Annotated in this window: 170 protein-coding genes, 1 tRNA gene and 1 pseudogene; 63 read left to right on the top strand and 109 right to left on the bottom strand. The window is 66.3% G+C overall.

The window, feature by feature from the left end; all coding sequences use genetic code 11:
- On the bottom strand, positions 1 to 1,430 hold a 1,430-nt coding region (locus tag AC1DBE_RS10030; RefSeq protein WP_476970408.1), incomplete at its 3' end, for an ATP-binding cassette domain-containing protein.
- Between the two features lie 79 nt (positions 1,431 to 1,509).
- Between AC1DBE_RS10030 and AC1DBE_RS10025 the strand changes: the two genes are divergently transcribed.
- Positions 1,510 to 2,145: a PH domain-containing protein gene (locus tag AC1DBE_RS10025; RefSeq protein WP_476970407.1), complete on the top strand. Its 636-nt coding sequence runs from the start codon at positions 1,510 to 1,512 to the stop codon at positions 2,143 to 2,145.
- A gap of 57 nt (positions 2,146 to 2,202) precedes the next feature.
- Here AC1DBE_RS10025 and AC1DBE_RS10020 read toward each other — a convergent pair whose 3' ends face one another.
- The 4 genes from AC1DBE_RS10020 to AC1DBE_RS10005 form a co-directional block, all read right to left on the bottom strand.
- Positions 2,203 to 3,309 (bottom strand): ABC transporter permease, encoded by a 1,107-nt coding sequence (locus AC1DBE_RS10020; protein WP_476970406.1) that lies wholly within the window; start codon positions 3,307 to 3,309, stop codon positions 2,203 to 2,205.
- The gene (locus tag AC1DBE_RS10015) at positions 3,306 to 4,847 is read right to left on the bottom strand and encodes an ABC transporter permease (protein ID WP_476970405.1); all 1,542 of its coding nucleotides are present in this window, start codon (positions 4,845 to 4,847) and stop codon (positions 3,306 to 3,308) included. Before AC1DBE_RS10015 ends, AC1DBE_RS10020 begins: the two co-directional genes overlap by 4 nt.
- 183 nt (positions 4,848 to 5,030) lie before the next feature.
- Complete coding sequence (locus tag AC1DBE_RS10010; protein ID WP_476970404.1) at positions 5,031 to 6,812, bottom strand: ABC transporter family substrate-binding protein; 1,782 nt, start codon at positions 6,810 to 6,812, stop codon at positions 5,031 to 5,033.
- Between the two features lie 404 nt (positions 6,813 to 7,216).
- Positions 7,217 to 7,651, bottom strand: a complete 435-nt coding sequence (locus AC1DBE_RS10005; protein ID WP_476970403.1) for an SRPBCC family protein — start codon at positions 7,649 to 7,651, stop codon at positions 7,217 to 7,219.
- Between the two features lie 154 nt (positions 7,652 to 7,805).
- On the opposite strand from AC1DBE_RS10005, the gene AC1DBE_RS10000 reads away from it, so the two are divergent.
- The 3 genes from AC1DBE_RS10000 to AC1DBE_RS09990 are packed head-to-tail and all read left to right on the top strand — an operon-like array spanning position 7,806 to position 9,844.
- Positions 7,806 to 8,498 carry a histidine phosphatase family protein gene (locus AC1DBE_RS10000; RefSeq protein WP_476970402.1) on the top strand — a complete coding sequence of 231 codons (693 nt, stop codon included), beginning with the start codon at positions 7,806 to 7,808 and terminating at the stop codon, positions 8,496 to 8,498.
- Positions 8,499 to 8,522: 24 nt separating this feature from the next.
- A complete protein-coding gene (locus AC1DBE_RS09995; RefSeq protein WP_476970401.1) occupies positions 8,523 to 9,077 on the top strand; it encodes a DUF3090 domain-containing protein in 555 nt (184 codons plus the stop codon).
- Positions 9,077 to 9,844, top strand: a complete 768-nt coding sequence (locus AC1DBE_RS09990) for an SCO1664 family protein (RefSeq protein WP_476970400.1) — start codon at positions 9,077 to 9,079, stop codon at positions 9,842 to 9,844. The genes AC1DBE_RS09995 and AC1DBE_RS09990 overlap by 1 nt, the downstream gene beginning before the upstream one ends.
- Positions 9,845 to 10,449: 605 nt before the next feature.
- On the opposite strand, the gene AC1DBE_RS09985 is transcribed toward AC1DBE_RS09990, so the two are convergent.
- Together AC1DBE_RS09985 and AC1DBE_RS09980 are read right to left on the bottom strand one after the other, a co-directional pair.
- Positions 10,450 to 11,364 carry an alkaline phosphatase family protein gene (locus tag AC1DBE_RS09985; RefSeq protein WP_476970399.1) on the bottom strand — a complete coding sequence of 305 codons (915 nt, stop codon included), beginning with the start codon at positions 11,362 to 11,364 and terminating at the stop codon, positions 10,450 to 10,452.
- A gap of 956 nt (positions 11,365 to 12,320) precedes the next feature.
- Positions 12,321 to 12,383, bottom strand: a pseudogene (locus tag AC1DBE_RS09980) (hypothetical protein); the annotation flags it as partial.
- 1,183 nt (positions 12,384 to 13,566) lie between these two features.
- Between AC1DBE_RS09980 and AC1DBE_RS09975 the strand changes: the two are divergent.
- Together AC1DBE_RS09975 and AC1DBE_RS09970 are read left to right on the top strand one after the other, a co-directional pair.
- On the top strand, positions 13,567 to 14,283 hold the full coding sequence (locus AC1DBE_RS09975) for a VTT domain-containing protein (protein ID WP_476970398.1): 717 nt from the start codon (positions 13,567 to 13,569) through the stop codon (positions 14,281 to 14,283).
- Positions 14,284 to 14,405: 122 nt separating this feature from the next.
- Entirely contained in the window at positions 14,406 to 15,428 is a 1,023-nt protein-coding gene (locus AC1DBE_RS09970) for an AI-2E family transporter (RefSeq protein WP_476970397.1), read from the top strand.
- A gap of 75 nt (positions 15,429 to 15,503) precedes the next feature.
- Here AC1DBE_RS09970 and AC1DBE_RS09965 read toward each other — a convergent pair whose 3' ends face one another.
- Together AC1DBE_RS09965 and AC1DBE_RS09960 are read right to left on the bottom strand one after the other, a co-directional pair.
- Complete coding sequence (locus AC1DBE_RS09965) at positions 15,504 to 16,028, bottom strand: hypothetical protein (RefSeq protein WP_476879982.1); 525 nt, start codon at positions 16,026 to 16,028, stop codon at positions 15,504 to 15,506.
- Positions 16,029 to 16,160: 132 nt separating this feature from the next.
- Positions 16,161 to 16,730, bottom strand: a complete 570-nt coding sequence (locus AC1DBE_RS09960) for a TetR-like C-terminal domain-containing protein (RefSeq protein ID WP_476879983.1) — start codon at positions 16,728 to 16,730, stop codon at positions 16,161 to 16,163.
- A 52-nt stretch (positions 16,731 to 16,782) separates the two neighbouring features.
- On the opposite strand from AC1DBE_RS09960, the gene AC1DBE_RS09955 reads away from it, so the two are divergent.
- On the top strand, positions 16,783 to 17,283 hold the full coding sequence (locus AC1DBE_RS09955; protein WP_476970396.1) for a DUF4188 domain-containing protein: 501 nt from the start codon (positions 16,783 to 16,785) through the stop codon (positions 17,281 to 17,283).
- Positions 17,284 to 17,493: 210 nt separating this feature from the next.
- On the opposite strand, the gene AC1DBE_RS09950 is transcribed toward AC1DBE_RS09955, so the two are convergent.
- Positions 17,494 to 18,126, bottom strand: coding sequence for a hypothetical protein (locus AC1DBE_RS09950; protein WP_476970395.1), 633 nt, complete (start codon positions 18,124 to 18,126; stop codon positions 17,494 to 17,496).
- A gap of 156 nt (positions 18,127 to 18,282) precedes the next feature.
- A complete protein-coding gene (locus tag AC1DBE_RS09945; protein WP_476970409.1) occupies positions 18,283 to 19,347 on the bottom strand; it encodes a sodium:calcium antiporter in 1,065 nt (354 codons plus the stop codon).
- Positions 19,348 to 19,581: 234 nt separating this feature from the next.
- Between AC1DBE_RS09945 and AC1DBE_RS09940 the strand changes: the two genes are divergently transcribed.
- The 5 genes from AC1DBE_RS09940 (at position 19,582) to AC1DBE_RS09920 (ending at position 25,104) form a co-directional block, all read left to right on the top strand.
- A complete protein-coding gene (locus tag AC1DBE_RS09940) occupies positions 19,582 to 19,800 on the top strand; it encodes a hypothetical protein (protein ID WP_476970394.1) in 219 nt (72 codons plus the stop codon).
- A 120-nt stretch (positions 19,801 to 19,920) separates the two neighbouring features.
- The gene (locus AC1DBE_RS09935; protein ID WP_476970393.1) at positions 19,921 to 21,756 is read left to right on the top strand and encodes a thiamine pyrophosphate-requiring protein; all 1,836 of its coding nucleotides are present in this window, start codon (positions 19,921 to 19,923) and stop codon (positions 21,754 to 21,756) included.
- Between the two features lie 107 nt (positions 21,757 to 21,863).
- Positions 21,864 to 23,636, top strand: a complete 1,773-nt coding sequence (locus tag AC1DBE_RS09930; protein WP_476880120.1) for a glycoside hydrolase family 15 protein — start codon at positions 21,864 to 21,866, stop codon at positions 23,634 to 23,636.
- Positions 23,637 to 23,695: 59 nt separating this feature from the next.
- Positions 23,696 to 24,718, top strand: a complete 1,023-nt coding sequence (locus tag AC1DBE_RS09925; RefSeq protein ID WP_476970392.1) for an SDR family oxidoreductase — start codon at positions 23,696 to 23,698, stop codon at positions 24,716 to 24,718.
- A complete protein-coding gene (locus AC1DBE_RS09920; protein WP_476970391.1) occupies positions 24,715 to 25,104 on the top strand; it encodes a hypothetical protein in 390 nt (129 codons plus the stop codon). The genes AC1DBE_RS09925 and AC1DBE_RS09920 overlap by 4 nt, the downstream gene beginning before the upstream one ends.
- 12 nt (positions 25,105 to 25,116) lie before the next feature.
- Here AC1DBE_RS09920 and AC1DBE_RS09915 read toward each other — a convergent pair whose 3' ends face one another.
- Positions 25,117 to 25,632: a MarR family winged helix-turn-helix transcriptional regulator gene (locus AC1DBE_RS09915; protein ID WP_476970390.1), complete on the bottom strand. Its 516-nt coding sequence runs from the start codon at positions 25,630 to 25,632 to the stop codon at positions 25,117 to 25,119.
- A gap of 78 nt (positions 25,633 to 25,710) precedes the next feature.
- Here AC1DBE_RS09915 and AC1DBE_RS09910 point away from each other — a divergent pair, with 78 nt between their 5' ends.
- The 5 genes from AC1DBE_RS09910 to AC1DBE_RS09890 all read left to right on the top strand — a co-directional run bounded on the left by AC1DBE_RS09910 (position 25,711) and on the right by AC1DBE_RS09890 (position 30,636).
- Positions 25,711 to 26,169, top strand: coding sequence for a hypothetical protein (locus AC1DBE_RS09910; protein ID WP_476970389.1), 459 nt, complete (start codon positions 25,711 to 25,713; stop codon positions 26,167 to 26,169).
- Positions 26,166 to 26,822 carry a gluconate 2-dehydrogenase subunit 3 family protein gene (locus tag AC1DBE_RS09905; protein WP_476970388.1) on the top strand — a complete coding sequence of 219 codons (657 nt, stop codon included), beginning with the start codon at positions 26,166 to 26,168 and terminating at the stop codon, positions 26,820 to 26,822. Before AC1DBE_RS09910 ends, AC1DBE_RS09905 begins: the two co-directional genes overlap by 4 nt.
- A 68-nt stretch (positions 26,823 to 26,890) precedes the next feature.
- Positions 26,891 to 28,459, top strand: a complete 1,569-nt coding sequence (locus AC1DBE_RS09900; protein WP_476970387.1) for a GMC family oxidoreductase — start codon at positions 26,891 to 26,893, stop codon at positions 28,457 to 28,459.
- Between the two features lie 145 nt (positions 28,460 to 28,604).
- A complete protein-coding gene (locus AC1DBE_RS09895) occupies positions 28,605 to 29,726 on the top strand; it encodes an enolase C-terminal domain-like protein (protein ID WP_476970386.1) in 1,122 nt (373 codons plus the stop codon).
- 217 nt (positions 29,727 to 29,943) lie between these two features.
- Entirely contained in the window at positions 29,944 to 30,636 is a 693-nt protein-coding gene (locus tag AC1DBE_RS09890; protein ID WP_476879425.1) for a hypothetical protein, read from the top strand.
- Positions 30,637 to 30,720: 84 nt separating this feature from the next.
- On the opposite strand, the gene ychF is transcribed toward AC1DBE_RS09890, so the two are convergent.
- Positions 30,721 to 31,806 (bottom strand): redox-regulated ATPase YchF, encoded by a 1,086-nt coding sequence (gene ychF / locus AC1DBE_RS09885; RefSeq protein ID WP_476879426.1) that lies wholly within the window; start codon positions 31,804 to 31,806, stop codon positions 30,721 to 30,723.
- Positions 31,807 to 31,975: 169 nt separating this feature from the next.
- Here ychF and AC1DBE_RS09880 point away from each other — a divergent pair, with 169 nt between their 5' ends.
- Positions 31,976 to 33,238 (top strand): DNA recombination protein RmuC, encoded by a 1,263-nt coding sequence (locus tag AC1DBE_RS09880; protein ID WP_476879427.1) that lies wholly within the window; start codon positions 31,976 to 31,978, stop codon positions 33,236 to 33,238.
- Positions 33,239 to 33,302: 64 nt separating this feature from the next.
- Here the strand turns inward: AC1DBE_RS09880 and AC1DBE_RS09875 are convergent, their stop codons facing one another.
- Both AC1DBE_RS09875 and AC1DBE_RS09870 read right to left on the bottom strand, forming a co-directional pair.
- Positions 33,303 to 34,388, bottom strand: a complete 1,086-nt coding sequence (locus tag AC1DBE_RS09875; protein ID WP_476970385.1) for a 4-hydroxy-3-methylbut-2-enyl diphosphate reductase — start codon at positions 34,386 to 34,388, stop codon at positions 33,303 to 33,305.
- Positions 34,389 to 34,426: 38 nt separating this feature from the next.
- Positions 34,427 to 35,275 carry a hypothetical protein gene (locus AC1DBE_RS09870; RefSeq protein WP_476970384.1) on the bottom strand — a complete coding sequence of 283 codons (849 nt, stop codon included), beginning with the start codon at positions 35,273 to 35,275 and terminating at the stop codon, positions 34,427 to 34,429.
- Positions 35,276 to 35,484: 209 nt separating this feature from the next.
- Between AC1DBE_RS09870 and xseA the strand changes: the two genes are divergently transcribed.
- Positions 35,485 to 36,771 (top strand): exodeoxyribonuclease VII large subunit, encoded by a 1,287-nt coding sequence (gene xseA, locus AC1DBE_RS09865; RefSeq protein WP_476970383.1) that lies wholly within the window; start codon positions 35,485 to 35,487, stop codon positions 36,769 to 36,771.
- An 81-nt stretch (positions 36,772 to 36,852) separates the two neighbouring features.
- Positions 36,853 to 37,104, top strand: a complete 252-nt coding sequence (locus tag AC1DBE_RS09860; RefSeq protein ID WP_476879431.1) for an exodeoxyribonuclease VII small subunit — start codon at positions 36,853 to 36,855, stop codon at positions 37,102 to 37,104.
- Positions 37,105 to 37,141: 37 nt separating this feature from the next.
- Here AC1DBE_RS09860 and AC1DBE_RS09855 read toward each other — a convergent pair whose 3' ends face one another.
- From AC1DBE_RS09855 to AC1DBE_RS09820, 8 genes are all read right to left on the bottom strand, one after another.
- Complete coding sequence (locus tag AC1DBE_RS09855; RefSeq protein ID WP_476903082.1) at positions 37,142 to 37,996, bottom strand: polyphosphate kinase 2 family protein; 855 nt, start codon at positions 37,994 to 37,996, stop codon at positions 37,142 to 37,144.
- A gap of 69 nt (positions 37,997 to 38,065) precedes the next feature.
- Positions 38,066 to 39,286 (bottom strand): pyridoxal phosphate-dependent aminotransferase, encoded by a 1,221-nt coding sequence (locus tag AC1DBE_RS09850; RefSeq protein ID WP_476903083.1) that lies wholly within the window; start codon positions 39,284 to 39,286, stop codon positions 38,066 to 38,068.
- A gap of 164 nt (positions 39,287 to 39,450) precedes the next feature.
- Positions 39,451 to 40,413, bottom strand: a complete 963-nt coding sequence (locus AC1DBE_RS09845; protein WP_476970382.1) for an ABC transporter substrate-binding protein — start codon at positions 40,411 to 40,413, stop codon at positions 39,451 to 39,453.
- Positions 40,410 to 41,156: an ABC transporter permease gene (locus tag AC1DBE_RS09840; protein ID WP_476878984.1), complete on the bottom strand. Its 747-nt coding sequence runs from the start codon at positions 41,154 to 41,156 to the stop codon at positions 40,410 to 40,412. Before AC1DBE_RS09840 ends, AC1DBE_RS09845 begins: the two co-directional genes overlap by 4 nt.
- Positions 41,153 to 41,863 (bottom strand): ABC transporter permease, encoded by a 711-nt coding sequence (locus tag AC1DBE_RS09835; protein ID WP_476970381.1) that lies wholly within the window; start codon positions 41,861 to 41,863, stop codon positions 41,153 to 41,155. Before AC1DBE_RS09835 ends, AC1DBE_RS09840 begins: the two co-directional genes overlap by 4 nt.
- Entirely contained in the window at positions 41,863 to 42,957 is a 1,095-nt protein-coding gene (locus AC1DBE_RS09830; RefSeq protein WP_476970380.1) for an ABC transporter ATP-binding protein, read from the bottom strand. The genes AC1DBE_RS09835 and AC1DBE_RS09830 overlap by 1 nt, the downstream gene beginning before the upstream one ends.
- Positions 42,958 to 43,183: 226 nt before the next feature.
- A complete protein-coding gene (rsgA, locus tag AC1DBE_RS09825) occupies positions 43,184 to 44,329 on the bottom strand; it encodes a ribosome small subunit-dependent GTPase A (protein WP_476878981.1) in 1,146 nt (381 codons plus the stop codon).
- Between the two features lie 238 nt (positions 44,330 to 44,567).
- Positions 44,568 to 45,020 (bottom strand): NUDIX hydrolase, encoded by a 453-nt coding sequence (locus AC1DBE_RS09820; protein WP_476878980.1) that lies wholly within the window; start codon positions 45,018 to 45,020, stop codon positions 44,568 to 44,570.
- A 65-nt stretch (positions 45,021 to 45,085) separates the two neighbouring features.
- Between AC1DBE_RS09820 and AC1DBE_RS09815 the strand changes: the two genes are divergently transcribed.
- Positions 45,086 to 46,108, top strand: coding sequence for a pirin family protein (locus AC1DBE_RS09815; protein ID WP_476970379.1), 1,023 nt, complete (start codon positions 45,086 to 45,088; stop codon positions 46,106 to 46,108).
- Positions 46,109 to 46,129: 21 nt separating this feature from the next.
- Here AC1DBE_RS09815 and AC1DBE_RS09810 read toward each other — a convergent pair whose 3' ends face one another.
- Entirely contained in the window at positions 46,130 to 47,062 is a 933-nt protein-coding gene (locus tag AC1DBE_RS09810) for an N-acetylglucosamine kinase (protein ID WP_476970378.1), read from the bottom strand.
- A gap of 36 nt (positions 47,063 to 47,098) precedes the next feature.
- Here AC1DBE_RS09810 and AC1DBE_RS09805 point away from each other — a divergent pair, with 36 nt between their 5' ends.
- Positions 47,099 to 48,139, top strand: a complete 1,041-nt coding sequence (locus AC1DBE_RS09805; RefSeq protein WP_476970377.1) for a nitronate monooxygenase — start codon at positions 47,099 to 47,101, stop codon at positions 48,137 to 48,139.
- A gap of 13 nt (positions 48,140 to 48,152) precedes the next feature.
- Here AC1DBE_RS09805 and AC1DBE_RS09800 read toward each other — a convergent pair whose 3' ends face one another.
- On the bottom strand, positions 48,153 to 49,136 hold the full coding sequence (locus tag AC1DBE_RS09800) for a LysR family transcriptional regulator (protein ID WP_476903263.1): 984 nt from the start codon (positions 49,134 to 49,136) through the stop codon (positions 48,153 to 48,155).
- 87 nt (positions 49,137 to 49,223) lie between these two features.
- Here AC1DBE_RS09800 and AC1DBE_RS09795 point away from each other — a divergent pair, with 87 nt between their 5' ends.
- Positions 49,224 to 50,513: an MFS transporter gene (locus AC1DBE_RS09795; protein ID WP_476970376.1), complete on the top strand. Its 1,290-nt coding sequence runs from the start codon at positions 49,224 to 49,226 to the stop codon at positions 50,511 to 50,513.
- Here the strand turns inward: AC1DBE_RS09795 and AC1DBE_RS09790 are convergent.
- Positions 50,510 to 51,673 (bottom strand): trans-sulfuration enzyme family protein, encoded by a 1,164-nt coding sequence (locus tag AC1DBE_RS09790; protein ID WP_476970375.1) that lies wholly within the window; start codon positions 51,671 to 51,673, stop codon positions 50,510 to 50,512. The two genes, AC1DBE_RS09795 and AC1DBE_RS09790, sit on opposite strands and share 4 nt — an antisense overlap.
- Positions 51,674 to 51,805: 132 nt before the next feature.
- On the opposite strand from AC1DBE_RS09790, the gene AC1DBE_RS09785 reads away from it, so the two are divergent.
- On the top strand, positions 51,806 to 52,312 hold the full coding sequence (locus AC1DBE_RS09785) for an Lrp/AsnC family transcriptional regulator (RefSeq protein WP_476970374.1): 507 nt from the start codon (positions 51,806 to 51,808) through the stop codon (positions 52,310 to 52,312).
- Between the two features lie 11 nt (positions 52,313 to 52,323).
- Here the strand turns inward: AC1DBE_RS09785 and AC1DBE_RS09780 are convergent, their stop codons facing one another.
- Entirely contained in the window at positions 52,324 to 53,565 is a 1,242-nt protein-coding gene (locus AC1DBE_RS09780; RefSeq protein WP_476970373.1) for an MFS transporter, read from the bottom strand.
- A gap of 175 nt (positions 53,566 to 53,740) precedes the next feature.
- On the opposite strand from AC1DBE_RS09780, the gene AC1DBE_RS09775 reads away from it, so the two are divergent.
- Entirely contained in the window at positions 53,741 to 54,283 is a 543-nt protein-coding gene (locus tag AC1DBE_RS09775) for an Lrp/AsnC family transcriptional regulator (RefSeq protein WP_476903088.1), read from the top strand.
- Complete coding sequence (gene corA / locus AC1DBE_RS09770) at positions 54,280 to 55,275, top strand: magnesium/cobalt transporter CorA (protein ID WP_476878972.1); 996 nt, start codon at positions 54,280 to 54,282, stop codon at positions 55,273 to 55,275. Before AC1DBE_RS09775 ends, corA begins: the two co-directional genes overlap by 4 nt.
- A 106-nt stretch (positions 55,276 to 55,381) precedes the next feature.
- On the opposite strand, the gene AC1DBE_RS09765 is transcribed toward corA, so the two are convergent.
- The 3 genes from AC1DBE_RS09765 to AC1DBE_RS09755 all read right to left on the bottom strand — a co-directional run bounded on the left by AC1DBE_RS09765 (position 55,382) and on the right by AC1DBE_RS09755 (position 57,919).
- Complete coding sequence (locus tag AC1DBE_RS09765; RefSeq protein WP_476878971.1) at positions 55,382 to 55,711, bottom strand: hypothetical protein; 330 nt, start codon at positions 55,709 to 55,711, stop codon at positions 55,382 to 55,384.
- A gap of 62 nt (positions 55,712 to 55,773) precedes the next feature.
- Positions 55,774 to 57,366: an ABC-F family ATP-binding cassette domain-containing protein gene (locus AC1DBE_RS09760; RefSeq protein WP_476970372.1), complete on the bottom strand. Its 1,593-nt coding sequence runs from the start codon at positions 57,364 to 57,366 to the stop codon at positions 55,774 to 55,776.
- A gap of 91 nt (positions 57,367 to 57,457) precedes the next feature.
- Entirely contained in the window at positions 57,458 to 57,919 is a 462-nt protein-coding gene (locus AC1DBE_RS09755) for a GatB/YqeY domain-containing protein (protein ID WP_476878969.1), read from the bottom strand.
- A 126-nt stretch (positions 57,920 to 58,045) separates the two neighbouring features.
- Between AC1DBE_RS09755 and AC1DBE_RS09750 the strand changes: the two genes are divergently transcribed.
- Positions 58,046 to 58,588, top strand: coding sequence for a hypothetical protein (locus tag AC1DBE_RS09750; protein WP_476970371.1), 543 nt, complete (start codon positions 58,046 to 58,048; stop codon positions 58,586 to 58,588).
- Between the two features lie 15 nt (positions 58,589 to 58,603).
- On the opposite strand, the gene AC1DBE_RS09745 is transcribed toward AC1DBE_RS09750, so the two are convergent.
- Complete coding sequence (locus AC1DBE_RS09745; RefSeq protein ID WP_476970370.1) at positions 58,604 to 59,851, bottom strand: aggregation-promoting factor C-terminal-like domain-containing protein; 1,248 nt, start codon at positions 59,849 to 59,851, stop codon at positions 58,604 to 58,606.
- Positions 59,852 to 60,210: 359 nt separating this feature from the next.
- Here AC1DBE_RS09745 and AC1DBE_RS09740 point away from each other — a divergent pair, with 359 nt between their 5' ends.
- Positions 60,211 to 61,575 (top strand): sensor domain-containing phosphodiesterase, encoded by a 1,365-nt coding sequence (locus AC1DBE_RS09740; protein ID WP_476970369.1) that lies wholly within the window; start codon positions 60,211 to 60,213, stop codon positions 61,573 to 61,575.
- A gap of 162 nt (positions 61,576 to 61,737) precedes the next feature.
- On the opposite strand, the gene AC1DBE_RS09735 is transcribed toward AC1DBE_RS09740, so the two are convergent.
- The 5 genes from AC1DBE_RS09735 to galU form a co-directional block, all read right to left on the bottom strand.
- Positions 61,738 to 61,810, bottom strand: a tRNA-Ala gene (locus tag AC1DBE_RS09735).
- A 46-nt stretch (positions 61,811 to 61,856) separates the two neighbouring features.
- Positions 61,857 to 62,657 carry an SDR family oxidoreductase gene (locus tag AC1DBE_RS09730; protein WP_476970368.1) on the bottom strand — a complete coding sequence of 267 codons (801 nt, stop codon included), beginning with the start codon at positions 62,655 to 62,657 and terminating at the stop codon, positions 61,857 to 61,859.
- 79 nt (positions 62,658 to 62,736) lie between these two features.
- Entirely contained in the window at positions 62,737 to 63,675 is a 939-nt protein-coding gene (locus AC1DBE_RS09725) for a hypothetical protein (RefSeq protein ID WP_476970367.1), read from the bottom strand.
- 123 nt (positions 63,676 to 63,798) lie between these two features.
- A complete protein-coding gene (locus tag AC1DBE_RS09720) occupies positions 63,799 to 64,440 on the bottom strand; it encodes a GNAT family N-acetyltransferase (RefSeq protein ID WP_476970366.1) in 642 nt (213 codons plus the stop codon).
- A gap of 4 nt (positions 64,441 to 64,444) precedes the next feature.
- Positions 64,445 to 65,350: a UTP--glucose-1-phosphate uridylyltransferase GalU gene (gene galU / locus AC1DBE_RS09715; protein ID WP_476970365.1), complete on the bottom strand. Its 906-nt coding sequence runs from the start codon at positions 65,348 to 65,350 to the stop codon at positions 64,445 to 64,447.
- Positions 65,351 to 65,458: 108 nt separating this feature from the next.
- On the opposite strand from galU, the gene AC1DBE_RS09710 reads away from it, so the two are divergent.
- The 3 genes from AC1DBE_RS09710 to AC1DBE_RS09700 all read left to right on the top strand — a co-directional run bounded on the left by AC1DBE_RS09710 (position 65,459) and on the right by AC1DBE_RS09700 (position 67,369).
- Complete coding sequence (locus tag AC1DBE_RS09710; RefSeq protein WP_476970364.1) at positions 65,459 to 66,106, top strand: 5-formyltetrahydrofolate cyclo-ligase; 648 nt, start codon at positions 65,459 to 65,461, stop codon at positions 66,104 to 66,106.
- 146 nt (positions 66,107 to 66,252) lie between these two features.
- Complete coding sequence (locus AC1DBE_RS09705; protein WP_476879112.1) at positions 66,253 to 66,504, top strand: FmdB family zinc ribbon protein; 252 nt, start codon at positions 66,253 to 66,255, stop codon at positions 66,502 to 66,504.
- 268 nt (positions 66,505 to 66,772) lie between these two features.
- Positions 66,773 to 67,369: an RcpC/CpaB family pilus assembly protein gene (locus AC1DBE_RS09700; protein ID WP_476970363.1), complete on the top strand. Its 597-nt coding sequence runs from the start codon at positions 66,773 to 66,775 to the stop codon at positions 67,367 to 67,369.
- A 38-nt stretch (positions 67,370 to 67,407) separates the two neighbouring features.
- Here AC1DBE_RS09700 and AC1DBE_RS09695 read toward each other — a convergent pair whose 3' ends face one another.
- The 8 genes from AC1DBE_RS09695 to AC1DBE_RS09660 form a co-directional block, all read right to left on the bottom strand.
- Positions 67,408 to 67,776 (bottom strand): hypothetical protein, encoded by a 369-nt coding sequence (locus AC1DBE_RS09695; protein WP_476970362.1) that lies wholly within the window; start codon positions 67,774 to 67,776, stop codon positions 67,408 to 67,410.
- A gap of 80 nt (positions 67,777 to 67,856) precedes the next feature.
- Positions 67,857 to 71,675, bottom strand: a complete 3,819-nt coding sequence (locus AC1DBE_RS09690; protein ID WP_476970361.1) for an AAA family ATPase — start codon at positions 71,673 to 71,675, stop codon at positions 67,857 to 67,859.
- A 230-nt stretch (positions 71,676 to 71,905) separates the two neighbouring features.
- The gene (gene guaA, locus AC1DBE_RS09685; protein WP_476879116.1) at positions 71,906 to 73,495 is read right to left on the bottom strand and encodes a glutamine-hydrolyzing GMP synthase; all 1,590 of its coding nucleotides are present in this window, start codon (positions 73,493 to 73,495) and stop codon (positions 71,906 to 71,908) included.
- 108 nt (positions 73,496 to 73,603) lie between these two features.
- Positions 73,604 to 74,116: a DUF3817 domain-containing protein gene (locus AC1DBE_RS09680; protein ID WP_476879117.1), complete on the bottom strand. Its 513-nt coding sequence runs from the start codon at positions 74,114 to 74,116 to the stop codon at positions 73,604 to 73,606.
- The gene (locus AC1DBE_RS09675) at positions 74,113 to 74,973 is read right to left on the bottom strand and encodes an SURF1 family protein (protein ID WP_476970360.1); all 861 of its coding nucleotides are present in this window, start codon (positions 74,971 to 74,973) and stop codon (positions 74,113 to 74,115) included. The genes AC1DBE_RS09680 and AC1DBE_RS09675 overlap by 4 nt, the downstream gene beginning before the upstream one ends.
- 56 nt (positions 74,974 to 75,029) lie before the next feature.
- On the bottom strand, positions 75,030 to 75,518 hold the full coding sequence (locus tag AC1DBE_RS09670) for a PTS sugar transporter subunit IIA (RefSeq protein WP_476970359.1): 489 nt from the start codon (positions 75,516 to 75,518) through the stop codon (positions 75,030 to 75,032).
- Between the two features lie 64 nt (positions 75,519 to 75,582).
- Positions 75,583 to 77,334 (bottom strand): glycerol-3-phosphate dehydrogenase/oxidase, encoded by a 1,752-nt coding sequence (locus AC1DBE_RS09665; RefSeq protein ID WP_476970358.1) that lies wholly within the window; start codon positions 77,332 to 77,334, stop codon positions 75,583 to 75,585.
- Positions 77,335 to 77,426: 92 nt separating this feature from the next.
- On the bottom strand, positions 77,427 to 78,563 hold the full coding sequence (locus AC1DBE_RS09660; RefSeq protein WP_476879121.1) for a GuaB3 family IMP dehydrogenase-related protein: 1,137 nt from the start codon (positions 78,561 to 78,563) through the stop codon (positions 77,427 to 77,429).
- A gap of 173 nt (positions 78,564 to 78,736) precedes the next feature.
- Between AC1DBE_RS09660 and AC1DBE_RS09655 the strand changes: the two genes are divergently transcribed.
- Positions 78,737 to 79,342 (top strand): hypothetical protein, encoded by a 606-nt coding sequence (locus AC1DBE_RS09655; protein ID WP_476970357.1) that lies wholly within the window; start codon positions 78,737 to 78,739, stop codon positions 79,340 to 79,342.
- Between the two features lie 37 nt (positions 79,343 to 79,379).
- On the opposite strand, the gene AC1DBE_RS09650 is transcribed toward AC1DBE_RS09655, so the two are convergent.
- The 3 genes from AC1DBE_RS09650 to AC1DBE_RS09640 all read right to left on the bottom strand — a co-directional run bounded on the left by AC1DBE_RS09650 (position 79,380) and on the right by AC1DBE_RS09640 (position 85,098).
- Positions 79,380 to 81,221, bottom strand: a complete 1,842-nt coding sequence (locus AC1DBE_RS09650) for an ABC transporter ATP-binding protein (RefSeq protein ID WP_476970356.1) — start codon at positions 81,219 to 81,221, stop codon at positions 79,380 to 79,382.
- 100 nt (positions 81,222 to 81,321) lie between these two features.
- Positions 81,322 to 82,833, bottom strand: a complete 1,512-nt coding sequence (guaB, locus tag AC1DBE_RS09645) for an IMP dehydrogenase (RefSeq protein ID WP_476970355.1) — start codon at positions 82,831 to 82,833, stop codon at positions 81,322 to 81,324.
- A 180-nt stretch (positions 82,834 to 83,013) separates the two neighbouring features.
- Positions 83,014 to 85,098 (bottom strand): acyltransferase family protein, encoded by a 2,085-nt coding sequence (locus AC1DBE_RS09640; protein ID WP_476970354.1) that lies wholly within the window; start codon positions 85,096 to 85,098, stop codon positions 83,014 to 83,016.
- 148 nt (positions 85,099 to 85,246) lie between these two features.
- On the opposite strand from AC1DBE_RS09640, the gene AC1DBE_RS09635 reads away from it, so the two are divergent.
- Positions 85,247 to 86,215: a DUF389 domain-containing protein gene (locus AC1DBE_RS09635; protein ID WP_476903093.1), complete on the top strand. Its 969-nt coding sequence runs from the start codon at positions 85,247 to 85,249 to the stop codon at positions 86,213 to 86,215.
- A 47-nt stretch (positions 86,216 to 86,262) separates the two neighbouring features.
- Here the strand turns inward: AC1DBE_RS09635 and AC1DBE_RS09630 are convergent, their stop codons facing one another.
- The 4 genes from AC1DBE_RS09630 to AC1DBE_RS09615 all read right to left on the bottom strand — a co-directional run bounded on the left by AC1DBE_RS09630 (position 86,263) and on the right by AC1DBE_RS09615 (position 91,583).
- Positions 86,263 to 88,326: an acyltransferase family protein gene (locus tag AC1DBE_RS09630; RefSeq protein ID WP_476903094.1), complete on the bottom strand. Its 2,064-nt coding sequence runs from the start codon at positions 88,324 to 88,326 to the stop codon at positions 86,263 to 86,265.
- A gap of 184 nt (positions 88,327 to 88,510) precedes the next feature.
- Positions 88,511 to 90,121, bottom strand: coding sequence for a chaperonin GroEL (groL, locus tag AC1DBE_RS09625; RefSeq protein ID WP_476903095.1), 1,611 nt, complete (start codon positions 90,119 to 90,121; stop codon positions 88,511 to 88,513).
- An 81-nt stretch (positions 90,122 to 90,202) separates the two neighbouring features.
- Positions 90,203 to 90,499, bottom strand: coding sequence for a co-chaperone GroES (groES, locus tag AC1DBE_RS09620; RefSeq protein WP_056737866.1), 297 nt, complete (start codon positions 90,497 to 90,499; stop codon positions 90,203 to 90,205).
- Positions 90,500 to 91,157: 658 nt separating this feature from the next.
- Complete coding sequence (locus tag AC1DBE_RS09615) at positions 91,158 to 91,583, bottom strand: hypothetical protein (protein ID WP_476970353.1); 426 nt, start codon at positions 91,581 to 91,583, stop codon at positions 91,158 to 91,160.
- Positions 91,584 to 91,639: 56 nt separating this feature from the next.
- Between AC1DBE_RS09615 and AC1DBE_RS09610 the strand changes: the two genes are divergently transcribed.
- Entirely contained in the window at positions 91,640 to 92,881 is a 1,242-nt protein-coding gene (locus tag AC1DBE_RS09610; RefSeq protein WP_476970352.1) for a class I SAM-dependent methyltransferase, read from the top strand.
- A 53-nt stretch (positions 92,882 to 92,934) separates the two neighbouring features.
- Here AC1DBE_RS09610 and AC1DBE_RS09605 read toward each other — a convergent pair whose 3' ends face one another.
- The gene (locus tag AC1DBE_RS09605) at positions 92,935 to 93,768 is read right to left on the bottom strand and encodes a shikimate 5-dehydrogenase (RefSeq protein WP_476878303.1); all 834 of its coding nucleotides are present in this window, start codon (positions 93,766 to 93,768) and stop codon (positions 92,935 to 92,937) included.
- A gap of 289 nt (positions 93,769 to 94,057) precedes the next feature.
- Here AC1DBE_RS09605 and AC1DBE_RS09600 point away from each other — a divergent pair, with 289 nt between their 5' ends.
- A complete protein-coding gene (locus AC1DBE_RS09600) occupies positions 94,058 to 95,209 on the top strand; it encodes a glutamate--cysteine ligase (protein ID WP_476878304.1) in 1,152 nt (383 codons plus the stop codon).
- A 37-nt stretch (positions 95,210 to 95,246) separates the two neighbouring features.
- Here AC1DBE_RS09600 and tsaD read toward each other — a convergent pair whose 3' ends face one another.
- The 6 genes from tsaD to AC1DBE_RS09570 form a co-directional block, all read right to left on the bottom strand.
- Positions 95,247 to 96,338, bottom strand: coding sequence for a tRNA (adenosine(37)-N6)-threonylcarbamoyltransferase complex transferase subunit TsaD (gene tsaD / locus AC1DBE_RS09595; protein ID WP_476878319.1), 1,092 nt, complete (start codon positions 96,336 to 96,338; stop codon positions 95,247 to 95,249).
- An 8-nt stretch (positions 96,339 to 96,346) separates the two neighbouring features.
- A complete protein-coding gene (gene rimI / locus AC1DBE_RS09590) occupies positions 96,347 to 96,847 on the bottom strand; it encodes a ribosomal protein S18-alanine N-acetyltransferase (protein ID WP_476878320.1) in 501 nt (166 codons plus the stop codon).
- A 38-nt stretch (positions 96,848 to 96,885) separates the two neighbouring features.
- Positions 96,886 to 97,557: a tRNA (adenosine(37)-N6)-threonylcarbamoyltransferase complex dimerization subunit type 1 TsaB gene (gene tsaB, locus AC1DBE_RS09585; RefSeq protein WP_476878305.1), complete on the bottom strand. Its 672-nt coding sequence runs from the start codon at positions 97,555 to 97,557 to the stop codon at positions 96,886 to 96,888.
- Between the two features lie 2 nt (positions 97,558 to 97,559).
- Positions 97,560 to 98,204, bottom strand: a complete 645-nt coding sequence (tsaE, locus tag AC1DBE_RS09580; RefSeq protein ID WP_476878306.1) for a tRNA (adenosine(37)-N6)-threonylcarbamoyltransferase complex ATPase subunit type 1 TsaE — start codon at positions 98,202 to 98,204, stop codon at positions 97,560 to 97,562.
- Positions 98,201 to 99,418, bottom strand: a complete 1,218-nt coding sequence (gene alr, locus AC1DBE_RS09575; RefSeq protein ID WP_476970351.1) for an alanine racemase — start codon at positions 99,416 to 99,418, stop codon at positions 98,201 to 98,203. Before alr ends, tsaE begins: the two co-directional genes overlap by 4 nt.
- A 119-nt stretch (positions 99,419 to 99,537) precedes the next feature.
- The gene (locus tag AC1DBE_RS09570; protein WP_476878308.1) at positions 99,538 to 100,629 is read right to left on the bottom strand and encodes a carbohydrate kinase family protein; all 1,092 of its coding nucleotides are present in this window, start codon (positions 100,627 to 100,629) and stop codon (positions 99,538 to 99,540) included.
- Between the two features lie 82 nt (positions 100,630 to 100,711).
- Here AC1DBE_RS09570 and AC1DBE_RS09565 point away from each other — a divergent pair, with 82 nt between their 5' ends.
- The gene (locus AC1DBE_RS09565) at positions 100,712 to 102,175 is read left to right on the top strand and encodes a family 4 glycosyl hydrolase (RefSeq protein ID WP_476878309.1); all 1,464 of its coding nucleotides are present in this window, start codon (positions 100,712 to 100,714) and stop codon (positions 102,173 to 102,175) included.
- On the opposite strand, the gene AC1DBE_RS09560 is transcribed toward AC1DBE_RS09565, so the two are convergent.
- Positions 102,172 to 102,708, bottom strand: a complete 537-nt coding sequence (locus tag AC1DBE_RS09560; protein ID WP_476878310.1) for an N-acetyltransferase family protein — start codon at positions 102,706 to 102,708, stop codon at positions 102,172 to 102,174. The two genes, AC1DBE_RS09565 and AC1DBE_RS09560, sit on opposite strands and share 4 nt — an antisense overlap.
- Before the next feature lie 97 nt (positions 102,709 to 102,805).
- Here AC1DBE_RS09560 and mshA point away from each other — a divergent pair, with 97 nt between their 5' ends.
- Positions 102,806 to 104,071, top strand: coding sequence for a D-inositol-3-phosphate glycosyltransferase (mshA, locus tag AC1DBE_RS09555; protein WP_476878311.1), 1,266 nt, complete (start codon positions 102,806 to 102,808; stop codon positions 104,069 to 104,071).
- A 72-nt stretch (positions 104,072 to 104,143) separates the two neighbouring features.
- Entirely contained in the window at positions 104,144 to 105,865 is a 1,722-nt protein-coding gene (locus AC1DBE_RS09550) for a formate--tetrahydrofolate ligase (RefSeq protein WP_476878312.1), read from the top strand.
- Positions 105,866 to 105,940: 75 nt separating this feature from the next.
- On the opposite strand, the gene AC1DBE_RS09545 is transcribed toward AC1DBE_RS09550, so the two are convergent.
- The 8 genes from AC1DBE_RS09545 to glmS all read right to left on the bottom strand — a co-directional run bounded on the left by AC1DBE_RS09545 (position 105,941) and on the right by glmS (position 118,526).
- Entirely contained in the window at positions 105,941 to 107,026 is a 1,086-nt protein-coding gene (locus AC1DBE_RS09545; RefSeq protein ID WP_476878313.1) for an inositol-3-phosphate synthase, read from the bottom strand.
- A gap of 190 nt (positions 107,027 to 107,216) precedes the next feature.
- Positions 107,217 to 108,254, bottom strand: a complete 1,038-nt coding sequence (mgrA, locus tag AC1DBE_RS09540) for an L-glyceraldehyde 3-phosphate reductase (RefSeq protein WP_476903097.1) — start codon at positions 108,252 to 108,254, stop codon at positions 107,217 to 107,219.
- A gap of 14 nt (positions 108,255 to 108,268) precedes the next feature.
- Positions 108,269 to 110,047 carry a malto-oligosyltrehalose trehalohydrolase gene (gene treZ / locus AC1DBE_RS09535; RefSeq protein ID WP_476878315.1) on the bottom strand — a complete coding sequence of 593 codons (1,779 nt, stop codon included), beginning with the start codon at positions 110,045 to 110,047 and terminating at the stop codon, positions 108,269 to 108,271.
- 37 nt (positions 110,048 to 110,084) lie between these two features.
- Entirely contained in the window at positions 110,085 to 112,409 is a 2,325-nt protein-coding gene (gene treY, locus AC1DBE_RS09530; RefSeq protein WP_476878316.1) for a malto-oligosyltrehalose synthase, read from the bottom strand.
- Positions 112,406 to 114,646 (bottom strand): glycogen debranching protein GlgX, encoded by a 2,241-nt coding sequence (gene glgX / locus AC1DBE_RS09525; protein ID WP_476878317.1) that lies wholly within the window; start codon positions 114,644 to 114,646, stop codon positions 112,406 to 112,408. The genes treY and glgX overlap by 4 nt, the downstream gene beginning before the upstream one ends.
- Positions 114,647 to 114,737: 91 nt before the next feature.
- Complete coding sequence (locus AC1DBE_RS09520; RefSeq protein ID WP_476903098.1) at positions 114,738 to 116,276, bottom strand: NAD(P)H-hydrate epimerase; 1,539 nt, start codon at positions 116,274 to 116,276, stop codon at positions 114,738 to 114,740.
- 5 nt (positions 116,277 to 116,281) lie between these two features.
- The gene (locus AC1DBE_RS09515; protein ID WP_146336899.1) at positions 116,282 to 116,629 is read right to left on the bottom strand and encodes a holo-ACP synthase; all 348 of its coding nucleotides are present in this window, start codon (positions 116,627 to 116,629) and stop codon (positions 116,282 to 116,284) included.
- A gap of 4 nt (positions 116,630 to 116,633) precedes the next feature.
- Positions 116,634 to 118,526, bottom strand: coding sequence for a glutamine--fructose-6-phosphate transaminase (isomerizing) (gene glmS, locus AC1DBE_RS09510; RefSeq protein ID WP_476903099.1), 1,893 nt, complete (start codon positions 118,524 to 118,526; stop codon positions 116,634 to 116,636).
- A gap of 122 nt (positions 118,527 to 118,648) precedes the next feature.
- Between glmS and coaA the strand changes: the two genes are divergently transcribed.
- Positions 118,649 to 119,614: a type I pantothenate kinase gene (gene coaA / locus AC1DBE_RS09505; RefSeq protein WP_476877914.1), complete on the top strand. Its 966-nt coding sequence runs from the start codon at positions 118,649 to 118,651 to the stop codon at positions 119,612 to 119,614.
- A gap of 71 nt (positions 119,615 to 119,685) precedes the next feature.
- Complete coding sequence (locus tag AC1DBE_RS09500) at positions 119,686 to 120,555, top strand: M15 family metallopeptidase (protein WP_476970350.1); 870 nt, start codon at positions 119,686 to 119,688, stop codon at positions 120,553 to 120,555.
- A gap of 60 nt (positions 120,556 to 120,615) precedes the next feature.
- On the opposite strand, the gene glmM is transcribed toward AC1DBE_RS09500, so the two are convergent.
- The 3 genes from glmM to rplM all read right to left on the bottom strand — a co-directional run bounded on the left by glmM (position 120,616) and on the right by rplM (position 123,189).
- Positions 120,616 to 121,977, bottom strand: a complete 1,362-nt coding sequence (glmM, locus tag AC1DBE_RS09495) for a phosphoglucosamine mutase (protein WP_476970349.1) — start codon at positions 121,975 to 121,977, stop codon at positions 120,616 to 120,618.
- 223 nt (positions 121,978 to 122,200) lie between these two features.
- Positions 122,201 to 122,707 carry a 30S ribosomal protein S9 gene (rpsI, locus tag AC1DBE_RS09490; RefSeq protein WP_346959848.1) on the bottom strand — a complete coding sequence of 169 codons (507 nt, stop codon included), beginning with the start codon at positions 122,705 to 122,707 and terminating at the stop codon, positions 122,201 to 122,203.
- A gap of 38 nt (positions 122,708 to 122,745) precedes the next feature.
- Positions 122,746 to 123,189 carry a 50S ribosomal protein L13 gene (gene rplM / locus AC1DBE_RS09485; protein WP_476877917.1) on the bottom strand — a complete coding sequence of 148 codons (444 nt, stop codon included), beginning with the start codon at positions 123,187 to 123,189 and terminating at the stop codon, positions 122,746 to 122,748.
- Positions 123,190 to 123,495: 306 nt separating this feature from the next.
- Between rplM and AC1DBE_RS09480 the strand changes: the two genes are divergently transcribed.
- From AC1DBE_RS09480 to AC1DBE_RS09395, 18 genes are all read left to right on the top strand, one after another.
- Positions 123,496 to 124,161 (top strand): prepilin peptidase, encoded by a 666-nt coding sequence (locus tag AC1DBE_RS09480; protein WP_476877918.1) that lies wholly within the window; start codon positions 123,496 to 123,498, stop codon positions 124,159 to 124,161.
- Between the two features lie 281 nt (positions 124,162 to 124,442).
- Positions 124,443 to 124,637, top strand: coding sequence for a Flp family type IVb pilin (locus AC1DBE_RS09475; protein ID WP_476877919.1), 195 nt, complete (start codon positions 124,443 to 124,445; stop codon positions 124,635 to 124,637).
- Between the two features lie 104 nt (positions 124,638 to 124,741).
- On the top strand, positions 124,742 to 125,149 hold the full coding sequence (locus AC1DBE_RS09470; protein ID WP_476877920.1) for a TadE/TadG family type IV pilus assembly protein: 408 nt from the start codon (positions 124,742 to 124,744) through the stop codon (positions 125,147 to 125,149).
- Positions 125,137 to 126,171, top strand: coding sequence for a pilus assembly protein TadG-related protein (locus AC1DBE_RS09465; protein ID WP_476877921.1), 1,035 nt, complete (start codon positions 125,137 to 125,139; stop codon positions 126,169 to 126,171). Before AC1DBE_RS09470 ends, AC1DBE_RS09465 begins: the two co-directional genes overlap by 13 nt.
- A gap of 20 nt (positions 126,172 to 126,191) precedes the next feature.
- Positions 126,192 to 126,983, top strand: a complete 792-nt coding sequence (cpaB, locus tag AC1DBE_RS09460; protein ID WP_476877922.1) for a Flp pilus assembly protein CpaB — start codon at positions 126,192 to 126,194, stop codon at positions 126,981 to 126,983.
- Positions 126,980 to 128,182 carry a CpaE/TadZ family protein gene (locus AC1DBE_RS09455; protein ID WP_476970348.1) on the top strand — a complete coding sequence of 401 codons (1,203 nt, stop codon included), beginning with the start codon at positions 126,980 to 126,982 and terminating at the stop codon, positions 128,180 to 128,182. The genes cpaB (AC1DBE_RS09460) and AC1DBE_RS09455 overlap by 4 nt, the downstream gene beginning before the upstream one ends.
- A complete protein-coding gene (locus tag AC1DBE_RS09450) occupies positions 128,179 to 129,654 on the top strand; it encodes a CpaF family protein (protein ID WP_476903102.1) in 1,476 nt (491 codons plus the stop codon). The genes AC1DBE_RS09455 and AC1DBE_RS09450 overlap by 4 nt, the downstream gene beginning before the upstream one ends.
- Before the next feature lie 2 nt (positions 129,655 to 129,656).
- A complete protein-coding gene (locus AC1DBE_RS09445; RefSeq protein ID WP_476877925.1) occupies positions 129,657 to 130,604 on the top strand; it encodes a type II secretion system F family protein in 948 nt (315 codons plus the stop codon).
- A gap of 17 nt (positions 130,605 to 130,621) precedes the next feature.
- Positions 130,622 to 131,503 (top strand): type II secretion system F family protein, encoded by an 882-nt coding sequence (locus AC1DBE_RS09440; RefSeq protein WP_476877926.1) that lies wholly within the window; start codon positions 130,622 to 130,624, stop codon positions 131,501 to 131,503.
- Positions 131,504 to 131,757: 254 nt separating this feature from the next.
- Positions 131,758 to 131,988, top strand: coding sequence for a Flp family type IVb pilin (locus AC1DBE_RS09435; RefSeq protein WP_476877927.1), 231 nt, complete (start codon positions 131,758 to 131,760; stop codon positions 131,986 to 131,988).
- A gap of 104 nt (positions 131,989 to 132,092) precedes the next feature.
- Positions 132,093 to 132,509, top strand: coding sequence for a TadE/TadG family type IV pilus assembly protein (locus AC1DBE_RS09430; protein WP_476877928.1), 417 nt, complete (start codon positions 132,093 to 132,095; stop codon positions 132,507 to 132,509).
- Complete coding sequence (locus AC1DBE_RS09425; protein WP_476877929.1) at positions 132,497 to 133,474, top strand: pilus assembly protein TadG-related protein; 978 nt, start codon at positions 132,497 to 132,499, stop codon at positions 133,472 to 133,474. Before AC1DBE_RS09430 ends, AC1DBE_RS09425 begins: the two co-directional genes overlap by 13 nt.
- Positions 133,475 to 133,476: 2 nt before the next feature.
- On the top strand, positions 133,477 to 134,253 hold the full coding sequence (gene cpaB, locus AC1DBE_RS09420; RefSeq protein WP_476903103.1) for a Flp pilus assembly protein CpaB: 777 nt from the start codon (positions 133,477 to 133,479) through the stop codon (positions 134,251 to 134,253).
- A complete protein-coding gene (locus AC1DBE_RS09415) occupies positions 134,250 to 135,446 on the top strand; it encodes a CpaE/TadZ family protein (protein WP_476903104.1) in 1,197 nt (398 codons plus the stop codon). Before cpaB (AC1DBE_RS09420) ends, AC1DBE_RS09415 begins: the two co-directional genes overlap by 4 nt.
- Positions 135,443 to 136,960: a CpaF family protein gene (locus AC1DBE_RS09410; RefSeq protein WP_476970347.1), complete on the top strand. Its 1,518-nt coding sequence runs from the start codon at positions 135,443 to 135,445 to the stop codon at positions 136,958 to 136,960. The genes AC1DBE_RS09415 and AC1DBE_RS09410 overlap by 4 nt, the downstream gene beginning before the upstream one ends.
- A gap of 7 nt (positions 136,961 to 136,967) precedes the next feature.
- The gene (locus tag AC1DBE_RS09405; protein ID WP_476903105.1) at positions 136,968 to 137,900 is read left to right on the top strand and encodes a type II secretion system F family protein; all 933 of its coding nucleotides are present in this window, start codon (positions 136,968 to 136,970) and stop codon (positions 137,898 to 137,900) included.
- A gap of 7 nt (positions 137,901 to 137,907) precedes the next feature.
- Positions 137,908 to 138,789, top strand: a complete 882-nt coding sequence (locus tag AC1DBE_RS09400) for a type II secretion system F family protein (protein ID WP_476970346.1) — start codon at positions 137,908 to 137,910, stop codon at positions 138,787 to 138,789.
- Between the two features lie 85 nt (positions 138,790 to 138,874).
- Positions 138,875 to 139,336 (top strand): Hpt domain-containing protein, encoded by a 462-nt coding sequence (locus tag AC1DBE_RS09395; protein WP_476877935.1) that lies wholly within the window; start codon positions 138,875 to 138,877, stop codon positions 139,334 to 139,336.
- Here AC1DBE_RS09395 and AC1DBE_RS09390 read toward each other — a convergent pair.
- Positions 139,333 to 140,091 carry a response regulator transcription factor gene (locus tag AC1DBE_RS09390; RefSeq protein WP_476877936.1) on the bottom strand — a complete coding sequence of 253 codons (759 nt, stop codon included), beginning with the start codon at positions 140,089 to 140,091 and terminating at the stop codon, positions 139,333 to 139,335. The two genes, AC1DBE_RS09395 and AC1DBE_RS09390, sit on opposite strands and share 4 nt — an antisense overlap.
- 253 nt (positions 140,092 to 140,344) lie before the next feature.
- Between AC1DBE_RS09390 and AC1DBE_RS09385 the strand changes: the two genes are divergently transcribed.
- The gene (locus tag AC1DBE_RS09385) at positions 140,345 to 141,970 is read left to right on the top strand and encodes a sensor histidine kinase (protein WP_476970345.1); all 1,626 of its coding nucleotides are present in this window, start codon (positions 140,345 to 140,347) and stop codon (positions 141,968 to 141,970) included.
- Positions 141,971 to 141,976: 6 nt separating this feature from the next.
- On the opposite strand, the gene AC1DBE_RS09380 is transcribed toward AC1DBE_RS09385, so the two are convergent.
- The 8 genes from AC1DBE_RS09380 to AC1DBE_RS09345 form a co-directional block, all read right to left on the bottom strand.
- Positions 141,977 to 142,867, bottom strand: coding sequence for a tRNA pseudouridine synthase A (locus AC1DBE_RS09380; protein WP_476877938.1), 891 nt, complete (start codon positions 142,865 to 142,867; stop codon positions 141,977 to 141,979).
- 31 nt (positions 142,868 to 142,898) lie between these two features.
- Positions 142,899 to 143,462, bottom strand: a complete 564-nt coding sequence (gene rplQ, locus AC1DBE_RS09375; RefSeq protein ID WP_476970344.1) for a 50S ribosomal protein L17 — start codon at positions 143,460 to 143,462, stop codon at positions 142,899 to 142,901.
- Positions 143,463 to 143,537: 75 nt separating this feature from the next.
- Complete coding sequence (locus AC1DBE_RS09370; RefSeq protein WP_024366109.1) at positions 143,538 to 144,548, bottom strand: DNA-directed RNA polymerase subunit alpha; 1,011 nt, start codon at positions 144,546 to 144,548, stop codon at positions 143,538 to 143,540.
- A gap of 126 nt (positions 144,549 to 144,674) precedes the next feature.
- Positions 144,675 to 145,076 carry a 30S ribosomal protein S11 gene (gene rpsK, locus AC1DBE_RS09365; RefSeq protein ID WP_066436904.1) on the bottom strand — a complete coding sequence of 134 codons (402 nt, stop codon included), beginning with the start codon at positions 145,074 to 145,076 and terminating at the stop codon, positions 144,675 to 144,677.
- A 100-nt stretch (positions 145,077 to 145,176) separates the two neighbouring features.
- The gene (rpsM, locus tag AC1DBE_RS09360) at positions 145,177 to 145,551 is read right to left on the bottom strand and encodes a 30S ribosomal protein S13 (protein ID WP_476877940.1); all 375 of its coding nucleotides are present in this window, start codon (positions 145,549 to 145,551) and stop codon (positions 145,177 to 145,179) included.
- Between the two features lie 185 nt (positions 145,552 to 145,736).
- Positions 145,737 to 145,850, bottom strand: a complete 114-nt coding sequence (rpmJ, locus tag AC1DBE_RS09355) for a 50S ribosomal protein L36 (RefSeq protein ID WP_009358722.1) — start codon at positions 145,848 to 145,850, stop codon at positions 145,737 to 145,739.
- Positions 145,851 to 145,919: 69 nt separating this feature from the next.
- Complete coding sequence (infA, locus tag AC1DBE_RS09350; protein ID WP_009358723.1) at positions 145,920 to 146,141, bottom strand: translation initiation factor IF-1; 222 nt, start codon at positions 146,139 to 146,141, stop codon at positions 145,920 to 145,922.
- 169 nt (positions 146,142 to 146,310) lie between these two features.
- A complete protein-coding gene (locus tag AC1DBE_RS09345; protein WP_476970343.1) occupies positions 146,311 to 147,426 on the bottom strand; it encodes a P1 family peptidase in 1,116 nt (371 codons plus the stop codon).
- A gap of 232 nt (positions 147,427 to 147,658) precedes the next feature.
- On the opposite strand from AC1DBE_RS09345, the gene AC1DBE_RS09340 reads away from it, so the two are divergent.
- The 3 genes from AC1DBE_RS09340 to AC1DBE_RS09330 all read left to right on the top strand — a co-directional run bounded on the left by AC1DBE_RS09340 (position 147,659) and on the right by AC1DBE_RS09330 (position 150,762).
- Entirely contained in the window at positions 147,659 to 148,612 is a 954-nt protein-coding gene (locus tag AC1DBE_RS09340) for a carbohydrate ABC transporter permease (protein ID WP_476877942.1), read from the top strand.
- Positions 148,609 to 149,526, top strand: a complete 918-nt coding sequence (locus AC1DBE_RS09335) for a carbohydrate ABC transporter permease (RefSeq protein ID WP_476877943.1) — start codon at positions 148,609 to 148,611, stop codon at positions 149,524 to 149,526. Before AC1DBE_RS09340 ends, AC1DBE_RS09335 begins: the two co-directional genes overlap by 4 nt.
- A 78-nt stretch (positions 149,527 to 149,604) precedes the next feature.
- Entirely contained in the window at positions 149,605 to 150,762 is a 1,158-nt protein-coding gene (locus tag AC1DBE_RS09330; RefSeq protein WP_476970342.1) for an extracellular solute-binding protein, read from the top strand.
- A gap of 95 nt (positions 150,763 to 150,857) precedes the next feature.
- Here AC1DBE_RS09330 and map read toward each other — a convergent pair whose 3' ends face one another.
- The 23 genes from map to rpsJ form a co-directional block, all read right to left on the bottom strand.
- A complete protein-coding gene (map, locus tag AC1DBE_RS09325) occupies positions 150,858 to 151,685 on the bottom strand; it encodes a type I methionyl aminopeptidase (protein WP_476877945.1) in 828 nt (275 codons plus the stop codon).
- Between the two features lie 106 nt (positions 151,686 to 151,791).
- On the bottom strand, positions 151,792 to 152,361 hold the full coding sequence (locus AC1DBE_RS09320; protein WP_476903109.1) for an adenylate kinase: 570 nt from the start codon (positions 152,359 to 152,361) through the stop codon (positions 151,792 to 151,794).
- A gap of 5 nt (positions 152,362 to 152,366) precedes the next feature.
- Complete coding sequence (secY, locus tag AC1DBE_RS09315) at positions 152,367 to 153,677, bottom strand: preprotein translocase subunit SecY (protein WP_476880329.1); 1,311 nt, start codon at positions 153,675 to 153,677, stop codon at positions 152,367 to 152,369.
- Positions 153,678 to 153,864: 187 nt separating this feature from the next.
- Positions 153,865 to 154,359, bottom strand: coding sequence for a 50S ribosomal protein L15 (gene rplO / locus AC1DBE_RS09310; RefSeq protein WP_058931722.1), 495 nt, complete (start codon positions 154,357 to 154,359; stop codon positions 153,865 to 153,867).
- Positions 154,360 to 154,566 (bottom strand): 50S ribosomal protein L30, encoded by a 207-nt coding sequence (gene rpmD / locus AC1DBE_RS09305; protein WP_056626615.1) that lies wholly within the window; start codon positions 154,564 to 154,566, stop codon positions 154,360 to 154,362.
- A gap of 3 nt (positions 154,567 to 154,569) precedes the next feature.
- Complete coding sequence (rpsE, locus tag AC1DBE_RS09300; protein WP_377985280.1) at positions 154,570 to 155,250, bottom strand: 30S ribosomal protein S5; 681 nt, start codon at positions 155,248 to 155,250, stop codon at positions 154,570 to 154,572.
- 26 nt (positions 155,251 to 155,276) lie between these two features.
- The gene (gene rplR, locus AC1DBE_RS09295) at positions 155,277 to 155,660 is read right to left on the bottom strand and encodes a 50S ribosomal protein L18 (protein ID WP_018773674.1); all 384 of its coding nucleotides are present in this window, start codon (positions 155,658 to 155,660) and stop codon (positions 155,277 to 155,279) included.
- Positions 155,661 to 155,662: 2 nt separating this feature from the next.
- Positions 155,663 to 156,199: a 50S ribosomal protein L6 gene (gene rplF, locus AC1DBE_RS09290; RefSeq protein WP_476880332.1), complete on the bottom strand. Its 537-nt coding sequence runs from the start codon at positions 156,197 to 156,199 to the stop codon at positions 155,663 to 155,665.
- An 18-nt stretch (positions 156,200 to 156,217) separates the two neighbouring features.
- Positions 156,218 to 156,616: a 30S ribosomal protein S8 gene (gene rpsH / locus AC1DBE_RS09285; RefSeq protein ID WP_056737814.1), complete on the bottom strand. Its 399-nt coding sequence runs from the start codon at positions 156,614 to 156,616 to the stop codon at positions 156,218 to 156,220.
- 94 nt (positions 156,617 to 156,710) lie between these two features.
- Entirely contained in the window at positions 156,711 to 157,292 is a 582-nt protein-coding gene (gene rplE, locus AC1DBE_RS09280; protein WP_476880333.1) for a 50S ribosomal protein L5, read from the bottom strand.
- Positions 157,292 to 157,651 carry a 50S ribosomal protein L24 gene (gene rplX, locus AC1DBE_RS09275; protein WP_066436866.1) on the bottom strand — a complete coding sequence of 120 codons (360 nt, stop codon included), beginning with the start codon at positions 157,649 to 157,651 and terminating at the stop codon, positions 157,292 to 157,294. Before rplX ends, rplE begins: the two co-directional genes overlap by 1 nt.
- A 3-nt stretch (positions 157,652 to 157,654) precedes the next feature.
- Positions 157,655 to 158,023: a 50S ribosomal protein L14 gene (gene rplN, locus AC1DBE_RS09270; protein ID WP_003803789.1), complete on the bottom strand. Its 369-nt coding sequence runs from the start codon at positions 158,021 to 158,023 to the stop codon at positions 157,655 to 157,657.
- A 405-nt stretch (positions 158,024 to 158,428) separates the two neighbouring features.
- Positions 158,429 to 158,737 carry a 30S ribosomal protein S17 gene (gene rpsQ / locus AC1DBE_RS09265; RefSeq protein ID WP_056737811.1) on the bottom strand — a complete coding sequence of 103 codons (309 nt, stop codon included), beginning with the start codon at positions 158,735 to 158,737 and terminating at the stop codon, positions 158,429 to 158,431.
- On the bottom strand, positions 158,734 to 159,063 hold the full coding sequence (rpmC, locus tag AC1DBE_RS09260; protein ID WP_011692802.1) for a 50S ribosomal protein L29: 330 nt from the start codon (positions 159,061 to 159,063) through the stop codon (positions 158,734 to 158,736). Before rpmC ends, rpsQ begins: the two co-directional genes overlap by 4 nt.
- Before the next feature lie 2 nt (positions 159,064 to 159,065).
- Positions 159,066 to 159,482 (bottom strand): 50S ribosomal protein L16, encoded by a 417-nt coding sequence (gene rplP, locus AC1DBE_RS09255; protein WP_138768571.1) that lies wholly within the window; start codon positions 159,480 to 159,482, stop codon positions 159,066 to 159,068.
- Positions 159,483 to 160,316, bottom strand: coding sequence for a 30S ribosomal protein S3 (rpsC, locus tag AC1DBE_RS09250; protein ID WP_476879706.1), 834 nt, complete (start codon positions 160,314 to 160,316; stop codon positions 159,483 to 159,485).
- Positions 160,317 to 160,682 carry a 50S ribosomal protein L22 gene (gene rplV, locus AC1DBE_RS09245; RefSeq protein ID WP_003803798.1) on the bottom strand — a complete coding sequence of 122 codons (366 nt, stop codon included), beginning with the start codon at positions 160,680 to 160,682 and terminating at the stop codon, positions 160,317 to 160,319.
- A gap of 38 nt (positions 160,683 to 160,720) precedes the next feature.
- The gene (gene rpsS, locus AC1DBE_RS09240; RefSeq protein ID WP_018773666.1) at positions 160,721 to 161,002 is read right to left on the bottom strand and encodes a 30S ribosomal protein S19; all 282 of its coding nucleotides are present in this window, start codon (positions 161,000 to 161,002) and stop codon (positions 160,721 to 160,723) included.
- Between the two features lie 12 nt (positions 161,003 to 161,014).
- Positions 161,015 to 161,854 carry a 50S ribosomal protein L2 gene (gene rplB / locus AC1DBE_RS09235; protein WP_024366131.1) on the bottom strand — a complete coding sequence of 280 codons (840 nt, stop codon included), beginning with the start codon at positions 161,852 to 161,854 and terminating at the stop codon, positions 161,015 to 161,017.
- Positions 161,855 to 161,883: 29 nt separating this feature from the next.
- Positions 161,884 to 162,189, bottom strand: a complete 306-nt coding sequence (gene rplW, locus AC1DBE_RS09230) for a 50S ribosomal protein L23 (protein WP_018773664.1) — start codon at positions 162,187 to 162,189, stop codon at positions 161,884 to 161,886.
- Positions 162,186 to 162,806, bottom strand: a complete 621-nt coding sequence (rplD, locus tag AC1DBE_RS09225; RefSeq protein WP_476879705.1) for a 50S ribosomal protein L4 — start codon at positions 162,804 to 162,806, stop codon at positions 162,186 to 162,188. Before rplD ends, rplW begins: the two co-directional genes overlap by 4 nt.
- Positions 162,807 to 162,808: 2 nt before the next feature.
- Positions 162,809 to 163,459, bottom strand: a complete 651-nt coding sequence (gene rplC, locus AC1DBE_RS09220) for a 50S ribosomal protein L3 (protein ID WP_301226767.1) — start codon at positions 163,457 to 163,459, stop codon at positions 162,809 to 162,811.
- Positions 163,460 to 163,476: 17 nt separating this feature from the next.
- Positions 163,477 to 163,785, bottom strand: a complete 309-nt coding sequence (gene rpsJ, locus AC1DBE_RS09215) for a 30S ribosomal protein S10 (protein WP_003803825.1) — start codon at positions 163,783 to 163,785, stop codon at positions 163,477 to 163,479.
- 448 nt (positions 163,786 to 164,233) lie between these two features.
- Between rpsJ and AC1DBE_RS09210 the strand changes: the two genes are divergently transcribed.
- Positions 164,234 to 165,673, top strand: a complete 1,440-nt coding sequence (locus tag AC1DBE_RS09210) for a GH1 family beta-glucosidase (RefSeq protein WP_476970341.1) — start codon at positions 164,234 to 164,236, stop codon at positions 165,671 to 165,673.
- 37 nt (positions 165,674 to 165,710) lie between these two features.
- On the opposite strand, the gene AC1DBE_RS09205 is transcribed toward AC1DBE_RS09210, so the two are convergent.
- From AC1DBE_RS09205 to AC1DBE_RS09175, 7 genes are all read right to left on the bottom strand, one after another.
- Positions 165,711 to 165,836, bottom strand: coding sequence for a hypothetical protein (locus AC1DBE_RS09205; protein WP_476879703.1), 126 nt, complete (start codon positions 165,834 to 165,836; stop codon positions 165,711 to 165,713).
- 141 nt (positions 165,837 to 165,977) lie between these two features.
- On the bottom strand, positions 165,978 to 167,168 hold the full coding sequence (gene tuf / locus AC1DBE_RS09200) for an elongation factor Tu (RefSeq protein WP_003803827.1): 1,191 nt from the start codon (positions 167,166 to 167,168) through the stop codon (positions 165,978 to 165,980).
- A gap of 236 nt (positions 167,169 to 167,404) precedes the next feature.
- Positions 167,405 to 169,519, bottom strand: coding sequence for an elongation factor G (fusA, locus tag AC1DBE_RS09195; protein WP_476903110.1), 2,115 nt, complete (start codon positions 169,517 to 169,519; stop codon positions 167,405 to 167,407).
- Positions 169,520 to 169,588: 69 nt separating this feature from the next.
- Positions 169,589 to 170,059: a 30S ribosomal protein S7 gene (gene rpsG, locus AC1DBE_RS09190; protein WP_026531948.1), complete on the bottom strand. Its 471-nt coding sequence runs from the start codon at positions 170,057 to 170,059 to the stop codon at positions 169,589 to 169,591.
- Position 170,060: 1 nt separating this feature from the next.
- The gene (gene rpsL, locus AC1DBE_RS09185; protein WP_009358312.1) at positions 170,061 to 170,435 is read right to left on the bottom strand and encodes a 30S ribosomal protein S12; all 375 of its coding nucleotides are present in this window, start codon (positions 170,433 to 170,435) and stop codon (positions 170,061 to 170,063) included.
- Positions 170,436 to 170,971: 536 nt separating this feature from the next.
- Complete coding sequence (locus AC1DBE_RS09180; RefSeq protein ID WP_476903111.1) at positions 170,972 to 174,871, bottom strand: DNA-directed RNA polymerase subunit beta'; 3,900 nt, start codon at positions 174,869 to 174,871, stop codon at positions 170,972 to 170,974.
- 103 nt (positions 174,872 to 174,974) lie between these two features.
- On the bottom strand, positions 174,975 to 176,219 hold a 1,245-nt coding region (locus AC1DBE_RS09175), incomplete at its 5' end, for a DNA-directed RNA polymerase subunit beta (RefSeq protein WP_476970340.1).

The following is a 176,219-nucleotide window of genomic DNA, read 5'->3' as shown; positions in this document are numbered from 1 at the left end:
CGGTTGCGGTAGTCGCGCGGCAGTTCCACCTGGTCCAGCAGCGCCTCGATCCGCGACTGCAGTTCCGCCCCTTTGGCCACGCCGGCGAGGAACATCGGTTCGCCGATGCTCTCCCCGATGGGCAGCCGCGGGTTCAGGGAGGACGACGGGTCCTGGAAAACCATGCCGACGTGCCGACGCATCTCGTGCAGCTGGCGGCCGTTCCTCTTGGCGGCGGAGATGTCCTGCCCCACTACCTTCATGGTGCCGGCGGCCACGGGCAGCAGGCCGACGGCGGCACGGCCGATGGTCGTTTTGCCCGACCCGGACTCCCCCACCAGTCCGACAACCTGGCCGGGGTAGATCGCCAGATTGGCGCCCTCGACGGCGCGGAACGCGGGCACCCGTCCCTGCTTCGGGTATTCGATGGCGACGTCGGTGAGTTCCAGCACCGGATCGCCCTGCGGTTTAGCCGTCCCGGCGGCCGCCAGCGCGGCGGCGTTCTCCCGCTCGCGCCGGAGCAGCTCCGAACGCGGCACGGCGTCCAGGTCCGCGTGCGTTGCGGCGGCCAGGGCTGCGGTGACGTCGACGTCGGGCTCGCTCTCGGCGCCGCCCTGCCCGAGGTGCGGCACGGCCGCCAGGAGGGCCTGGGTGTACTCGTGCTGCGGGTTGTGGAAGATCTCCGCGGCGGTGCCGGTTTCCACGATCAGGCCGCGGCGCATCACGGCGATCCGGTCGGCGAGGTCGGCCACCACCCCCATGTCGTGGGTGATCAGCACAATCGCACTGTCCAGCTTGTTGCGCAGGTTGCGCATAAGGTCCAGGATTTCGGCCTGCACGGTGACATCCAGGGCCGTGGTGGGTTCGTCGGCGATCAGCAGCTTGGGGTCGCAGGAGAGCGACTGGGCGATCATGGCGCGCTGCCGCTGGCCGCCGGAGAGCTGGTGCGGGTAGGACTTGAAGGCTTTCTCCGGGTCCGGCAGCTCCACGAGTTCGAGCATCCGCAGCGCCCGTTCGCGGGCCTGGTCAGGCGAGACCTCGTTGTGCAGGCGGATGGTTTCCACGATCTGCGCGCCCACGGTGTACACCGGGTTCAGGGCGGTCATGGGTTCCTGGAAGATTACCGCGACGTCCTTGCCGCGGACCGCCCGGATGTTCGCCTCGTTGCCGCTGAGCAACTCCTTGCCGCCGAGCTTCACGCTGCCGCTGACCCGGCTGTTGCTGGGCAGCAGGCCCAGCAACGCCATCGAACTGGCGCTCTTGCCGGAGCCGGACTCCCCCACGATCGCCAGGACCTCGCCGGCCCGCACGTCGTAGTTCAGCCCGATCGCGGCGGGAACCCATTTTTTGTCCACGCCGAAGTCGACGCTGAGGTCACGGACCTCCAGGACGGTGTCGCCTTTCCCGGGCGCGGGGGCCGGAGCCGGATCCAGGGTGATGAAGTCAGTCATGTCGGGTTTTTCCTTCCACCCGAGCCGCCGGCACACCGGTGATTAGTGCTGGAACTCGGAATACTGAATTATGGGGGGCATGAGCACTGTGCCCTCTGCCGGGAATGTAGAAATTTTCAAGGCCCGCACGAACAAATGGTTCGCGTGGCTGGCCTGGACCGTGGCGTTGGTCGGCCTGGTGGTGACGGTCGCCGCTGCGGGTCCCGCCGCCTTGGCCGGGACGGCTCCGCTGCTCCTGATCGCCCTGCTGGGCTGGCAGTTCTTCTGGATGCCGGCCGTTGTGGTGGACGACGGCGGCGTGACCCTGGAGAACCCGTTCCGCACCGTGCTGGTGCCGTGGGCCGCCCTCGTGCACGTCGACACCCGCTATGCCCTGACCCTTGTGACCGCGGAGAAAAGCTACGCCGCCTGGGCGGCGCCCGCCCCCGGCATCTGGGGCGGACGCAACGCCCGCCCCGAGGACCTGGCCGATCTGCCGGACACCAGCTACGGGCCGGGAAAGTCGGTGCGGCCCGGTGACCTCAAGTCCACCGATTCCGGCCAGGCCGCCCGCCTCGTGCGAACACGCTGGCGGGAGCAGGTGGAAAGCGGCGCAGTGGCCGCGGCCGACACTGATTCGGACGCCACCGCCGTGACCGTTACGCCGCGCTGGGCGGCGATCGGCGGCGTCGTCGTGCTGCTGGCGGCCAGCTACTGGGCGGTGGCCGTCCAGTAGCCGGCCGCCGGAGCGGCTCCTGGTTGCCCTCTCCCCCGGGGCGGGGCTGCACCGCATCTAGCGGTCCTTGGGTCCATCGAGGGCGGTGACGGGGGTAGCCTCCGGGATACGGCCGGACGCATCCTTGGCCTTCTTGGCGTTGAACTTCTTCTGCCGAGGATCGAACGCATCCCGCAGCCCGTCGCCGATGAAGTTGATGCTGAGGCAGATCAGCACAATGAACAGGCCGGGGAACCAGAAGAGCCACGGGCGGGTCGCGAAGGCCTGCTGGTTCTGCGAGATCAGCAGGCCCAGGGAGGTGTCCGGTGCCTTGACGCCGACGCCGAGGAAGCTCAGCGCTGTTTCGGTCAGGATCGCCGCTGACATGGTCAGGGTGACGTTGACGATCAGCACGCCGACGGCGTTGGGCAGGATGTGCTTGAAGATGATCCGGGCGTTGCTTGCTCCCGAGATCCGGGCGGCGTCAACGAATTCACGCTCGCGCAGGGACAGGAACTCGCCGCGCATCAGGCGGGCCAGGCTGACCCAGCTGATCAGGCCCAGGAAGATGCCCAGGGCCAGCACGCCGTTGGTGCTGGCGAAGGCGGAGAACCAGCTGCCGGAGTCGCGCCGGCCGGCCATCTGCGCCATGACAGCGGCAAGCAGCAGGGCCGGGACGATGATGATGACGTCTGTCAGCCGCATCAGGATGGCTTCGGCCCAGCCGCGGAAGTAGCCAGAGACCGCGCCGACCACAACGCCGATTAAGCCGGCGATGATGCCGATGACAATCATGATGGTGATCGACTGCTGGGCGCCGCGCATGGTCATGGCGAACAGGTCGCGGCCGATCCGGTCCTGGCCGAACGGATGCTCGCCCCACGCCAGGGGCCACAGCGACGACGTCGGGGCGCCGTCGTTGACCAGCGGTGAGACCTGTTCGTGGTTGTACTTCCACCAGCCGGGAAGGCCCAGGTACCCGACTGACGTGAACGCGACGATGAAGATGAGTGCGAACACCGCCAGGCCGATGATGGCGCCGGAGTGGCCCAGGAAGCGCTTGCGGACAATCTGCCCCTGGCTCAGGCCTTTGGCCTCGAGGACGGGCTCGATGCCGGCCGCGGGCGTCTGCGGCAGGGCGGCCTCTTCGGCCATGATTTCGTCTTGCTGGCTTGGCTGGCTCATGCTTTTACCCTTACGCGCGGATCAAGTGCGGAGTAGGCGAGGTCCGCGATGAGGTTGAAGACCATGGCCGTGATGGCCACGCACACGAAGACACCCATCACGGGGTTGGGGTCGACGTGCGAGATGCCGTCCAGGAACAGGAAACCCATGCCCCGGACGGAGAAGACCGACTCGGTGATGACGGCACCGCCGATCAGCCCGCCGATGTCGAAGGCCACGATGGTGGCGATCGGGATCAGTGCGTTCCGGAAGGCGTGGCGCATGACCACGGTGCGCTCCGTCAGGCCCTTGGCCCTGGCGGTGCGGATGTAGTCCATGTTCATGATCTCCAGCATGGAGGCCCGGGTGAACCGGGTGTAGCTGGCCAGGGAGATCAGGATCAGGGCCAGGGTCGGCAGGATCAGGTGCGTGAAGGAGTCCAGGCCCAGGACCCAGAAGTCGCCCTCGATGTTCGGGGTGGTTGCCCCGATGGTAGCGATAGGACGGCCGCGGACACGGCTGTTGTTGAAGTACGTGGGCCATGCCTGCATAAAGCGGTCCAGCAGGATCAGGAAGCCCACCAGGAGCGAGGTGATCGCGGCTGCGCGCATTGACTGCCCGCGGTCGTAGCCGCCGACCAGGTATCCGATGCCGAGGCCGACGCCGACAGCTGCGATGGCCAGCAGCACGATTATCAGGAACGTCGCCTGGTCCAGCAGTGGCTGGACGACGAAATACAGGACCACCCCGACGGCGGCGGCGATCAGTGCCGACTGCAGGGCCTTCCGGTTTTTCAGGCCGGCAGTAAGCAGGGTGACAGCGAAGGCGAGGCCGACGCCGGCGATCGCTATCATCACCGGGCCGAGGCCCGGGGTCTTGAACCATTCGGTGGCGGAAAAGTAGACCAGGACGGCGGTCACGAAGAGGAAGACCGCTCCGCCGCTGATGACCCGGCGTTTGAGTTCACCTCCGACGGCCACCGCCGTCACGAGCCCGAGGACCAGGCCGATGCCGATGGCCGTCACGATCGGAATCTCAGGATTGCGCAGGAAGTTGTTGAAGCCAATGGCGCCGAATTCCTTGAGCAGGACGGCCACCCAGAAGATGGGGAGGGAGAAGAAGAGGAACGCCATGAACGTGACACCGTAGTCCAGCGCGCTGTACTGGCGCAGGGCGGTGATGATTCCCAGCGTGATGCCGATCAGGATGGCCAGCACGGTAGCTCCGGTAATCAGCGTCAGGGTTTGGATCAGGGCGTGGCCCAGGGCGTCGGTCACCGGCTGCCCGACGATGTTCTTGCCCAGGTCGCAGGAATTGGCGAACGGGACGAGGCATTGGGCGGCCCCGCCGAGCCACTTGAAGTAGCGCAGCGGCGCGGGGACGTCCAGCTGCAGGAGTTCGGTGCGGGCGTCCATCAGCTGCTGCTTGTTGGCTGCGCTGATGGCGCGGTACTCCTCGAGGGGGTCACCTGACGCCGCTGTCAGGATGTACACCAGGAAGGATGCGCCGAGAAGAATGAGGGCGGCAGTCATGAGCCGCCGGACTATGTAGGTCACCATGGGGAATAGAACCTCGGTATTCGGGCCCAGGGATCGCCCGGACCGGTCGCAGAATTAGGCCGGATGCCCCCGGCCGACGCGGCCGCGCCAGTCATCGCCGGGGAGGGTCGCTAGAAAGGCGTCGGGACCGTAAAGCCGTGGTCCCGACGCCTTCAGCTAGCAAGTGTCACTTGCGGTTGCGGGCTACTTCTGTGCCCACTCCCAGAAGTTCCACCAGACACCGGTCTGGTTCGGCATGTACTTCACGCCGGTGATGCGGTCGCTGTAAGCGTCCACACCAACAGCCTGGAAGAGGGGCAGGCCGTAGCTGGAAGCCCAGATCTTCTTGTCGACCTGCTGGATGAGGTCATCCTGCTTGGCCTTGTCGGTGGTGACGATCAGTTCGTCCATCAGCTTGTCAGCTTCGGGATCGCTGAACTTGTTGAAGTTCGAGCCGTTGCCGGACTTGAAGATCTGCGGAACACCGGAGACACCGACGCCCGAGTTGATCCAGCCGAAGATGGTGGCATCGTAGCTGCCGTCACCGAGGGCCTTGCCCCAGTCAGACTTGCCGAGGCCGCCGTCGACGATCTTGAAGCCTGCCTTGGCGGCGGACTCACGGATCAGGGAGAAGGCGTCAACACGGTTGGGGTTGTCCTTGTTGTACATGATGCGGACCGACGGCGTGGCGCCGTTGAGCAGCTTCTTCGCACCGTCGATGTCAACATCCTGGTACGCGGAGGAGCCGTTGTCCTTGACGGAGTCGGCGTACTTGGCCTGGTCCGGGACGAAGAGCTGGGAATCGAGCGGCTTGGCCTTGTCGTCCAGCTTTTTGACGATCTTGTCGACGATGTCCTTGCGCGGGACCGTCTTCATGAAGGCCTCGCGGACGTTCTTGTCAGCAAACGGGCCGCTGTAGTTCAGGTCAAGGTGGTCGTAGGAGAGCTGGTTGCCGACGTCGACGGTGACGCCTTGGCTCTCGAGGGCCTTGAGCTGGTCCAGTGTGTCAGCGGAAGCCTGCGGTGCGATGATGTCCGCCTCGCCGTTCTTCAGCGCCTGGACCTGGGCCGGAGCTTCACCGATGTAGCGGACGGTGATTTCGTCCAGCTTGGGCTCCGGGCCCCAGTTGTAGTCCTTGTTCTTGACCATGGTCAGGGACTGGTCCTGGTTCATCGCCTTGACGACGTAAGGGCCGTTGGAGAGGAAGAGGCTCGGGTCGGCCGGCAGCGTCTTGGTGTCGAAGCCGGTGTTCCACATATCGGACATGGCCTTGAGCTGCTTGTTCGCCGGCTTCGGGTTCTTGACGTCGCCGCGCGGCATACCCTTCAGGAGGTCCAAGAACGCCTTGGTGTCGGCCAGGCCGGCCTTCTTGGCGAGGACGTGGGCCGGGATGTCGACGCCGGGGCCGCCAAGGGCGATTTCCCAGTCAGCGAAGGGCTTGGAGTACTTAATGGTCATGGACCGGTTGTCGTCGCCAAGCTGCGGGAAATCGGTCAGCGCCAGGCCGGTCGGATCGCCGGCGTAGGAGAAGTAGGAGGTTCCCTTCTTTCCGTCCGCGTCGGCGTCGTTGTAGTAGCCGGAGAAGGCGGCCCACTGGAGCACCAGGTCGGCGGCGGTGACGGGGGTGCCGTCGGACCACTTCACGCCGTCGTTGATGGTGTACTTGACGGTCAGCGGGTTGTCAGAGACCTTTTCCATCTTGCCGAACTTTTCGTTGCGGACAACGTTCAGCTTGTTATCGATGTAGAAGAACCCGGAGTGGGTGGCGTAGCTGACTTTCGAGTTGATATCCGTGTTGCCGTCAGCGGTGTTGGAGTTGAACGTGTTGAACGCGTTCACCTCGACGACTGTTGCCGATCCGCCTGATTTGGCTGCTGCCGCCGCGGACGACGGGGTTGACCCGCCACTGTTGCCCGCGCAAGCGCTCAGTGCGAGTGCTGCAGCTGCCGCGACCCCCACTGCTTTGGAAATACGACCGAATCGCATTCCGCCTCCTTGTTTCTGTGGTGTGGATGAGACCGGCGCCTGAGGCACCAGACAGACGTCCACACTCCCCCAGCGGCAGTGTGGCGCGTCTCACATGGCATGAAGCGTAAACCCGGAGGGGCGCAGAACGGCATGAAAGTTGTTCGCCGGTAAAGTTCGTTATCGAGCTGCAACAATTGGCGGGCCCGTTAAGTAAATTTTGTCGAAATTCATTGACGAATCCGGGAGTCCGGGATAAAGACCTAATGCCGCAAAAAGCCCCTATCCATGCGGATCGGGGCCCCTCGAGTTAATCGCCCATTACTGTCTATAGCAGGTCATATCGGTGGCCTTGAGGGGTTCAAAGTTGTAGCGAATCGAAGGGACTGACCCAGGGAACCCCGGCCCGCGGCGTGTGTGTCCGGCTAGCGGGCTTCGAGGATCCTCTTGAGCTTCTCCAGGTCCTTGCGCATGGCCCGGCGCATCATGGGCGCCATAACGACGCCGGCAAGCACCGAGAACCCGGTGGGTTCACCGGTATTGCGGAGGGTCATAAGGGTGCCGCCATTCTCATCAGACCAGGCGGAGCTGGTCCGCATCGGGAAAGGCCCCTGGCTTGTCCGCATGGTGAGTTTGTGGCCCGGCACAAGCTCGGTGAACTCGTAGACATAATCCAAATTTCGGCCCAGGAACCGCGCGGTGAAGGCGACCCGGGATCCGACAGCCAGGGGCCGCGGCGTCTGCCATTGTGCAGAACGGATGTTCACGTACCAGGCCGGTGCGTTGTCCGGGTCGGACGCATAGCTGGCCACGAGCTCGCGGGGCTGCCGGATCAGTATTTCGGTCTGGACGTTCACCATGGGAGTTCCTCTGTGTGTTGCAGGCGGGAGCGAGATGCCGGAGGAGGCGCGTCCCCACTATCGCATGCCGAGCTGGCCGGGGGCCCGTCCAGGGTTCTTCGACGGGACCCGGCGGCGGTCACGCCTGCATCGAACGGGTGGTTAGGCTGGGTGGATGGCGACCGTCATTCTCGTGCGGCATGGCCGCACCACAGCAAATGCCACCGGACTGCTGGCCGGCCGGGCACCCGGCGTCGGCCTTGACGACGTCGGCCGCGACCAGGCAGCTCTAACCGGAGACCGGCTAGCTGCCGTGCCCCTGGCCGGGGTGGTATCGAGTCCCCTGGAGCGTTGCCGGCAGACCGCCCAGTTCATCCTCGACCGCCAGTCGGGCACGCCCTCCGCCCCGGTCGATCCCGAGCTCACCGAGTGCGATTACGGCCTGTGGCAGGGCCGGAAGCTCAGCGATCTCGCCTCCGAGCAGCTGTGGCCGGTCGTGCAGTCGCAACCGTCCGCCGTCGTCTTTCCCGGCGGTGAATCCATGGCGACCATGCAGGCCCGGTCAGTGGCGGCGATTCGGCGCCACGATGCAGCCTTCGAAGCCGAGTTCGGGCCGGGGGCGGTCTGGGCGGCGGTGAGCCACGGAGACATCATCAAGTCAATCCTCGCCGACGCGCTCGGTATGCACCTTGATCTGTTCCAGCGCATCAACGTTGGCCCCGCGTCAATATCGATCGTGCGCTACGGCGCCAGCCGGCCAAGCGTTTACGCGACCAACACCGACGCGGGTGATCTGTCATGGCTATCGAACGGCATCCAATCTGGTGATGCGCCGGTGGGCGGCGGTGCAGGGCAGAAGGCGCCATGAACCTCATGTGCCTAAAATACTGACATGCCTACACGTGTTCACGAGTTTGCCTGGCCCGATCGGGTCGTCGTCGGCACCATTGGCCTTCCGGGGGCGCGCACGTTCTATCTGCAGGTGCGCGCCGGGGCGCAAATTGTGAGCATTGCCCTGGAGAAGCAGCAGTCGGCTCTGCTCGCCGAAAAGATCGACGAGATTCTCGACCAGCTGAGCACCGTCGAGGGCAACCCTTTCAGTGTTCCCGCAAGCACCCCCATTGAACTGGTCGACAATGACGAACTCGAGGCCGTCCAAGAGCAGTTCCGAACCGGCGCCATGAGCTTGGGCTGGGATCCGACAACGGCGCAGGTCGTCCTGGAGGCCTACCCCATCACCGATGCCGATGATGATGACAACGACGAGTTCCCTGATGCGGACGGCGATTCAAAGCCCGAAATGGTGCTGGTACGCATGCCGGTGGGCACCGCCCGCGCTTTCGCGAAACGCACCCGGGAGATCGTCGGCGCCGGGCGCCCAACGTGTCCGCTGTGCGGATATCCCATAGACGCCGACGGGCACATCTGCACCCTTCCCGAAGTCTGATGCCGGCACCGGACCTCGTGACCGCCGAACTGACGCTCACCGGCCGCATCACGACGGCGTCAAACGCCACATTCCTGGGTGGCATTGGCGACGTGCAGGTCGTCTATAAGCCGATGGCAGGCGAAAGCCCACTATGGGATTTTCCCGACGGCTCCCTGGCTCACCGGGAGGTGGCCGCTTATCTGGTCTCCCAGGCCCTCGGCTGGGACATTGTGCCGCAGACCTGGCTGCGCGAGGGACCCCTGGGCCTGGGAATGGTGCAGCTCTGGCAGGACCGAGACCCCACCCAAAACCCTGTGGACCTCGTGGAGACCGGCCACGTTCCGGAGACGGGGTGGAAACACATTCTCGAAGGACGGAACGAGGACGGACGGTCGGTCGCCCTCATTCACGAGGACTCGCCAGAGCTCAGACGGATGGCGGTGTTCGACGTCCTCGTCAACAACGCCGACCGCAAAGGGGACCATATTCTGGCCATGGCCGACGGACACCGGCACGGCGTGGACCACGGACTTACGTTCCATCGTGACCACAAGCTGCGCACAGTGCTGTGGGGATGGCTTGGTGACGCCCTGACCGCAGAGGAACGCGACGGCATCGGCCGGGTCAGCGAGGGGCTGGACGGTGGGCTGGGCCGGGAGCTGGCGGACCTGCTCACGGCCGAGGAGATCGAATCGCTCGCCGCGCGCTGTATCCGGTTGCGCCGGGCGGGACGGTTTCCGGCTCCGAGCGGTGACATGCCCGCGGTGCCCTGGCCTCTGTTTTAGCGGAATTGAGGCTACGGACGAGCGCTCAGCGGCGCCTCACCCTAGCGCGACGGCTTCGCTGGACGGGGCCTGGACGGGTCGGGCCACCACCAGCGGTGTCGCGATCGGCGCTCTGCCCTGCGCTGGGAAGTCTCGAGGAAGTCCTTGCGCGCCGCGTCAAAGACTTCGTGAGGCAAACTCAGCGCTGCACGGCCCAATCGGCGGCCTCCCAGCAGATCGCTGATTGCCCCCGGGATCTCCCGCATCCCGCGGGCAGCTTTGGCGGACCGCCTGAGCTGCCCGCCCTGCTCCGTGAGCCGCATCCCCCAGGATGAGTCGACCTCAGCAAGGCCGGAACCGACAAGGATCGCCATTGCCGTCTCTACCCGTTCCCGGGAAGGGACGTCGGCCTGCAGCATGTCCCACCCCGGCAACAGCTCCCTGAGCGATGAGGGGCGCCCCCGATCATGAAGCAGGGTCATGAGCGTCGCAGCGTCATCCACGTCTATACGGTCCACGCGGATCAGACTAACTCACTCCGATTTCCTGCGCCCGCTGCGTGACCACCCCAGAGACCAGGCTCCGGCGCTCTGGGGTGGTCATTAACGTTTGAGGACCGGTGCTGATCAGCCGTCCTCGTGGTTCGATGAGCCCGCGGGTACGCCCGGTACGTCAGCGGGTCCATAGATCTTGGTGTCGCCGGGGTATGGGCTTTCCCAGTTGTGGGTCTGGTACCAAGTCCAGCGGTTGAACAGGTTCGGGTCCGCAGAGTCTTCCTTCGCGCCGTTTCCTGTCAGGTGCTGCCTCTCGGACCAGGTCCCCCACTGTTCGGCAGTTTCCTTCATCGGTGCCGGGACAGCGACGGCTTTGGCTGCGGCGGTGTTTACGGCTGCGGCGCCGGGCCCAGTCTGGCCCAGGGTGTCGGGGCCGCAGGCAGGCGCGGTCTTCACACCCTCAGTGAGTGGTATCTGGTTCGGGACCGCGTTGAACGGTGTCAGATCGGCCTTGTTGGTGAAGGCGTCAAACATCGGGGTGGCCGCGGCGACTTTCTGGTTCAGCGGCTGGGCGCCGAGGATCTGCTGAATGGTCCGCACCATGTTGATCTGTGAGTAGAAGGTGCTGACTGTCTTGCCGTGCGCTGCGTAGGGGCTGATGACCTGGACCGGGGCGCGGTGGCCGTCTACGTGGTCGGTGCCGTTCTGGCTGTCGTCCTCGGCGATAAAGATTGCCGAGTCCTTCCAGTACCGGGAGTGCGAAATTTCGTCGACGATCTTGCCCACGGCGAGGTCGTTATCGGCGACCTGCGCCCTGGGGTCGGCGGTGCCGCCGGTGTGGTCGCTGGAGAGCCACGTCATCTGGAAGTTCTTCGGTCCGTTCTTCTCAAAGTCCTGCTTCCAGGTCGCGTACCGGTAAATATCCGGCACCGATGTGTCGAACGGCGCCGCGTTCGGGTCCGTGATTGTGCTGAGCGAAGGGATGGACGAGCCGGCGCGCATCTGCAGTTCCGGGGTGAACAGCTTTGCCGGGTCGCCTCCTGCCATCGTGCTCGTGGCGGCGCAGTAGTACTGCTGCCACGTCGCGCCGGCCGGTTTGCCCTCGGTGGAGTCGAACTCGCCGTAGTTCCTGGCGGTCTTGCCTGCATCCTGTATGGAGGTCCAGAGGACCCTGAGCGCTGGTGGCCCAGGACGTCATTCTCGGTGTCGTATGAGCGTTTGTACTCACCGGCGCTCGTCTCCGTATATGCCGGGTCGTCGCCCTGCATCATCCAGTTATGGCCCTCGGCCGAGTTCGTACCGATGTCGTAGGTGTTGTCGTACAGGCTGAACTGGCTGGCGAGGGCGTGCTGGTTCGGAGTCACTTTGGCGCCGAACTGGGCCAGTGACGCGTCGCCGTTGCCCTGCTTCATGTCGCCGTAGACCTGGTCGTAGGTGCGGTTCTCCTTCACGATCAGGAACACGTGCTTGATCGCCGAGGGTTCCCCGATCCGCTTTGGCACCGCCACGGCCGCGTCGTGGTCGTTTTGATCTTCCTTCTGACCCTCCGTTGCCTGCTTGGCGGAGTTGCCGTCCCACCCGTTCTGCCGGAACACCGTGTCCGTGTACTGCCGTATTTTGTCGTCACCGGGCAGGGTAAATCTGGTGAGCGAGGCCGTCGTGGAGTGCGTGCCGTGCCCGGTCGCCGACGTGGTGCCCGGGCCCTCGCTGATGGTCTGGTCGGGGCCGAGCGCGTCGATGCCGCGGACATTGGTGACTACAATCTGGTTCTTCACCGTGGTGATGTTGCCGGGGTAGTAGTCCGTCGGGAGCAGCCCGATGTAGCTGGCCGGGTCCCTGGGATCGTGTTTGTTGATTTTGTAGACTGCGACGGCGTTCGCACGGCCGAGCGAGATCAGCAGGTGGTCACCCCGCATAGTCAGGGCTGTAGGTTCATAGCCGACCCGGGATGACGCCCACGGCTGCGTCGCGATGGTCTGTAGAACCTTGTTGCTGGCGGTGTCCACCACTGAGACGGTGTCGCTGTTGGTGTTCGCCACGTACAGCGTGGGGCCGTCAAGGTACATCGCGGTCGGGTGCAGCTGAACGTCGATGGACGATACCGTCGCCGCGGGTTCGGTCGTGTCGATAACGCTCAGCGTGCCGGTCGTGGAGGTGCCGAGCTTGGGGTCTGCGGGAACCTGCGTGCCGTAGGAATCCATGGTCGGTTCCCCGGCGAGAGCCCGCCTGCCTCCCTCGTTGGAAACGTACAGCTTGGTTCCGACGAGCTTCAGCTGCCGCGGGGCGATGCCCGTACTGAAAGTCTGCTTGACCGTACCCGACGTCGGGTCGATTGCGACGACCGCGTTCTGGCCGTTCACGGCTGCGTACAGGGTCGAGCCGTCGCGGGAAAACGCCATGCCGGCAGTCAGGGCCTGCTTGTCGCCCGCGTTGGGGATGCTGATGGCAGTGGCGGTCCCGAGCGAACCGTCAGGGTTGAAAGGGTAACGGAGGATCCCGCCCGCAACAGGTTCGTAGACGAACTTCCCATCAGGTGAGAAGACCGGGCCTTCCTGGCCTACGGAGCCATCCGTGATGTGCTGGTATGCCATGTTGGCGAAGCCTGCTTTTCCCGCCGCGGCCGCAAATGAGGCATCCGAGAGCGTGCCCGCAGCGGCCACCGGCTTATAGGTCGCGAGGTCAAAAACCTGCACATCGATTGAGCGGTCAGCGCTCGTCGCGACGAGATAGCGACCGTCCGGGCTGACGGTCGAGCCCATAATCTTGCCGAACGGAGTCATCAGACGGTCGCCGATGGGGTTGATCACCTGATTCGAGGAGATCTGCTCCCCGTCGTTGTTCTGGGTTCCGACCTGCTGCTGACCGAACGGAAGCGTCGAAGCGGCAGCGATACCCAATCCGCCGAGGACTGCCAACGTGCAGCCCGCCGCCACAATGGCAAGGGGCTTGCGGGCGCGAACCGACTTCGAGAGCTGGCGCAGGACGGAGGGGCCGGGTTCTCGCCCGCTGGTGGATCCACTGGCTGTTTTTGAGACTTTTGTCATGCCAACGAACCTACGGATTCCAGCTTAAATCCAGGTAACGCCCTTGGTTATTCCAGGCAACCATCTGCCGCCCAATCCGCGATCCAGACACTCGCCACCTATCCCCGCCCGGGCACCGGCATACGGTCCTCTCCCCTTATCGGTGCTGCTGCTCCCCCGCGCGGCAGCACCGGAAACCAGCACCCCCCTGGCCTACTCTGGAGGCATGAACCCACTTGTGTTCGCAGCGGCGTTGCCCGCCGGCCCGGTTACACCAGTCACCGGGCTTCTGCCCCCGTGGCTGGATCCTAATGAGTTCCTGCGCAACCCGGCCCTCGCGCCGTGGGCGGTTGCCATCGTGTGCGTTTTCCTGTTCATCGAAACAGGGCTGCTGGTCGGCTTCTTCCTGCCCGGGGATTCGCTGTTGTTCACGGCGGGCCTGCTCGTTTCAACCGGCACCATCCAGGTAAACATCCTGCTCCTCGCAGCCGCGGCGTTTGTGGCGGCTTTCGCCGGCGACCAGACTGGCTATCTGATTGGCCGGAAGGCAGGACCCTCCGTCTTCAACAAACCCGAGTCCAGGCTCCTGCGCGGCGAATACGTGGAGAAGGCACATGCTTTTTTCGAGAAGTACGGCCGCCGGTCAGTGGTGCTGGCCCGCTTCGTACCCATCGTCCGGACCTTCCTCCCGGTGACGGCCGGGGTTGCGAGGATGCGCTACCGGTCGTTCATCCTCTACAACGCCGCCGGGGCACTTCTCTGGGGTGTGGGTGTCACGCTGCTGGGATACTGGCTGGGACACTTTGACTGGATCGGCGCCAACATCGACCTGATCTTCATCATCATCGTCCTGGCCTCCTTCGTTCCGATCGGAGTTGAACTGGTGAAGAACCGCCGTAAGCAAAAGCAGGAGTTTCCTGACCGGCAGGGTGGCGTGTCATGAACCAGGTTGAATCGGGCGAGGGGACGCCGCAGGGCCCACCGAACTCCCCGACCCTTGCACCCCGGTTGGGCAGGCTATGGACGGATCGGCTCGGCCGGTCAAGCATCCGTGCCATCCAGATAGTGTCCCTGGCCGCACTGGTCTGGATCGTTGTGACCGTAGCGACGCGGGTTCCGCTCGTAACGACCCCCGTCCTCATCGCCCTAATCCTGGCGTCAGCGATGGCACCTGTCGTCAGGTGGCTGGCAGCGCACGGTTGGCCGCGGGCCTTGGCCGTGCTGTCGTCGTTCCTGGTGATCCTGGCCGCGGCGGCCGGCGTCGTCGGGGGCATCGTGACACTGGTACGGCAACAGGCCCCTGCTCTGGCAGCCCGGGCTGAGGCCGGCGTCGGACAACTCCAGGAATTCATCACCACCGGGCCGGTCGCCCTGTCTAACGCTCAAATCGACGCATTCAAAACCGAGGTCCAGAAGTTCCTGGCCGGGGGAAATCTTGGCGCCGATGCACTGACCGGGTTGAGGACCGCCGGGGAGATAGCGGCAGGAACGGTCCTGACGGCCGTGATTCTGTTTTTCTTCCTCAAGGACGGCGAGAAGATCCGCGCCTTTCTTATCGGTTTCCTCCCCGCGGATCGCCGGGAAACGGCACATCTTGCCGCGAACCGCAGCATCGTTGTTCTGGGAGGCTACGTCCGCGGGACGCTCATCATCGCGGGCATCGACGCCCTGATTGTTTTGATTGGGCTGCTGATCCTTCGAGTGCCGCTTGCGCTGCCGCTGGCCGCAGTAGTCTTCCTGGGCGGCTTCATTCCGATCATCGGGGCGACGGCGGCGGGAAGCCTGGCCGTCCTGGTCGCCCTGGTCGAGAACGGCCCGGTGCCGGCCCTGGTGGTGTTGATCATTCTGGTCGCCGCCAATCAGTTTGAACACCACATCCTCCAGCCCCTCTTCATGGGGCATGTCCTGCGAATCCACGGACTGGTCATCATCCTCGCCCTGGCCGCCGGGGCGACACTGGCCGGCGTCATCGGTGCGCTGCTCGCGGTGCCCCTTACCGCCGTCGGATGGACCATTTACAAAACGGTGGCCCGCCCCGAACCTGCCGTCCCGGCCCCCTCGCCGGACACGACGATCGCCCCTGCGTAAGAGCAGCAGCGGGGGCTGCTCCCGGTGGACACAATGGTCGCCCCCGACGTCCCGCCCGTTGCTGCTGAACCTCCATCAACCGATGATGTAGGCAAATCCGCGCCCGTCCGAGGCGGCCGCGCTGACGAAGACTTTCGCTCTGTCCAGGAAAGCGGCGGCATAGGCCACCTCGGACTCCAGCGACTGGCCGTATGAGCAGGACCCGCCCAAGGCGGAGTTGATGTCGCGGTGGTTGATCGCTTCAAGGTCCCGGGCAATCAGTGCGACCTCGTGCGGCGGAAGTGCACGCACCCACGGGTACCAGGAAAAACCATCGTCGGAGTGTGTCACCTGCCCTTCGAACATCCGGTAGGAAGCTCTGGCCGCGGCACCCGAAGAGCGGGGAGCGGTTAGCCGCTGCAAATACGGCCATGCCTTATCGAGATAAAGGAGGTCGCGCTCCGGCAGAGATTGCCGGAGGTCTGTGACGCCCTGAATGAAGCCAGGCTCAAGGCCGAATGCGTCCGCGAGCGGGTCGGGGCCGATCACGGCGCGCGGGTCAGCAAGTGCTTTCCGGGCCTGATCACGGTCAAATGCGTAGGCGTAGTATCGGATTCCCATACGACCGATTCTGAACGGACAGCAGGTTGCGCGGTTCAGAATCCTGCCACATGTGAATAACTTGCGGAGCCGGACCAACGGCCGTCAGACCTCCACTTCCAACCTTCCTTCGCTTGGGGCCAAGGTCCTTCCCTAGGCTCCCAGCGAGCGGTCAATCTGCCCGAGTGCGGCATCATACGCCGCGTCCCAAGTCCAGCCGGCCGCTGGCGTCCCGGCAAGTTCCAGGGACACCAGTCCATGGACTTGGCCCCACACAACTCCCACCGCCGAGGCGATCTCATCCTCCGATGCTCCGGGCAGCGCTGATGTAACGGCGGCGAACAGCGGCCCGATCGCTGGCTCAACGGCTCCTGGCGTCGGGCGGCACGGCACCTGGCTGGCCAATGAGCCGCCGAACATCAGGCCGTAGAGGACCGGATGCTCCAGCGCCCAGGCCCGGTAGGCCCGCCCCAGTGCTTCGAGGCCCCCGGCAGCTGCCGCCTTTTGGGAGGCAGCAAAGGAAGCGAAGCCGTCGTCGAGCACGGCACTCAGCAGTTCCGCTTTGCCTCCGAAGAGTGAATAGACCGCCGTCGTCGAGGTCCCCGCGGCAGCAGCAAGACCGCGCAGCGACACGAAGGCGGCGCCGTCGCTGGCGATCTGGGAGGCTGCGGTTTCCAGCAGGCTGCGGCGCAGGGCATCGTCATGAACTACAGGTCTTGCCATTTGCCCAGTATGGCATAACACTGTTCCGTAACACTGTTATGGAAAGGAAATAATGATGACACAAGTGCAAAAAGGCCGATTCACTGCCGCTCCCAGGGGCCCGGTTACGGTCTTCCTCATCGGGATGCGCGCGAACCGGTGGCGAAAGTTCGGGAAGGTGGCAAGCGTGGGCGCGTCCATGCCAAAGATGCTCGACTATCTGGCCAAGACGCCGGAGGCCGGATTGCTGGGCTACCAGCAATGGTTCGGCCGGACCACCATCATTGTCAGCTATTGGAAGAGCCCGGAGCATCTGCAACGGTTCGCGGCGGACCGGTCAGCGCCGCACCTTGAGCCCTGGCGCAGGTTCATGCGCGAATCTGCCGGCACCGGTGACGTCGGCATATGGCATGAGACCTACGAAACAATCCCGGGTGGCAGGGAAAGCATGTACAGCGACATGCCAGTCTTCGGGCTGGCAGCCGCAACCGGCCACGTTCCGGTCGGACCAGGACTGAACACAGCACGCCAGCGTTTTGCTGCGGACGAGTCGAGCCGTCATCCGTCCGAATGAGAGGTCTCAGCCGAGGCTTGCAGGCGGCTTCATTTTCACTCGGCCCGAAAAAGTGCATGGCCGCCGAGAACAGGTGTTCCCGGCGGCCATCCCTTTGCGGTCTCAGGAGGACTAGACGTTGAAGCGGAACTCCACCACGTTCCGTCATGGAAGAACCTTTCATCCAACTGGAGAGCGGCGGGGAGCCAGTGGGCCGCTGAGCTTGCCGCCTTAGCCGGCTTCCCCTCCGCGGGGGTTGGCCCGCAGGGGCGTCCGGTGCCGGTTGGACGCCCGCGCAGACTGGACGACTATGGCCGCAACCACGACTCCTACGAAAACCAAGCCCACAGCGATTCCCGTCGCCCGCCGAGAAATGACGGCCGGCTTCACAGCCTCGGGGCCACCCGCGGGAGCTTCGATGACAGGAACATCCCAGTCGTCCGTAGAGGGGAAGATTCCGGGCGGAAGCTTTTCCGCCCGAAGTTCGCGGCGGCCCGCGAGGCGGTCCCGGACTTCTTGATTCGGAGCGGGCACGGCGGCGTCTGCTGCGACCGCAGTGGGGAAATCAATGAGGTAGGGCTCACCATAGAACGCTGAAGAGGCGACGGACTCCAACCAAGTGGCCGGCGGTTCCGCAACGCCGCGGGCGGCGAAGGCGGACCGCAGGCTTTCAAGAATCTCGGCGAGGCTTTTACCTTCGGAGTCCTGGCTTGCCTCGAAAATAGCAAGTTGAAGCTGCAGCTTCGCGTCCGCAGCAGGGTCCTTATCCGCAGCAGGGTCCTTAACGGTGGGGTCCTGCCCGGTAGGGTCCACGGTGAGTGGCTCAGCATTCACGGCGCCGGCTTTGCTTGGATCAGTGGTCATGGGGCTTCCTTTCATCGTGGTTCCCTGCTTCCCGCTCGCAGGGTGTGGCAAGGGCCCTGCTCTTAACGCCACAGGCTTCCCCCGTCGCGTATGTCTCGCCGATGGGGCCTTTGGCGCCAACCGGGCCTCGTAGCCTGCGCAACAGCACTGCCCGCCTCATCCTCCGGCCACGACGAAGAGTCCGGCGACGCCGAGCGCATAGAGCACCAGCACGATAAGGGAATCGGCCCCCATCCGCGCTATGCGCCGTTGGGGCCGAAAAAGCAGACCCAGCAGGTAAACGACGGTGAGGAGGATCGCCAGGGCCGTGAGATAGATGTCGGTGGCCTGGGCCTGCGGCAGGACCGCCTTGCCGGAGATGAGGACTGCCAGAAGGAAAAGAACCGGAAGGAAGGCGTTTCCGCCAAAAATGTCGCTGACTGCCAGCTTGTAATCACCCTGGCGTACCGAGGCGAGGCCGGTAGAAATTTCCGGCAGGGACGTTGCCAGGGCCAGCACAGTGGCGCCGAAGAGCACACCCGAGAGACCAAGCTGGTCCGCTGCTGCACTGCCGCTTTGTTCAAGCACGACGCCGGCGATCAGGGTGGCGACGGCGGCGACAGCAAAAACAGCAACCGAAGCGCCGGTGCCCTTTGTTTTCGTGGAGTCGTGCTGACTTTTTGCCTTGCTGTGGCCCCTGGGTTCGGACTGGCTTTCCGGGGCCTCGCCTTCCTCCTGCCAGGGAAGGTGTTTCTGCGCACGCTGGACAAGTAACAAACCCACAACCCATACGACTGCGATCAGAACCGCACTCGGCGTCAGGCGCGCGAACACCACTCCTGACGGCATCTGGCTTCCGGCGATGACCACTGCAAGCACCGCGACGACCGTCACGGCCTCGATGACGAGCGTCAAAGACGCAGCCTTATAAGTCAGGGGATGCTTTCCCTTGATGCCGAAGATGTCCAGCACCACCAAGACGACCGTTTGCAACGCAACGCCGCCGAGGATGTTGCCCACAGCCACTTCCAGCTCCCCCGAGATGGCGGCGCTGACGGTGATGGCAAGTTCGGGAAGATTCGTCGCTATGGCCAGGAGGATCAACCCGCCTAAAGCTGAGCCGAGATGGAATCGTTTGTCCAGAATGTCGGTCTTCCTGGAGAGCTGGATGCCAGCGAACCAAATCACGGCCGAGGCGCTGACGAAAATAGCAATCAAAAGCCACAGAGGCAAAGACCCCATCACTACCACGATCCAATCCGGGCTCGCTGACCCACTCACGGAGTATTCAATTGCGCTTACGCAGTGGTATCCCCGGCGGCCTTCGGAACCGCGTCCCACAGCGGGCGTCCCCGGGTGTCACGGCAAGGAGGCCGCGTGAACTTATTTCCATTGCGCTTACGCAATGATAGCGTAAATGCAAGGAACGTCCGTGCCGGCCGCCTGCCGCACATGCCCCTTTAGAAAGGGAAAACCATGGAACAGGGTTCAACAGCCGTCATCCAGTGGCTGTGCTGGACAATCGCCATCGCCAGCGCGGGCACCGCCCTGGTTCGGGCAGGTGCCGCCTCCACGGCGGGACCGCGCGTCGTACGGCAGAACAGCGGCGTCGTCGGCGTGCTCTGGATATTGTGCGCCGCCTCTGCTCTCACCGGCTTCGTCCTCGCCGTTGCCGCAGTCCGGACTGGCAGCTGAACAAAGTACCGCGGTGCGCCGGCGGTCCTCAGCTAGGCAGCCAACTGCTCACGATGACCGTCACGGCCATCGCCGTACGCCGCCGACTGGCCCCCAACACCGGAAGAAGGAGGAAGAACCATGGCAACTGTTAGCGATTTTGTGGTCCAACGCGTCAGGGAATGGGGAGTCAGCCGCATCTTCGCTTTTCCCGGAGACGGGATCGGCGAGTTCGATGGCGCTTTGGAGAAGGCCCAACGCGACGAGGCGGGCCTGAAGTATGTGCGCCCCACACACGAGGAGATCTGCTCGCTGATGGCAACCGCCCACGCCAAATTCACCGGTGAAGTCGGCGTCTGCGTCGCCACCTCCAGCCCCGGCGCCTTCCACATGCTCAACGGCCTCTACGACGCTCAAATGGACAACCAGCCGGTCGTCGCGATCGTCGGCCAGCAGGGGCTGAACGCGCTGGGCACCTTCACCCAGCAGGAGAGCAATCTCGAACGCACGCTGTCGGATGTCGCCGTGTACGTCCAGACGATCGTCTCACCCGAGCAGGCCCAGGCTGTCGTTGACACCGCCTTCCGTACCGCCAGGGTACGGCTGGGCCCGGCCGTGATCATCATCCCCCATGACGTGCAGGGAATGAAGATGCCCGAACTCACTCCGCAGAACTGGGTATCACGCTCCAGTGCCGTAGCCCCGTCCATCTCAATCGTCCCCCCGGAAAGCGAGATCGTGAAGGCCGCCGGCATCATCAATGCTGGCAGTAAAGTCACCTTCATTGTCGGCCACGGCGCAAACGGGGCCACCGACGAGGTCCTCAGGGCCGCCGAGCTCTGCGGTGCCGGCCTGATCACGGCCCTTCGCGCCAAACAAGTGATCCCCTCCGACGTGCCGCACCACTCGCAGCAACTCGGTCTCCTCGGCTCCCTGCCCAGTGCCCACCAGATGAGCGGATGCGACACCCTCGTATTCCTCGGCACCAACTACCCGTACAGCCAGTTCCTGCCCGAGAGCGGACAGGCACGCGCGATCCAAGTCGACCTCAAGCCCGAGCAAATGGGATTGCGCTACCCCACCGAACTCAACCTGTGGGGTGACGTGAAGGCAACCCTCACCGCGCTTATCCCGCATCTGGAGGCGAAAACCGACCTCTCCTGGCAGAACACCGTTGCCGAGGAAATGGTGGAGTGGGAAAACGAGATGGAAGCCCAGGCGATGCTGACCTATCAGGACGGCGTCAACCCCCGACGCGTCTACCACGAATTGAACAAGCGCCTGCCCCCGCAGTCCATCGTCACCGCCGACGCCGGATCCACGGCAGACTGGTACGGCCACCACATCCGACTCCGCCGCGGCATGCTCGGTGATCTTTCCGGACGCCTTGCCAGCATGCTCGCCGCGATGCCTTACGCCACAGCGGCAAAGTTCGCCTATCCGGACCGCCCTGTTATCTGCACCATCGGTGACGGGGCCTTCCAGATGCTCGGCCTGAACGAACTGATCACAATCAAGAAATACCTGCAGGAATGGGAGAATCCGCAGCTGATCATCATGGTGCTGCACAACAACGACCTCACACAGGTGTCCTGGGAAATGCGTACCGAGGACGCCAATCCCGTATGGTCCACCTCACAGGACGTCCTGTCCGTTGACTACGCCGGGTGGGCGGAATTGCTCGGGTTCACCGGCGTCCGGGTCAAGACCGACAGTGAGGTCGCCGGCGCCTGGGACGCCGCATTCGCGCACCGTGGTGTGACCATCATCGACGCCTACACCAGCAGAAACGTCCCTCCCCTTCCCCCGCATATCACCCTTGAATTCGCCAAGCACACCGCAGAAGCCCTCCTCAAGAAAGACCCCGACGCGATCGATGTCATGCGCGACTCCGCCAAGGCTCTCGTCTCCGAAGGAATCGAACGGGTCAAAGGAAAGCTCCACCTCGGCCAGGACCGTGAAGAGAAACAACACTAGGGAACGCCCCGCCGATTCCCCATCCCAGCTCGGCCACCGCCGGGCGCCCAGCAATTCTTCAGGTTATTCATTGCGATAACGCAATTATTGCGCTTAGGCTACATAACATGCTTAGTAATTCGCTTCCGGGCTTTCCCCCTCACGTTTTACGTGAGTACGCAATGGTTGCCGACGGCGCCCGTGCGGCCCTAATAGGCCCCGGTGGGGAAGTGGTGTGGATGTGTGCACCGCAATGGCAGGACGACGCGGTGTTCTCGGGACTCTTGGGCGGCCCCGGAACGTACGCCGTGACGCCTACCGACCCGCACAACGTCTGGGGCGGACAGTACGAGGACGGAACGCTGATCTGGGTGAGCCGGTGGGTAACCGGCTCAGGAATTATTGAATGCCGGGAAGCGCTGGCGTACCCCGGGGATCCAACCCGGGCCGTGCTGCTGCGCCGGATCCGTGCCGCGCGGGGCCAGGTAACCGTGCGGGTGACGTTGGACGCCCGAGCGAACTTCGGCAAGCACAAGATGACCAGGCTTTCCTGTGCCGACGGTCTATGGACCGCGAGCTCCGGAGACCTCAGGATCCGCCTCGGCGGCGCGCCGGGGGCGAAGGCGGGATCGGAAGGACTCGAAGTGGTTCTCCAACTTGCCGAAGGCGAACACCACGATCTGGTTTTGGAAATCTCCAACCGCGAACTGCCCGCGGAGCCCGTGCAGGCCGCTCCGGCGTGGAGCGCGACAGAAAATGCGTGGCACTCGGCAGTCCCCCGCTTCGACAACACCATATCCGCGGACGACTGCCGGCAGTCCTACGCCGTTCTTCGCGGAATGACCGGGGTGGGAGGAGCCATGGTCGCCGCGTCGACCATGGGCCTGCCCGAACGGGCCGGGCAGAAAAGGAACTACGACTACCGCTACGCGTGGATCCGGGATCAGTGCTTTGTCGGCCAGTCGGTGGCGGCCTGCAAGATGTTTCCGCTGCTGGATAGCGCGGTCGGTTTTGTTTCGGCGAGGCTGCTCACGGACGGACCGGAAATGAAGCCGGCCTACACCACCGAGGGGGGCCGGGTCCCGGATGAATGGGATGTTGGGCTGCCCGGCTACCCCGGGGGGTCCGGCAAGGCCGGCAACTGGGTCAATGACCAGTTCCAGCTGGACGCATTCGGGGAGTCCTTGCTGCTGTTCGCCGCCGCTGCGGAGCATGACCGTCTGAACCTCGAGCACTGGAAGGCGGCGGAGATCTGCGCGGAGGCCATCATGGCGCGGTGGCAGGAACCTGACGCGGGCATGTGGGAACTCGACAACAGAAGGTGGGCCCACTCCCGCCTCATCTGCGCCGCCGGGTTGCGCGCCATCGGCCGCAATGCCCCGCCGCAACAGGGGGCCGCGTGGACCTCGCAGGCTGACGCCCTCATTACCGATGTGGCCAACGACTGCCTGCATTCCAGCGGACGGTGGCAACGGGCACCCGACGACGACCGGGTCGATGCGTCCCTGCTTCTCCCGGTAATCCGGGGCGCCCTTCCGGCCGACGATCCCCGGTCCGTGGCCACTCTCAAAGCGATCCGGGACGACCTTGCCCACGACGGGTACCTGTACCGCTTCCGCCAGGACGGACGGCCGCTGGACCAATCCGAAGGCGCCTTCCTGCTGTGCGGCTTCGATATGGCCATGGCCCTCCACCAAAGCGGGGAGACCACGGAAGCGGCTCGCTGGTTCGAAAGAAACCGTGCCGCCTGCGGCTCCCCGGGACTCTTCACAGAGGAGTACGACATCGAACAACGCCAACTCCGGGGGAACTTCCCCCAGGCCTTTGTGCACGCAGCCCTGCTGGAAACATCCCGGCGGCTGGCGGATCCCCCGCCACCATGGCGGGGCCTGAATTCTTGACAGTGAGCACCACCAACCACCTCCGGGCGAGCTTGCCCGGGCGAGGACGAGGAGCACGCATGAACACCTTCAGGGACAAGACAATCGTTGTCACCGGCGCCAGCGGCGGTATCGGGCGGGCCACGGCCATTGCCTTTGGCCGGCATGGTGCCTCCGTCGCCCTGCTGGCGCGCGGCGAGGCAGGGCTTGCCGGTGCAGCCAAAGAAGTCGAAGACTCGGGCGGCCGTGCCCTGACCATCGCGGTGGACACGTCCGACCATGATGCCCTCGACGCGGCAGCAAGCCGCATAGAGCAGGAACTGGGACCGATTGACATCTGGGTCAACGTTGCCTTCACTTCCGTATTCGCCCCCTTCGCCGAGATCAAGCCGGAGGAGTACAAACGCGTCACCGACGTCAGCTACCTGGGATACGTCTACGGAACAATGATCGCGCTGGACCGCATGAAGAAACACAACCGGGGCACCATCGTCCAGGTCGGCTCGGCGCTGGCCTACCGGGGCATCCCGCTCCAGTCCGCCTACTGCGGCGCCAAGCACGCCATCCAGGGCTTCAATGAATCACTTCGCTGCGAATTGCTGCACGACGGGAGTCCGATCAAAACGACCATGGTGCAAATGCCCGCGGTCAACACACCACAGTTCAGCTGGGTGCTTTCCAGACTGCCGAACAAGGCCCAGCCGGTTCCGCCGATCTACCAGCCGGAAGTCGCTGCCCGCGGGGTGCTCTATGCCGCCGCCCATCCGCAGCGCCGGGAGTACTGGGTGGGGGCCAGCACCGCAGCCACCCTGGTGGCGAACGCCGTGGCCCCCGGGCTGCTTGACAGGTACCTGGCCCGGAAAGGATTCGCCTCGCAGCAGAGGCCGCAACGCCGCGACCCGGAACAGCCCGTCAACCTCTGGGAACCGGCCGACGAGGACCGGGATTTCGGCACCCATGGGGCGTTTGATGCCCGCTCGGCGGCGCGGAGCCCCCAACTATGGGCCTCCCACCACCACGGCACCCTCCTTGCGGCTGCCGGTGCCACCGCGTTGGGTCTGTGGGCTTTCGGCGCTTCGCTGCTGGGAAGGACAGGGCGGTGAGGGCGATGGAAGCCACCCGGGCAGCGTACGGACTGTGCCAGCTGGCCTTTCCGGGCATGATCTTCCGCTTGGCGCTCGGACACCAGCCGGACCGGCGGGTTCGCGCAGTGGTCCGTATTCTTGGCGCAAGGCACCTCCTGCAGGCGCTGGTCGTTGGTGCTGCGCCCGCCTCCCGATTGCTGCACCTCGGCGCCGGCGTGGTGGACTCGTTGCACTCGGCCAGCATGGTGGGGTTGGCGGTTACGGATCGGCAGCGCCGCAGGGTCGCCGCGCTGGACGCTGTGATTGCCGGCCTGTTCGCAGGTACGGAATTTGGCCTGAGCGGCCGGATCAGGCCGCGCCGGCCCTCGGCGCTCCCGCCAGCGGCCCGCCGCAAGCGGCGGTGAAACTATGTCGATTCAGCGGTGGAGGTCCAGGGCGAAGCGCCCGTCTTCGGTTTCAGTCTCCCCGGAGGCCTTCGCGAACGCGTTCATGGCCTCGGTCAGGGACTTCCGGGTCTGGGCGGGCAGGTGTTCCAGGACCGCTGCTATCGCTTCACGGCGGTGTGACATGACCTGCTCCACCAGTTGCATGCCCTTGGCGGTGAGGACCAGCTTGGACAGGCGGCGGTCCTGCGGATCCTCTCCCCGTTCAATCAGCCCGGCCTGTACCAGCCTGTCACACGTTCGCGTGGCGTTCGAGGGATGGACCCCCAGTTCGACAGCCACAGCACCGGGGTTTTGCGGCCCGCGGTTCGCGATGAGCACCAGCACCCGCAACTGCGGCGTCGTCACCACGTCTTCTACTTCTGCCACTGACTGCGCGGCGACCCGGAGCAAGACGTTGGCCGCCCGGACCACCGCATCCACCTCACTGCCGCCCAACGGCATGGTCCGCACACCGGCGGCTTGTTCTGCATCTTCTGAATGTGCCACACCACGAGTATCCATCCATCTGTTGCGCAAGTGAAATATTTGCGTCGCGGCAGAACCAGTCTGACGACAAGGAGCGCCATGAAGACACCAGTTACACCCGGGGCAACCGTCCACGGGATAGACCGGATGATCCGCAACGTGGAAACCGGCCACTTCGAGCGGTCCCTTTCCGGGCTTACCGCGATCGGCGCCCTCGTGACCGCCGCAGAAATCTATTTTGAGCATGACAAGGCAAGCTTTGGCAACAAACTGATGTGGATCCCTGTTGCCCTCGGACCGATCGGAGCAGCTGCCGGCGTGGCTGGAGTGTTCAGCAGGCGGATGGCCAAAACGGCGCTCCCCCTGGCCTCCGCAGCGATTGTCGCCAACGGCCTGCAGGGAACATATCTACACGCCCGGGGCATTGCGCAGAAACCCGGCGGGTTTTCGAACTTGAAGTACAACATGGAAATGGGGCCTCCGCTGCTGGCCCCGCTCTTGGTGACTCTGGTGGGCGGCATGGGTCTGCTCGCCGCGGTGCTCAGGAGGGAAAAGTGACGGCCCTGCCGCTGGACCCGAAGGACGGGGGCGGCCGCTTCCCCGGCTTCGATGCCCAGGGGCAGTCCGGGCACTGGGATCAGGTGACGCAAGGCGTCGTCCTGGCACGCCTCGGCCGGCCGGCCGACCTGCGCTTCTTCACCGTCGCGGAGGAGGCAGCAGCGAGGGCGTTGTTTGACCAACTGCTGGACCAGCGCCAGGAACCCCGGGTCCCGGTGGTCAACATGGTCGACTCACGTTTGGCCGAGGACCAGACCGACGGCTGGCACTACGAGGGCATGGAACCGGATCCGGCGGCCTGGCGCAGCACCCTCGCGGCGCTGGACGCCGAGGCCCGGGCACGGAGCGGGAACGCGTTTTGCGAGCTGTCCTGGGATGAGCAGGAAGACCTCCTGACGGACATTCACCACGCCGAACAGTGGCGGGGGCGGCAGGCATCCCAGGTGTGGAGCCTCTGGACCCGGTATGCGTGCACGGCCTTCTACTCGCATCCCCTGGCCTGGGATGAGATTGGTTTTGCCGGGCCCGCTTATCCACGCGGATACAAGAATCTTGGACTGGACGCCCGTGAGCCTTTCGAAGTGGCGGATGCCCGCCCCGGACAGGATCCGGCCAGTCCCAAAACAAAATCCAGGAAAGGGAGGCGGCACTGATGGCGCCGGTGAGGGATCGGAATGCCTCTGCATGGCTCTTGCCTCCCGTACCGGGAACAAATCATGCCATGCGCACCGACATGGCGCGGTTCCGGGACGAGGACGAGGTTGACATAGTGATAGTCGGCTGCGGCGCGGGCGGTTCTACCCTGCTGCAGCGTCTGGCCCGCGCCGGCTGGAAGGCCGTGGCCCTGGACGCGGGCCCGTTTTGGGACCCGGAGCGCGACTGGGTCAGCGACGAGGCGGCCTCGCATCACCTGTACTGGACGGAACCACGGGTAATTTCCGGGGACGATCCGGTGCCGCTTGGCTCAAACAACTCGGGCCGCGGCGTGGGCGGCTCCATGGTGCACTATGCCGGTTACACCCCCAGATTCCATCCCAGTGACTTTCACACCTACCGGGCCGACGGCGTGGGCGCCGACTGGCCCTTCGAGTACGAGGATCTTAAGTCGTATTACGAGGACATCGAAGGCGAACTTCCGGTGGCCGGGGAACACTGGCCGTGGGGCGATCCACACTCGTATCCGCACCGCCCGCATCCCGTCTCCGGGAACGGTGAGCTCTTCCTGCGCGGCGCACTGGCCTGCGGTATCACCGCGAAGGTCGGCCCAGTCGCGATCTCCAACGGCCGCTTCGGCAACCGGCCACACTGCATCTACCGCGGCTTCTGCCTGCAGGGCTGCAAGGTCAACGCAAAAGCCTCACCCCTGATCACCCATATCCCGGATGCCCTGCACCACGGCGCAGAAGTACGGGCTGACTCGATGGTGACCAGGATTGAAGTGGACGACACCACGGGCAAAGCCACCGGCGTACACTACGTCCGCCACGGCCGCACGCGCTTCCAGCGCGCCCGAATCGTCGCCGTCGCCGGCTACTCCATCGAGACCCCCCGCCTGCTGCTCAACTCCACCTCCAAGCGTTTCCCGGACGGGTTAGCCAACGACTTCGACCAGGTGGGGAGGTACCTGATGGTCCAGGGGGCACCCCAGACGGCGGGCCGGTTCGACGCTGAAGTGCGGATGTGGAAGGCGCCCCCACCGGAGGTCAGCACGGAGGACTTCTACGAAACGGACCCTTCCAAGCCGTACAAGCGCGGGTTCTCTATACAGACAGTGTCACCGCTGCCCATCACCTGGGCCGAGCACGTCGCCACCCAGGGGCACTGGGGAGGAAAGCTGCGCGCATACATGAGCGACTACGTGCACTGGGCCTGCCTTGGCGCCCTGTGTGAATTCCTGCCGCAGGCGGATAACCGCGTCACCCTGGCACAGGAAAAGGACCGAAACGCGATGCCGGTAGCGCACTTCCACTACTCCCAGTGCGAAAACGACCGCCGACTGATGGGCGCCGCACAGGACGTCATGGAGAAGATCCTTAAGGCCGCCGGGGCCGATGAGGTCATCACCATCAAGCGCTACGCGCATTTGGTGGGCGGGGCCAGGATGGCGGCGGACGAGCGCCACGGCGTCGTGAACGCGGAGTGCCGCAGCTTCGCCGTGCCCAACCTCTACATCACGGACGGCAGCGTGCTGCCCACCCAAGGAAGCGCCAACCCGGCATTGACCATCATGGCGGTCGCAGCGCGCGCCGCTGAACGGCTGATCGCGGGCGGGGCCAACAATGCGGCCTGAGCGAACTACCGGCCGCGTATCCGGGCCGCCGCCACCCAAGGAACGGACCATGCCAGAACCACAGTCCGAAGATTACCTGCTGAACCGATCTCGGGAAGCTAGAACCACACTGCAGGTATTCCTCCCGCACAGGAAAGGCTGAGCCATGCGCGCCACGGGAACCAGACCCGATCCGGCCCTCACCGGCCTGGACGTCAGCACTTACACGATTCCCACCGATATCCCCGAGGCAGACGGCACCTTCGCCTGGGACGCCACCACGATGGTGGTGGTCCGGACCAGCGCCGGCGGCTGCGAAGGGCTTGGCTGGACCTACGCTCCACCCTCGTGCGCCCAGCTGATCACAGGATTGCTGGCGCCAGCCGTCTCCGGACGGTCTGCGTGGGATACCGGAGGAGCCGCGCTGGCGATGCTGCAGGCCGTGCGCAATACCGGCCGCAGCGGGCTCGCCGGCTACGCGATCTCCGCGGTGGACTGTGCCCTGTGGGACTTGAAGGCACGCCTGCTTGACCTTCCCCTCTACCGCCTCCTGGGAGCGGTGCGCGACGAGGTCGATATTTACGGCAGCGGCGGGTTCACCACCTACTCCCGCCAGCAACTGGAGGACCAGCTGGGCGGCTGGGTGCACGGCCAGCACATCCCACGGGTCAAAATAAAGATCGGACAGGACCGGGGGAACGCCATTCCCCGGGATTTGGAGCGCATTCATCAGGCCAGAACCGCCATAGGAGACGACGCTGAGCTGTTCGTTGACGCCAATGGTGCCTACACGGCAAAACAAGCGGTGAGGGTTTACGAAGCGGCCGGCGACTCCAGGTTGGCGTGGTTTGAAGAGCCTGTCTCCTCCGACCACCTGGCCGGCCTGCGGACCGTCAGGGAGGCGATAGCTGCCGACGTCGCCGCGGGTGAATACGGTACAGACGTGTTCTACTTCGAGCGCCTGTGCCGGGCCGAAGCCGTCGACTGCGTCCAGCTGGATGTGTCGCGCTGCGGCGGTATCACCCAATGGCTGCGCATCGCCTCCCTTGTGGCAGCGTACGGGCTTCAGGTGTCCGGCCACTGCGCACCTAACCTAAGCGCCCACGTCGCCGCCGCGACAGAAAACTTCCGGCATCTGGAGTGGTTCCACGACCACGTACGAATCGAACGGACGTTCTTCGACGGGACCCTGGACCCCACCGGCGGAGCAATCGCACCGGATGCCAACTCCTCAGGCAACGGCCTCGCGTTCCGCTGGGAGGCCGTCGAAAAGTACCGGGTGGGGTAGGCGCCGCAACACCGCAGACAGTCCGCAAGGAGGATATCGCTGATGCCGGCACGAGCGAGGGCCGCAGCACCGACCGGCCATTCCCGAGGCCACTCATTTCCGGCTCTATGCGGTGACCGCAGTGACCGCAGTGACCGCAACGGGGTAGTCAGCCTCAGAACACGGAACCGAGACAAAGGAGCCCGGGCTGCGGCCGAAGCAGGAAACAGACTGAGCCATGGCTGATACCGATACCCCTGACGCCCGCGCCGAGCACCGGTGGCCAGCGGTGATTGGACTGCTCGTCGCGCTGGGCCTTTATGCCGCGCTGCCCAGCTCCTTCCTTCCGTGGCTCAGGTATACGGTGGTCGGCGTTGGTCTGACGATGCTGATCCCGCTCGTGCACCTGAATCCGCACCGGTTCCACAGGGAAACGCGGCGGTCAAAAAACGTTGCTACCGGCCAGGCGCTGCTTCTGGTCGCCGCGAACGAGGTGGCCCTGGTACAGGTGGTCATCCGGCTCACCACTTCGGGCAACAGCGATGGCCCTGTAATCCTGTTTGCTGCACTGCAGATCTGGGTCACCAACATCATTGCGTTCGCCCTGGCTTTCTGGGAGATGGACCGAGGTGGCCCTGTTACCCGCCGCCACGCCGAACGCGAGGACATGCCGCCAGCAGACTTCCGGTTCCCTCAAGACGAGGACCGAGACGCCATTGAGGAGGTCGCTGCGAGGTCCTCCGAGCGGACCGGGTGGGTCGCATCGTTCATCGATTACGCATACTTCTCGCTATCCAATTCCATGGCCTTTAGCCCCACCGACACCATGCCGTTGTCTGCGCGGGCAAAAGCCATGATGGGCGTGGAGGCAGCCGGAGCATTCGTCCTTCTGGCCCTCGTCATCTCCCGGGCCGTTTCGCTTCTCAGCTGAACGCACGCTCCTTCCGGCACGAGCAAGAACCCGACGGCCACAAAGTCGTCAAGGCTCAACACGAGACGTTGAGGCGGAACTCAACTACACGTTGAAGCGGAACTCCACCACGTCGCCGTCGGCCATCACGTATTCCTTGCCTTCAATGCGGACCTTGCCGCGGGCCTTGGCCTCGGCCATGGAGCCGGCCTCGATGAGGTCGTCGAAGGAGACAACCTCGGCCTTGATGAAGCCACGCTGGAAGTCGGAGTGGATTACGCCGGCGGCCTGCGGTGCGGTGTCGCCGCGGTGGATGGTCCAGGCGCGGGTCTCTTTGGGTCCGGCGGTCAGGTAGGTCTGCAGGCCCAGCGTGTGGAACCCGACGCGCGCCAGCTGGTCAAGGCCGGACTCGTCCTGGCCGTTCATTTCCAGCATTTCGCGGGCTTCTTCCTCGTCCAGCTCGACGAGGTCCGATTCGAGCTTGGCGTCCAGGAAGATGCAGTCGGCCGGGGCCACGAGGGCGCGCAGCTCTTCCTGCTTTTCCGGGCTGCCCAGGATGCCTTCGTCGGCGTTGAAAACGTAGATGAACGGCTTGGCCGTGAGCAGGCCAAGCTCCTTGAGGTGCCCCATCTCCAGCTTGTCGCTCTTGATCGAGGAGAAGATAGTGTCGCCGCGCTCCAGCACGGCCTGCGCGGCCTGGACGGCAGCGAGTTCGGCGGCTTCCCGCTTCTTGATCTTGACTTCTTTTTCGATCCGGGGGACGGCCTTCTCGATGGTCTGGAGGTCGGCGAGGATCAGCTCGGTGTTGATCGTTTCCATGTCCGAACGGGGATCGACCTTGCCGTCGACGTGGATGACGTCGGGGTCATCGAAGACGCGGACCACCTGGGCGATGGCCTCGGCCTCGCGGATGTTGGCGAGGAACTGGTTGCCCAGGCCTTCACCCTCGGACGCGCCCTTGACGATGCCCGCGATGTCCACGAAGGACACGGCAGCGGGGAGCAGGCGTGCGGACCCGAAGATGGCCGCCAGCTTCTCGAGCCGCGGGTCCGGCAGGTTCACGACGCCGACATTGGGCTCGATCGTGGCGAACGGATAGTTCGCTGCGAGCACCTGGTTGCGGGTCAGTGCGTTGAAAAGGGTTGATTTGCCGACGTTGGGCAGTCCGACGATGCCAATAGTAAGAGCCACGAGTATAGATTCTACCGGTAAACGCCCTCACCCCTTGCGGCCTTGGGACCACGCGCGCGGCCGGCCCCGGTCCGGATCCGCATCAGCCGAGGTTCGGCGGGCAGGCTCCCCGCACCCCGCCCAGTGCGTCCTGGCTAAAACTGTCGGAGCTGCGTGCCAGAGTGAAGGCATGGACGCTTTCGCACTAATTCTTGCCCTGCTGATGCTCTTGATCGGCGCCGTAGCCGGGGCCGGCTTTGCCTTCGTGGTGTTGCGGCGCCGCAGCGCTGCCCTTGAACAGGACTTCGACGGCGTTTCGGCTCGTCTCTCCGAGGTGAACGCCCGGTATGCCGCCGCCGACGCCGAACGTCGCCTTCTCGCGGCCCAAAACCGGGAGCTGGGCGATGCCAGGACGCAGGATGGCAGCGTCCTCCGCGCCCTGGCACCCGTGGCGGAGAAGCTGACAGCTGTCCAGCAGCAGGTGTCGCTCCTGGAACGTGACCGGCTCGAGCAGTACGGGCAGCTTGCCCAGCAGCTCCAGGAGGCCAGGCTCTCCGACGAACAGCTGCTGAAGTCAACGCATGCGCTCGAGTCGGCGCTGCGGTCCAACAGCGCCCGCGGCCAGTGGGGCGAGGTGCAGCTCCGCCGCGTCGTGGAGGCGGCCGGGATGCTGCGCCATGTGGATTTCCATGAGCAACTGCATAGCTCCGGTTCCGACACCACGGTTCGGCCGGACCTCGTGGTCCAGCTCCCGGGTGACAAGCAGCTCGTCGTGGATGCGAAAGTGCCGCTGACCGCGTACCTGGAGGCACAGGAGCTTGGCAGCCAGCCGGGCGGCCGGGGCGCAGGAACGGCGGGCAACCAGCAGGCCCTGCTCGCTACCCATGCGAAGGCCCTCAAGGCCCACGTGGACGCGCTGAGCAACAAGAAGTACTGGGACATTCCCGGCAACGCGCCAGAATTGGTGGTCTGCTTCCTGCCCGCCGAATCGATTCTGGCGGCCGCACTCACCGCCGATTCCGCCCTGCTGGACTATGCCCTGTCCAAGAATGTTGTCCTGGCCTCGCCGGGGACCCTGCTGGCAGTCCTCAAGTCTGTGGCGTTCACGTGGCGGCAGGATGTGCTGACGGACAGCGCGCGCGAGCTCTTCGAACTGGCGCAGCAGCTGTACGAGCGGATGGGAACACTGGGCGACAACGTCACCAAGCTGGGCTCGTCGCTGAAGACGTCGGTGGACCGCTACAACTCCCTGGTCGGCACCCTCGAGGCCCGGGTCCTGCCGACCGCGCGCAAGCTGAATGCCCTGGATGCCGCTAGCCTAGCCACACCCATCACCGTTGAGGCGACACCCCGTTCGGTGGCCGCACCGGAGCTGCAACAGGGCATCGCCACAGGGGACGCAGCCGCCGCAGAGGAATCCGACGACGACGCCGCGGAAGAGTCGGCAGCCTAGGGCTGCCCGGGGTAAGGGCCGCCCGGCCCGGTAGGAGCTGCCCGGCCACGTCTGCCCGGCGGTACTAGTCGGTCGGGCGGGCGCCGCGGCCGCCGAGGGCACGCGAGACGTCCCCGGCCCGCTTCAGGGTGGCGCGGAGTTCCTTTGGCAGGGAGAAGAGCAGGTCTTCCTCCGCCGTGACGACTTCCTCAACGCTGCCGTAGCCGTAGTCGGCGAGCAGCCGCAGGACGTCCTTCACGAGGACCTCCGGCACGGACGCCCCCGAGGTCACGCCGACGGTCGCCACGCCCTCAAACCAGGACTCGTCGACTTCGTTGGCGAAATCGACCCGGTAGGAGGCCTTGGCACCGTATTCCAGTGCCACCTCAACAAGGCGGACGGAGTTCGAGGAGTTAGCCGAACCGACAACGATCACCAGGTCAGCCTGGGGCGAGATCTTTTTGATGGCCACCTGGCGGTTGGTGGTGGCGTAGCAGATATCGTCGCTGGGCGGATCCTGCAGGGTGGGGAACCGTTCCTTGAGCAGGCGGACGGTCTCCATGGTCTCGTCAACGCTCAAGGTGGTCTGGGAAAGCCAGATGACCTTCTCCGGATCCCGGACCGTCACCTTGTCGACCTCATGCGGGCCGTTGATGATCTGGATGTGTTCCGGAGCTTCACCCGCGGTCCCTTCGACTTCCTCGTGGCCGTCGTGGCCAATCAGGAGGATGTCGAAATCGTCCTTGGCGAAGCGCACGGCCTCGCGGTGCACCTTGGTCACCAGCGGGCAAGTGGCGTCGATGGTCCGCAGCCCGCGGTCCTCGGCGGACTGCACCACGGCCGGGGAGACTCCGTGCGCGGAGAAGATGACCAGGGCCCCTTCCGGGACCTCGTCGGTCTCGTCCACGAAGATGGCGCCCTTTTCCTCCAGGGAGCTGACCACGTGGACGTTGTGGACGATCTGCTTGCGCACATAAACCGGCGGACCGTAGTGCTCAAGGGCCTTTTCCACCGCGATGACGGCCCGGTCGACGCCGGCGCAGTAGCCGCGGGGAGCGGCCAGGAGGACCTTCTTCGCCCCGGTCACGGGAGCCGCCGCCAACACTTCCTCCGGCGATCGCCGGCGGCGCGGGACGGAGGGCATCGGGATGGATACAGCGGTGGAGGTCATGCCCCCAATGCTACCGGTGTTCGCTGTGGCCGGTCATTTCAGGCCTTGCGGCGGCCGGCGACTACCCGAAGGATGAGCCCGGAGGCCAGGAGCACCCCGCCGGCCACGAGTGCCACCACTATCCACTGACCAAAGCCGGCGGTGGAGGCGGCCACAAATTCGCGCTTGAAGAGGTCCGCAACCTCGTTGCCGCTCCCGGTCCCCTGGACCATATTGCCGGCCGCGTCCGAACCCAGTTTCCACACCCCGGCCAGCACCAGGGCGCCCAGGCCGACGCCCGCCAGGACCGTCCATTTCCGCCGGGCCGCGACAAAAGCCAGGACGAAGGCGATGGCCGCGCCCACAGCCACGGCAGATCCCATCGGCGCGTACGCGGAAACCCGTTCGATGAGCTGGCGCTGGTTGGACTGGCCGATGTTGATTCGCACCGTGTCCGGCGCCTTCAGCGGTACCGGCGAGGCGTCCGAGACCCGCTTGACCACCAGGCCCACCAGCGGGGCGACATCGAGGGTCAGGGAGGAGGTGCCGTCCACCTCGGGCGGCAGCGTCCGGGGGTCGGCGAAGCTGAGCCGGTGGCTCCTGCGCAGGGTCTCAGCCCACGCGTCCGAGTATCCGGGCGCGGAGGTCAGGGACTGGGCCGCCTCGGCAAGAATGGGTTTGACCAGGCCCGTGACCGCGTCGGGCAGTTGCCGGCCGCCCAGATTGATACCGTTCACGGCGGCGGTGGCCAGCCTCTGCTGGAATGCCGGGTCCTTCCCCAACGGTGCGGTGAGGGCGACGAACCCGTCTTCCTGGACGATATTCCGGTCCACCCACATGGCCGGGACGGCGACAGCCGCCATGGCAAGGCCGATCAGCACAGCAACGGCCGAGACAAAAGTGCGCACGAAAGTCTCCTAGGAGGGTTGGGAGTAGAGCCATCCTACGGTGGCGCCGCGGCGAACCGGAAAGCAGCGGGCCAAAACGTCCGGCCCTGCTGGTAAAGCTATGGATAGAGTTGAAGCAGCTCCCCGCCTCCAGCAAAGGACTCCGCACCCCATGCACCAGCACATGCACCAGCTCACGGACCAGGCGCGCCGCGCCTGCGGTTACCGGCATGTCTGAAGATACCGCTGCGGCCACCACCCTGCCGGCGACCGCGGCCGAGACCAGCCCGGACAACCCCTGGCCGCTGCAGCTGCTGTCGCAGAAACTGAAGATGCACATCGACCGTGCGCCCTCGGCCTGGGTCGAGGGCCAGGTCATCGAACTCAACCGGCGCGGCACGAACGCCTACCTGACGCTGCGCGACATCGACGCGGAAATCTCGCTGCCGGCCTCGGTCTGGACCAACGTCCTGGACCGGCAGGCTACCCCGCTGGAACGCGGGTCCCGGGTGGTGGCGCTGCTGAAGTCCGAGTTCTGGCTAAAAACCGGCCGGCTCAACATGTCCGTCAAGGACATCCGGCCCGTGGGGTTGGGTGACCTGCTGGCTCGCATTGAGCGGCTGCGCCAGGCGCTGGCGGCCGAGGGTCTCTTCGCCGACTCCCGCAAGAAACGCCTGCCGCTCCTCCCCCACCGGATCGGCCTGATCACCGGCCGCGACTCAGATGCGAAGAAGGATGTGCTGCGCAACGCCGCCCTCCGCTGGCCCGCTGTCGAATTTGAGATCCGTGAAGTAGCCGTCCAGGGCAATACCGCCGTGGCCCAGGTGGTCCGTGCGCTGCAGGAACTGGACTCCCAGCCGGAGGTGGACGTCATTGTCATCGCCCGCGGCGGCGGGGCGCTGGAGGACCTGCTCCCGTTCAGCAGCGAGGAACTCATCCGGGCCGTCGCGGCCGCGGCCACCCCGATTGTCAGCGCGATCGGCCATGAGGCGGACCGGCCCGTCCTCGACGACGTCGCGGACCTGCGCGCCTCAACGCCCACCGATGCGGCCAAGCGGATCGTGCCGGATGTTGTGGAGGAACTGGCGCGGGTGCGGCAAGCCCGCGAGCAGCTTCGCCGCGGAGTCACCCGGCTGGTCGAGCGGGAAACGGACCGGCTCGCGTCGCTCCGCTCGCGGCCTGTCCTGGCATCGCCCGAGGGCATGGTGACGGCCCGGCACGACGACGTCGAACGGCTCAAGGGCCGCTCCCATGCGGCCGTCAACACCGCCGTCGTCCGGGCCGCGGACCAGCTGGTGCATCTCAAAGCCCAGGTTCGCGCCCTCTCGCCGCAAAAGACCCTGGACCGCGGCTACGCCGTCGTGCAGCTCGACGACGGTACGTCCGTGCCGGGAACCCGCCATGACGTCGTCCGGGACCCCAGCCAGGCGCCGGCCGGTACAGCCCTCACGGTGCGGGTGGCGGGTGGCAGGTTCACAGCCCAGTCCACCGGCGGCGGGGAAGCCAGCGGGGACTGACCGGCCGCCAAACCGCGGGAACCCCGAACCAGCACCGAAGCATCGCCTAACCGGCAACCATACGTATAGAGGAGCAACACCATGGCAGCAGAAAACACGGCATCCCCCACCCCGGAGACGGACCTCGACGGACTCAGCTACGAGGACGCCCGCGAACAACTCGTCGGCGTGGTGAGCCGGCTCGAGGCCGGCGGCGCCAGCCTCGAAGAATCCCTCGCCCTCTGGGAGCGCGGCGAAGCCCTGGCAAAGCGCTGCGAGCAATGGCTCGAAGGAGCCCGCAAGCGCCTCGCCGCAGCCCGGGACCAAGCGGGCCAGGCCGGCCAGGAAGCCTGACAGGAGCCCTGGACAGGGCCGGACAGGAAGCCGGCAGCTAGGAGCGCCGCACCAGCTCGGCCTCCATGTCGACGTCGATCTCGGGGACCGGCCATTCCAGCGCTAGCCCCTCGAGGGCGTCCAGGAGCAGTTGCTGGACGGCGATCCGGGCAAACCATTTCTTGTCGGCCGGGACTACGTGCCAGGGCGCGTGCTCTGAGCTGGTCTGCTCGAACGCGGCCTGGTAGGCATCCATGTAGTCGTCCCAGAACGCCCGTTCCTTCAGGTCGTTGCTGCTGTACTTCCACCGCTTCGCCGGATCATCCAGCCGGGCCAGCAGGCGTTCCTGCTGCTCGTCGCGGCTGATGTGCAGCATGACCTTGATGATCTTCGTGCCCGCCGCCGTTTGCCGGGCCTCGAACTCGTTGATGGCGCGGTAGCGGCGCTCCAGTTCCGTGGCGTCGGCCCAGCGGTGTACCCGGTGGATCAGCACGTCCTCGTAGTGGGAGCGGTCGAAAACGCCCACCATGCCGGCAGCCGGAACTTCTTTTTCGATCCGCCAGAGGAAGTCGTAGGACTGCTCCTCCGGGGTCGGCGCCTTGAACGACTTCAGCTGCACGCCCTGCGGATTCATCTGGCCCATTACGTGGTTGACGATGCCGCCCTTGCCCGCGGTGTCCATGGCCTGCAGGACCAGCAACACCCGCTTCTTGCCGCCGATCCGGGACTCGGCGAAAAGCTGCTCCTGCAGCTGCGTCAGCTTCCCGTCGAGCTCGCTGAGCAGCTTCTCGCCGGCGGCCTTGTCCCCCGCGTAGCCCGGGGTGGAACCCGGGTCAACGTCGCCAAGGCGGAACTTCTTGCCAGCCTTCAGCGTCTCGGAGGGGTGCTCGTCGAAGTTCACGACATCTGCCATCAAAGCCTCTTTCCGGTTCGGGCAGCCCGCCCGCCGGACGTACGTCCCGCAGCGCTGCTGTCCCGAATCCTAGTTGCCCTGGTAGCGGCTGAGGAAGTCCGCCATGCGGTTGATTGCTTCCTCCAGGTCCTTCACGTTCGGCAGCGTCACCATCCGGAAGTGGTCCGGGCGGACCCAGTTGAACGCGCGGCCGTGGGAGACCAGGATTTTCTGCTGGCGCAGCAGGTCCAGGACGAATTTCTCGTCGTCGCGGATGTGGTACACCTCGGGGTCCAGGCGCGGGAAAAGATACATCGCGCCGCGGGCCTGCTGGGTGCTGACGCCGGGGATGGCGTTGAGCATGTCGTAGGCCTTGTTCCGCTGCTCCAGGAGGCGGCCGCCGGGCAGGATCAGGTCATTGATGCTCTGGTAGCCGCCCAGTGCCGTCTGGATGGCGTGCTGCGCCGGCACATTGGCGCAGAGGCGCATGTTGGCGAGCAGGTTAATGCCCTCGAGGTAGTCCCCGGCGTCCTTCTTCGGGCCAGAGATGGCCATCCAGCCGGCCCGGTAGCCGCAGACCCGGTAGGCCTTGGACAGCCCGCTGAACGTCAGGCAGAGCACGTCATCACCGGTGAGGCTGGCCATGTTCACATGCACGGCGTCCTCGTAGAGGATCTTTTCGTAGATCTCATCGGCGAAGAGCACCAGGCCGTGCTTCTCGGCCAGGGCCACGATCTTCTTGAGGGTTTCCTCCGGGTAGACGGCTCCGGTGGGGTTGTTGGGATTGATGACCACGATCCCCTTGGTCCGCGGCGAGATCTTCGCTTCGAGGTCCTCGAGATCGGGCTGCCAGCCGGATTCCTCGTCGCAGAGGTAATGCACCGGCCGGCCGCCGGCCAGGGCCACGGACGCGGTCCAGAGCGGGTAATCGGGGGTGGGGATCAGGACCTCGTCGCCGTCGTCCAGGAGGGCCATCAGCGACATGGTGATCAGCTCGCTGACGCCGTTGCCGAGGTAGATGTCATCGACGTGGATGTTCTGGATGCCGCGGGTCTGGTAGTACTGCGAGACGGCGGTGCGGGCGGAGAAGATGCCGCGGGAATCGCTGTAGCCCTGGGCGTGCGGCAGGTGGCGGATCATGTCCACCAGGATCGCGTCCGGCGCTTCGAACCCAAACGGGGCCGGGTTTCCGATGTTCAGTTTGAGGATGCGGTGACCCTCTGCCTCCATTTGCTGGGCGGCCTGAAGAATCGGTCCACGGATGTCGTAGAGGACATTATGAAGCTTGGTGGACTGCTTGAATTCTGCCATTCATCAAATATGCCATATGGCGGATGTACTTCCGTTGAGACTTGTCTCACAGCGGGATACCGCGTCACACGGGCGTCCGCAGGCTGCCGCGGACACAACGACGGCGGCTGCCGGGCCCACTATCCCGGGCCCGGCAGCCGCCGTCGAACGCTTACTTCAAGGGCCTACTTGACCAGGCCCTTTTCTTTCAGCCACGCTGCCGCGGCGTCCTTGGGGTTCTGCTTCTCGCTGCCGCCGACTGCGCGGTTGAGGTTGATCAGGTCCTCGGTGGTGAGTTGCTTGGAGACGGCGTTGAGGGCCTCCTTCGCCTTGTCCGACATCTTGGCCTTGTTGTACAGCGGCAGGACCTGCTGGGCGATGAAGTTGTTCTTCGGATCCTCCAGGACCACGAGGTCGTTGTCGGCAATGGCCGGCGTGGTGGTGTAGATGTCCGCCACCTGGACCTGGTCCGAGAGCAGGGCCTTGACCGTGACGGGGCCGCCGCCGTCGCTGAAGGGTTCGAGTTTCTTCGGTTCGCAGTTGTAGTTCTTCTTCAGGCCCGGAAGACCGTAGGCACGCTCCTTGAAGGTGGCAGGCGCACCCACCACGATCTCGCCGCAGACCTTCGCCAGGTCCTCGATGGACTTGAGCTTGTACTTCTCCGCGGTGGCTTTGGTGACCACCATGGCGTCCTTGTCCTCGGCCTTGGCGGCGTCCAGCACGGCCAGGCCGTCCGGAAGCTTGCCCGGCAGGGCCTTGGCGATGTCGTCGGCCGAGATCTCAGTCGCGTCCTTGTTCACGTGCAGCAGCAGGTTTCCGCTGTAGTCGGGAATCACGTCGACTGAGCCGTCCTGCACGGCCTTGAAGTAGACCTCGCGGGAGCCGATGTTCGGCTTGGTGGTGGCCGAGACGCCGGCGCCGCTGAGGGCCCCGGCGTAGAGCTCGGCGATGATCTGGCTCTCCGTGAAGTCGGCCGACCCGATGACCAATGCCCCGCCGGCTCCGCCGGAGGAACCGCCGCTGGCAGGTGCCGAGGACAGCGGGTTCGACGACCCCCCGCAGGCGGACAGGGCCAGGGCCAGTCCGACGCCGGCGGCCAGGCCGCCGAATGCGCGTCTGCCAAGTGCTCGTTGGCGGTTTTCCTTCATGACGTACCTCCTTGGACAACAGTCTCCGCGGTCGCGGGGTCTGTGAGATCAACCGCTGCCTGCTGGCGGCGGTTTGGTTTTTTGGCGGCCCCGCGGGTCAGGAAGAGCCGCTGGACAAGGACCAGTACCAGGTCCACGGCAATGGCCAGCCCCGCGATCAGGAGCGAGCCGCCGAGCATTTGGGGGAAGTCGGAGAGGACGAGCCCGTCGAAGAGATACCGGCCAAGGCCGCCGAGGTTGATGTACGCGACCACGGACACCGTGGCGATGACCTGCAGGACGCCGGTGCGGAAGCCGCCGAACATCACAGGGAGTGCGTTGGGGAACTCGGCCCGGAAGAGGACCTGGAGTTCGGTCATGCCCATGGCCCGGGCCGCGTCCACCACATTCCGGTCCACACTGGAGATCCCGGCGTAGGTGCCGGCCAGCAGCGGCGGAACGGTCAGGATCACGAGGGCCCAGACCGGCGGCATCAGACCAATGCCTGCCAGCAGCACGAACAGCGTCAGCAGGCCCAAAGTCGGAAGCGCACGCAGGGCACCGGCGAGGGCAACCACGGCCACCCGGCCACGGCCGGTGTGCCCTACGTAGAGGCCGATCGGAAGCGCGATGGCGGTGGCGATCAGCATCACCAGCCCGGTGTACTGCAGGTGCTCCGCCAGCCGCACGGGGATACCGGTGCTGCCGGACCAGTTTTCGGGATCAGCCAGCCAGGCGAAGGTATCGGTGAAGACGTTGCTCATGCGGACGCCCCCGCCGTGGAGTCAGCGAGGCGCCGGGCGGCTGCGGGTTCCCCGGACGTGCCGGTCTTCCCGACGCTGGCGCGGGTCCAGGGCGTCAGGAGCCGTTCCAGCAGGACCAGCAGCGCGTCCATCACGAGTGCCAGGACCAGGATGGCGATGATGCCCACCACCACCTCGGTGACGAAGTCCCGTTGCAGGCCGGAGGTGAAGAGCATTCCGAGGTTGCCGATGCCCAGCAGCGCGGCGACGCTGACCAGGGAGATATTGCTGACCGACACCACCCGCAGGCCGGCGAACAACACCGGTAGGGAGAGGGGCAGGTCGATCTGGACGAAACGCGCAAAGGGTTTGAAGCCCATGGCGACGGCCGCCTGCTGGAGATCCTCATCGACCGAATCGAAGGCGTCCAGGGCTGCGCGGACCAGGAGCGCCACGGCATAGATCGTCAGGGCCACCACAACGTTGGCGGGGTCCAGGATCCTGGTGCCCAGCACGGTCGGCAGGATGATGAACAGCGCCAGCGAAGGGATGGTGTAGAGCAGCGACGACGCCGTGAGGATGACGGTGCGCAGGGTCCGGTTCCGGCGGCCCAGTTGGGCCAGCGGAATCGAAATCAGCAGGCCGAAGACCATCGGGAGGATGGCCAGGACCAGGTGCTGGCCGGCGAGGCTGAAGACCTGCCCGCTGTTGGCCAGGAACCATTGCATCAGCGCGCACCTTGCCGGACCCGGCGGTCCGCTTCGATCACGGCGAGTACTTCTTCGGCCGAGATCACGCCTGCCACCCGGCCCTCCGCGTCGACGGCGACGCCGCGTCCCGACGGTGAGGACAGCGCGGCGTCCAGGGCGCGGCGCAGCGTCTCGCCCTTGTGGAATAGCGAGCCTCCCGGGACAGTCTCCCGCCCGGCACCCGGCGCGCACCAGCCCAGCGGCCGGCCGTCGTCGTCAACCACCAGCTGCCACTCATCGGCGCCCGGTGCGCCGGAGCCCAGCTCGCCGGCACGGACGGTGTCCACCGGGTGGACCGTCACGCCGTCGGACGGGCTGAACGCGAGGTGCCGGAAGCCGCGGTCGCGGCCCACGAAAGAGGCGACGAAGTCGTTGGCCGGAGCGCGGAGGATTTCCTCGGGCGCGGCGTACTGCGCCAGCTTGCCGCCGCCGGCGAAGACCGCCACCTTGTCACCCAGGACCGTGGCCTCGTCGATGTCGTGAGTGACGAACACGATGGTCTTGGCGAGGTCGCGCTGCAGGCGGAGCAGTTCCTTTTGCAGCTCGTCGCGGACCACCGGATCCACTGCGCTGAAGGGCTCATCCATCAGCAGCACCGGCGGATCCGCCGCCAGCGCCCGGGCCACGCCCACACGCTGCTGCTGGCCGCCGGAGAGCTGTGAGGGGTAGCGCCGGCCGAGGACGGAGGCGAGACCAACGACGTCGAGCAGTTCCTCGGCGCGTTTCCGGGAGTCCGCCCGGGACACACCATTGAGCCGCGGGACCGTGGCGATGTTGTCCAGCACGGACCGGTGCGGCATCAGGCCGGAGGACTGCATGACATAGCCCATGGACCGGCGCAGCTGCGCGGCCGGGACGGAGGTCACGTCCCGCCCGTCCACGGTGATGGTGCCCGACGTCGGCTCGACCATGCGGTTGATCATCCGCAGGGAGGTGGTCTTCCCGCAGCCCGACGGACCGACGAAGACCGTGATGGCGCCTTTGTCGATGGACATGCTCAGATCGTCGACGGCGGCCTGGCCGCCCTGGTACTGCTTGGTGACGCTCTGGAACTCGATCATGGCCTCTGCCATTCCGGGGCTTACCTAACTGTTGGCGGCAACATGGGACGGTCCAGCCAACTGATCATATGCATCCTGATTTTTGGCTGTAAAGCGGATATGACCCAGCGTAGCTGCCACCTGGGACAAAGTCGGGGCATCGTTTGGGACAAACCGGCCCCGATTGCCCCATGTGCTGCGGCTACCCCCGGCATTCGGGGCCGGGCGGAATCCGGATGGGTGCCGCCCGGCTCCGCGCCTAGTCGGCGCCCTTCCGGTTGCCCTTGGGCTTGCCTTTTCCGCGGCCGGCCTGGTCGTGGCTGAACCGCTCGGCGGCCCGCTGGCTCCGGCTGGCCACCACCACCTTCTGATGCCACTCCCGCTGGTAGGCGCGCCGGGCCGCCGCATCGTGGCGCCGGTTCAGGGCCGCGAGTTCGCGCTGCATCTTCAGGTAGCTGGTCCAGCGGCGCTCATCGAGGGTCCCGTCGGCGAGCGCGTCCTGCACGGCGCAACCGGGCTCGCGGTGGTGCGCACAGTCGGCGAAGCGGCACCGGCCAAAGAGGTCCTCCAGGTCACCGAAGACCTCCTCCATGCCGTCCTCGGCGTCGAACAGGCCGAAGCCCCGGACCCCCGGTGTGTCCATCAGCACCGAACCGCCCGGCAGCGGGACCAGTTCGCGGGAGGTGGTGGTGTGCCGGCCCTTGCCGTCCCCGGCCCGGACGGCTCCGGTTTCCTGTACCTCGAACCCCACAAGGGCGTTGATGAGGGTGGACTTGCCGGCGCCCGAAGGCCCCAGCAGCACAATGGTCCCGCCGGCAGGCAGGTAGGCCAGCAGCGCGTCCAGGCCGTCGCCTTGTTCGGCGGAGGTGGTGACGACGTCGACGCCGGCGGCCTGCATCATCACCTGCCCGACGACGTCGTCCGCCACGTCCGCGAGATCGGCCTTGGTGATCACCACCAGGGGCGTGGCGCCGGAGTCCCAGGCCGCGACCAGTGTGCGTTCCAGCCTGTTGTGGGTAAGCGGACGGTCCACCGGCACCACGACGCCGACGATGTCCATGTTGGCGCCCAGGACCTGCGCCTCTGAGGACGCCTCGAAGGCCTTCTTCCGGCTCAGTTCCGAACTGCGCGGCAGCACCCCCGCAATGATGGGCTCGCCCCCGGGGTTGCTGCCCAGCCAGACCCAGTCGCCCGTGGCGGGCAGGACGCCGGCGCGTGGATAGGGCAGGTGCGCCTGACCGGTATGGTCCGCGACCAGCACCAGGTTGCGGTCCACACGGACCACCCGGCCCGCGCTGGTCCCGCCCGGGACGGGGGTGGTGGTGAAAAGTTCCGCTACGGCATCGGTAAACCCATAGCGGACCGGCCCCTGGAGGCCGGTGTCATGACTGCGCTCAGAATTCAATGGAAACCCTTTGATGGGCCCGGCGGCGCAATGCCCGCTGTGCTCGGAATGGACCGGCCAGCTGGAGGGGCTAGGAGATGCGAAGTGCCGGGGCAGGAATAATGATGTGGCGTGAAGTTGTGCGCTGTGCGCGCAGTTCCGTTGCATTCATTGCTTCCACCTCCCCGGTTGTCCGGCGGCCGTCGCGGCCGCGGTTTTCCAAGGGTAACCGGCCGGGCCGCGGGTGGCTAGGGGTTTCTCAGGAGAGCTTTCCGTCCAGCGGCCGCTCGCGGTACAGCCGGAGTCCGGCGTCCACCAGGGACACCCGGTTCAGCCCTGCCACGTCGTCCAGCGGGATCCAGGCAGCGTGGGTGGTGCTGCCGCCTACCTCGTGCCTCAACTCCCCGCCGGTGATGGTCGCCTCGTAGACCAGCCGGAGCGACTGGAAGTCCCGCCGGCCGCCGTCCAGCCGGGTCTCCGCGGGCCAGTGCCCGACGTCGATCCCCAGCATGGCGCCGATCCGGGCGTCGTAGCCGGTTTCCTCGAAGACTTCCCGGCGGCACCCGTCAACCGGGTGCTCGGCGAGGTCCAGGCCGCCGCCCGGGAGGGTCCAGCCTTCGCGGCCGCCCTGTTTCCAGTACGCCAGCAGGAGGCTGTCGTCGCGGACGATGAGGGCGTAGGCGGCCGGGCGGGTATCGAAGGACAGGGTCATTGATCAAGCTTATCCGCGCGGCGCCGGCCCTGCCGGAACTCCGGGTTCGGCCCTAGAGTTTGAGGGTGACCAACCTCGAAGTGCTTCCGCCCGAAGAAGTTTGCCCTCCCGCCGGAACAGTGGAGGGCCAGGCCAGCGGGCCGTGTCTTGAGCTGTGGCCGGCCCGGGAGGTTCCGCTGGGCGGGGTCCGTGCCATGACCGTCTCCCGCACCCTGCCCCAGCGCGGGCTGCCGACGGTGGGCGCCTGGTGCTTTTTGGACAGCTTCGGGCCGGACCGGGTGGCCATGTCCGTGCTGCCGCACCCGCACACCGGGCTGCAGACCGTCACGTGGCCGCTGGCGGGGACCATCAGGCACCGTGACAGCGTGGGCAGCGACGTCATTGTGCGGCCCGGTGAGCTGAACATCATGACGGCAGGGAACGGCGTCTCGCACTCCGAGTTCGCCGTGCTTCCCGCGGCCGCGGACGCCGGGCTGCCGCTCCAGCGCGGACTCCAGTTGTGGGTGGCGTTGCCGGAAGCCGAGCGGCACCGCGCGCCGGCCTTCGAACAGCACCGGGAGCTGCCGGTCGTGGAAGGGGACGGGTACGCCGCGACGGTGATTGTCGGGACCCTGGCCGGCACCAGGTCACCGGCCACGGTGTACACACCGATCGTCGGTGCCGATATCAGCTGCGCGGGCCGGATCAGCGTGCCGCTGGACCCGGAGTTTGAACACGCTGTGCTGGTGCTCGACGGCGGCGTGGAACTGGACGGCCAGCAGGTGCTGCCGGGGCCGCTGGGCTACCTCGGGTCCGGTCGCACCAGCCTGGACCTTGAGTCGGCTCCGGGTACCCGCTTTGTCCTGCTTGGCGGTGAACCGTTCGAAGAAGAGCTGCTGATGTGGTGGAACTTCGTCGGCCGCAGCCATGAGGAAGTGGAGCAGTCGCGGCTGGAGTGGGAGGCCCAGGCCGCCCTCCCGGACGCGGATGCGGCCCGGGCACGCTTTGGGCTGGTCCACGGGCACGGGCCCGACGCCGGTGCCGAGGCCGGCCGGATCCCCGCGCCGCCGCTGCCGGGAGTGCCGCTGCGGCCGCGGCGCCGGCGCTGATTCGGGGAAGCTGGTCGGAGGCTAGCCCTGCTCGGCGACGAGTTGGAGCACTCCGAACACGGGTTCCTGCTGCAGCACCCGGACGTCGGTGATCCCGGCGCCGGCCAGGGCTGCGCGGAAGGATTCCTGCAGGCGCGTCACGTTCATGCCCAGCCCGCTGCCCAGGATGACCGGGCCGTCGATGCCGAGTTGCCGCACCGCCTGCTCAGCCATGGCAGCGAGGTCCCGGCCGGCCTGGACGATCAGGGCCTGGCTTGGGGCGTGGCCGGCGTCGGCGGCTTCCACAACGAGCCGGGCGCGCTGGGCCCAGTAGCGGCGGCCGGTGTCCGGCGAATGGAACAATGCGATGAGCTTGTTCGGGTGGTCCGTCCCGCAGGAGGCCAGGAGGGCGCGGGTCAGCTCGTCCGGTTCCAGGCCCTGGTTCATCCGGCGCAGGCTGTGGCGGACGGCCTCCCGGCCCAGCCAGTAGCCGCTGCCCTCATCACCGAGCAGGTAGCCCCAGCCGCCGGCCCGGGCCTCGTCGCCGCGGCTGTTCCGGCCCCACGCGGCCGAGCCGGTGCCCGCGATCACGGCGACGCCGGTGCTGGCCCCGCCGGCCGCCAGCAGGAGCCGGGAGTCGTGGACGACAGTAATCTTGGCGCCCGGCGCGTGTGGGGCGATCAGGGCGGCGAGCGCGGCGGCGTCGTCGTCGGTATCAATTCCCCCTGCGCCGGCGTAAACCTGGGCAACGTTTCCCCCGCCGATCCGGGCGAAGAGGTCCGCCAGGTTGCGGGCGGCTTCTGCCGGGGTGACGTTCTGGACGTTGGCGCTGCCTACGGATTCGTCGGCCACGGCGGCGCCGGCCTCGAACCGGACGCCGCGCGTCTTCGTGCCGCCGATGTCAAGGCCGATCACGGCACCGGCCGCGGTGGAGGCAGCGGCGGCGGGCGGGGCGGGGATGTCAGAATGGGTCACCGGACCAGCCTACTGAATGTCGGACAGGAGTGAGCAATGCCGCAGAGGATCTTTGGCACCCGGATTATCGCCGCCCCGATGGCCGGAGGGACTTCCACCCCGGACTTCGTTACGGCCGTCCACGCGGCCGGCGGGCTGGGATTCCTGGCCGCCGGGTACAAAACGGTGGCCGCCATGCAGGAGGATATCCGGACCGTGCGGGAGGCCGGTGCGCGGTTCGGCATGAATGTTTTTGTCCCGGATCCGGCGCAGCTGCCGCCGTCCGCCGCTGTCCTCGCTGAGCTGGAGGACTTCAGGCTGCAGCTGGGCGCCGATGCCGCGCGTTACGGCGTGCAGCTGCCGCCCCTGCGGATCGACGACGACGACGAATGGCAGGGCAAGATCGACGCCCTCTTGGCGGACCCGGTGGAGCTGGTCAGTTTCACGTTCGGTCTTCCCGGCGCCGGCGCCGTCCGGGCCCTGCATCGGGCGGGATCGATGGTGCTTGCCACGGTCACGACGCCGGATGAGGCGCGGCACGCCGCCGGCCAGGGCATCGATGCGCTGGTGGTCCAGCACGGCTGCGCCGGCGGCCACAGCGGGGCTTTCCTGCCGGCGTCGGGCTCGACAGCACCGGCCGGCGCCGTTCCCGGGACGACCGCCGAGCTGATCACCGCCGTGCGGGCCGCCGTCGACCTCCCGCTGGTGGCGGCCGGCGGGATCATGGACGCCGCCGGGGTGGACGAGGTGCTCGGCGCGGGGGCCCAGGCCGCCCAGCTGGGCACGGCCCTGCTTCGCACGGACCAGAGCGGTGCCCGCCAACTGCATAAGGACGCCCTCGCCAGCCCGCACTTCACGCAGACCGCGGTGACCCGGGCCTTCACCGGGCGGGCGGCCCGGGCGCTGGTCAATGAGTTCGTCCGCGACCACCCCGACGCGCCGGCCTCTTACCCGGCCGTGCACCACCTGACGGCCCCGCTCCGTGCTGCCGCGGCCGGCGCCGGGGATCCCGAGCGGCTGAACCTCTGGGCCGGAACAGGCTGGCAGCAGGCACGGCCGGGTTCCGTCGCGGAGGTTCTGGCCCCGCTGCTGGGCTGAGGCCGCGGCAGGTTCAGTTCCCCGAGCGTCCGCGGACGAAGCCGGCCAGGAGCGCGGGCCCCTCGGTGAGGACCAGTTCGCGGAAGAGCCGGACGGGGTCCGGCTCCGCGTCGGCTCCCCCACGCCGTTCTCGCCACGCCAGGCCGATCTCCCGGAAGGCCAGCCCGGAGTCCAGCGCCAGTTCCACCCAGCCCAGGTCCCCGGGCTGGGCCGGGGTGTGCCGTCCGGGGGCCAGCCCGCCGGGCGGAAGGATGCTGACCCCGAGCCCGGCGGAGACCAGGCCCCTGGCCGTGTGGGAGTCCTGGCTTTCGAACGCGATCCTGGGCCGGAAGCCGGCCTCCCTGAAGAGCGCGTCGGTCAGCGAGCGCATGCCGTAGCCCGGCCCCATGGCCACGAACGGGTCCTGCCGGATCTCGGCCAGGCGGGCGCTGCGTCGCTGTGCCAGGGGGTGGCGGTGGTGCACCACCAGCCGCAGCGGTTCGCGGTACAGGGCGGCGGAGGAAATCAGGCGGCTCGGTGCGGCCACGGGCGCGGTCAGGGCGAGGTCGGCGTCGCCTGCGGCCAGTTCTGCGAGGCAGCCGTCCCGGGCCCCCTGGCTCAGGTCGAAGGCGGCCTGGGGATGCCGGCCGCGGAAAGCGCTGATCAGTAGGGGAAGCATGGCCTCGCCGAAGGTGTGCTGGAACGTCACGGCGATGCGGCCCCGGACGACGTCGGACTCGTGCCGGACCAGGTCCAGGCCGCTGCGGAACTCCTCCAGCGCCGCCTCGATATACGGGAGCAGCGCCCGGGCCGCCGGGGTCAACCGGACACCGCGCCCGTCGCGGAGCAGCAGTTCCGTCCCGATGATGCTGCTGGCCCGCGCAATACCCCGGCTGACCGTCGACTGCGGCAGCCCAAGGACCTCGGCCGTGCCCGTAATGTGCTGGGTCCGGCCCAGCTCGGCAAGCAACGGCAGGAGGGGCAGCAACTGGACCAGCTGTTTGTGCTCCACGTCCATGGCGGGCTCCAATCGTTCCGTCCTAGCTATCAATTCCATCGAAACCATGCATTGGAAGCATGTCTTCGCTCAGCCTACTCTGGGTAGATGTCCAGCCACCCGCTCCCCCAGGCCACCGCCGGCGCGCAGGCGGCACCGGCGGCCGTTCCCGGGGCGGGTCCGGCCCCGGCGCCGGCCGGCCACTCGAAGGGTTCCGTGGCCTACCGCAGGATCCTTGCCGGGCTGGCCTTCGCCGGCGTCGCCACGTTCGCGCAGCTGTACTCCACCCAGGCCGTGCTGCCGCTGATCGCCGGGGAACTGCGGGTGACGGCTGCCGAGGCCGCCCTGACCATTTCCCTCGCCACGGTGGGACTGGCCGTTACGGTCCTTCCGTGGTCGTTCCTGGCCGACCGGATCGGGCGGGTGCGGGCCATGGCCTGGGGCATCTGCGCCGCTACGGTCCTGGGGCTGCTGGCTCCCCTGGCTCCCAGCTTCGCGGTGCTGCTGGTCCTGCGGACGCTGGAGGGCATGGCGCTGGGAGGAATCCCGGCCATCGCGATCGCCTACCTCAACGAGGAGGTGAACACGGCCCATGCCGCGATGGCGGCCGGAACCTACGTTGCCGGCACCACCCTGGGCGGGCTGGCGGGCCGGCTTGTGGCGGGCCCGGTCGGCGAGCTCTGGGGCTGGCGGGCCGCGGCCCTGGCCGTGTCCGTGATGGCCACCGCCGCCGCCGTGCTGTTCCTGGTGCTGGTCCCGCCTGCACGGAACTTCACGGCCACGGCCGCGGGAGGCGTCCGCGGGGCGCTCACCACGCTGGCCGGCCACACCCGGAATCCGCGGTTGCTGGCCATCTACGTGCAGGCTTTCCTGCTGATGGGCGGCTTCGTGGCGGTCTACAACTACCTGGGCTTCCGGCTTTCGGGTCAGCCATTCAGCCTGCCGGCCTCCCTGATCAGCCTGATCTTTCTGGCCTACCTCTCCGGGACCGTGTCCGCCCGCTGGGCTGCGGGGCTGACGGCGCGGTTCGGCCGGCGCAACGTGCTGGTGGCGGGAACGGTGCTGATGGTCGCCGGGCTGGCGTTGACCCTGACCCAGGTGCTGGTCCTGATCCTGGCCGGCCTACTCCTCTTCACCGGCGGGTTCTTTGCGGCGCACAGCATCGGTTCCGGCTGGACCGGCGTAATTGCCAGTACGGGCCGGGCCCAGGCCGCCTCGCTCTACAACCTGGCGTATTACCTCGGGTCCAGTGTCATCGGCTGGGCCGGCGGCCTGCTTTTCCAGGGCCTGGGCTGGACCGCGCTCGCCCTCGCGGTGATGGGCCTGGCGTGCACGACGGCGGTSATCACCGCCGTCGTGCACCCCGGCGCACCCAAGGCGCCCCGGCCGGACCGCTAGCGGGTCGTTTCGACCGCCTGCACCAGGTCGGCAACGATATCCGCCGGGTCCTCCAGCCCCACGGAAACCCGCAGCAGGCTGGCGTGCGGTTTCGCGTCCGCGGCCACCGGGCGGTGGGTCAACCCGGCCGGGTGCTGGATCAAGGTGTCGATGCCGCCCAGCGAAACAGCGTGGGTGATCATGCTGACGGCCGCCGGAATACGTTCGGCGTGCTCTGCGCTGGCTAGTTCGAATGCCAGCAGTGAACCAGCTCCCGCCATCTGGGTTCCGATCAGGCCCTGCGGGTCGCATTCCGGCAGCCCCGGGTAGAAGACGCGCCGGATCAGCCCGTGCCCGGACAGGGCGGCGGCGACCTTTTCCGCGCTTGCCTGCTGCGCCCGGACACGGACCGGCAGGGTGGCCAGCCCCCGGTGCAGGAGGTACGCGGGCCAGGGCGTGAGGATTCCGCCCGTGATGGCACGGATCTGGCGGAGCCGGACGGCCCACTCGGGACCCGCCGCGACGACGCCGCCCATGGCGTCACCGTGGCCACCGAAGAACTTGGTGGCGCTGTGCAGCACCATGGCCGCGCCGTGCCGGTACGGCTGCTGGAGCACTGGGGTGGCGAACGTGTTGTCCACCAGCAGCGGCACACCGTCCGCCGCCGCGGCTGCGGCGCTGATGTCGACCAGTTCCAGGCTAGGGTTCGCCGGGGTCTCCAGGATGACAAGCCCGGTGTCGGGCCGCAGCGCCGCCCGGATCCCGTCCGGGGTGGTGAACGTGACCTCGGTGCCGAGCACACCGGAGGCCAGGAGGTGGTCGCTGCCGCCGTAGAGCGGACGGACCGCCACCACGTGCTTCTTTCCGGTGGCGACGACGGCGAGGAGCACCGCGCTGAGGGCGGCCATGCCGGTGGCGAAGGCGACGGCTTCTTCGGTGGCCTCGAGGACGGCCACACCCTCCTCGAACCGAGCGACCGTGGGATTCCAGAGCCGCTGGTAGACGGTGCTCTGCCCGTCCAGGTGTGCGCCGCCGGTGGCCATCTGTTCATAGGCGAGACCGCCGTCGTGGACCGACGGCAGCGGAGCCGTGGTGGAGAGATCGATCGGGACGGCGTGGACGCCGAGTTCCGTCAGGCCGTTGCGGCCGGCGTGGACCGCCAGCGAGTCTTGAGAAAGCACCGTACTCCTTATGAATATTCACCGTTGAATGCGGTAAGTATCTGGCAATAATTCGGAGTTTTGTAGGGCTTTTGAATGGAACTGCCGGATAGTGCCGTTTATGATGAATGCACAACACATCAAGGAGGATCCGTGAGCAGCACCACGAAGAATGTTCGGCCAGGAGCCGGGGCCGGCGAACCCCTGGACGCCATTGACGAGCGCCTGCTGGCCGCGCTGGTGGCCGACGCCCGGATCTCCAACAAGCAACTGGCCGAGCTGGTGGGCATCGCGCCCTCCACGGCACTGATGCGGACCCGGGCGCTCTCCGAGCGCGGAATCATCCAGGGCTTCGAGGCCAAACTCAGCCTTGCCGCCGTCCGCCGCTCGGTGCAGGCCCTGATCGCCGTCCGGCTGCGGGCCCATGACCGCGAGCAGATCGACCGCTTTACGGCCAGGGTCCCAAAGCTTCCCGCGGTGCTGTCCACGTTCCACACGTCGGGCTCAGTGGACTACCTGCTGCACATTGCCGTTGCCACCACGGAGGACCTGCGCGACTGGGTGCTGGACAACCTCGCCACGGATCCGGTGGTGGGCCACACCGAAACCACGCTGGTCTTCGCCCATATCCAGGGCAACCACGGCCCCCTGCCGGACTAGCCGGAGGCCGTTCAGGCCCGGGCGCGGAGGGCGCTCCGGAACGTCACGGCGGCCAGCACGAGGGCGAAGGCGGCGCACAGCACCACGAATCCGGCGACGGCCGTGTGCAGGCCGACGGCGGCGGCTGCCAGTCCCAGCCCGATCACCGGGAAGGCGCTGCCAAGGTACGTAATGACGTAGACAGTGCTGATGATCTGGGCATGGCGTGAAGCCTCCACCTTGCCGGCGACATCGTTGAAGACCGTCCGGAAGGACACCCCCTGGCCCAGGCCGGCGGTGATGCTGGCGGCGATCAGCAGCCACGGGCTGCTCCACGCGGCGGCCGCGGCGATCAGCAGCACGGATCCGGCCAGCAGCGTGAGGCCGACGGGCACCACAAAGCGTCCGCGCACGGCCAGAAGCTGGCTCACAGCCGAAGCCGCCAGCGTCAGCCCGGCGAGGAGCCCGATCAGCGGCCGCGAGTCGGCGTGGACAATCTGGGCGAAGTAGCCCGGAGCGAGCGAGAGGCAGAAGCCGAACACCGCGAAACTGAGGAAGCCCACCGCCGAGGCCAGCCAGAACGCGCCGCGGGCCTCGCTCGATACCGAGGGGCGGCGGGGCGCCAGGACCTTCAGTGGCTGCGGACCACCTACGGAGGTAATGGCCGGCCGGGCCTTGAGCAGGTACAGCGGCACCAGGAGCGCCAGCAGCACCACCGAGTGCAGGTAGTACGGCGTAGAGGTCGGGCCGGGGAGGACGGAGAGGACCCCGCCGATCGCCGGGCCTGCGGCCACACCGCCGGCCGAGGCCAGGAGCGTGAACCGTGAGGCCCATTCGGGACGGCTGGGCAGCAGTTCGCGCAGGGCCGCCGAACTGGCCCCCGTGGCGAGCGCTACTGCGGCGCCCTGCAGCGCCCGGCCGGCGGAGAGCGACAGCAGGCTGTCAGCGTTGGCGAAGACGAATCCCCCGGCCAGGCCCACCAGCACCGCCAGCACCAGGGCCGCCCGCCGACCGATGTGGTCGGACCAGTGGCCGGCCAGGATCAGGGTGGCCACCAGGGAGAGCACGTAGGCGGAGAAGGCCACCGTGACATCGAGCGGGGTGATGCCGAGTTTGGCCTGCAGCAGCGGGTACAGCGGCGTCGCGAGGTTGGCGCCAACCAGCAGGGTGAAGATCACGACGCCGGCCATCACCAGCCGGGCGGTGACGGACGCGTCCCAGCCCCAGCGGTCCGCGGTGGTGGGGCGCATGCGAAGTTCGCTGAAGACGGTCATAACGGTGCCCTTGCTGCATTGATGCGGGCCGCACGCGTTCCCTGTAGGGAGGCGCAGGCCCGGCGAAGTTGGATACCTACAGAATGCGGCATCAGTGACCGAACCAGCTAAGTTTTGTGCCAAAATTGAGCAAAACCGTCAATCGCGGGTACCACGGATGAACCGGAGTGATGATTTGAACAGCCTCGACCCTACCGACCTGAAAATCCTGCTCGAACTCATCAAGGACCCGCGGATCCAGATCGGCGAATTGAGCGACGCTTTGGGGATCGCCCGGAACACCGCCCAGTCCCGGGTTCGGCGGATGCTGCGCTCGGGCCTCCTGCACGACGGCGGCCGTGAAATCGATCTGGAGGCGGTGGGGTACGACGTCGTCGCCTTCGTCACGATCGAGGTCAACCACCGGGAGCTTGACGGCGTGGTGGGCGCCTTGCGCCTGATCCCCCAGGTCCTCGAGGTCCACGAGATCTCCGGCCGGGGCGACGTCTGGTGCCGTGTGGTGGCGACCGATACCCACAACCTGCAGGCGGCCCTGCGGTCCATCCTGAGAATCAAGGGCGTGATCCGGACCGAGACCGTCCTGGCCCTGCACACGCACATTCCGTACCGCACTGAGCCGCTCATCAGCCGGCTGGCCCAGGGCAGCGCGCTGGTCCCCGGCCGTCCCGCGCCGCGGCGGGCCGGATCCGCAGGAAAAGACGGGATAATGGCCCCGTGACTATTATTGACAACGCTGTCTACGTCGACGGCGTCCGCCGTGCCGAGCCGAGCAGCCTCGAGCAGACCTTCGAAACGATGGCCGAACACGGCGGCATGGCCTGGATCGGACTGTACCGGCCGACCGAACAGGAGATGGCCGCCGTCGCCGCGGAGTTCGGCCTGCATGGCCTGGCCGTGGAGGACGCGATCTCCGCCCACCAGCGCCCCAAGCTCGAACGCTACGATGACAACCTCTTCACCGTGCTCCGGCCGGCCAGGTACCTGGACGAGACCGAGACCGTGGAGTTTGGTGAACTGCACGTCTTCACCGGCCGCAACTTTGTGGTCACCGTCCGGCATGCGGAGACCGCCGTCGTCGGCCAGGTCCGGCGCCGGCTCGAACACCGCCCGGACCTGCTGTGCCACGGTCCCGAAGCCGTCCTCTATGCCCTGATGGACCAAGTGGTGGACGACTACGTCCCCGTGGTGGCCGGCCTGGAGAACGACATTGACGAGATCGAGGATCAGCTGTTCAGCGGCGACCCTCTGGTCTCCCGGCGCATCTACGAACTCGCCCGTGAGGTCATCCACTTCCAGCGCGCCATCCACCCGCTGCCGGCCATGATGCAGCAGCTCCGGCGCGGGTTCGAGAAATACAACGTGGACACGGAACTGCAGCACAGCCTGCGCGACGTCGAGGACCACGTGGAGCGGCTCATCTCGCGGGCCGATTCCTTCCGCGACCTGCTCCAGAACGCGCTCACCCTGGACGGGACGCTCACGGCCAACCGCCAGAATGAGGCCAGCGCGGAGCAGAACGAGCAGGTCAAGAAGATCTCCTCCTGGGCCGCCATCTTCTTCGCCCCGTCCTTTGTGGCGGGTGTGTACGGCATGAACTTCGAACGGATGCCGGAACTGCACTGGACCTTCGGCTACCCCATGGCGATCTGCCTTATGGCCGGAACCGCCGCGATCATGTACGCCATCTTCAAACGGAAGGGCTGGCTCTAGCCGGCGCGGCGCCAATGTCCTGAGGACGCGCAAAATGCCGGGCGCGGCGGGTTTACCCGCCGCGCCCGGTCATTTGCGCGTCGTGGGCCAATTTACGCGTCGGGGACTAGCCGTTTGGGCGGCGCCGGCGGGCCAGGGCGACCAGCCGGATGAAGGCCCAGACGAAGCACGTTTCGATCAGCGCCATCAGTCCGAGCCACAGCCATTGGGCGTGGCCGATGAAGTACACGGCTCCCACCAGGACCAGCACGCTGCCTAGGACCAGGGCGTACACGGCGAACCCGACGGCCACACGGGCACTCCGGACCCCGGTGCGGAAGCCGAAGCCGTTGGGTTCCCCGCCCGGGATCCCGGCGACGCGATCCTCCCCTGCCGGACCCAGCCGGTCGAATTCCTCCCAGGGGTCCCGGTCCTGCTCGCGTCGCTGATCGGCCATATCCCCATTATCCCGCCGGCGCCGGACGCCCGCCGGCTCCCTAAGGCCAAGCGCCGCTCAGGCTACGCGGCCCGCTGGCCGACCTCACCCGGCGCAGCGCCGGCCTCGCCGAAGACAAGCTGGCGGGTAGCGATCTTTTCGGTGAAGAACCTGTCGTGGCTGACGGCCACAACGGCGCCCGGGAAATGCAGCAGCGCCCGCTCCATGACCTGGGTACTGGAGAGGTCCAGGTGGTTGGTGGGCTCGTCGAGCAGCAGTACTGAGGCACCGGACAGCAAGCACTGAGCCATCGCCACGCGCGCTTTCTGGCCGCCGGAGAGGTTCCCGATCTTCTGCTTCAGGTCCGCCTCGGAGAACTGGAACATGGCCAGGAACCGGTTCACAGACTTCTTGGTGGCGGTTAGAGCGAGGCTGTCCGGCAGGGCGTTGACCGCGTGAGACACGGTGTCGCCGTCGTCGAGGTCTTCCAGCATCCGGTTGTACGACACAAAACCGGGCCCCTTGGCCCAGGTCACGGCACCGGAATCGGCCTGCTCGTCCCCGGTCAGGACTTTGAGGAGGGTGGATTTGCCGCTGCCGTTCGCGCCGAGGACCACGATCCGGTTGCCCTTTCGGATTTCGAAGCTCAGATCCTCGAAGAGCACCTTCGCGCCGTAGGACTTGCCCAGCCCTTCCACCCGGCACAGCACGTCCTTGACGTGCAGGCCGCCGTAGATCTCGGTGACGATCTGGTCCACGGGCCGGGGTGTGCGGGATTTCTTGATCTTCGCCAGCTGGTTGCCGAGGCCACGGCTGGCGGCTTTGGCAGCCTCGCGGCGGTCGGCGATCCCTTCGGCCTCGAACGCGAGCAGCTCGGACTCGTGCACAAATTGCTGCTCAAGGGTTTTAAGCCGGAACTGCTTCTGGACCACGTACTCGGCGAAGTTTCCGGGATATTCGTGCAGGTGGAAGTTCTCGACTTCAACGATCCGGGTGACCACGGCGTCCAGAAATTTCCGGTCATGCGAGACGACGACGGCGGCCCCCTTGAAGTCGCGGAACCAGCTTTCCAGCCATTCCACCCCGGCGACGTCAAGGAAGTTGGTGGGCTCGTCGAGCAGCAGCACGTCGGGGCCCTCGAGCAGGATCTTGGCCAGTGCAGCACGGTTGCGCCAGCCGCCGGACAACGCGTCGATGGCGCAGTGGCGGTGGGCGTCATCAAAGCCCAGGGTGGTCAGCACAGTGTCGATGCGGCGGGGGTAGTCCCACCCGTCGAGCCGGTCCATGTCCTCGAAGAGTCCGGCCTGCCGCCCGATCAGCCGGTCCAACTCGTCCGCGGCGGGTTCCGCGGCGATGGCCGCGTCAATGGCGGCCAGCTCGGCCTGCACGGCTTTGATCTCGCCGAACAGGCCATCGAGGACCTCGGTGATGGTCGAGTCCCCGTTCAATTCGGAGAACTGGGAAAAGTATCCCACCCTGGTTCCGAGCTCGACGCTGACCGTACCGGTGTCCGGCGCCACCTGGTTCATGACCAGTTTCAGGATGGTGGTCTTGCCGGATCCGTTTTTGCCGATCAGGCCCACCCGGTCGCCGGGTTCAAGCCGGAAGAAGGCTTCCCGGAGGACCGGGGTGTTATCGAAGCGGACGCTGACGTCATGCAGCCGGATCAGGCTCATGGGCGCTGTCCTCTCAAGGGGGTTGGTTCGGGGTCCTAGGTTATCCCGGACCCGCGGCGCGGCCGGACCCGGAGGGTGGCCCGGTACGGGGTCAGGCCAGGCGGCCGCGGACAATCTCGCTGACAGTTTTGCCGTCGAAACGGCCGGCAACCTTGGCGGTAACGGGTTTCATTACGGCCCCGATGGAGCGCATGCTGAGGTCCTGTCCGTCGGCCCTGAGCGCGGCGATGGCCTCATCAACAATCGCTTCCACCTCCTCGCGGGTCAGCGCCTTGGGCAGGTACGCCTCGATGATTTCGGCTTCGGCGACCTCTGCCGCGGCCCGGTCGGATTCGCCGGCCTGGGTGAAGATCCGGGCGGTGTCGCGCCGTTTTGCGGCTTCCTTCTGCAGCAGCGAGGTCACTTGGGCGTCGTCGAGCTCAACCGGGGTCTTCCCGGACTTTTCCCGGGTGCCGATCTCCCCGAGGACGTTGCGGACGGTTGTCAGCGCAGTCTTGTTGCCCGCCTTCATGTGGGCGACGACGTCGTCTTTGAGCCGCTCCTTGAGCGTCATGGTGGTCCTCTTTCCGGTCGTACTTGTGGAGTGTCCTACACGCAAGTTTCCCCTACGGGAGGCCGAATGACGATGCGGGGCCGGGTCCCGCCTTGCCTTGCGACCCGCAGACCGTAGACTCGGCCCATGTCTGGTTTCGGGGGAAATCGAACTGTCCGCGGCGCTGCCGCATCCATTATCGGCGTGATCCTCGCCGGGGGCGTTGCGGCCTGCACCTACGAGGACGACGCCGGTTCGCACCAGTCCACGGCCGTTTCGGTCCGGGCGGCTCCCACCGCAGCCGCAAAGGATCCAGGGGTTTTGGGCGTCGACGCCGCCAACTATGCCGTGCTCCATCAACGCCTGGATACCGCACCAGGGCCCGTGGTGCTGTCCGACGCAGGTCCGGCGGACGGGCCGTCGGTCGGTTTCCGGAAAGCCGCCACTGTGAGGACCGCCGGCCCGCACGTCGTGACGGCTGCGTGTGTCGGCATTCCCCATGCGCAGATCTATATCTCCCAGAACACTGAGAGCGGAACCGAACACACGGTCCTGGAGGTCGACTGCAGCGGAACCCGTAGCCAGATGGTTCAACTGCGCAGCGGATACGTCAGCGCGCAACTGACCCGGTCGGACCCGACGGGCGCCTGGACGGGTGCGGTTGCCGGCATCAAGATCACGTCCCGTTAGGACCGACCGGCCAGGTCAGTACCAGTTGTTGGACACCTCGTGGTCCCAGGCTCCGCACGGTGATCCGTAGCGGCCGGCGATGTAGCCGAGACCCCAGTTGATCTGGGTGTGGTAGCTGGTCAGCCAGTCGGATCCGGTGGACGAATACTTTTCCGGCGGGAGGGCCTGCGCGACGCCGTAGGCGCCGCTGGACGGGTTGGTGGCGTTGGTCATCCAGCTCGACTCCTGGTTCCACAGCTTGAGCAGGCAGCCCATCTGGTCCCCGCCCCAGCCGTGGGCGCCGAGCTGGCTCGAGGCGTAGGACTGGGCGCCGGCGGGATCGTTAACGGCTCCGCCGGGGATGTCGGGGGTCACCACGGCGGCCGGCGGAGGCGGAGATGCCGGAGCAGCCGTCGACACTGCGGCCGCGGCTGCCGCAGCGGCGGCGGCGGCCGCGGCCGCGGCGGCTTCTGCCGCACGCCGACGGGCCTCCTGCTGCGCCTCGTAGGCTGCCTGTGCTTCAACGCCGGCGCGGTAGTTGCGCTCGACCGAAGCGCTGGTGCCTTTCAGCGAGGCGAGCTGGGCGGTGAGAGTGCTGCTGTACTTCGTTTCCTCGTCCACTTTCTGCTGGGTCGCCTTCTGGGCGTCCTGCGCAGCGGAGAGCTTGGCCTGAGCGTCGTCGGTGAGCCTCTGGTTCTCAGCCTGTTCGACGGACTGCTGGGCGTCCAGGGACGCCGCCGCCGCCTCCGCGGCCCGTGAGCTGTTGTACAGATCCGTGGTCCTCAGGGTGACCATCTGGAGGACGTCGAGTTTCTGCAGCCCGTCCTTGCCCTGCAGGGTGTCCATCACCGAGAACGGCCCGAGGTCCGTGCCCCCGCCCATGTAGTCGTGTGCGGCCAGGGAGCCGGTTTGCCGGTGCAGCTTGTCGGCTGCGGCGTGGGCTGCTGCGGTCTTCTCCTTCAAGGATGCGAGCTTCACGCTCGAGGCATCCAGGTTTTTGCGTGCGACGGCGTAGTCCAGGCCCGCCCGCACCGCTGCGGCACCCAAGGAGGATGCTTGCTGCTGCAGTCCGTCGAGGAGGGTGTTGATCTTCCGGATCTCAACGCCTTTGGCCTCGACATTGCCTTTGGCAGCCTGGACGTCGGCCCACGATGGATAGCCGGACGGCGGCGTGTCATCAGCGTTGGCGGTGGGCGCAGCCACGCCGGCCACGAGGGCGGCGGCGGTGAGTACGGCGCAGACCTTTGCAACCGGAACTTTCAACGTGAACTTGAACCTGCACATATTCAGCAGATCCTACTGGACAGTACTGTGCGGTGCCTGGAAAGACCGCGCCGAGGAGCTAGCCCAACCGCATCCACACTCGTCTTATTGTCGAGCGTCCCCTACATCGCCAGAGGTGTTCGGCAATGGGTTGGGAGGTAAGGAAAAAGGCGGCAGCCCGACGCCGGTCATGGCTCTAACCCGACCGTCCTAGGAACGGCAGGGCATCAGAAGCGGCACAGCGAGTCTTTCCCGTCCCCTCCCGTGGCCTGGCGGTGTCGTAGTACGCTCGCGTTGAGCCGTTCAATGGCGGGCTGCTCACCGCGGTGCCTTACGGGCCCGCGGCGGTACGCGTAATGCACCAACCTGGGGGTAGTGGCATGGCGGTCAGACATTCGGCGTCGCGGGTGCGGGACGTCCTGGTAGTGGTCCTTGTTGTGCAGCTGGTGTTCGCCCTGATCGGCGCCGCGGTCCTGATCCTTGATCCGAGCGGCCTATTGGAAGAGCCCAGGGACCAGTTGCTGGCCGCCCTTCTGATCCTGGCGCCTGTCACCATGGCTGTCGTCCTCGCCGTCCGTTTCCGGAAACGCCACCGGGCTGAGGGGCGGCGCACGAGGGCGACCGCCCAGCTGATGGATACCGTCCTGACCACCAGCCACGAATGGGTCTGGGCCGTGGACGACCAAGGACTCTTCACGTTTTCCAGCCCGGCCAGCGAGAGCATCGTGGGATGGGCCCCGGAAGAGCTGCTCGGCCAGCGGTGTGACCTGGTCATCGACGGCGCCGATCTGGCCCGCGCCAAGTCCGAAGTGGCGGAGGCGCCGGGGCCGGCCTGGACCGGAGTCGTGGCACGGTGCCGGCACCGGGACGGCCGTGCCGTGTGGGTGGAAGTCTCCGGCACCGTCCGCCCGGCAGGGCAGGACCACCCCGCCGGGTTCGAGGGAACGAGCAGGCTGCTCCCGCCACTGACGGCACGGGAGGCCATCGACTCCCGCAACCGCGAACAACTCCAACTGATGCTCGACCAGGACCGGCTGCTGACTGCATTCCAGCCCATCCGCAGTCTCGAAACCGGTGGCCTGATCGGGGTCGAGGCACTGACCCGCTTCGTCGATGAGGGTACGGCCGGAACGGAGTTCTGGTTCAGCGAGGCAGCCATTGTCGGGTTGCTCAGCGAACTCGAATTCGCCGCCATGGAGAAGGCCCTGGAGACCGCCCCGGCCCTCCCGCCGAATATTTACGTAGCCCTGAATCTCTCCCCGGAGACGTGTCTGGACCCGCGACTGCCCGGATTCCTCCGCCGGTCGGGCCTGCCGCCGAAACGGATTGTCCTCGAATTGACAGAGAGGGTTGAAGTCAACGAATACGCCCCATTGACGGCCGCGCTCGATCCGCTACGGAGAGAAGGACTGCGCATCGCCGTGGACGACGCCGGCTCCGGCTTCGCCTCGATGCGCCACATCCTCCATCTCCGGCCCGACATCATCAAACTGGACCGCAGCCTCATCGCGGGGATCGACGACAACCAGGGCCAGGAGGCCCTGGGCGCAGCCATGGTCGAGTTCGCCCGCCGCATCGGGGCCACGGTGATCGCCGAGGGCATCGAAACCTCCGAAGAACTCGCCGCAGTGGCGTCGCTCGGCATGACGGCCGCGCAGGGCTACCTCATTGGCAGGCCTTCCATCCATCCGCAGGACTGGACCGCGTGGTCAGAGTCCAAAAGCCCGGACACCGAGAGCAGGTAGACCGTCAGACCTGCCGGACCCGTGCCGAACAAGGTCTATGGGAAAAGGGTCTAATGAAGCCCTCACGCTCGGTATCGAGCGCCCCTGGGTCGCCGGTCGGCCCAAAGTGTTAGCAAAGTGTTTATTCCAACAGTGCAGGGGCTCAAAAACCTCTGCAAATTGTGGAGCTAAGGAGATTCGAACTCCTGACCTCTTCGATGCGAACGAAGCGCTCTACCAACTGAGCTATAGCCCCGCAACAACGCCGCTCCCGTGGGAACGGCGCAATCAACGTTCCTAGGCTACAAACTATCGGCGTTCATTGCCAGCCAGCCCGCGAATGACTGAGTGCCGTGTCGCCCTTCCGGGACCAGGTTCAGGCCGGCACGCAGGTACCTGCCCATCCCGCCCGGCAGCGGAAATGCCACCACCCTGGCGCGTGAGCCTGATGCCTGCTTCCAGGTGGCGGCCAGTTCGCCCATCGCGGCGATGTCCGGACCCCCGATGGTCCTGACCCGGTGGCCAGTACCGTCCGGCGCCTCAACGGCAGCGTCCAGCAGAGCTGCGGCGACTTCTGCGGCCGCGATCGGCTGGAAGCGGGCGCCGCGCACCACCGGAATCACCCCGACCCTGGCACCGGCGCCAAAGAGTCCGCTCAGCAGGGAATGGAACTGTGTAGCCCGCAGCGTCAGCGTTTCGAGGCCGGAGTGCTCGTAGACCCGTTCCTTGGCTGCCTTGGACTTGTAGTAGCCAAAGGTGCTGCGGTCGCAATTGACGATGGACAACAGGACCGCCTTCGCGACGCCGGCGTCCTGGGCTGCAGCGAGCAGCCGCGCCCCGCCGTCGGCGAAGCCCTTCATGGCCTTTCCCGAGCGTCCTTCAAGGCAATCGATCACGACGTCGGCCCCTTCCAGCGCGGCGGCCAGCCCCTCACCGGTCGAGACGTCGGCACGGAAATACTCGGCCCCCGCGGTGTTGCTGCCGGTGCCCTGCATCGGCGGGCGGCGGCTCAGGACGGCCACCTGATGGCCGCCCTCGAGAGCCTGCCGCACCACCTCGCGGCCTACTTGTCCGGTTCCCCCGGCAACGCAAATCCTCGTCATGCTGATCAGGCTACCTCCAGCCGGAGACAAAAAAGCCCCGGGCGGCCGGTACGTCGGCTGCCCGGGGCGGAAAACTGCGTCAGGCGCGGCGGCGCTGGAGAACGTCGTCGAGGTTGCTCAGCGCGCTCTGACCCTTGCCAAGCTGTTTCGGCTCGGCGGCGGGCGCTTCCGGCTGGCGGACGGTCCCCTGCTTGAGGGAGGGCTTGCCGACGGCTTTCGGCGCCTCCGGCAGGTCCAAAGGTTCCGGTGCGGCACGCTCGGCCTTCGGCGCTTCCACGTAAGTGGGCTTCGGAACCTGCACGGGTTCCCAGCTGGCTCCTTCCGCGGTGGACGGGTCGCCGACGCGGCGGACAGAGGTGTCGCCGGAGGCGGCTGCCTCGGCCATGGCAGCCTGGCGCAGTTCCTCGGCGGTCAGCGGCTTCGGGGCGGGCTGGGGAGCCGGTGCGCCGGCCTCGGCGTCGAAGAGCGGGCTTTCCTTGGCGGGAGCCTCGGGGCGGTGGGCGTCGGGTCGGGCTGCCTCTGCGGCGGAGCTGCCCGCAGGGGCGCCCATGGCCGAACGGAAGGCCGCGTTGACCTTGCGCCGGCGGTCGCGGACAGCGAGCCTGCGGAGGAGGACGACGGCGGCCACCCCGACGAACAGGGCCACCGCAGGCAGCCAACCGGAGCCAATGCCGAAGAGCCGCAGGCCGGCAGCAACCACTCCGGTCAGCAGCGAGGCCAGCCCCACCAAAGCGACACTCAGGCGCCCGTAGCGGATCCGGAACGCCGGGGCGGCCGGCGTGCGGCCGGCGTCGTGCTCAACGGGAGCGGGAGCTGGTGAGGGGCGCTGCGTACTCGTCATCGATGTCTCCTGCGGGGGCGCCATCTTCATGACGATCCCGGCTTGGGGGTCTGCTTTTCCTACATCCGCGGCATCCATCCGGAGCTCCCCCGCCGACTGCAGCTGGGGGCGGCCGTTCCGGAGCATGTAGGGAGCGACCCATACGATCCAGAGCGCAACAGCAATGACAAGGATCACTGAGCTGCTAAGAGGGAAGTCCACAGTCAAAACGGTATGAGCAAGACGGCGGAGCGGACGGCATTGCCGGCGGTGTGTCGCGAGGCAACTGGCAAATCACTGGATTTATGTCAAAACTGCTGGTCAGGCGGGAGTTTCCGGCGCCCGCCCGGGGCTGCTCTTCAGCCACCGGGCCAGGAGTCCCTCGGGCACTTCCTCGGACGTCAGAGCGAAGGTCCGGTGGTCTGCCCAGCGGCCGTTGATGTGCAAGTAACGCGGCCGGTAGCCCTCGTCCCGGAACCCGAGTTTCTCCACTACCCGCAGGCTCGGGCCGTTCTCCGGGCGGATGTTGATTTCCATCCGGTGCAACCCGAGGGTCCGGAAGCAGTGGTCGGTCGCCATCGCCACCGCGGTGGGGGCGATGCCCTGGCCCGCACGGCTCTCGTCAACCCAGTAACCCAGGGTGGCCATCATCGCCGAGCCCCACACGATCGAGGAGACGGTCAGCTGGCCGACGATGACCGGTTCCCGGAATCCGGGCGTCCAAGCGGTGATGACGAACGGCAGCGCGGTGGCCTGGGCCGCCTGGGCTTTGAGCGACCGCACCATCTGCCGGTAGTCGGGCAAACCGCCGCCGGGCACCGGATTGGACGCCTCCCAGGGGGCAAGCCACGTGTCGTTGCGGGCGCGCAGGGCGCTCCACTCCTTGCGGTCCCGGTAGCGGATGGGCCGCAGCACCAGGTCCCCGCATTCCAGGGTCACCGGCCAGGTGAAGCTGCCCCCCACGGGACTATTTGGTCAGGCCGGAAGCGAAGCCGGGCAGCCATTCCCGCAGGCCGGGGCCGAGGTCCTCGCTGTCGCAGGCGAGCTGGACGCAGGCCTTGAGGTAGCTGAGTTTGTCACCGGTGTCGTAGCGGCGGCCGCGGAAGACGACGCCGTACACGCCGTAGCCCTCGCCCTTCCCGGCGGAGAGTTCCTGCAGGGCGTCGGTGAGCTGGATTTCGCCGCCGCGGCCGGGCTCGGTGCGCTCCAGGACCTCGAACACGGCGGGGTGCAGGACATAGCGGCCGATGATGGCCAAGTTCGAGGGGGCCTCGTCAGCGTCGGGCTTTTCCACGAGCTGCTTGATGCGGACGTACTCTTCGCCTTCAACCACCTCGACGTCGGCGCAGCCGTAAGCGCTGATCTGCGACGGCTCGACCTCGATCAGGGCCACGACCGACCCGCCGGTCTTGGCTTGGACCTCGATCATGGTGCTGAGCAGTTCGTCTCGGGCGTCAATGAGGTCATCGCCCAGCAGGACGGCGAACGGCTCGTATCCGACGTGCTGCTTGGCGCGCAGAACGGCGTGGCCAAGGCCCATTGGGTCGCCCTGGCGGACGTAGTGGATGTCGCCGAGGTTGCTGGCGGCCTGGATGGACTCCAGTTTGGCGGTGTCGCCCTTGGCTTCGAGGGTCGCCTCCAGCGTCGGGACCCGGTCGAAGTGGTCCTCGAGGGCGCGCTTGTTGCGTCCGGTGATCATCAGGACGTCGTTGAGCCCAACGTTCACCGCCTCCTCGACCACGTATTGGATGGCCGGCTTGTCGACCACAGGCAGCATCTCCTTCGGCATCGCCTTGGTGGCGGGAAGGAAGCGGGTGCCGAGGCCCGCAGCGGGGATGACGGCCTTACGGACGGAGGCGTTGGGGGTAATCACTCGACTAATCTAACCGAGGGCGCAAAACTTCACGTAATTTCCGACGTCGGCATGGCAGCCGTTCCGGCCCGCACCAATGCTGCCGCCCGGGTGAAAGGACACCAGCGTATGAGCACGAAGGAAGAGATCCGATCCAGCCACCGGCTGCGCCGGGCGGCCATGTCTGCCTCGGAGCTGGACGCCGCCGGCGCCGAGGTGGCTCGTCACGGCCTGGAGTGGGCGTGCGGGCTCGCGGACGGAGCGCCCCGTACGTTCGCCGCCTACTTGGGTGTCGCCTCCGAACCGCCCACCATGCCGCTGCTGGCCGCGCTCCACCATGCCGGCCACCGGGTCCTGTTGCCGGTCTGCGAACCGGACCTGGAACTGAGCTGGGTGTACTGGACTCCGGCGTCGCAATTTGCCCCGAGCCGCTACGCCCCGATCCAGGAGCCGGTGGGGGAACGGCTCGGCACGTCCGTGATGGACGGTGTGACGGGGATCGTCCTGCCCGCCACGGCCCTGGACCGCGCGGGCAACAGGATCGGCCAGGGCGGTGGCTACTACGACAAATTTCTGGCGGCGCTGGCCGACCTGCTCCCCCACCCTGCCGGGTCCGGCACAGGCGGCAGCCACCACTGGCAGCCCCTGCCGACGGCGGCCGTCGTTTACGACGGCGAGGTCCTGCCGGCTGGCAGTATTCCCACGGAGCCGTTCGACCGGAAGGTTGATTGTGCCCTGACGCCGGGGGGCGTGGTTCCCCTGTCGGACTTTTCGTAGGGCTTTTCCGGGCTTGCCTTAGGCGTTGCCTGGGCGTTGTTAGGGCTTTCCGGAGGCGGGCGTGCCGGTGATAGAATTGGCACTCAGGCCCCGCGACTGCTAAGGCAGCACCGGACCTGCTCGTTTGTCCCAAAGGAGGAATTCCAGTGCCCACGTATGCATACGCCTGCAAGGACTGCAGCCACGCCTTCGAGACCGTGCAGTCGTTCACGGACAGCTCCCTGACGACGTGCCCGGAGTGCGAAGGCACGCTGCGCAAGAAGTTCAACAGCGTCGGCGTCGTGTTCAAGGGCTCCGGCTTCTACCGGACCGATTCGCGCGATTCCAAGGGCAGCACAGTCTCCGCCGCCCCGGCCGCGCCCGCAGCGTCGTCCACGGCGTCCGCGGCCGCCAGCTAGCGACCCACGCCGGACACGGCGGGGCCACCCGGCCCGGTGTCCCTCCGGTTTTCCACATAGCCGCTCCGGCACCTGAAGCCTGAGTGCGGGTCAGTCATAGCGTGGCCGTATGGCCCACCATCTCCTCCGCTCTCCCCCCGCCGCGGTTCCGCGCCCCAGGCCTGCAGGGCCGCAGCGTCCCGCTCCGCGCATCCGCCCCGGAACCGGCCGCCAGAGCCATCGTCGGCGTCGCCTCCGCGGCTGGCTTGGCAGGCAGCGCAGGCTTGCTGTGGCCCTCCTGTTGTGCCTCGCCGCCGGGCTCACGGTGCAGCAGCTGACCCCGGCACCGGCCCCGACTGTCCCGGCGTGGGCAGCGGCCCGCGACCTGCCGGCCGGACGGGTGCTGGATGCCTCCGACGTCGTCGCGATCCAGGTTCCGCCCGGCATTGTCCCCGGCGGTCCGCTGAGCCGGGCCGCGCTGGAGGGCAAGCAACTGGCCGTGGCCGTGCGGAAGGGCCAGCTGTTCGCGGATTCCCAACTTGTCGGGCCGGGCCTGCTGGCGGGGAGTCCCCCGGGTGTGGTGGCCGTTCCGCTGCGGATGGCCGATCCCGCCTCGATCCAGCTGGTCTCCCCCGGCCAGCTGGTCAACGTGGTGATCACCAACGGCGACGGCCTGGCCCAGCCCGCGGCGTCGAGGGTTCTGGCCGCTGCCGTTCCTGTTCTTTGGACCTCCGCCCAGGGCGGCCGGGCGGGCCAGTGGCTCGACGCCAAGGAGACGGACGGTCTGATAGTCGTGACCGCGACTTCCGAGCAGGCGCTGAAGCTGGCCGGCGCATCGACGCAGGGCAAGTTGTTCTTTGTGCTGGTCGGCGCCAGTCCGGGCTAAGGGTTGTTCCGCTGACCGGCTGCCGACGGGTGATCGGGCTAGCCCCAGTGCGGCGGACGCTGCTCCCGCAGCCAGGCATCGTGGTCGTAGCTGCCGGGCTGGTCGCCCCAGCGGCGCGGATCGTCCTCTGCAGCCTTGTTGGGCAGCACGCCGCGGGTGGCAGCTGTGGCGGCCGCCGTTTTCGTCGGCTGCGAGGGGGCGTCCTCCGCGGCGGGTTCCTCGTCCTCGGGATCCTGTTCCCCGGGGGCCATGTCCGCAGCTTCCCCGGCGTCCTCCGCGGCGGGTTCCTGGTCCGCAGGATCCTGTTCCCCGGCCTCCGGCTCCGCGGGAGCCGGGGTGCCCGCGTAGACAAAGTCGTCGGCCAAGTCCTGGTCCACGTGGTCTTCGTTATTGCCGTGAGCACTCATGCCGCCGGCCTCCTTACTGCAATTCTCAATTCGTGCCGCCGGGCGCCGAGCAGTTCAGCCGCGGAATTTATCCGCGGAGTTTAACCGCGGTCTGCGGCTGACGCCGGAGCGTAGGCCTCCAGGCCGTCTTCGACGCTGAGGTTCTCGATGTCGTCGGAGAACCCGGGCGAGGTCCGCGACCGGCTCGGAGCAACTGGCTTCTCCAGGCCGAGGTATCCGCCGATCCGGTCAGCACAGGCGGAAGGATCCGTGAAAACCTCTATGGTCCATAGTGGCATGTACCGCCAGCCCATGCGCTCGAGCAGCTGCGGCCGGAGACGGCTCCGCTCACGCACCGACATCCGGCGGTACCGCTCGGTTCCGTCGGACTCGATGGCCACCGGGCTGGGAATCTCGGCTTCGTCCTGGCCGATGGTGTGCATGGGGTCCGCGGCCGCCACCATATCCACGACGCCGTCGTACTGGTGCCAGACCCTGGCCCCGCGGGCCCGGAGCCGGTCGCCCAGATCTGCCACCAGCGGGTCGGCCCCCAGCGACTGTTCGCTGGCCGCCGCGCGGGATGCGGGGCTGCCCAGGTCGGAGTTGCCCGCGATTTCGCGGTCCAGGAGCTCGTAGAAGTCCACGGCGCCGTGGCTCAGCCGGGTAACGTCCAGATCCTCGGGACGGAAGCAGCTGAGTACGTGTACGGAGCGCCGTGCCCGGGTCATGGCCAGGACGAACTTCGCGCGGCCGCCCTCGGCCGAGAGCGGCCCGAGGCTGTGCAGGGCGCGCCCGTGCGGGGTGCGGCCGTATCCCGGCGAGAAGATCACGTGGTCCCGGACCAGCCCCTGTGCACGTTCGAGGTCCACCACGCGGAACGACTCGTCGCCGGCGGTGAAGAAGCTGCCGAGCAGTGGGTGGTTCGGCAGTTGACGGCGGATGGCCTCGCCAATCCGCGCGGCGTGCCGCAGGCTTCCCGTGACGACGGCCAGCGAGGTGCGGGGCCGGAGCCGGGCGTGGTCGAAGACCAGTTCCACCACGCGGTTCACCTCGGCGACCACCGATTCCACGCCGTCCTGGTCCGCGCTGGGCAGGCCTGTCCCGTCCGGCAGGTATTCCACCGTCAGCGCCCGGTCCAGGCCGGTCGCCGACTGCCCCTCGGGAAGCCGGCGGAGTTCGCCGTCGTAGAATCCCTTGCTCAACTGCCGGACGAGGTCCTCGTCGACGGCACGGTAAACGGTCCGCAGGTTCCAGACCGGCAGTACGGCGGCCAGTGCCCGGTAGGCGCTGTCGACCGGGTGGTGCGGGTTCTCTCCGGCGGCGAGCCGTTCCACCCCCACGGTGAAGCTGCGCGGGCTGGCGATCTTGTCATCACCGAAGGCGATGACCTGGCGGGAACGGGCGACGGCGGGCAGGACGGCCTGCAGCGAGGTCGCCTCGGCGTCGAGGATCACCACAGCATCGAAGTGCTGCTCGGCAGGGAGGAGGCTGGGGAGCAGGTACGGGCTGACGGACCAGACCGGAACCAGCCGGGGCACCAGTTCGGGTGACTGGGCTGTGAGGGCCGTCGGGGTCACCCGTCCGTCCTTGAGCAGGCTGCGCAACAGGTCGGCCTGCCGGGGATGCTCGCTGAGGGCGGCGCGCCACCGTTCGGCCAGTTTCCAGCGCAGCCGGGCGGCTCCGCTGGCGATGTGGGCGTTGTCAGCCAGGCGGTACTCAGCCTCAAGCTGTCGGAGGGCGTCGCCGTCGGACATGGCAAGGTAGTCGTCGCCGCTGATCATGGCCTCCAGCGCGGACTGCCACCAGGCGAGCTCGAGTTCAGAAGCCACCGATCCGGCAGGGACCTCCCGTTCGGCGAGGTCGGCGAGGAGTTCGCCCAAGCCGTGCTCGCGCATGTTCTCCACCAGCAGCGTCCGCTCAGGGAGAGTCTCGAGGGTGCCGGTGTCCGCGACGAGCCGTTCCAGCCGTTCCATCAGTTCGGGGTACGGCGTGTCCCGGACGTTGCCGCCGGCCTCCGTGTGCCGGACGGCGGCCGAAAGTTCGGCCAGCTCGGATTCGAGGTCACGGTACAGCGCGGTGATTTCGGCCAGGCCGGACGGGACCGCGGGGTGGCGCTGGGTGGTGGCGTATTCGGACCATGTGGCCCGCTGTTCCTGGACCAGCAACAGCGAACTGTGCAGGTCTGCGATGTGGACGCCGGGCCGGACGTATTCTTTGGCGACCCGACGCAGCCGGGAACGCTGCATCGAGGCCATCTCGATGTTCCGCTCCCGGCGCCAGGCAGAGGGGGCGGTGGCAGAGATGAGGTCGTGGACGGGCCGGTCGAAAATGTCGGGGGTGAACTTGTCCAGGCTTTCCCGGACGGCAACCAGCAAGTCGATCTGGTCGCCCCACTCGCTGAAGGTTGTCCCGAGGCGGATCTCCGCGTGCTCGGCGACCTCGTTCATGCGTTCGCGCAGCTGCGGGAGCTTCTCCGCCACGGAGACGGCCACCTGCTGCGCTTCCTGGGTTTCCTTGCGGGTCAGAAGCCGGGCTCCGTGCCAGGGGCTCATGGTGGACGCGCGGCTGAAGCTGCCCAGCTCGGCMGCGCGTTTGAGCCGGCCGGCAAGTTCCTCGCGGTCCCGGATGCTGTCCAGCACGCTGCGCTTGAGCCGAACCGTGGTGGCCGGTGCCGGGTGGATGGCGGTGAGCGCCGCCAGCGACTGCATGGCCTCGTGGGGAGAGCAGCCCCAGCGCTGGCGGACGTTGTGCAGGGACGCCACGTGGTCCATCAGGGCGTGCCGGTGTTCGGTCAGCGTCGAGTGCAGGTTTTTCAGCTGCGGTTCGAGCGACTTTTCGTTCCGCACAATCGCGCGGACCAGCTGGCCCTTGAGCTGCAGCGGCGTGGAGTTGCCCGCCAGCTGGACCAGCAGCGAGTCGAGTCCGAGTGTCTCCAGCTGGCCGGATATTTCGCCGAGGCTGGCCCGGCGGTCGCTGACCACCAGGACGCTTTTACCCTCGTCGACCAGCGCCCCGATGGTGTTGATCGCGGTCTGGGTCTGGCCGGTGCCCGGGGGGCTGCTGACCACCAGGGAGTCGCCGGCGCGGACGGCGTCCACGACGTACTGCTGGTCAGTGTCGGCGTCGAGCAGGAGGAGTTCGTCCGCGGGGCTGCGTTCGTCGGTGCTGGGGAACCGGCCGGGGACCGGTGCGGGGACGTCCACCGGAGTGCCGGCGGCTGCGCGTGCCAGCGAGGCCACCAGCGGGTTGCCCTGGTTGATCCAGGGGTCGTCGAGGTTGCCGGAGAGGTCTGCGAAGGTGGAGACCAGGAGGTTGTGTTCGATCTCGGCGCCGTGGATCGGCTGGACCAGGGTGCCCAGGCGGTCAAGCACGGGCTGGGGATCGTACCGGGCGGTGCTGTAGGCCATCCGGGTCACGGCGTTGACGTCGAAGACAATGCCGTGGATGGATTTGAGGTGCCGGACCAGGGCCGGGTTGATCCGGGCCTGCTCGGTCAGTTGCAGCTCGTAGTCGTCCTCGCCCGGGCGGACGGTGAGTGAGATGGCGGAGAGCATCACGGGGGCGGATACCCGCTGCGGCTTGCCTCCGACGGCGGAGGTCCAGACAACGGTGCCGGCGGAGAAGTACCCGGCGTCGATGCCGCGGTCGTTGGCCAGTTCGAAGATCTTGGAGCGCAGGTTGCGGGACGCCCTCGCGGCCACAACATACTGCTGCCGGTCGCGGATCAGGGTGGACAGGCGGGTCCGGCGCCCGGCCATCAGCTGGGCCAGGCCCGAGGGATGGGCGTGGGTCAGGTCGATGGAGCCTTCAGGCGTTTTGGTAAACCGCAGCATGGTGTCTGCTCCGGTGACGGGCTTGAGGCCCGACAGCCATTTCCTGAACTCCTCGGAGCCCTCGGGGTGGCCTTGACCTACTGACACTTCTGCCTTCTTTTCTGTGCTCACGATTTCTGGGTTCGCGCGGGACGCCCTGGACCATACCGGCATGCTTTCGAGGGTAGCCCGAATCCGGGGCCAGTGCGGGGCCGCAACACTGGCGCACGCCAAATTCGTGGCTCAAATTACCCCGGCCTGTCAGAAGGCCTGGCAGTTCCGGAGCGCCGGTGGCAAAGAAAATGGCCGGCCTCCGAGGAGACCGGCCATTCACTACGCTATTCCCATTCGATGGTTCCCGGCGGCTTGCTGGTAACGTCCAGCACCACGCGGTTCACGCCGTCCACCTCGTTGGTGATCCGGTTGGAGATCCGGGCAAGCAGCTCGTAGGGCAGCCGGGACCAGTCGGCCGTCATGGCGTCCTCGGAGGACACCGGGCGCAGCACGATCGGGTGGCCGTACGTGCGTCCGTCGCCCTGGACCCCGACGCTGCGGACGTCCGCCAGCAGCACGACGGGCATCTGCCAGACCTCGTTGTCGAGTCCGGCGGCGGTCAGTTCGGCGCGGGCGATAGCGTCTGCCTTGCGGAGCAGGTCCAGGCGCTCCTTGGTGACCTCGCCGACAATCCGGATGCCGAGTCCCGGGCCCGGGAAGGGCTGCCGGCCGACGATTTCCTGCGGCAGGCCGAGCTGGGCGCCGACAGCGCGGACCTCGTCCTTGAACAGGGCGCGCAGCGGTTCGACCAGTTCGAACTGCAGGTCCTCGGGAAGGCCGCCCACGTTGTGGTGGCTCTTTATGTTGGCCGCACCTTCGCCGCCGCCGGATTCGACGACGTCGGGGTACAGGGTTCCCTGCACGAGGAACTTGATCTTCTCGCCATGGGCGGCGGCCTCGGCGATGATCGCCAGTTCGGCTTCCTCGAAGGCGCGGATGAATTCACGGCCGATGATCTTGCGCTTCGTTTCGGGATCGCTGACGCCGGCGAGGGCGGCCTGGAAGCGCTCCTGCTCGTTGGCGACGTACAGCTTGACGCCGGTGGCGGCGACGAAGTCGCGCTCCACCTGCTCTGCCTCGCCTTCACGCAGCAGGCCGTGGTCGACGAAGACACACGTCAGCTGGTCGCCGACGGCACGCTGGACGAGGGCCGCGGCCACGGCGGAGTCGACGCCGCCGGAGAGGCCGCAAATCACCCGGGAGTCGCCGATCTGTTCGCGGATCCGCGCGACCTGCTCCTCAAGGATGTTGCCGGTGGTCCAGTTCGGTTCGAGCTTGGCGCCCTTGAAGAGGAAGTTCTCCAGGACTTCCTGGCCGTACGCCGAGTGCTTCACCTCCGGGTGCCACTGGACACCGTAGAGGCACTTTTCCTCGTTGGCGAAAGCGGCGACGTCGGCGCCGGCCGTCGTCGCGAGGACCTCGAAGCCCGCCGGGGCCTCATGCACGGAGTCGCCGTGGCTCATCCAGGTGCTCTGGTGCTGCGGCATTCCCTCGAGGATGGAACGGCCTTCGCCGATGGTGGTGGTCTCGGTGGCGCCGTACTCGCGCAGACCGGTCCGGGCCACCTTGCCGCCGAGGGCGTTGGCCATGGCCTGGAAGCCGTAGCAGATGCCGAAGACCGGGACGCCGGCCTCGAACAGGTCCGCCCCCACGCTGGGGGCACCCTCGGCGTAGACGCTCGAGGGTCCGCCGGAGAGGATGATGGCGGACGGGTTCTTCGCCAGCAGCTGCTCGGTGCTGTAGGTATGCGGAACGACTTCCGAATACACATTCGCTTCCCGGACGCGGCGGGCAATCAGCTGCGCGTACTGGGCACCGTAGTCAACAACCAGCACCGGCCTTTGGGACGTCTGGGATGCAGTGGGAGTGGTCACTGTACTAGCCTACTTTGCGGCGCCGGTCCCCGCACATCGAAAAGCCTCCCGTAAGCGAACTCACAGGCCTGCGCGCCGCCGGCAACCAGGGGCCGGCGGCGCTACCGGTCAGTAGCGCTGCGGGGCCTGCGGGTTGGCGGCCAGTTCCGCGTCCACCTCGGCGTGGAACCGCTTCTCCACGAAGAAGGACAGGAACGGCACCACACCGCCGAGGGCCAGAATGATGAGCTTGGCGAAAGGCCAGCGCATCAGCGACCAGAGCCGGAAGTTGGACATCAGGTACACCACATACATCCACCCGTGCACGATCAGCACCGCGATGGAGACGTTGACCCCGCCAATGACTCCCGGGGGCTCTGCGTCGGCGAACCCGAAGCCGAAGGCCTGCCCGGTCACGGCGTTGGTGCCGCCGGCAAAGAGGTACTGGCCAAAGACGTAGCGGGCCACCAGCTCCGCGCAGAGCAGGAGCAGCATGGACCCGGTGAGGTACGCCAGGACCTTGTAGAACTTCAGGGCGGAGCGGATCTGCGCCTCGGTCCCGCCGAAGCGGCGCTTTTTGCCGCCGGGGGTTCCCGTTCCGTTGGACTGCTGCGGCTGGATGGCCGGCTGGGGCTCGATCATGATTGCACTCTCGGATTGGTTGGTTCGGTTTCGGGGGAATCTGCGTTGTGGGGACCGTCTCCGGCGGAGCGGCGGGCGGCTTCTTCGTCTTGGGCGTCCTCGAGGCCACGGCGGTAGTCATCCTTGACCAGGCGCCACCAGATGAACAGGGCGAAGCCGGCAAACACCACCCATTCCGCGGCGTAGAAGAGGTTAAGCCAGTTCACCGTCGTCGCGGGCGGCTGCGGGCCGATCTTCAGGGGCTTGATGGCACCCGAGACGGCTACGTCGGCGCTGCCGGACCGCTCGGCGCTGGCGGCGACAAATCCCGGGTAGCTGCTGACGTCCCAGAGGTTGATCAGTTCGGCGACGGACACCGCGGTGGCCCGCCCGGGGCCGGCGTCGGTGTTGGGCACCGGCGCTTCCGACGGGATCAGCCTGCCGGTGAGTTCGAGGGCGCCCGACGGCGGTGGCGTCGCGTCGGCGGGATCGGCGACCCAGCCCCGCGCGACCGGGATCCAGGTCTGCGGCGAGGCTCCGGCTCCCGTCAGGGCAGGGGCGCCCTGCACGGCAAAGGCGGAAACTATCCAGTATCCCTTGGTGCCGCCGTTGACCCGGCCGGCCACGAGGACCTGCTTCTTCGCGTCATAGTGGCCGGTGGCTGTGACCATCTGGTCCGCCACTGTGCCCGGGAAGAAGTGCCCCGGCGCCAGGACCGCCGTCAAAGGCCGGAGGTCCTCGGTACCCGTGGAAACCGGCGCCTCGGACTGCGTTGAGCGGCCGAATTGCCATTGGCTCAACAGCACGAAGACCCCCGAGATCACGATCGCGAACACGAGGCCTGCGATCCAGCGGGGTTTGAGGGCGGTTTTCAGCACCCCTTAACCGTACTTCGTCCGCGTGTAGAACAACGAAACGGACCGTTGCCCCAATCTCAGTGGTCGAAGAACACCAGGCTGGAATTGATCAGTTCCGAAATCACTTCGGAGTCGTAGGCGCGGCGGAGTGATTCGCGGAACGATTCCTTGGACAGGGAGCGGGCCAGGGTAGCGAGCACTTCCAGATGCTCGGAGAAGGAACTCGCGGGGGTGGCGATCAGCAGGACGATCGTGGCGGGCCCGTCGGCAGCACCGAAGTCCAGGGCGCTGCCGTACTTGGTGATGCCGACCGCGATCGAGGTGCGGGAGACGAACTCGCTGCGCGCGTGGGGCAGCCCAACACCGCCGGGAAGCCCGGTGGCCAGCTGGTGCTCGCGGGCGTTGACGCTGCCGAGGAACCCGTCCAGATCGGAGATCCGGCCGGCCTCATACATCCGCTGCGCGAGCTGCGCGGCGGCGTCGTACTTGTCCTTGGCGTCCAGCTCCAGGATCACCATTTGCGGTGTGGTGAGCTCGGCATCGTACCGGTCCAGTGGTTCCGCCAAGAGGTATCCCTTCGATGTGGCGCCAGCGCGGGCCGGCGGGTGGTGCGCCGTGCGGCGCGCCCGGTCAGCGCAGCGGAACGATGTCCTCAACGCCCAGGCGCGCGGCGTCGGCGGATTCGTCGTCCGGCTGCTCCTGGCTCAGCCGTTCGGCGTCGACCCGGGCCAGGTAGTGCTTGATTTCGCTCTCGCGCTGCGCATCGCTCCAGCCGAGAACCTCGCCCATCAGTTTAGCGACTACCGGGGCTGCGGACACACCGCGGTCCCACGCTTCGATTGAGATCCGGGTCCGCCGGGTCAGGACGTCCTGGACGTGGCGGGCGCCTTCGTATTTGGCGGCATAGACGGCTTCGGCGGCCAGGTAGTCGTCTGCACCCGGGAGCGGCTCGGCGAGCTCGGGGTTCTCCCCGATGAGGGCCAGCACTTCCGGGGCCATGGAGCCGTAGCGGTTGAGCAGGTGTTCGATCCGCGCCACGTGCACGCCGGTCTCGTCCGCCATCCGGTTGCGCTTGTTCCACGCCGCCTTGAAGCCGCTGGCGCCCAGCAGCGGAATGGACTCGGTGCACGACGGCGGAACCCGTTCGTCCATGCTGCGGGTCGCCTCGTCGACGGCGTCCTTCGCCATGACGCGGTAGGTGGTCCACTTGCCGCCGGCCACCACCACGAGGCCCGGGACGGGGTGCGCGACGACGTGTTCGCGGGACAGCTTGGCGGTCGAGTCGTTTTCCCCGGCGAGTAGCGGGCGCAGGCCCGCGTAGACGCCCTCGACGTCCTCGCGGGTGAGGGGCCGCTTGAGCACCTTGTTGACGTGTTCGAGGATGTAGTCGATGTCCTTGCTCGACGCCGCGGGGTGGGCCTTGTCCAGGTGCCAGTCGGTGTCGGTGGTGCCAATGATCCAGTGCCGGCCCCACGGGATGACGAACAGCACGGACTTCTCGGTCCGCAGGATCAGGCCCACGGTGGACTGGAAGCGGTCCCGCGGCACCACCAGGTGGATGCCCTTGGAGGCGCGCACCTTGAGCTGGCCCCGGTCAGTGACCATCGCCTGGGTCTCGTCGGTCCAGACGCCGGTGGCGTTGATGACCTGCTTGGCGCGGATGTTGAAGCTGGAGCCGTCTTCGTGGTTGACCACTTTGGCGCCCACCACGCGTTCGCCCTCGCGCAGGAAGTCCACCACAGCCATCTGGTTGACCGCGTGTGCGCCGTAGTAGGCGGCGGTGCGGATGAGGTTCGCGACGTACTTCGCGTCGTCGACCTGGCCGTCGTAGTAGCGGATGGAGCCGACGAAGGCGTCGTCCTTGAGGCTTGGAGCCGCCCGGAGGGTGCCGCGCCGGCTGAGGTGCTTGTGGAAGGGGACGCCGCGGGCGTGGCCGCCGGTGATGGACATCGCGTCGTAAAGGGCGATGCCGGAGCCGACGTAGGGCCGTTCAACGAACCGCTTGGTCAGCGGGTAGAGGAACGGTACGGGCCGGGCCAGGTGCGGGGCCAGGACGGAGAGGATGAGGCCACGCTCGTGCAGGGCCTCTTTGACCAGGGCGAAGTCCAGCATCTCCAGGTAGCGCAGGCCGCCGTGGATGAGTTTCGAGGACCGGGACGATGTGCCGGCCGCCCAGTCGTTGGCCTCGACAATGCCGACGCTGAGGCCGCGGGTCACGGCGTCCAGGGCAGCACCGGCGCCGACGATTCCGCCGCCAACAATCAGGATGTCCAGTTCCTTGCCGGGCTGGGCGCTGGCCTTGAGCACCGCGAGGGACGCCTCGCGTTCCGCGGGTCCGAGCGCGCCGCCCGCCAAAGGAGCACCACCGGGAAAACTGTTCATCTCACGCCTCCGTCCGGATCAAACCTCGTAGTGCACCACACTACTTCCAAGTTCAGCCGTTGGGCAGGGTTCCGGGCAGCCCGGAGGTGGGCTTAGTTTCCGGCGTAGGGCGAGACGACGACGTCGACGCGCTGGAATTCCTTCAAGTCCGAATAGCCAGTGGTCGCCATGGACCGGCGGAGCGCCCCGATGAGGTTCGAGGTGCCGTTGGTGTGGTGGCCCGGACCGAACAGGACCTCTTCGAGCGGCCCGACGGTGCCGACATTGGCCCGGTCGCCGCGGGGCAGTTCGAGGTGGTGGGCCTCCTGGCCCCAGTGCCAGCCCTTGCCGGGGGCTTCCTCGGCGCGTGCCAGGGCACTGCCGAGCATCACGGCGTCGGCGCCCATGGCGATGGCCTTGACGATGTCACCGGAGGTGCCCATGCCGCCGTCGGCGATCACGTGCACGTAGCGTCCGCCGGATTCGTCCATGTAGTCGCGGCGGGCGGCGGCAACATCGGAGATGGCCGAGGCCATCGGCGAGTGGATGCCCAGGGCGCGGCGGGTGGTGGTGGTTGCTCCGCCGCCGAAGCCGACCAGGACGCCGGCGGCGCCGGTGCGCATGAGGTGCAGGGCCGGGGTGTAGCCGGCGGCCCCGCCCACGATCACCGGGACGTCGAGTTCATAGATGAACTGCTTGAGGTTCAGCGGCTCGTGGTCCTTGGAGACGTGCTCTGCGGAGACGGTGGTGCCACGGATGACGAAAATGTCGACGCCGGCGGCCAGCACGGTCTTGTAGTGCTCCTGGGTGCGCTGCGGTGTCAGCGAGCCGGCCACGGTCACCCCGGCGGCGCGGATTTCGGCGAGCCGCGAGGTGATCAGTTCGGGCTGGATGGGGGCCTGGTAGAGCTCCTGCATCCGACGGGTGACGGCCGGGCTGTTGGTCTCGTCCTCGAGGGCAGCGATCTGCTCCAGGACAGGCTGCGGGTCTTCATACCGGGTCCAGAGCCCTTCGAGGTCGAGGACGCCGAGACCGCCGAGCCTGCCGAGGGCGATGGCGGTTTCCGGCGACATCGCGGAATCCATCGGGGCGGCGATGACGGGCATATCGAACTTGTAGGCGTCGATCTGCCAGGAGACGGAGACGTCCTTGGGATCACGCGTACGTCGGTTGGGGACGATCGCAATGTCGTCCAGGGAGTAGGCACGACGCCCACGCTTGCCACGGCCAATCTCAATCTCGTAAGTCACGTGCCCACTTTACTTGACCCTGCCGCGAGCCGGCATTTCTCTCCTGCCGCCGCGGTTCGCGGGGCTCCGGGCCGCCCGGCCGCAGGGCAGGGCCAACGCGGAAGGGTCAACGCGGAAGGGCCAACGCGGAAGGGCCAACGCGGAAGGGCCCGCGCGGCAGGTACGCTGGCGGCATGGGCAAAGGGTGGATCTTCGAAGGCCACATCGCCGGGCTGGGAACAGAATCCGGGCTGCGGGCGGTGCTCGGCCTCTGGCAGCAGTCCCCCTTCGGGCCCTTCGCCGACGCCATGGTGGAGTTGCCCTCGGGCCGCCGGATTCTCCTGGCCCCGACCGCCGAGACCTGTGACTTCATCGCTTCGGTGTACAACTTTGACGAGAGCCGCGTCGTGGATGTGGCGGCCTCCCACGAGGGAGGGCAGCTCACCGTCGACGCCGGGCCCCTTAGCGTCCGGGCCGCCGTCGGCGTCCGCACCCGACTGGGCGCATTAGTGCGCCTGGTCCCGCGCCCGGTGGCCGTACACCCGCTGTGGTTGCGGGCCGTCAACCCGGTCGCTGCCAGGATCAGCCCCGGAGCCCGCACCGCCGGCGCCGCCAAGGGTGGACGCACCGAGTACTACGGTGTGACGGATCTGCACCACATCGGGGCGGCCCGTGTGAGCTGGGGCGGGGCCGACGCCGGGTCGCTGGCCGCCGTCCTGCCCCCGGTCACTTTCGGTTTCAGCAGCGTTCCCGCCGCTCCCAGCCTGGCCCGCGTGCGGACCACTGTGACGCCGTCGTAGCCCGCGGACGCGCCCTAGAACCCGGCCGCGCAACCAGTCAGGCCCCTTCGGCCTCGTCCACGCTGAGCTGGGATTCGAACATCCGGAAGTACCGGCCGCGCAGCGCCACCAGTTCCCGGTGCGTGCCCTGTTCCACGATCCTGCCGTCCTCGAGCATGTAGACCACGTCCGCTTTTTCGATGGTGGCCAGCCGGTGGCTGATCGCGATGATGGTGCTGCTGCGGTCGGCGAAGAGGCGGGTGAAGATCCGGTGTTCGGCCAGGGCGTCGATTGCCGACGTCGGCTCGTCCATCACCATAAACGCCGCGTCGCGGTAGAAGTTCCGGGCCATCGCCAGGCGCTGCCACTGACCCCCGGAGAGACCACTGCCCTTCCGGCCCCGGGGATCCTCCATCCAGTTGCTGACATGGTTGTCCAGCCCGTTGGGCAGCCTGGAGATGAACTCAAGCGCCTCGGCGTCGGCGGCGGCACGGCGGACCCGACCGTCATCACGCGCCGCGTCGACGTCGCCGAAGAAGATGTTCTCCGCCGCCGTAGCGAACTCGTACTTGAGGAACTCCTGGCTGAGCACCGCCAGGTGGCGGTGCCAGGACGTCACGTCGACGGCGGCGAGGTCCACGCCGTCGAGCATCACCTGGCCTGAATCCGGCCGGTAGAGCCCGGCCAGGATCCGGATCAGGGTGGATTTGCCGGCACCGTTCTCCCCGACAATGGCAATGTGCTGGCCCTGCCGGATGGTCAGCGAGATCCCTTTGATCACTTCCAGGTCGCTGCCGGTGTAGGTGAAGCGGATGTCACGCAGCTCCACCGTTGCGGGTGCCGCCAGCAGAGGCGGGGCGTGGCTGGAGTGCACGGGCAGGGCCATGAACAGCTCGTAGTCCTTGAGGTTGGCAAGATCCTCATCGATGGAACTCAGCGAGGAAACCAGGCTGTTCGCGGTGGACAGGGCACGGCTGACGATCTGCTGGACGTAGAGGAACTGGCCCACAGGCTGGGCGTGGGCGATGATCTGGCCGACCACCCAGATCAGCGAGACCACCTCGGCGCCGTACTGCAGGGCGTCGGCGGCAAGCTGCTTGGGGATGTAGCGCTTCTGGAAGTCGAGCCGGCGTTTTTCATCCGCGTCCCGCAGCCGGGAACGCAGCCCCATGAGGTAGCCGACGATCCCGTACAGCCGCATTTCGGCGATGTGCTGCGGGCGCAGGAGGTTTGTTTCGATCATCCGGCGCTGCCGGCGGGAGTCGACCTGGGTGTTCCAGTGCGCGATTTGCTCGCGGGAGAGTTTGAACTGCAGGTAGACGCTGGGCACGATCGCCACCAGGACAATCGCGGCGATCCACCAGCTGACCAGCAGCAGCGCGCCGATCGCCAGAAGCACAGAGACCAGCTGGGTGAAGATCGCGGCAATCCGGTCCAGGACGCGGGCGTAGGAATCCGAGAAGCGTTTGGCGCGGTCGTAGAGATCCACCGTCTCCTTGTCGTCATAGCGCCAGAAGTCCAGGGCCAGGAAACGCTCGTACATCAGGTCCCCGACGATCGCGCCGACCCGGAAACTCATGAGCTGCTGGATGTAACGGTCCACGCTGCTGAACGCTCCCCAGAAGAGGCCGAGGGCGGCGGTGATGATGACATAGACGATGGCCTGTTGCCCGGCGGTGGCATTGCCCGCGTAGGCGGCCGCCAGCGCCGTCGTCGTCAGGGCGGCGAAGTAGGTGGTGACCAGCGGCAGCAGTGCCGAGATCAGGGAGCCCAGGACCTTCATCACGACGGCGGCCGGTGAGGCCCGGAAACTGACCCGCAGCACCTGCGCGACAGCCCGGGCATAGGGCCGGAGCGCCAGTTTGCGCCGGGGCTCACGCGCGGGCAGGAGTTCGGACATGGTCCCAGCCTAGTTCCGGGTCGCGGGCAGGTCCGCTGTTAACGCAGGCAGGCCACGGGGAGAAAATCCCCATGGCCTGCCTGTCCAGCCTTCTCGCGGGTCAGCGCGACCCGTAGTTCGGCGCTTCCACCGTCATCTGGATGTCGTGCGGGTGGGATTCCTTCAGGCCGGCCGGGGTGATCCGGACGAACTTCCCGCGGGCCTTGAGCTCCGGAACGGTCGGGGCGCCGGTGTAGAACATGGTCTGGCGGAGGCCGCCGACCAGCTGGTACGCCACCGAGGCGAGCGGTCCGCGGTACGCCACGCGGCCTTCGATGCCCTCGGGGATCAGTTTGTCGTCTCCCGAGACGTCGGCCTGGAAGTAGCGGTCCTTGGAGTAGGACGTGTTCTTGCCGCGCGTCTGCATCGCCCCGAGCGAACCCATGCCGCGGTAGAGCTTGAACTGCTTGCCGTTGACGAAGATCAGGTCGCCCGGGGACTCGTCGCAGCCGGCCAGCAGGGAGCCGAGCATCACGGTGTCCGCGCCGGCCACGAGGGCCTTGCCGATGTCGCCGGAGTACTGCAGGCCGCCGTCGGCGATCAGCGGAACGCCGGCCGGGATGGCAGCCTTGGCGGACTCGTAGATGGCGGTGATCTGCGGGACGCCGACGCCGGCCACCACACGCGTGGTGCAGATGGAGCCCGGGCCCACGCCCACCTTGATGCCGTCGGCGCCGGCGTCGATGAGCGCCTGGGCGCCTTCACGGGTGGCAGCCTGGCCGCCGATGATGTCCACGTGGGCAGCCACCGGATCGGACTTGAGCCTGCGGATCATGTCCAGGACGCCCTGTGAGTGTCCGTTGGCGGTGTCGACGAACAATGCGTCCACACCGGCGTCGATCAGGGCCATGGCCCGCTCCCAGCCGTCACCGAAGAAACCGATGGCGGCTCCGACGCGCAGCCGGCCCTCCTCGTCCTTGGTGGCCAGCGGGTACTGCTCGGCCTTGGTGAAGTCCTTGGTGGTGATGAGGCCCTTGAGCCTGCCCTGCTCGTCGACGAGCGGAAGCTTCTCGATCTTGTTGGTGGCCAGCTTGTGCGAGGCCTCCTCGCGGCTGATGCCGACGTGCCCGGTAATCAGGGGCATCTTGGTCATCACGTCGCTGACCAGCCGGATCGGGAAGTCGGTTTCCGGGACAAAGCGGGTGTCGCGGTTGGTGACGATGCCCAGCAGCTTCATGCCCTCGTCCACCACGGGGAGGCCGGAGACGCGGTAGTGCGAGCAGATCTCGTCGAGTTCGGCGAGGGTGGCTTCGGGGCCAATGGTGAGCGGGTTCGTGATCATGCCGGATTCGCTGCGCTTGACCCGGTCCACCTGGTCCGCCTGGTCGGCGATGGAGAGGTTCCGGTGCACCACCCCGAGGCCGCCCTGGCGGGCCATGGCGATGGCCATCCGCGACTCTGTGACGGTGTCCATCGCGGCGGACAGCAGGGGCGTGTTCACCGTGATGCGCTTGGAGATCCGGGAGGAGGTGTCAGCTTCGGAGGGGATGACGTCGGTGTGCCCCGGCAGGAGCAGGACGTCGTCGTAGGTCAGGCCGACAAAGCCAAAGGGGTCGTGTTCGGGCTGGGTCATGAGTGCGCCTCTTACCTTGGGTTTCTGGGTTCACGGGTAGGGGTTGCAGCAGATGACCAGCCCGTCATTACGGGCGTGGCCTGTGCAGAAGTGTTGAATAAATAGTAGAACCTAGCCGGCGATCCCCCTATTCCGCGCCGCGAATGTGAGCAACGGCATGCGGCCGGGGGACGCCCTGCGTCACTTCCAGCCGGTGGCGGCCAGCAGGCGTTTTTCGAACATGGGGATCATGCTCTGGACGTAGGTCTTGGTCAGGTGGTTGTCGTCCTTGTAGACGTAAACGTTTCCGACGACGGCGGGGCAGGTCCCGTTGGCGCAGATGAAGTCGCTCATGTCCATCAGGTGCAGCCGGGCCACCTTGCCGCGGTAGTCGTCCAGCGGCGAGGACGCGGCCAGCGATTCCTCCAGCGGGACGTTGCAGTCGGCGGCGTCGGCGCCCTTCTTCTGGACGCACTCGGGCATGTTCACGGTGAACCGGGGATTGTCGCGGATGCCGATCACATCGATGCCGGCGTCGGTGAGCGGCTTGATGCCCTCGAGGTACTGCGGCACCTCCGTCTCGAACGGCGCGTCCTTGTGGGTCAGCGAGGCCACGGTGAATACCGCGTCCGGCTTGTGTTCGAGGACGTAGTTGGAGCTGGCCTTGTTGAAGGCGTTGCAGTCCGCATCCCGTTCGGGAGAGTCACCGCCGAAGCGGCAGTTGCCCTTGAGCAGGGTCACCACTTCCCAGCCGTGGCTCTTGGCGATGGGCCCCAGCGCGGCCATGTACTGCTGGGCATGCGAGTCGCCGAGCACCACGATCCTCTTGGTGACCTTGTCCGGCCGGCTGTTCTGCAGGCAGCCCTGCAGCAGCGGATCGGTGGGCACGTTGCCGCCGGTGCACAGGCCGTCGATGTCAGCCCATTCGTTCTTCATGGCTGCCGGCGCGGGAATGATCTTCGCCTCCGGGGTCGGCTTCCCGGCGTTCTCCGGGGCCAGCACGGCAGCGCCCGGTGTCAGTTCCTTCGGCTGGGCTGCTGCCGCTGCCTCGTCGGCCACGATGTGGCTCTGCCAGAGGGTGACCGGGCCCGCCAGCAGCGCACCGCAGGCGGCGATCACGACGGCGGTGCGCCAGGCACGGCGCTGCGGCCAGTGCCACTCGCGCAGTGGTTTCTCGACGAACCGGGTGGTGAGCACGGCCAGCACCAGCGAGGCGGCGACGATGGCCAGCCCCTGCCACAGGTCGGGCGCGGTGATGCCCATGCCCGCCAGGGCCAGAACCAGCAGCGGCCAGTGCCAGAGGTACAGGGCGTAGGAGTTGTCCCCGAGGGCCACCAGCGGCCGCAAGGTCAGGAGCCGGTCGACGCCGAAACGGCTGCTGCTCCGGCCGGCCACGATGATGGCGGCGGCGGCGAGGGTGGGCCACAGGGCGATGAAGCCCGGGAACGACCGGTCCACGGTCAGCAGGAGTCCGCAGGAGAGCATCGCGGCCAGGCCGGCCCAGCCCAGGACCAGCCGCACGATTTTGCCCGGTTTCAGATAGGGCAGGGCCAGGGCCAGCAGTGACCCCAGCGCGAATTCCCAGAGCCGGGCGCGGGTGTCGAAGTAGGCGTAGGCCTGGTTGCTGGCTGTCTGTTGGACCGAGTAGGCCAGGGAAACGGCGAAGATGGCACCGAATGCGACCGCCAGGAACACGCGGTAGTTCAGTTGCCGTTCGTCCAGGCGGGTCCAACGGAGCAGCGCGCGGCGCAGGAGGGCCGCCCCGGCGAAGACCAGGGGCCAGAGCACAAACACCTGGCCCTGGATGGACAGTGACCAGAAGTGCTGCAGCGGGCTGGCGCCGGAGTGGTCCTGGGCGTAGTAGTCGACGGCGGTGTCCGCGAGCAGCCAGTTCTGCCGGTAGAGCAGCGAAGCCCAGGCCTGGTCGAGGATGTCGGACCAGCGGCTGGCGGGCAGGATCGCCCAGGTGCCGATCAGGACGCCGAGGACCACCACGACGACGGCGGGCAGCAGCCGTTTGAGCAGGTGCAGCCAGTGGTTCAGGAGACGCAGCGGCTTCCCGCTTTCGACCTTGCGCGCGAAGCTTAGGGTCATCAGGAAGGCGGAGATCAGCAGGAAGATGTCCACGCCGCCGGAGACCCGGCCCAGCCACACGTGGTACGTCACCACCATCAGCACTGCCAGGGCGCGCAGGCCCTGCACTTCGGGGCGGTAGTCCGATTTCCGGCTCGCGGGGGAACCGGCCGCCGCATGTTGCGGGCGGGCTGTGATTCGCTCGTTCGACATTGGGGTTTCCTCGGGCCGGCGTCCAAAGCATCAATGTTACCGAAACGTAATTTTCTTCGCCAATCGCCGCGGCGCCCGGGACGGTCCGGCGACGCGTCCCGGCGGCCGCCGCGGGGCTAGTCTGTTACGAGTCGAAGGAGGCCGCCCAGTGATCGTCCAGTTGCGGATTTGCGTGCCGGAAAAGCTTTCCGCCGCGGTGGTGGACTGCTGCTCCGCCGGGGTGGGCGTCGCGGAGGTTGCCCTGCACCCGGGCGCCTCGGTGGTGCCGGCCGGCGACGTCGTCCTGGTCCTGGCGGCCCGGGAATCAGTCGAGGCGTTGATCGAGCAGCTTCATGGCCTCAACGTCCAGGACGTCGGGTCCATCTCGGTCACCACCCCTGACCTGGTGCTGTCCGATCGGGCGGACAAGGCCGTGGAGGCGGCGCCCGGGGAAGGCGCCGATGCGGTGATCTGGGACGAGGTCTCGCGGCAGACCGGGGAGGAATCCCGGCTGACGTGGAGCTTCCTGGCGTTCCTGGCGCTGGCGACGCAGCTGGCCGCGATCGGAATCGTCACCGATTCGACCATCGCAATCGTCGGTGCCATGGCCGTCGGCCCCGAATTCGGCCCGCTCGCCGCGCTGGCAGTGGCCCTCGTCCGGCGGCAGTGGCGGCTGGGACGCAGCGCCTCGCTCGCTCTGGGTGTGGGTTTTCCCGTGGCCATGCTGGCCGCGGCCTTCACCGCGTGGCTTTCCGTTCCGCTGGGGCTTTTCCCTGCCGATGCCCTGGACCGCGGCTCCGCCGTCGAGTTCATCTACCACCCGGGACCTTACTCGCTGATCGTCGCCCTGCTGGCGGGCACCGCGGGGATGCTGTCGGTAATCGGCCGGCGCTCCGCAGCCCTGATCGGCGTGTTCATCTCGGTCACCACCGTCCCGGCGGCCGGTTTTGTGGCGGTGGCCCTGGTCCTGGGCGAGTACCAGAAGGCGGCTGGTTCGGCCCTGCAGCTGTTCGTGAACCTTGCCGGGATTGTGGTCTCCGCAGTGGCGGTTCTGGTCTTCTACCGGCTCATCGCCAAACGCCGGCCGCCGGCTGCCGCAGGCGCCCTGCAGCCCAACGCACACCACCTGAGGCCCTGAGGCCCTGAGTCCCCGAAGCCCTGAAGCCCTGAAGCCCTGAAGGGACGTTACTTCCAGCCGGTCGCCTCGGACAGACGCTGGCCGAAGACAGTGGCCATGGAGGCCACGTAGGTTCTGGTCAGGTGGTTGTTGTCCTTGTAGACGAAGGTGTTCCCGACGATGCCCGGGCATGACTTTCCGTCGCAGATCAGATCCGTCATGTCCACGATCGACAGCCCAGGTATTTTGCCCCGCAGCGCCGAGAGGGGACTCTTCGCCGCGAGCACGTCGCGTTGGGCGCGCACGCAGTCCGGGCTGGCACTCCCCTTCTCGGCCGCACACTCGGCAATGTTGAAATTGAAACGCGGGTTGTCACGTATGGCCACGACGTCCACGTGCCGTTCCGTCCAGAACCTTGCGGTTGCTTCGAAGGACGGGGACAGTTTTTCCGCCGGGGAGGAAACCGCCGCCGCCGTTCCCACGGTGATGATGGCGTCCGGCGGATTGTCGGTGACCTCCTCCGTCACAGCCGCGTTGAACGTGTCGCACGGAATCGAACGCCCCTGGGCGGAGATCGAGTAGCGGCAGCCTGCCCGGAGTATCGAGTACACACGCCAGCCGTTCTGCTTGCCGGCCGCATCGATGGCTGCCTGCCATTGCTGGGCATGGGAATCCCCGAGCACGAGGATGGTCTTGGTGGGTTTGCCGGACAGTGAGTTTTGCGAGCAGTTGCCCTTGAGTGAATGGTCTTCCGGCTCGAGGTCACCTGTACAGCGGTTGCCGAGGCCGGCCCAATCGTTCTTGAGCTGTTCGGGCAGGGGCAATGCAGGGGCGTCGCTGTCGGCTGCACTGACAAAACCCGGCAGCAGCGCGATGGCGCCGGGGTTGTTCCGTGCCGATTCGGACATAACTGCCTGCGCCTGGAGGTGCTGCCGGAGCTGCACGCCGGACAGGGGAACGGCGACCACGGCGAGACACAGCACGACCGCGAGGGCGGCCCGCCGTCGTCGGACTTCCGGCCATGCCCATGACCGCCACGGGCGCTCGATGAAGCGCGTGGTCAGGAAGGCGAGTCCGAGGGATGTGGCGATGATCAGGGTGCCGGAGAGCCAGCCCGCCTGTTCCTTGCCGCTCCAGGTCAGGGCCAACACGAGAACCGGCCAGTGCCACAAGTACAGGGCGTACGAGTTGTCACCCAGTTTGACGAGGGGCTTGGAACTGAGGAAGCGGTCGATACCCCAGCGGCTGTTCGTTTGTCCTGCCAGGACGACGCAGCTGGCAGCCAGTGTGGGCCACAGTGCCACGAAGCCCGGGAACGCCCCTTCCACGTCGAGGATAAAGCCGCAGCTGACCATCGCAAGGACGCCCACCCAGCCGAGGACCACGCGGAGCCTGCGGGAAAAGAACGACAGTCCCGGCAGGAACAGTGCCAGCAGCGTGCCGAGCGCAAATTCCCAGAGACGCGCTCCGGTGTCGAAATATGCCTGCGACTGGTTGGTGGCCGTGTAAACGATCGAGTAGGTCAGCGAGACCAGGAAGATGGCCGCGAAGATGTAAGCGAGCAGCGCGCGGTACCGGAGGTCGTATTTGCGCGCGACCACGGCAGTGCCGGCGAAGATGAGGGGCCAGAGGATGAAAATCTGGCCCTGGATCGACAGCGACCAGAAGTGCTGGAGTGGGCTGGCCAGGGCATGGTCCGCCGCGTAATAGTTGACGGCTTCCGCCTGCAGTACGCGGTTTTCGGCGTAGAACAACGACGCCCAGCTCTGAGCGACGACGTCCGGGAAGCGAGTTCGGGGCAGCAGCACGTAACTGGCCAGCAGAGTCGTCAGGATGACCACGGCCGCGGCGGGCAGCAGCCGCCGGAAGAGGTGCAGCCAGTGCTTCAGCAGGGCCATAGGCGAGCCGCTTTCGTAGCGGCCCACGAACTGCAGCGTCATCAGGAACGCGGAGATTAGGAGAAAGACATCGACGCCGCCGGACACACGCCCGAACCAGACGTGATAGGTGGCAACCATCAGGACGGCCAGCGAACGCAGCCCCTGGATCTCCGGCCTGTATTTGCGTCCCGGGGCACGACGCCTACCGGCCCTGGGTTCGCGCGGGGACACAACACTTACCGCTCCGGACATGAAAAACCCCCAAAAAATACTCAAGATAGCAACCGCAACTATACCGTCCGGGGTAGACGCGGAGCCCGGATGACGGTGGTCCGCCCAGGGCAGGACTCGGACGGACGGGCCGCAAACGGAAGAAGGACCGGACCAGCAGTGCTGGTCCGGTCCTTCTTTTGCGCCTAGCGAGTGCGCGGAAACCTTAGTGCTGGTGTCCGGCGTGCTCGTCTTCTTCGGCCGGCTTTTCCACCACGAGGGTTTCGGTGGTGAGGACCAGCGCCGCGATGGACGCCGCGTTGCGGAGGGCCGCACGCGTGACCTTGACCGGGTCGATGACACCGGCGCCGATCAGGTCTTCGTATTCGCCGGTCTTGGCGTTGAAGCCCTGGTTGACGGCGGATTCGGCCACCTTGGCGACGACGACGTAGCCGTCGAAGCCGGCGTTCTGGGCGATCCAGCGCAGCGGCTGGGTCAGTGCCCGGCGGACGATGCCCACGGCAGCTGCCGCGTCGCCGTCGAGCGCCTGGACTGCCGGATCCTCGTCGAGCGCCTTAAGGGCGTGGATGAGGGCGGAGCCGCCGCCGGCCACGATGCCCTCTTCAAGGGCGGCGCGGGTGGAGGACACGGCGTCCTCGATGCGGTGCTTCTTTTCCTTCAGCTCGACCTCGGTGGCTGCGCCGACCTTGATCACGCCGATGCCGCCGGCCAGCTTGGCCAGGCGTTCCTGCAGCTTTTCCTTGTCCCAGTCCGAGTCGGTGCGGGTCAGCTCGGCGCGCAGCTGCGCGACGCGGGCGGCGACGTCCTCGGCGGAACCGGCACCGTCAACAATGGTGGTGTTGTCCTTCGTCACGGTGATACGGCGGGCGGTGCCGAGCACCTCAAGGCCAACCGAATCCAGGCTCAGACCCAGCTCCGGGGACACAACCTGGGCGCCGGTGAGGGTCGCGATGTCCTGCAGCATGGCCTTGCGGCGGTCGCCGAAGCCCGGTGCCTTGACGGCAACGACGTTCAGGGTGCCACGGATGCGGTTGACGATCAGCGTGGAGAGAGCCTCGCCGTCGACGTCTTCAGCAATGATGAACAGCGGCTTGGAGCTCTGCAGCGCCTTCTCCAGCAGCGGCAGGAATTCCTGTACGGAGGAGATCTTGCCCTGGTTGATCAGGATGAGGGCGTCCTCAAGGACTGCTTCCTGGCGTTCCGCGTCGGTGACGAAGTACGGAGACAGGTAGCCCTTGTCGAACTGCATGCCCTCGGTGAGAACCAGCTCGGTCTGCGTGGTGGAGGACTCCTCGATGGTGATCACACCATCCTTGCCGACCTTGCCGAACGCCTCGGCCAGCAGTTCGCCGACCTCGTCGCTCTGCGCGGAAATGGCGGCCACGTTGGCCACCTGGGTGCCCTCGACCGGGCGGGCGTTCTCGAGCAGGCGGGCTGCAACGGCCTCGACGGAGACCTCGATGCCGCGCTTGATCTGGCCCGGGGCGGCGCCGGCGGCTACGTTGCGCAGGCCTTCCTTGACCAGGGCCTGGGCCAGCACGGTGGCCGTGGTGGTGCCGTCACCGGCGACGTCGTTGGTCTTGGTGGCGACCTCCTTGGCGAGCTGTGCGCCAAGGTTTTCGTAGGGGTCGTCCAGTTCCACTTCGCGGGCGATGGTCACACCGTCGTTGGTGATCGTGGGGGCGCCCCACTTCTTGTCCAGCACGACGTTGCGGCCGCGCGGGCCAAGCGTGACCTTGACCGTGTTGGCGAGCTTATCGATGCCGGCTTCAAGCGACCGGCGGGCAGCGTCGTTAAACGCAAGCTGCTTTGCCATGGATTTGTCCTTTCAAGACAGAACCCCGCGCAGCCGTCCCGTTCTAAAGTGACGGAGCGGCGGCGCGGGGGTCCAAGAGAGTTACTTTACGACGATCGCCAGAACGTCGCGGGCGGACAGCACGAGGTACTCGACGCCGCCGGTCTTGACTTCGGTTCCGCCGTACTTGGAGTAGATGACAACATCGCCGACGGCGACGTCTACGGGAACGCGGTTGCCGTTGTCGTCAAAGCGGCCGGGGCCAACTGCGACAACTTCGCCTTCCTGCGGCTTCTCCTGCGCGGAGTCCGGGATAACCAGGCCGGAAGCCGTGGTCTGCTCAGCTTCGAGCGGGCGGACAACAATACGATCCTCAAGAGGCTTAATAGAGACCGACACTCGGACCTCTCCTTTTCATCAGCAAATTCGTGGACGTTGAAGCTGTGGTGCCAAGGCGTACAGACCGTCGTCGCGGTGCCGGCAGCAGCCAGGCTGGTGAAGCTTCAGGTGTTAGCACCCGCCTAGGGAGAGTGCTAACGACGACTCTATGTAAGGTGTTAGCACTCGGTCAAGGTGAGTGCCAGAAGTTCGTCGTGGGTGAACGCCTGAGACGGACATGCCCATCCTTCGCGCCGGCCGATGGACATGCCCAATGGTCCCGATGCGCATGCCCAGTCCTGGCTCTGAACAATGGACATGCCGGTTGGGGCGTGTCGCCGCTGGACATGTCCCGCGGAGTGCTTGCGGACATGCGCGACGTTGACGCCGAAGGATGGACATGCTCATTGGTGGGACCTGACAGTGGACATATCCGGGTTATGCCCAGTCCTGGCGCTGAAGAATGGGCATGTCCATCGCGGCCCCGCTCTGAACTAGGGACATGTCCGAGGAGTACTTGCGGGCACGCTCAACGTTGGCGCCGAAGGATGGACATGTCCAGTGGTGGCACCGACCAGTGGACATATCCGGATCATGCCCACTCCTGGCACTGAAAAATGGACATGTCCATCGTGGGCGGTAGGCGGCACCCGCCGGAACCCGACACCCCCAGCCCCGCCTACTCCCCGGCGAGGTCCTCGTAATCCCAGTCCTGGCCGTCGTCGTCCTCGTCGATGCGGGGGGTCGAATTGCGTTCGCGGTACAGGACGAAGCCGCCGGCGAGTGCAGCCAGCGCGCCCAGCGCCAGGAAGATTATGCCGCCAACCTTGGCTGCGGCGTAGGTGTCACGGATGGCCCGCGCCTCGTCCGTTGCGTCCTTCACGTCCTTGCCGCCCACCGAGTAGACGGTCGCGTTGAAGGAATCCAAAAAGAAGATGATGACCAGCAGCGCCACGCACACGACCGCGACCACGCAGCCCGCGATCAGGGCCGGTCGCGCAAAACGCGCAATGCCCGTGCTGCGCACGGCCTCCGCCGCGGCCTCCCCGCCGGTTTGCTCGCTGGTGCCTGCCGTGCCGAAGTCGTCTGTGTCCCTGCCGTTCATGCCGTCCAGCCTATCGGTCGCGCCCGGCGTTCCGCGCCTGAACTACGCTTGATGGCATGGCTGAGACGACGCAGGACCAGATCGCCCCGCTGCTCAATCCGGAAGGCTGGGAGCTGCTCGCGTCGCTCGGGCCCTACCGGGAGGAGGAGGCTTTCCGCCTGAACGCCTCGCTCCGGAGGGCCGGGCACTCCCCCGAACTGGTCTCCGCGGCACTCACCCAGTCCCGGCTGCGGACCAAGGCCGAGGCCAAGTTTGGCGAGTTCGCGCGGCAGATGATTTTCACCCGGGCCGGCCTGGAACAGGCCACACGGCTGACCGTGGCTGCACGGCATGCGCAGCGCTTCGCCGAGGCCGGGGTGGCCCACGTGGCGGACCTGGGCTGCGGCCTGGGCGCCGACTCCATGGCTCTGGCCTCCCTGGACATCACGGTCACCGCCGTGGAACTCGATGAAACCACCGCCGCCTGCGCCACCATGAACCTGATCCCGTTCCGGAACGCCACCGTCGTCCACGCCGACGCCGCCGCCGTCCCGCTCGAGGGGATCGACGGAGTCTGGCTCGACCCTGCACGGCGCACCACCTCGTCCTCGGGAACCAAACGGCTCTGGGATCCGGAAGATTTCTCGCCGCCGCTGTCCTTTGTGGAATCGCTGGCAGGTTCGGGCCGCGCCGTGGGCGTGAAGATGGGCCCCGGCATGCCGCACGCCTCCGTGCCCGCCGGCTGCGAGGCCCAATGGGTTTCGGTGGGCGGCGACGTCACCGAGGTGGCGCTCTGGTTCAACGCGGTCCGCCGGCCCGGAATCCGGCGCGCCGCGCTGGTCCTGGGGCCGCAGGGCGCCGCGGAACTCACCAGCACCGAGGACTTCGACGCCGGACCCGAGGCCCCCGTGGGCCCGGTGGAGGGCTACCTCTATGAGCCCGACGGCGCCGTGATCCGCGCCGGCCTGGTGGCCGACGTCGCGCTCCAGCTGGGCGGGCACCTGCTGGATGAACACATCGCCTACATCTGCGCACCGGACCTGCGCGACAGCCCCTTCGCCCGCGCTTACAAGGTCCTGGAAGTGCTGCCGTTCAACGTCAAGCTCCTCAAGGCCTGGGTGCGGGACAACGGCGTCGGCGTCCTGGACATCAAGAAGCGCGGCACCGCCGTCACTCCTGAGGAACTCCGCAAGCAGCTGCTCCCGGGCGGCAAGACCGGCAAGAATGCGGCGAAGAAGACGGCCACCCTGGTCCTGACCAGGATCGGCGAGGAACGGGTGGCCATTTCGGTGGAGCCGGTGTCAGCCGAGTCCGCCTGAGCCCAACGGCCCGAGCCGAGTCCGCATAAACAAACAGGCCCGCTACAGGCCCGCTACTGGGCGCGCATGAACTCCTCGGCGGCACGGACCTGCTCGGCGTCGGGCCGCACGCCGGTGTAGAGCACAAACTGTTCGAGCGCCTGGATGGTGGCCACTTCGGCTCCGGTGATGACGGGTTTGCCGGCCGCGCGTGCCGCCTTGATCAGGGGTGTCTCGGCTGGCAGGGCGACGACGTCGAACACCACCTTCGCGGCGTCCACTGCGGCTTGCGGGAAGGACAGCGCGTCGGCGTCCGGGCCGCCTGCCATGCCCACCGGCGTCACATTGATGAGCATGTCCGCGGCCCCGGCGCCCGTCCCCGTGGCGGGAATCGCCGCGAGCCAGTCGAAGCCATACAGGCCGGCGAGTGCCCGGCCGGCCTCCTCGTTGCGGGCGATGATGGTGACCCGCCGGAAACCCGCATCGCGGAGGGCCGCCGCCGTCGCCTTCGCCATGCCGCCGGCGCCCAGCAGCCACACCGAGTAGTCGGCGGGGACCGCGTTGCGCTGCAGCAGCTGCTCGATGGCGGTGTAGTCGGTGTTGTACGCCGTGAGCCGGCCGCCGTCGTTCACGATCGTGTTGACCGACTCGATCGCCCGTGCCGACGGGTCCATCGCGTCCACCAGGGCGATGACGTCCTCCTTGTAGGGCATCGACACCGCACACCCGCGGATCCCGAGGCCCCGCACGCCGGCGATGGCCTGGGCGAGGTCAGTGGGGGCGAAGGCCTTATAGATCCAGTTCAGGCCCAGCTGGTCGTAGAGGTGGTTGTGGAAGCGCGTTCCGTTGTTGCTCGGCCGGGCCGAGAGCGAGATGCACAGGGTCATGTCTTTATTCAGGATGGGCACAGCACAATTAAACGCCACCCCGCCGCGGCCGCCCCATGTGAACACTCTCACGTAACAGCCGCCACCTGGCCGCCAGTCCGCCGCCACCCCTGCACTAGACTTGGAGCACCGTTGCCGTGCCGCAGCAGGCCGCTTCCGCGGCGGACGCCAACGCCGACGCCGACGGTGGGGACAAACCGTCAGTTCAGGCCGTCATTGGGGCAGTCGGTTCAGGCCGTCACGCATCACAGCACAACCGGGCATTCATGGCGCGCAGCACTGGCGGGCGACACAACAGCGAAGGGACCACATGAAGATTGATTTCGCTTCATCCGGGCAATCAACTCTTGGTGTGGAATGGGAACTCGCGCTAGTCAACGCAGAGACCGGTGAACTGGCCTCCGTGGCCGGCGAAGTGCTCCGCGGCGTCGCTGCCCGGCACCCCGAACTGAACGAGGATGACGAACACCCGCACATCAAGCAGGAACTGCTGCTGAACACCGTGGAACTCGTCACCGGCATCTGCACCACCGTGGCGGAAGCCAAAGCGGACCTGAACAGTTCACTCGCCGCTGTCCGCGAAGTGACCGACCCCATGGGTGTGGAGGTCTTCTGCGCCGGCAGCCACCCGTTCAGCCCCCCGCAGCTGCAGCCCGTCACGGACAAGGAACGGTACGCGAAGCTGATCGACCGCACCCAGTGGTGGGGCCGGCAGATGGTCATCTACGGCGTCCACGTGCACGTAGGCCTGGACAGCCGCGACAAGGTCCTGCCCGTCCTGGACGGACTGGTCAATTACTTCCCGCACTTCCAGGCACTCTCCGCGTCCAGCCCGTTCTGGGGCGGCGAGGACACCGGCTACGCCTCGCACCGCGCGCTGATGTTCCAGCAGCTGCCGACGGCGGGACTGCCGTTCCAGTTCGCCAGCTGGCAGGAATACGAGTCCTACGTCCAGGACATGTTCACCACCGGGGTGATCGATACCCTCTCCGAGATCCGCTGGGACATCCGCCCGGTTCCCAACCTCGGCACCATCGAAATGCGCATCTGCGACGGCCTGGCCACCATTGAGGAAGTCGGCGCGATCGCGGCCCTCACCCAGTGCCTCGTGGACGAGTTCTCCACCATCCTGGACAACGGCGGCACCATCCCCACCATGCCGCCGTGGCACGTACAGGAGAACAAGTGGCGGGCGGCCCGCTACGGCCTGGAGGCCATCATCATCCTCGACGCCGAAGGCAACGAACAGCTGGTCACCGACCACCTGCGGGAGACGCTGGCCCGGCTCGAACCCGTCGCCGCGAAGCTCGGCTGCACCGCGGAGCTGGCCGACGTCGAGAAGATCATCGAGCGCGGCGCCGGCTACCAGCGTCAGCGCCGGGTGGCCGCGGAGCACGGCGGTGACCTGCGCGCCGTCGTCCTGGACCTCGTCGACCAGATGCGCAAGGGACCCGAAGCGTAGACAGCCTGCGGGTTCTCCTCGGGCTCCCGGCTGGCCGTTAGGCGGACACCGAGGTCACGGGCATCGACGAGTCGGGGGCGAAGCCGATCCCGCTCGGCGCGGTCCCGGACATCACCAGCTGCGCACCCAACGCCGCCACCATGGCGCCGTTGTCCGTGCAGAGCTGCAGCGGCGGCACCGTCAGCCGGATGCCGGCGGCACGGCAGCGCTGTTCGGTAAGCTGGCGCAGCCGCGAGTTGGCCGCCACTCCCCCGCCCAGCAGCAGCTCGGTAATGCCGTTCTCGCGGCAGGCCAGCACCGCCTTGGCCGTGATCACATCCACCACGGCTTCCTGGAAGGCCGCCGCGACGTCGGCCACCGGCACCTCTTCGCCGCGGGCCTCGAACTGCTCCACGCAGCGTGCGACGGCGGTCTTGAGTCCGCTGAAGGACCAGTCGTAACGGTGCGGGCCGGGTTCCTCCGCGGTCCCCATGTACTTGGGCTGGGTGAGGCCGCGCGGGAACCGGATGGCCTTCGCATTGCCGGTGCGCGCCAGTTTGTCGATGGCCGGGCCTCCGGGGTAGCCGAGGCCCAGGAGCCGGGCCACCTTGTCGTAGGCCTCGCCGGCGGCGTCGTCGATCGTGGAGCCCAGGAGTTCGACGTCGTCGGTGATGCTGCGGATCCGCAGGATCTCGGTATGGCCGCCGGACACCAGGAGCGCGCCGAGATTTTCGGGCAGGGCTGGGACCTGCGGTCCGCCGTCGTCGCCGGTGTCGAGCAGCCCGACGCCGACGTGCGCCACCAGGTGGTTGATGGCGTACAGCGGTTTGCCGGTGGCGACGGCGAGCGCCTTGGCCGCGCACACGCCCACCATCAGAGCGCCTGCGAGACCGGGCCCGGAGGTGACGGCGATCGCGTCGATGTCGTCCAGCGCCACGTCAGCATCGGCGAGGGCCTCCTGGAGGGTGGGAACAAACGCATCGAGGTGGGCGCGGGAGGCGATCTCGGGAATGACACCGCCGAAGCGGACGTGCTCCTCCATGGACGAGGAGACCGTGTTGGCCAGCAGCCGGGTGCCGCGGACAATGCCCACGCCGGTCTCGTCGCACGAGGACTCGATCCCCAGCACCAGTGGCTGGGAGCTGTGCAGGGGGTGGCTCATTCTCGGCCCGCTTCCGTTGGCTGGGTGTCGTCGGTACCGGCCGCCGGCCGGCCGTCCGTGTGCAGTTGCAGGCGCATGATCAGCGCATCAACGCCGTCCCGGTAGTAGCGCGGGCGGACGTGGATCTGCTCGAAGCCGAAACGCCGGTAAAGCTGCTGCGCACGGGGGTTGTCGGCCCGTACCTCCAGCAGCACGTCCGCGGCATGCCGCAGCCGGCTTTCCCGGATTAGTTCGGTCAGCAGCGCGGAGCCGATGCCGCGCCCCTCCTGTTCGGGCACGACGGCGATGGTCTGGACGTCCGCGATGGGCTCGATGCACATCAGACCCGCATAGCCGACGATCTCGCCGGCGGACTCCGCAACGAGGTAGCGCCGCGTTTCGGTCTGCGCGAGTTCATCGAAGAACATCTGCAGCGGCCAGGCGTCCACCGGGAACAGCCGGCACTCCAGGACATGGACGGCGGGAATGTCCGCCGGCGTCATCGGCCGGAGGCTCATCCCGGCAGGATTGGCACCCGCCGGGGTCTGCGCGGCGGTCACAGGGCGCGCTTCCGCGGGCCGGGGACCTGGGCGTCGGACTCGCGCAGGTACAGCGGTGTGGTGTCCAACAGCTGTTGTCCGGCAGTGAGCCGGGCGAGCGCGAACTGGCCGAGGGACAGCGCCTCGGGCTGGCGTCCGGCGAATCCGGGTACGGCGTCGAGGACTTCGGGGTAGAGCCCGGCGCCCGCACCGAAGACGGGCAGGTTGGGCAGGCCGGCAGCGAAGCCTACGTGGGGCCCGTCGAGCAGTTCCGGAAGCTGGCCGTCGGCCAGGGCGTAGCGGGCCCAGTAGACCTCTTTGCGCCGGGCGTCGGTGGCGACGATGAATTCGGCGGCCCCCTCGGTGGACTCGGCCACCTCCAGGGCGATCGCGTCCAGGCTCATCAGCCCGTACAACGGTTTCTGCCAGACGTACGCAAGGCTGCGGGCGGTGACGATGCCGGAGCGCAGGCCGGTGAACGGTCCCGGGCCTACCCCGGCGACGATGACGTCGACGTCGGCCCCGCTGAGGCCGGCTTCGGCGAGGAGCTGGGCGATGCCGGGGGCCAGGACCTCGGCGTGGCTGCGGGTGTCCTCGGTGGCGAAGCTGCCCACCACCGATTCCGGTGAATCGTCCGAAACGAGGGCGGCGCTGGCAACGGCCGAGGTATCAATGGCAAGGATCAGCATCTTCAGTCCGTTTCCGGGGTTGCGGGACGTCCGGGCGGTGCGGCGAGGACGGCCGGCGGCTCGGCCCAGCGCGGACCGAAGCCGCGGAAGACCACGGTGCGGGGCTCGTCGGCGTCGTCGGTGTCGAAATCGAGGACGACGTCGGCGGGGACGGTGTCGGTGGGGGCGGGCTGCGGGGCGCCGCCGTCGTCGTGCGGCTGGGGCGCGCCGACCGCGTGGGCGCCGCCGAGCTGGCGGTACAGCTCAATCTCCAGCCGGCTCTCGCTCAGGTGCTCCACCCGGTCGCGGCCCCATTCCACCACCGTGACCGCGCTGTCCATGGTGTTTTCGAGGTCGATGTCGTCGATTTCAGCGGCAGACGCGAGCCTGTAGGCATCCACGTGGACCAGGTCGGGACCGCCGGGACGGGGCCCGTCGGGCAGGTTGGGGTGGATCCGGACCAGTACAAACGTGGGCGAGATGACCCCGGCGCGAACGCCGAGGCCCTCCCCCAGTCCCTGGGTGAACGTGGTTTTCCCGGCGCCGAGTTCGCCCGTGAGGACCAACAGGTCACCGGCCTCCAGCCCTGCACCGAGGGCGGCTGCGAGCGCGTGGGTCTGTTCAGCGGTACCCACCTCGAGGGTCCGCTCCCAGGCAGGTTCGCTCACTGGGCTGCCCCGCTGGTGGCCTCTTCGTTGATGTAGCGCCGGGGCACGCGGGGGCTGATGCGGGTGACGATTTCGTAATTGTTGGTTCCCGCGGCCCTGGCCCAGTCCTCGGCGGTGGGGCCGCCGTCGGCGCCGTCACCGAACATCACGGCTTCGGCGCCCAGCACGCTGGGGCCGCCCTCGGTGACGTGGAGCGGGCCGAGGTCGATCACCATCTGGTCCATCGCGATGCGGCCAACCACGGGATAGTTCACCCCGCCCACCCGGATGGGTCCGCCCGTGGCGACGCGGGGAACGCCGTCGGCATAGCCCAGCGGGACGAGGCCCAGTGTGCTGGCGCCGGCGGTGCGGTAGTTGAGGCCGTAGGAGACACCCTGGCCGGCGGGGACGTCCTTGCAGTGCGAGACAAGCGTCCGGACCGTCATCGCCGGTCGCAGCCCCACCTCGGCGGACCCCTGCTCTTCGAACGGGGAGAGGCCGTAGATGCCGAGGCCCACCCGGACCAGGTCGAAGTGGGTGTCGGGGCGGGACAGCGTCGCCGGGGTGTTGGCGAGGTGCCGGACCTCGGGGTCGACGCCGGCGTCCTGCGCCATCGCCAGGATTTCGCGGAAGGCCGCCAGTTGCTGGTCGGTCTCGGGGCGCTCGGGTTCATCGGCGACGGCGAGGTGCGAGAAAATCCCGACGACGCGCAGCAGGCCCTGGTCCTGATACTCGATGGCCTCGCCCAGCAGGGTGTCCCAGGAAGCGAGAGTGGCGCCATTGCGGCCGAGGCCGGTGTCCACTTTCAAGTGGATTCGGGCCGGGCGTTCCTGTTCGCGGGCTGCAGCCACGATCCGGCCGAGCTCCCAGCCGGAACAGCCAATGTCGATCCCGGCTGCGACGGCGGCGGCAAAGTTGCTTTCCGGGGTGTGCAGCCAGGCCAGCAGCGGGGCGTCGATACCGGCGGCGCGCAGAGCGAGGGCCTCGGAGATGTGTGCGACACCGAGCCAGCTGGCTCCTGCCCTCAGCGCTGCCCGGGCCACCGGGATGGCCCCGTGCCCGTAGGCGTCTGCCTTGACGACGGCCATCACCTTTGCCGGGGACGCGACGGCTGCCAGGCGCCGCACATTGTGCCGGATGGCCTCAAGGTCAATGACGGCCGAGCGTTCCTCGACCCGGCCGGTCCAGGCTTCCGCCGCGGGCCCGAAATCACCTGTTGCTGCTGGGTATATCACCGTTCGATTCTACGGGTGGTCGCAGGGCGTGCTGAATTCCCCGGCCGCCGGGCGCGGATGGACATGCCCATCGGCCACAAGCCACGCACCCACGCGGCCACCCCCGGCAACGCCCACCCCTACGCGTCGGAGAGATGCGCGATGGTCGCCGTCGCCCGCCGTTGCGCTTCCGGCGGCACGTCACGGACGATATCCTCCAGAAAGCGGTAGCGGCGCAACCACTGGCTGCCCTGGCGCTCCTTGCGGGCATTCGCGCGCTGCCACCAGTCGGCGAGGTCGCCCCAGCCGGGCGCGGCCAGCGACCCGCCGACGTGCTGCACGGCCAGGGCCGCGCAAAGGTTGGCGAACCGCAGCCGGTCCCCCAGTGGCCAGCCCGCCAGGCAGCCCACAATAAACGCGGCGCCGAAGCAGTCCCCCGCCCCGGTGGGGTCGTAGGCCGGGACCGGCAGCGCAGGAACCCACTCCTCCTCGCCGGTCTCGGAGTCCACCGCCATGGCGCCCTGCGGACCCAGCGTCACCACGGCCACGGGGACTTGGTCCGCGAGCGCATACAGCGCGGCCCACGGGTTGTCCTTGCCGGTGAACGCCATGGCCTCCTGCTGGTTGGGCAGGAAGGCGTGGAAGTATTTCAGGTTCTCCAGCCGGGACTGCGCCCATGTGCCCGTGGGATCCCAGCCGACGTCACCAAACAGCCGGACGCCGGCCCGGTGCGCGTCGACGGCCCAGGGTTCCAGTTCCTCGCCCAGTTCGGCGACGGCGGCGAGCGCGGGCGGCGGGCAGCCGATGAGCTCGGTGGAGGAGACCGGCGCCGGATGCCCGTGGGTCACCATGGAGCGGTCCTTCTCGACGCTGAGCGACACGGTGACCGGGGAATGCCATCCCGGGACACGCCGGGACAGCGACAGGTCAACGTGTTCCTGCCGGTCCAGGATCTTCCAGTTGTAGTCGCCGTAGCCGTCATCGCCGAACGCGGCGGCCAGCGCGGTGCGCAGCCCCAGCCGGGCCGCGGCGATGGCCTGGTTGGCCACCCCGCCCGGGCAGCTGCCCATCCCGTCGCTCCAGATCTCGGTGCCGGGCCGGGGTGCATGCGGCAACCCGGTGAAGATGATGTCCTGGAACACGGTGCCCGTCAGGAGCAGGTCGAAGCCGCCCGCCCCGGGGGTCCGGACGGCGGCGAGCGGGTCGAAGCGCGGCGCGGGGATCGCGTCCATACACGGCACACTACGCCGTCCCGGTACCCCGCGAAAGGCGGCGCTCCGGGCCCGTGGCCCGGGTGCCGAATAGACTGCAGGCATGCGGCTAATGATTGCCGGCGGCGGCGGATTCCGCGTGCCGCTGGTCTACCGGGCGCTCTCCGCCGGCCCCTACGCCGGGCTGGTGCGCGAGCTGGTGCTCTACGACGTCGACGCCGGCCGGCTCGCTGCGATCCGGGCCGTGCTGGCCGCCATGCCGGGGCCTGCGGCCGCCGAGGGTGCTGCCCGCGGCGGCCCGCCCATCCTGGCCACCACCTCCCTGGCCGAGGCCCTGACCGGCACGCACATGGTCTTCGCGGCCATCCGTCCGGGCGGCACCGCGGGGCGGACCGCCGACGAGCGGGTGGCCCAGAGGCTGGGGTTGCTGGGCCAGGAGACCACCGGGGCGGGCGGTATTTCCTACGCCCTGCGCACCATCCCGCCCATGCTGGACCTGGCCCGGTCCATGAAACGCCTCTGCCCGGAAGCGTGGCTGGTCAACTTCACCAATCCGGCCGGGATGGTCACCGAGGCGCTGGTCCCTGAGCTCGGCGGCAGGGTGGTGGGGATCTGCGACTCGGCCGGCGGGCTGGTGCACCGAGCGGCGCGGGCCGCCGGCGTCGTCCTGCCGGAGGGGCGGCTGGACGGGGTGGGCTATTACGGGCTTAACCATCTGGGCTGGCTGTACCGGCTCCGGTCCGGCGGACGTGACGTCCTCCCGGACCTGCTCGCCAGCCCCGGCGCCCTGGCCGGCTTCGAAGAGGGCCGCCTGTTCCCGCAGCCGTTCCTGGCGGACTTGGGCTGCCTGCCGAACGAGTACCTGTATTACTACTACAACACCGCCCGCGCCGTGGCCGCCATGCAGGCCGCACCGCAGACCCGCGGGGAATCCATCCACCAGCAGCAGTCCGGACTCTACCCGCGGCTCGCTTCCGGGGGCCCCGACGCCTACCGGCTCTGGGACGCCGCCCGCCGCTCCCGGGAAGAGGGATACCTGGCCGATGCCCGGACCGCCGGCGAACAGCGGGACGAAGAGGACCTGGCCGGCGGCGGGTACGAACGCGTCGCGCTGGCGGTCATGCGGGCGCTCTCCGGCGGCGGGGACGCCGAGCTGGTCCTCAACACCCCCAATGCGGTGCCCGGGCCCGGCGGCGCCGTGTCGGCCGCGATTCCCGGCCTCCCGGCGGACGCCGTCGTCGAGGTTCCCTGCCGGGTGAACGCCGACGGCGTGGTGCCGCTGCCGCAGGACCGCCCGGCGGAAGCGCAGCTGGCGTTGATGCGGCGGATCAAGGAGGTGGAACGGCTGGTGGTCCGGGCGGCCGGGCCGCGGGGCGCTGACGCGCCGTCGTCCGGCGCGGACGGCCCGTCGTCAGGCACGGACGCGCCCTTCGACCGGCGGGAGGCGGCGCTGGCGGCCTTCGCCCGGCATCCCCTGGTCGATTCGGAAGTACTCGCCGGACGGCTGCTGGCCGGATATGAGGCCGCGTTCCCCGCGCTCACGGAGCTGTGGACCGCGGACGCCTAGAGCCGGCGGTACATCACGTGCAGGCCCACGTAGCCCAGCTGCGGGTGCCGGAAGGCCTCCGGGATGGTGGCCAGGATCTCGAAGCCCATGCCCTGCCACGCCGCAACAGCCCGGGTATTGCTTTCCACTACGGCGTTGAACTGCATGGCACGGAACCCGGCGGCCCGTGCGGCGTCCAGCGAGTAGGCGCACAAGGCCCGGGCCACACCCCGTCCGCCGTGAGTTGCCCCCACCATGTAGCCGGCGTTGGCCACGTGGCTGCCCGCGCCGCCCTGGTTCGCGTGCAGCTCCCCGGTGCCCAGCACCACGCCGTCGAGCTCGCCGGTCCCGACCGCCACGAAGGTCTGGCCGGGGGACGTCTTGATCCACTTGCTGCGCGCCTGGTCCTCGGTGGTGTCGCGTTCCCAGGTGAACGTCTCCCCTGCCCGGATGACGGGCTCCAGGATCTCCCAGATGGCAGGCCAGTCCTCAGCGGTGGCCTCGCGGATCCGGTACGGTGCCTCCGCGGGAGGGATTTGTGCAGGTGCGTTCACAGCCGTCACGTTAGCATCAGGCGGGACCCCGCCGGCCGGGCCGCTGTACAGGAGTAGTGTTTTATCGAATCCACGTCACGCCAAGGGAAGGAAGCAGATGCCGCTGGTCCGCCGGGTCGCGTTCCTGTCCCTGCACACCTCCCCCATGGAGCAGCCCGGTTCCGGGGACGCTGGCGGCATGAACGTGTACATCCGGGCCCTCGCGGCGGCACTCGCCGAGACCGGCGTCGAAGTGGAAATCTTCACCAGGTCCACCGCGGCCGGGCAGGCCGCCGTCGAGCACCCGTCACCCGGTGTCTGCGTCCACAACGTCCTCGCCGGCCCGCCGCGGAAACTCCCCAAAGAGGAACTGCCGGCACTGCTGCACAGCATGGTCGCGGAGATCGACCGGATCCGCCAACTCCAGCCGCACGGCCGCTATGACGTCATCCATTCCCACTATTGGGTCTCGGGCGTCGCCGGGCTGGAGCTTTCGGAGCTGTGGGGGGTGCCGCTGGTACACACCATGCACACCATGGCCAAGGTCAAGAACCTGCTCCTGGAGTCCGGCGAGCAGCCCGAACCGCGCCGGCGTGAGGACGGTGAGCACCGGATCGTCGACGGCGCCACCCGGCTGATCGCCAATACCGGCGCCGAGGCCGCGGAACTGGTCTCGCACTACGCCGCCGACCCGGACCGCATCGACGTCGCGCCCCCGGGGGTGGACCTTTCCGTCTTTACCCCCGCGTTCCGAAGCCGAGCCCGCACCGAGCACAACGTCCCACCGGGCCGGTTCCACCTGCTGTTCGCCGGACGGATCCAGCGGCTCAAGGGCCCGCAGATCCTGGTCAAGGCGGCCGCGCTGCTGCGTGCGCGGCGCCCGGACATCGACCTGCAGCTGACCATCCTCGGTGCGGTGAGCGGGGCGCGGGATTTCGACCTCAAGTCCTTGATCAGCGCCGCCGGAATGGACGACGTCGTCACACACCACCCGCCGGTCAGCGCGCCCAAACTGGCCGGGTGGTACCGTTCGGCCGACGTCGTGGTGATGCCGTCCTACAGCGAGTCCTTCGGGCTGGTGGCCCTGGAGGCCCAGGCCTGCGGCACGCCGGTGGTCGCCACGAAGGTCGGCGGGCTGTCCCGGGCCATCTTCGACGGCCGGACCGGGCTGCTGGTGGAGGGCCACAAGGCGGCGGACTGGGCGGATGCGCTGGAGGCGCTGCACGACGATCCGGCCACCCGGGAGGACATGGGCCGGGCCGCGTCGGTGCACGCACAGGATTTCGGCTGGCAACGCACCGCCGCGATCACGCAGGAGAGCTACCAGGCCGCACTGGTCCAGTACCTTGGAAGTCGAAGCATCCCGGCGGGCCACGCGCACTGACCGGACGCCAGACGGGCCTCCCGGGTGGAACCGCCGGCCGGAGCCCACGAAGCCACGAGCTGAAGGACACCGATGTCTGAGAACACCACCGAACACGCCGCAGCCAGCACCGCAGGGCGCATCCTGAGCGATCTGGAGATCGCACAACGGGCCACCATGCGGCCCATCGAGGACGTGGCCGCCGCGGCCGGGATCAATCCGGAGGCCCTGGAATTCTACGGCCGGTTCAAGGCCAAAATCGACCCCGCCAAACTGCGCCGCGACGCCGCGCACACCCCGGGCAAGGTGGTGCTGGTCTCGGCGATGTCCCCGACTCCGGCCGGGGAGGGCAAGTCCACCACCACCGTGGGCCTGGCGGACTCCCTGGCCCGCGCCGGGCACCGGGTGATGATTGCGCTGCGTGAACCCTCGCTGGGCCCGATCCTGGGGATGAAGGGCGGGGCCACCGGCGGCGGCTACTCCCAGGTCCTGCCGATGGACGAGATCAACCTGCACTTCACCGGCGACTTCCACGCCATCACCTCGGCGAACAACGCCCTTATGGCGCTGGTGGACAACCACATCTACCAGGGCAACGTGCTGAACATCGATCCGCGCCGGATGACGTTCAAACGGGTCCTGGACATGAACGACCGTGCGCTGCGTGAAGTGGTGATCGGCCTCGGCGGCCCCACCCAGGGTGTGCCGCGGCAGGACGGTTTCGACATCACGGTCGCCTCGGAAATCATGGCCGTGTTCTGCCTGGCGACTGATCTTGACGACCTCCGGGCACGGCTGGGCCGGATCACCTTCGGCTACACCTACGACCGGGAACCGGTCACGGTCGCAGACCTCGGCGTCCAGGGCGCCCTGACCATGCTCCTCAAGGATGCGATCAAACCCAACCTTGTGCAGACCATCGCGGGCACCCCGGCCCTGGTCCACGGCGGCCCCTTCGCCAACATCGCGCACGGCTGCAATTCCCTGATTGCCACGCAGACAGCCCGCAGCCTGGCCGACGTCGTCATCACCGAGGCCGGCTTCGGCGCGGACCTGGGCGCTGAAAAGTTCATGGACATCAAGGCGCGGATGGCCGACGTCGCCCCGTCCGCCGTCGTGGTGGTGGCCACGATCCGTGCGCTCAAGATGCACGGCGGCATCGCCAAGGACCAGCTCAAGGAGCCGAACGTCGAGGCCCTGGCCGCCGGCGTCGCAAACCTGCAGCGGCACGTGCGCAACGTGGAGAAGTTCGGCATCACCCCCGTAGTGGCCATCAACAAGTTCGGTACCGACAGCCCGGAGGAGCTGCAGTGGCTGCTGGACTGGTGCGCTGCCGAGGGTGTTCAGGCCGCGGTAGCGGACGTCTGGGGCCGCGGCGGAGGCGGCGACGGCGGTGACGAACTCGCCGCGAAGGTCGCCGCCGCCATCGACGCCCCGCACGGTTTCCGGCACCTGTACCCGCTGGAGATGTCCGTGGAGGACAAGATCCGCACCATCGTGCAGGAAATCTATGGGGCCGACGGCGTCGACTTCTCCGTTCCGGCGCTCAAGCGGCTCGCGGAGATCGAGAAGAACGGCTGGTCAGGGATGCCGGTCTGTATGGCGAAAACCCAGTATTCGTTCAGCGACGACGCCACCAAGCTCGGCGCACCGAAGGGCTTCACGGTGCACGTGCGGGACCTGATTCCCAAGACGGGCGCCGGGTTCATCGTCGCGCTGACCGGCGCCGTGATGACCATGCCGGGCCTGCCGAAGGTCCCGGCGGCCATGCGAATGGACGTTGACGCCGACGGAAACCCTGTCGGCCTCTTTTAAAGCCGGATGCCCTATCACTTTTGGTCCCTAACCCGGGGGTTGAGGGACCAAAAGTGATAGGGCAACAGGTGGGGTTTAGCGCTCCAGGTCGCCGCGGATGAACGCCTCGACCTTTTCGCGGCCCAGGTCATCGTTGAACTGCTCCGGCGGGGACTTCATGAAGTAGCTCGACGCCGACAGCAGCGGGCCGCCGATGCCGCGGTCCAGGCCGATCTTGGCCGCGCGTACGGCGTCGATGATCACACCGGCGGAGTTGGGCGAGTCCCAGACCTCCAGCTTGTATTCGAGCGATACCGGGGCGTCGCCGAAGTTGCGGCCCTCAAGGCGGACGAAGGCCCATTTGCGGTCATCGAGCCACTGGACGTAGTCCGACGGGCCGATGTGGACGTCCTTGGCCGCGAGGTCGGCCTCGACGTTGGAGGTTACGGCCTGGGTCTTGGAGATCTTCTTGGACTCGAGCCGGTCGCGTTCCAGCATGTTCTTGAAGTCCATGTTGCCGCCGACGTTCAGCTGGTACGTGCGGTCCAGGGTCACGCCGCGGTCTTCGAACAGCTTGGCCATAACGCGGTGCGTGATGGTGGCGCCGATCTGGCTCTTGATGTCGTCGCCCACGATCGGGACGCCGGCGGCGGTGAACTTGTCCGCCCATTCCTTGGTTCCGGCGATGAAGACCGGCAGCGCGTTGACGAACGCCACGCCGGCGTCGATGGCGCACTGGGCGTAGAACTCGGCGGCTTCCTGCGACCCGACGGGCAGGTAGCAGACCATCACGTCGACCTTGGCGTCCTTGAGGGCCTGGACCACGTCAACGGGCTCGTCCGGGGACTGATCGATGGTCTCGAGGTAGTACTTGCCGAGGCCGTCGAGGGTCGGGCCGCGCTGGACGGTGACACCGGTCGGCGGGACGTCGGCGATCTTGATGGTGTTGTTTTCGCTGGCCATGATGGCGGCGGACAGGTCCTGGCCCACCTTCTTGCCGTCGACGTCGAACGCGGCAACGAACTGCACGTCGTTGACGTGGTACTTGCCGAACTCCACGTGCATCAGACCCGGAATCGTGGCCTGGGGGTCGGCATCCTTGTAGTACTGGACACCCTGGACCAGCGAAGTGGCACAGTTACCCACGCCGACGATTGCAACACGAATCGGATTTGAAGACACGAAACTCCCTTTTGAACAAACTTCACATGCCCGGCGCGGGCGTACTCTGCTGTACGACGGCGGCAAACGGGCATAACGCCATGCGGCTCACTTGCATTCTAGTCAACGGCGCCGCGGTCCAGGTTGTTCCCGGCCGCGGCACCGAATCTGTTACCGCTTGGGGACTACCGCCGCGGCGAGGGCTCCGGGCTCACTTCTGGGCCCAGAGGTTGATGTCGGACTCGACGGCGAACTCGTCGATCGCGTCCAGTTCCTCGGCGGTGAAGTCCAGGTTGTTGATGGCAGACAGGGTGTCCTCGAGCTGCCGGACGCTGGAGGCACCCACCAGCGCGGACGTCACCGGAATGCCCTTGCCCTGCTCCCGGAGGATCCAGGCGATCGCCATCTGCGCGAGGCTCTGGCCCCGCCCCTCGGCGATCCGGTTGAGGCCACGTACCCGGTCCAGCTTCTCCCCGGTAATGCTTGCCTCGTCCAGGGACTTGTCCTGGGCGGCGCGGGAGTCGTCCGGGACGCCGTTCAGGTAGCGGTCGGTGAGCATGCCCTGCGCCAGCGGCGAGAAGGCGATGGCTCCGGCCCCGGTCTGGTCCAGGGCCTCGAAGAGGTTGGGGCTGCCGTTCTCGGTCCAGCGGTTCAGCATGGAGTAGCTCGGCTGGTGGATCAGCAGCGGCGTGCCCAGCTCCTTGAGGATCCGCGCCGCCTCGAGGGTCTGTTCCGGGGTGTAGGACGAGATGCCGGCGTAGAGGGCCTTGCCGGAGCGCACGGCCTGGTCCAGGGCGCCCATGGTCTCCTCCAGCGGGGTCTCCGGGTCCGGCCGGTGGCTGTAGAAGATGTCCACGTAGTCCAGGCCCATCCGGCCCAGCGACTGGTCCAGGCTGGCCAGCAGGTATTTCCGGGAGCCGAAATTGCCGTAGGGCCCGGGCCACATGTCGTAGCCGGCCTTCGTGGAAATGATCAGTTCATCCCGGTACGGGGCGAAATCGTCCTTGAAGTGGCGGCCGAAGTTGGTCTCGGCGCTGCCGTAGGGCGGTCCGTAGTTGTTCGCGAGGTCAAAGTGGGTGACCCCGAGGTCGAAGGCGCGGCGCAGGATGGCGCGCTGCACCTCGAAGGGCTTGTCGTCGCCAAAGTTGTGCCAGAGGCCCAGGGAGATGGCCGGCAGTTTCAGGCCGCTGCGTCCAACGCGGCGGTAGGGCATGGTGTCGTATCGGGTTTCCGCTGCAACATAAGTCATGGTCTTATCCTGTCCTATTCCGGGGCGACTGGTGAGCCGGCTGAGACGACGGCGGCGCTGTGGCCGGGCAACGCGACCTCACCATTGCCGAGGTTCACGGCGTCGTCGGTACCCAGCAGCAGCGTGCTGCCCCCAACGGCCACGCGGCGGGGTTCGGCGGAGAAGTTCATGGCGACCTCCACACCGCCGCGCCGCAGCAAAAGCCAGCCGTTTTCCTCGCTGAAGTCGACGGCGGTGTCCGCGAAGCCCGCTTCGGCCAGTTCCGGGGTTGCGCGGCGCAGCGCGATCAGTTGCCGGTACAGCTCCAGGAGCCGGGCGTGGTCGCCGGCCTGCGCCTCCGCCCAGTCCAGCTTGGAGCGGGTGAACGTGGCCGGATCCTGCGGGTCGGGCACCACGGCGGGGTCCCAGCCCATCCGTTCGAATTCCTTGATCCGGCCCTCGGCGGTGGCTTTGCCCAGTTCCGGTTCCGGGTGCGAGGTGAAGAACTGCCAGGGCGTGGTGGCGCCGTACTCCTCGCCCATAAACAGCATCGGGGTGAACGGTGAGGTCAGCGTCGCGACGGCGGCGAGCGCCAGCGGCCCGTAGCCGAGGGTCTGGGAGAGCCGGTCTCCGGTGGCCCGGTTGCCGATCTGGTCGTGGTTCTGGCTGCAGACCACCAGCGCGGCAGGGTGCACCAGGGCGGTGTTGATCGGCCGGCCGTGATGCCGGCCCCGGAAACTTGAGTAGCTGCCGTCGTGGAAGAAGCCCTTCTCGAGGACCTTGGCCAGGGCGGCGAGCGAATCGAAGTCGCTGTAGTAGCCGGTGGTTTCGCCGCTGACGTTGACGTGGACGGCGTGGTGGAAGTCATCGCTCCACTGCCCGGCGAGGCCGTAGCCGTTCAGGTCCCGCGGGTAGAGCAGGCGCGGGTTGTTCAGGTCCGATTCGGCAATCATGGTCGCGGGACGGCCGGTCTCGGCGGCAACGGCATCGGCCAGGGCGCCAAAGTCCTCGAGCAGGTGCACCGCGCGCTCGTCCTTGAAGGCGTGCACGGCATCGAGCCGGAGGCCGTCCACGTGGTAGTCGCGCAGCCACATGGCGGCGTTGTCCAGGATGTAGCGTCGCACCTCATCGGAGCCGGGGCCGTCCAGGTTCACCGAGTCGCCCCAGGTGTTTCCCTCGCCGGACTTCAGGTAGGGCCCGAACCTCGGCAAGTAGTTGCCGCTGGGGCCGAGGTGGTTGTAGACCACGTCCTGGATGACGCCCAGCCCGGCGGCGTGCGCTGCGTCGACGAACCGCTGGTACGCGGCCGGTCCGCCGTAGCCCTCGTGCACCGTGTACCAGAGGACCCCGTCGTAGCCCCAGTTGTGGGTGCCGTTGAACCCGTTGACCGGCAGCAGCTCGACGTAGTCGACACCGAGCCCGGCCAGGTAGCCGAGTTTGCCGATGGCGGCATCCAGGGTTCCCTCCGGGGTGAAGGTGCCCAGATGCAGTTCGTAGATCACACTGCCCTGCAGCTCGCGGCCGGCCCATTGCCCGTCGGTCCACTGGTGGCTGCCGGCGTCGAAGGTCCGCGAGAGCGAGTGCACGCCGTCGGGCTGCCGACGGGACCGGGGGTCCGGCAACGGCGTGGTCTCCCCGTCCAGGAGGTAGCCGTAATCGACGTCGCCGGAGGCCGGAGCGTCCGGCGCGCTCCACCAGCCTCCGGCTTCGGCCCGGCGCATCGGGTACTCCCGGCCGTCCGCCAGGAGGGTGACCTCCCGGGCGTCCGGTGCCCAGAGGTCGAAGCGGGCGGTTCCGTGTGCAGGCAGAGTCATTGCCGTTCCCCTATGTCAGTTCGTCAGTTCGTGCGATTCAATCAGCCGGGGCCAGCAGGGCCACCGGGTAGTCGCGGAGGATCTCCGCCACGTCGACGCTGCCCGGGCCGAAGGACCGGCCGCTGAGCTGGTCCGTCATGGCGGCGTCGAGGCGGATGGCAGTATCCTGCCAACCTCCCCGCTGCTCCAGGCCCCGGGGCAAGCGGGTGGCCAGGGTGACGGCTCCCGGGGTGCCCGCACCGCGGTCGAACGCGATCAGGTGCCCGGAGGCGGCGCCGGTGGCCGCTACGGGCGTGTAGCCGGTGAAGTATTCCGGCCGGTCCCGGCGCAGCCGCAGCGCCCGGGAGGTCACCAGCAGCTTGGCGGCATCGTCGCGGTACGACGCCGGCAGCTCACCGGCGTCGAGCGCAGCGAGGGCGTCCCGGCGCGCAGCGAAGTCGAAGGGCCGCCGGTTGTCCGGATCCGTGAGCGACCGGTCCCAGAACTCGGTGCCCTGGTAGACGTCGGGCACGCCGGGCATGGTGAGCTGGACCAGTTTCGCGCCGAGGGCGTTGGCGGCGCCGTACGGGTCCAGCAGGGCCACGAGCCCGTCGAGTTCGGCGCGCACTCCGGGGTTGTCGAACGCCGCGTCCACGGCGGCCGTCAGCTTGGCCTCGAAGTCCTCATTCGGATCCAGCCAGTCGGTCGAGTTGCCGGCCTCGCGCGCCGCTTTCTGCGCGTAGGACTGGAGCCGTTCCCGGTCCGCGGGCCACACGCCCGCGATGGCCTGCCACAGCAGGTTGGCCAGCGGCCCGTCGGGCAGCGGTGCCAGTTCCTGCAGGCGCTGCAGCGCAGCGGTCCATTCGGGGGCCAGTTCGGCGAGCACGGAGATCCGTGCCCGGGTGTCCTCACTGCGTTTGGTGTCGTGGGTGCTGAGGGTGGTCATGGACAGCGGCAGGGCGGCCTGGCGGTGCGCCATCCGGGCGTGGAAGTCCTCGGTGGAGACTGAGAATTCGGTGGGGTCCGCGCCGACTTCCGTGAGGGTGCCCAGCCGGGTGTAGCGGAAGAACGCGGTGTCCTCCACCCCCTTGGCCATCACCATGCCGGAGGTCTGCTGGAAGCGGCGGCCCAGTTCGGCGTCGGCCCCGGGACCCGCTTTCAACAGATGGGGCAGCAGCGCCTGCACCCCTGCCTCCAGCTCCGGCCGGCGCTTGGCGGCGAGCGCGCAGGCTTCGCGCAGGACGTCCTCGCCGTCCGGCAGGTAGCTGCGGTAGACCGGGAAGGCGGCGATGATTTCGGACAGCGCGTCGACCGCAGTGTCCGCGTCGATCCCGGCGTCAGCCGGCACCAGGCGGCCCAGCCGGCGCAGCTCGGAGTGCAGGATCCCGTCGGTGATCCGGCGTTTGGTGCCATGGATCATATCCTCGTAGTCCGCCGGGGTTCCGCCGCGCAGGGACGCGTCCAGGGCGTCGAGGCCCGCCTGGCCGGCGGGGTCGACGAAGACCCGGTCGACGTCGGCCAGGGCGTCGTAGCCGGTGGTCCCCTCGCATTCGAAGCCGGCCGGCAGGGCCTCCCCCGGCTCGAGGATCTTCTCGACCAGCAGGTACGCCCCTCCGGTCACGTCGCGCAGCCGCCGGAGGTAGCCTTCGGGATCGGCCAGGCCGTCCGGGTGGTCGATCCGCAGACCATCCACGAGTCCCTCGCGGAACCAGCGGACAATTTCCGCGTGCGCCTCGTCGAAGACTTCGGGGTCCTCCACCTTGATCCCGGCCAGGGAGTTGACGGCGAAGAAGCGGCGGTAATTCAGGTCGTTGTCCGCCCTGCGCCACCCCACCAGTTCGTAGTGCTGCCGGCCGTGGACCTCGCGCGGGTCATCCCCGTCCGAGTAGCTTCCGTCGGCCAGCGGGAAACGGTGGTCGTAGTAGCGCAGCTCGCCGTCGACCACCTTGAGGGCGTCGACGTCGGCATCCTCGCCCAGCACGGGAATCCGGATGCGTCCGCCGCCGAAGTCCCAGTCGACGTCGAACGCCGGGGCGTACGGCGACTGCTGGCCGTCCTTGAGCAGCGACCACCACCACGGGTTCTGGACCGGGGTGGCGACGCCGACGTGGTTGGGCACAATGTCCACCAGGACGCCCATGCCGGCCTCTTTGGCCGCGCGGGCGACGGCGTCCAGGCCCGCGGCGCCGCCGCGGTCAGGGTCGATCGCGGCGGGGTCGGTGACGTCGTAGCCGTGGTCCGAGCCCTTTTCCGCCGTCAGGATCGGCGACAGGTAGATCCAGTCGACGCCCAGGGACTTCAGGTAGGGCACGGTCGCGGCGGCGTCCTGCAGGGTGAAGCCGGGCCGGATCTGCAGCCGATAGGTCGAGACGGGGGTCCTCATGAATCGGTGGCCTTCGCTTCGCTGGCTTCCGCGGCCTTGGTCTGGGCCTGGACCATCTCCTCCTGCGCCTCTTCCTCGGCGGCCATGGCGGCCAGCGACGCGGCGGCGGAGTAGTCGACCTCCACTTCGGGACCGGAGTAGGCGCGCAGCACCACCATGGACTTGGCGCCCAGGGTCAGGGTGGATCCGGCCTTGAGCGGTTCGTTCTTGTCGGCCTGGTCGGCTGTGTCCACCAGGAGCTCCCAGAAGGGCGAGTACTCGTCGTTGGGCAGCGCGAAGTCCACGCCGTCGTCGTGGGCGTTGAACGCCAGGATGAAGCTGTCGTCGGTGATCTGGCGCCCGCGGGAGTCCTGCTCCTGGATGCCTTCGCCGTTGTAGAAGACGCCGATGGTCCGGCCGAAGCCGCTGCCCCAGTCCTCGGGCAGCATTTCGGTGCCGTCAGTCTTCAGCCAGACGATGTCCGGCAGTTTCTCGCCTTCGCCGCGGACCACGGGCCGGCCGTCGAAGAACCGGCTGCGGCGGAAGATCGGGTGGTCGTGGCGGATCTTGTTGACGAACGCGGTGAACTCCACGAGCGGCTGGTCCATGGCTTCCCAGTGCACCCAGCTCAGTTCGGAGTCCTGGCAGTAGGTGTTGTTGTTGCCCTGCTGTGTGCGGCCGAGCTCGTCGCCGTGCAGCAGCATCGGCACGCCCTGGGAGAGCAGCAGGGTGGCGATGAAGTTCCGCTGCTGGCGGGCGCGCAGGGTCAGGACGGTGTCGTTGTCCGTGTCGCCTTCCTCGCCGCAGTTCCAGGACCGGTTGTGGGATTCACCGTCGTTGTTGCCTTCGCCGTTGGCCTCGTTGTGCTTCTCGTTGTAAGAGACCAGGTCCCGCATGGTGAAGCCGTCGTGGGCGGTGACGAAGTTGATGGATGCCACCGGGCGCCGGGCGGAGCTCTCGTAGAGATCCGCGGAGCCGGTGAGGCGGGAGGCGAATTCACCCAGCGTGGAGGGCTCGCCGCGCCAGAAGTCACGGACGGTGTCGCGGTACTTGCCGTTCCATTCGGTCCATTGCGGCGGGAAGTTGCCCACCTGGTAGCCGCCGGGGCCCACGTCCCACGGCTCGGCGATGAGCTTCACCTGGGACACGATCGGGTCCTGCTGGATCAGTTCGAAGAAGGTGGAGAGCTTGTCGACGTCGTAGAACTCGCGGGCCAGCGTGGAGGCGAGGTCGAAGCGGAACCCGTCGACGTGCATTTCGGTCACCCAGTAGCGCAGGGAGTCCATCAGCAGCTGCAGCGAGTGCGGGTGCCGGACGTTCAGCGAGTTGCCGGTGCCGGTGTAGTCCATGTAGTGCTTCTGGTCATTGTCGACCAGGCGGTAGTAGGCCTGGTTGTCGATGCCCTTGAAGGAGAGCGTGGGGCCGAGGTGGTTGCCTTCGGCGGTGTGGTTGTAGACGACGTCGAGGATCACCTCGATGCCGGCCCGGTGCAGCTCGCGGACCATGGCCTTGAATTCCTGGACCTGGTGCCCGACGTCGCCGGAGGAGCTGTACGTGTTCTGCGGCGCGAAGAAGCCGATGGTGTTGTAGCCCCAGTAGTTGTTGAGGCCCTTCTCGACGAGCGTGCCGTCGTTGACGAACTGGTGGACCGGCATCAGCTCGATCGCCGTCACACCGAGTTTCTTCAGGTGTTCGATCACAGCCGGGTGGGCGACGCCGGCGTAGGTGCCGCGCTGGTCCTCGGGGATCTCCGGGTGCAGCTCGGTAAGGCCCTTGACGTGCGCCTCGTAGATGACCGACTCGTGGTACGGGATCCGCAGCTGGCGGTCACCGTCCCATTCGAAGAAGGGGTTGATGACCACACCGTGCATGGTGTGCGGCGCCGAGTCGGCGTCGTTGCGGGAGTCCGGGTCGCCGAATTCGTAGGAGAAGAGCGCCGGGTCCCAGTCGATCTGGCCCTGGATCGCCTTGGCGTACGGGTCCATCAGCAGCTTGTTGGCGTTGAAGCGGTTTCCGCTCGCCGGGTCGTAGGGGCCGTGCACCCGGTACCCGTACTTCTGGCCGGGCTGGATCTGCGGGAGGTAGCAGTGCCAGACGTAGCCATCCACCTCGGTCAGCTCGATCCGCGTCTCGCTCAGGTCGTCGCCCAGGAGGCAAAGCTCCACGCGCTCGGCCTGTTCGCTGAACAGCGCAAAATTGGTGCCGGTGCCGTCAAAGGTGGCTCCCAGCGGGTAAGCCGTTCCGGGCCAGACTTCCATGTGTACTCCTCGTGCGATGCGGACAATCTCTAGACAGACTACTTGTAAGCAAGGTTAGTAATTGACCGGGGCCCCAGCGCGGGCGTTTTTGTTACAGCCTTGCGATAACCCGCGGGAGGGTTTTCGCGATGTCCGACGCCGTCAACGGGCCGCCGTCCGAGGCCGCGGTCCCGGCGCGGCCGTGCAGGCTCGCCGCCATCGCCGCGATGGCGGCCCACCGGTCGGGGCCGTCGATGCCGACGGCGCTGAACGCACCGGTGTCCTCCGCGAGCTGGGCGAGCAGGGCGCCCAGTACCCCGGCCAGGACGTCGCCGCTGCCGGCGGTGGCCATCCAGGGGCTCGCTTCCGCCTGGCTGAACACGGCACCCGACGGCGCGGCCACCAATGTGGTGGCGCCCTTCAGCAGCACCGTGGCCCCGGTGAGTCCCGTGGCACGCCGGGCGGCGGCCAGCGGCGAGTCCTCCACGGCCGGGCGCCCTCGGTGATCGCCGTAGCGCGCCAGGAGGCCGGCCAGCTCGCCGGCGTGCGGGGTGAGCACGGTCCGGGCGTCCAGGGCCGCGGGCAGGGCTTGGAGGGCGCCGGCGTCGGCCACGGTGGGCAGTCCGCCGGCGGCGGCCTCGCGGACACGTTCGAGCTGTTCGTGGGCGCCGTCGTCGAGGCCGGAGCCCACCAGCCAGGCCTGGACGTGGGCTTCGGCGACGCTGGTGCCGCACACCACTTCCGGGCAGGAGTGGCGCACCAGGTCGGCGACCTCCGGCGGCCCCACGTACCGGACCATGCCGGCGCCGGCGGCCAGGGCGCCCCGGCACGCGAGCACGGCGGCGCCCGGGTAGCGGGTGGAACCCGCGACGACGCCGAGCACACCGCGGGAGTACTTGTGCGAGCGGCGACCGGGCTGGGGCAGCAGGGCAGCCAGGTCGCCCTGATCGAGGCGGCGTAATTCCGGAGCACCGAGTGCGTCCTCAATGCCGATGGCGACGGTGCGGATCCGTCCGGTGAAATCCGCCCCGGGATCGGTGAGGAGGCCGGTTTTGGCCGCTCCGAAGGTAACGGTGATGTCCGCGGGCAGCACGGGGGCTGTGGCCTCCCCCGTGTCGGCGTCTACACCGCTGGGCAGGTCGCAGGCCACCACCAGGGCGCGGCGGCCCGTACGCGGCAGGGCACGCTGCAGTTCGGCGACCAGGGTCGCTGCCGTGCCGTGCAGCCCGCCCCGCGCCCCGGTGCCGAGGACCGCGTCAATAACGACGTGGGATCCGGCGGCGCCGGCTGCCAGGGCCGTGGCGTTGCCCGCAGTGAGGGCCGTATCCCTGCCGCCAGCGGCGCGGAAGGCCGCAAGGGCGGCCGGGTGGGCTTCGCCGGCAGTGAGGACCGCCGTCGCCCGCAATCCCCGGCGGGCGAGCAGGGCCGCGGCGAAAAGGCCGTCTCCGCCGTTGTTGCCCTTGCCCGCCAGGACGGCAACACTGGAGCCATAGGGCCGCAGTCCCCGGTGCTGCAGCTCCCGGACCACCGTGTTGGCGAGGCCGTGGGCGGCCCGCTGCATAAGAACAGCGCCCATACCCGAGCCCGCACGTGCGTCGAGAAAGTTCTTCTCGACGTCTCGGATGTGGGTTCCGGTATAGGCGCTGATCATGGAGCCTAGCCCTCGGCGATCACCGTGGCGGTAGCGATTCCGCCGTCGTGGCTGATCGAGAGGTGCCAGCGTTTGACCCCTTTGGACTCAGCCACGGCAAGGACGGTGTCCTTGACCTGGACGGTCGGACCGTGCTGGTCCAGCCCGATCCAGCAGTCCTGCCAGTTCATGCCGGCCGGGGCGCCCAGCACCTTGGCCACGGCCTCCTTGGCGGCGAACCGCGCGGCGAGGGACCGGGTGTTCAGTTCCCGCTCGGCCGGAACGAACAACCTGTCACGCAGCCCGGGGGTGCGCTCCAGCTGCCGGCCGAACCGCTCAATGTCTACGACGTCTACGCCGATGCCAACAATCATGCGGCTATTCTACGGTCACGCTCTTGGCCAGGTTCCGCGGCTGGTCCACGTCGTAGCCCTTGGCGCTGGCGAGGGCCAGGGCGAAGATCTGCAGGGGCACGGTGGAGAGCAGCGGGGCCAGGAGCGTCGGGGTCTCCGGGATGTAGATGACGTGCTCGGCGAAGGCCTTCACGGCCTCGTCACCTTCCTCGGCGATCACGATCGTCTTGGCGCCGCGGGCACGGACTTCCTGGATGTTGGAGACGATCTTGGCGTGCAGGGAGTCGCGGCCGCGGGGCGAGGGGACCACCACAAAGACGGGCTGGCCTTCCTCGATCAGCGCGATGGGTCCGTGCTTGAGCTCGCCTGCGGCGAAACCCTCGGCGTGGATGTAGGCGAGCTCCTTGAGCTTCAGGGCACCCTCCATGGCGACCGGGAAGCCCACGTGGCGGCCCAGGAACAGGACGGACTTGGAATCGGCCATGTCCGCGCCGAGGGCCTTGATGACGTCGGCGTTGTCCAGGATCTGCTGGATCTTGGCGGGGATCTTGCCGAGGTCCGCGAGGATGTCCTTGATTTCGCCCTGGAACTTGTTCCCGCGCAGCTGTGCCAGATACAGGCCCAGCAGGTATGCGGCGGCGATCTGGGCGAGGAACGCCTTGGTGGAGGCCACGGCAATTTCCGGACCGGCGTGCGTGTACAGCACGGCGTCGGATTCGCGCGGGATCGTGGAGCCGTTGGTGTTGCAGATGGACACCGTCTTGGCGCCCTGTTCCTTGGCGTACCGCACAGCCATCAGGGTGTCCATGGTCTCGCCGGACTGCGAGATCGAGACGATCAGGGTGTTGGCGTCAACGATCGGGTCCCGGTAGCGGAATTCGTGGGAGAGCTCCACCTCGGTGGGGATCCGGCACCAGCGCTCGATGGCGTACTTGGCGACCTGGCCGGCGTAGGCGGAGGTGCCGCACGCCAGGACGATGATCTTGTCGACGCTCTTGAGCAGTTCGGTATCGATGCGGAGCTCATCGAGGGTCAGCCGGCCGTCGACGTCGGAGCGGCCCAGCAGGGTCTGCAGGACGGCGTCGGGCTGGTCGTGGATTTCCTTCTCCATAAAGGACGGGAAGCCGCCCTTCTCGGCGGAGGCCGGGTCCCAGTCGACGTAGTATTCCTTGCCCTCGGCCGGGGCGCCGAAGAAGTCGGTGATCGCGACGGTGTCCGCGGTGATGGTGACGATCTGGTCCTGGCCCAGTTCCACGGCCCGGCGGGTGTAGTCGATGAAGCCGGAGACGTCGGAGCCAAGGAAGTTCTCGCCCTCGCCCAGGCCGACCACCAGCGGGGAGTTGCGGCGGGCAGCGACGACGACGTCGGGCTGGTCAGCGTGCACGGCCAGCAGGGTGAAGGCGCCTTCGAGCCGCTGGCAGGCGAGTTCCATGGCCTTGGTCAGGCCGCCGTTGGAGTTGTCGCCGCCGAGCTGGTTGCGGTAGATGTCCCCGAGCAGGGCCGCGGCCACCTCGGTGTCGGTCTCGGAGAGGAACGTGACGCCCTTGGCGAGCAGGTCCTGCTTCAGTTCCGCGAAGTTTTCGATGATGCCGTTGTGGATCAGGGCCAGCTTGCCGCCGTCGGAGAGGTGCGGGTGCGCGTTCAGGTCCGTCGGGCCGCCGTGGGTTGCCCAGCGGGTGTGCCCGATGCCGGTCAGGGCGTCCGGCAGTGGGTTGGCCTCCAGCTCGGCAATCAGGTTGCTCAGCTTGCCCGACTTCTTGCGGGACGAGATAGCGCCGTCCGCCACGACGGCGATGCCGGCAGAGTCATAGCCGCGGTACTCCAGGCGGCGCAGTCCTTCCAGGACAACGTCCAGGGCCTTGTGATCAGTATTTACCCGGCCAGCCGACCGGCCTACATATCCAACGATTCCACACATGGGCACAAGCCTAGCTGGTTTCACGGTCAGGAGACGTAGGATGTGGCGCGCGCAACCCGGAAGGCCGCCGCCGGCGGGGTGTCCATTTCGCTCTGGGCCGCGTCAAGGGCAGAATCTCTAAAGTGACTTTGCAACGCAATGACGCGAACGGCGAGGGCGTCTCCCCGTTCGTTGAGCTGGACCGGCAGACCTGGTCCCGGCTCGCTGCCCAGATGGAGCAGCCCCTCAACGAGGAGGACGTGCTCCGACTTCGCGGCCTGGGCGACCCCCTCGATATGAAGGAGGTCCGGGAGGTCTACCTTCCGCTCTCCCGGCTGTTGCACCTGTACGTCGAGGGCGCCAACCAGCTCCACGCGGCCACCACCACGTTCCTCGGCGAGAAGACCCAGCGCACTCCCTTCGTCATTGGCGTGGCCGGCTCGGTCGCCGTCGGCAAATCAACCATCGCCCGTGTTCTCCGCGAGATGCTGCGCCGGTGGCCCGGCACCCCGAACGTCGAGCTGATCACCACCGACGGGTTCCTCTACCCGCTGGCCGAGCTCAAGCGGCGCCAGCTCCTGGAGCGCAAAGGCTTCCCGGAATCCTACGACCGCCGCGCGCTGCTGCGGTTCGTGAGCGAAGTCAAGGGCGGGGCCGAGGAGGTCCGCGCCCCCTGGTATTCGCACGTCACCTACGACATCGTCCCCGGCAAGGAGGTGGTGGTCCGCCGGCCGGACGTGCTGATCGTCGAGGGGCTGAACGTGCTGGCGCCAGCGCGTCCGCGGCACGACGGCAGGCAGGGCCTTGCCCTGAGCGACTTCTTCGACTTCTCCATCTACGTGGACGCCAAGACCTCCTACATCGAGGAGTGGTATGTGGACCGGTTCCGGAAACTGCGCACCACCGCGTTCGCGCAGCCGGAGTCCTACTTCCACCGCTACGCGACGCTCTCCGACTCGGAGGCCGAGCAAACCGCGCGCAGCATCTGGAAACGGATCAACGAGCCGAACCTGGAAGAAAACGTCCTCCCCACCCGCGGCCGCGCCCAGCTGGTGCTGACCAAGGACGCCGACCACTCCATCCGTCGTATGCTGCTCCGGAAGGTCTAGCACAGGTGTGCCAGGACAGCGCCGCCTCGCGGCTGGCCCGGAGAACGCCCCGCCGGCAGGTGCTCCGCCGCATGCTTGTTGCCGCCGCCGCCGTGGCTCTGCTGGCCGCCACCGCCGGCTGCAGCCCCGCCTCCGACACCGCTGACCGCACCTCCGGCACAAGCGTGCCAACTGGCGCCGCTGCCTCCGCGGCGTCCGCGGTCCCTACGGGCACGTCCCCGGCCGGTACGTCCACGCCCACGGCCCCGCCGTCGCCCGTGGCCCCGTCCTCGTCCCTCACAGCCTCCGCGTCTGCAACAGCGGTGCCGGCGCCCCCGGCATCCTCAGCACCGGGCCCAAAGCACTCCCTCACGGACCCGGCGAGCCCCTGGGTGGTGGTGAACAAGCACCGCCCCCTGTCCCCCGCCACGTTCGTGCCGGCCGACCTGGTCAAGCCGCACGTCACCCTGGCCGTCTCCGGCGAGGCGAGCCAGCTGAACAGCACGACGGCGGCGGCGGCGGAACGGATGTTTGCCGCCGCCGCGGCCGACGGCGTCGTTCTGACCCTGGCGAGCGGTTACCGCTCCTACGCCACGCAGAGCACCACCTACAACGGCTACGTGAACTCGCGGGGCCGCGCGGAGGCAGACACCGCCTCCGCCCGGCCGGGTTATTCGGAGCACCAGACCGGCTGGGCCTTCGACATCGGCGACGGCGGCGGGGGCTGCAGCTTCCAGCCGTGCTTCGCCGACCAGCCCGCTGCCGTGTGGGTCAAGGCCAACGCCCACCGGTTCGGGTTCGTGGTCAGGTATCCCTGGATGGCGCACCCGGTCACCGGCTACTTCTACGAGCCGTGGCACCTCCGCTACATCGGTGCCGAGGCAGCCGGAGACATGCACAAGCGCGGCATCGCTACCCTCGAACAGTATTTCGGCTTGGAAGCCGCGCCGGCCTACCGCTAGTAACAGACAGGTGTGGCCCGCCTCCAGCCGGAAGCGGGCCACGCTTGCGTGAACTTGCGGTCAGTCGGTGACCAGCGCCAGGGCCAGCTCCGTGCGTACCACCTGGGCCAGGTCTTCGGCGATCGCCTGGGCAGTCGCCTCGTCCGCGGCTTCGACCATCACCCGGACCACCGGTTCGGTGCCGGAGGGGCGCAACAGGACGCGTCCGCTTTCACCCAGCCGCTCTTCAGCCTGGGCTACGGCCCGGGCAACTGCCTCGTCGCCCTTCACCCGGGTGCGGTCGACGCCCTTGACGTTGATCAGCACCTGCGGGAGCTTGGTCATGACGGTGGCCAGGTCACGGAGGGGACGGCCCGTCAGGGCTACCTGGGCGGCCAGCTGAAGGCCGGTCAGCACACCGTCGCCGGTGGTGGCGTAGTCGGCGAAAATCACGTGGCCGGACTGTTCGCCGCCGAGGTTGAATCCGCCTTCGCGCATGCCTTCGAGGACGTACCGGTCACCCACGCCGGTCTCGCGGAGGCTGATGCCGGCCTCCCCCAGCGCGATCTTGAGCCCGAGGTTGCTCATAACGGTCGCCACCAGGACGTCATCCTTGAGCTTGCCGGAGGCCTTGAGGGCGACGGCGAGGATGGCCATGATCTGGTCACCGTCCACCTCGTTGCCTTCGTGGTCGACTGCCAGGCAGCGGTCGGCGTCGCCGTCATGGGCGATGCCAAGGTCCGCACCGTGCTTGACTACCGCTTCCTTCAGCGGGCCCAGGTGGGTGGACCCCACGCCGTCGTTGATGTTGAGGCCGTCGGGTTCGGCTCCGATCACCACGACGTCAGCGCCAGCGCTTTTGAACACCTCCGGCGAGCAGCCGCTGGCGGCGCCGTGGGCGCAGTCCAGCACCACCTTCAGCCCCTCCAGGCGGTGCGGGATGGTGCCCAGCAGATGGACGATGTAGCGGTCTTCAGCGTCGGAGAAGCGCTGGATGCGACCCACTTCGCCGCCCACCGGCCGGACCGGTTCCTTGCTCAGCTGTTCCTCGATGGCGTCCTCGACGTCGTCGGGCAGCTTCTGGCCACCCCGCGCGAAGAACTTGATCCCGTTGTCCGGTGCCGGGTTGTGGGAGGCGGAAATCATCACGCCGAAGTCGGCGTCGAGGTCTGCCACCAGGTAGGCCGCTGCCGGGGTGGGGAGCACGCCGGCGTCGTAGACGTCGATGCCGGAGCTGGAGAGCCCGGCCTCCACAGCTGCGGCAATGAACTCGCCGCTGGCTCTCGGGTCGCGGGCCACCACGGCGCGCGGCCGGTTGCCGTTGGTGTTGCGGTCGTGCCCAAGCACGACGGCGGCGGCCTGCGCCAGTTGCATCGCCAACTCTGCGGTCAGTAGGCCGTTAGCCAGGCCCCGGACACCATCTGTTCCAAATAATCTAGACATCGAGCCCAAGTTTAGTCGATGGCGGGCCCGGGGTCCGTTCCGGGTGCGGCGGACGCGGCCTTAACGCCGGAAGCCCGCCCCGCATGATGCGGGACGGGCTTCCGGGTAAGCGCCATATGCGCTTGGGAAAGCGCTGATTAGCGCTTGGGGATCCGGGCGCTGAACAGCGCTGCGGGCCCCAAGCTGTGGTCGCGCAGGCGGCCACAGCTTGGGAAAGCGCTGATTAGCGCTTGGAGTACTGCTGAGCCTTGCGTGCCTTCTTGAGACCAGCCTTCTTACGCTCGATGACGCGTGCGTCACGGGTAAGGTAGCCGGCCTTCTTCAGGGTGGCGCGGTTGTTGTCGACGTCGATCTCGTTCAGCGAACGGGCGATGCCGAGGCGCAGAGCACCGGCCTGGCCGGAGGGGCCACCGCCGTGGATGCGGGCAATGACGTCGTAGGCGCCTTCGAGATCGAGGATCTTGAAGGGCTCGTTGACGTCCTGCTGGTGCAGCTTGTTCGGGAAGTAGTTCGACAGCTCGCGGCCGTTGATGGTCCACTTGCCGGAGCCGGGCACAACGCGAACGCGTGCAACGGCTTCCTTGCGGCGGCCAACAGCTGCGCCGGCGACGGTCAGTGCCGGACGTTCCTTCTTCGGCGCCGCTGCGTCAGCAGCACCGCTCTCCGAGGTGTAGCTGGTCAGGTTTTCCTCAGCCTCGACGGCTTCGGTGGTCTCTTCGTTCTGAGCCACGGTTCTCCTTGTATTAATAAGTTGTTTGGTGGCCAGGACTACTGGGCGACCTGGGTGATTTCGAAAGTCTTGGGCTGCTGGGCGGCGTGCGGGTGCTCTGCACCGCGGTAGACCTTCAGCTTGCCCAGCTGCTGTGCAGCGAGCGAGTTCTTCGGGAGCATGCCCTTGATGGCCTTCTCCACGGCGCGGACCGGGTTGGATTCCAGCAGCTCCGCGTAGTTGACGGAGGTCAGGCCGCCCGGGTAACCGGAGTGGCGGTATGCGCGCTTCTGCTCCAGCTTGGCGCCGGTGAGGGCAACCTTTTCAGCGTTGATGATGATGACGAAGTCGCCCATGTCCATGTGGGGCGCAAAGGTGGCCTTGTGCTTGCCGCGCAGCAGGATTGCGGTCTGGCTGGCAAGACGACCAAGGACAACGTCGGTGGCGTCAATGACGTGCCACTGGCGGTTGATATCGCCGGGCTTCGGGGTGTACGTACGCACGGTGTTTGCCTCGTTCTTGTTCTGGCGTTCTTGTTTTAGGCGTCACTCGAAGGTGCACCTACTATCTATGCGCTACCGGAACAGAGGTGAGGGCTCTATGTAACCAGTCATCCAGTGGTCTCGAATGTGCACGTTGAGTAGCTATCCTGCAACCGGATTCTCAAGCGGGCACGCATCATCGAGATAGGACACGCACAACGACTACCAAGAATAGCGGAAGCCTTGGCTGTGGGTCAAAATGGGGTGTCCGGTGGCATGCTGCCCGCGTGCCTGTCAGTTCCGGCCCGCCGCGCTCCTGGAGGTCACGTGCCCGTTCCCGCCATTGCAGGACCCGCACCGCTGCTTTTTGTCGCCATCGTTACTGTCGCCGCGCTGTGCCTGTCGCTGCTGGCTGACGTCGTGGTTCGGCGGACCCTTCCCGGGCTGGAACCGCACCCCTCCCCCGCCCAGCGGACGACGACGGCGGCGGCCGCTGCCGCGATATGCGCGCTTCTCGCGTGGCGCCTGGGCGTTTCTCCCGAGGTGCCGGCATTTATGGTCCTGGTTATTATCGGCGCCCAACTGGCGCGTATAGATGTTATTCATCATTTGCTGCCCAACAGGCTGGTTTTTCCACTGCTTGGGGCTGGCGTCCTGCTGCTCGCAGGGGCTTCGGCAGCGCTCGGAGGCTGGGAAAAGCTGGCCCGAGCCCTCGCCGCCGGCGTCATTCTCTTCTTTTTCTACTTCATCTTGGCTCTCATCAGCCCCAAGGGCCTCGGAATGGGCGATGTGAAGCTTGCAGCGCCACTTGGGCTGTACTTGGGCTACTTGGGCTGGTCCCAGTTGTTTTACGGCGGCGCCCTGGGCTTCGTCGCCGGAGGCCTAGTTTCCGCGGTTCTCGTCTCGCGCAGGCGCGCAAACACGCCAAAAGAAGTCCCGTTCGGGCCCTCCATGCTGGCGGCCGCCCTAGCGGTCATCCTGCTCTCGGCGTAGCCCACTTTTCGCGCCCATCCGTGGCGGAACCAGTAAGTCGACTTAGCAAACCAAGTAGTTGCGAGTTTGGCACCCTACAGAACTGAGTACACCTCTCAGACCTACGCGTAAAACCATCGTTTTGCCTTCCAGAAGTCGAGTAGCCAATGCCATTGCAGGGCCAATAATCGCCGTGCAAATGTTGTCCCAACGGACCTCCAGGGCACAACAAAGGGGAGTTGCTGGAATTCCGTAAAACTATTCAAAAACTCTGGAAAAGGACTTTTACAATGACTGGTCTCATGGTTTCAATGATCGCATTTGTAGCCGGCGTCAAGGACAGGCTCGAATCGGAAAAAGGCGCGACCGCGACGGAATACTCGCTGCTCGTGGCTTTCATCGCCTTCATCGTCATCGGCGGGGTCACGCTCTTCGGCGCCGCGCTCAACACGTGGTTCGGTCAGCTCGCGACCCACGTCGGCACTTTTGCCCACTAGGCAAGTCGAGCAGGTCTCAGCAACACCCACTGTGCCGCGTCCGTGTTTCGCGGACGCGGCACAGCTCTTAATCCTTCAGCTGCATCTATCCCTGGGGGGATCCAATGAAGCGCAGCATCTGGCCGTCGCGCCGGCTAAGAGCGCAAGACCGTGAGCGGGGGGCCGCCGCCGTCGAGTTCGCCCTGATTGCACCCATCCTCCTCGCCCTGGTTGGCGGGATCATCGAATTTTCGTACTCCTACAATCTGCAGATCTCCGTGACCCAGGCGGCCCGCGAGGCCGCTCGAAGCATGGCCATCTTCAACGATCCGGCCCGTGCACAAGCGGCCGGGGTGGCAGGCGCGCCAGGGCTGAACCCGGCCGGATTCACCTACACGTTTACAGGTGCTTGTCCCGCCGGCGGCACCGGCAACGCACAGGTGTCGGTCGGCTACACCGCCAACTCACTGACAGGAATCTTCGGTGGTTCCGTCACGCTCAACGGAACTGGAGCCATGCGATGCCACGGTTGACGTGCGCCGCGGGGATCCGCCGGGGCCAAGAAGCAGAGCGGGGCGCGGCCGGCATCCTCGTAGCAGTCTTGATGCTTGTGCTCATCGGAGCAGGGGCCTTGGCTGTTGACACCGGCGAGATCTATGCCGAAAAAGCACAACTGCAGAATGCTGCGGACGCGGGCGCTTTGGCGGCAGCTCAACGATGCCACGCGGCAGGAACCTGCACCAACGCCCAGGCGCTCGCCTGGGCCCGCGAACTGGCCGGACCCAATTCCAATGACGGCGCCTCGGCCGTTGATTCGGTGGACGTGTCGGTACCGGGTCAAGTATCCGTAGTTACCTCAACCCTGGGCAGCGACGGGGCAGGCTTCCTGACCAAGATGTTTGCCAGCGTTCTCAACGCGCCACCCGCAACCGTCCGGACTGGTGCCACTGCCGCCTGGGCACCGTTGAGCAGCGGTTCCGGATTCCCGCTCGCGATCTCCAACAGCTGCTTCAACCTCTCCACAGCCGTAGCAACCGGAGAGGTCCAGAAGATCTCCTACAAACCGGGCGGCACCTGCACAGGGCCATCCGGAACTCAAATCCCGGGCGGGTGGGGATGGCTCGATCGCAGCTCTCCATGCGTCGCGGTAACCGCCACCGGCAACAACCGTGTGGGGTCCGATCCCGGCAACAACCCCCCGACAGACTGTGACGCCGTCCTTGCCGGGTGGATCTCCACCATCCTCGCCGGCGGCGACGTCAAAGTCGCTTTTCCCGTCTTCGACAACGCTGGCGGCCAGGGGCAGAACGGTTACTTCCACGTGATCGGCTATGCCACTTTCAAGATGTGGGGGTGGAAATTCGGCAACAACCACAACTACGAATTCAAAAACACGGCAGGCGATCCGAACATGACGAGCTCCCTGGCCTGCAGCGGCGGTAACAACCGGTGCATTATCGGCCAATTCGTGAAGTTCGAAACAATTAACTCGACGGGAGAGGCTTCTGGCGGCAGCACCGACTTGGGAACCGTGGATATAAAACTCATCAAATAAGCAATTTCTAAGGAGTTACGATGAAAACACGCCTGCTGGGGGGCATCGCCGCATTGTTAGTGGCAATTATCGGAACCGTGCTGCTGGTCTCTTATGTACAGAATGCTGACAAACGGGCATTGGCCGGCACGGAAACAGAATCGATCTACGTAGTGCAAAAAGCTATTCCGGCCGGAACCGCCGCAGACCAACTGTCGGCGATGGTGACCAAGAAGGACGTTCCGAAGCTGGCACTGGCAGAGAACAGCATTACGGACCTTGCGTCGTTGGGATCCAAGGTCACCGCGGTGACGTTGATGCCGGGAGAGCAACTGCTTTCCAGCCGGATGGTGGACGCGAATGCGTTCCTCGGCCCGGCGCGGGTCCAGGTTCCTTCGGGCATGCAGGAACTGACGCTCAAGCTCCCGATTGAACGCGTTGCCGGCGGGATCCTGAAGGCTGGCGACACAGTGGGGGTCTTCTTGTCCATGGATGTTGCAGCAGCTGGAGGGGACGGGGCTGCTGGCGCCAAAGTGAGCAAAACCCAGCAGACGTTCCACAAGGTCCTGGTCACGGCGGCCCAATTCAGCGACGGGGCCGCCACACAGACCGGCGCATCCGAGACTGCCCCCGGCACCAGCCAGGTCTCGGCAACCTCGACTACCAAGTCACAGGGCGACGGCAGCTACCTCATCACGCTGGCGAGGAACTCCGCCGATGCGGAGCGGATCGTCTTCGCTGCCGAGTTCGGCAAGATCTACCTCTCGAAGGAGCCCGCTGACGCGGTGGCATCCGGTAAGGGCACAGTTGATGCGGCAGGGCTGTTCCGATGAGCCGCTTCGTACTGATCACCCCGAACTCGGATTTCGAGCGGCTGGTCAAGCTGGCAGTAGGCGGAATGCACGGCGAACTCCACGTCTTCAAGGCGGACTATCTGCCTGAAGGCCCGGCGGACATTTTCCGCCAGATGGTCGGAGACCCGCCTGAGGTCCTCATCCTGGGTCCCGGCGTTCCCGTCGCCGACTCGCTTAAGTTGGCCGCTGTGGTCGACCTCCAGTATCCGGAGATCAGCGTCGTCCTCGCCGTCACGGCCAGCCCGGAGACAGTGGTCCAAGCCATGCGGGCCGGCGTCAGGGACCTGCTGGACCCCGGTGCCGATCCGGAGACAATCAGGGTCATGCTGGAACGGGCCAGCCTTGCCGCCGCCGGACGGCGTCGGGGGCTGGGGCCGCAGGCCACTGAGCACGCGGACCACGGATCCGGACGTGTCATTGCCGTGATGTCGCCAAAGGGCGGCGTCGGCAAGACAACGGTGGCCACCAACATCGCCGTCGGCCTCGGGAAAACCGCCCCCATGAGCGTCGTGATTGTTGACCTCGACCTGCAGTTCGGGGATGTGGCCAGCGGGCTGCTGCTCGAGCCGGAGTTCACAGTCACGGATGCCGTGATGGGAGCCGCCAGCCAGGACTCCATGGTGCTCAAGACCTATCTCACCGTTCATCCGGCCGGCATCTACGCTCTCTGTGCCCCACGGACCCCGGTGGAGATGGACCGCATCAGCGCAGCCCACGTTTCGCATCTGCTCGAACAGTTGCGGCAGGAGTTCCGCTACATCGTCGTGGACACGGCGCCGGGGTTAGGCGAGCACGTCCTTGCCACCCTGGAACAGGCCACGGACGCCGTGTGGATCTGCGGAATGGACGTTCCGAGCATCCGGGGGATGCGCACCGGGTTCCGGATCCTCGACGAGCTGAACCTGGTGCCGGCACACCGCCACATTGTGCTCAACATGGCCGACCGTCGGGCCGGGCTGTCCCTCAAGGACGTTGAGGCTACCGTCGGCGCGCCTGTGGACGTGGTCCTGCCGCGATCCCGGACCCTCCCGTTCTCCACCAACAAAGGAATCCCCTTGCTTCAGGACGGCAGCCGGGACGCTGCCCTCAAGGGTCTCCGTCAGCTGGTTGACCGCTTCAAGCCGGAGTGGGACGCCAGGCCCCACAAGCAACTGCACCGAAGGGCGGTAGTCCAGTGAGCCTCACAGACCGATTCCAGCAAATGCGGGGCGGTTCGTTGCCCGCCGCACCGGAGGGAAAGCCGGCCGCCGTCGACGTTTTCGCCAAGCAGGAGCAGCCGGCCACCCTTGGCCGGATCCTCGAGGCAAAGACCGCGGCGGAGTCCCAGTCCGGTCTCCCGGACCTGCAGCAGACCGCCACCGTGGCGAGTGAAGCCCTGAACGCCCTCAAGGAACGCGCCAGCCAGGCGCTCTTTGAACGGCTCGGTTCCCGGATCACGGACTCGTCGATCGATGAGTCTGAACTCCAAAAGTCAGTCAAGGACGAGCTGAAGGCGGTGGTGGACGAGGAGCAGATCCCGCTCACCACGGTCGAGCGGCAGCGCCTGATCCGGGAAATCATCGATGACGTTCTGGGCCATGGACCCATCCAGAGGTACCTCGATGATCCAACGGTGACCGAGGTCATGGTCAACCGCTTCGATCAGATCTACGTCGAGCGCCAGGGCCAGCTTTACCTGACCGACTCAAAGTTCACCTCGGACGATGCTCTGCGTCGGGTCATCGAAAGGATCGTCACCAACGTGGGGCGCCGGATCGATGAATCATCTCCGCTGGTGGACGCGAGGCTTTCGGACGGATCCCGCGTCAACGCCATCATTCCGCCCCTGGCCGTCAACGGGCCGGCCCTGACCATCCGGAAGTTCGGCCGCGATCCCCTGACCGTCCATGACCTGATCTCGATGGGCAGCCTGTCCCCGGAAATGGCGGAGCTGCTGCAGGCCTGCGTGGTCGCGCGCCTGAACATCATCGTCTCCGGCGGAACGGGCACCGGCAAGACCACGCTCCTGAATGTCCTCTCGTCCTTCATCCCCCGGGCGGACCGGATCGTCACCATCGAAGATGCCGTGGAGCTCCAACTCCAGCAGGACCACGTGGTCCGGTTGGAAAGCCGGCCCCAAAACATCGAGGGCAAGGGCGAGATCTCCATCCGGGACCTGGTCCGCAACTCGCTGCGTATGCGGCCAGACCGGATCGTGGTCGGCGAGGTCCGCGGCGGCGAGTGCCTGGACATGCTGCAGGCCATGAACACCGGCCACGACGGCTCCATCTCCACCGTCCACGCGAACTCCCCCAGGGATGCGATGGCCAGACTCGAGACGCTGGTGCTGATGGCCGGCATGGACCTCCCGCTGCGGGCAATCCGCGAGCAGGTTGCCTCGGCTGTGAACCTGATTGTGCACATCTCCCGGCTCCGCGACGGGTCCCGGCGCGTCACGCACATCACCGAGGTTCAGGGCATGGAGGGCGACGTCGTTACCCTCCAGGATGCTTTCGTCTTCGACTATTCCGCCGGTATTGACGCCAGCGGCAAGTTCCTCGGCAGGCCCATGCCTACCGGAGTCCGTCCGCGGTTCACCGATCGCTTCGCCGAACTCGGGATACAAATTTCGCCGGCCGTGTTTGGCGCCACACCGGTCAGGGGGCGGTAACAATGCCGGACCAATCCCCTCTCATCTTTGTAGCCGGGCTCCTTCTCATCTACGGCGCCCTGGCCGTCCTGGTCTCCGTGGCCTTCAAGTCCCGGTCCGTGCCGCTGAGCAGGCGCCGCCCGGACGGGACAGCTATCCATGCCTCCGGGCTGACCAAACTGACGGACCAGGCCGTGCACTCGCTGAATCATGGACTGCCCAGCCGCGGCTCGGGACTGCTCAGCCGGGAGAAGCTCGACAGCGCCGGACTCAAGAAGCAGCCTGGCGACTATCTGGTGATGGCGGGTGCGGTCACTTTCGTTTCGGTGGTGTTGGGGTTCCTACTGTCAGGCCCGCTTTTCGCAGCACTGATGCTGGTCCTGGCGCCGGTTGGCCTCATCCTGTTTCTCAACGTCCTGGTCTCCCGGCGGCGCAAGAAGTTCGACGAACAGGTCCCCGATTCGCTGCAAATGCTCGCTGGCGGCTTGCGCGCCGGACACAGCCTGCTGCGCTCGGTGGATGCAGCCGCTGAGGAGAACGAGGCCCCCATGAAGGAGGAACTCAACCGTGTGGTGAATGAGACCCGGATCGGCCGGGACCTGGGCGAATCACTCGGGGAGGTGGCCAGGCGCACTGCCAATGACGACTTCGCCTCGATTACCCGCGCGATCGAGATCCACCGGGAAGTGGGCGGGGACCTCGCCCAGGTCCTGGACAACGTGGGCGAAACGATTCGTGACCGCAACCAGCTCCGGGGCCAGGTCAAGGCGCTCAGCGCAGAAGGCCGGATCTCCGCCATGGTCCTGATCGCGCTTCCGGTGGTCATGTTCGTCGGGTTGACGCTTTTCAATCCGATGTATTCGAGAGTCTTCCTCACCACGTTTCCCGGCTTTCTCATGATCCTCGCGGCCGTGGTCCTGCTCGTCGTCGGCGGCTTTTGGCTGAGCCGGCTTATCAAACCCAAGTTCTGAGACGAAGGGAGAGAACAATGCAAACTGTTGCCTACGCAGCCATCCTGGCCGTCGTCGCCCCGATCTCGATAATGACGTGGCTGGCCTTCACCGGAGACAGGGCCGGGCTGCGCAACATCCAGTCCAATCTTGGCCGGGGACCGCAGGCCTCCGGATCAATGCTGTCCGCCACTGGAGAGTTCGCGGCGTTCAGCCGACGGATCACTCCGAAGGGGTACACGGCCTGGCTGGACAAACAACTCGCCGGAGCCGGCCGACCTAAAGAATGGCCACTTGGCCGCCTCATCATGATCAAGCCGCTACTTGCCCTAGCCGGGGCTGTCGCGGGTATCTTGCTGGTCGCTGGAAGTCCCACGGCCATCAGCTTCGTCCTCCTGGCGGGGATCACGGCGCTTGCGTACTTTGTGCCTGACATACTGGTCCGGAACCACGCCCAAAAGCGGCGCGAAGCCATCAAGCTGGAACTGCCGGACGCCCTGGACCAGATGCTCATCTCGGTGCAGGCCGGCCTTGGTTTTGAAACGGCCATGGCCAGGGCCGGCCAAAACGGCAAGGGACCGCTCGCTGATGAGTTGATTCGGACGCTCCAGGACATCCAGGTTGGCCGCTCCCGGAAGGACGCTTACCTTGCGATGGCCCAGCGCGTGGACGTGCCGGACCTCCGGTCCTTCGTCCGCGCCGTAGTCCAGGCCGATGCTTATGGCATCGCCATCGCCCAGGTGCTGCACTCACAGGCGAAGGACATGCGGGTCAAGAGGCGCCAGCGGGCGGAGGAACACGCCCTGAAGATGCCCGTGAAGATGCTCTTCCCGCTCATTTTTTCGATCCTGCCCGCCCTGTTCATCGTGGTGTTGGGACCCACAATCATGAGCATCATGGATGTTTTCGCCAAGAGGTAAGCCCCAGCGGCCGCGAACCGGCCGCCCACAGACCGGACCCCCCTTAGAACCCAGAGCTGAGGGGGGTCCTTCCTTGTGGCTGGGCTTCCGTGGTCCCCAGCGCAGGATAAGTGCAGGGAATGGGCAGGAAATGGGCAGTTTGGGAAGTGTTGGCACAGGATGTTCCAAACTCGGATCAACGGCGTGTCGGCGGTTGCTAAGTTCCTTTCAGTGCTGGTGCAGGGCCAGCCGCCCAACTCGCTCAGGAGTCACCAATGCGTTCCTACCTCTCCAACATCGCTTCCCGCCTTCGCCGCGACCAGCGCGGCGCCACCGCCGTCGAATACGGCATCATGGTCTCCCTCATCGCCGTCGTCATCATCGTCGCCGTGACGCTGCTCGGCGGCACTTTGCACGACACGTTCACCAAGGTCCAGTGCGACATCGCGGGCGCGCCGCACGCCTACACGGCTAGCACCCCGGCCGGCAGCGCTACCTGCTCGTAGCACCGCCACGATCCACGAGTCAGGGTTGGGGTAGGCTCCGGTCTTTCCCAACCCTGACTGCGTTCAGGCGCCAGCCAACAGTCAGCAAGGAAGGCGGTCCCCCCATGTCCAAGACAAGCGAGCGGGGCGCCGTCGCCGTGGAATTCGCCCTTCTGGCCCCCATCCTGGTCATGCTGCTGCTGGGGATCATGGAATTCGGCCGCGCGTACAACGTGCAGATCTCACTCTCCAACGCTGCCCGTGAGGGCGCACGGGTGATGGCCGTCAACTACTCAACGCCAACAGCCGCGACGACCGCCAAAGCCGCTGCGGTGAGTGCCGCGAGCGTTCTGAAGCCGAGCCTGACCAACGACAAGATTTTTTTCTCGTATCAGACGACGCCGGCCTCGACTCCCGCGCCAACCGCCTGCGCCGCCAACGTCCAAGTCACCGTGACCATCAACTACAACCTGTCCACAATGACGGGCATTGCCGGACCATTTTCGATGAAGGGCGTAGGGACGATGCAATGCGGCGGATAGCAGTTCCGGACGACACGGAACGTGGCGGGATCGCTGTTGTGGTCGCCCTCCTTATGGTGGTTCTCCTTGGATTCGCGGCCATCTCCATCGACGTCGCTCGACTCTATGCCGAGCGTGGCCAATTGCAGAACGGGGCCGATTCGGTAGCCCTGATGCTGGGCCAAAAATGTGCCAAGAATCCGAATGATCCGGACTGCTCCGACACTCTGACCTCGCCTCTGGTTCTCGCCCGGACGCTTGCCAACGCCAACGCCGTTGACGGACAGAGCAACGTCAAAGCCATCGTCTTGGACAGGACGAATCGCCAAGCCACGGTCACCACGAGCGCCAAGGACAGTGGGGGCACCCTCAATTCGGTACCGGACGTTTTTGCCCGCGCACTAGGCTTCTCGAACTCGGAGGTCACAGCTACTGCCAATGTCCAGTGGGGGACTCCGTCCAAGGGCACCGTCATCGTCCCTTTAGCCATCGCCGAGTGCAAATTCTCCCCAGACCCCTCCTTCGTGCAGGTCCTCAATATGAGCGCAGGCGGATGCTCAGGAATCCCCGGGGGTTTTGGATGGATTACCGACCCGAATGCCGCCGATTCTGCGTGCAGCGTCGTGATCAGTGCTGGCGCCGCGAATGATCCAGGCATCTGGTTCAGTAGCGACACCGGCGCCTCCCGACCTTCCGTCTGTTCCCCTGCGGACATCAGCGCTTTGAACGACCAGACCGTCCTTCTCCCGCTCTACGCCGTGGCCACGGGCAACGGGTCAGGCGGCAAGTACTACATCAAGGGCTTCGCGGCCTTTCACGTCACCGGCTACCGCTTTGCGAGTGACACATGGAATTCGAGCGGGCTGGCCAACAAGTCCCTCCGCGGATACTTCGTGAAATTCGTTTCCCTCTCGCAAGCCCTAGAACTCGGAAGTACCCCCGGCTACGGGGCCTCCGTTGTCCGTCTCACCATTGGAGTGCCCTAACAGTGAAGTCACGCGTATTGGCAGGAGTGGCCGCAGTGGTGCTGGCCATCGTCGGTGCCGTCCTCGTCGTCAGCTATGCCCAGGGCGCCGACTCGCGGGCCGTCCAGAATCTGGACCCGGTCAGCGTTCTGGTGGTGCAAAAGGCCGTCCCGGCCGGCACCCCCGTTTCGTCGCTCTCAGCGTTCGTCACTGCCCAGGAACTTCCTGGCAAAGCCGTCTCGAAATCGGCACTCCCGAATCTCGACGGCCAGGCCGGCAAGGTCACCGCTGTCGATCTGCTGCCGGGCGAGCAACTCGTCTCCGAGCGCCTGGTTCAGCCCCAGGACCTGAAAACCAGCGGGTCGGTGCAAATCCCCAAGGGACTCCAGGAAGTGTCCTTCCAGTTGGAACCCCAGCGGGTTGTCGGCGGACGACTTGCAGCTGGCGACCACGTTGGCATCTTCATCAATCTGAAGGACGGCGGCCTGGAGGCAAAGCCCGACAAGCAGACCACCCAGTTGACCGTCCATAAAGCCCTCGTGACCGCGGTGCAGCGTGCACCGTCAGCCACGCCCACCCCGCAGCCGTCAGCAAGCGGATCCGCGGCTCCGGGTGAAGACACCACGCTCCCTGTGGGCTCACTGATCATTACCGTGGCCGTCAACGATGTGGATGCCACGAAGATTGTCTACGCCTCGAATTTCACGGAAGTGGCGAGCATCTGGCTGAGCCGGGAACCGCTCGACGCCACAGACAGCGGCCGTCCCGGAATTGTCACCCGACCGGAGGTCTACAAGTGAGCCGCTTCGTTCTGATCACCCCCAACACCGACTTCGATGCGCGGGTCCGCCAGGCCGTTGCCGGCGGTTTGCCGGGCGGCGTCCAGACCTTCGCGTTCGTCAACCCGGCCAATCCCGGTGAACTCTTCGCCAACCTCAACCAGGAGCGCCCCGAGGTCCTCATCCTCGGCCCCGATGTTCCGATCGAGGACGCGCTGCGGCTCGCCACGGTGTTCGATGTCCAACTGCCGGAACTGAGCGTGATTCTGGTCGCCGAGGCCGACCCGGAGTTTGTGCTGCTCGCCATGCGCGCCGGGATCCGCGACATCCTCAGCCCCGCAGCGGACCCGGCCCAGATCCGGGTGCTGTTGGAACGCGCCTGCCAGTCTTATGCCAGCCGGACGCGGGGCACTGCAGTCCAGCAGCCGGACAGCAAGCCCAAGGGCCTCGTGATCGGTGTGTTCTCCCCCAAAGGCGGCGTCGGAAAGACCACCATCGCCACCAATATCGCCATCGGGCTGGGGCAAGTCGCGCCGATGGGGGTTGTGATCGTGGACCTGGACCTGCAGTTCGGCGATGTGGCCTCCGGCTTGTACCTGAATCCGGAACACACCGTCACCGATGCCGTCTCGGCGTCGGCCAGTCAGGACTCCCTGGTCCTCAAGGCCTTCCTCACGGTCCACCCCAGCAGCATCTACGCCCTGTGCGCTCCCCGGACCCCGGTGGAAGCTGACGACATCACCCCGCAGCAGGTCAGCCGGCTGATCGAGCAGCTCGCGCAGCAGTTCCAGTACGTCGTTGTCGACACCGCCCCGGGCCTGCCCGAAGTGGGACTCGCCGCCATGGAGCAATGCACCGACGTCGTCTGGGTCAGCGCCATGGACGTTCCCAGCATCCGTGGGCTCCGTTCGGGCCTGGGCATCCTGCGGCGCCTGGACCTGCTGCCGGAAACCCGCCACGTGGTCCTGAACATGGCCGACTCCAAGTCCGGTCTCAGCGTCCAGGACGTCGAGGCCACCATCGGTGCGCCGGTGGATGTGAGCATCCCGCGGTCCAAAGCCGTGGCGTACTCGACCAACCGCGGGATTCCGGTGCTGCAGGACGGGCGGAAGGACCCCGCGGTGAAAGGGCTGCGCCAGCTGGTGACCCGCTTCGATCCCGCCTGGCGGGCCACCGCGCAGAAGAAGCTGCACCGACGGGTGGTTGTCCAGTGAAACTCTCCGAGCGCCTCTCCGCTGCGGAAGCGGGACCGCAGTCCCGGCCGGCAACGCCGCCGCAGGCACCCTCCACCCCCTCCCCGTCCCCCACTCCTGCCGCCGGCTCAATCCGCAGGGAACCGTCACGGGCCGAGCCCTCGCGCCTGGCCGCGGCGGCCGCGGCGGCAGCTGCGGTATCCACGGAGCATCACGATCCGGCGCGAACCAAGGGCCAGCAGCCCGTGGACGCCTTCGCCGCGCTCAAGGAACGCGCTGCCACCGCCCTGTTCGAACGGATGGGAACCCGCTTCAACGATTCCGCGGTCACAGAAGACGAGCTCCGAGCCACCGCGCGCGACGAACTGATCCGGATCATCGACGCCGAACAGGTCCCGCTGTCCGGCGAGGAACGTACCCGGCTGGTCCGGGACGTCGCGGACGACGTGCTGGGCTACGGCCCGCTTCAGCGTCTCCTGGACGACCCCGCGGTTACCGAGATCATGGTCAACCGAATGGACCAGATCTACGTCGAGCGCAAAGGCCAGCTGACCCTGACCGATTCACGCTTCAGCTCCGAAGACCACCTCCGGAAAGTGATCGAACGCATCGTCTCCAAGGTTGGCCGGCGGATCGATGAGTCGTCGCCGCTGGTAGATGCCCGCCTCGAGGACGGTTCACGCGTCAACGCGGTCATCCCGCCCCTGGCCGTGGGCGGTTCCTCGCTGACCATCCGAAAGTTCAGCAAGGTTCCCCTCACGATGCGCAACCTGATCGATTTCGGCACCCTCACCCCAGAGATGGCGGAGCTGCTGAACGCCTGTGTTCGGGCCAAACTGAACATCATCGTCTCCGGAGGCACCGGCACAGGAAAGACCACCCTGCTCAATGTCCTCTCCTCCTTCCTGCCGCACGACGAGCGGATCGTCACCATCGAGGACGCCGTCGAACTCCAGATCCAGCAGGAACACGTGGTGCGCCTCGAAAGCCGGCCGCCCAACACCGAAGGCAAGGGCGAGGTCACCATCCGCGACCTTCTGCGCAACTCGCTGCGTATGCGGCCGGACCGGATTGTGGTGGGCGAGGTCCGCGGCGGCGAATCCCTCGACATGCTCCAGGCGATGAACACCGGCCACGACGGTTCCCTCTCCACCGTGCACTCCAACTCGCCGCGCGACGCCGTCGCCCGCCTCGAAACGCTCGTGCTGATGGCCGGAATGGACCTGCCCCTGCGTGCCATCCGCGAGCAGATCGCCTCGGCGGTAAACCTGATCGTCCAGATCTCCCGGTTGCGGGACGGCACCCGCCGCATCACGCATGTGACCGAGGTCCAGGGCATGGAGGGGGACATCGTGACCCTCCAGGACGCTTTTGTGTTCGACTACTCCGCCGGAGTGGACGTTCACGGCCGGTTCCTCGGCAAGCCGGTGGCCACCGGGATCCGGCCCCGCTTCATCGACCGCTTCGAGGACCTCGGAATCTTCGTCTCCCCCGGCGTCTTCGCGGCGCCGCTCGCTCCGGCCGGGAAAGGGTGAGCGTTTCATGGCACTGACAGTCGGCGCACTCTTGCTGGCCGCTGCCCTCCTGCTGCTGGCCGTGGCGATCCTGTCGCCGGGAACCGCACGCGTCCCGCTGGACCGGAGGCGGCCCGTCGCGGCCGCGCAGGATTCCTCGCTGAGCCGCTTCGCAGGGTCCGCGGTCAGCATGGCCGATGGCTTCTTCGCCCAGCGTAAAGTCCGGCTCTTCAACCGGGATGCCCTGGAACAAGCCGGGCTGAGGATGGGCCAGGGCGATTTTTACGTGCTCCTGGCCGTCGGCGCCTTCGTGGCGGCCCTGGCCGGCTTCGTCGTCGGCGGTCTCCTGCTTGCCTTCCTGCTGGTCCTCCTTGCCCCGCTCGCCGGCCATCTGGTCCTCACGGTCCTGACCGGGAAACGCCGCGCCAAATTTGATGACCAGCTCAGCGACACCCTGCAGCTGCTGGCCGGCGGCCTGCGGGCCGGGCACAGCATCCTGCGCGCCATCGACGCCGCAGGCAGCGAATCCCAGAGCCCCACCGCCGAGGAGATGCGCCGGGTCATCACCGAAACCTCCCTGGGCCGCGACCTGCTGGCCTCCCTCAGCGACACAGCGGACCGGATGCGGAATGAGGACTTCGTCTGGATCGCGCAGGCCATCCAGATCAACCGCGAGGTTGGCGGCAACCTCGCGGAGGTGCTGGACCAGGTGAACGAAACCATCCGCGAGCGCAGCGAGATCAAGGGGCACATCAAGTCCCTCGCGGCCGAGGGCAAGTTCTCCGCGTACATCCTGATGGCCATGCCGGTGGGCATCGTGCTCATGCTGATGCTGGTCAACCCCGGGTACATGAACGTGATGTTCACCAACCCGCTGGGCTGGGGCATGATCGCGGCTTCCGTGATCCTGATGACGATCGGTGGTCTGTGGATGCGCAAGATCATCGACCTGAAGTTCTGAGGCGAGCATGAGTCCCCTCGTCCTGCTGGCCCTCCTGCTGATCTGCCTTCCGCTGGCCTACCTGGTGTGGTCGCTGCTGTCCGTGGACCGGAAGTCCCAGCGCGCCATCCGGCAGATGCTCGTCCAGGATGCCGGCCCCGCCGAAACCAGCGCCCCGCAGCACAAAGCCCTGCTGGAGCGCCTCGGCTACCGGCTGACGCCCCCGGCCTATATCCGGAAGCTGGACCGGCTGCTGTCCCTCGCCGGCCGCCCGGCATCGCTCCCCCTCGGCCGGGTGCTCGCCGCCAAGCCGCTGCTGGGACTGGTCGGTGCGCTCCTGGGCCTGTGGCTGGCCAGCACCCCCGCGCCACTGCTGAAGCTGGTGGGCCTGTTCGTGATGCTCCTTGGCTACTTCATTCCGGACCTCCTCCTCTACAGCAAGGGCCAGGAGCGGCAGAAGATCATGCAGCTCGAACTGGCGAACACCCTGGACCAGATGCTGATCTCGGTCGAGGCCGGGCTGGGGTTTGAAGGCGCCATGGCACGCGCCGGAGAGAACGGCAAGGGCCCGCTGGCCGAGGAACTGGTCCGCACCCTGCAGGACATGCAGGTGGGCCGCAGCCGGAGGGAGTCCTACCAGGCCCTCGCGGCCCGGACGAACATCCCGGAGCTGCGCAGCTTCGTCCAGGCAGTGGTGCAGGCGGACACGTACGGAATCGCCATCAGCCGGGTGCTCCGGATCCAGGCCAAGGTGATGCGGGTCAAGCGCCGCCAGCGGGCCGAGGAGAAGGCCATGAAGCTGCCGGTCACCATCCTGTTTCCCCTGCTGTTCTTCATCTTCCCGGTCCTTTTTATCGCAATTTTGGGACCCGCCGTGATCAACGCTATCCAGACATTCAGTGGCCACTGAGGACCGGATAAGGATAGCCGCAAGGTTTCCGCAGGATACCCGGCCGCCGGCGGCGTCGGTCCCGGACAGCGGGTACCGTAGTGGCATGTCCCTTTTAGCTGCTGGCCCCGACGACGGAATTGTGGGCACTCCGCTGTCCGCCGACGCCCCCGCCGCCGCCGGCGCAGGGCTGACGCTCCCCCAAGCCGGCGTCGCGCCGCTGGTGGACCCGGCCGCGCTGCAGGATCTGAGCGAGCAGTTGAACAGCACCGCCGTGGCCCAGGGCTTCGCCCGGGACTACGCCGAAATGTGGGACCAGCGGTATGACTCCCTGGCCGGGGCCCTGGACCGCCGGGACCAGGCGGCCGCGCTTGATGCCGTACTGAGCCTCAAGACGTCCTCGTCAATGGTCGGCGGCCTCCGGCTGGCCGAACTCGCCGGCCGGCTTGAAGCGGCCATCCGGGCCGGAAACCTTCAGTACGCCGAGTCCCTCCTGGGCGACGTTGCCGCGCGCGGCAGCGAAACCGTGGACGAACTGCAGTACAGCTACATCCACCAGGAACGCTAGGCGCGAAGTGGCGCCAGCCGGTAGCCGACGCCGCGCACCGTTTGGAGCCAGCGCGGATGTACCGGGTCCTCCCCCAGCTTGCGCCGCAGGTTGCCGATGTGCACTTCAACGGCACGCTCGTCGGATTCGCTGATGTACGCATCGGTCCGGTAATACTCGCCCCGCACCACCCGCACCAGCTCGGCCTTGGACTTCACGGCTCCGGCGCCGCGGAGGAGTGCGTGCAGGAGGTCGAACTCGCTGCGGGTCAGGGCCAGCGGCTCACCGTCGACGGCCACCGAGCGGGTGTCCGGATTCAGGGCAACACCGTTGTGCCGGAGGACCGTGTCGATCACAGCAGCAGGGGTGCCGGCCTGCGCCCCGGTCAGGGCGCCCTGGGTGTTGGTCCGCGGGCGGCGCATCATCGCCGCCACCCGGGCGCGGAGTTCGCGGGGCCGGAAAGGCTTGGTCAAAAAGTCGTCGGCCCCGGTGTGCAGGGCCGTCAGGGTATCCAGCTCATCAGTGCGGGCGGTCAGCATGACGATATAGGCGTCGCTGAATTGCCGGATCCGCCGCAGCACCTCAAAGCCGTCGATGTCCGGGAGGCCCACGTCCAGCGTGACGACGCTGGCTTCCCGGCGCCGGACGACGTCGACTCCCTCTCGGCCCTCGCCGGCCGAATGCACCTCAAAGCCGGCCTGCCGGAGCACCGCTTCCACCAGGTTGCGAACGTCCGCATCGTCCTCAACAACGACGGCCACCCCAAGGTCAGTCATGCCACCCTCACAATCGATGCTGTCCCAAGGGACACGGTTTGCGCACTTACTGCCACCATACCGATCGGCGGCAGGGATTCCAGTCCGCGGCGCAGAAATAGGGCAACAAAAATCCGACTAGTGTCAAGCAGCTATGACAGCCATGTAAACTCCAGATGCGAGGAAGGGGCGCCTGTCATTGGATAACCAACGGTTGTTTCGTGGCCCAAACCTGTCCCGTCCCTTCGGGGATCTGAAACCCCGATCGCGGGTCGTGGCCAGCCAGCTGCCGCTCACGGCGCTGCTGGCCGCCGGCTTGGCTGCTGCACCCGCCGCGTGGGCGCTGCACCTGGCCACCGGCTGGGGCCAGGCGGCACTGGCCATCCATGCCGTCGTAGCACTGGCCTGCATCACGGTCCCGTGGCAACGGCTTCCGGCCCTCGCTCCGCTGGCCATTCCCGTGGTGGACCTGGCCGCCATCGGCTTCAGCCGGGCAGCGGCTGCCGACGAACTCCCGGGCCTGGGTGTCCTGTCGGTCCTGCCCATCGTCTGGATCTCCGCCTCACGGCTCTCCCCCGCCGTCGCATTGCCACTCAGTTTCCTCGGCCCACTGGCAGCCGGCCTGCCCTGGCTCTTCGCCGCGGCAGCCGAGGACCGTGCGGGCCGGATTGCCACAGTGGTACTCCTGGCACTGATGACCCTTTCCGTTGGGCTGGCCATGCAGTACGCCAAGGCCCAACTGCGGCGCCAGCAGCGCAAGGTGTTGGCCAAGGAGGCCGAGCTCCAGGCCCTGCTCACTCAAAGCCGTGAACGCGAAGGGCTGCTGAACACCATCCTGGATACGGTCGACGTCGGCATTGTGGCCGTCGGGGCCGACGGCCGGCGGCTGCTGACCAACAGCTGGCAGGCCCGGCTGGAGGCCTCCGCGGTGCCCGGCGGCCACCCCGGACCGCCCGGACCGGCCGACCCCGCAGATCCCGATTGGGACGACCGGCTCCTGCTGGCCGGACCGGACCAGTCCACGCCCCTGCCGCCGCACCGGCGCCCGCTCCGCAGGGCCCTTGACGGCGAATCCTTCGCGGACCACCTGGTCTGCTTCGGGGAAGCCCCCGGGAGCCGGGTGGTGTCCACGGGTGCCCGGCCGCTGCAGAACGACGACGGCGACTTCCGCGGCGCCGTCGTCGTGTACAACGAGGTCACGGGCCTGGTCAACGCCCTCGCCGCGAAGGAGGACGTCGTCGCCACCGTCTCGCACGAGTTCCGGACACCCTTAACCTCGATCATCGGCAATCTGGACCTGGTCCTGGGAGACGAACTGCCGCCGCCGGTCCTCCGCCGGATCGAAGTGGCGCAGCGCAATGCCGAACGGCTGCTGTCGCTCGTCTCGGACCTCCTGATGTCCGCCAGCTCGGCGGTCCACATCCATCCCCGCAGGACCGACCTCGCCGGCCTGGTGGAGGCGAGCCTCGGCTCCGCGCAGGCGCATGCGCACGCGTCCCGGGTGTCGCTGGCCATGGACGTGCCCGCGCCGTTGTGGGCGAACGTGGACCCGCTGCGGATCAGCCAGGCGCTGGATAACCTTGTCTCCAACGCGATCAAGTATTCGCCCGACGGCGGAGAGGTGACAGTCTCGGCCCGGGCGGACGACGGACGGGTGCTCCTTGCGGTCGAGGACAGCGGGATCGGCATGACGGCGGCCGACGCAGAGAAGGTCTTTACCCGTTTCTTCCGGAGCCCCGCGGTGCGGGAGGGCGCGATCCCCGGGGCCGGGCTCGGCCTGTCCATCACCAAGGCCATCGTGGAGGGCCACGGCGGGTCCATTACGTGCAGCACGCTCCCCGGGCACGGGAGCACCTTCACCATGGAACTGCCGGCCGAGGGCGCACCCCGTCCGTTCTAGCGGTCCCTAGCTGCGGCGGGCGCGCGTCAGCTCGGCCCGTGCCAGCAATCCGCTGGCCGACGGGTACGCCACTTCTTCAAGGACCAGCGGGTGCGGGGCGGCCAGCACTGACCGGGCATCACGCTGCCGGGCAATGAGCCGCTCGTAAAGCCATTCCGGCCGTTCCGCCCCGGCCCCAACCACCAGAGCCGAGCCCACCAGTGACCGGACCATGTTGTGGCAGAACGCGTCCGCCTGCACCGTGACCACAATGACCCCGTCGGTGCCCCTCGCAAACTCAAACCGCTGCAGTTCCCGGATGGTGGTGGAACCCTCCCGCGGCTTGCAGTACGAACGGAAGTCCTGCAGCCCCAGCAACCGGGAGGCGCCGTCGTTGAGGAGGCCGGTATCCAGCTGCTCCTTGTGCCACAACGTCGCATGCCGGCCCAGCGGGTCCCACAATGCGGGCCCGTCGGCGATCCGATAACTGTAGCGCCGCCACAGGGCCGAGAAGCGTGCGTCGAAGCCTTCAGGAGCCACCGCCGCCCGGTGCACCTCGATCGACCCGCTGAGATCGCCCAGGCCCCGGCTGAGGGCACCCCTCAGCCGCCGGAGGAGCGCGACGGCGGGGTCCAGTTCCGCGCCGCGGCTCAGGCTGCGCCACTCGGTCTCGGCCAGGTCCAGGTGCACCACCTGCCCCCTGGCGTGCACGCCGGCGTCGGTCCGGCCGGCTACGGTGACCCGGACCGGGCGGCGGATCAGGAGGGCCAGCGCCTCCTCCAGGACGCCTTGCACCGTGAGGCGCCCGGGCTGCAGCGCCCACCCGCTGAAGGGGCCGCCGTCGTAGGACAAGTCCAGCCGGATACGCAAAAACCCGCCGCCCCCCAATACGGGGGCAGCGGGTTTGAGCTCGTTCATAGACCTAAGTCTATAAGAACGTGTTAGCGAATTACTTCGCGTCCTTCTCGGAATCAGCGGCTGCTTCCTCAGCGGCCGGAGCCTCTTCGGTTACTTCAGCTTCAGGAGCAGCTTCAGCTTCCGGAGCCTCTTCGGTCTCTGCGACCGGAGCGGCTTCAGCTTTGTCAGCGTCCTTCTTGTCCGCATCGCGCTTCGCAGCGGAGGTAGCCTCGGCTACGACGGCCTGCTTCGCGGAAACCGGCTCGAGAACCAGTTCGATGACAGCCATGGGAGCGTTGTCGCCCTTGCGGTTGCCGATCTTGGTGATGCGGGTGTAGCCGCCATCGCGGTTCTCCACTGCCTGTGCAATGTCGGTGAACAGCTCGTGGACGACGCCCTTGTTGCTGATCAGGCCGAGCACACGACGGCGGGAAGCCAGGTCGCCACGCTTGGCGAAAGTCACCAGGCGCTCGGCGTACGGCTTCAGTCGCTTGGCCTTGGTCACCGTGGTGGTGATCCGCTTGTGCTCGAACAGTGCGGCTGCCAGGTTCGCGAGCATCAGACGCTCGTGAGCCGGGCCGCCTCCGAGGCGCGGACCCTTAGTGGGGGTAGGCATAACTATTTCTCCTAATATGGAAGCCGGCGGGCTGTGCACGCTGCGGTGCGTCCAGCCTGCTGGCCAAGATCTGTTTTAGAGCTCGTCGTCGCTGAAAGCGGCGTCGTCCTCTTCGATGGCTGCGGCGCGGGCTGCGAGGTCAAAACCGGGAGGGGAATCCTTGAGGGACAGACCCAGTTCAACGAGCTTCGCCTTGACCTCATCGATGGACTTCGCACCGAAGTTGCGGATGTCCATCAGGTCAGCCTCGGAGCGGGCAACGAGTTCACCCACGGTGTGGATGCCCTCACGCTTGAGGCAGTTGTAGGAACGGACGGTGAGGTCCAGATCCTCGATCGGCAGTGCCATGTCAGCTGCCAGGGCAGCGTCCGTCGGCGACGGGCCAATCTCGATACCTTCAGCTGCCGTGTTCAGCTCGCGGGCCAGACCGAACAGTTCCACCAGGGTGGTACCGGCCGAAGCAACCGCATCGCGCGGGGCGATGGCCTGCTTGGTCTCGACGTCGACAATGAGCTTGTCGAAGTCGGTGCGCTGCTCAACACGGGTGGCTTCCACGCGGAAAGTAACCTTCAGCACCGGCGAGTAGATCGAGTCGACCGGGATGCGGCCGATCTCGGAGTCGCCGGACTTGTTCTGAGCTGCCGAAACGTAGCCACGGCCGCGTTCGATGGTCAGTTCGAGTTCGAACTTGCCCTTCGAGTTCAGCGTGGCGATGTGCAGATCCGGGTTGTGGAATTCGACGCCGGCCGGCGGAGCGATGTCCGCGGCGGTGACGACTCCCGGGCCCTGCTTGCGCAGGTAGGCAACAACCGGCTCGTCGTGCTCGGAGGAGACCGACAGGTTCTTGATGTTCAGGATGATCTCGGTGACATCTTCCTTGACACCCGGAACCGTGGTGAACTCGTGCAGCACGCCATCGATCCGGATGCTCGTGACAGAGGCACCGGGGATGGAGGAGAGCAGGGTACGGCGGAGGGAGTTTCCGAGGGTGTAACCGAAGCCCGGTTCCAGCGGTTCAATGATGAAACGGGAACGGTTATCGGAGACGACCTCTTCGGAGAGGGTGGGGCGCTGTGCAATGAGCACTTAGGTTTCCTTTCGGCGAGCATCCGCTATATGACGCAACACAGGTGGTGGAAAGATCGGTCTGGAGACTTAACGCGGCTGGGCTTGCCCGGACCGGCAAGGGTCCGGGCAAGCTCCGGTTAGGTCTTAGACGCGGCGGCGCTTCGGGGGGCGGCAGCCGTTGTGCGCGCTGGGGGTTACATCCTGGATGGATCCAACCTCAAGGCCAGCGGCCTGCAGCGAACGGATGGCCGTCTCGCGTCCGGAGCCCGGACCCTTGACGAATACGTCGACCTTGCGCATGCCGTGCTCCTGCGCACGCTTTGCGGCGGCTTCGGCGGCCATCTGGGCGGCGAACGGAGTGGACTTGCGGGAGCCCTTGAAGCCAACTTCACCGGACGAGGCCCAGGAGATGACGGCACCGCTCGGATCCGTGATGGAAACGATGGTGTTGTTAAAGGTGCTCTTGATGTGCGCCTGGCCCAGCGCGATATTCTTCTTGTCCTTCTTACGCGGCTTGCGAACCGCGCCACGAGTCTTCGGGGGCATTTTTTCTCCTACAGAAAGTTATTGGGGAAGTCCGTTTAAGGGGCCCACACTTGCCGGGTTCCTTGAAATCGCGCCAGCGATTTTAGGGAGCAAGTGGGGATTAACGGGTCTTCTTCTTGCCGGCGACGGTACGCTTCGGGCCCTTGCGGGTACGGGCGTTGGTCTTCGTACGCTGACCGCGTACGGGCAGGCCCTTGCGGTGACGCAGGCCTTCGTAGCTGCCGATCTCGACCTTGCGGCGGATGTCGGCGGCTACCTCGCGGCGAAGGTCACCCTCAACCTTGTAGTTGCCTTCAATGTAGTCACGCAGCTGGACCAGCTCGGCGTCGGTCAGGTCCTTGACCCGAACGTCAGCGCTGATGCCGGTGGCAGCCAGGGTTTCGTGTGCACGGGTCTTGCCCACGCCGTAGATGTAAGTAAGCGCAATTTCCAGCCGCTTTTCGCGGGGAATGTCTACGCCAGCGAGACGAGCCATAGTGGCAGTGCTCCTTGAATAAACCGGAGGTCGTAGGCAGTACACCCGTACAATCCGTACGGCCCCAGCCTCCGACCGGGGGTTAGCTGTCCGGACTCGTTAGTGCTCAATGTCCCAGATCAGCTTGTGCTGCCTTTTTATTTACTTGCGTGGGTTAGCAACCCAGGGATTTCCGGTGAGGGAAATTAGCCCTGGCGCTGCTTGTGGCGCGGGTTCTCGCAGATCACCATGACCCGGCCATTACGGCGGATCACTTTGCACTTTTCGCAGATCTGCTTGACGCTCGGCTTGACCTTCATGGCGTTCCTTTGCGTGTTGCAGTTGGTCAGCTGGAACGGCCCTTGGCTGTTGCCTCGGCCGCCCAGTGTTTATTTGTAGCGGTAGACGATACGACCACGTGTCAGGTCGTAAGGGCTCAGCTCCACCACTACCCGGTCCTCAGGGAGAATCCTGATGTAGTGCTGGCGCATCTTTCCAGAGATGTGTGCCAGAACGATGTGCTTGTTGGTGAGCTCAACGCGAAACATCGCGTTAGGCAGCGCCTCAGTCACAACGCCCTCGATCTCAATGACCCCGTCCTTCTTGGCCATACCCTCCGCTAACTGTTGTTGCCGCAGCCCCTCCGGCTTGCACCGACGATCACTGCGGACGTTTTTTGATTGCTTGGCTGCAGCCGCCAGGCCACAAAAGGGCACAACAGGGCAGACAACCAACAGTCAACACTACGGCATTACGGGCCGAATGTTAAATCCAGCCATGCTAGCGCACTCCGCCCCCGTATGCACGAAAACGCCCCGCCGGGGTCTCCACCCCGGCCGCCGCGGCGACCCCGTCCAGAATGGCCAGCCGTACGACGTCGGCTGCCGCGCTCTGCAGGGTAATCAGGCTCACCTGCCGGGTGGCCTCGGTACCGCGGTCCAGTGGTACGGCCCCGGTCGCCAGCGCAAACACGGTATCGCCGTCGGCCAGAGTGTGGCTTGGATTGAGGGCCCGGGCGAGGCCGGCGTGGGCTGCCGATGCGGTGCGCTTGCACTCGGCTTTGTCCAGGACGGCGTTGGTCGCGACGACGACGAGGGTGGTGTTCAGCGCGGGCGGCGGGCCATGCCCGGCCGGCGGCGCATCCGAAACCCTCCGCGTGCTCGCTCGTTCCTCCCCACCGGCTCCCTCCCCTCGCAAGCTCGGTGAGGAAACCCCACCGTCGTGGCCCCTGCTTAGACGCACGCTTCCGGGTTCCGGATGTGCCGCCAGCTCCGGTTCCGTGTCAGGCTCCACCCGCTCGCTCGATGTGCTGAACGGCAGTCCCAGCGCATTCACCACCGCTATTGCGCCGATGACGACAGGGCCGTCGGGCGAGATGTTGTTCAAGGTGATCGAGGCTGTGCCTATTCCTCCCTTGTACTGTCCCCTGCCTATCAGGGCGCCGGTGCCCGCCCCCGCGTTGCCGCGTTCGACGTCGTGCCCGTCCTTGCGGGCCGCGGCGTCGACGGCGGCCGCGTACCCCATGGCGGCGTCGGGGCGGGCAGCGAAGTCGCCGCCGCGACCCAGATCGAAGATCGCCGCGGCCGGGACGATCGGCACCACGCCTCCGGGGACGGCAAACCCGCGCGCCTGTTCCTCGCACCAGCGCTGGACACCGTGGGAGGCGGACAGCCCGTAGGCACTCCCGCCGGTCAGGACCACGGCGTCGACGGCGCTGGTCAGGGTGGTCGGGTCGAGGGCATCCGTCTCATGTGTTCCCGGGCCGCCGCCGCGCACGTCCACCGATCCGACGGTTCCGGGCGGGGGCAGCACCACCGTCACGCCGCTCAACCATCCGTCGCCGATCCTCGAGGCATGGCCCACCCGGACACCGGGCACGTCCGTAATAGCTGTCATGGCTCCATTGTGTCCCGCTGGCCGGCGAAAACAGGTGCCACCTTCTCCCGGAACGCCGGCGAACGTTATGGAATACTGCAACCAACAACAGGTAAACGGGCAAGGAAGCCTGACATAACAAAGCTCTGACAAGGCCTTGTGCGGGGTTCCACCCATTCACCGTGTGGTGAAGTATTCATGGTCCCCCGCCCAACCGCCTGCCACCGGCAGGCCCGGATCCGTTAGAGACCCTATGACTAGACAACTGACCGACAGCCCCGTGCGCTCTGCAGCAGCGGCCGTCACGCAGGGCCCGCGCCGGGGACGCTGGTCCGCCCGGACCCGCAGGGACTTCCTCGTCTTCCTCGCGCTGGCCCTCCCGAACCTGGCCCTGATCGCGGTATTTACCTACCTGCCGCTGATCAACAACATCTACTACTCCACGCTCGACTGGACGCTGGGATCCGCCTCCGCCACGGTGGTCGGGTTCGAGAACTACATCAACTTCTTCACCAGCGCCGACGCCCCCAAGGTGCTCGGAACCACTGCCATCTTCACCGTCGTCACTGTCGGCGGATCCATGGTGCTCGGACTGCTGGTGGCCCTCGCCCTGAACTCCAAGGTCCGCGGCACCACCTTCGCCCGGTCCGCGGTCTTCGCGCCCTACGTGCTCAGCGGCGTCGGCGTCGGCCTGGTGTGGCTGTTCATCTTCGACCCCGGTTATGGCGTGCTCGCTTGGCTGCTGCGCGGGATCGGGCAGCAGAGCCCGCAGTGGATCAACGACCCCCAGCTCTCCCTGGTCATGGTGATCATCGTCTACGTCTGGAAGAACCTCGGCTACTGTGCGGTGGTCTACCTCGCCGGCCTGCAGTCCCTTCCGCAGGACGTGATGGAGGCCGCCTCCCTGGACGGCGCGAACGGTTTCCGCCGGTTCATCAGCATGTCCGTCCCGCTGCTGTCCCCCACCACGTTCTTCCTGCTCATCACCACCATGCTCAGCTCGCTGCAGGCCTTCGACCTGATCCGGATCATGACCCCGCTGGGCAACGGCACGTCCACCCTGATCTACGAGGCCTACCTGCAGGCCTTCGGGGCGTTCAACCGCGCCGGCTACTCGGCATCCATTTCCGTGGTGCTCTTCGCGATCCTCCTGATCATCACCGTGCTGCAGGTGCGGTTCGTCGAACGGAAGGTGCACTACTCGTGAGCACGCTCTCCCCCGTGAATCCCGATCCCGCCGCGTCCGCATCCGGACCCGACGCTCCGCTTCCGCGGCACCGGCCGTTCTCCCGCGCCAACCTGGCCCAGACCATCGCCGGCGGCTACGTTCCCCTGGTCCTCGCCACGCTGGTGGTGGTGGTCCCCCTGCTCTGGATGGTGCTGAGCTCCTTCAAGCAGCCCGGTGAGATCGTCACGACCGACCTGAAGATCCTGCCGCAGGGACTGAACCTGGAGAACTACCACGTGGCGATGACCACGGTGCCGTTCGCACAGTTCTTCGTCAACAGCCTGATTGTGACCACGGTAGGCGCAACGGTGAAGGTGATCCTGGCGATCCTGACGGCCTACGCCCTGGTTTTCGTCCGGTTTCCCTTCAAGAACGTCATCTTCATCCTGATCCTGGTGGCGCTGATGGTGCCGCCGCAGGTGTCCATCCTGCCGAACTACATCCTGATCGCCGGAATGGGCGGGAAGAACACCCTGTGGGGCATCATCCTTCCCGGGCTCGGCACCGCCTTCGGCACGTTCCTGCTCCGCCAGCACTTCATGACCCTGCCCAGCTCCATCCTGGAGGCCGCCGAAATCGACGGCGCCGGACACTGGCGCCGCCTCTGGCAGGTGGTGGTCCCGGTCTCCGGTCCTTCCATCGCCACCGTCGCCCTCGTGACCGTGGTGAGCGAATGGAACGACTACATCTGGCCGCTCATCATCACCGACCGCCCGGAAACCATGACGCTGCCGGTGGGCCTGACCCTGCTGCAGAACTCGGAAGGCAACGGCTCGGGCTGGGGCATCCTGATGGCCGGAGCGGTCCTGGTGATTGTTCCGATCCTGCTGGTCTTCGCGGCCCTGCAGCGCTACATCGTGGCCGGCCTCACCCAGGGCAGCGTCACCGGGTAAGCCACGGCCCGCCAGAGACCCCACCGACCCCGTACCTAATACAGCACACCACGTCAGCACGTTTTGAGAGGATCCACCATGGCAACAAACCTTAATCGCAGACACTTCCTGGGCCTGGCCGGGGCGGGTGCCGGCACGGCGGCACTGGCCGCCTGCGGAGGCCCGTCCACGGGCGGCGGCACCGGAGCCTCGGAGACCAAGGACGTCGACTTCAGCGGCGTCAAACCCGCCTCCTCCTTCGACTTCTGGACCAGCCACCCCGGCAAGTCCCAGGACGTCGAGAAGGCAATCATCGACAAATTCCAGGCGAAGTTCCCGGACATCAAGGTCAACCTGATCACCGCCGGGGCCAACTACGAGGAAATCGCGCAGAAGTTCCAGACCTCCCAGGCAGCGAAGTCCGCCCTGCCCGGCCTGGTGGTGCTCTCCGACGTCTGGTGGTTCCGCTACTTCACCAACGGAAACATCATCCCGCTGGACAGTGCGATCAAGCAGCTGGACATCAAGGTGGACGACTTCCAGAAGTCCCTCGTCGCGGACTACCAGTACGCCGGGAAACAGTGGGCGCTCCCCTACGGCCGTTCCACCCCGCTGTTCTACTACAACAAGGATCACTTCAAGGCGGCGGGCCTGCCGGACCGCGCGCCGAAGACCTGGCAGGAGTTCAGCGAGTGGGCGCCCAAGCTCAAGGCCAGCTCCGGCGCCCAGTACGCCTACATCTACCCGGCCCTGGCCGGGTACGCCGGCTGGACCCTGCAGAACAACCTGTGGGGCTGGGGCGGCAGCTGGTCCAACGAGTGGACCATGAACTGTGATTCCCCCGAGTCGGTTGCGGCGTTGCAGTGGGCCCAGGACTCGATCTACAAGGACAAGTGGGCCGGCGTCTCGTCCAAGGAGGCCGCGGATGACTTTGCCGCCGGCATCACCTCGGCAACCATCGCCTCCACCGGGTCCCTGCTCGGCGTTCTCAGCTCCGCTAAGTTCAACGTGGGCGTCGGCTTCCTGCCGGGCGGTCCGAAGAAGGAGACCGGAGTCTGCCCCACCGGCGGCGCCGGCCTGGGCATCCCCAGCGGCGTCAGCAAGGAGGTCTTCCTGCCGGGCGCGGACCAGGAGATGGCCAAGGCCGCCGCAAAGATCCTCACCCAGCAGGGCGACGTCAAGGCAACCATGACCGAGCTGAAGGCCACCCTGGAAGGCATCTACACCAAGGACGTGAAGCCGAAGCTCAAGAGCTGATCCGGCCCGCGACACACAAAATCCCTGGCGCTACCGGACTTCCGGTAGCGCCAGGGATTTTTGGCGTCGAGGGGAAACCGCACGTCGAAGCGGCTTCAGGGGATCGGGACGGGCACGACGCCGAGCGGCGCCAGTTTCGCGGCGCCGCCGTCGGGTGCTGAAAGGACCCAGATGCCCTTTTCGTGCACCGCCACGGAGTGTTCCCACTGGCACGAGCGCTTGCCGTCGGTGGTCACCACGGTCCAGTCGTCCTCCAGGGTGGCAGTCTCGATACCGCCGCGGACCAGCATGGGCTCGATGGCCAGGCACAGACCGGGGCGGATCTTGGGCCCGCGGTGGCTGGTGCGGTAGTTCAGCACGTCCGGTGCCATGTGCATCTCGGAGCCGATCCCGTGGCCTACATAGTCCTCCAGTATGCCCAGCGGTTTGCCCGGGGCGTTGGAGACGTAGTCGTCCACGGCGTTGCCGATGTCACCGACGAATTTTCCGGTGGCCAGTGCCGCGATGCCGCGCCACATGGCTTCCTCGGTGACGTCGGAGAGCCGCTGGTCCTCGGGGTCAGCAGTGCCGACGATGACCGTCCGTGCAGAGTCGGAGTGCCACCCGTCCACGATCGCGCCACCGTCAATGGAGATGATGTCCCCGTCCTGGAGCACGCGGTCGCCCGGGATCCCGTGCACCACTTCCTCGTTGACCGAGGTGCAGATGGTGGCCGGGAACCCGTGGTAACCGAGGAAGTTGGACTTGGCGCCTGCCTCGTGCAGCACGCCGGCGAATACGGCGTCGATGTCGCGGGTGCTGACTCCGGGCACGGCTGCCGCGACAGCGGCGTCCAGCGCGCGGCTGAGAACCAGCCCGGCCTCGTGCATGGTCCGCATCTGGGCGTTGGTCTTGTATTCAATGCGGGGCTGGCCGAATGCCATCGTCAGCGTCCTTTCGGTGGTGCCGCGGCCCGGGGCGGGCGTGCGGACAAATGGCTGAGGCTCCTCCCGGCGGTGCGGGAGGAGCCTCGTGAGTCGTGGGCCTGGATCAGGCCGACTGGGCCGCCTTGATGGCCTGCATCACGCGGTCGGTGACCTCGTCGATGCCGCCAATGCCGTCGACCTGGGTGAGGATGCCGCGGTCGGCGTACTTGGCCACCACGGCTTCGGTCTGGCCGTGGTACAGGTCCAGGCGGTGCCGGATAACGGCTTCGTTGTCGTCGCTGCGGCCGGTGTCCTTGGCGCGGCCCAGGAGGCGGGTGACGAGTTCCTCGTCGTCGGCCGTGAGCTGCAGGACGACGTCGAGCTTCTGGTCACCGTCGGCGAGGATCGAATCGAGGTAGTCCACCTGCGCGGTGGTGCGCGGGTAGCCATCCAGCAGGAAGCCGGCTTCGACGTCGGATTCCGTGAGGCGGTCGCGGACCATCTTGTTGGTCACGCTGTCCGGGACGAAGTCCCCGGCGTCCATGTACTTCTTGGCTTCGATGCCGAGCGGCGTCTCACCCTTGACGTTGGCACGGAAGATATCGCCGGTGGAGATCGCAACGACGCCGAGGCGCTCCGAAATGCGTTCCGCCTGCGTTCCCTTGCCGGAACCGGGAGGTCCGATAATCAACATTCTCGTCATCGCAAAAGCCCTTCGTAGTGACGCTGCTGTAGCTGCGCATCAATCTGCTTGACGGTCTCCAAACCTACGCCCACCATGATCAGGATCGAGGTGCCACCGAACGGGAAGTTCTGGTTGGCGTTGATCAGGACCAAGGCGATCAGCGGGATCAGGGCCACAAAGCCCAGGTAGATCGCGCCGGGCAGGGTGATCCTGGAAAGCACATACTGCAGGTAATCTGCGGTCGGCTTGCCGGCACGGATACCCGGAATGAAGCCGCCGTACTTCTTCATGTTGTCAGAAACTTCCTCAGGGTTGAAAGTGATCGCAACATAGAAGTAGGTGAAGAACACAATCATGGCGAAGTACAGGGCCATGTAGATGGGGTGGTCACCGCGGGTCAGGTTGTTGTTGATCCACTCGACCCAGGGGGCTACAGGCTCCCCCGGTGCGGGCCGGTTGAACTGCGAGATCAGGCCCGGCAGGTACAGCATCGAGGACGCGAAGATGACAGGCACGACGCCGGCCATGTTCACCTTGATGGGGATGTACGTGCTGGTGCCGCCCACCGTGCGGCGGCCGATCATGCGTTTGGCGTACTGCACCGGGATCCGGCGCTGAGACTGCTCGACGAAGACCACCAGTGCCACGGTCAGCAGGCCGATGACCAGGACCATAAAGAAGGTGCCCGGGCCCTGGGCCTTCCAGATCGCGCCCAGGGACGTCGGGAAGCCGGCAGCGATGGAGGTGAAGATCAGCAGCGACATGCCGTTGCCCACACCCTTCTCGGTGACGAGCTCGCCCATCCACATGATCAGGCCGGTGCCGGCCGTCAGGGTGATGACGATCAGGATGGTGGTGATGATGCTCGCGTCCGGAATGATCGGCAGCTGGCAGTTCGGCAGGAGCTGGCCGGAACGGGCCAGGGACACCAGCGTCGTGGCATTGAGCAGGCCCAGCGCGATGGTGAGGTACCGGGTGTACTGGGTCAGCTTGGACTGGCCCGAGGCGCCCTCTTCGTAGAGCTGCTGGAACCGGGGAATGACCACGCGGAGCAGCTGGACGATGATGCTGGCGGTGATGTAGGGCATGATCCCGAGCGCGAAGATCGAGACCTGCAGCAACGCACCCCCGCTGAACAGGTTGACGAGCTGGTAGATCCCGCCCGAGGTCTGACCGTTCTGCAAGCATTGCTGGACATTCTGGTAGCTCACACCAGGCGAGGGGATGAAGGCACCCAAGCGGAAGATTGTGATGATTCCCAGCGTGAACAACAACTTGCGTCGCAGATCAGGCGTGCGAAAGGCCCGGCCAAATGCGCTAAGCAAGCGTCCTCCTGAGTAATAAGTAAAGTCGTGTGAGATAGGTCAAATAAACCCAACAACCGAGTCTAACGGGTCGATGCGCCCGCCGAACAATCGGCAGGGCGGGAAAAAAGAAAAAACCCCCGGTACCAGGGGCCGGAGCCCCTGGTACCGGGAGTTTTTCACAACGGGCTAATGCCCCGCCGCCTCATTAGAGGGCGGTGGTGCTTCCGCCTGCTGCGGCAATCTTTTCTGCGGCGCTGGCCGAGAATGCGTGGACGGTGACGTCAACCTTGACGGTGATGTCGCCGGTGCCCAGCACCTTGACGGGCTGGTTCTTGCGAACGGCACCCTTTTCGACCAGGTTCTCCACGGTGACTGCGCCACCTTCCGGGAACAGCTCGTTGAGCTTGTCCAGGTTTACAACCTGGAACTCAACCCGGAACGGGTTCTTGAAGCCGCGCAGCTTCGGCAGGCGCATGTGCAGCGGCAGCTGGCCGCCGGCAAAGCCAGCCTTGATCTGGTAGCGGGCCTTCGTACCCTTGGTACCGCGACCAGCGGTCTTACCCTTGGAGCCTTCACCACGACCAACGCGGGTCTTGGCGGTCTTGGCACCCGGGGCGGGACGCAGGTGGTGAACCTTCAGTGCGTTCTGCTTCTCAGCAGCGGCGCCCTGTGCCTTTTCGGCGGTGTTCTTCTCTGCCATTTACTTCGCCTCCTCTACCTTTACCAGGTGCGGAACCGTGTTGAGCATCCCGACGGTCACGGCGTCGGCGGTGCGGACAACGGTGTGTCCGATCCGCTTCAGGCCGAGGGACCGCAGGGTGTCGCGCTGGTTCTGCTTGCCGCCAATGGCGGACTTGATCTGAGTGATCTCCAACTGGGCGTCGGAGGGAATCAGGTTCTTAGCCATGACTCAGACACCTGCCTTCTGGTTCAGGAGAGCCTTCACCATTGCCGGCGGAGCGATCTCGTCGAGCGGGAGGCCGCGGCGTGCTGCCACTGCTGCCGGCTCTTCGAGGCGCTTCAGGGCATCAACGGTCGCGTGAACGATGTTGATGGCGTTGGAGGAACCGAGCGACTTGGAGAGGATGTCGTGGATACCCACGCACTCCAGTACTGCACGGACCGGACCACCGGCGATAACACCGGTACCGGCGGAAGCCGGACGCAGCATAACAACGCCTGCAGCCGCTTCACCCTGGACGCGGTGCGGAATGGTGTTGCCGATGCGGGGAACGCGGAAGAAGGACTTCTTGGCTTCTTCAACGCCCTTCGCGATAGCGGCGGGTACTTCCTTGGCCTTGCCGTAGCCGACGCCGACCATACCGTTGCCGTCACCGACGACGACGAGGGCGGTGAAGCTAAAGCGACGACCACCCTTGACGACCTTGGAAACACGGTTGATGGTTACGACGCGCTCTACGAACTGGCTCTTCTCGGCTTCGCGGCCGCCGTCGCGGCCACCACGGCCACCACGGTCGCCACGGCCCTGGCCGCGGTCGCCACGCTCGCCACGACGGGCGCCACCACGGCGGTCGTCAGTGGTAGCAGGCGCAGCGGTCTCAGTTGCCGGAGCAGCTACAGCTTCAGTCACCTGAATGTCCTTTTCGTTATTTTCGGTCACAGTGCCAGCCCACCTTCACGTGCGCCGTCAGCGACGGCGGCGATCCGGCCGTGGTACTTGTTACCACCGCGGTCGAAGACAACAGCTTCGATACCGGCAGCCTTGGCACGCTCGGCGACGAGCTCGCCAACGCGCTTGGCCTTGGCGGTCTTGTCACCGTCGAATGCACGAAGGTCGGCTTCCAGAGTGGACGCGCTCGCTACGGTCAGGCCCTTGGTGTCATCGACAACCTGGACGAATACGTGGCGGGCCGAACGGTTGACAACCAGACGCGGTCGTACAGCCGTACCGGAGATGCGCTTGCGGATACGAAGCTGGCGGCGGCTGCGCTGGGCAGACTTGCTCTTGTTCGTACGCTTCTTGTTAATTGCGATGGCCATGGTTACTTACCAGCCTTTCCGACCTTGCGGCGGATGACTTCGCCGGCGTAGCGGATGCCCTTGCCCTTATAGGGGTCCGGCTTCCGCAGCTTGCGAATGTTGGCAGCAACCTCGCCGACCTGCTGCTTGGAGATACCTGAGACAGAGAGCTTGGTCGGGGTCTCAACTGCAAAGGTGATGCCGTTCGGAGCCGAGACGTTGACCGGGTGGCTGTAGCCCAGAGCGAACTCCAGGTCAGAACCCTTGGCCTGGACGCGGTAACCGGTACCGACAATCTCAAGCTTCTTCTCGTAGCCTGCGGTAACACCCTGGATCATGTTGGCGATCAGGGTGCGGGTCAGGCCGTGCAGCGAACGTGAGGCGCGCTCGTCGTTCGGGCGGGCGACGGTCAGGGTGCCATCTTCCAGGGTGACCTCGATCGGGCTGGCCACAGTGTGGTTCAGCTCGCCTTTGGAACCCTTGACAGTGACGACAGAGCCGTCAACCTTGACCTCAACGCCGGCGGGAACGGTGATGGGGAGACGTCCAATACGTGACATTATTCTCTTCCTTTCCCGTTACCAGACGTACGCGAGGACTTCGCCGCCCACGCCCTTCTTGCCGGCCTGCTTGTCAGTCAGGAGGCCGGAAGAGGTGGACAGGATAGCGATACCCAGGCCACCCAGCACGTGCGGCAGGTTGGTGGACTTTGCGTAAACGCGCAGTCCCGGCTTGGAAATACGACGAACGCCAGCGATGGAACGCTCGCGGTTCGGACCGAACTTGAGCTCGAGGGTCAGCTTCTTGCCGACCTCCGCGTCTTCTTCCTTCCAGGAGGCAATAAAGCCTTCTGCCTTCAGGATGTCAGCAACGCGTGCCTTGAGCTTGCTGTAAGGCATAGACACGGAATCGTGGTATGCCGAGTTTGCATTGCGCAGACGCGTAAGCATATCTGCGACAGGATCTGTCATAGTCATGGTGGGCTCTTGCCCTTCCTCATAACGGTTTCCGCTGCGGTGCCTTATCGAACAAGTTCGAACACCAGGCAGCCGGACCTTTTACGTAGTTAGATTAATCTTCGGTCTTGAACGGGAAGCCAAGCGCCTTGAGCAGCGCGCGGCCTTCGTCGTCGGTCTTGGCAGTGGTCACGACAGTGATGTCCATACCGCGAACGCGGTCGATGGAATCCTGGTCGATCTCGTGGAACATAACCTGCTCGGTCAGACCGAAGGTGTAGTTGCCGTTGCCGTCGAACTGCTTGCCGCTGAGGCCCCGGAAGTCGCGGATACGCGGCAGTGCCAGCGTGACCAGACGGTCCAGGAATTCCCACATACGGTCGCCACGCAGAGTTGCGTGCGCACCGATCGGCATGCCTTCGCGCAGCTTGAACTGTGCGATCGACTTGCGGGCCTTGGTTACCTGCGGCTTCTGGCCGGTGATCAGGGTCAGATCGCGGACAGCGCCGTCGATCAGCTTGGAGTCCTTGGCGGCATCTCCAACACCCATGTTCACAACGACCTTCACCAGACGGGGAACCTGGTTGACGTTCTCGTACTTGAATTCCTCAACGAGCGAGCTCTTGATGGAATCCGCGTACTTGGTCTTCAGACGAGGAACGATCTTGCTTACCGGAGTCTCGAGAGTCTCAGTCATTAGATGTCCTTCCCTGAGCTCTTGGCCACGCGGACACGCACTTCACGCTTCACGCCATCGCGCTCAACGGTCTCGGTGCGGAAACCGACGCGGGTGGGCTTCTTGGTGGAGGGGTCAACCAGAGCCACGTTGGAGATGTGGATTGAAGCCTCAACGACCTCGATGCCACCGGTCTTGGTGCCGCGCTGCGACTGACCGACCTTGGTGTGCTTGGTTACGCGGTTGATGCCTTCGACCAGCACGCGGTTGGTCTCCGGGAATACGCGCAGAACCTTGCCCTGCTTGCCACGGTCGCCGCCGCGCTCAGCCTTGGCGCCAGTGATGACCTGAACGAGGTCACCCTTTTTGATCTTAGCCATGGACTAGAGCACCTCCGGAGCCAGAGAAACGATCTTCATGAACTTCTTGTCACGAAGTTCACGACCAACCGGTCCGAAGATACGGGTACCGCGGGGGTCACCGTCGTTCTTCAGGATCACAGCTGCGTTCTCGTCAAACTTGATGTAGGAACCATCCGCACGGCGGCGTTCCTTCTTGGTACGGACGATGACAGCCTTGACGACGTCGCCCTTCTTTACGTTGCCGCCCGGAATTGCGTCCTTGACGGTAGCGACGATCACGTCGCCAATGCCTGCGTAGCGACGGCCAGATCCACCGAGAACGCGAATGGTAAGGATTTCCTTAGCACCCGTGTTGTCGGCGACCTTGAGTCGCGACTCCTGCTGAATCACTATTTACTCCTTGCGTCGCGCCGGTTCTCAGACCGAAAATCTTCCTACGGAATGAGCCTTGCGGAACGGTTGATCGGGGTGTCTCTTGACCTGCCTGGATTTTGCCAGACCAGGCCTAAACGCCCGTGCCAAAAACAGTTGCTTCCCGTGCGCGCGAGGCGCGGGGAGGCACTATGCCGTGGCACGATTGTTTACGAGGTTGATGATGACGCACGGAAGGCGCCATACAAACTCAAAATCTTAGCACATTTCCGGCGTATCCCCATATCACAGCTGCCGCCGTCGCCCCGTCACGGAGCGGCGCGGCGCCGGCGGTTTCACCCTTTGCCGGGAACGCGGAAACCCCCGCTCCCAGACGGGAACGGGGGTTTCGGCGCAGTACCCCTGACGGGGCCGCTGCAGGTGTTACTTGGCCTTCTCGAGGATCTCCACCAGGCGCCACCGCTTAGTAGCGGACAGCGGGCGGGTCTCGGCGAGGAGAACGAGGTCGCCGATGCCGGCGGAGTTCTCTTCGTCGTGAGCCTTGATCTTCGTGTTGCGGCGCATAACCTTGCCGTAGAGGGCGTGCTTCACACGGTCTTCGACCTGGACAACGATGGTCTTCTCCATCTTGTCCGAGACGACGTAGCCGCGCTTAGTCTTACGGTAACCGCGCTCGTCAGCCTTGGCTGCGTCGGAAACAGTTTCCGTCACGTTCTCGTCCTTTTCACTCACTTGGCGTCCTCCTCGGTCTCAACCGTTTCAGCCTTGTCAGCCTTCTTGGTTGCAGCCTTCTTGGACTTCTTTTCTTCCTTGGCTTCCACAACCGGTGCGGCAACCTCGGCACGAATGCCCAGCTCGCGCTCACGGAGAACGGTGTAGATGCGTGCGATGTCCTTCTTTACCGCGCGCAGACGACCGTGGTTCTCCAGCTGGCCGGTGGCGGACTGGAAACGCAGGTTGAACAGCTCTTCCTTGGCCTTGCGGAGTTCTTCAACGAGACGCTCGTTGTCGAAACCGTCCAGCTGTGCGGATGCAAGTTCCTTGGATCCTACTGCCATTTCTACTCACCACCTTCGCGACGCACAATGCGTGCCTTCAACGGCAGCTTGTGGATTGCCAGGCGCAGGGCCTCGCGAGCTACCTCTTCACTAACACCGGAGAGTTCAAAGAGAACCCGGCCCGGCTTGACGTTTGAGACCCACCATTCCGGCGAACCCTTACCGGAACCCATGCGGGTTTCGGCCGGCTTCTTGGTCAGCGGACGGTCCGGGTAGATGTTAATCCAGACCTTGCCGCCACGCTTGATGTGGCGGGTCATCGCAATACGGGCAGATTCGATCTGACGGTTGGTGACGTATGCCGGGCTCAGAGCCTGGATACCCCACTCGCCGAACGAGACCTCGGTGCCGCCCGTGGCAGCGCCGGAACGACCCGGGTGGTGCTGCTTACGGTGCTTGACTCGACGTGGGATAAGCATTTAAGCCTGTCCTCCTTCTACTGCAGCAGGTGCAGCCTCAACTGCCGGTGCCTCTGCAGCAGGAGCTGCGTCGGCGGCCGGACGGTCGTTGCGACGACGGCGGTCACCGCGGTCAGCGCCACCCGGGCGGCCCGGACGATCGCCGGCACCGCGGCCGCGGGACGGAGCAGCAGCTGCCTGCTGCGCCAGTTCCTTGGCGGTGACGTCACCCTTGTAGATCCAGACCTTCACGCCGATGCGGCCGAAGGTGGTCTTGGCCTCGTAGAAGCCGTAGTCGATGTTCGCGCGGAGGGTGTGCAGGGGCACACGGCCTTCGCGGTAGAACTCCGAGCGGGACATTTCTGCGCCACCCAGTCGACCCGAGCAAGCGATACGGATGCCCTTGGCACCAGCGCGCTGTGCGGACTGCATTGCCTTCTTCATCGCACGGCGGAATGCCACGCGGGAAGTCAGCTGCTCGGCCACGCCCTGGGCAACAAGCTGGGCTTCCATCTCGGGGTTCTTGACCTCGAGGATGTTCAGCTGAACCTGCTTGCCGGTGAGCTTTTCGAGCTCGCCGCGGATGCGGTCGGCTTCAGCGCCGCGGCGGCCGATGACGATGCCCGGACGTGCCGTGTGGATATCCACGCGGACACGGTCGCGGGTGCGCTCGATCTCGACCTTGGCGATGCCGGCGCGCTCCATGCCCGTGGACATGAGCTGGCGGATACGGATGTCTTCGCGAACGAAGTCCTTGTACCGCTGGCCGGACTTGGTGCTGTCGGCGAACCAGTGCGATACGTGATCGGTGGTGATACCGAGTCGGAACCCGTGCGGGTTAACTTTCTGTCCCACTTAGCGAGCCTCCTCTTTCTCCGGGGTAGCGACTACCACGGTGATGTGGCTCGTGCGCTTCTTGATCTGAAATGCACGACCCTGGGCACGCGGCTGGAACCGCTTCATGGTCGGGCCTTCATCAACAAACGCTTCGCTGATGATGAGGTCACCTTCGTCAAACGCCACGCCGTCGCGGTCCGCGAGGACCCGGGCGTTGGAGATTGCCGACTGAACTACCTTGAATACCGGCTCCGAAGCTGCCTGCGGGGCAAACTTCAGAATTGCCAGAGCCTCGTTCGCTTGCTTACCACGAACAAGGTTGACGACGCGCCGGGCCTTCATAGGCGTTACGCGGATGTGACGCGCAATTGCCTTGGCTTCCATTGCTTTCCTTCTCTCGTCTTTGACGTAAGTGCAGGCGCCTAGCGGCGCTTGCCCTTACGGTCGTCCTTGACATGGCCGCGGAAAGTCCGCGTGGGAGCGAATTCGCCGAGCTTGTGCCCGACCATCGACTCAGTGACAAACACCGGGATGTGCTTGCGTCCGTCGTGCACGGCGATCGTGTGGCCGAGCATGTCGGGGACGATCATCGAACGGCGGGACCAGGTCTTGATGACGTTCTTGGTGCCCTTTTCGTTTTCCCTGGCTACCTTCACAAAGAGGTGCTGGTCAACGAAAGGACCTTTTTTCAGGCTGCGTGGCATGTGTCCAGGCTCCTATCGCTTGTTCTTGCCAGTACGACGGCGACGAACAATAAGCTTGTCGCTCTCTTTGTTGGGACGGCGGGTGCGGCCTTCGCGCTTACCGTTCGGGTTGACGGGGTGACGTCCACCGGACGTCTTACCCTCGCCACCACCGTGCGGGTGGTCGACCGGGTTCATGGCGACACCACGGACGGTCGGGCGAACGCCCTTCCAGCGCATACGGCCGGCCTTACCCCAGTTGATGTTCGACTGCTCGGCGTTGCCGACCTCGCCGACGGTTGCGCGGCAGCGCACGTCAACGTTGCGGATTTCGCCGGAAGGCAGACGCAGCTGGGCGAAGCGGCCTTCCTTGGCAACGAGCTGGATCGATGCGCCGGCGGAGCGGCCCATCTTGGCGCCGCCACCCGGACGCAGTTCAACTGCGTGGATTACGGTACCGACCGGGATGTTGCGCAGCGGAAGGTTGTTGCCGGGCTTGATGTCAGCGTCGGCACCTGCTTCCACGGTGTCACCCTGGGCCAGCTTGTTCGGGGCGATGATGTAACGCTTGGTGCCATCAACGTAGTGCAGGAGGGCGATGCGAGCCGTGCGGTTCGGATCGTACTCGATTTCGGCAACGCGGGCGTTGACGCCGTCCTTGTCGTGGCGACGGAAGTCGATCAGACGGTACTGGCGCTTGTGTCCACCACCCTTGTGACGGGTCGTGATCTTACCGGTGTTGTTACGGCCACCCTTTTTCGGGAGGGGACGAACCAACGACTTTTCCGGCGTCGACCGCGTGATTTCGGTGAAGTCCGCTACGCTCGAGCCACGACGGCCCGGGGTAGTCGGCTTGTATTTACGGATTCCCATAATTTATTTCCTCGTTAAAGTGGTCTCCGCTACGAGAGCGGACCGCCGAAGATGTCGATAGTGCCTTCTTTGAGGCTCACAATCGCACGCTTGGTGTTCTTGCGGGTACCCCATCCGAATTTGGTGCGCTTGCGCTTACCGGCACGGTTGATGGTGTTGATCGATTCGACCTTGACGGAGAAAATCTTCTCCACGGCCAGCTTGATCTCGGTCTTGTTCGAACGGGGGTCCACCAGGAAGGTGTACTTGCCCTCGTCGATCAGGCCGTAGCTCTTTTCCGAAACGACGGGTGCAAGCACGACGTCGCGCGGGTCTTTGATGGTGGCTGCGCTCACTTGGCATCCTCCTCGTTCTTTGCAGCCTTGTCAGCAACGAATGCTTCGTAGGCAGCCTTGGTGAAGACTACGTCGTCAGAAACGAGCACGTCGTAGGTGTTCAGCTGGTCTGCGTACAGAACGTGAACATCCTGGAGGTTGCGCACGGAGAGTGCAGCAACATCGTTGGCGCGGTCGATGACAACGAGCAGGTTCTTGCGCTCGGAGACGCCACGCAGCGTTGCCAGTGCGTCACGGGAAGACGGCTTGGTGCCGGCTACCAGTTCAGCAACGACGTGGATGCGGCCGTTACGGGCGCGGTCAGAGAGTGCGCCGCGCAGTGCAGCAGCAATCATCTTCTTGGGGGTGCGCTGGCTGTAGTCACGCGGCGTCGGGCCGTGGACGATGCCACCACCGGTCATGTGAGGAGCACGGATGGAACCCTGACGGGCGCGGCCGGTGCCCTTCTGCTTGAACGGCTTGCGACCTGCACCGGAAACCTCGGCGCGGGTCTTGGTCTTGTGGGTACCCTGGCGAGCAGCAGCGAGCTGTGCAACGACGACCTGGTGCAGCAGCGGCACGTTGGTCTGTACGTCGAAGATCTCTGCGGGCAGGTCAACCTTGACAGTGCTAGTCATTACTAGGCTCCCTTCACGGCGGTGCGTACGAGTACGACCTGGCCGCGGGCGCCGGGAACGGCACCCTTGATGAGGAGCAGCGACTTCTCGACGTCAACCGCGTGGACCGTGAGGTTCAGCGTGGTGTGACGAACGGCGCCCATGCGGCCGGCCATTTTCATGCCCTTGAAGACGCGGCTCGGGGTGGATGCGCCACCGATTGAACCGGGCTTACGGTGGTTCTTGTGGGCACCGTGGGAAGCTCCAACACCGTGGAAGCCGTGACGCTTCATAACACCGGCGAAGCCCTTACCCTTGGTGGTGCCAACGACGTCGATCTTCTGGCCGGCTTCGAAGAGCTCAACGGAGAGCTCCTGGCCCAGCTCGTAAGAAGCAGCATCTGCAGTGCGCAGTTCTACGACGTGGCGGCGAGGCGTGACGCCTGCCTTTTCAAAGTGACCAGCCAGCGGCTTGGTGACCTTGCGGGGGTCGATCTGGCCGTAGCCGATCTGAACGGCGACGTAGCCATCAGTGTCTGCATTGCGCAGCTGCGTGATGACGTTCGAGTCTGCCTGGACCACAGTGACGGGGATGAGCTTGTTGTTCTCGTCCCAGACCTGGGTCATGCCGAGCTTCGTGCCCAGCAGGCCCTTTACGTTACGGGTTGCGGTCATAGTCTCTCAGCACCTCCCTACAGCTTGATTTCGATGTTCACGTCGGCCGGCAGGTCGAGACGCATGAGCGAATCGACAGCCTTGGGCGTGGGATCGATGATGTCGATAAGACGCTTGTGCGTGCGCATTTCAAAGTGCTCGCGGCTGTCTTTGTACTTGTGCGGAGAGCGAATTACGCAGTAAACGTTCTTCTCCGTCGGCAGCGGCACGGGGCCAACTACAGTTGCGCCTGCGCGCGTGACCGTCTCAACGATCTTCCGTGCTGAAACGTCAATGACCTCGTGGTCGTATGACTTCAGCCGGATGCGGATTTTTTGTCCCGCCATGTCGCCTGACTCTCTTTCAGTCTGTGCTTCCCCTGATTAGGGCTGCCCTGTTCACTTACTAGTTGTGCGGCTGCCGAAGCATTTGAAGTCGTAACTACCACCCGCCGCACAAGCTGAATCCGGATAAATCCGGGTTCCTCAACCTGCCGGCGCAACCGACCCCCGCGGTCGGGCGTGTCGCGCATTTCACGCGAACTCGTCCGCAATACCTTGGAGAGTGGGTTATGTTTGGGCTCCTACCTGGACCCTGACACCCGGCATTATCCGGATCGGGACGCGAAAGAGCGCTTGAACAACTCATCTAGTATGCCCGAATTATCCGGCAGAAGCGAATTCGCCCCCGCCAGCGGTCCTGTAGCTGTCCGCCGTCGCGCTTCCCGCCCCCTGACATCGCCTTCCGGTACCCCCGGTCATTGCCTTCGGGAAGCGCCGCAACGAAGATAGGGTCATGACCGTGCAGGACTCCCCCGCCGTCCATGACCTCGCCGCAAAGCTTCCCCAGGACTTTGTGCTCGGGGTGGCCTCGGCCGCGTTCCAGATTGAAGGCGCTCTCGCGGCGGGCGGCCGCGGGCCCTCGGGCTGGGACGCCTTCGCCGAAAAACCCGGCACCATCCAGGACGGCCACTCCCCCGCCGTCGCCTGTGACCACTACAACCGTGCGGACGATGACGTGCAGCTGATGCGGGAGCTCGGCGTCGACTCCTACCGCTTCTCCATTTCCTGGCCGCGGATCCAGCCGGACGGCGCCGGCCCATTCAACGCGGAGGGCCTGGATTTCTACGACAGGCTGATCGACAGGCTGCTTGAGGCCGGCATCTCTCCGATGGCCACCCTGTACCACTGGGATACCCCGCTACCGCTGGAACACCGCGGCGGCTGGATGAACAGGGCGACGGCGGAGCGTTTCGCCGAGTACAGCGCCGCGGCCGGTGCCCGCTTCGGCGACCGGGTGGCCCAGTGGGTCACCCTGAACGAGCCAGCCTCGGTGACGCTGAACGGCTATGCCCTCGGCGTGCACGCCCCGGGCCGGGACCTGCTCTTTGGTGCCCTGCCCTCCGTCCACCACCAGCTGCTCGCCCATGGGCTCGCCGTCCAGGCGCTGCGGGCCGCTGGCGTTTCCGGAGCCATCGGCGTCACCAACCTGCACTCCCCCGTCCGGCCGGCCAACGGATCGGTGACGGACCGGTTGCTGGCGAAGGTGTTCGACCTCGCGCTCAACCGGATTTACGCCGACCCGATCCTGCTCGGCAGCTACCCCAAGGTGCCGCTGGTGGCGCGCCCCTGGTTCAAGGGTCTCGGCCGGTTTTCCGACGCGGATCTGCGTAATATCCACCAGCCACTCGATTTCTACGGGCTCAACTACTACTACCCCGTCAAGGTCGGTACCGGCCGTGGCCCGGCGGACAGCCCGGTCGGCTCCGCCGAAGCAATGGCGAAGCTGCCCTTCCATTTCGCGGCCTTCCCGGAGTACAAGACCACCGGTTTCGGCTGGCCGGTGGCACCGGACCACCTCGGTGGGCTGCTGCGCGAAATGAAGGACCGCTACGGCGAGGCACTTCCGCCGCTCTTTATCACCGAGAGCGGGGCCAGTTTCCCCGAACCGGACCACGTGGACGGTCCCATCGACGACGCCGGCCGGATCGGCTACCTCGCCGACCACCTGGGCCATGCCCTCGCGGCGACCGCGCCGGGCGGCGTCGCCCACGACGTCGAACTCCTCGGTTACTACGTCTGGACGTTGATGGACAACTTCGAATGGGCGGCGGGCTATTCGCAGCGCTTCGGGTTGGTCCACGTCGATTTTGACACCCAGGTCCGGACACCGAAGAAGTCGTTCTACTGGTACCAGGCGCTGAGCCGGGCCCGTCAGGAGCGGCCAGCCGGCTAGAGGTGGACGGCCGGTCCGCCGGTGCGTGCCGGGGGCGCTACTGGTTCTTGTTGGCGCGGTTGATGCGCTTGGCACGGTCGATCTCGTGCCGGAAGTACTTCTTGGCCCACAGGCCGGCCGAAACAACGGCGGCTACCACCACCAGAAAAATGATCCATTCCATCCCGGGCTCCTCTCTTCATCAGCAACGGTAGCAGGGTCTTAAACAGAACAGCCCCGCTGCAGTGCAGCGGGGCTGTTCTGTCGTCACGGCGGCCGTCGAACGGCCCTCCGATCAGGAGATCATGCTCAGATCAACAAGTAATTACTTGATGATCTTGGTGACGCGTCCCGAACCAACGGTGCGGCCGCCTTCGCGGATTGCGAAGCCGAGGCCCTCTTCCATAGCGATCGGCTGGATGAGCGCAACGGTCATCTCAGTGTTGTCGCCGGGCATAACCATTTCCGTGCCTTCCGGCAGGGTGATAACGCCGGTTACGTCCGTGGTGCGGAAGTAGAACTGCGGGCGGTAGTTGGAGTAGAACGGGTTGTGACGTCCGCCTTCGTCCTTGGAGAGGATGTAGACGTTAGCCTCGAAGTCGGTGTGCGGGGTGATGGAACCCGGCTTGACGACAACCTGGCCACGCTCGACATCGTCGCGCTTCAGACCGCGGAGCAGGAGGCCACAGTTCTCGCCGGCCCATGCTTCGTCGAGCTGCTTGTGGAACATCTCGATACCGGTAACCGTGGTCTTCTGGACCGGGCGGATGCCGACGATCTCGACCTCAGAGTTGATCGCGAGGGTTCCACGCTCGGCGCGGCCCGTAACAACGGTGCCACGGCCGGTGATCGTGAAGACGTCTTCGATCGGCATCAGGAACGGCTTGTCGCGGTCACGAACCGGGTCCGGCACGGACTCGTCGACAGCAGCCATCAGGTCCTCAACGGACTTGACCCACTCCGGGTCGCCTTCCAGAGCCTTGAGGCCGGAAACGCGAACAACCGGTGCTTCGTCGCCATCGAAGCCCTGCGAGCTGAGCAGCTCACGAACTTCCATTTCGACGAGGTCGAGGAGTTCCTCGTCATCGACCATGTCAGCCTTGTTCAGGGCCACCAGCAGGTAGGGGACACCAACCTGGCGGGCGAGCAGGACGTGCTCGCGGGTCTGAGCCATCGGGCCGTCAGTGGCGGCAACCACGAGGATTGCACCGTCCATCTGAGCAGCGCCGGTGATCATGTTCTTGATGTAGTCAGCGTGACCCGGAGCGTCTACGTGTGCGTAGTGGCGCTTCTCGGTCTGGTACTCAACGTGGGAGATGTTGATGGTAATGCCGCGCTGACGCTCTTCGGGAGCAGAGTCAATGGACGCGAAGTCACGCTTCTCGTTGAGAGTCGGGTACTTGTCGTACAGCACCTTGGAAATGGCGGCCGTCAGCGTCGTCTTACCGTGGTCAACGTGACCAATGGTACCGATGTTAACGTGCGGCTTAGTCCGCTCGAACTTTGCCTTTGCCACAGGTTCCTCCTAGAACGTTTTCAAATGACTTACCCTTCGACCGCGCTTGTCGCGGCAGAAACTCCAGTAAGTCTACTTGGGGGGCTTTGGATTGGTGAAATTGCAGATTCAGGAACTAATACTAGTCCCTCGAGCCTGTTCGTGCTGGCGGCCGGAGTCCGGCCGCCAGCACCAGGCGAATTCCCTGTGGAGGGAACGCACCCGAGTTTGTTGCAGCTGCGGGTTGTCCTTGCGGACTACTCGCCGCGGCTCTTCTGGATGATCTCGTCGGCAACTGCCTTCGGGACCTCGGCGTAGCTGTTGAACGTCATGGAGTACACAGCGCGGCCCTGGGTCTTCGAACGCAGGTCACCGATGTAGCCGAACATGCCGGACAGCGGGACGTGTGCGCGAATAACCTTGACGCCCTGGGCATCTTCCATGGACTGCATCTGGCCACGGCGGGAGTTGAGGTCACCGATAACTTCACCCATGTATTCCTCAGGGGTGCGGACCTCGACATCCATCAGCGGTTCGAGCAGGACAGGGTTCGCCTTGCGTGCAGCTTCCTTGAAAGCCATACGGCCGGCGATCTTGAACGCCATTTCCGAGGAGTCAACATCGTGGTAAGCGCCGTCAATCAGCGTCGCCTTGATGCCGACAACCGGGTAACCGGCCAGGACGCCGTCGTTCAGTGCATCCTGGATACCAGCGTCAACGGACGGGATGTATTCGCGCGGAACGCGGCCACCAGTGACCTTGTTCTCGAACTCGTACATCTCGCCTTCGGAGGTGTCCAGGGGCTCGATGGCGATCTGGATCTTTGCGAACTGGCCCGAACCACCGGTCTGCTTCTTGTGCGTGTAGTCGTGACGCTCCACAGCACGCTTGATGGTTTCGCGGTAGGCGACCTGGGGCTTGCCCACGTTTGCCTCGACCTTGAATTCGCGGCGCATGCGGTCCACCAGGATGTCCAGGTGGAGCTCGCCCATGCCGGCGATGATGGTCTGGCCGGTGTCTTCGTTGAGGGAGACCTGGAAGGTCGGGTCCTCAGCGGAGAGCTTCTGGATGGCCGTGGAGAGCTTCTCCTGGTCACCCTTGGTGTTCGGCTCGATCGCAACCGAGATCACGGGCTCCGGGAAGCTCATGGACTCGAGGACAATCTGGTTGGACGAATCGCACAGGGTGTCGCCCGTGGTGGTGTCCTTCAGGCCGATGGCTGCGTAGATGTGGCCCGCGGTAGCGCCGTCGACCGGCATTTCCTTGTTGGCGTGCATCTGGAACAGCTTGCCGATGCGCTCCTTCTTGCCCTTGGTGGAGTTGACCACCTGTGCGCCTGCTTCCACGTGACCGGAGTACACGCGGATGAAGGTGAGCTGGCCGAAGAAGGGGTGTGCGGCGATCTTGAACGCCAGCGCAGAGAACGGCTCGTCAGCGGAAGGCTTCCGGGTCAGTTCCTTCTCTTCGTCGCGGGGATCGTGACCGACCATCGGCGGGACGTCGAGCGGGTTCGGCAGGTAGTCCACGACGGCGTCGAGCATCGGCTGGACGCCGCGGTTCTTGAACGCGGAGCCACAGAAGACCGGGTAGAGCTCGGAGTTGATCGTCATCTTGCGGATGCCGGCCTTGAGCTCGTCGATCGTGATCTCTTCGCCCTCGAGGTACTTCTCCATGAGCTCTTCGGAGGACTCAGCAACGGTCTCAACGAGCGTTGCACGGTACTCTTCGGCCTTTTCCTTGAGGTCAGCCGGGATCTCCTGGATCTCGTACTTGGCACCCATGGTGACGTCACCCTTGGAGTCGCCGGGCCAGACCAGGGCGCGCATGTAGAGCAGGTCGACGACGCCGATGAAGTCGTTTTCGGCGCCGATCGGCAGCTGCATAACGAGCGGCTTGGCACCGAGGCGGCTGATGATGGTGTCGACGGTGAAGTAGAAGTCAGCGCCGAGCTTGTCCATCTTGTTGACGAAGCAGATGCGCGGGACGTTGTACTTGTCAGCCTGGCGCCAAACAGTCTCGGACTGCGGCTCCACGCCTTCCTTGCCATCGAACACGGCGACGGCGCCGTCGAGGACGCGCAGGGAGCGCTCAACCTCAACGGTGAAGTCCACGTGGCCGGGGGTGTCGATGATGTTGATCTGGTTGTTTTCCCAGAAGCAGGTCACGGCGGCAGACGTGATGGTGATGCCGCGTTCCTTTTCCTGTTCCATCCAGTCAGTCGTCGAAGCGCCGTCGTGCGTTTCGCCGATCTTGTGGTTCACACCCGTGTAGAACAGGATGCGCTCGGTAGTAGTGGTCTTGCCGGCATCAATGTGGGCCATGATGCCGATATTGCGGACCTTGCTAAGGTCGGTAAGCACGTCCTGTGCCACGGTGTCTCCCTTTCGGATGGACTGCACGTTCGCCGCCGGCTCGGGTGAGCCGGCGGCGTCCGGGAAGTATTACCAGCGGTAGTGTGCGAAGGCCTTGTTGGACTCGGCCATCTTGTGGGTGTCTTCGCGGCGCTTCACAGCGGCTCCGAGACCGTTCGAGGCATCCAGGATTTCGTTCTGGAGGCGCTCGGTCATCGTCTTTTCGCGGCGGGCCTTGGAGTAGCCAACCAGCCAGCGGAGGGCGAGGGCCGTGGAACGGCCCGGCTTGACCTCGACGGGGACCTGGTAGGTCGCGCCGCCGACGCGGCGGGAGCGGACCTCGAGGGAAGGCTTGACGTTGTCCATGGCCTTCTTGAGGGCTGCAACGGGGTCGCCGCCGGACTTGGCGCGTGCGCCTTCGAGGGCACCGTAGACGATGCGCTCTGCAGTGGACTTCTTGCCGTCAACGAGCACCTTGTTGATCAGCTGAGTGACCAGCGGGGAGCCGTATACGGGATCTAGTACTAGCGGCCGCTTGGGGGCCGGACCCTTGCGAGGCATATTACTTCTTCTCCATCTTTGCGCCGTAGCGGCTGCGTGCCTGCTTACGGTTCTTCACACCCTGGGTATCAAGGGCGCCACGGACGATCTTGTAACGGACACCCGGAAGGTCCTTAACGCGGCCGCCACGGACGAGCACAATGGAGTGCTCCTGCAGGTTGTGGCCAACACCGGGGATGTAGGCGGTGACTTCTACGCCACCGTTGAGGCGCACACGTGCAACCTTACGGAGAGCCGAGTTCGGCTTCTTCGGGGTCGTCGTGTAAACGCGGGTGCAAACACCACGGCGCATCGGGCTGCCCTTAAGCGCGGGGGCCTTGGTCTTCGAGACCTTAGGCGTGCGGCCCTTGCGGACCAGCTGGTTAATCGTAGGCACTCTCGTGTTCTCCGTTTTATCCGGAGCGGCCGTTGGCGGCCGCTCTCTTGTCGCTGCGCCCCGCCGCTCGAGCTTTGAAGATCTCTCCAGAGCAGCTGAGGCGAAGCCTTAATAGTCGGACCGCACGCCGGGGCGCCGGACTTTCATCCTGAACTGCCCCTAGGCATGCGAAAATGTGGCATACGTTGCACAAGAACCCTGCAAACCGGAAACGTCGTCCTGGTCGGGCTATCCAGCTGCAAGCTGTCTAACTGACCGGCGCACTCATCCACTGCCACAATAACAATTAGTCTCAAGTCTAACACGGACGGTCCCCAGCCCTTAATCGGCGCGGATTCCGCCCCTCCTCCCCCGCAGCAGGTTCCGCCGTCGACTGTTCCCCACCGGCCCCCTAGCCTCACAAGCTCGGCCAAGGAACCCTGCCGGCGTGGGCCCACGGCACTTCGGCAAAACGGCCGTATCAAAACACTCGACGGGTTAAAGCGGGATGGTCCCGCACCTTGCGGTGCGGGACCATCCTTCAATGCTGCCTACGGTTAGCGGAAGTCGCTGCCGAGGTCGTAGTCATCCAGCGGGATGGCGTGGAACTCAGGAGCTCCGTCGCCGCCCAGGGAGTCGTAGGAGAAGTCACTGAATGCGCTGGGGCCGGTGAACAGGTTGGCCTTTGCTTCTTCAGTCGGTTCCACCGTGACCTCGGTGTAGCGCGGGAGACCCGTGCCGGCCGGGATGAGCTTACCGATGATGACGTTTTCCTTGAGGCCGAGCAGCGGATCGCTCTTGCCTTCCATGGCCGCCTGCGTCAGGACGCGGGTGGTCTCCTGGAAGGAAGCTGCGGACAGCCAGGACTCGGTCGCCAGGGACGCCTTGGTGATACCCATGAGCTCGGGACGGCCGGAGGCCGGCGTCTTGCCCTCGGAAACCACACGGCGGTTGGCGTCCTCGAAGCGGCTGCGTTCGGCGAGCTCGCCGGGCAGCAGATCCGATTCACCGGATTCGATGACCGTGACGCGGCGCAGCATCTGGCGGACGATAACCTCGACGTGCTTGTCGTGGATACCGATGCCCTGGCTGCGGTACACGCCCTGGACCTCGTCCACCAGGAACTTCTGCGCGGCACGGGGACCCATGATGCGCAGAACCTGCTTGGGGTCGACCGGACCGTTGATGAGCTTCTGGCCAACGCTGACGTGATCGCCATCTTCGATGAGAAGACGTGAACGGCGCAGCACCGGGTAGGCGATCTCTTCGGATCCGTCATCCGGGGTGATGACCAGGCGCATCTGGCGCTCGGACTCTTCGATGGTGATGCGGCCGGCTGCTTCAGCAATCGGTGCGACACCCTTCGGAGTACGGGCTTCGAAGAGCTCCTGGATACGCGGCAGACCCTGGGTGATGTCGTCGCCACCACCGGCGGAGACAGCACCACCGGTGTGGAACGTACGCATGGTCAGCTGGGTACCGGGTTCACCGATGGACTGTGCGGCGATGATGCCGACGGCCTCGCCGATGTCAACGGTCTTGCCGGTGGCCAGCGAACGGCCGTAGCACAGGGCGCAGGTGCCGACGCTGGACTCACAGGTGAGTACGGAGCGGACCTTGACCTCGGTGATGCCGGCTGCGAACAGTTCGGCGATGACGACGTCGCCGCAGTCAGTGCCGGCCGCCGCGAGGACCTTGCCCTTGGCGTCAACGACGTCCACGGCCAGGGTACGGGCGTAGGCGCTGTTCTCGACGTTTTCGTCAAGGACCAGCTCGCCGTTGGCGTCAGCGACCGCGATCGGGGTGACGAGGCCGCGTTCGGTGCCGCAGTCCTCTTCACGGACGATAACGTCCTGCGAGACGTCCACCAGACGACGGGTCAGGTAACCCGAGTTGGCGGTACGCAGGGCGGTATCGGCCAGACCCTTACGGGCACCGTGCGTGGCGATGAAGTATTCCAGCACCGACAAGCCCTCGCGGTAGGAGGACTTGATCGGACGCGGGATGATTTCACCCTTAGGGTTGGCCACCAGGCCACGGATACCCGCGATCTGACGGACCTGCATCCAGTTACCACGTGCACCGGAGGACACCATGCGGTTGATCGTGTTCATCGGGGACAGGCTGTCACGCATCGCCTGGGCGATCTCGTTCGTGGCCTTGTTCCAGATTTCGATCAGTTCCTGGCGACGCTCGTCGTCGTCGATCAGGCCCTTGTCGTACTGGCCCTGGATCTTCGCGGCCATGGTCTCGTAGCCGGCGAGGAGCTCCGGCTTGGAGGCCGGGACCTCGATGTCGGAGATGGCGACCGTGACGCCCGAGCGGGTTGCCCAGTAGAAACCGGCATCCTTCAGGTTGTCCAGCGTTGCCGCGGTGACGACCTTCGGGTAGCGCTCGGCAAGGTCGTTGACGATGCGGGACAGTTCGCCCTTGTCGGCAACAGCCTCAACCCACGGGTAGTCCGCGGGCAGCGTCTGGTTGAAGATGACCTGGCCGAGAGAGGTCTCGACCAGTGCGGTCTGACCCTGTTCCCAGCCTTCCGGAGCTTCCCATCCGGCGTAGGGCACGAAGCCCTCGAGCCGGATCTTGACCTTGGAGTTCAGGTGCAGCTCGTGCAGGTCGAACGCCATGATGGCTTCCGAAACGGAGGAGAAGATCCGGCCTTCGCCAGCTGAACCGACACGCTTGGTGGTCAGGTGGTAGAGGCCGATGATCATATCCTGCGAAGGCAGCGTCACCGGGCGGCCGTCGGACGGCTTCAGGATGTTGTTCGAGGACAGCATCAGGATCCGGGCTTCGGCCTGGGCTTCGGGGCTCAGCGGCAGGTGGACTGCCATCTGGTCGCCGTCGAAGTCAGCGTTGAACGCGCCACAAACCAGCGGGTGGAGCTGGATGGCCTTACCTTCAACAAGCTGCGGTTCGAACGCCTGGATGCCGAGGCGGTGCAGGGTAGGTGCACGGTTCAGCAGTACCGGGTGCTCGGTGATGATCTCTTCGAGGACATCCCAGACCTGCGGGCGGTAGCGCTCCACCATCCGCTTGGCCGACTTGATGTTCTGTGCGTGGTTGAGGTCAACCAGGCGCTTCATCACGAACGGCTTGAAGAGCTCCAGGGCCATCTGCTTGGGCAGGCCGCACTGGTGCAGCTTCAGCTGCGGGCCGACGACGATGACCGAACGGCCGGAGTAGTCGACGCGCTTGCCGAGGAGGTTCTGGCGGAAACGGCCCTGCTTGCCCTTGAGCATGTCGCTCAGGGACTTCAGCGGACGGTTGCCCGGTCCGGTGACCGGACGGCCGCGGCGGCCGTTGTCGAAGAGGCTGTCAACAGCTTCCTGAAGCATGCGCTTCTCGTTGTTGACGATGATCTCCGGGGCACCGAGATCAAGCAGGCGCTTGAGGCGGTTGTTGCGGTTGATCACACGGCGGTAGAGGTCGTTGAGGTCGGAGGTCGCGAAGCGGCCGCCGTCCAGCTGGACCATCGGGCGCAGTTCCGGCGGGATCACCGGGACGGCGTCCAGCACCATGCCGAGCGGGCTGTTGTTGGTGGTCAGGAACGCGTTGACAACCTTCAGGCGCTTCAGGGCGCGGGTCTTGCGCTGGCCCTTGCCGTTGGCGATGATGTCGCGCAGCAGGTCGGACTCGGCCTGCATGTCGAAGCCTTCAAGACGCTTCTTGATGGCTTCGGCACCCATGGAACCTTCGAAGAACATGCCGTAGCGGTCACGCAGTTCGCGGTACAGGCCCTCGTCGCCTTCGAGGTCGGCGACCTTGAGGTTCTTGAAGCGGTCCCAGACCTGCTCGAGGCGCTCGATCTCAGCATCCGCGCGCTTGCGGACGTTGGCCATCTGGCGGTCGGCGGAGTCGCGGGCCTTCTTCTTGTCGGCAGCCTTGGCACCTTCACCTTCGAGGCGCGCGATCTCGTTTTCGAGGTCGCGGGCGATCGTGGCGATGTCGGAGTCGCGGTTGTCGATCAGCTGCTTCTTCTCGATGTCGTGCTCAACCTGCAGGTTGGGCAGTTCCTCGTGACGGGCGTCAGCATCGACACTGGTGATCATGTAGGCAGCGAAGTAGATGACCTTTTCGAGGTCCTTCGGTGCCAGGTCAAGGAGGTAGCCCAGGCGGGACGGGACACCCTTGAAGTACCAGATGTGCGTGACCGGGGCGGCCAGTTCGATGTGGCCCATGCGCTCACGGCGCACCTTGGCACGGGTGACCTCAACGCCACACCGCTCGCAGATGATGCCCTTGAAGCGCACGCGCTTGTACTTGCCGCAGTAGCATTCCCAGTCGCGGGACGGGCCGAAGATCTTCTCGCAGAAGAGGCCGTCCTTCTCAGGCTTGAGCGTGCGGTAGTTGATGGTTTCCGGCTTCTTAACCTCGCCGTAAGACCAGCCACGGATGTCTTCCGCGGTGGCGAGGCCGATCTGCATGAGGCCGAAGGAGGATTCGCTGGACATATGGTCCCTGTTCTCTCTTGTTCTCTAAATTCTGAAGTCTTGGGTTACGGGAAGAGGGAGGTGGCGTACGACGGCGGGATCACCCGCCGTCGTACGGCACCTGCTAAACCTCTTCTACGGAACTGGGCTCTGCACGAGACAGATCGATGCCCAGTTCTTCCGCAGCCGTGAAGACTGCGTCATCAGAGTCACGCATTTCAATTGTGGTTCCGTCCGTGGAAAGCACTTCCACGTTCAGGCACAGCGACTGCATTTCCTTGATCAAGACCTTGAAGGACTCAGGAACGCCCGGCTCCGGGATGTTCTCGCCCTTGACGATGGCTTCGTAGACCTTCACACGACCGTGGATATCATCCGACTTGATCGTGAGGAGTTCCTGGAGCGTGTAGGCGGCGCCGTAAGCTTCGAGCGCCCACACTTCCATTTCACCGAAGCGCTGGCCACCGAACTGTGCCTTACCACCCAGCGGCTGCTGCGTGATCATGGAGTACGGGCCGGTGGAGCGTGCGTGGATCTTGTCGTCCACCAGGTGGTGGAGCTTCAGGATGTACATGTAGCCGACCGAGATCGGATCCGGGAACGGCTCGCCGGAGCGGCCGTCAAACAGGCGGGTCTTGCCCGAGGAGTTGATCAGGCGGTCACCGTCGCGGGTGACGTTGGTGGAGTCGAGCAGGCCCGTGATTTCTTCTTCACGCGCACCGTCGAAGACCGGCGTTGCAACAGTGGTCTGGCCACTCTCGCGCGGCAGGTTCGGCAGCTGCTTGACCCACTCGGGCTCACCCTCGATCTTCCAACCGGTCTTGGCAACCCAGCCAAGGTGGGTTTCGAGCACCTGGCCGACGTTCATACGGCCCGGAACACCCAGCGGGTTCAGGACGATATCAACGGGGGTGCCGTCGGCAAGGAACGGCATGTCCTCGATCGGGAGGATCTTGGAGATAACACCCTTGTTGCCGTGACGGCCGGCGAGCTTGTCGCCGTCGGTGATCTTGCGCTTGGCGGCCACGTAGACGCGGACCAGCTGGTTGACGCCCGGGGGCAGCTCGTCGTCGTTGTCGCGGTCGAAGACGCGGACGCCGATGACGGTGCCGGACTCGCCGTGCGGAACCTTCAGGGAGGTGTCGCGCACTTCGCGGGACTTCTCACCGAAGATGGCGCGCAGCAGGCGCTCTTCCGGGGTCAGCTCGGTCTCGCCCTTGGGGGTGACCTTACCGACCAGGATGTCGCCGGCCTCAACCTCGGCACCGATGTGGATGATGCCGCGCTCGTCCAGGCCTGCCAGGACTTCCTCGGACACGTTCGGGATGTCACGGGTGATTTCCTCGGCACCAAGCTTGGTGTCGCGGGC

This window comes from Arthrobacter sp. 10T416 (assembly GCF_056394165.1).
The sequence above is the reverse complement of the archived record's forward strand: the minus strand, read 5'-3'. Positions and strand labels throughout refer to the sequence as shown.

Excerpts from the sequence above, each read along its gene's own strand:
- AC1DBE_RS09180 (WP_476903111.1), bottom strand. The coding sequence starts at position 174,871 with ATGTCCAGCGAATCCTCCTTCGGCCTCATGCAGATCGGCCTCGCCACC.
- AC1DBE_RS10000 (WP_476970402.1), top strand. The coding sequence starts at position 7,806 with ATGGCGACCGTCATTCTCGTGCGGCATGGCCGCACCACAGCAAATGCC.
- AC1DBE_RS09390 (WP_476877936.1), bottom strand. The coding sequence starts at position 140,091 with ATGACTGACCTTGGGGTGGCCGTCGTTGTTGAGGACGATGCGGACGTT.
- AC1DBE_RS09205 (WP_476879703.1), bottom strand. The coding sequence starts at position 165,836 with ATGGAATGGATCATTTTTCTGGTGGTGGTAGCCGCCGTTGTTTCGGCC.
- rplP (WP_138768571.1), bottom strand. The coding sequence starts at position 159,482 with ATGCTTATCCCACGTCGAGTCAAGCACCGTAAGCAGCACCACCCGGGT.
- AC1DBE_RS09345 (WP_476970343.1), bottom strand. The coding sequence starts at position 147,426 with ATGACAGCTATTACGGACGTGCCCGGTGTCCGGGTGGGCCATGCCTCG.
- AC1DBE_RS09550 (WP_476878312.1), top strand. The coding sequence starts at position 104,144 with ATGTCTGAGAACACCACCGAACACGCCGCAGCCAGCACCGCAGGGCGC.
- rpsM (WP_476877940.1), bottom strand. The coding sequence starts at position 145,551 with ATGGCTCGTCTCGCTGGCGTAGACATTCCCCGCGAAAAGCGGCTGGAA.
- AC1DBE_RS09710 (WP_476970364.1), top strand. The coding sequence starts at position 65,459 with ATGAGCACGAAGGAAGAGATCCGATCCAGCCACCGGCTGCGCCGGGCG.
- rplD (WP_476879705.1), bottom strand. The coding sequence starts at position 162,806 with ATGACTAGCACTGTCAAGGTTGACCTGCCCGCAGAGATCTTCGACGTA.
- AC1DBE_RS10020 (WP_476970406.1), bottom strand. The coding sequence starts at position 3,309 with ATGAGCCAGCCAAGCCAGCAAGACGAAATCATGGCCGAAGAGGCCGCC.
- AC1DBE_RS09640 (WP_476970354.1), bottom strand. The coding sequence starts at position 85,098 with ATGTCGAACGAGCGAATCACAGCCCGCCCGCAACATGCGGCGGCCGGT.
- map (WP_476877945.1), bottom strand. The coding sequence starts at position 151,685 with ATGGCATTCGGCCAGCCCCGCATTGAATACAAGACCAACGCCCAGATG.
- AC1DBE_RS09765 (WP_476878971.1), bottom strand. The coding sequence starts at position 55,711 with ATGGCCGATCAGCGACGCGAGCAGGACCGGGACCCCTGGGAGGAATTC.
- AC1DBE_RS09695 (WP_476970362.1), bottom strand. The coding sequence starts at position 67,776 with ATGAGTGCTCACGGCAATAACGAAGACCACGTGGACCAGGACTTGGCC.
- AC1DBE_RS09455 (WP_476970348.1), top strand. The coding sequence starts at position 126,980 with ATGAGCCGCTTCGTACTGATCACCCCGAACTCGGATTTCGAGCGGCTG.
- AC1DBE_RS09960 (WP_476879983.1), bottom strand. The coding sequence starts at position 16,730 with ATGGCAAGACCTGTAGTTCATGACGATGCCCTGCGCCGCAGCCTGCTG.
- AC1DBE_RS09610 (WP_476970352.1), top strand. The coding sequence starts at position 91,640 with ATGGCTGAGACGACGCAGGACCAGATCGCCCCGCTGCTCAATCCGGAA.
- AC1DBE_RS09380 (WP_476877938.1), bottom strand. The coding sequence starts at position 142,867 with ATGAACGAGCTCAAACCCGCTGCCCCCGTATTGGGGGGCGGCGGGTTT.
- AC1DBE_RS09990 (WP_476970400.1), top strand. The coding sequence starts at position 9,077 with ATGCCGGCACCGGACCTCGTGACCGCCGAACTGACGCTCACCGGCCGC.
- rpmC (WP_011692802.1), bottom strand. The coding sequence starts at position 159,063 with ATGGCAGTAGGATCCAAGGAACTTGCATCCGCACAGCTGGACGGTTTC.
- AC1DBE_RS09210 (WP_476970341.1), top strand. The coding sequence starts at position 164,234 with ATGACCGTGCAGGACTCCCCCGCCGTCCATGACCTCGCCGCAAAGCTT.
- AC1DBE_RS09780 (WP_476970373.1), bottom strand. The coding sequence starts at position 53,565 with ATGACCGTCTTCAGCGAACTTCGCATGCGCCCCACCACCGCGGACCGC.
- AC1DBE_RS09945 (WP_476970409.1), bottom strand. The coding sequence starts at position 19,347 with ATGGGGTCTTTGCCTCTGTGGCTTTTGATTGCTATTTTCGTCAGCGCC.
- AC1DBE_RS09835 (WP_476970381.1), bottom strand. The coding sequence starts at position 41,863 with ATGCAATGGTTCCTGGCCAACAGCGGGCAGGTCTTCAGCCTCGCCGGC.
- cpaB (WP_476877922.1), top strand. The coding sequence starts at position 126,192 with ATGAAAACACGCCTGCTGGGGGGCATCGCCGCATTGTTAGTGGCAATT.
- AC1DBE_RS09515 (WP_146336899.1), bottom strand. The coding sequence starts at position 116,629 with ATGATTGTTGGCATCGGCGTAGACGTCGTAGACATTGAGCGGTTCGGC.
- AC1DBE_RS09805 (WP_476970377.1), top strand. The coding sequence starts at position 47,099 with ATGCCGCAGAGGATCTTTGGCACCCGGATTATCGCCGCCCCGATGGCC.
- AC1DBE_RS09465 (WP_476877921.1), top strand. The coding sequence starts at position 125,137 with ATGCCACGGTTGACGTGCGCCGCGGGGATCCGCCGGGGCCAAGAAGCA.
- AC1DBE_RS09995 (WP_476970401.1), top strand. The coding sequence starts at position 8,523 with ATGCCTACACGTGTTCACGAGTTTGCCTGGCCCGATCGGGTCGTCGTC.
- AC1DBE_RS09570 (WP_476878308.1), bottom strand. The coding sequence starts at position 100,629 with ATGGACGCGATCCCCGCGCCGCGCTTCGACCCGCTCGCCGCCGTCCGG.
- AC1DBE_RS09340 (WP_476877942.1), top strand. The coding sequence starts at position 147,659 with ATGACTAGACAACTGACCGACAGCCCCGTGCGCTCTGCAGCAGCGGCC.
- AC1DBE_RS09860 (WP_476879431.1), top strand. The coding sequence starts at position 36,853 with ATGGCAGCAGAAAACACGGCATCCCCCACCCCGGAGACGGACCTCGAC.
- AC1DBE_RS09950 (WP_476970395.1), bottom strand. The coding sequence starts at position 18,126 with ATGACCACTGATCCAAGCAAAGCCGGCGCCGTGAATGCTGAGCCACTC.
- AC1DBE_RS09935 (WP_476970393.1), top strand. The coding sequence starts at position 19,921 with ATGGCAACTGTTAGCGATTTTGTGGTCCAACGCGTCAGGGAATGGGGA.
- rpsH (WP_056737814.1), bottom strand. The coding sequence starts at position 156,616 with ATGACTATGACAGATCCTGTCGCAGATATGCTTACGCGTCTGCGCAAT.
- rimI (WP_476878320.1), bottom strand. The coding sequence starts at position 96,847 with ATGAGCCTCCGGCCGATGACGCCGGCGGACATTCCCGCCGTCCATGTC.
- rplX (WP_066436866.1), bottom strand. The coding sequence starts at position 157,651 with ATGGCTAAGATCAAAAAGGGTGACCTCGTTCAGGTCATCACTGGCGCC.
- rplR (WP_018773674.1), bottom strand. The coding sequence starts at position 155,660 with ATGGCCATCGCAATTAACAAGAAGCGTACGAACAAGAGCAAGTCTGCC.
- rpsK (WP_066436904.1), bottom strand. The coding sequence starts at position 145,076 with ATGCCCCCGAAGACTCGTGGCGCGGTTCGCAAGCCGCGTAAGAAGGAC.
- AC1DBE_RS09565 (WP_476878309.1), top strand. The coding sequence starts at position 100,712 with ATGCGGCTAATGATTGCCGGCGGCGGCGGATTCCGCGTGCCGCTGGTC.
- AC1DBE_RS09600 (WP_476878304.1), top strand. The coding sequence starts at position 94,058 with ATGAAGATTGATTTCGCTTCATCCGGGCAATCAACTCTTGGTGTGGAA.
- AC1DBE_RS09655 (WP_476970357.1), top strand. The coding sequence starts at position 78,737 with ATGGGCAAAGGGTGGATCTTCGAAGGCCACATCGCCGGGCTGGGAACA.
- rplF (WP_476880332.1), bottom strand. The coding sequence starts at position 156,199 with ATGTCACGTATTGGACGTCTCCCCATCACCGTTCCCGCCGGCGTTGAG.
- AC1DBE_RS09500 (WP_476970350.1), top strand. The coding sequence starts at position 119,686 with ATGCTTGTTGCCGCCGCCGCCGTGGCTCTGCTGGCCGCCACCGCCGGC.
- AC1DBE_RS09850 (WP_476903083.1), bottom strand. The coding sequence starts at position 39,286 with ATGGCAGAATTCAAGCAGTCCACCAAGCTTCATAATGTCCTCTACGAC.
- AC1DBE_RS09320 (WP_476903109.1), bottom strand. The coding sequence starts at position 152,361 with ATGTTGATTATCGGACCTCCCGGTTCCGGCAAGGGAACGCAGGCGGAA.
- AC1DBE_RS09680 (WP_476879117.1), bottom strand. The coding sequence starts at position 74,116 with ATGATCGAGCCCCAGCCGGCCATCCAGCCGCAGCAGTCCAACGGAACG.
- AC1DBE_RS09830 (WP_476970380.1), bottom strand. The coding sequence starts at position 42,957 with ATGGCAGAGGCCATGATCGAGTTCCAGAGCGTCACCAAGCAGTACCAG.
- AC1DBE_RS09930 (WP_476880120.1), top strand. The coding sequence starts at position 21,864 with ATGCTTAGTAATTCGCTTCCGGGCTTTCCCCCTCACGTTTTACGTGAG.
- AC1DBE_RS09845 (WP_476970382.1), bottom strand. The coding sequence starts at position 40,413 with ATGAAGGAAAACCGCCAACGAGCACTTGGCAGACGCGCATTCGGCGGC.
- infA (WP_009358723.1), bottom strand. The coding sequence starts at position 146,141 with ATGGCCAAGAAGGACGGGGTCATTGAGATCGAGGGCGTTGTGACTGAG.
- AC1DBE_RS09430 (WP_476877928.1), top strand. The coding sequence starts at position 132,093 with ATGTCCAAGACAAGCGAGCGGGGCGCCGTCGCCGTGGAATTCGCCCTT.
- guaB (WP_476970355.1), bottom strand. The coding sequence starts at position 82,833 with ATGACCCAGCCCGAACACGACCCCTTTGGCTTTGTCGGCCTGACCTAC.
- AC1DBE_RS09965 (WP_476879982.1), bottom strand. The coding sequence starts at position 16,028 with ATGGGAATCCGATACTACGCCTACGCATTTGACCGTGATCAGGCCCGG.
- treZ (WP_476878315.1), bottom strand. The coding sequence starts at position 110,047 with ATGACTCTGCCTGCACACGGAACCGCCCGCTTCGACCTCTGGGCACCG.
- AC1DBE_RS10010 (WP_476970404.1), bottom strand. The coding sequence starts at position 6,812 with ATGCGATTCGGTCGTATTTCCAAAGCAGTGGGGGTCGCGGCAGCTGCA.
- mshA (WP_476878311.1), top strand. The coding sequence starts at position 102,806 with ATGCCGCTGGTCCGCCGGGTCGCGTTCCTGTCCCTGCACACCTCCCCC.
- AC1DBE_RS09650 (WP_476970356.1), bottom strand. The coding sequence starts at position 81,221 with ATGTCCGAACTCCTGCCCGCGCGTGAGCCCCGGCGCAAACTGGCGCTC.
- AC1DBE_RS09435 (WP_476877927.1), top strand. The coding sequence starts at position 131,758 with ATGCGTTCCTACCTCTCCAACATCGCTTCCCGCCTTCGCCGCGACCAG.
- AC1DBE_RS09925 (WP_476970392.1), top strand. The coding sequence starts at position 23,696 with ATGAACACCTTCAGGGACAAGACAATCGTTGTCACCGGCGCCAGCGGC.
- rpsJ (WP_003803825.1), bottom strand. The coding sequence starts at position 163,785 with ATGGCGGGACAAAAAATCCGCATCCGGCTGAAGTCATACGACCACGAG.
- xseA (WP_476970383.1), top strand. The coding sequence starts at position 35,485 with ATGTCTGAAGATACCGCTGCGGCCACCACCCTGCCGGCGACCGCGGCC.
- AC1DBE_RS09760 (WP_476970372.1), bottom strand. The coding sequence starts at position 57,366 with ATGAGCCTGATCCGGCTGCATGACGTCAGCGTCCGCTTCGATAACACC.
- AC1DBE_RS09330 (WP_476970342.1), top strand. The coding sequence starts at position 149,605 with ATGGCAACAAACCTTAATCGCAGACACTTCCTGGGCCTGGCCGGGGCG.
- AC1DBE_RS09470 (WP_476877920.1), top strand. The coding sequence starts at position 124,742 with ATGAAGCGCAGCATCTGGCCGTCGCGCCGGCTAAGAGCGCAAGACCGT.
- AC1DBE_RS10015 (WP_476970405.1), bottom strand. The coding sequence starts at position 4,847 with ATGGTGACCTACATAGTCCGGCGGCTCATGACTGCCGCCCTCATTCTT.
- AC1DBE_RS10025 (WP_476970407.1), top strand. The coding sequence starts at position 1,510 with ATGAGCACTGTGCCCTCTGCCGGGAATGTAGAAATTTTCAAGGCCCGC.
- AC1DBE_RS10005 (WP_476970403.1), bottom strand. The coding sequence starts at position 7,651 with ATGGTGAACGTCCAGACCGAAATACTGATCCGGCAGCCCCGCGAGCTC.
- rplO (WP_058931722.1), bottom strand. The coding sequence starts at position 154,359 with ATGGCAGAGAAGAACACCGCCGAAAAGGCACAGGGCGCCGCTGCTGAG.
- AC1DBE_RS09425 (WP_476877929.1), top strand. The coding sequence starts at position 132,497 with ATGCGGCGGATAGCAGTTCCGGACGACACGGAACGTGGCGGGATCGCT.
- AC1DBE_RS09745 (WP_476970370.1), bottom strand. The coding sequence starts at position 59,851 with ATGTGCAGGTTCAAGTTCACGTTGAAAGTTCCGGTTGCAAAGGTCTGC.
- rplQ (WP_476970344.1), bottom strand. The coding sequence starts at position 143,462 with ATGCCTACCCCCACTAAGGGTCCGCGCCTCGGAGGCGGCCCGGCTCAC.
- AC1DBE_RS09985 (WP_476970399.1), bottom strand. The coding sequence starts at position 11,364 with ATGGCAGGAGGCGACCCGGCAAAGCTGTTCACCCCGGAACTGCAGATG.
- rpmJ (WP_009358722.1), bottom strand. The coding sequence starts at position 145,850 with ATGAAGGTCAAGCCGAGCGTCAAGCAGATCTGCGAAAAGTGCAAAGTG.
- AC1DBE_RS09900 (WP_476970387.1), top strand. The coding sequence starts at position 26,891 with ATGCGCACCGACATGGCGCGGTTCCGGGACGAGGACGAGGTTGACATA.
- treY (WP_476878316.1), bottom strand. The coding sequence starts at position 112,409 with ATGAGGACCCCCGTCTCGACCTATCGGCTGCAGATCCGGCCCGGCTTC.
- mgrA (WP_476903097.1), bottom strand. The coding sequence starts at position 108,254 with ATGACTTATGTTGCAGCGGAAACCCGATACGACACCATGCCCTACCGC.
- rplV (WP_003803798.1), bottom strand. The coding sequence starts at position 160,682 with ATGGAAGCCAAGGCAATTGCGCGTCACATCCGCGTAACGCCTATGAAG.
- AC1DBE_RS09405 (WP_476903105.1), top strand. The coding sequence starts at position 136,968 with ATGGCACTGACAGTCGGCGCACTCTTGCTGGCCGCTGCCCTCCTGCTG.
- AC1DBE_RS09615 (WP_476970353.1), bottom strand. The coding sequence starts at position 91,583 with ATGAACGGCAGGGACACAGACGACTTCGGCACGGCAGGCACCAGCGAG.
- AC1DBE_RS09910 (WP_476970389.1), top strand. The coding sequence starts at position 25,711 with ATGAAGACACCAGTTACACCCGGGGCAACCGTCCACGGGATAGACCGG.
- rplC (WP_301226767.1), bottom strand. The coding sequence starts at position 163,459 with ATGACCGCAACCCGTAACGTAAAGGGCCTGCTGGGCACGAAGCTCGGC.
- AC1DBE_RS09740 (WP_476970369.1), top strand. The coding sequence starts at position 60,211 with ATGGCGGTCAGACATTCGGCGTCGCGGGTGCGGGACGTCCTGGTAGTG.
- glmS (WP_476903099.1), bottom strand. The coding sequence starts at position 118,526 with ATGTGTGGAATCGTTGGATATGTAGGCCGGTCGGCTGGCCGGGTAAAT.
- AC1DBE_RS09445 (WP_476877925.1), top strand. The coding sequence starts at position 129,657 with ATGCCGGACCAATCCCCTCTCATCTTTGTAGCCGGGCTCCTTCTCATC.
- glmM (WP_476970349.1), bottom strand. The coding sequence starts at position 121,977 with ATGTCTAGATTATTTGGAACAGATGGTGTCCGGGGCCTGGCTAACGGC.
- AC1DBE_RS09395 (WP_476877935.1), top strand. The coding sequence starts at position 138,875 with ATGTCCCTTTTAGCTGCTGGCCCCGACGACGGAATTGTGGGCACTCCG.
- AC1DBE_RS09750 (WP_476970371.1), top strand. The coding sequence starts at position 58,046 with ATGTCTGGTTTCGGGGGAAATCGAACTGTCCGCGGCGCTGCCGCATCC.
- AC1DBE_RS09975 (WP_476970398.1), top strand. The coding sequence starts at position 13,567 with ATGAACCCACTTGTGTTCGCAGCGGCGTTGCCCGCCGGCCCGGTTACA.
- AC1DBE_RS09665 (WP_476970358.1), bottom strand. The coding sequence starts at position 77,334 with ATGAACAGTTTTCCCGGTGGTGCTCCTTTGGCGGGCGGCGCGCTCGGA.
- AC1DBE_RS09820 (WP_476878980.1), bottom strand. The coding sequence starts at position 45,020 with ATGACCCTGTCCTTCGATACCCGCCCGGCCGCCTACGCCCTCATCGTC.
- AC1DBE_RS09875 (WP_476970385.1), bottom strand. The coding sequence starts at position 34,388 with ATGACCTCCACCGCTGTATCCATCCCGATGCCCTCCGTCCCGCGCCGC.
- AC1DBE_RS09730 (WP_476970368.1), bottom strand. The coding sequence starts at position 62,657 with ATGACGAGGATTTGCGTTGCCGGGGGAACCGGACAAGTAGGCCGCGAG.
- AC1DBE_RS09630 (WP_476903094.1), bottom strand. The coding sequence starts at position 88,326 with ATGTCCGGAGCGGTAAGTGTTGTGTCCCCGCGCGAACCCAGGGCCGGT.
- AC1DBE_RS09880 (WP_476879427.1), top strand. The coding sequence starts at position 31,976 with ATGGACGCTTTCGCACTAATTCTTGCCCTGCTGATGCTCTTGATCGGC.
- AC1DBE_RS09400 (WP_476970346.1), top strand. The coding sequence starts at position 137,908 with ATGAGTCCCCTCGTCCTGCTGGCCCTCCTGCTGATCTGCCTTCCGCTG.
- AC1DBE_RS09800 (WP_476903263.1), bottom strand. The coding sequence starts at position 49,136 with ATGGACGTGGAGCACAAACAGCTGGTCCAGTTGCTGCCCCTCCTGCCG.
- groL (WP_476903095.1), bottom strand. The coding sequence starts at position 90,121 with ATGGCAAAGCAGCTTGCGTTTAACGACGCTGCCCGCCGGTCGCTTGAA.
- rplB (WP_024366131.1), bottom strand. The coding sequence starts at position 161,854 with ATGGGAATCCGTAAATACAAGCCGACTACCCCGGGCCGTCGTGGCTCG.
- AC1DBE_RS09440 (WP_476877926.1), top strand. The coding sequence starts at position 130,622 with ATGCAAACTGTTGCCTACGCAGCCATCCTGGCCGTCGTCGCCCCGATC.
- AC1DBE_RS09855 (WP_476903082.1), bottom strand. The coding sequence starts at position 37,996 with ATGGCAGATGTCGTGAACTTCGACGAGCACCCCTCCGAGACGCTGAAG.
- rpmD (WP_056626615.1), bottom strand. The coding sequence starts at position 154,566 with ATGGCTAAGAACCTGATTCCCTCCGACGCCCAGTTGGAGATCACTCAG.
- rplE (WP_476880333.1), bottom strand. The coding sequence starts at position 157,292 with ATGACTGAGACTCTCGAGACTCCGGTAAGCAAGATCGTTCCTCGTCTG.
- glgX (WP_476878317.1), bottom strand. The coding sequence starts at position 114,646 with ATGGAAGTCTGGCCCGGAACGGCTTACCCGCTGGGAGCCACCTTTGAC.
- rpsG (WP_026531948.1), bottom strand. The coding sequence starts at position 170,059 with ATGCCTCGCAAGGGTCCGGCCCCCAAGCGGCCGCTAGTACTAGATCCC.
- tsaB (WP_476878305.1), bottom strand. The coding sequence starts at position 97,557 with ATGCTGATCCTTGCCATTGATACCTCGGCCGTTGCCAGCGCCGCCCTC.
- AC1DBE_RS09940 (WP_476970394.1), top strand. The coding sequence starts at position 19,582 with ATGGAACAGGGTTCAACAGCCGTCATCCAGTGGCTGTGCTGGACAATC.
- AC1DBE_RS09475 (WP_476877919.1), top strand. The coding sequence starts at position 124,443 with ATGGTTTCAATGATCGCATTTGTAGCCGGCGTCAAGGACAGGCTCGAA.
- rpsS (WP_018773666.1), bottom strand. The coding sequence starts at position 161,002 with ATGCCACGCAGCCTGAAAAAAGGTCCTTTCGTTGACCAGCACCTCTTT.
- AC1DBE_RS09755 (WP_476878969.1), bottom strand. The coding sequence starts at position 57,919 with ATGACGCTCAAGGAGCGGCTCAAAGACGACGTCGTCGCCCACATGAAG.
- AC1DBE_RS09520 (WP_476903098.1), bottom strand. The coding sequence starts at position 116,276 with ATGATCAGCGCCTATACCGGAACCCACATCCGAGACGTCGAGAAGAAC.
- AC1DBE_RS09890 (WP_476879425.1), top strand. The coding sequence starts at position 29,944 with ATGGCTGATACCGATACCCCTGACGCCCGCGCCGAGCACCGGTGGCCA.
- AC1DBE_RS09955 (WP_476970396.1), top strand. The coding sequence starts at position 16,783 with ATGATGACACAAGTGCAAAAAGGCCGATTCACTGCCGCTCCCAGGGGC.
- AC1DBE_RS09895 (WP_476970386.1), top strand. The coding sequence starts at position 28,605 with ATGCGCGCCACGGGAACCAGACCCGATCCGGCCCTCACCGGCCTGGAC.
- AC1DBE_RS09840 (WP_476878984.1), bottom strand. The coding sequence starts at position 41,156 with ATGAGCAACGTCTTCACCGATACCTTCGCCTGGCTGGCTGATCCCGAA.